The 230686-nt window shown below is 63.3% G+C and carries 190 protein-coding genes, 4 tRNA genes, 3 pseudogenes, 1 CRISPR repeat array and 3 riboswitches (2 of these 201 only partly in view); of the genes and pseudogenes, 95 read left to right on the top strand and 102 right to left on the bottom strand.

The features are described 5' to 3' along the window. Positions 1-2596: direct repeats of the CRISPR family, unit length 29 nt; unit sequence GGGCCTATCCCCGCTGGCGCGGGGGAAAC (it extends 850 nt beyond the left edge of the window). 67 nt (positions 2597-2663) lie between these two features. The 9 genes from cas2e to QZ656_RS12050 form a co-directional block, all read right to left on the bottom strand. Beyond that, positions 2664-2960: a type I-E CRISPR-associated endoribonuclease Cas2e gene (cas2e, locus tag QZ656_RS12090; RefSeq protein ID WP_291993618.1), complete on the bottom strand. Its 297-nt coding sequence runs from the start codon at positions 2958-2960 to the stop codon at positions 2664-2666. Next, positions 2932-3825, bottom strand: a complete 894-nt coding sequence (gene cas1e, locus QZ656_RS12085; RefSeq protein ID WP_291993617.1) for a type I-E CRISPR-associated endonuclease Cas1e — start codon at positions 3823-3825, stop codon at positions 2932-2934. The genes cas2e and cas1e overlap by 29 nt, the downstream gene beginning before the upstream one ends. Beyond that, complete coding sequence (gene cas6e / locus QZ656_RS12080) at positions 3819-4520, bottom strand: type I-E CRISPR-associated protein Cas6/Cse3/CasE (protein WP_366522161.1); 702 nt, start codon at positions 4518-4520, stop codon at positions 3819-3821. Before cas6e ends, cas1e begins: the two co-directional genes overlap by 7 nt. 32 nt (positions 4521-4552) lie before the next feature. Continuing rightward, on the bottom strand, positions 4553-5266 hold the full coding sequence (gene cas5e / locus QZ656_RS12075; protein ID WP_291993615.1) for a type I-E CRISPR-associated protein Cas5/CasD: 714 nt from the start codon (positions 5264-5266) through the stop codon (positions 4553-4555). A gap of 1 nt (position 5267) precedes the next feature. Beyond that, positions 5268-6533 (bottom strand): type I-E CRISPR-associated protein Cas7/Cse4/CasC, encoded by a 1266-nt coding sequence (cas7e, locus tag QZ656_RS12070; RefSeq protein ID WP_291993614.1) that lies wholly within the window; start codon positions 6531-6533, stop codon positions 5268-5270. Positions 6534-6554: 21 nt separating this feature from the next. Continuing rightward, entirely contained in the window at positions 6555-7142 is a 588-nt protein-coding gene (gene casB, locus QZ656_RS12065) for a type I-E CRISPR-associated protein Cse2/CasB (protein WP_291993613.1), read from the bottom strand. Continuing rightward, complete coding sequence (gene casA, locus QZ656_RS12060; protein ID WP_291993612.1) at positions 7139-8740, bottom strand: type I-E CRISPR-associated protein Cse1/CasA; 1602 nt, start codon at positions 8738-8740, stop codon at positions 7139-7141. The genes casB and casA overlap by 4 nt, the downstream gene beginning before the upstream one ends. A 20-nt stretch (positions 8741-8760) precedes the next feature. Continuing rightward, a complete protein-coding gene (cas3, locus tag QZ656_RS12055) occupies positions 8761-11358 on the bottom strand; it encodes a CRISPR-associated helicase Cas3' (RefSeq protein ID WP_366522154.1) in 2598 nt (865 codons plus the stop codon). Between the two features lie 750 nt (positions 11359-12108). Continuing rightward, on the bottom strand, positions 12109-12246 hold the full coding sequence (locus QZ656_RS12050; RefSeq protein WP_291993610.1) for a hypothetical protein: 138 nt from the start codon (positions 12244-12246) through the stop codon (positions 12109-12111). A 25-nt stretch (positions 12247-12271) separates the two neighbouring features. Between QZ656_RS12050 and QZ656_RS12045 the strand changes: the two genes are divergently transcribed. After that, complete coding sequence (locus tag QZ656_RS12045; RefSeq protein ID WP_291993609.1) at positions 12272-12919, top strand: LysE family translocator; 648 nt, start codon at positions 12272-12274, stop codon at positions 12917-12919. A gap of 48 nt (positions 12920-12967) precedes the next feature. Here QZ656_RS12045 and tkt read toward each other — a convergent pair whose 3' ends face one another. The 3 genes from tkt to QZ656_RS12030 all read right to left on the bottom strand — a co-directional run bounded on the left by tkt (position 12968) and on the right by QZ656_RS12030 (position 17194). Next, complete coding sequence (tkt, locus tag QZ656_RS12040) at positions 12968-15043, bottom strand: transketolase (protein WP_291993608.1); 2076 nt, start codon at positions 15041-15043, stop codon at positions 12968-12970. A gap of 61 nt (positions 15044-15104) precedes the next feature. Continuing rightward, entirely contained in the window at positions 15105-15980 is an 876-nt protein-coding gene (locus QZ656_RS12035; RefSeq protein WP_291993607.1) for a phosphoribulokinase, read from the bottom strand. A 131-nt stretch (positions 15981-16111) separates the two neighbouring features. Continuing rightward, positions 16112-17194, bottom strand: a complete 1083-nt coding sequence (locus QZ656_RS12030) for a class 1 fructose-bisphosphatase (protein WP_291993606.1) — start codon at positions 17192-17194, stop codon at positions 16112-16114. Between the two features lie 118 nt (positions 17195-17312). Between QZ656_RS12030 and QZ656_RS12025 the strand changes: the two genes are divergently transcribed. Next, complete coding sequence (locus QZ656_RS12025) at positions 17313-18224, top strand: LysR substrate-binding domain-containing protein (protein WP_291993605.1); 912 nt, start codon at positions 17313-17315, stop codon at positions 18222-18224. 11 nt (positions 18225-18235) lie between these two features. On the opposite strand, the gene QZ656_RS12020 is transcribed toward QZ656_RS12025, so the two are convergent. Both QZ656_RS12020 and QZ656_RS12015 read right to left on the bottom strand, forming a co-directional pair. Next, entirely contained in the window at positions 18236-19723 is a 1488-nt protein-coding gene (locus tag QZ656_RS12020) for a sensor histidine kinase (RefSeq protein ID WP_291993604.1), read from the bottom strand. Next, positions 19692-20372, bottom strand: a complete 681-nt coding sequence (locus QZ656_RS12015; protein ID WP_291993603.1) for a response regulator transcription factor — start codon at positions 20370-20372, stop codon at positions 19692-19694. Before QZ656_RS12015 ends, QZ656_RS12020 begins: the two co-directional genes overlap by 32 nt. A 326-nt stretch (positions 20373-20698) precedes the next feature. Between QZ656_RS12015 and QZ656_RS12010 the strand changes: the two genes are divergently transcribed. Further along, positions 20699-22495, top strand: a complete 1797-nt coding sequence (locus QZ656_RS12010) for a GGDEF domain-containing protein (RefSeq protein WP_291993602.1) — start codon at positions 20699-20701, stop codon at positions 22493-22495. Positions 22496-22521: 26 nt separating this feature from the next. On the opposite strand, the gene tcdA is transcribed toward QZ656_RS12010, so the two are convergent. Together tcdA and QZ656_RS12000 are read right to left on the bottom strand one after the other, a co-directional pair. Further along, positions 22522-23346: a tRNA cyclic N6-threonylcarbamoyladenosine(37) synthase TcdA gene (tcdA, locus tag QZ656_RS12005; RefSeq protein ID WP_291993601.1), complete on the bottom strand. Its 825-nt coding sequence runs from the start codon at positions 23344-23346 to the stop codon at positions 22522-22524. Further along, the gene (locus tag QZ656_RS12000) at positions 23343-24440 is read right to left on the bottom strand and encodes an HD domain-containing phosphohydrolase (RefSeq protein WP_291993600.1); all 1098 of its coding nucleotides are present in this window, start codon (positions 24438-24440) and stop codon (positions 23343-23345) included. Before QZ656_RS12000 ends, tcdA begins: the two co-directional genes overlap by 4 nt. A gap of 218 nt (positions 24441-24658) precedes the next feature. On the opposite strand from QZ656_RS12000, the gene QZ656_RS11995 reads away from it, so the two are divergent. From QZ656_RS11995 to QZ656_RS11980, 4 genes are all read left to right on the top strand, one after another. Continuing rightward, positions 24659-25003 carry an FKBP-type peptidyl-prolyl cis-trans isomerase gene (locus tag QZ656_RS11995; protein WP_291993599.1) on the top strand — a complete coding sequence of 115 codons (345 nt, stop codon included), beginning with the start codon at positions 24659-24661 and terminating at the stop codon, positions 25001-25003. Positions 25004-25006: 3 nt separating this feature from the next. Next, positions 25007-25933: a pseudouridine synthase gene (locus QZ656_RS11990; protein WP_291993598.1), complete on the top strand. Its 927-nt coding sequence runs from the start codon at positions 25007-25009 to the stop codon at positions 25931-25933. Between the two features lie 192 nt (positions 25934-26125). Further along, positions 26126-26470, top strand: coding sequence for a hypothetical protein (locus QZ656_RS11985; RefSeq protein WP_291993597.1), 345 nt, complete (start codon positions 26126-26128; stop codon positions 26468-26470). Beyond that, positions 26436-26897, top strand: coding sequence for a hypothetical protein (locus tag QZ656_RS11980; RefSeq protein WP_291993596.1), 462 nt, complete (start codon positions 26436-26438; stop codon positions 26895-26897). The genes QZ656_RS11985 and QZ656_RS11980 overlap by 35 nt, the downstream gene beginning before the upstream one ends. Positions 26898-27018: 121 nt before the next feature. Here the strand turns inward: QZ656_RS11980 and murB are convergent, their stop codons facing one another. Continuing rightward, the gene (gene murB / locus QZ656_RS11975) at positions 27019-28080 is read right to left on the bottom strand and encodes a UDP-N-acetylmuramate dehydrogenase (RefSeq protein ID WP_291993595.1); all 1062 of its coding nucleotides are present in this window, start codon (positions 28078-28080) and stop codon (positions 27019-27021) included. A 20-nt stretch (positions 28081-28100) separates the two neighbouring features. Then, positions 28101-31799 (bottom strand): methionine synthase, encoded by a 3699-nt coding sequence (gene metH / locus QZ656_RS11970; protein WP_291993594.1) that lies wholly within the window; start codon positions 31797-31799, stop codon positions 28101-28103. Between the two features lie 63 nt (positions 31800-31862). Next, positions 31863-31944: riboswitch (SAM riboswitch) on the bottom strand. A 206-nt stretch (positions 31945-32150) separates the two neighbouring features. Here metH and QZ656_RS11965 point away from each other — a divergent pair. Then, positions 32151-33062, top strand: coding sequence for a DMT family transporter (locus tag QZ656_RS11965; RefSeq protein ID WP_291993593.1), 912 nt, complete (start codon positions 32151-32153; stop codon positions 33060-33062). A 49-nt stretch (positions 33063-33111) separates the two neighbouring features. On the opposite strand, the gene QZ656_RS11960 is transcribed toward QZ656_RS11965, so the two are convergent. The 11 genes from QZ656_RS11960 to rapZ form a co-directional block, all read right to left on the bottom strand. After that, positions 33112-34179, bottom strand: a complete 1068-nt coding sequence (locus tag QZ656_RS11960; RefSeq protein WP_291991544.1) for an IS630 family transposase — start codon at positions 34177-34179, stop codon at positions 33112-33114. Between the two features lie 69 nt (positions 34180-34248). After that, positions 34249-35448 (bottom strand): hypothetical protein, encoded by a 1200-nt coding sequence (locus tag QZ656_RS11955; RefSeq protein WP_291993592.1) that lies wholly within the window; start codon positions 35446-35448, stop codon positions 34249-34251. A gap of 62 nt (positions 35449-35510) precedes the next feature. Continuing rightward, a complete protein-coding gene (locus tag QZ656_RS11950) occupies positions 35511-36236 on the bottom strand; it encodes a hypothetical protein (RefSeq protein WP_291993591.1) in 726 nt (241 codons plus the stop codon). Then, on the bottom strand, positions 36236-36787 hold the full coding sequence (locus tag QZ656_RS11945; RefSeq protein WP_291993590.1) for a hypothetical protein: 552 nt from the start codon (positions 36785-36787) through the stop codon (positions 36236-36238). Before QZ656_RS11945 ends, QZ656_RS11950 begins: the two co-directional genes overlap by 1 nt. Further along, entirely contained in the window at positions 36784-37062 is a 279-nt protein-coding gene (locus QZ656_RS11940; RefSeq protein ID WP_291993589.1) for a DnaJ domain-containing protein, read from the bottom strand. The genes QZ656_RS11945 and QZ656_RS11940 overlap by 4 nt, the downstream gene beginning before the upstream one ends. Before the next feature lie 151 nt (positions 37063-37213). Continuing rightward, complete coding sequence (locus QZ656_RS11935; protein WP_291993588.1) at positions 37214-37564, bottom strand: TfoX/Sxy family protein; 351 nt, start codon at positions 37562-37564, stop codon at positions 37214-37216. Between the two features lie 10 nt (positions 37565-37574). Then, on the bottom strand, positions 37575-38414 hold the full coding sequence (gene metF, locus QZ656_RS11930) for a methylenetetrahydrofolate reductase [NAD(P)H] (protein ID WP_291993587.1): 840 nt from the start codon (positions 38412-38414) through the stop codon (positions 37575-37577). 7 nt (positions 38415-38421) lie between these two features. Then, positions 38422-38778: a phage holin family protein gene (locus QZ656_RS11925; protein WP_291993586.1), complete on the bottom strand. Its 357-nt coding sequence runs from the start codon at positions 38776-38778 to the stop codon at positions 38422-38424. Between the two features lie 20 nt (positions 38779-38798). Next, positions 38799-40208 (bottom strand): adenosylhomocysteinase, encoded by a 1410-nt coding sequence (gene ahcY / locus QZ656_RS11920; protein ID WP_291993844.1) that lies wholly within the window; start codon positions 40206-40208, stop codon positions 38799-38801. A gap of 104 nt (positions 40209-40312) precedes the next feature. Beyond that, a riboswitch (S-adenosyl-L-homocysteine riboswitch) is annotated at positions 40313-40385 on the bottom strand. Between the two features lie 33 nt (positions 40386-40418). Further along, the gene (locus QZ656_RS11915) at positions 40419-40793 is read right to left on the bottom strand and encodes a NusG domain II-containing protein (protein ID WP_291993585.1); all 375 of its coding nucleotides are present in this window, start codon (positions 40791-40793) and stop codon (positions 40419-40421) included. Further along, positions 40793-41677 (bottom strand): RNase adapter RapZ, encoded by an 885-nt coding sequence (rapZ, locus tag QZ656_RS11910; protein WP_291993584.1) that lies wholly within the window; start codon positions 41675-41677, stop codon positions 40793-40795. The genes QZ656_RS11915 and rapZ overlap by 1 nt, the downstream gene beginning before the upstream one ends. Before the next feature lie 86 nt (positions 41678-41763). On the opposite strand from rapZ, the gene QZ656_RS11905 reads away from it, so the two are divergent. Both QZ656_RS11905 and QZ656_RS11900 read left to right on the top strand, forming a co-directional pair. After that, a complete protein-coding gene (locus QZ656_RS11905; RefSeq protein ID WP_291993583.1) occupies positions 41764-42954 on the top strand; it encodes a M20 aminoacylase family protein in 1191 nt (396 codons plus the stop codon). A gap of 121 nt (positions 42955-43075) precedes the next feature. After that, a tRNA-Thr gene (locus QZ656_RS11900) sits at positions 43076-43149 on the top strand. 351 nt (positions 43150-43500) lie between these two features. Here the strand turns inward: QZ656_RS11900 and QZ656_RS11895 are convergent. From QZ656_RS11895 to QZ656_RS11885, 3 genes are all read right to left on the bottom strand, one after another. Continuing rightward, complete coding sequence (locus QZ656_RS11895) at positions 43501-44598, bottom strand: ISAs1 family transposase (RefSeq protein ID WP_291993843.1); 1098 nt, start codon at positions 44596-44598, stop codon at positions 43501-43503. Positions 44599-44741: 143 nt separating this feature from the next. Further along, positions 44742-45953, bottom strand: a complete 1212-nt coding sequence (locus tag QZ656_RS11890; protein WP_291993582.1) for a type II toxin-antitoxin system HipA family toxin — start codon at positions 45951-45953, stop codon at positions 44742-44744. Then, positions 45954-47636 carry a DUF262 domain-containing protein gene (locus tag QZ656_RS11885; RefSeq protein ID WP_291993581.1) on the bottom strand — a complete coding sequence of 561 codons (1683 nt, stop codon included), beginning with the start codon at positions 47634-47636 and terminating at the stop codon, positions 45954-45956. It lies immediately after the preceding gene. Between the two features lie 395 nt (positions 47637-48031). Between QZ656_RS11885 and QZ656_RS11880 the strand changes: the two genes are divergently transcribed. Next, positions 48032-48667, top strand: coding sequence for a TRIC cation channel family protein (locus tag QZ656_RS11880; protein WP_291993580.1), 636 nt, complete (start codon positions 48032-48034; stop codon positions 48665-48667). Between the two features lie 63 nt (positions 48668-48730). Here the strand turns inward: QZ656_RS11880 and QZ656_RS11875 are convergent, their stop codons facing one another. Further along, entirely contained in the window at positions 48731-50821 is a 2091-nt protein-coding gene (locus QZ656_RS11875) for a molybdopterin oxidoreductase family protein (protein WP_291993579.1), read from the bottom strand. Between the two features lie 200 nt (positions 50822-51021). Between QZ656_RS11875 and QZ656_RS11870 the strand changes: the two genes are divergently transcribed. The 4 genes from QZ656_RS11870 to QZ656_RS11855 all read left to right on the top strand — a co-directional run bounded on the left by QZ656_RS11870 (position 51022) and on the right by QZ656_RS11855 (position 57766). Beyond that, entirely contained in the window at positions 51022-52293 is a 1272-nt protein-coding gene (locus tag QZ656_RS11870; RefSeq protein WP_291993578.1) for a ChaN family lipoprotein, read from the top strand. Next, positions 52290-54407 (top strand): M1 family aminopeptidase, encoded by a 2118-nt coding sequence (locus QZ656_RS11865; protein WP_291993577.1) that lies wholly within the window; start codon positions 52290-52292, stop codon positions 54405-54407. Before QZ656_RS11870 ends, QZ656_RS11865 begins: the two co-directional genes overlap by 4 nt. A gap of 108 nt (positions 54408-54515) precedes the next feature. Next, positions 54516-55157 (top strand): hypothetical protein, encoded by a 642-nt coding sequence (locus QZ656_RS11860; protein ID WP_291993576.1) that lies wholly within the window; start codon positions 54516-54518, stop codon positions 55155-55157. Positions 55158-55507: 350 nt separating this feature from the next. After that, positions 55508-57766, top strand: a complete 2259-nt coding sequence (locus QZ656_RS11855; RefSeq protein ID WP_291993575.1) for a TonB-dependent receptor — start codon at positions 55508-55510, stop codon at positions 57764-57766. 18 nt (positions 57767-57784) lie between these two features. On the opposite strand, the gene QZ656_RS11850 is transcribed toward QZ656_RS11855, so the two are convergent. Beyond that, a complete protein-coding gene (locus tag QZ656_RS11850; RefSeq protein ID WP_291993574.1) occupies positions 57785-58141 on the bottom strand; it encodes a dihydroneopterin aldolase in 357 nt (118 codons plus the stop codon). A 120-nt stretch (positions 58142-58261) separates the two neighbouring features. Between QZ656_RS11850 and plsY the strand changes: the two genes are divergently transcribed. Further along, positions 58262-58924 carry a glycerol-3-phosphate 1-O-acyltransferase PlsY gene (gene plsY, locus QZ656_RS11845; RefSeq protein ID WP_291993573.1) on the top strand — a complete coding sequence of 221 codons (663 nt, stop codon included), beginning with the start codon at positions 58262-58264 and terminating at the stop codon, positions 58922-58924. Here the strand turns inward: plsY and tsaD are convergent. The 3 genes from tsaD to QZ656_RS11830 form a co-directional block, all read right to left on the bottom strand. Continuing rightward, complete coding sequence (gene tsaD, locus QZ656_RS11840; RefSeq protein ID WP_291993572.1) at positions 58921-59940, bottom strand: tRNA (adenosine(37)-N6)-threonylcarbamoyltransferase complex transferase subunit TsaD; 1020 nt, start codon at positions 59938-59940, stop codon at positions 58921-58923. The genes plsY and tsaD overlap by 4 nt on opposite strands. Before the next feature lie 100 nt (positions 59941-60040). After that, complete coding sequence (locus QZ656_RS11835) at positions 60041-61843, bottom strand: Na/Pi cotransporter family protein (RefSeq protein WP_291993571.1); 1803 nt, start codon at positions 61841-61843, stop codon at positions 60041-60043. Between the two features lie 25 nt (positions 61844-61868). Further along, entirely contained in the window at positions 61869-62372 is a 504-nt protein-coding gene (locus QZ656_RS11830) for a universal stress protein (RefSeq protein WP_291993570.1), read from the bottom strand. Between the two features lie 604 nt (positions 62373-62976). On the opposite strand from QZ656_RS11830, the gene QZ656_RS11825 reads away from it, so the two are divergent. After that, positions 62977-64503: a hemolysin family protein gene (locus tag QZ656_RS11825; RefSeq protein WP_291993569.1), complete on the top strand. Its 1527-nt coding sequence runs from the start codon at positions 62977-62979 to the stop codon at positions 64501-64503. Between the two features lie 15 nt (positions 64504-64518). Further along, positions 64519-65784: a hemolysin family protein gene (locus tag QZ656_RS11820; protein WP_291993568.1), complete on the top strand. Its 1266-nt coding sequence runs from the start codon at positions 64519-64521 to the stop codon at positions 65782-65784. Positions 65785-65830: 46 nt separating this feature from the next. On the opposite strand, the gene QZ656_RS11815 is transcribed toward QZ656_RS11820, so the two are convergent. Continuing rightward, entirely contained in the window at positions 65831-65971 is a 141-nt protein-coding gene (locus tag QZ656_RS11815) for a hypothetical protein (RefSeq protein ID WP_291993567.1), read from the bottom strand. A gap of 180 nt (positions 65972-66151) precedes the next feature. Here QZ656_RS11815 and QZ656_RS11810 point away from each other — a divergent pair, with 180 nt between their 5' ends. The 6 genes from QZ656_RS11810 to QZ656_RS11785 all read left to right on the top strand — a co-directional run bounded on the left by QZ656_RS11810 (position 66152) and on the right by QZ656_RS11785 (position 71054). After that, the gene (locus QZ656_RS11810) at positions 66152-66619 is read left to right on the top strand and encodes an HIT family protein (protein ID WP_291993566.1); all 468 of its coding nucleotides are present in this window, start codon (positions 66152-66154) and stop codon (positions 66617-66619) included. Beyond that, a complete protein-coding gene (locus QZ656_RS11805; protein ID WP_291993565.1) occupies positions 66616-68214 on the top strand; it encodes a hypothetical protein in 1599 nt (532 codons plus the stop codon). The genes QZ656_RS11810 and QZ656_RS11805 overlap by 4 nt, the downstream gene beginning before the upstream one ends. Before the next feature lie 125 nt (positions 68215-68339). Beyond that, a complete protein-coding gene (locus QZ656_RS11800; protein WP_291993564.1) occupies positions 68340-68765 on the top strand; it encodes a DUF971 domain-containing protein in 426 nt (141 codons plus the stop codon). Positions 68766-68797: 32 nt separating this feature from the next. Further along, positions 68798-69538, top strand: coding sequence for a bifunctional demethylmenaquinone methyltransferase/2-methoxy-6-polyprenyl-1,4-benzoquinol methylase UbiE (ubiE, locus tag QZ656_RS11795; protein WP_291993563.1), 741 nt, complete (start codon positions 68798-68800; stop codon positions 69536-69538). 11 nt (positions 69539-69549) lie between these two features. Beyond that, entirely contained in the window at positions 69550-70470 is a 921-nt protein-coding gene (locus tag QZ656_RS11790; protein WP_291993562.1) for a Tim44-like domain-containing protein, read from the top strand. An 8-nt stretch (positions 70471-70478) separates the two neighbouring features. Then, on the top strand, positions 70479-71054 hold the full coding sequence (locus tag QZ656_RS11785; protein WP_291993561.1) for a hypothetical protein: 576 nt from the start codon (positions 70479-70481) through the stop codon (positions 71052-71054). A gap of 260 nt (positions 71055-71314) precedes the next feature. Here QZ656_RS11785 and QZ656_RS11780 read toward each other — a convergent pair whose 3' ends face one another. The 13 genes from QZ656_RS11780 to mnmG all read right to left on the bottom strand — a co-directional run bounded on the left by QZ656_RS11780 (position 71315) and on the right by mnmG (position 82606). After that, positions 71315-71737, bottom strand: a complete 423-nt coding sequence (locus QZ656_RS11780; RefSeq protein ID WP_291993560.1) for a F0F1 ATP synthase subunit epsilon — start codon at positions 71735-71737, stop codon at positions 71315-71317. A gap of 69 nt (positions 71738-71806) precedes the next feature. After that, complete coding sequence (gene atpD, locus QZ656_RS11775) at positions 71807-73207, bottom strand: F0F1 ATP synthase subunit beta (RefSeq protein WP_291993559.1); 1401 nt, start codon at positions 73205-73207, stop codon at positions 71807-71809. A 44-nt stretch (positions 73208-73251) separates the two neighbouring features. Next, positions 73252-74115, bottom strand: a complete 864-nt coding sequence (atpG, locus tag QZ656_RS11770; protein ID WP_291993558.1) for a F0F1 ATP synthase subunit gamma — start codon at positions 74113-74115, stop codon at positions 73252-73254. A gap of 21 nt (positions 74116-74136) precedes the next feature. Further along, positions 74137-75675 (bottom strand): F0F1 ATP synthase subunit alpha, encoded by a 1539-nt coding sequence (gene atpA, locus QZ656_RS11765; RefSeq protein ID WP_291993557.1) that lies wholly within the window; start codon positions 75673-75675, stop codon positions 74137-74139. A gap of 10 nt (positions 75676-75685) precedes the next feature. Next, a complete protein-coding gene (locus QZ656_RS11760; protein WP_291993556.1) occupies positions 75686-76222 on the bottom strand; it encodes a F0F1 ATP synthase subunit delta in 537 nt (178 codons plus the stop codon). Positions 76223-76226: 4 nt separating this feature from the next. Beyond that, positions 76227-76697: a F0F1 ATP synthase subunit B gene (locus QZ656_RS11755; protein ID WP_291993555.1), complete on the bottom strand. Its 471-nt coding sequence runs from the start codon at positions 76695-76697 to the stop codon at positions 76227-76229. Between the two features lie 40 nt (positions 76698-76737). Next, positions 76738-76995 carry a F0F1 ATP synthase subunit C gene (gene atpE, locus QZ656_RS11750; protein WP_169065069.1) on the bottom strand — a complete coding sequence of 86 codons (258 nt, stop codon included), beginning with the start codon at positions 76993-76995 and terminating at the stop codon, positions 76738-76740. A gap of 101 nt (positions 76996-77096) precedes the next feature. Next, positions 77097-77867: a F0F1 ATP synthase subunit A gene (atpB, locus tag QZ656_RS11745; RefSeq protein ID WP_291993554.1), complete on the bottom strand. Its 771-nt coding sequence runs from the start codon at positions 77865-77867 to the stop codon at positions 77097-77099. Between the two features lie 17 nt (positions 77868-77884). After that, on the bottom strand, positions 77885-78247 hold the full coding sequence (locus QZ656_RS11740) for an ATP synthase subunit I (protein WP_291993553.1): 363 nt from the start codon (positions 78245-78247) through the stop codon (positions 77885-77887). A 145-nt stretch (positions 78248-78392) separates the two neighbouring features. Beyond that, positions 78393-79232, bottom strand: coding sequence for a ParB/RepB/Spo0J family partition protein (locus QZ656_RS11735; protein WP_291993552.1), 840 nt, complete (start codon positions 79230-79232; stop codon positions 78393-78395). After that, on the bottom strand, positions 79229-80038 hold the full coding sequence (locus tag QZ656_RS11730; protein ID WP_291993551.1) for an AAA family ATPase: 810 nt from the start codon (positions 80036-80038) through the stop codon (positions 79229-79231). Before QZ656_RS11730 ends, QZ656_RS11735 begins: the two co-directional genes overlap by 4 nt. A gap of 1 nt (position 80039) precedes the next feature. Continuing rightward, positions 80040-80687 carry a 16S rRNA (guanine(527)-N(7))-methyltransferase RsmG gene (gene rsmG, locus QZ656_RS11725; RefSeq protein ID WP_291993550.1) on the bottom strand — a complete coding sequence of 216 codons (648 nt, stop codon included), beginning with the start codon at positions 80685-80687 and terminating at the stop codon, positions 80040-80042. After that, positions 80687-82606, bottom strand: a complete 1920-nt coding sequence (mnmG, locus tag QZ656_RS11720) for a tRNA uridine-5-carboxymethylaminomethyl(34) synthesis enzyme MnmG (RefSeq protein WP_291993549.1) — start codon at positions 82604-82606, stop codon at positions 80687-80689. The genes rsmG and mnmG overlap by 1 nt, the downstream gene beginning before the upstream one ends. 359 nt (positions 82607-82965) lie before the next feature. Between mnmG and ahpC the strand changes: the two genes are divergently transcribed. The 3 genes from ahpC to QZ656_RS11705 all read left to right on the top strand — a co-directional run bounded on the left by ahpC (position 82966) and on the right by QZ656_RS11705 (position 87078). After that, positions 82966-83529 (top strand): alkyl hydroperoxide reductase subunit C, encoded by a 564-nt coding sequence (gene ahpC, locus QZ656_RS11715; RefSeq protein WP_291993548.1) that lies wholly within the window; start codon positions 82966-82968, stop codon positions 83527-83529. 127 nt (positions 83530-83656) lie between these two features. Continuing rightward, complete coding sequence (gene ahpF, locus QZ656_RS11710) at positions 83657-85207, top strand: alkyl hydroperoxide reductase subunit F (RefSeq protein WP_291993547.1); 1551 nt, start codon at positions 83657-83659, stop codon at positions 85205-85207. Between the two features lie 149 nt (positions 85208-85356). After that, entirely contained in the window at positions 85357-87078 is a 1722-nt protein-coding gene (locus QZ656_RS11705; protein WP_291993546.1) for a response regulator, read from the top strand. 81 nt (positions 87079-87159) lie between these two features. Here QZ656_RS11705 and QZ656_RS11700 read toward each other — a convergent pair whose 3' ends face one another. The 7 genes from QZ656_RS11700 to rpmH all read right to left on the bottom strand — a co-directional run bounded on the left by QZ656_RS11700 (position 87160) and on the right by rpmH (position 92651). Beyond that, on the bottom strand, positions 87160-87936 hold the full coding sequence (locus QZ656_RS11700; protein WP_291993842.1) for a TSUP family transporter: 777 nt from the start codon (positions 87934-87936) through the stop codon (positions 87160-87162). A 3-nt stretch (positions 87937-87939) separates the two neighbouring features. Then, positions 87940-88701: a methyltransferase domain-containing protein gene (locus QZ656_RS11695; RefSeq protein WP_291993545.1), complete on the bottom strand. Its 762-nt coding sequence runs from the start codon at positions 88699-88701 to the stop codon at positions 87940-87942. A 24-nt stretch (positions 88702-88725) separates the two neighbouring features. Then, complete coding sequence (gene mnmE / locus QZ656_RS11690) at positions 88726-90090, bottom strand: tRNA uridine-5-carboxymethylaminomethyl(34) synthesis GTPase MnmE (RefSeq protein ID WP_291993544.1); 1365 nt, start codon at positions 90088-90090, stop codon at positions 88726-88728. A gap of 102 nt (positions 90091-90192) precedes the next feature. Beyond that, positions 90193-91881 carry a membrane protein insertase YidC gene (gene yidC / locus QZ656_RS11685; RefSeq protein ID WP_291993543.1) on the bottom strand — a complete coding sequence of 563 codons (1689 nt, stop codon included), beginning with the start codon at positions 91879-91881 and terminating at the stop codon, positions 90193-90195. A gap of 26 nt (positions 91882-91907) precedes the next feature. Further along, positions 91908-92117 (bottom strand): membrane protein insertion efficiency factor YidD, encoded by a 210-nt coding sequence (gene yidD, locus QZ656_RS11680; protein WP_291993542.1) that lies wholly within the window; start codon positions 92115-92117, stop codon positions 91908-91910. A 4-nt stretch (positions 92118-92121) separates the two neighbouring features. Next, positions 92122-92520 carry a ribonuclease P protein component gene (gene rnpA / locus QZ656_RS11675; RefSeq protein ID WP_291993541.1) on the bottom strand — a complete coding sequence of 133 codons (399 nt, stop codon included), beginning with the start codon at positions 92518-92520 and terminating at the stop codon, positions 92122-92124. Next, positions 92517-92651: a 50S ribosomal protein L34 gene (rpmH, locus tag QZ656_RS11670; RefSeq protein WP_291993540.1), complete on the bottom strand. Its 135-nt coding sequence runs from the start codon at positions 92649-92651 to the stop codon at positions 92517-92519. Before rpmH ends, rnpA begins: the two co-directional genes overlap by 4 nt. 322 nt (positions 92652-92973) lie before the next feature. Here rpmH and dnaA point away from each other — a divergent pair, with 322 nt between their 5' ends. From dnaA to gyrB, 3 genes are all read left to right on the top strand, one after another. Then, the gene (gene dnaA / locus QZ656_RS11665; protein WP_291993539.1) at positions 92974-94374 is read left to right on the top strand and encodes a chromosomal replication initiator protein DnaA; all 1401 of its coding nucleotides are present in this window, start codon (positions 92974-92976) and stop codon (positions 94372-94374) included. 210 nt (positions 94375-94584) lie between these two features. Beyond that, complete coding sequence (gene dnaN / locus QZ656_RS11660) at positions 94585-95715, top strand: DNA polymerase III subunit beta (protein ID WP_291993538.1); 1131 nt, start codon at positions 94585-94587, stop codon at positions 95713-95715. A gap of 68 nt (positions 95716-95783) precedes the next feature. Further along, positions 95784-98252, top strand: a complete 2469-nt coding sequence (gene gyrB / locus QZ656_RS11655; protein ID WP_291993537.1) for a DNA topoisomerase (ATP-hydrolyzing) subunit B — start codon at positions 95784-95786, stop codon at positions 98250-98252. 83 nt (positions 98253-98335) lie between these two features. Here the strand turns inward: gyrB and pyrF are convergent, their stop codons facing one another. Then, a complete protein-coding gene (pyrF, locus tag QZ656_RS11650; protein WP_291993536.1) occupies positions 98336-99157 on the bottom strand; it encodes an orotidine-5'-phosphate decarboxylase in 822 nt (273 codons plus the stop codon). A 171-nt stretch (positions 99158-99328) separates the two neighbouring features. On the opposite strand from pyrF, the gene QZ656_RS11645 reads away from it, so the two are divergent. The 6 genes from QZ656_RS11645 (at position 99329) to thiC (ending at position 105302) form a co-directional block, all read left to right on the top strand. Continuing rightward, on the top strand, positions 99329-99940 hold the full coding sequence (locus QZ656_RS11645) for a toluene tolerance protein (RefSeq protein WP_291993535.1): 612 nt from the start codon (positions 99329-99331) through the stop codon (positions 99938-99940). A 16-nt stretch (positions 99941-99956) separates the two neighbouring features. Next, positions 99957-100032: transfer RNA gene (locus QZ656_RS11640), tRNA-Ala, on the top strand. Positions 100033-100057: 25 nt separating this feature from the next. Continuing rightward, a tRNA-Glu gene (locus tag QZ656_RS11635) sits at positions 100058-100133 on the top strand. A 345-nt stretch (positions 100134-100478) separates the two neighbouring features. Then, complete coding sequence (locus tag QZ656_RS11630; RefSeq protein WP_291993534.1) at positions 100479-101387, top strand: DUF4338 domain-containing protein; 909 nt, start codon at positions 100479-100481, stop codon at positions 101385-101387. Beyond that, the gene (locus QZ656_RS11625; RefSeq protein WP_291991619.1) at positions 101384-102904 is read left to right on the top strand and encodes a transposase family protein; all 1521 of its coding nucleotides are present in this window, start codon (positions 101384-101386) and stop codon (positions 102902-102904) included. Before QZ656_RS11630 ends, QZ656_RS11625 begins: the two co-directional genes overlap by 4 nt. 288 nt (positions 102905-103192) lie before the next feature. Then, positions 103193-103292, top strand: a riboswitch (TPP riboswitch). A gap of 93 nt (positions 103293-103385) precedes the next feature. After that, positions 103386-105302 (top strand): phosphomethylpyrimidine synthase ThiC, encoded by a 1917-nt coding sequence (thiC, locus tag QZ656_RS11620; RefSeq protein WP_291993533.1) that lies wholly within the window; start codon positions 103386-103388, stop codon positions 105300-105302. 141 nt (positions 105303-105443) lie between these two features. Here thiC and QZ656_RS11615 read toward each other — a convergent pair whose 3' ends face one another. Next, complete coding sequence (locus QZ656_RS11615; RefSeq protein WP_291993532.1) at positions 105444-105791, bottom strand: DUF1840 domain-containing protein; 348 nt, start codon at positions 105789-105791, stop codon at positions 105444-105446. A gap of 175 nt (positions 105792-105966) precedes the next feature. Here QZ656_RS11615 and QZ656_RS11610 point away from each other — a divergent pair, with 175 nt between their 5' ends. Continuing rightward, entirely contained in the window at positions 105967-106671 is a 705-nt protein-coding gene (locus QZ656_RS11610; protein ID WP_291993841.1) for a pseudouridine synthase, read from the top strand. A 143-nt stretch (positions 106672-106814) separates the two neighbouring features. Then, the gene (locus QZ656_RS11605) at positions 106815-107726 is read left to right on the top strand and encodes a hydrogen peroxide-inducible genes activator (RefSeq protein ID WP_291993531.1); all 912 of its coding nucleotides are present in this window, start codon (positions 106815-106817) and stop codon (positions 107724-107726) included. A 78-nt stretch (positions 107727-107804) separates the two neighbouring features. On the opposite strand, the gene QZ656_RS11600 is transcribed toward QZ656_RS11605, so the two are convergent. The 4 genes from QZ656_RS11600 to QZ656_RS11585 form a co-directional block, all read right to left on the bottom strand. Beyond that, on the bottom strand, positions 107805-110384 hold the full coding sequence (locus tag QZ656_RS11600; RefSeq protein ID WP_291993530.1) for a DNA topoisomerase III: 2580 nt from the start codon (positions 110382-110384) through the stop codon (positions 107805-107807). Positions 110385-110596: 212 nt separating this feature from the next. Beyond that, positions 110597-111043, bottom strand: a complete 447-nt coding sequence (locus tag QZ656_RS11595; RefSeq protein ID WP_291993529.1) for a DUF494 domain-containing protein — start codon at positions 111041-111043, stop codon at positions 110597-110599. Positions 111044-111055: 12 nt separating this feature from the next. Then, positions 111056-112159: a DNA-processing protein DprA gene (gene dprA, locus QZ656_RS11590; protein ID WP_291993528.1), complete on the bottom strand. Its 1104-nt coding sequence runs from the start codon at positions 112157-112159 to the stop codon at positions 111056-111058. Positions 112160-112161: 2 nt separating this feature from the next. Next, on the bottom strand, positions 112162-113178 hold the full coding sequence (locus QZ656_RS11585) for a LysM peptidoglycan-binding domain-containing protein (RefSeq protein ID WP_291993527.1): 1017 nt from the start codon (positions 113176-113178) through the stop codon (positions 112162-112164). A 180-nt stretch (positions 113179-113358) separates the two neighbouring features. Here QZ656_RS11585 and def point away from each other — a divergent pair, with 180 nt between their 5' ends. The 3 genes from def (at position 113359) to htpX (ending at position 115702) form a co-directional block, all read left to right on the top strand. Then, entirely contained in the window at positions 113359-113862 is a 504-nt protein-coding gene (def, locus tag QZ656_RS11580; protein WP_291993526.1) for a peptide deformylase, read from the top strand. Continuing rightward, positions 113859-114785, top strand: coding sequence for a methionyl-tRNA formyltransferase (gene fmt, locus QZ656_RS11575; protein WP_291993525.1), 927 nt, complete (start codon positions 113859-113861; stop codon positions 114783-114785). Before def ends, fmt begins: the two co-directional genes overlap by 4 nt. A gap of 68 nt (positions 114786-114853) precedes the next feature. Beyond that, the gene (gene htpX / locus QZ656_RS11570) at positions 114854-115702 is read left to right on the top strand and encodes a zinc metalloprotease HtpX (RefSeq protein ID WP_291993524.1); all 849 of its coding nucleotides are present in this window, start codon (positions 114854-114856) and stop codon (positions 115700-115702) included. A 32-nt stretch (positions 115703-115734) separates the two neighbouring features. Here htpX and QZ656_RS11565 read toward each other — a convergent pair whose 3' ends face one another. After that, complete coding sequence (locus tag QZ656_RS11565) at positions 115735-116721, bottom strand: S1/P1 nuclease (protein WP_291993523.1); 987 nt, start codon at positions 116719-116721, stop codon at positions 115735-115737. Next, positions 116711-117610 (bottom strand): cation diffusion facilitator family transporter, encoded by a 900-nt coding sequence (locus QZ656_RS11560; protein WP_291993522.1) that lies wholly within the window; start codon positions 117608-117610, stop codon positions 116711-116713. The genes QZ656_RS11565 and QZ656_RS11560 overlap by 11 nt, the downstream gene beginning before the upstream one ends. Positions 117611-117750: 140 nt before the next feature. Between QZ656_RS11560 and rsmB the strand changes: the two genes are divergently transcribed. The 8 genes from rsmB (at position 117751) to QZ656_RS11520 (ending at position 129639) form a co-directional block, all read left to right on the top strand. Beyond that, positions 117751-119073 carry a 16S rRNA (cytosine(967)-C(5))-methyltransferase RsmB gene (gene rsmB / locus QZ656_RS11555; protein ID WP_291993521.1) on the top strand — a complete coding sequence of 441 codons (1323 nt, stop codon included), beginning with the start codon at positions 117751-117753 and terminating at the stop codon, positions 119071-119073. Continuing rightward, a complete protein-coding gene (locus tag QZ656_RS11550) occupies positions 119048-119704 on the top strand; it encodes a DUF4390 domain-containing protein (RefSeq protein WP_291993520.1) in 657 nt (218 codons plus the stop codon). Before rsmB ends, QZ656_RS11550 begins: the two co-directional genes overlap by 26 nt. Further along, on the top strand, positions 119701-121857 hold the full coding sequence (locus QZ656_RS11545; protein WP_291993519.1) for an ATP-binding protein: 2157 nt from the start codon (positions 119701-119703) through the stop codon (positions 121855-121857). Before QZ656_RS11550 ends, QZ656_RS11545 begins: the two co-directional genes overlap by 4 nt. Before the next feature lies 1 nt (position 121858). Continuing rightward, complete coding sequence (locus QZ656_RS11540; protein ID WP_291993518.1) at positions 121859-123115, top strand: response regulator; 1257 nt, start codon at positions 121859-121861, stop codon at positions 123113-123115. Between the two features lie 36 nt (positions 123116-123151). Next, positions 123152-124582 (top strand): Trk system potassium transporter TrkA, encoded by a 1431-nt coding sequence (gene trkA / locus QZ656_RS11535; RefSeq protein WP_291993517.1) that lies wholly within the window; start codon positions 123152-123154, stop codon positions 124580-124582. Between the two features lie 9 nt (positions 124583-124591). Further along, the gene (locus QZ656_RS11530; protein ID WP_291993516.1) at positions 124592-126046 is read left to right on the top strand and encodes a potassium transporter TrkG; all 1455 of its coding nucleotides are present in this window, start codon (positions 124592-124594) and stop codon (positions 126044-126046) included. 161 nt (positions 126047-126207) lie between these two features. Further along, complete coding sequence (hemE, locus tag QZ656_RS11525; RefSeq protein WP_291993515.1) at positions 126208-127284, top strand: uroporphyrinogen decarboxylase; 1077 nt, start codon at positions 126208-126210, stop codon at positions 127282-127284. A 336-nt stretch (positions 127285-127620) separates the two neighbouring features. Then, a complete protein-coding gene (locus QZ656_RS11520; RefSeq protein ID WP_291993514.1) occupies positions 127621-129639 on the top strand; it encodes a primosomal protein N' in 2019 nt (672 codons plus the stop codon). An 83-nt stretch (positions 129640-129722) separates the two neighbouring features. On the opposite strand, the gene QZ656_RS11515 is transcribed toward QZ656_RS11520, so the two are convergent. Next, entirely contained in the window at positions 129723-130217 is a 495-nt protein-coding gene (locus QZ656_RS11515) for a Spy/CpxP family protein refolding chaperone (RefSeq protein WP_291993513.1), read from the bottom strand. 244 nt (positions 130218-130461) lie between these two features. Between QZ656_RS11515 and QZ656_RS11510 the strand changes: the two genes are divergently transcribed. Together QZ656_RS11510 and QZ656_RS11505 are read left to right on the top strand one after the other, a co-directional pair. After that, complete coding sequence (locus QZ656_RS11510) at positions 130462-131151, top strand: response regulator transcription factor (RefSeq protein ID WP_291993512.1); 690 nt, start codon at positions 130462-130464, stop codon at positions 131149-131151. A 2-nt stretch (positions 131152-131153) separates the two neighbouring features. Beyond that, positions 131154-132512, top strand: coding sequence for an ATP-binding protein (locus QZ656_RS11505; RefSeq protein WP_291993511.1), 1359 nt, complete (start codon positions 131154-131156; stop codon positions 132510-132512). Positions 132513-132527: 15 nt separating this feature from the next. On the opposite strand, the gene QZ656_RS11500 is transcribed toward QZ656_RS11505, so the two are convergent. Both QZ656_RS11500 and QZ656_RS11495 read right to left on the bottom strand, forming a co-directional pair. Beyond that, positions 132528-133892 carry an HD domain-containing protein gene (locus QZ656_RS11500; protein ID WP_291993510.1) on the bottom strand — a complete coding sequence of 455 codons (1365 nt, stop codon included), beginning with the start codon at positions 133890-133892 and terminating at the stop codon, positions 132528-132530. A 287-nt stretch (positions 133893-134179) separates the two neighbouring features. Beyond that, on the bottom strand, positions 134180-135124 hold the full coding sequence (locus tag QZ656_RS11495; protein WP_291993509.1) for a GlxA family transcriptional regulator: 945 nt from the start codon (positions 135122-135124) through the stop codon (positions 134180-134182). Positions 135125-135248: 124 nt separating this feature from the next. Here QZ656_RS11495 and QZ656_RS11490 point away from each other — a divergent pair, with 124 nt between their 5' ends. Next, complete coding sequence (locus QZ656_RS11490) at positions 135249-136448, top strand: MFS transporter (RefSeq protein WP_291993508.1); 1200 nt, start codon at positions 135249-135251, stop codon at positions 136446-136448. A gap of 456 nt (positions 136449-136904) precedes the next feature. On the opposite strand, the gene QZ656_RS11485 is transcribed toward QZ656_RS11490, so the two are convergent. The 5 genes from QZ656_RS11485 to QZ656_RS11465 all read right to left on the bottom strand — a co-directional run bounded on the left by QZ656_RS11485 (position 136905) and on the right by QZ656_RS11465 (position 141782). Further along, positions 136905-138533, bottom strand: coding sequence for a DUF1254 domain-containing protein (locus QZ656_RS11485; protein WP_291993507.1), 1629 nt, complete (start codon positions 138531-138533; stop codon positions 136905-136907). A gap of 600 nt (positions 138534-139133) precedes the next feature. Next, on the bottom strand, positions 139134-139385 hold the full coding sequence (locus tag QZ656_RS11480; RefSeq protein ID WP_291993506.1) for a hypothetical protein: 252 nt from the start codon (positions 139383-139385) through the stop codon (positions 139134-139136). Between the two features lie 164 nt (positions 139386-139549). Then, the gene (locus tag QZ656_RS11475) at positions 139550-139915 is read right to left on the bottom strand and encodes a hypothetical protein (protein ID WP_291993505.1); all 366 of its coding nucleotides are present in this window, start codon (positions 139913-139915) and stop codon (positions 139550-139552) included. A gap of 540 nt (positions 139916-140455) precedes the next feature. Beyond that, on the bottom strand, positions 140456-141022 hold the full coding sequence (locus QZ656_RS11470; protein ID WP_291993504.1) for a pentapeptide repeat-containing protein: 567 nt from the start codon (positions 141020-141022) through the stop codon (positions 140456-140458). A 139-nt stretch (positions 141023-141161) separates the two neighbouring features. Then, entirely contained in the window at positions 141162-141782 is a 621-nt protein-coding gene (locus QZ656_RS11465) for an iron-containing alcohol dehydrogenase (RefSeq protein WP_366522153.1), read from the bottom strand. Between the two features lie 17 nt (positions 141783-141799). On the opposite strand from QZ656_RS11465, the pseudogene QZ656_RS11460 reads away from it, so the two are divergent. The 6 genes and pseudogenes from QZ656_RS11460 to QZ656_RS11435 form a co-directional block, all read left to right on the top strand. After that, positions 141800-142800, top strand: a pseudogene (locus tag QZ656_RS11460) (IS3 family transposase); the annotation flags it as partial. Positions 142801-142968: 168 nt separating this feature from the next. After that, positions 142969-143502 (top strand): DUF6431 domain-containing protein, encoded by a 534-nt coding sequence (locus tag QZ656_RS11455; RefSeq protein WP_291991638.1) that lies wholly within the window; start codon positions 142969-142971, stop codon positions 143500-143502. 129 nt (positions 143503-143631) lie between these two features. Beyond that, positions 143632-144960 (top strand): DDE-type integrase/transposase/recombinase, encoded by a 1329-nt coding sequence (locus QZ656_RS11450; RefSeq protein WP_291993503.1) that lies wholly within the window; start codon positions 143632-143634, stop codon positions 144958-144960. 1 nt (position 144961) lies between these two features. Continuing rightward, positions 144962-145756: an ATP-binding protein gene (locus QZ656_RS11445; protein ID WP_291991886.1), complete on the top strand. Its 795-nt coding sequence runs from the start codon at positions 144962-144964 to the stop codon at positions 145754-145756. Further along, on the top strand, positions 145753-145953 hold the full coding sequence (locus QZ656_RS11440) for a hypothetical protein (RefSeq protein ID WP_291993502.1): 201 nt from the start codon (positions 145753-145755) through the stop codon (positions 145951-145953). Before QZ656_RS11445 ends, QZ656_RS11440 begins: the two co-directional genes overlap by 4 nt. Positions 145954-146023: 70 nt before the next feature. Then, positions 146024-146245, top strand: a pseudogene (locus tag QZ656_RS11435) (integrase core domain-containing protein); the annotation flags it as partial. A 192-nt stretch (positions 146246-146437) separates the two neighbouring features. On the opposite strand, the gene QZ656_RS11430 reads toward QZ656_RS11435, so the two are convergent. The 7 genes from QZ656_RS11430 to QZ656_RS11400 all read right to left on the bottom strand — a co-directional run bounded on the left by QZ656_RS11430 (position 146438) and on the right by QZ656_RS11400 (position 157511). Further along, entirely contained in the window at positions 146438-147079 is a 642-nt protein-coding gene (locus QZ656_RS11430) for an iron-containing alcohol dehydrogenase (protein WP_366522152.1), read from the bottom strand. A 99-nt stretch (positions 147080-147178) separates the two neighbouring features. Next, positions 147179-149194: a fused MFS/spermidine synthase gene (locus tag QZ656_RS11425; protein WP_291993501.1), complete on the bottom strand. Its 2016-nt coding sequence runs from the start codon at positions 149192-149194 to the stop codon at positions 147179-147181. A gap of 71 nt (positions 149195-149265) precedes the next feature. Beyond that, complete coding sequence (locus QZ656_RS11420) at positions 149266-150288, bottom strand: mechanosensitive ion channel domain-containing protein (RefSeq protein ID WP_291993500.1); 1023 nt, start codon at positions 150286-150288, stop codon at positions 149266-149268. Next, the gene (locus tag QZ656_RS11415; RefSeq protein ID WP_291993499.1) at positions 150194-150931 is read right to left on the bottom strand and encodes a hypothetical protein; all 738 of its coding nucleotides are present in this window, start codon (positions 150929-150931) and stop codon (positions 150194-150196) included. Before QZ656_RS11415 ends, QZ656_RS11420 begins: the two co-directional genes overlap by 95 nt. Positions 150932-151068: 137 nt before the next feature. Continuing rightward, positions 151069-152520, bottom strand: a complete 1452-nt coding sequence (gene tldD, locus QZ656_RS11410; RefSeq protein WP_291993498.1) for a metalloprotease TldD — start codon at positions 152518-152520, stop codon at positions 151069-151071. Positions 152521-152665: 145 nt separating this feature from the next. Further along, positions 152666-153511: a carbon-nitrogen hydrolase family protein gene (locus QZ656_RS11405; protein WP_291993497.1), complete on the bottom strand. Its 846-nt coding sequence runs from the start codon at positions 153509-153511 to the stop codon at positions 152666-152668. Beyond that, the gene (locus tag QZ656_RS11400) at positions 153492-157511 is read right to left on the bottom strand and encodes a YhdP family protein (protein WP_291993496.1); all 4020 of its coding nucleotides are present in this window, start codon (positions 157509-157511) and stop codon (positions 153492-153494) included. Before QZ656_RS11400 ends, QZ656_RS11405 begins: the two co-directional genes overlap by 20 nt. A gap of 305 nt (positions 157512-157816) precedes the next feature. Here QZ656_RS11400 and glnE point away from each other — a divergent pair, with 305 nt between their 5' ends. The 4 genes from glnE to QZ656_RS11380 all read left to right on the top strand — a co-directional run bounded on the left by glnE (position 157817) and on the right by QZ656_RS11380 (position 162822). Beyond that, positions 157817-160558, top strand: a complete 2742-nt coding sequence (gene glnE, locus QZ656_RS11395) for a bifunctional [glutamate--ammonia ligase]-adenylyl-L-tyrosine phosphorylase/[glutamate--ammonia-ligase] adenylyltransferase (protein ID WP_291993495.1) — start codon at positions 157817-157819, stop codon at positions 160556-160558. 64 nt (positions 160559-160622) lie between these two features. After that, positions 160623-160994 carry a translation initiation factor Sui1 gene (locus tag QZ656_RS11390; protein ID WP_291993494.1) on the top strand — a complete coding sequence of 124 codons (372 nt, stop codon included), beginning with the start codon at positions 160623-160625 and terminating at the stop codon, positions 160992-160994. 131 nt (positions 160995-161125) lie between these two features. Further along, positions 161126-161779: a TetR/AcrR family transcriptional regulator gene (locus QZ656_RS11385; protein WP_291993493.1), complete on the top strand. Its 654-nt coding sequence runs from the start codon at positions 161126-161128 to the stop codon at positions 161777-161779. 59 nt (positions 161780-161838) lie between these two features. After that, positions 161839-162822, top strand: coding sequence for an MDR family oxidoreductase (locus QZ656_RS11380; protein ID WP_291993492.1), 984 nt, complete (start codon positions 161839-161841; stop codon positions 162820-162822). A 109-nt stretch (positions 162823-162931) separates the two neighbouring features. Here the strand turns inward: QZ656_RS11380 and QZ656_RS11375 are convergent, their stop codons facing one another. From QZ656_RS11375 to QZ656_RS11365, 3 genes are read right to left on the bottom strand one after another with little or no spacing between them, the layout of a single operon-like run. Beyond that, positions 162932-163177, bottom strand: coding sequence for a DUF2892 domain-containing protein (locus QZ656_RS11375; RefSeq protein ID WP_291993491.1), 246 nt, complete (start codon positions 163175-163177; stop codon positions 162932-162934). After that, the gene (locus QZ656_RS11370) at positions 163174-166386 is read right to left on the bottom strand and encodes an efflux RND transporter permease subunit (RefSeq protein ID WP_291993840.1); all 3213 of its coding nucleotides are present in this window, start codon (positions 166384-166386) and stop codon (positions 163174-163176) included. Before QZ656_RS11370 ends, QZ656_RS11375 begins: the two co-directional genes overlap by 4 nt. An 11-nt stretch (positions 166387-166397) precedes the next feature. Beyond that, the gene (locus QZ656_RS11365; protein ID WP_291993490.1) at positions 166398-167450 is read right to left on the bottom strand and encodes an efflux RND transporter periplasmic adaptor subunit; all 1053 of its coding nucleotides are present in this window, start codon (positions 167448-167450) and stop codon (positions 166398-166400) included. A gap of 195 nt (positions 167451-167645) precedes the next feature. Between QZ656_RS11365 and ggt the strand changes: the two genes are divergently transcribed. The 30 genes and pseudogenes from ggt to QZ656_RS11215 all read left to right on the top strand — a co-directional run bounded on the left by ggt (position 167646) and on the right by QZ656_RS11215 (position 200649). Further along, positions 167646-169424 carry a gamma-glutamyltransferase gene (gene ggt / locus QZ656_RS11360; RefSeq protein WP_291993489.1) on the top strand — a complete coding sequence of 593 codons (1779 nt, stop codon included), beginning with the start codon at positions 167646-167648 and terminating at the stop codon, positions 169422-169424. Further along, positions 169421-170767 (top strand): DUF1615 domain-containing protein, encoded by a 1347-nt coding sequence (locus QZ656_RS11355; RefSeq protein WP_291993488.1) that lies wholly within the window; start codon positions 169421-169423, stop codon positions 170765-170767. The genes ggt and QZ656_RS11355 overlap by 4 nt, the downstream gene beginning before the upstream one ends. 121 nt (positions 170768-170888) lie before the next feature. Then, positions 170889-170964, top strand: a tRNA-Phe gene (locus QZ656_RS11350). Positions 170965-171218: 254 nt separating this feature from the next. Then, on the top strand, positions 171219-172256 hold the full coding sequence (locus QZ656_RS11345) for an SDR family oxidoreductase (protein ID WP_291993487.1): 1038 nt from the start codon (positions 171219-171221) through the stop codon (positions 172254-172256). Positions 172257-172346: 90 nt separating this feature from the next. Next, positions 172347-173681, top strand: a complete 1335-nt coding sequence (locus tag QZ656_RS11340) for an oligosaccharide flippase family protein (RefSeq protein WP_291993486.1) — start codon at positions 172347-172349, stop codon at positions 173679-173681. A 184-nt stretch (positions 173682-173865) separates the two neighbouring features. Beyond that, positions 173866-175806: an asparagine synthase (glutamine-hydrolyzing) gene (asnB, locus tag QZ656_RS11335; protein ID WP_291993485.1), complete on the top strand. Its 1941-nt coding sequence runs from the start codon at positions 173866-173868 to the stop codon at positions 175804-175806. Next, positions 175776-178109 carry a glycosyltransferase gene (locus QZ656_RS11330; RefSeq protein ID WP_291993484.1) on the top strand — a complete coding sequence of 778 codons (2334 nt, stop codon included), beginning with the start codon at positions 175776-175778 and terminating at the stop codon, positions 178107-178109. Before asnB ends, QZ656_RS11330 begins: the two co-directional genes overlap by 31 nt. Continuing rightward, on the top strand, positions 178106-179233 hold the full coding sequence (locus QZ656_RS11325) for a glycosyltransferase family 1 protein (RefSeq protein WP_291993483.1): 1128 nt from the start codon (positions 178106-178108) through the stop codon (positions 179231-179233). Before QZ656_RS11330 ends, QZ656_RS11325 begins: the two co-directional genes overlap by 4 nt. A 34-nt stretch (positions 179234-179267) precedes the next feature. Beyond that, entirely contained in the window at positions 179268-180122 is an 855-nt protein-coding gene (locus tag QZ656_RS11320) for an SDR family oxidoreductase (protein ID WP_291993839.1), read from the top strand. A 61-nt stretch (positions 180123-180183) separates the two neighbouring features. Further along, positions 180184-181446 carry a hypothetical protein gene (locus tag QZ656_RS11315; protein ID WP_291993482.1) on the top strand — a complete coding sequence of 421 codons (1263 nt, stop codon included), beginning with the start codon at positions 180184-180186 and terminating at the stop codon, positions 181444-181446. Further along, positions 181443-182129, top strand: coding sequence for a WbqC family protein (locus QZ656_RS11310; protein WP_291993481.1), 687 nt, complete (start codon positions 181443-181445; stop codon positions 182127-182129). Before QZ656_RS11315 ends, QZ656_RS11310 begins: the two co-directional genes overlap by 4 nt. Then, entirely contained in the window at positions 182126-183079 is a 954-nt protein-coding gene (locus QZ656_RS11305) for a glycosyltransferase family 2 protein (protein ID WP_291993480.1), read from the top strand. Before QZ656_RS11310 ends, QZ656_RS11305 begins: the two co-directional genes overlap by 4 nt. Then, positions 183063-183791, top strand: coding sequence for a class I SAM-dependent methyltransferase (locus QZ656_RS11300; protein ID WP_291993479.1), 729 nt, complete (start codon positions 183063-183065; stop codon positions 183789-183791). The genes QZ656_RS11305 and QZ656_RS11300 overlap by 17 nt, the downstream gene beginning before the upstream one ends. A 172-nt stretch (positions 183792-183963) precedes the next feature. After that, a complete protein-coding gene (locus QZ656_RS11295; RefSeq protein ID WP_291993478.1) occupies positions 183964-184902 on the top strand; it encodes an ATP-grasp domain-containing protein in 939 nt (312 codons plus the stop codon). Further along, positions 184883-185578 (top strand): metallophosphoesterase family protein, encoded by a 696-nt coding sequence (locus QZ656_RS11290; RefSeq protein WP_291993477.1) that lies wholly within the window; start codon positions 184883-184885, stop codon positions 185576-185578. The genes QZ656_RS11295 and QZ656_RS11290 overlap by 20 nt, the downstream gene beginning before the upstream one ends. A 45-nt stretch (positions 185579-185623) precedes the next feature. Continuing rightward, positions 185624-185992 (top strand): hypothetical protein, encoded by a 369-nt coding sequence (locus QZ656_RS11285; RefSeq protein WP_291993476.1) that lies wholly within the window; start codon positions 185624-185626, stop codon positions 185990-185992. Further along, positions 185985-186878, top strand: coding sequence for a methyltransferase domain-containing protein (locus QZ656_RS11280; protein WP_291993475.1), 894 nt, complete (start codon positions 185985-185987; stop codon positions 186876-186878). The genes QZ656_RS11285 and QZ656_RS11280 overlap by 8 nt, the downstream gene beginning before the upstream one ends. Further along, positions 186878-187489 (top strand): class I SAM-dependent methyltransferase, encoded by a 612-nt coding sequence (locus QZ656_RS11275; RefSeq protein WP_291993474.1) that lies wholly within the window; start codon positions 186878-186880, stop codon positions 187487-187489. Before QZ656_RS11280 ends, QZ656_RS11275 begins: the two co-directional genes overlap by 1 nt. Before the next feature lie 181 nt (positions 187490-187670). Further along, positions 187671-188822 carry a dTDP-4-amino-4,6-dideoxygalactose transaminase gene (gene rffA, locus QZ656_RS11270; RefSeq protein ID WP_291993838.1) on the top strand — a complete coding sequence of 384 codons (1152 nt, stop codon included), beginning with the start codon at positions 187671-187673 and terminating at the stop codon, positions 188820-188822. 57 nt (positions 188823-188879) lie between these two features. After that, on the top strand, positions 188880-189890 hold the full coding sequence (locus QZ656_RS11265) for a polysaccharide biosynthesis protein (RefSeq protein WP_291993473.1): 1011 nt from the start codon (positions 188880-188882) through the stop codon (positions 189888-189890). Continuing rightward, positions 189883-191022: a UDP-N-acetylglucosamine 2-epimerase (non-hydrolyzing) gene (wecB, locus tag QZ656_RS11260; RefSeq protein ID WP_291993472.1), complete on the top strand. Its 1140-nt coding sequence runs from the start codon at positions 189883-189885 to the stop codon at positions 191020-191022. The genes QZ656_RS11265 and wecB overlap by 8 nt, the downstream gene beginning before the upstream one ends. A gap of 13 nt (positions 191023-191035) precedes the next feature. After that, entirely contained in the window at positions 191036-192256 is a 1221-nt protein-coding gene (locus QZ656_RS11255; protein ID WP_291993471.1) for a glycosyltransferase family 4 protein, read from the top strand. After that, the gene (locus tag QZ656_RS11250; protein WP_291993470.1) at positions 192253-193218 is read left to right on the top strand and encodes an SDR family oxidoreductase; all 966 of its coding nucleotides are present in this window, start codon (positions 192253-192255) and stop codon (positions 193216-193218) included. The genes QZ656_RS11255 and QZ656_RS11250 overlap by 4 nt, the downstream gene beginning before the upstream one ends. Before the next feature lie 118 nt (positions 193219-193336). Then, entirely contained in the window at positions 193337-195295 is a 1959-nt protein-coding gene (locus tag QZ656_RS11245) for a nucleoside-diphosphate sugar epimerase/dehydratase (protein ID WP_291993469.1), read from the top strand. Positions 195296-195564: 269 nt separating this feature from the next. Continuing rightward, positions 195565-195945 (top strand): annotated as a pseudogene (locus QZ656_RS11240) (transposase family protein); the annotation flags it as partial. A gap of 94 nt (positions 195946-196039) precedes the next feature. Beyond that, positions 196040-196948, top strand: coding sequence for a Wzz/FepE/Etk N-terminal domain-containing protein (locus QZ656_RS11235; protein WP_291993468.1), 909 nt, complete (start codon positions 196040-196042; stop codon positions 196946-196948). A 204-nt stretch (positions 196949-197152) separates the two neighbouring features. After that, entirely contained in the window at positions 197153-199255 is a 2103-nt protein-coding gene (gene metG / locus QZ656_RS11230) for a methionine--tRNA ligase (RefSeq protein ID WP_291993467.1), read from the top strand. Further along, positions 199256-199522, top strand: a complete 267-nt coding sequence (locus QZ656_RS11225) for a hypothetical protein (protein ID WP_291993466.1) — start codon at positions 199256-199258, stop codon at positions 199520-199522. A gap of 105 nt (positions 199523-199627) precedes the next feature. Then, positions 199628-200350: an AzlC family ABC transporter permease gene (locus QZ656_RS11220; RefSeq protein ID WP_291993465.1), complete on the top strand. Its 723-nt coding sequence runs from the start codon at positions 199628-199630 to the stop codon at positions 200348-200350. Then, the gene (locus QZ656_RS11215; RefSeq protein WP_291993464.1) at positions 200347-200649 is read left to right on the top strand and encodes an AzlD domain-containing protein; all 303 of its coding nucleotides are present in this window, start codon (positions 200347-200349) and stop codon (positions 200647-200649) included. The genes QZ656_RS11220 and QZ656_RS11215 overlap by 4 nt, the downstream gene beginning before the upstream one ends. A gap of 37 nt (positions 200650-200686) precedes the next feature. Here QZ656_RS11215 and QZ656_RS11210 read toward each other — a convergent pair whose 3' ends face one another. Genes QZ656_RS11210 through QZ656_RS11185 form a run of 6 tightly spaced genes read right to left on the bottom strand, consistent with a single transcriptional unit; the run spans position 200687 to position 213019 of the window. Then, complete coding sequence (locus QZ656_RS11210) at positions 200687-203743, bottom strand: EAL domain-containing protein (protein ID WP_291993463.1); 3057 nt, start codon at positions 203741-203743, stop codon at positions 200687-200689. Positions 203744-203751: 8 nt separating this feature from the next. Then, on the bottom strand, positions 203752-205251 hold the full coding sequence (locus QZ656_RS11205) for an NADH-quinone oxidoreductase subunit M (RefSeq protein ID WP_291993462.1): 1500 nt from the start codon (positions 205249-205251) through the stop codon (positions 203752-203754). Next, positions 205244-206743 carry an NADH-quinone oxidoreductase subunit M gene (locus QZ656_RS11200; protein ID WP_291993461.1) on the bottom strand — a complete coding sequence of 500 codons (1500 nt, stop codon included), beginning with the start codon at positions 206741-206743 and terminating at the stop codon, positions 205244-205246. Before QZ656_RS11200 ends, QZ656_RS11205 begins: the two co-directional genes overlap by 8 nt. Continuing rightward, on the bottom strand, positions 206740-208293 hold the full coding sequence (locus tag QZ656_RS11195) for a proton-conducting transporter membrane subunit (RefSeq protein WP_291993460.1): 1554 nt from the start codon (positions 208291-208293) through the stop codon (positions 206740-206742). Before QZ656_RS11195 ends, QZ656_RS11200 begins: the two co-directional genes overlap by 4 nt. Positions 208294-208297: 4 nt before the next feature. Then, the gene (locus tag QZ656_RS11190) at positions 208298-211546 is read right to left on the bottom strand and encodes a putative inorganic carbon transporter subunit DabA (RefSeq protein ID WP_291993459.1); all 3249 of its coding nucleotides are present in this window, start codon (positions 211544-211546) and stop codon (positions 208298-208300) included. Beyond that, positions 211547-213019: an NADH-quinone oxidoreductase subunit M gene (locus tag QZ656_RS11185; protein ID WP_291993458.1), complete on the bottom strand. Its 1473-nt coding sequence runs from the start codon at positions 213017-213019 to the stop codon at positions 211547-211549. 128 nt (positions 213020-213147) lie between these two features. On the opposite strand from QZ656_RS11185, the gene QZ656_RS11180 reads away from it, so the two are divergent. After that, positions 213148-213441 (top strand): acylphosphatase, encoded by a 294-nt coding sequence (locus QZ656_RS11180; protein WP_291993457.1) that lies wholly within the window; start codon positions 213148-213150, stop codon positions 213439-213441. A 44-nt stretch (positions 213442-213485) separates the two neighbouring features. Further along, positions 213486-214370, top strand: a complete 885-nt coding sequence (locus QZ656_RS11175) for a Dyp-type peroxidase (protein ID WP_291993456.1) — start codon at positions 213486-213488, stop codon at positions 214368-214370. A 111-nt stretch (positions 214371-214481) separates the two neighbouring features. Here QZ656_RS11175 and QZ656_RS11170 read toward each other — a convergent pair whose 3' ends face one another. From QZ656_RS11170 to hyfB, 6 genes are read right to left on the bottom strand one after another with little or no spacing between them, the layout of a single operon-like run. Next, entirely contained in the window at positions 214482-215021 is a 540-nt protein-coding gene (locus QZ656_RS11170; RefSeq protein WP_291993455.1) for a formate hydrogenlyase, read from the bottom strand. Continuing rightward, complete coding sequence (locus QZ656_RS11165) at positions 215021-216583, bottom strand: NADH-quinone oxidoreductase subunit C (protein ID WP_291993454.1); 1563 nt, start codon at positions 216581-216583, stop codon at positions 215021-215023. Before QZ656_RS11165 ends, QZ656_RS11170 begins: the two co-directional genes overlap by 1 nt. A 4-nt stretch (positions 216584-216587) precedes the next feature. Beyond that, entirely contained in the window at positions 216588-218045 is a 1458-nt protein-coding gene (locus QZ656_RS11160; protein ID WP_291993453.1) for a hydrogenase 4 subunit F, read from the bottom strand. Between the two features lies 1 nt (position 218046). Then, positions 218047-218706, bottom strand: a complete 660-nt coding sequence (locus tag QZ656_RS11155) for a formate hydrogenlyase (protein WP_291993452.1) — start codon at positions 218704-218706, stop codon at positions 218047-218049. A gap of 1 nt (position 218707) precedes the next feature. Continuing rightward, positions 218708-219655, bottom strand: a complete 948-nt coding sequence (locus QZ656_RS11150) for an NADH-quinone oxidoreductase subunit H (protein ID WP_291993451.1) — start codon at positions 219653-219655, stop codon at positions 218708-218710. Further along, positions 219652-221685 (bottom strand): hydrogenase 4 subunit B, encoded by a 2034-nt coding sequence (gene hyfB / locus QZ656_RS11145; protein WP_291993837.1) that lies wholly within the window; start codon positions 221683-221685, stop codon positions 219652-219654. Before hyfB ends, QZ656_RS11150 begins: the two co-directional genes overlap by 4 nt. Before the next feature lie 303 nt (positions 221686-221988). On the opposite strand from hyfB, the gene QZ656_RS11140 reads away from it, so the two are divergent. Next, a complete protein-coding gene (locus QZ656_RS11140) occupies positions 221989-222165 on the top strand; it encodes a CopG family transcriptional regulator (RefSeq protein ID WP_291993450.1) in 177 nt (58 codons plus the stop codon). A 189-nt stretch (positions 222166-222354) separates the two neighbouring features. Here QZ656_RS11140 and QZ656_RS11135 read toward each other — a convergent pair whose 3' ends face one another. From QZ656_RS11135 to QZ656_RS11110, 6 genes are all read right to left on the bottom strand, one after another. Continuing rightward, positions 222355-222846, bottom strand: coding sequence for a WbuC family cupin fold metalloprotein (locus QZ656_RS11135; protein WP_291993449.1), 492 nt, complete (start codon positions 222844-222846; stop codon positions 222355-222357). Between the two features lie 65 nt (positions 222847-222911). Continuing rightward, a complete protein-coding gene (gene dnaE / locus QZ656_RS11130; protein WP_291993448.1) occupies positions 222912-226385 on the bottom strand; it encodes a DNA polymerase III subunit alpha in 3474 nt (1157 codons plus the stop codon). A gap of 47 nt (positions 226386-226432) precedes the next feature. Beyond that, positions 226433-227059, bottom strand: coding sequence for a ParA family protein (locus tag QZ656_RS11125; RefSeq protein WP_291993447.1), 627 nt, complete (start codon positions 227057-227059; stop codon positions 226433-226435). Further along, positions 227056-228390, bottom strand: coding sequence for a TAXI family TRAP transporter solute-binding subunit (locus tag QZ656_RS11120; RefSeq protein WP_291993836.1), 1335 nt, complete (start codon positions 228388-228390; stop codon positions 227056-227058). The genes QZ656_RS11125 and QZ656_RS11120 overlap by 4 nt, the downstream gene beginning before the upstream one ends. Next, entirely contained in the window at positions 228390-229364 is a 975-nt protein-coding gene (locus QZ656_RS11115; protein ID WP_291993446.1) for a quinone oxidoreductase, read from the bottom strand. The genes QZ656_RS11120 and QZ656_RS11115 overlap by 1 nt, the downstream gene beginning before the upstream one ends. A 191-nt stretch (positions 229365-229555) precedes the next feature. Beyond that, positions 229556-230686: the 3' portion of a UvrD-helicase domain-containing protein gene (locus QZ656_RS11110; RefSeq protein WP_291993445.1), read on the bottom strand. It continues 1059 nt past the right edge of the window; 1131 of the gene's 2190 nt are visible here — the last part of the coding sequence; the start codon falls outside the window, past its right edge — the gene reads right to left on this strand; it ends in the stop codon at positions 229556-229558.

Here is a 230686-nt window from a genome sequence, read left to right as displayed (position 1 = left end):
CCTGGGGCCTATCCCCGCTGGCGCGGGGGAAACACCTATTACCGCGTGCTGAAGGCGCTTCGCTCGGGCCTATCCCCGCTGGCGCGGGGGAAACATGTGCGCGATTGCGGTTACTGCCGGCGATCCGGGCCTATCCCCGCTGGCGCGGGGGAAACGTCCTGCACCCTCGCACCGCGCTGCACTACCCGGGCCTATCCCCGCTGGCGCGGGGGAAACTAGAGCCAGGGTGGCGCGCGGGGAAGTTGAGCGGGCCTATCCCCGCTGGCGCGGGGGAAACACGGCGTGAGCGCGATAGGGTACGGCGCCTACGGGCCTATCCCCGCTGGCGCGGGGGAAACTGGTATGCGTCTGTTGCGTGCTCGCTTCTTGTGGGCCTATCCCCGCTGGCGCGGGGGAAACTTCGCCGACAACCTCAACGAACGCGATGCCAAGGGCCTATCCCCGCTGGCGCGGGGGAAACGCTCGGTCGACCAGCCCACCATCTACCGCGTAGGGCCTATCCCCGCTGGCGCGGGGGAAACGTGCGGGAGCGATTGCGCAGGGCGTCAAGATCGGGCCTATCCCCGCTGGCGCGGGGGAAACTCGATCCGGAATGCCTGACGCATCGCGTAACAGGGCCTATCCCCGCTGGCGCGGGGGAAACGGTCATTGGCTGCGTCGATCAGATCTTTGGCGGGGCCTATCCCCGCTGGCGCGGGGGAAACACAGTCGGCGCCGTCGTCGGCGATGACGAGCAGGGCCTATCCCCGCTGGCGCGGGGGAAACACTGAGACGGCGACGGACCTTTGCCCTGCCGCGGGCCTATCCCCGCTGGCGCGGGGGAAACATCTCAATCGAGATGCGCTCGATCTGCCTGTCGGGCCTATCCCCGCTGGCGCGGGGGAAACCTCGTTGATCCGCAAACCATTGCTCCAGACCTGGGCCTATCCCCGCTGGCGCGGGGGAAACCTCGTTGATCCGCAAACCATTGCTCCAGACCTGGGCCTATCCCCGCTGGCGCGGGGGAAACTCATAGCCATTCTTTGTTGCAAGGGGCAAGGAGGGCCTATCCCCGCTGGCGCGGGGGAAACCACCGCCGAGGAAGTCACGGACTTCGGCAACCGGGCCTATCCCCGCTGGCGCGGGGGAAACGGCCATATCCTCGATAATCATCGCGACAAGCAGGGCCTATCCCCGCTGGCGCGGGGGAAACCCGCAGCATCGCGTTCTATCACGCTCAGTTCACGGCCTATCCCCGCTGGCGCGGGGGAAACCTGCTCGACGCACACGCAGCGCTTGACATTGCGGGCCTATCCCCGCTGGCGCGGGGGAAACAAGCGGACCTTGGCACCGCTGCGTTCCTAGATGGGCCTATCCCCGCTGGCGCGGGGGAAACCATACCCACCCTTGCTTTGCGTCGCCTTCATGAGGCCTATCCCCGCTGGCGCGGGGGAAACTTCAGGGTCTGGTTTCCATCCTGGAGTCTCTGGGGCCTATCCCCGCTGGCGCGGGGGAAACTTGGTCGTCCGGTACTGCACTACACACAGCAGGGGCCTATCCCCGCTGGCGCGGGGGAAACTTACGCGAACAGGTCTACGCGGATCGGTAGAAGGGCCTATCCCCGCTGGCGCGGGGGAAACGAGGTAATTCGCTGCGTCGTAGCCGCAGCGCAGGGCCTATCCCCGCTGGCGCGGGGGAAACTCAGGAGGTAATGTCATGAAAAGTCTAAACGTGGGCCTATCCCCGCTGGCGCGGGGGAAACCCCATTGTTGTCCCACCCATGTACCGTAGTCCGGGCCTATCCCCGCTGGCGCGGGGGAAACTCCTTGGTGAAAGGGAAAGTCATGTTCGATTGGGGCCTATCCCCGCTGGCGCGGGGGAAACGATTTCCCTGGCGCGGGTCAAGGCCGAGCTTCGGGCCTATCCCCGCTGGCGCGGGGGAAACACTCGGCGCGCTGTTGTTGCCGCGCTTACCGGGGGCCTATCCCCGCTGGCGCGGGGGAAACACCGCATGGGACTATAGCGGCGGACGGGAAGCGGGCCTATCCCCGCTGGCGCGGGGGAAACACCCGCAGTCCTGCCTGACATCACAAACTCAAGGGCCTATCCCCGCTGGCGCGGGGGAAACTTCGCCGACAACCTCAACGAACGCGATGCCAAGGGCCTATCCCCGCTGGCGCGGGGGAAACGGATGCGGGCAGGGTCCATTGCTGGCGCGTGAGGGCCTATCCCCGCTGGCGCGGGGGAAACCAGAAGGCGGCGGCGGCGGCCATCGGTTCCAAGGGCCTATCCCCGCTGGCGCGGGGGAAACCCGACTGGCGAAGTTCCTGCCGCTATCTGTCGAGGGCCTATCCCCGCTGGCGCGGGGGAAACTCAATCAGCCAGAACTGCAGCCAGACGGCTCGGGGCCTATCCCCGCTGGCGCGGGGGAAACGTGTCTCTTCGAATCCTGACCATCGCGATGGAGGGCCTATCCCCGCTGGCGCGGGGGAAACTTCGAGAGCGATGAGATGAAGCGCATGAGCATGGGCCTATCCCCGCTGGCGCGGGGGAAACTCGTCATTCTCTGGCGGGCCTTCTGCGGCAACGGGCCTATCCCCGCTGGCGCGGGGGAAACTCTTGTAGATAGCCCCATGATCCAAAAGAGAAAACGTCAATACCAATTCATCTTGTTAAAGAGCGCTTTATACCATACGTCTGACCAGCCACAGGCCGTCAAGCTCGACCAACTCCCTTGGCGGCTCCCCGAGTGTCTTGATGCCAACGCCGCCGGTTTCATTCAGATCACGCCATACGACGACTACGCTGCCTTGCGGCTCTGCCGAATACCAGTCCGACAAAGTCGCCCAGACGCGTCCCCTGACTGCTGGACTCATACGCGGCGAGATGTAAACGGTTGGCGTGACCTCCAGCATGACCGACGCCAGGAAGCCTCGGTATCGATAGGCGACATCACGCGTCACTATGACTACCAGCGCCATCGTTTTCCTCCGTCCGTAGCACCAACTTGACCTTGTCGATCATGCTGGCGATGACATCCTGTTTGCGGAACACAGTGGACGCTTCGCGGCGGACCAGGCGATCGATGGCGGTGTCGTCACCATTGATGGCTTTCTTCGCCGCCGTAAAGGCGATTTGCAGGGTCACCGTCTCCCTGAAGAGGTCGGCAATGTCGAGCACGAAGGCCTGCCCCGAATCCTCATGGATGAACCCGAGTTGCGGAATCGCTGCCAGTGCCTGTACGGCGATCGCCGCCGCTCCCTGCACAGCGGTGGCCGCATGATTGATGCCTTGATTCGGCATGTCCGCCGCTCCGGGATTGCTCCGGTCGTAGCGCCGGCCTTCCCAGGGAATGCCGTATTTTTCCGCCATCAGGCGATAGATCGCCTTGACCCTGGCGCCTTCGATTCCTCGCAAGGTATCCAGGTCGCGGTGCGGCAGGACTTCGCCCAGACGCAGGGCATACATGTGCCGGGCGACGCTGATGCGCCGACGCGGGTTTCCCCAGAGTTCAGCCTGACGCCTGGCGACATCCGAGCGGTCAGGCAACAATGGCGGCGCGGTGTAGGTTCGTACCCCATCCTGTCCGACTGCGGCCATCAGTGTTCCATGGCGCGCGAGCAGGCGTAGCGCGTCGTGGGTGACGCTACTTCCCGGCCCGAGCAGAATCATCGATACGGCCTGATGCGGCACCTGCAGGATGTAGGGAGTCAGCGAGTCCTTGCCGGCCATGAAATGCAGGCAACCGTCGATGACGCAGAGTTCGCCGCGCTCCAGCCAGATCAGCCCGTGCCGGTCGGCATGCGGGACACGGGCGGTTTCCAGCCCGAGTCGTCCCTTCAGCATGACGCGGCCGGCCTGAGCAGCAACATGCCAAAGCCGAAAGCCCGGTGCCGGCCAATTCCTCGCTCCAGTAAACGGTTGAAGGCTGGCGCGTCTCCCACCTGCAACTGGCCTTTGAAAACAACATCCGGCCCGGCGATGTTGGTCGTCTTCCGCTTGCCGTTGTCGTCACTACCCGCTTTGCGCAGAACGCGTGTAAGCCGGAAGGAGTCGAGCTGCACTTCGGCAATCTGCGCCGCACCATCGACGGCAAACTGCTGCGCCAGCCAGTCGGCGTAAATCGCGGTGCGCCGGACAATGCTGCCGTTTTCAGCGGCCTTCCCGGTGTCGGCCGTACCCTCCACGGCATGCAGATAGGCATCCCGCTCTCGCCCGTCCTTGCTGCGCACCACCGGACGCAGCCGCGCCTCGAAACCCAGACGCTGCCCTGCCCGCCAGGCGGTCGGAAACGAGCGGGCGTCCAGATAATCCAGGCCAAGAGCCCGAGCCACGCCCGGCGGTGCGAGGCTGGCATTCAGGCGCAGCGTCTCGACGTCAACCGAGGTATAAGCCAGCAGCCCTTGTTGTCCCCCCAGATAATGGAAGGGCTTCGGCGCCAGATCGCCAAACGCGGCACTGAGCAAGGCATGCAAGGCGTAGCCGTAATCGCCATCCGGCGACAGCAGTCGATGGCGAGTCGCCCACGGAGCCAAGGCCATGGGGTCCGGTTGCAAACGCAATAGCTGAAAGCTCATGTTGGCGATCCCGGCAAGACGAAGTGGCCTTCGCGCACAGGCCGCCAACCGCCGTGCACGCCACTCCTCCAGTTGCGCTCGTCGCACAGGTCCAGAGAACGATCTCCTGCCAGCGTGCCCTCGCCGTCCGGCCACTGCACGCGCAGGTGCCGGGCCTTTTCGGGTAACTGTGCCGTCTGCAGGGCGACGAGGATGCTGTCGGCTTCGTGCCAGCCGGCGAAGAGGCGTCGACTAGGCAGGCAGCTCTTGCGACCAATGAAAAGCGGGCGGGCAGGATGATCGAGGACCCGCGCCAGATCATCAAGCATCGGGGCTTCGGCAGCCGACTCAAGGCGCAAGGCGACGAGGACATTCAGGCTGGCGTGGTAGTCGCGGTAACGCAGATGGGGCGACTTGTAGGAATCTGCACCTCCACGACGTTCCTCGGCAATTCCCCAGGTGGTCCAGCCCTTGTCATCCTTGCTTAGTTGCGCGGTCTGAAAATCGGTTAGCCGCTGCACGTCACCATCCAACCGCGCGCCCACCAACAGACGGGCCTGCAAACGATCGTGCAATTCGCTTTCTTCCCGCCGGTAGCCCAGGGCGTTTGCCAACAGACCCGTGACCATGGACAGCGCGGGAAAGTCGCGAATCACGCCGTAATTGTCGATGGTCTCGCCGCCAAAGGCCATCAGCGGTGCCTCCAGTCGCATCAAGAGATGGCGAGGCATTTCAGCACGCCCCTTTTTCGATGATTTCCTTTGCCCAATCCGCCAGACGGCCAAGGTTCAGCCGCTCGGCGCCGGGGACTTCGACCTCCGGGTCAACGGCAAGAAAACGCCGCGACAGAGGCGCCCCATAAGCGTCGTCCATGGCGGCGATTTCCCTGGTCAGCCGATTGACCGTCCGCTGGCGAATCGTGCCCTCCTTGCCATCGAGCGGCAGGGCATCGTGGAAGGCGCCGGCCAGGCTGCGAGGTTGCCAATCGCCGGCTTCAATCAACATGAACTTGGCCCAGTCGAAAGGCGCGGTGGAACCGCGTTTGGCGCCCGGGCTGACGGTGGCGATCAAGTGCAGCAGGTGCTGTACGACCCGCCCGGCCAGAACGCGACGCTCGGCTGGGGTACCGGATGCAAAGCAATCCTTGAAGTCCTCGCCCTCCAGGTTCTGGACAAGCTGCGGCACATCGACCACGACATAGCCGTAGTAAAGGCCGGAGGCGAGTTCGGTGTCGAAGATGCCAGCCGACCCCATCTGCAGAAGATCGTCCACCACCGTGAAATAGTCACTTTCTACCTGCGCCTGATGAACCGTGAAGGCGTGGGCCACGTAGACCGCAGCGTCGCGACTAGCCAGCAAGTCTGAGGTTACCATACGACCAAACAAGGCCGCCTCTAAGCCGCAGCCTAAAGGAATATTTTCGATATTGGATCTCTCTGACTTCAGGCGCTCAAGAAGAAGCAGTTTGGCGGTTGTTGCATCAGTGGCCGAAGAGCCGACGTCGAGGCACAACGATTTCAAGTACTCGTATTCAGACAATCCGAGAAGAATGGCTTGCCCCTTGCCATTTTCTCCGGTTCCATCGGCTTCGTCACTTATCTCATCTTGCTCATCATCACTTCCCGCTTTCTTCGACTTCCTTGTGGTTTGTTTTTTCTTGGCTTCTTTTATCAGTTTGTCGACACCCTTGCTAAAAGCATTTTTCAGTGAGGACGAAAGCATTTCAGCAACAGGCAGCGCTATTCCGCTCGCCACTAGCATTTCTTGGATCTTATCGACAAAGATCCTGGAACGAGCTGCCATAGGCACACCAAGGTGCTTTAGGGAAAATTGGTCTTCCGTGACCCGCCAGTGCCGCTTCAGGCACTGCGAGGAGATCCGGGTACGGACGGCGTTACCCAATGGCAATCGCTTGGCAAGCCCTGCATCGTCACGATTGAGCAATGCGGCCGGGTAAGTGTGCAGAGTGTGAATCTGTATGAAACGCGGGATGGACATCGTCAGGCTCCAGTGAGTGAATCAGTGTTTTGGTTTCTTGGCTTCAGCAGAGAAGAAACTGCCGGCGATTCGCAGGCGTATGGTTTCGGCAGCTTGCTCATCGCGGCCCTGGTTGAGGATCAGACCACCGAGATCAAACCAGTTGGGTGCCTGCCCTTCCTTGCTGGCCAGCAGTCGCAGCAAACGCGGAACGAGTTGCCTGAAAGCATCGCCACGAGCGGTCAGCAACTTGGTCACTCGCGACTCGGAAACACCCGCCGCGCTGAGTTGCTGGCCCAAGCGCCGACTGCTATCGTGGCCAGCCAATGCCATGCCATGGGCAATCATTGCCCAACGCCGCCATGTGTCCACTTGCCAGTTTTCTGGTGCGAGGTCGGCATAGACCAGGGCTCGCGACAGCGCGGCAATTTGATGCGGGCGAAACTCGGAGTCCGGGTCGAGGCGCGCCAAGGCGGCGTGCTCGCCGTTGTCCAGACCATGCACATCGCCCTTGAAGCGGGCCGCTTGGGTGATGATTCTCGCCAGCCTGAAAATCGGACTTTCCCGCTTTACTGATAGGTTTTCAGCAGGCGGTGGCTGGTCCGCCGGGTCGGCATCATGGGCGCTCATGGGAGTTCCTTGTCAATGGATCGTTGGCGAAGGTGGTTGGCCAGGTCTGGTAGCGTCTTGGAGTTTCGCAAATCACTGTGGAATCGGGATAGAGCCGCGGCCTGAGCGCGGTAACGCTGCTCGCCGCATTGCGGCCCGGCGGTAAATGCATGCCTCAGCACGGCTTCGGCAGCGTCCTTCATCGACAACAGCCATTGCAAGCGCTCGTCATCGGGTTGTTCGGACTCTATTTCTTCGTTCAGGGCGATGAAAAAACGGGCGTCTTCGGCTTGCTCAAACAGGTGCGCCCGTTGGCTTGCCTTGTCCTTAACCCCATCTGCAAAATCCTTATCCGCCCCTTGGTTAAAGAGAGTGCTGATTGCAATCCATAGCACACGACGCAACTCCGCAATAGCGGCGATCCGTTCACCTGCAACCTTGGCCAACACATCAGTCTGCCTGCGCAAAATAAGATTCCGAACAGTTCGAGATAGCGGAACATGGCGCTCGTGATACCCCTCGGTGACGCTCTTGTTTCCCATGGGCCCACCGCGAGATATTGCCTGCATTAAGGCAGAAACCCCTGTGGCCCCATCGGACTCGTGCAATGTCATTGCCAATGGCTGCTTGTACACCTCCTTGCGATATGGCACACCAAAAAGAAGTGCCGATGCCAATTGGTAGTGGAATCCGTTTCCACGAATTCTGAGCGCCTCTCCACTCACGGCATTGATCGGCGTCCAGGCGTCGCCTGTTGCTCCCCTCGGTAGGTGTTCACCGATTCGGCTTTGCTTGCTCGAATTTGCTCTGGCTAATAGCTCGCCTGTACCAGACAAGACCAGCCTCACGAGTCTACAGATCTCAATATAGAAGGGATCAAGGCTTGAAAATGCCAGTGATCGTGTCCCATCCCAGGGAGGAAGCCACAACAGTTCATGGCCACCCGCTTCACGCAAACTGAGTGTTTCGACAATCGAGTCGCGTGCATCCCTGACTATCGACAGATCCCGTCGCCAGCGACGCCCTGCATTCCCCTTGGCCACGGCGCCCAGCGCAATACGGCATCCAAAACCACCAGCCATCCGAGAAATTCCCCAGTTGTCTCGACCGCCATAGCCTTCCTGAGTTTGCAAACTGATCAAGGCCATTATCCAATCGTCCGCTTCGGCGCAACGCATTCGAGCCGCCTTCAGATCGTGATTCTTCGAGGTCACCAGCATGTCCAGCTCGTCAGCGGCGCGAAAGGCGGTTCTCCAGCCATCGATTCGCCCGCCCGGCACCGGCGCCTGCATGAACGCCGGTCGGTCGTGCGGCGCAATCAGGCACCAGGCCGCACCATCCGGGTGTTCGGGCGTGAGATCCAGGAGAGCCTGTTTCCAGGTCGCCTCGCTATCGAAAAACTCGCTTCGTCCAGCACGATGCAGGGCGATCGCCGCCAGTTGCACGAGAAAGGCATGCCAAGGATGGCGTTGATGAGGGCGCAGAGCGGGGAAGTCTCTTACGGCGTCGTGCCCCAGCGCAACGAACAAGCCGGGCAGGCTGAAAGACCGGGGCTTGCCGTCAGCAACCAGCCGGGTTCGGATCAGGGGTTCATCGAGCAGGTTGTAGAGCAGCGTCACGGCGAATCTCCGGCAACGGGTTATTGGTCCTTGAGACGTTCCAGCCCCAGGCGGCTATAGCGAAAGAGTGCTTCGCCCAAGCGAAAACTGGTGCCCTCTTCCGGGTGCGTGACTGCGGTGGGTTCGGCATCGGGTGACAAGTCCCTGGGCAGCAGGTGGTATCGGATGGGAAGGGTCTTGAGCGGTTCGCCAAAGGGGCCGGTTTGTTCCGGGTCGAAGTGCACCACTCTGTCCTGCGCGCCGAGCCGGGTACCCACTTGAACGCCAGTGGGGAACTCCTGTTCGCCAAATTCTTGTTCCACGTCCAGCATATGCAGATGACCGATCGTTTTTTCCGCGCTGACATCTCCTTCGAGCTTCGCGGCCAGGCTTTGCCACGCCTCACCGAGTTCGGTCTGCAAGGCTTCAAGTCGCGCTGGATGTGTCGCCGCTTCCACGAGGAAGCGGTTGTCGTCGGGTATGCGCGCTTCCGGCGTCTCGGCGAGCAGGCGACGCGTCGCTTCGACGATGCGCAGGTCGTCATAGACGCCGCCGCCGTTCCGATGGCGCCCGAGTCCATTTTTCGCGCGGATCAAGAGTGGCGTCAGGTCATCCCCAAGCGGCGTCAGGACCGAGACCTGCGCGATCCGGTAAGCCTCCGGACGCTCGTTGGCGTGGCGATGCAGGCGACCGACGCGCTGCAATAGCACGTCCATCGGGCACAGGTCGGTGATCAGGAAATCGGCGTCGATATCGAGGCTCTGTTCGAGCGTCTGGGTGCCGACGACGATCAAGGCGCCGCTTGACCGCTTCTTGCCCAGGCGTTCTTCGATGGCGGCGTCGAGCAACGGCCTGTCCTGGCGGCTGAAGCGACTGTGATGTAGCGTGACCACCCCTTTCACCTGAAACAGCCACGCCCGCTCGGGCACCCTGGCTTCGAGCGCCGCGAGGGTGGCGATCGCGGCGGGTACGGTGTTGCGAACGATCAGCACCTTGGCTCCCTGAACGGCAGCCGCCAACGCCAGGTCAGCAATTTGCTCGGGGGAATCGATGATGTCGCGCGTGCTCCAGAGCACACGCTTGGACTGGCCCGTTCCCGCTACCGCGCGCAGGCTGCTCCTGTCGGAAATCGCCGGATAGGGCACCTGGCAGGCGATGTCGAAGGGCATCGCTGGGGGCGGCGAAGAGCTTCGGCCTTGCGGCGTCAGCGCCAGGTAACGGCTGCGAGCGCTGGAGCCCAGCGTCGCGGAGAGCAACACGGCATGGCCGCCGCAGTTCAGGTGCGCCTTCAGCAACTGTCGGAGCAGGACAGTCATGTAGGCATCGGAAGCGTGCACTTCGTCGACCACCAAGAGGCTGCGGGCGAGGGTGGCGTGGCGCAGGTGGGCGTGGGGTACTTGCAGGGCGCCGAGTAGTGCCTGGTCGATGGTGCCGACGGCGATTGGGGCAGCGAGAAAACGCTTGGCGTTTTCGCCCGCCCAACGTTGCGGGGCCGCCTGATCGTCCGGGTTGTCGGACCACAGAACCTTGAAATTGGGCAGCGCCTGAGCTTCTTCGCCATCGGCAGCGACGTAGCCAGGCAAGGCGCGCAGGGCCATGGGCGGATTCTCCGGCCACAGGCGCTTCAGCGTGTCCTGCACCCGCTGGTAGAGTTGGCTAGCGGCGACTCGTGTCGGCAAGGCAAAGTAGAGGCTATCGACTTCTCCGGCGCGAAAAAGCTGCAGATAGCGCCAGAGAGCGGCCTCGGTCTTGCCGCTGCCGGTTTCCGATTCAAGGATCACCAGCGGCCCGAGGCTGTCGGCGGCCATGGCGGCCTGGATGGGGTGTGGTGGGAATCCGCCAAAGGTGCTGGCAAAGTCCGGCTCGGTCGCGATGAGTCGGTCGCGCCAGTCTTCGGCGTCCAGGCCGAGGGTGGCAATGGCCCGATCGGCGAGTCCAGGAGCTCTTGCCGCCCTGGCCTCGCCGGGATCGGAAAACTCAAAGAAGCGGGTGTCCGATCCCAGCCAGTCAGCCAGTTGGACGAGACCGGCGAACAAATGGCCAAATTCTGGTTTTTCCGGCAAGCACTCACCGCCAGGCTGGAAGGCCGGAGGATAAAGAGTCAAGCCGCAGTCGGCTATGGTTTTCAACACTGCCGCAGGATCGTATGCTCCGGCTTGTGTTTTCCAGATCGTCACGCTGCTGCAGAGAGTGTCCTTTATCGGTCGCCCGTGGTGGCTGATGCTGGCACTCAGTAGTGAATCACAGGCCGCGCCCCAGCTGCAGATTTGCTCGATCAGCGGCTCTATCGCTGCCGCAGCCGTCGGCACTTCGAAGAGCTTGCATGCCTCGCGGCCGTGCCCCGCAACGATTCTCACCGGCCAAGCCACCGGTATCCCCGTCTTCCAGCGCTTGGCCTGGAATCCGCTATTCGCCTTGCCGATGTCGTGCAGAAAAGCCAGCACGCTGAGGCGTGCAATATCCTGCTCGGTAAGTTGGCGTCCGGAAGTCTTTTCCATGGCGCGCCGAATCGAACGACAGTGTGCCAGACGATGAAAGCAGGCCGCCACGTCGATCATGTGATCAATCAGCAAATGCCACTGACGCACGCTTCCATCGTCTTCGTGTTCGAGCTTTCCGAATGCGTCGGTGTCGTTCAATACATGCTCCCCACTCATATCTATCCCCGGCACGATCCAGCGCGTTCAACTGTAGTCGAGGCGCGAAAAATCTTTCGTCTCAGTTTGCAGATTCTGGCCCGACCCGCACTGGCGCCATCAACTTGCGTAAACATTCAAACAGCAAAAACCGTGGCGTGAAGTGAGACGATTAACCACTTACGCAACGAGTGTTACGTATCGTAGTGAGGCTACTGTCTCTTGCCAATATATTTGTATATAAAAATATCGGATGGCCCTCACGAGATAAGGCTCGTGCTGTCCTGTTTATTACGGTCGCGGTTGTTTGCTCCTAAGAAACAGAAATGTAAGTCCTTGTTTTTTTGAGAGCGCCTGGCCCGCGCGCGCGGTTGGGAGGCTCACAAGAAAACACGTTTTGCCCCCGGGTGATGGACAGTTGCTCCACTGGATTGCTTCACTCCGTTCGCTACGACGACCCGGTGGCGTCGACTGATTTTCACCGCGTTCGCAAAAGCCGCCTGGCCAATGCTTCCCGACACACCGTTGAGCACCGTCACTGCGAGGAGCGTAGCGACGCGGCAGTCCAGCAGTCCGCTCCAATGACCGCACTGGCTCCGCCGCTGCAAACCCCTGGATTGCTTCACTCCGTTCGCAATGACGACCTGGCGCGGGGGAAACGCGGTCGAGAGCGAGCCGCGCCGGGAAAACCGGGTGCCCATGCCAGCCGCAGCGCTGGTAGCCGACTTTCGGCCGTGGCTTGGGGTACAGCAGCTAGTGACGATTGAGCTGCACGCCGACGTCGAGCAGCCACCGCCAGTCGTCGAGTAGACCGGCGCGAACCAGGTCGAGATTGGCCGCAGAAGCTGGATGGCTGCTCCATAATTCCGGTTGATTGTCGACAAGCGACACGCCTGTAGTGATTTCCGGAGGTGCAGTGGACCAAACCCTGTTCAGCGACCCCTCGCTAGCCGCCTTTCTGGTGGCCAGTCTGGTACTGGCGGCGACGCCGGGGCCGGGGGTGCTCTATATTCTGGCGCGGACACTGGCGCAGGGTCGGCTCGCCGGTCTTGCGTCGGTCGCCGGCGTGGCTATCGGCAACCTGGCCAACGCGCTCGCTGCCGCGATCGGTCTGGCGGCGCTGCTGGCTCTCTCTTCGCTGGCGTTCACGATCGTCAAATACGCGGGCGCCGCTTACCTCGTGTATCTGGGAATCCGGGCGCTGGGCGGCGGCCGATCGCCGCTGGCGGAGAGCGCTTTTGGCAAAGCCGAGTTGTTGCCGATCTTTCGCGACGGTTTTGTCGTTGCGCTGCTCAATCCCAAGACGGCGTTGTTTTTTGCCGCGTTTCTGCCGCAGTTCATCGACGCCGCGGCTTCGCCGCTGGCGCAGAGCGCGCTGTTCGGCTCGCTGTTCGTACTGATCGCGGTGATTACCGACAGCCTTTACGTGCTCTCCGCGAGCGCGCTCTGGCCGCTACTGAAACACCGCAAGGGCGCGCGCGGCGCCGGCCGCTATCTCAGCGCAGCGGTGCTGATCGGGCTCGGCGTGCTGACCGCGCTGAGCGGCTCGCGCAGCGCCCGCTAGCCCTCGGCGAGCGCCGCTGCGACACCCGCGGCAGCGCGGCGGTTGCGATCAGCCGGCGGCCTTGGCCGCGCCGGCCGGTGGGCGCTTCTTCGCCGGCGGCGGCGCTGACGAGCCGAGCAGCCGACGCGCCGCGGCGACAATGGCCGCGACGTTGATCGCGAAGAACTCGTAGAGCACCGGCGCCGGTGCCGATTCGCCAAAGCGGTCGATGCCGACGACCGCGCCGGTGCCGCCGACGTACTTCCACCACAGGTCGGGATGCGCGGCTTCGACAGCGACCAGCGGTACACCCGGCGGCAGCACGGCGTGTCGATAGGCGAGCGGCTGTAAGTCGAAGCGGCGCGTGCACGGCATCGAGACGACGCGGGCGGCGATGCCTTCGCTGGCGAGAGCGGCCTGCGCGTCGACCGCCAGGCTCAGTTCGGAGCCGGTCGCGAGCAGCACGAGTTGCGCGCTGGCTTTGCCGCCAGCCGGCTCGCGCAAGACGTAGCCGCCGCGCTTGATTGCCGCGATCTGCTCGGCGCTACGCGCCAGCGCCGGCAGGTTCTGCCGCGACAGCAGGAAGCACGAGGGGCCGTCGTGGCGTTCGAGCGCTTCGCTCCAGGCGACGGCGGTCTCGAGTGCGTCGGCCGGACGCCATACATCCAGCCCGGGGATCAGGCGCAGGGAAGCCGCGTGCTCGATCGGCTGGTGCGTCGGGCCGTCTTCACCGAGGCCGATCGAATCGTGCGTATAGACCAGTAACTGCCGCAGCTTCATCAGCGCGGCGAGGCGGATGGCGTTGCGCGCGTAGTCGGAGAAGACCAGGAAAGTCGCGGTATAGGGAATGAAGCCGCCGTGCAGCGCGATGCCGTTGGCGATCGCCGTCATGCCGAACTCACGGACGCCGTAATTGACGTAGTTACCGCCGGCTTCGCGGTTGGCCGGCCGCGTGCCGCTCCAGTTGGTGAGATTGGAGCCGGTCAGGTCGGCCGAGCCGCCGAGTAGCTCGGGTAGCGCCGGGGCGAGCGCTTCGATGACGTTCTGCGAAGCCTTGCGGGTGGCCACGGCAGCGCTCTGCGTCGCCAGCTGCGCAAGCAGCGCGTTGACGCGCTGCGACCAGTCGGCGGGCAGCTCACCGCGCAGCCGCCGCTCGAAGTCGGCGGCCAGTTCGGGGTAGGCGACGCGATAGGCAGCGAACCTCGCCGCCCAGCGCTTCTCGGCGGCGGCCCCCGTGGCGCGCGCGTCCCAGCCGGCGCGAACGTCGGCAGGGATTTCGAAAGGCGCGAACGGCCAGTCGAGCTGGCGCCGCGTATTGGCGATTTCGCTGTCGCCGAGGGGGGCGCCGTGCACCTCGTGCGTACCACCCTTGTTGGGCGAACCGAAGCCGATCATGGTCTTGCAGCAGATCAGCGTCGGCCGCCCGGTCTGCGTCCTGGCGATACGGATGGCGGCCTCGATGGCGTCGGCGTCGTGACCGTCGCAGTTGGCGACGACGCGCCAGCCGTAGGCCTCGAATCGCTTCGGCGTGTCGTCGGCAAACCACGGCTGCACGTGCCCGTCGATCGAAATGTCGTTGTCGTCGTAGAAGACGATCAACTTGGCCAGCGACAACCTGCCGGCCAGCGAGCACGCCTCGTGCGAAACGCCTTCCATCAAACAACCGTCGCCGATGAAGGCGTAGGTGAAATGGTCGACGACCTGGTGGCCGTCGCGGTTGAAGGTCTCGGCCAGCAGACGCTCGGCCAGGGCCATTCCGACGGCGCCGGCGAGGCCCTGGCCGAGCGGTCCGGTGGTGGTTTCGACGCCGGGCGTCAGAGCGACCTCGGGGTGTCCCGGGGTTCTTGAATGCAGCTGCCGAAAGCGCTTGAGCTCGTCGATCGGCAGATCGTAGCCACTGAGATGCAAGAGGCCGTAGAGCAACATCGAGCCGTGTCCGTTGGAGAGCACGAAGCGGTCACGGTCGGCCCAGCTAGGGTTGGCCGGATTGTGTTTGAGATGGTAGCGCCAGAGGACTTCGGCGATGTCGGCCATTCCCATCGGCATCCCCGGGTGACCCGAGTTGGCCTGCTGGACGGCGTCGATGGCCAGGAAGCGCAGCGCGTTGGCGCAGCGGCGGCGTAGCTTGCGGGTTTCGGTGGGCACGGCGAATCTCCTTCAATCAGAGCACGCGAGCAGGCCTGGCGCAGCCGCCGCGGGCCAGGCTTCAGCGCGCACGGCGCTTCTTGTCGATCAGTTGCATGATCATCGGCGTGAAGATGATCTGCATCGCCAGCCCCATCTTGCCGCCCGGGCAAACGATGATGTTCGGGCGCGACATGAACGAGTTGTCGAGCATGCTCAGCAGATAGGGGAAGTCGATCCCGTGCGGGTTGGCGAAACGAATCACCAACAGGCTCTCGTCGGGCTGGGGGATGTCCTGGGCGATGAACGGGTTCGAGGTGTCGACGGTCGGGACGCGCTGGAAATTGACGTGCGTCCGCGAGAACTGCGGGCAGATGTAATTAATGTAGTCGGGCATCCGCCGCAGGATGGTATCGACCACCGCTTCGGTCGAGTAGCCCCGCTGCGCCTTGTCGCGATGCAGCTTCTGGATCCATTCCAGATTGATGATCGGGACGACGCCGATACACAGGTCGACGTGCCGGCCGACGTCGACGCCGTCGGTCGTGGCGGCGGCATGCAGACCCTCGTAGAACAGCAGATCGGTGTTTTCGGGGAGATCGGTCCACTCGGTGAAGGTGCCCGGCGGTGAGCCATAGAGCTCGGCTTCGACATCGTCGTGAACGTAATGCCGCGTGCGACCGAGGCCGCTCTCGCCGTACTCGCGAAACAGACCGGCGAGTTCGGCGAGCAAATTGGCCTCGGGGCCGAAATGGCTGAAATGGTGGTCGCCCGCGAGACCGGTCTCGGCCATCTTGGCACGCATTTCCAGGCGATCATACCGATGAAAGCTGTCGCCTTCGATGATCGCCGCGTTGAGTTTCTCGCGCCGGAAGATGTGCTGAAACGCTCGCGTGACCGACGTCGTGCCGGCGCCTGACGAGCCGGTAATGGCAATGACCGGGTTCTTGATCGACATGAGATTAGCTCCTTACTGTGAGAGTCGCGTCCGCGACTGACGAATAGCCGCTGTGCGGCCTGCGGCAGAGGCGTCTGGGTTGGTGGCAACGACGCTGACCGACGTTGGCCGTCGGCCGGCGCGCTGCCCAGTCAGTCGTCACGAAACAGCGTTCGCGTCGAAAACAGCGGCGAGCTGAATGGCTGGTCCTCACCGCTCGCGTGCTCGCGGTGATAGCGTTCGATGCGCTCGACTTCATCACGCGAGCCGAGAACCACCGGCACGCGTTCGTGCAGACCCGTCGGCTGCACGTCCAGGATGCGCTCGCGACCCGTCGACGCCAGACCACCGGCCTGGGCAACGATCATCGCCATCGGGTTGGCTTCGTACAGCAGCCGCAGTCGGCCAGGCTTCGACAGGTCCTTGCTGTCGCGCGGGTACATGAAAACGCCACCGCGCATCAGGATGCGGTGCACTTCGGCGACCATCGATGCCACCCAGCGCATGTTGAAATCCTGGCCACGGACGCCGCTCTTGCCAGCCAGGCACTCGCTGACGTAGCGCCTGATCGGCGGCTCCCAGAAGCGCTCGTTGGAGGCGTTGATCGCAAACTCGCGCGTTTCCGGCGCAATCAGCAGATTCGGGTGCGTCAGCAAGAACTCGCCAATATTGCGATCGAGCGTGAAACCATGCGTGCCGTTGCCGACGGTCAACACCAGCATCGTCGACGGGCCGTACAAGGCGTAGCCGGCGGCGACCTGCGCGGCACCGGGCTGCAGAAAATCGGCTGCCGTCGGCGCGTCGTCACGACACGTCTCGGGGCAGCGCAGGACCGAAAAGATGCTGCCGACCGAAAGGTTGACGTCGATGTTCGACGAACCGTCGAGCGGGTCGAAGACCAGCAGGTATTGACCGTGCGGGTTCTCGGCCGGGATCGGATAAATGTCCTCCATTTCCTCCGAAGCCATCGCCGCCAGGTGGCCGCCCCACTCGCAATGCCGTATGAAGGCCCCGTTGGCCAGCACGTCGAGCTTCTTCTGCGCCTCGCCCTGGACGTTTTCCTGGCCGGCGTCGCCCAGCACGTCGGCCAGCGAGCCGCGTGATACGCCCTGCGCAATCGCCTTGCACGAGCGCACAATGTCGCTGATCAGCATCGAGAAGTCGCCGGCCAGCGCCGGATTGCGGCGCTGCTCCTCGACCAGGAATTTGTTGACGTTGGTGCGGCCGCATAGCATGGGCGGTACTCCAGAAGATGAGCATTGGCGTTCGTCGCAGAATAGAGCTGATTCTAGCGACCTGATCGAAAAACTCTAGTTAAACATATTGTCTGTTTTGATTAAGAAACCATAACGAATGAGAAATGCGACGATCCGTCAGTTGCAGATATTTTCGGTGGCCGCCAGCCACCTTTCGTTCGCGCGTGCCGCCGAGCAATTGCATCTGACGCACGCGGCGATCTCGCTGCAGGTCAAACAACTCGAAGAGGTTTGTGGCACCTTGCTGTTTGAGCGCATCGGCAAGCGCGTCTTTCTCACCGAGGCGGGCGAGGTCCTGCTCGAACATGCGCGTCAGATCCTGCAGTCGCTGAAAGATGCCGACGAGGCACTGCTCGCCTTGAAGGGCGTGCAGGGCGGGCGAATCGCCGTCGCCGTCGCCAGTACCGCCGAGTATTTCGCGCCCGGACTGCTGGCGGAGTTTTGCAAGAAGCACGCCGATGTCCGGATTCGACTGCTGATCGACAACCGCGATACGGTCAGCCGTCTGCTGGCCGGCAACGAGGTCGATCTGGCGATCATGGGCCGGCCGCCGGCGACGCTCGACGCCACCGCCAGGGCCTTCGCGCCGCACCCGCTGGTGATCGTCGCCAGCGCCGACCACCCCTTGAGCAGACGGAAGAATATCGCCGTCGAAGACCTCACCGGCGAAACCCTGATCGTTCGCGAAAGCGGATCGGGAACGCGTTCGGCGATGGCGGAGTTCTTTCAGGAGCGTTCGATCAAGCCGCGGATCGGCATGGAAATGGCCAGCAACGAAGCGATCAAGCAGGCCGTCGTCGCCGGCCTCGGGATCAGCTTCATTTCCCAGCACACGCTCGGACTCGAACTGAGCGCCGGACGTCTGAGCATCCTCAAGGTCGAAGGGACGCCGGTGATGCGCCGCTGGCACATGGTGCGCCACCGGAGCAAGCACATGACTCCGGCGCTGGCCGCTTTCTGGGATTTCGTCGTCGAATTTGCGCCCGCCTACCTGCGCCAGCTGGTCTGAAGCGGCGCCGCTCAGGCATAACCGCTGCGCACCGCTTCGGGGAGTGCCAGACGTGGCGGCGGGCGGTGCAGCGGAAAGACGATGCGCGCGATACAGCCGTGCTGCTCTTCGCCACTGGCGTTGATCGTCAGCGGCCGCAAGCTGGCAGCGGCCTGATGGACTTCGGCGATTTCGCGAACGATAGCCAGCCCCAGGCCACTGCCTTCGCCGTCCCGGCCTTCGGCCCGGTAGAAACGGTCAAAGACCTTCTGCGAGTCGTCGTCAGCGATGCCGCTACCGTTATCCTCGATTTCCAGCAGCGCGAAATCGCCTTGCTTGACCACGCGCGCGGTGACGCGCCCGCCAGCCGGCGTGTAGCGCAGTGCGTTGTCGAGCAGATTGTTGATCATCTCGCGCAACAGGAAGGTATTGCCGAGAATGGGCACCGCACCGGCCGGCTCATAACCGAGGTCGATGCGCTTTTCGAGCGCCTGCATCACCCAGGTCTCGACAATTTCGTGCAGCAGCTGATCGAGATCGAGCGGCTGCAGCGTCTGCGGTGACAGCCCGCTGGCCTCGGCGCGCGCCAGCGCGAGCAACTGATCAACGAGATGCGCAGCACGGTCTACGCCGCTCAGGATTTGTCTGAGCGCATGCCGCACCTCGGCCGGATCGCTTTCGCGCATCGCCAGCTGCGCCTGCGTCTTCAAGCCGGTAAGCGGCGTGCGCATCTGATGCGCGGCGTTGGCGATGAAGCGCCGCTGCGCGTCGACATTGTGCTGCATGCGCGCCAGCATCGAATTGAAGGCTTCGGTCAAGGGCCGCAACTCTTCGGGGACGCGGCCGAGCGAGATCGGCGAGAGGTCGGCTTCGCGACGCGCCTCGATACGGTTGCGCAAGCGCGTCAGTGGGCGCAAGCCCTGCGACAGGCCGAACCACACCAACACGACGGCCAGCGGAATGATCACGAACTGCGGCAGGATGACGCTGGCGATGATCTTGTTGGCCAGCTGCGATCGTTTCTCGGTCGTTTCGCCGACTTCGATCAGCACCCGGCGCTCGCTCGACTCGCCCGGCGCCGACAGGTACATGTAGGCGACGCGCAGCGTTTGCCCGCTGAACTCGTCATCGCGGAAATGAACCTCGCCGTGCTCGCTATTCAGCAGGCTGCCGGCCACTGGCGACGGCAGTTCCGGGTCGCCGGCGACGAGTACGCCGTCGCCGTCGAGGAGGTGAAAATAGACGTTGTCGATCTCGTCGGATCGCAGGTAGAGCTGTGCCGTCCCAGGCAGCGCGAACTGCGGATAGCCACGGTCGAAATCGATCTGGCGCGCGATCGCCGAAACGTGTTCGCGCAACGACTGATCGTAGGGAAAGCCGGCGACGCTGTTGGCGAAATAGTGGGTGAAGGCGATGCTGATCGGCCACACGAACAGCAGCGGCGCGAGCATCCAGTCGAGAATCTCGCCAAACAGCGAGCGCTGGGCGTCAGGGTCTTGTTTCTTCCGCAGGTTTCTCAAGATAGTATCCGAGCCCACGGACGGTGGTGATATTGACGCCGGTCGCTTCGAGTTTCTTGCGCAAGCGGTGGATATAGACCTCAATGGCGTTGTGGCTGACTTCTTCGCCCCAACCGCAGAGGTGATCGACCAGCTGGTCCTTGCTGACCAGCCGCTTGCTTCGCGACAGAAGAATTTCGAGCAGGCCGAGCTCGCGTGCCGACAGGTCGAGCATTTGGCCATTGACCAGCGCACAGCGATCGGTCTGATCGAAGGTCAGTGAACCGCACTCGATCAGTCGCGCCGTACCCGACGAACGGCGGCTCAGCGCCCGCACCCGCGCCTCGAGTTCTGGCAACTCGAAGGGCTTGGCCATGTAGTCGTCAGCGCCCAGGTCAAGCCCCTTGACGCGATCGTCGATGCCGTCGAGCGCGGTCAGGATCAACACCGGCGTCGACGTCTTGCGCGCGCGCAGGCGGCGCAAAACGTCGAGCCCGGGCAGTCTGGGCAGGCCCAGGTCGAGGATCACCAGATCGTAGAGATTGGTCATCAGCGCGGTATCGGCATCAATCCCGTTAGCCGCGCAATCGACCGCGTAGCCCGCCTTGCGCAGCGAGCGACAGAGGCCGTCGGCGATGATTTGGTCGTCTTCAGCGAGGAGAATACGCATCGATCTTCGTTCCCTGCCCGACTTGCGTAAGCGGCTTGTAAGCGCTGGCCTATAGCCTACGCACGCTGTTTTCCATTTTCTGGTCCCGGAGTTCCGGCTCCGGCCCGGACCTGGGGAGTATCCGCAGGGGTACTCCCCGCCCTTTTCACCGGCCGCGCCGGCGGCGATTCGCAGCCCGCGCACGGTGCACCGCCAGCCGACTCTGCGAGTGTAACAAAAAAACCTTGCCGCTCGCTTCCTCGCCGGGGCAACCCTGGACGGCAGGCGCCCACGCACACTGGGCACTGCTAGAATGCGGCAACTGTCTGTCTTGTCGGTGCAAAGCCATGCCAACCCTCTCGAATCCGTCGGAAATCGCCCGTGAGGCGCTGCGCCTGCTGGCCAGCAGACGAATGTCGCCGTCGCCCGACAACTACCGGGCGCTATACCACGAAATCGCCGGCACCCCCGCCGATCAGCCGGCGGCCTTCCCGCAACGAGAACTACGGGCGCTTCTCAACGCCTTGCCCAAGGAAAGTGGCCCGCAGCAAAGATTGCTGCGGCGCTTCGAGCAGGCCTTCAAGGGCAACAGCTGGAGCGAACTCAAACGGGGTGTTGCCGAGTTGTTCGCGCAGCTGGGCAAGGAAAGCGATCTGCCGTGGAGCCAACTGTTCGGCGACTTCCTGCGCCAGTGGGAGGGCAAGCAAAGCGGCTTCACCGTCGCCCGCAAGCGCGAGGCTCTGGAGCGTGTCCTCGGCGGCGGCGGCAATAGCGAAGTGCTCTTCGGGCGACTGCAGGGGCTGGTCAAATCGTGGTCAATGAACGCGCCGGAAGCAAGCGAGATGGCGCTGGTGGACCCACCGGCGGCGTCGATGAGCGGCTTGCCGGCTGCCGGCCAGCAGGCGGCCGCGGCGCCGGCGCTGCCGCCCGGCGAACGCACGGCCGAGTTGGCCAACGAGCTGCGCGAGATCTTCGCGTACACGCTTGAGGTCCTGATTCCGAGCCAGGTTCATGACGAGCCCGAGCTGATCGCCGACGCCAAGGCGCTGGCGCACAAGATCCGCACGGCGACGTCGCGCGCGGCGATGGAAGGTCTGCAGGCCAGCGTCAAGCGTTTCGCTTTCCGCCTCGAACTGCTCGCCGAGGACCGCGCCGAACTGCGGGCAGGGCTCCTCAAATTGCTGCAATTGCTGATCGAAAACGTCGGCGAGCTGGTCATCGAGGACCGCTGGCTGGCCGGCCAGATCGAGATCGTCCGCGACATCGTCGCCGGGCCGCTGAGCATCCGCTCGATTGGCGACGCCGAAAACCGGCTCAAGGAAGTCATCTTCAAGCAGGGTCAGCTCAAGCACAGCCTCAACGAAGCGCGCGAGAGTCTCAAGCAGATGCTCGCCGGCTTCGTCGATCACCTCGCCGAGTTTGCCGATTCGACATCCGACTATCACGACAAGATCGAAATCTGCGCCGACCGGATCAGTAATGCCGCGGACATCTCGCAACTTGAAGACGTGCTCGCCGAGGTGATCCGCGAGACGCAGATCATCCAGCTGAACGCGCAGCGCTCGCGCGACGAGTTACGTTCCGCCAAGCAGAGCGTCGAAGATGCCGAGAAACGCATTGCCGAACTGCAGGCCGAGCTCGACAAGGCCAGCACGCTGGTCCGCCACGACCAGCTCACCGGGGCGCTCAACCGCCGCGGCCTCGAGGAGGCCTTCGCCAAGGAAACGGCGCGCGCGCAGCGCCGCCAGTCGACGCTTTGTGTCGCCTTGCTCGACATCGATAACTTCAAGAAACTCAATGACTCGCTCGGCCATGACGCGGGCGACGCCGCGCTGGTCCATCTGACGACGGTGATCCGCGAGACGATGCGCCCGCAGGATACGATCGCCCGCTTCGGTGGCGAAGAATTCATCGTCCTGTTGCCGGACACGCCGCTCGAAGACGCGCAAACGGCCATGGTCCGCCTGCAGCGCGAACTGACACGACGGATATTCCTGCACGACAACAAGCGGCAACTGATTACCTTCAGCGCCGGCCTGACCGATTTCCGGCCCACCGACACGCAGGCGTCGGTCAGTAAACGTGCCGACGAGGCGATGTTTGCCGCCAAGCAGGCCGGCAAGAACCGGGTCTTGATCGGCTGATCGGCAGGCCGTCGGCGGCCAGCCGATCAGCCTCGCCGGCCTGCCGGAGAGTCGCTACTGGCCAGGGTCCGCAGAACTTCGCCGGCGGCCAGCAGGCCAAAGCACGCGGTGACACAGATCGACGAACCAAAGCCGGCGCAGTTCAGTCCGCTGAGCGTGCGCGGCGACTCGCAGCTGCCGGCGGCGTCGGGATAGCGCAGCGGTTCGCTGGAAAAAACGGCGGCGACGCCGAACTTCTTTTTCGCCTCGCGGGTAAAGCCGTAGTCCTTCCGAAGCAGCGAGCGAACCTTGGCCAGCAAGGGGTCCTGGATGCTCAAGGCGAGGTCGGCGATCTCGATTCGTGTCGCGTCGATCTGACCGCCAGCGCCGCCGGCGGTGATCAGCGGCGTCGCGCAACGCCGCGACCAGGCGATCATTGCCGCTTTGCTGCGGACCTGGTCGATGGCGTCCAGCACGTGGTCGAAGTCGCCGCCGAGGATCGCGTCGACGTTCTCGGGGGTGACGAAATCGTCCACTTCGGTGACCACGCAAGCCGGGTTGATGGCGTGGATTCGCTGCGCCATGGCGCTGACCTTGGCCTTGCCGAATTCGCCGTCGAGGGCGTGCACCTGGCGATTGACGTTGGACTCGGCGACGATGTCCAGATCGATCAGCGTGATGCGGCCGATCGCCGAGCGCGCCAGCGCCTCGGCCGCCCACGAGCCGACGCCACCGATGCCGACCACGGCGACGTGCGCACGCTGGAAACGTTGCCGGCCGGTCGCGCCGTAGAGGCGTGCGACACCGCCAAAGCGGCGCTCGAAATCGGCCGCAGGCTCATCGGCCGCTGGATCGGCTGCCCGGTCGCTCATCGCGCTTCGACGCTGCGCCGGATGACCTGATTGAAGGGCGCGATCCATTCGCTGGCGAACTGCTTGTCGCAGGCATTGATTTCGGCGATCGCCCGCAGCAGCGAGCGATTTCGGCCACGGTTGATGTGCTTCAACATCACCGCTTCGAAAGCGTCACAGATCGCCAGCAACTTGCCACCGGCACAGATCTGGGCGCTCTCGAGTGCCGCCGGATAGCCCGCTCCGCCGGCCGCTTCATGGTGTTGCGCAACCATCTCGGCGGCTGCCGCCCAGCCCGGCATGCGCGCCAGCAAACCAGCCGCGTAGCCCGGATGGGCGTGCAGGATCGCCTTCTCGGCGGTACTCATGTCACTGGCTTTCAGCCACACCGACTCGGCAAGAAACATCATGCCGACGTCGTGCATATAGACGGCCGCTTCAAGTTGTAAGGGGTCGATCGGGTCGTCGACGATCTGGTTCGTATCCAGCGCCAGGCGCAGGATACGCGTCGTCCGGCCCTTGAACAGGGGCGATCTGAGTTCGAACTGGTTGGCCAGCTTGAGGAAAAACCGCAGGTCCTCGGTGGCAGCCGACGACGAGTCAGCGTGCCCACCCGCAAGCGCGCCATGCGTCGCCAACGAAGCGGCAAAGACCGGACGAAAGCCGGTTACGACCTCGAATACTTCGGCGGCACACTCATCGACGTCGGCTGGCGCGGCCCCCGCCAGCCTCTCCAGACCGTCGATCAAGGGCCACAGTTGCAGTTCGTCGAGCGCTTCGTCAACGACGATCCTGGCCATCGCCAGCTCCAGGCGATCGACGGTCAACAGGATGATTTCGGCAAGTGGCTCGGTGAATGGCAGAACGCCGCTGCGAACCCGCGCCAGGACGGTCTCGATGGGGTGCACGATGGCAACGGCCAAATCGACCTTGCACAACGCCGCGTCACCCTTGATATTGTGCAGCGAGCGGAACAGGCTGGCGATCACCTGCCGTTCGCCGGGGGCACTGCGCAGGCGAGCGACGTCGCGTTCGATCGCTGGCGCGATGTCGCGCAGCGCATCGACGAAGTCATCGAGCGCCTCGCGGTCGCTGACCATCGGAGCAGTAAGCATCGGTCTGTCCATGTCGCGCCCTTCGGGATAGTCTGAACCGCCAGTCTAACGGAAAGCGCGAACGACGTTGGCCGCGCGGCGGCGGCCAGCACGGCAATCAATCTGCCGATCGCCCTGGCGCCCGACGACTTCCAGGCGATTGGCATCATGCACGGAAATGCCCCTTGGCGACGCATGCTGGGCTAAACTGCGCTTTTTTGCGTTGATGAGGAACTACCATGCCAATTGTTACCACCCCCAGCGGTCTGCAGATTGAAGACGTCATCGCCGGCAGTGGTCCCATTGCAGTCTCCGGTCAGCACGTCATCGTGCATTACACGGGCTGGCTGGCCGACGGCACGAAGTTCGATTCGAGTGTCGATCGCAACGAACCCTTCCGCTTTGCCCTTGACGGCCGCCACGTCATCGCCGGCTGGGAAGAAGGAGTCCCCGGGATGTGCGTCGGTGGCGTTCGCCGACTGGTCATTCCGCCGGATCTCGCCTACGGTGCGCGCGGCGCCGGCAAACTCATCCCGCCGCACGCCAAGATCACTTTCGATATCGAGTTGCTCGATATCGCCTGATCGATGGCCGATCGGCCACGCAAGACGGTGACGCTGCCGCCCGGGACGCGGTCGGCAGCGGCGCGCGTACGCGGCGACGGCCCGACGCGGCGCGCGCCACCCGATGCCAAGCCACTATCGCGGCCGCCAGAAGAGCCGTCGACTGGCCGCACGCCAGCCAGAGCAGCGAGCTCGCCAGCGGCAACGACGACCGCCACGCCGCAGTCTGGCGTGCGGGTCGCCAAACTGATGGCCGAGCGCGGCCTCTGTTCGCGCCGCAACGCGGACGAGTACATCAGCCGCGGCTGGGTCTTCGTCGATGGCCGGCGGGTCGACGAACTCGGCAGCCGCGCCGACCCAAAGGCCGTGATTACCCTCGACAAGAAGGGGCTCGCCGACCAGCAAAGCCGCTTGACGATCCTGCTGCACAAGCCAATCGGTTATGTTTCGGGCCAGCCCGAGCCGGGTTGCACGCCGGCGGTGACGCTGATTCAAGCGGCGAATCAGCTGTGCACGCCCGACACGCCGGCCTTTAGTCCGGAGTGCCTGCGAGGACTGGCGCCCGCCGGCCGCCTCGACATCGATTCGACCGGGCTGCTGGTGCTGACCCAGGATGGCCGCGTCGCACGGCACTTGATCGGTGCCGACTCGCAGGTCGAGAAGGAATACCTGGTGCGCGTCGAAGGCCAGCTTGACGACCGCGGCCTGGCGCTGCTCAATCATGGACTCAGCCTCGACGACCGCCAGCTGAAGCCGGCCAAGGTCGAGTGGCTCAACGACGATCAGCTGCGCTTCGTCCTCCGCGAGGGCAGAAAGCGACAGATCCGGCGCATGTGCGAGCTGGTCGGTCTGCGCGTCAGCGGCCTCAAGCGGGTCCGCATCGGGGCCGTCAGGCTCAGCGATCTGCCACTCGGTCGGTGGCGATTCTTGCGACCACACGAGGCTTTTTGACGGCGCCACGGAAGCCGGGAAGAAGCGTTTTCCCGGCACCGTGAACACTCGACAGAGGGGGCACACCATCATGAGCAATCCGGCCATTGTCGACCAGCGCCAGGACGTCTTGGCCAGCAGCTGGGCGAAGCCGCTCGTCGCCGCGCTGCCGATCCCGATGTTCGTCATCGACGACCAACATCGGCTCGTCCAGTGGAACCTCGCCTGCGAGCGGCTCACCGCGATAGCCTGCTCGGGACGACGCGCCCGTGCTCCGCTTTCTCTCCGGCCACGCGGCCGGTGCTGGTCGATCTGGTGGTACTCGACGCCGCCAATGGCCGGGTGTGCGGCGCCGTCGAGACGCGGCAGGACATCAGCAAGCAGAAAGACTACCAGGCGCAGCTGAAAGCTTGCGCGCAACTCGACGCGCTGACCGGCCTGGCCAACCGCCTGGTGCTCGACGAGCGCCTGAAGTTGGCGCTGTCACAGGCCGCGCGCCGGCGCATTGACCAGGGGGAGAGAGATGTTCGGATTGTTCAATTCAGCGCCGGTCAGTGATTCGCAGCTTGGCGAATTGCGCCGCGCCGGCGGTCTTTGGCGCGGCTCAATCACCATCGGCGCCAGCGCTGCCGTGCCGCTGGCAATCGCTGGCGGACGCCGCGAACCCGACACGCAGGCCGTGCAGATTGCCCGGCAAGTTGCGACACGCTTCGCCGGCTGGCGACCGATCATCGAGCAGGCGCTGTTCGAGCACTACCAGCCGCATGGCGAGTCACTGCCCGACGACCACGCCGCCGCCCGCCTGGCAGCGGCCAGTGACGTCTGGCCGCAGGTCGTGTTGATCTACGTCGCGGTGACGCCGCTGGACGACACGCTGGGCACCGAACTCGGCTACACGACGACCTGGGACGACGAGCATACGCTCGGCGCCCGCTTTCGCGGCGAGCAGTTCATCGAGCTGTGTGGCAGCGTCTTGCCGCCCTGAATCGCCGTCCGGAATCGCCCATCCACGAGAAGGACGAGACCGACGAGAAGGCCGCTTGGTCCATATCGTCATCTCGCCGCTGACGATTGCCCGATTGGCGCGCGCTGGCGCCGCGCCGTGCTCAGAGGAAGATCGGCTCGGGAGTCAGGTCGACGCCAAAATGTTGGCGAACATCGGCCTGGACGGCTCGCGCCAGGGCGATCACCTCGGCGCCGCAAGCGCCGCCGCGATTGACCAGCACCAGCGCCTGCTGCTCGTACATGCCGACGCGGCCGAGGTTGCGGCCTTTCCAGCCACTGCCTTCGATCAACCAGGCGGCAGCGAGTTTGACGCGGCCATCGGCCTGCGGGTAGCGCGGCATTTCGGGATGCGCGATCGCCAGGCGCTGGGCGACCGAGGCGCTGACCACCGGGTTGTGGAAGAAGCTGCCGGCGTTGGGCAGCGTCGCCGGGTCGGGCAGCTTGCGGCGGCGCACGGCCATCACGGCGTCGGCGATCCGCCGCGGCGTCGGCGGTGCTGGCGGGCGCGCGGGCGGCAGCTCGCTCGGCTGCCGCTCGAGTTCGGCGGCGACGTCGGCGTACGAGGCCAGCGGTTGCCAGGCCTTCGGCAGGCGGAAGACGACCCGGGTGATCACCTGTCGGCCGTCGAGGTGCCAGCCTTCCTGTTTGAAGACGCTGTCGCGGTAGGCAAAACGGCAGGCGGCGCGATCGAAGCGTAGCGTCCGGCCACTCGACATGTCGAGCGCTTCGACGGCGTGCAGGCGCTCGGCGACTTCCAGCCCGTAGGCGCCGATATTCTGAATCGGCGCGGCGCCGACGGTGCCCGGGATCAAGGCCAGATTCTCGAGTCCCGGCCAGCCCTGCGCCAGCGTCCACAACACCAGCTGGTGCCAATTCTCGCCGGCCGCCGCGCGTACGTACCAGGCGTCGGCGTCGTCGCCAAGCAGCTCGCGGCCGCGCATCGCCATGTGTAGCAGCAGGCCGTCAAAATCACCGCTGAGGACCAAATTGCTGCCGGCACCGACGACGAAGCGGCGCGGCAGCGAGTCGCCGGCGAGCATTGCCAGCTGCTCCAGCGAGCTGACTTCGGCGTACAGCGCGGCGCGGCCCGGCAAAGCCAGCGTCGTTCGCTTCGCCAGGTCGACGTCACGCGCGACGAAGTCGGGCAGCACTCGCTCGCTCATCGAGCGCTCGTCGTTCTCCTTCAGAGCAGGGGCGCCAGCCAGTATTCGGCTTCGGCGACGCTGAAACCGGCGCGCGCCGCCCAGTCTTCGAGCTGATCGCGGGCGATCTTGCTGACCGCGAAGTAACGCGCCTGCGGGTGCGACAGATAGAAGCCCGAAACAGCCGCCGCCGGCGTCATCGCGTAGGATTCGGTCAAGCCCATGCCGGTGTTTGCCGGCGCGTCGAGCAGCGCGAACAGCGCGCCCTTGGCGGTGTGGTCGGGGCACGCCGGGTAGCCGGGGGCGGGCCGGGTGCCGCGATAGTCCTCGCGGATCAGCGCCTGGCAATCGAGCGTCTCGTCGCTGGCGTAGCCCCAGTAGTCGCGGCGAACCTGCGCGTGCAACCATTCGGCGCAGGCTTCAGCCAGGCGATCGGCGAGCGATTTGAGGAGGATCGCGTGGTAGTCGTCGTTGGCGGCGGCGAATTCGGCGAGCTTGGCTTCGATGCCAAAACCGGCACTGACGGCAAACGCGCCTAGCCAGTCCGCCGTGCCGCGCTCGGCGACAAAGTCGCTCAGGCAATAGTGCGGCTTGCCCGCTGGGCGCTCCTGCTGCTGGCGAAGATTGTGCCAGCTCAGCAACTTCTCGGCGCGCGTTTCGTCGGCGTAGATCTCGATGTCGTCACCGACGGCGTTGGCCGGGAACAGCCCGAAGACGGCGTTGGCGCTCAACCATTTTTCGTCGATGATCGTTTGCAGCATCTGCTTTGCGTCGGCATGGACTTCGCGCGCCGTTTCGCCAACCAGCGGATCGTCGAGGATCTTCGGGAAGCTGCCGGCGAGGTCCCAGGTCTGGAAGAAGGGTCCCCAGTCGATGAATTCGGCGAGCGTTGCCAGGTCGATGTCGCGCAGGACGTGCAGACCGGGTTTGTTCGGCGCCAGCGGGCGGTAGGCGGCGTCGCCCTGGCAGACGAAACGGTTGGCGCGCGCGGCGGCCAGCGTCTCCAGCTTGATACCTTTCTTGCCGGCGTGCTGGATGCGCAGTTTTTCGTAGTCGGCGGCGACTTCGCTGCGAAAGCTGGCGGCGTTGTCGATCGACAACAGGCGCGTGACGACGCCGACGGCGCGCGACGCGTCGGGAACGTAGACCACTGGCCCGCTGTAGTTCGGGGCGATCTTGATCGCCGTGTGTGCGCGGCTGGTCGTCGCGCCGCCGATCAGCAGCGGCACCGGTGGTTCGCCGTCGGCAAAACCGAGACGCTGCATCTCGGCCGCGACGTGGCTCATTTCTTCGAGCGACGGCGTGATCAGTCCCGACAGGCCGACCACCTGCGCGCCGTGCTCGCGGGCCGCGTGCAGGATCTTGTCGCAGGAAACCATCACCCCAAGGTCGACGACGTCGTAGCCGTTGCAGCCGAGGACGACGCCGACGATGTTCTTGCCGATGTCGTGCACGTCGCCCTTGACCGTCGCGACGACGATCTTGCCCTTGCTGCTGACGCCGGTACGCAGTTTCTCGGCTTCGATGTAGGGAATCAGGTGCGCCACCGCCTGCTTCATCACGCGTGCCGACTTGACGACCTGCGGCAGAAACATCTTGCCGGCGCCAAAGAGGTCGCCGACGACGTTCATGCCATTCATCAACGGCCCTTCGATGACCGCCAGCGGCGGCTTGCCGGCGGCTGCCAGCGCCGCCCGGCATTCTTCGGTGTCGGCGACGACGAAGTCGTTGTTGCCCTTGACCAGCGCGTGCGTCAGCCGCTGTTCGACCGGCAGTTCGCGCCAGCTGAGATCGGGGCCGGTATCTTTGGCCTTGCCCTCCTTGACCGTCAGCGCAAACTCGACCAGCGCTTCACCAGCTTCCGGGTTGCGGTTGAGGACGACGTCCTCGACCTTGTCGCGCAGCGCCGGGTCAAGGTCGTCGTAGACGCCCAGCATGCCGGCGTTGACGATGCCCATTGACAGCCCGGCCCTGACCGCGTGATACAGGAAGACGGTGTGGATCGCCTCGCGCACGGCGTCGTTGCCGCGGAACGAGAAGGAGACGTTGGAAACGCCCCCGGAAATCTGCGCGCCCGGCAGATTGGCGCGGATCCACTTGCACGCCTCGATGAAATCGACGGCGTAGTTGTTGTGCTCTTCGATGCCGGTGGCGATGGCAAAAATATTCGGATCGAAGATGATGTCCGTGGCCGGGAAAGCCGCCTGCTCGGTGAGCAGCTGGTAGGCGCGCGCGCAGATTTGCGTCTTGCGCGCGAAGGTGTCGGCCTGGCCGCTTTCGTCGAAAGCCATCACCACCACGGCGGCGCCATAGCGGCGCGCCAATCGTGCCTGCTGCAGGAACGCCTCCTCGCCTTCCTTCATCGAGATCGAGTTGACGATGCCCTTGCCCTGGATGCACTTTAGGCCGGCTTCGATGACTTGCCATTTCGACGAGTCGATCATGATCGGCACGCGCGAGATGTCGGGTTCGCTGGCGATCAGCTTCAGGAAGCGATCCATCGCCGCCTGCGAGTCGAGCATCGCCTCGTCCATGTTGATGTCGATCACCTGCGCGCCATTTTCGACCTGCTGGCGGGCGACCGCCAGCGCGTCGTCGAAGCGGCCTTCGAGAATCATCCGCGCAAAGGCCTTCGAACCGGTGACGTTGGTCCGCTCGCCGACGTTGACGAACAGCGAGTCCGGGCCGACGTTGAACGGTTCGAGACCCGACAGGCGCAGTTTGCTTTCGAGTTTTGGCCTGGCGCGCGGCTTGACGCCGGCGACGCCGCGGGCGATCGCCGCGATGTGTTCGGGCGACGTGCCGCAGCAACCACCGACGATGTTCACAAAGCCCTGGCGGGCCCAGTCGGAAACTTCCGCAGCGAGTTGTGCGGGCGTTTCGTCGTAGCCGCCGAAAGCGTTCGGCAGGCCGGCGTTGGGATGCGCCGAAATGAAGCAATCGCAAAGGCGCGACAACTCTTCGACGTACTGCCGCAACTCGACCGCACCGAGTGCGCAGTTGAGGCCGAAGCTCAGCGGCCGCACATGGTTCAGCGAGTTCCAGAAAGCCTCGGCCGTCTGCCCGGACAAGGTGCGGCCGGAAGCGTCGGTGATCGTTCCGGAAATCATCAGCGGCCAGCGCCGCCCGATCTGTTCGAAGTACTGCTCGACGGCAAACAACGCCGCCTTGGCGTTCAGCGTATCGAAAACGGTCTCGACCAGGACGATGTCGGCACCACCCTCGCACAGCCCGCGCACCGCTTCGAGGTAGGTGGCGACGAGTTCGTCGAAACTGGTATTGCGATAGCCGGGGTCGTTGACGTCGGGCGACAGCGACGCCGTCCGCGAGGTCGGTCCGAGCACGCCGGCGACAAAACGCGGCTTGGCCGGGTCGCGTGCGGTGAATTCGTCACACACCGAGCGCGCCAGTTGCGCGCCGGCGAAATTCAACTCGTGGACGATCTCTTGCAGGTGGTAATCGGCCTGCGAGACGCTGGTCGAGTTGAAGGTGTTGGTTTCGACGATGTCGGCGCCGGCCGCGAGATACTCGGCGTGGATCGCGCGGATTAGCTCGGGCCGGGTCAGCAGCAACAGGTCGTTGTTGCCTTTCAGGTCGTGCGCGTGCGTGGCGAAGCGGCTGCCGCGGTAGTCGGCCTCCTGCAGGCCGTGGCGCTGGATCATGGTGCCCATGGCACCGTCGAGAACGAGGATGTTCCGTTCGAGGCAGGTTGTCAGTTCGGCGGTACGGTCAGGCTGCATGCTGGTCCCTACTGGTTTGGTGCGCGGCTGCAAAACAAAAAAACCCGTCGGCGCAAAGCTCGACGGGTCTTGGTGTGGGCCTCGCTTTAGCGGAATTTTTAACGCGCCCGCAATCTGTCTACGTCAAATCGGCGCGAACCCGGCGCTCAAGCTCGGGCAGGAGGGCAAATCTACCTGCCCGAGATAGGCTTGTCAAGCCAGGCCAGGCCGCCATGGGCGAGCGTTCGTCGGAGCAGCAGGGCGCATCGGACGACGCGCGGGTTTGCCCGCGCTGGCGGTGTTGACGTACAGTGAGCGCCCCGCGTGCCGCGACCGCGGCGTCGGCAACGTTTTCCTCGACACTCTATCGGCATGCGCTGGAACCACTGGTCTTCCGAAAGCATCGGCGTCGCCCTGGCGATCCTGGCCGCTTTCGGCTTCTCGTTCAAGGCGATTTTCGTCAAGCTCGCCTACGCCGTGCCGCAGGCGGTGCCGGTCGACGCGGTGACGCTGCTGTCGCTGCGGATGTGGTTTGCGTTGCCCTTCTTCGTGCTCATCGGCCTGCACGCCAGCCGTTCGGCACCGCCGCTGTCGCGCGGCGACTGGCTGACGCTCTCCTCGCTCGGGCTGCTCGGTTACTACGGTGCGAGCATTCTCGACTTCATCGGCCTGGGTTATATCAGTGCCGGCCTCGAACGGCTGATCCTGTTTACCTATCCGACCTTGACGGTGCTCATCGGCGTGCTGTTCATGGGCAAGACGCTGCAGCGGCGCGAAATCGCGGCGCTGTTCTTGTCGTACGCCGGGATCGGCCTGGTCTTCTTCCATGACCTCGAATTTTCCGGGGAAAGCCGCGCGGTATTGCTCGGTTCGGCCTTTGTTTTCGCCTCGTCGCTGTCTTACGCGCTGTATCTGGCAGGCAGCGGAGCGATGATCCAGCGCCTCGGTTCGGCGCGCTTCACGGCGCTGGCGATGCTCATCTCGACGCTGGCCACGCAGCTCCACTTCCTGGTCACGCAACCGCTGTCGGCGCTGCGCCAGCCGCTGCCAATCTACGCCTACGGCGCCGCCATGGCGCTGTTGTCGACGGTGCTGCCGGTTTTCCTGCAATCGGCAGCGATCCGCCGCATTGGTGCCAGTCGCTCGGTGATGATCGGTACCCTGGGGCCGATGCTGACCATCGTCTTCGCCTGGTGGCTGCTCGACGAACCACTGTCGTCGGGCCAAATGGCCGGCGCCGTGCTGGTCCTGGCCGGGGTGTGGCTGACGTCTCGACGACGCTGAGCGGGCGCCACCGCGGCGCTCCGGCAGCGCCTCGCGGCAACTCTAGTGTTTAATTGCATAGATTAACGATAGTATTCCGCAGCTGCGCGCCCTTGACCTCTCGCTTTCGCCAGGCGAATGGGGCGGCGTTCTGGTTGTAAGCCGCGGTGAAGCTGTGAATGGCGGCAACGAGTTGATCCAGGCTCGAGAAGCTGGCGTTTCTCAGGGTCTTGCGCTGGAAGATGCCGAACCAAATCTCCACTTGGTTTAGCCAACTGGCGCTGGTGGGCGTGAAGTGAAAGGTGACGTTGGGGTGAGCGGCGAGCCACTCGTCGTTTTTCTTGTGCGTGTTGAGGTTGTCCAAGATGACGTGGATCTCACGGTCGACGGGTTCATCAGCGATGGTCTCCTCCATGAAGGCCTGGAAATCAGCGCGCTTCTTGGTTAGGGTAGTCTTGCCTCGAATGACGCCGGTGGCCACTTCGAGGGCGGCGAACAGGTTGACCGTGCCATGGCGTTTGTAGGTGCTTTTCAGTCCCTGAACCACCTTTCCGCTACTGGTTTGGACATAGCCGCGCCGACGCTCCAGAGCCTGGATCGAGGGTTTCTCGTCGACGCTCAGGACCAGCGCGTTTTCAGGTGGGTTAAGGTACAACCCGATGACATCCGCTGCTTTGGCGGCGAACTCTGGGTCCGTGCTCACGCACCAGGAGCGATGCCGCTGCAGCTGGATGCCCTCCCGACGCAACACGCGCCACACGGCATCGTCCGATACTTCCAGCGCCTTCGCCAGCGAACCACCATCCCAACTTGCCATACCTTCCGGCGGTGTCCGTTCGAGTTGCGCCAGAATGCGGTCACGCAGATCCTGCCCGTACTTCGCCGGCTTGCCCGGCCGCGCAGCATCACGCAAGCCCGACAAACCATGCTCGGCAAAGCGCCGACGCCACAGCCCCACCGTGTTCGCACGTACGCCAACTGCGCGGGCAACCTCGTCGTTTCGCAGACCCTCCAAACAACCCAGCACGATTCTCGCTCGCTCGGCCAAGCGAACCTCGCCACTGCGACTCCGTGACATACGCTCCAATTCCTCCTTCACCTCCGCTGTGCAAGACAGCGCCACCGCCACACGTCCCACCACATCTCCTCCACCACGAAGCAATGGAGAAGCATGATAGTTACTACCGGTTAATAATGCAATTAGACACTAGCGGACGATGCAATTTTCCTTGAGGAAGGCCAGCGCCGCGTCAAGCGAGGTATCGGCCGGGTCCGTCAGCGCGTCCTCGGCTTCCGCGAATACTTCGTCCCACAGCGCCGCCAGGTCGGCTTGCAGATGGTGGGGTGCGAAGGCCTGGATGAAGGAAAGTACCGGTTGACGCTGCAGCCCGTCGGCGCGCACCTTGCGGATCACGGCGCGCGCCGCCGCTTTGCTCAACGCCGGTTTTGCTGGCGTCGCGGCGGCGAGGCAGACGAAGATCGTCAGCAACGAGTTGTCGTCGATCTTCCCGCCGGTAATCTTCTGCCAGTCGGCCGACACCGCGGTGTCGAACAGACTGGCGTCCTCGGGGCCGAAATCGCGCAGGAAGTACAGTGGCTCGAGCACCGGGATGAGCGCGTTCAGCGCCTGCGAGCGGTCGAGAATCTTCGGCAGGTCCTCGCTTTCGACTTTTCTCAGTTCGCGCGTGGCGACTTCGTGGTAGGCCGGCGGCAGCGCCTCGAAGACCTTGGCGATGCGCTTGCGGCCGGTGCCGGCGACACCCTTCTTGCGGATTGTTTCAACGATGGCGACGAAGTCGGCAGGATTGGGTAGCGAAACAGCGGCGCTGCCGCTCAAATGCAGCAGCATCGCGGTACGGATGATCGACTCGACGGCGACGGTCGAAATCTCGGCAGGCGGCAACCCGAGGCCGTCGGCAAACCACAGCGCGGCAGAAACCGTCAGTTGATCCGCTTGCCGCTGTTCAAGAGCCTGCCGGTACTCGGCGTGGCTCTTCAGCGACCAGTCGGCCAGAAAGGACTTCTGCGACTGGTTGACGAGGATGCCGAAGGAAGTGTCCTCGGGCATCGCCCAGAGCTTCTTGAGGAGCTCCGAGCCACCACGTGAATGCGACAGAAAGCTGTTGTCACGCAGCGACCGTGTCGCTTTTTCGACGTCACCGCCACTGTATTCTTCGAGGAACAGGCTGACCAGAGCGACGATCCGGGCGCGCGCCTCGTCGATATTCGGCCGCAGGTACTGGGTGCCGAAGTATTCGGCGATCTGCACCATTCCCTTGGCGCCGTCGGTGACGATGTTGGCGATGATTTCGTCGTCAAGGACGCCGCTGCGCACGCCACAAGCGAACGCTCTCTCGAAAAATGGCCGATCGTCGAAAACGGCAAGCTGGCGAAGTTCATCGGCCATGGGGGCTGGGCTGTCTTGACGCGAAAGTCGGGTCGCTAACAATTTGGGCCGTGATCGACGATCTACAGCGCCGACTCTTCTTCGGGCTCACCCGGCGGTCGGCGCTGCTCGTTGGCGCGAACAGGCGTTTCTTCCTCGTCGGGTTCCGCCGCCCGGGCGCGTGCCCGCAAGATCATCAGGACGTCACGGAAGATCTCCGGATGCTCATAGCGCAGCGTCCAGGTCATTTGCATCCAGTCCTGATCGCTGACCTCGCTTTGGCTGAGGAAGGGGCGATTGGCGTCGGGGTCGGCGAGCTCATCGAGCCGCTCGTCGTCGCTCAACTCGGCGGCGGCTTCGTCGCCGTCGTCGAAATAGCCAAAAGTCCCGGTCCGGAAGAAATGCTCGACGATTTCGGCGCGTTCGCTGAGGTAATCGGCGAGCGTTTCGCAACCGCCGTCGACGGCACCGATGGCCTCGATAAACTCGCCGGGGTCGCTATCGGCGCGGAAGACGACCGCGTTGATCGTCGCCTGCAGACGCTCGTGACTGGCGTCGCCGTAGCGCCGCTCGAGGATGATCGCCCGGGCGAACTGCGTCGGCGAGACCAGCAGGCCGACCACCGACTCCTTCGACGAATCGAAGTCACGGAGGATCGCCAGCAGGTCTTTGGCCGCGAAATCTTCAAGGGCGACGACCAGAGCGCCGTCGCCGTCGCTCTCGACCAGCGAGGTCAACGCGGCTTCGGCGCCAACGATGTCGCCAAGGCTGATCAGTTTCTCTGCTTTCACGAGGACCGAACGGCTCATCAGTTATCTCCGGAATTACGGTCTTTGCGGTCAAAACCCTGCTCGGCGAGCCAGTCGGCGCCGGCTTCTTCGAGATCGACGTCGTCGCCGTCAACATCGGCGTCGAAATCTTCATCGCCGTGGTCGTCGCGCTGCCGCCGCTCGCCGCTTTCCGGCGACGCGCCGGCACGGCCGTGCAGGTACTCCAGACAAGCGGTAACGACCAGGAAGCGTTCGCCGTTGGCGTCCGTGAGAACCACCTTGGCCAACTCGGCGGCCCACGGTTCCAGGTGCACCGATTCGAGTACCGTCGCCCACTCCGGCAGATCTTCGGGATCCTGCGCGAGCAGGTCGATCATTACTTCCGGCCGGGCAAATTGCATGCCGCCGTGGAAGGCGACGGCAACCATTTCCGGATTGCACTCGATCATCACCAGCAGTTCGGGGACCTGGCTGCGCTTCAGCCGCAGTCGTTTCGCCAGGACATCTTTTCCGGCGGAGTCGGTCATCAGGTCATCGAGCTCGGCCGCATAAGCGGAGTCGAGCTCTTCAAAGAACGGCGACAGCCTCAAGGCAATACTCCTTCCAGATAGGTTTTCCAGATCTCGCGCGCTGTTTCCAGCGGCTTGTCGAGCAGGTTGCGGCGTCGATTCTCGTCGTAATCGTGTCGTCTATTGACGTCGGCGAGCGTTTCATACGCTTCCTGAATGTCGCGGAAGCGGTCGGCGGCGTCGACCGCCGCGTTGCGGTCAGGGTGCAGCTGCGCGGCTTTCCGGCGATACGCCTGCTTCAGCTCGGCGCCGGAAATATCGCTGGCCACGCCCAGCACGGCGTAGTAGTCCTTCATGCGTCCTCGTCGGGTGATTGCCGCTGACTCTCGCCGCTGCCGCGGCGCGAGCGGCCGTGACCGGAAACGGCGCAATTCTAGCCCGGCCGGAGGGTGAATGGGGAGTCCCCGCACAAGGACCCGCTCACCACTTTCCGCCCGGCCGGATCAGTTACTTCTTTTTCTGCGGAGCGCGCGCCGCCGCGGCCAGCGCGGCGCGCGCCCAGGGCAGCATCTCCTGCGCGCTTTCCATCGCCTCCTCGGGTACCGTCCAGTAGTTCATGGTCTCGTTGCGACCATCCTTGTAGCTGATGCGCAGCGGCTCGCCGCCAACGGCTTCGAAGGTTGCCGCGCTCTGGGCGTCGGCTTTGAGGTAGAGGACGTCTTTGGCGACGATCGCAAAGAAGACGTCGTCGCAGTAAATTCCCCAGCCGCCGAACATCGCCCTGACGCGCAAGGCGCCCAGCGACGCAAAAAGTTCGAGGGCGTAGCGCACGATTACCGGTAGCTCGCGTTCAGCCATGTCATTGAGCCTATGAAAGTCGGAGACGCTGCCATATGGTGCTGGTCAACGCGTCCTGGTTGAGAGTGTAGAAGTGCAGGCCCGGCGCGCCGCCGGCCAGCAGCTTTTCGCATAGCGCGGTCACCACGTCGAGACCGAAAGCGCGGATCGACGCACTGTCGTCGCCGTAGCCTTCCAGCCTCTTGCGCATCCAGCGCGGTATTTCGGCGCCGCAGTTGTCCGAGAAGCGCGCCAGGCTGCTGTAGCTGCCGATCGGCATGATCCCCGGCACGATCGGCACGTCGATGCCGATTGCCTGGCACTGATCGACGAAGTGTGCGTAGGCGTCGAAGTTGTAGAAATACTGGGTGATCGCCGAATTGGCGCCGGCGTCGAGCTTGCGTTTGAGCGCCAGCAGATCGTCGTGCGTGCTCTTCGCTTGCGGGTGGTATTCGGGGTAGGCGGCGACCTCGATGTTGAACCAGTCGCCGGTCTCGGCACGGATGAACTCGACCAGCTCGTTGGCGTAGCGGAAGGTGCCGGCTCTGGCCATCCCCGACGGCAGGTCACCACGCAAGGCGACGAGGTGCCGGATGTCGTGCGCACGATACTGTTCGAGGATGCTGCGAATGCTCTCGCGCGTCGATCCGATGCACGACAGGTGTGGCGCCGCCTGGTGGCCCTCGCGCTGGATTTCGAGCACCGTTTCGAGCGTACGGTCACGCGTCGAACCGCCAGCGCCAAAGGTCACCGAAAAGAACTTGGGCTTGAGCAGCGCCATGCGCGCGCGCGCGGCGCGCAGCTTGGCCGCACCCTCGGGCGTCTGCGGTGGAAACAGCTCCAGGCTGAAGCTGGGATTGTGGTGGGTCATGAGGGGACTATTTCTGGCCTTTGCGTTCGGCCAACAGTGAGGAAAGTAGCGACGAGAAAACGCTGTACAGAATGGCGCCAAAGACCCCTGGCCAGAAGCCGCTGACGACGAAACCCTCGAGCAGCGAACCCGCCAGCCAGAACATCAGGCCATTCAGGACGAAGAGAAAGAGTCCCAGCGTCAGCAGCGTGACCGGCAGGGTCAGCAGCAGCAACACGGGTCGCAAGACGGCGTTCACCAGCCCCAACAGCAGCGCCGCGACCATTGCCGCGCTGAATGACGCGACCGCTATCGAGGCCGGCATCAGGTAGGCGACGGCGAGCAGCGCGCAGGCGTTGAGTAGCCAGAGAACAATCAGCCGCATCACGACCCCCGGTCACGGCATCAGTAGCGATAGTGCTCGGGCTTGTACGGGCCCTCTTTCGGGACGCCGATGTAAGCCGCTTGCGCGTCAGAGAGTTCGCTGAGCTGCGAGTTGAGCTTCTTGAGCTGCAGACGGGCGACCTTCTCGTCGAGATGTTTGGGCAGCGTATAGACGCCGATCGGGTAATCGACGGTGCGCGTGAACAATTCGATCTGGGCGATGGTCTGGTTGGCGAACGACGAACTCATCACGTACGACGGGTGCCCGGTGCCGCAACCCAGGTTGACCAGGCGACCCTTGGCCAGCAGGATGATCCGCTTGCCGTCGGGGAAGATCACGTGATCGACCTGCGGCTTGATCTCTTCCCAGGCGTAGCCCTCGACCGAGGCGACGTCGATTTCGTTGTCGAAGTGCCCGATGTTGCAGACGATCGCCTGATCCTTCATCTTCGCCATGTGGTCATGGTCGATGACGTGGTAGTTGCCGGTGCAGGTGACGAAAATGTCAGCTTTGTCGGCCGCGTACTCCATGGTCACGACGCGGTAGCCTTCCATCGCCGCCTGCAGCGCGCAGATCGGATCGACCTCGGTGACCCAGACCTGTGCCGAGAGCGCACGCATCGCTTGCGCCGACCCCTTGCCGACGTCGCCGTAACCGGCGATCAAGGCGACCTTGCCGGCGATCATCACGTCGGTGGCGCGCTTGATACCGTCGACCAGCGACTCGCGGCAGCCATAGAGGTTGTCGAACTTGGACTTGGTGACCGAGTCGTTGACGTTGATCGCCGGGAACTTGAGCTCGCCTCTGGCGTGCATCTGATAGAGGCGATGGACGCCGGTCGTCGTTTCTTCGGTGACGCCCTTGACCGCCGCCAGCCGCACCGAGTACCAGCCGGGATCGCTGGCCAGCTTGGCCTTGATCGCCGCGAACAGCAGCGTTTCCTCTTCCGACGTCGGCTTGGCGAGCACCGAGGGATCGCTTTCGGCTTTGGCGCCAAGGTGCAGGAGCAGCGTCGCGTCACCGCCATCGTCTAGGATCATGTTGCTGTAGCCGCCGTCGGGCCAGTCGAAAATGCGGTGCGTGTAATCCCAGTACGCGGCCAGCGACTCGCCCTTGACGGCGAAAACCGGCGTTCCCGACGCGGCGATCGCCGCGGCTGCGTGGTCCTGCGTCGAGAAGATGTTGCACGACGCCCAGCGTACGTCGGCACCGAGCGCGGTCAGCGTCTCGATCAACACGGCGGTCTGGATGGTCATGTGCAGTGAGCCGGTGATGCGCGCTCCCTGCAGTGGCTTGCTGGCGGCGAATTCGTCGCGAATCGCCAGCAGCCCGGGCATTTCGGTTTCGGCGATGCGAATTTCCTTGCGGCCCCAGTCGGCGAGGGCAAGGTCGGCAACGACGTAATCTTGAGTTTGGTGGCTAGTATCCAGCACGGTAGGCTCCTTCAGAACTTTGGCCAGGACGGGAAGCCGTGTGCGCCTGCTGAAGGACTTCAGCCTGGGCCCACCCATCTTCCCATGCCTGGCATGGGTTGGTTGGATGAGCGCCGTTTGATGAATCCGAGCCTGAAACTGTCGATCGACAGCCCTGCAGCGCCCCTCGGATTGAGCGGCGATTATACCCTGACTCCGGCGATCGCCTCAATACGCCAGCGAGTCGTAGGTGCTCCTGCTCCCGCGGACCTCGACGCTGACCTGGTTGGGAGCGCAGATGGCGATTTCGCCGGGACGTGCCAGCCAACCCTGGCGGACGCAGTATTGGCGAGGACCCGGATCGGATGCGACGCGGACGCGACCTTTGTCCACCACCACCGTCGTCGCGCCAAGCGGACCGGGAACTTCGAGCCGGCGATTGCGCGACAGGTCGAGTTCGGCGAACAACTCGCCGCCACGACGGACCAGGGCTTTTTCTGCCACACCCGCCTGCCAGGCCAGCGGCACGGCCAGCGCACAGAGCAGCACGCCCAGCGCCACCAGCAGCCAATCGCCGGGCTTGAGCAGCCCGAGCCAGCGCATTACGCGCTGCCGATGGCAACCATCGCCGGTGGCGGCAACTCCCGGTGCCGCACCAGCACGCGTGCGCAACTACGAAACTCGCGCCCCAGGCGCTCGGCAAGGTAGACCGAGCGATGCTGGCCACCCGTGCAACCAATCCCGACGGTCAGGTAATTGCGGCTGTCGCGGACGTACGCCGGCAACCACGCATGCACGAAGCCGGCAATGTCGGCGCGCATGCGCAGCACTTCGGGTTCGGCCTCGAGAAAGGCGATGACCTGCGCGTCGAGACCGGTCAGCAAGCGCAGGCTCAGTTCATAGTAGGGATTGGGGAGACAACGGACGTCGAAAACCAGGTCGGCGTCGAGGGGGATGCCGTTTTTGAAACCGAAGGATTCAAAGAGCAGCGTCAAGCCGCCCTGCCCGGAATCGGCAAAAGCATCGGTGGCGACAAACTGCCGGACCCATTCGCGCAAAGCGCCGGGCTTGAGCGCGGTGGTATCCATGTGGTGACCGAGTGCGGCCAGGCCAGCCAGGTGAACGCGCTCTTCGCTGATCGCTTCGGTCAGCGTCAGGCGAGCACTGGCCAGCGGATGTCGGCGGCGCGTTTCGGAGTAGCGCTTGATCAGCGTGTCATCCTGCGCGTCGAGAAACAGAATCTGCAGTTCGACGCCGCTGTCGCGCAGCGCGTCGAGTTGCGGCGGCAGCGTCGTCAGGCTGTCGCCACTGCGACTGTCGATCACCACGCCGACCTGGTGGTGACCCTGCTGATCGAGTTGCCCGACAAGCTGCTGCAACAACGGTGACGGCAGGTTGTCGACGCAATAGTAATCGGCGTCCTCAAGCACTTTGAGGGCGATCGATTTCCCGGAGCCGGAGAGGCCGCTGATGATAACGAGGTGCATGCGGGCAAGAATAACGGATGCCTGCCTCCACGAGCAAGTCACTCTGGCATACACTGAACACCCCAAGTTTTCAGAGCAAGCCCATCATGGTTCCTTTGAAGCTCCCTTTTCTCGCCGACCTTGCCGCCATCCGGCGCGACATTCACGCCCACCCCGAGCTCGCCTTCAATGAACGGCGAACCGCCGATCTGGTCGCCCGCGAACTCAGCGACTGCGGCCTGCAGGTGCATCGTGGCCTGGCCCGGACGGGCGTCGTCGCGACCCTGCGCAAGGGCAAGGGTGCGCGGGCGATCGGGCTGCGCGCCGACATGGATGCGCTGCCGCTGGCGGAAAAGAACGACTTCCCGCACCGCTCGACGACCGCCGGCCTGATGCACGCGTGTGGTCACGACGGCCACACGGCGATCCTGCTCGGCGCTGCGCGCTACATGGCCGAGCACCGCGATGAGCTCGATATCGACGGCAGCGTGCACTTCATCTTCCAGCCTGCCGAAGAGTCCGAGGGTGGCGCTGCGGTGATGATTGCCGATGGCCTGTTCGAAAAGTTCCCGGTCGACGCCGTCTTCGGCCTGCACAACTGGCCAGGCATCCCGGTCGGTGAAATGGCGGTGATGCCGGGGCCGGTGATGGCCGGGACCTGCGCCTTCGAGATTTTTGTACACGGCCAGGGTTGCCATGCGGCGATGCCGCATCAGGGCGTCGATACGCTGCTCGTCAGCAGCCAACTGGTGCTGGCGCTGCAGACCGTCGTCGCCCGCAACGTGCACCCCTGCGAGTCGGCGGTGGTCAGCGTCACGCAGATGCACGGCGGCGAAGCGTGGAACATCATCCCCGACGACGCCGTCCTGCGCGGCACCATCCGCTGCTTCACCGGCGAAACGCAGACGCTGGTCGAGGCCGCCGTCGAGCGGCTGTGCCGCGGCATCGGCAGCGCTTTCGGCGCCCAGATCTCGGTGCGTTTCGATCATCGCTATCCGCCGACGGTCAACAGCGCCGCCGAAACCGAAGTCTGTCGCGGCGTCGTCCGCCAGCTGCTCGGCGCCGACAAGCTGCGCGACCAGGAACTGCCGTCGATGGGCGCCGAGGATTTCGCGTACATGCTTGGCGAAAAACCGGGCTGCTACGTCTGGCTGGGCAATGGTCCCGGCAGCGGCGGCTGCACGCTGCACAACCCGCACTACGACTTCAACGACGAGATTCTGCCGATCGGCGTCAGCTACTGGGTCAGGCTCGCCGAAACCATTCTCGGCGCCGGCTCGGCAAACGCCCCAGCCTGAGGCGAGCAACAGCCCGCGTCCGTCTCGAGGATGCCCCCGGAACGGCGCCCCGGTTCGCCGCGCGAGTCCACCGCGGCGCCGCGCTTGGGCTATAATCGCCGCCTGCAGCGCCGCCGTCCCCGCCCCCGTAGCATGAAGGTCGTGCAGTTGATTTGTAATCATCAGGTGTTGGTTCGATTCCGACCGGGGGCACCAACCGGCACTCCAAGGTAGTCCGCAGCAGTCCATAGAACCCGCCCAAGTGCGGGTTTTTTATTGCTTTTTTGTCCATTGCCGGGAAACTTGATCGCATTGCATCCGGATTCCAGCAGGGGTAACTGCCCGTGCTGCTGGGGTAACTTTCAGGCGCGTAAGCGAATTCAGATCATGGTGCCCGCCATGCCACTGACCGATACCACCGCACGCAACGCCAAGCCCGTCACCCTCAACTGACGTGAGCTGGTGAAAGCCACGGCATCTGTCACGAAGGTGAATTGCGCTTCCGAGCCAGGTATTACGCGCCAGTGGAAAACAAGGGCACGTGTGCAGGGCCTCCGCACTCGGCTGTCATAGCGGTGTGAGGCCCAGCATCGTCATCCGGACATCGTCATCCCAAGCAGCTCCTTTGCGCTTCAAGCGTAAGCTGGCTTTAGTCTTGTCGGTCGTATCCAGACGAATCAGGTTGAGAACGATTTTCTTCAAGAGGGAGAGGTTCTGTGGGGCGTTGTCCTTGCGTACAGTGCTGGCATCTTCACGAAAGCTGACGTCGAGCACCCAGTGAAGGCGGTTTTCTACGCCCCAATGGCCTCGCACCGCGGCCGCCAGCTCTTCGGCGGTCAAGGCACGAGAACTGATGTAGTAGCGTCGCTCGAAGTTCGATTCCTTGTTGCCAACCTTGCGCAGGGAGTCGACCAGGCCGATCGTCTGGCACTTCGGCCAATCGGCCAGATCAACGAGTCCTTGCGCAGGCAAGACCGAGGCGATCTGTCCGACGATTCGACCATGGGACTTGCGGGCCTGACGGTGGCGATCAACGGCCTCGGATTGATACTGGTCGATGAACTCGGTCTCGATGGCTTCCAGCAACGTCGGCTGGTTGCCTTTGACCGCCAGCAGGTAGTCGCCGCCTTGATCCGTGATCTGCCGGGCGATAGTTTTCTGGCAGCCCATGGCGTCGATGGTGACCAGCAACCCATTGATATACAGTGCCTTGAGCAGTTCCGGGATGGCGGTGATCTCATTACTCTTGCTGGCGACCTTTTCCTGACCGAGGACAATACCCAATTCCGTAGCGAAGGCGCTGACCATGTGAATCGCGGTTTCGCCACCACTGCCGGAACCTCGCACCGTCTTGCCATCGAACGCGACGCTGCCTCGCAAGGCGCCGACCACCCCGGCCACCCAGCGGCGAAACGCGACCTCAAATTGCTTCGGGTCAAGCGCTCGGAACACCCGCAGAAACGTCTCCGTGGAGGGAACCCCGTTCTTGAGCACCAGGAATTCACGCAGCCATTTTTCCTTCCGGCGCCCCCAATAGGCGATGTCTTCGATGGTGTCACAATCCGAGAGTACCCCTGCCATGGCAATCACCAAAATCTCCTGAAAGTCATGCAGCGTTCCATTGCTGGGTCTGCGCGGGTCGTCCACTTCCCTCAAGCAGCACATCAGGCTCACTCCCGTCGTCACAGTCATTTCGGTTGTCCAAAAGACGAGAGTAGACCTGATTTCAGTAGGGTTTACAAGTGGTTGTCATAAGCTCGTGAATTTTAACGATTTTCCGCTGATCGAGTATGACAATAAACACTATGCTATCCGAGTGCGGAGGCCCTGGGCACGTGTGCCAGGTGATGCGCAATCCGGTCGAGTGCTTGCGTGCTGTAACCCAGGTCGCGGCGTGAGGCGTGCCAGGCGGTGATGATTTCGTCGCTGGCCTGCTCGATACGATCTGCCATCCGCCTCTCGTCTTCGCCAATCTTCCGCGCGAGACGCAGAAAGGATTCGCGAGTGACGTCCTGCCAGCGCTTTGAGCGCGCGAGGTTAAGCGCCAGCTGGTCGTCGGCTTGGTACTGAATGGTCGAAACGAAGTCGTAAGCGGGTGAAAGTCTGGCGTTGACGCCGTCAGGGTAGATCAGGCTCCAGTTCTTCAGGTGAGCATCACCGTTACCGGAAGCGACGACGAAAAGCAGCCGCCGGATGAATTGGTCCAGCTCGGATTCTCCGGCGAGCTTGTAGACCAGGTTGGCCAGCGTTTCATAGTTGTGCTTGTCGTATTTCTGCTCGGGGTAAAGGTCAAGAATCTGCGCGAAGTCCTCGATGTGAACGCGCTTGCCCGCTGATGGGCGGTCGAAGCGGCGGACAGCCAGAGCCGTTTGCCCTGCGCCGACTGTACTGGCTTCGGCTGGCAGGCCGGAAATCTCCGCCAGCGGAATCAACCGGATTTCCGGAATCGTGATACCGCTGGCCTCTGCCCAGCGCATCGTTGCATACTCGTTCTCGGATACATTGGGAAAATGGCTGCCCGGCAACTTGACGATCCAGTCGCCACCGGTTCCGCTGACCGGGATGGTCATTCCGCGTCCTTCGCGAAGCGCCGAAAACTTGAGTTGCACTCCCGCCAGCGAGAAATGCCAGTCGCCCTCGCCCGAGTGCTCGTCGGTTCCCGGCAGGGCTGTTCCGGCGGGTTCCGCGCTCGCCTCGTCGGCGACGATGCGCACGGCGCCGGGCAAGTCCTCTCCCAGGTGATGGAGGAGGAAGAACTCGCGAGAGACCGCAACCCCGGCCTGGCGGGCAATCAAATCACGCAGGGCGCCTTCTGGCAGCAGGTTGGAAAACCACGGCGGCGTGCGCTGCCGCGAGGAATGCACGTGGTCCGGATCGTCGAGAAACTGCTGTCCGAGGATCGGCCGCGGATAAGCGTTCTTGTACGACTCGAGCAACCTGAACTCGCAACGCTCGTTGTGCGTCAGGTTCAGTTGACCGACCGGGGTGCCGTTGAGCCATACGCCAAGATGATGTTCCATTCAGAGCGCCTCGTCGTCGATTATCAGCGACGCGATGCTCGGCCGATCGGGCTCGTCCCAGCGGCCATGGCGGTCGAAGAAAGCCCGTACCAGCGGCTGCAGCCACTCGGCGCGCTGCTTCAGGAAAGCGACGCTATCGCCGTCGTCGAGGAGCTGTCGCGCTGCTTCGCTGATGCCGTGCGACAGCAGCAGGCGCGAATCGGTGGTGCTAGTCAGCAAGCGCCGTACCCCCCCTTTGTGCGGCGGATGGAAGAGTCGGTTGGCCGCCGACTGCAGGTACGGTTCATTTTCGCCGCGACGCAGCGAAAAAATCTGCAGCAACGGTGACGAGTCGTGAACCGACGGTAGCAGACGCATAAGTTGCCCTGCCGCCAGCCGGTCACCTGTCAACAGGTTGCGTGGTTCGAGGCTGAGCAGGGCAAGGGCCAAGAGCTTGCTGGCCGCGAAACGAAAATTGAAGCGATCGGCGACATCGGGCAGCAGCGATGGCCTTTCCTTGACCATCTCCAGCATGCCATCCACTGATCGTTCCTCGCTCTCCGGGAGAATGCGGGCCAGGACCTTGCGCGTCGATACCGTGTCGCCCTGATGAGCACCGTTGAGCGCGCCGCGCCAGATCCAGCGTGCCAGCAACTCTCGCGATCGAGGCGACGGGTGGGGATGGAGTTGGAAGAACCTGCCCAGGGTGACGAACGCCTGCTTGTAAGGCAGCAGCTCGTAATGCGGGATACCGGCATCGTTCTTGAGGAACAGGACGATCTGGCTGGCGGTGGCAGCCGTCTTCCGGTAAGCCTCCTCGGCTTCGGTGTCAGCCAGGCGTGGCGGTTCGCTGCGCGCGCTTTCGACGACGGGCAAGCCGAGCAGAACGCGCAGCAGCCGGTGAAGAATTCTTTCTTCGATTCGCCCGAACTCGAGCTTCTCCAGGTCGGACGAAATCTCGGCGATCGTCGATGGCTGACTCGGAAAGCGCGAGCCATTGAGGGCGTCGAATACATCGGAATCGTCGAGCGACTTGCCGGCCGAATTGATCCGCTTGAAGATGTCGCGCAGGGTGGTTTGGTCGTCACTGCGAACAATGTAGGCGGGGATCTCATATTCGCGCAGGCGCCGCCCCAACTGGATTGCCGTGTCACGCCTTGGCCGACTGCTGGGCTCGGCGGCGTGCTCGAACAGCCATTGCATCAGCTGTTCCGAATCGAGCACGACGGTCATTGGCAGCCAGCGCGAGGGGTCGACAAGACGCTTGCCGATAACCGGCGGAATAACGAAGTCGGCTGCGTCGAGGTCGAAGTAAAGAGCAAACGCATCCTCCTCCGGGTCGGCAGCGAGCAATATCCGGGCGAGCGAGACGATTCGTTGCTGACCATCGACCACCCACAGCGCATTGTCCATCTCGGGAGCGGGCAGGGTGAGCGATCCGATACGACCTTCGCCCGCCGGCGCGGCTGTTTCCCAGAGCAGCAGCGTCCCTACCGGGTAACCCCGATAAAGGCTGTCCAGCAGCAGCTTGGCATTCATGCGGTCCCACTTGAGGGCGCGCTGGAAGCTCGGGATGCGAACCCGACCGCGGGCGACCACGTCGAGCAGGTCCTGGACGCTGAAGGTCCGCGCCTCCGGGCGTCTGTCGAGTAGCGTGCTGGCGGTGCGCTTGGCGGCGGTCGTCATCGAGGTCGTGGTTGGCATGTGCGGGCGATTGTTTCACATGGCCCGCGTTGTTGCACGTCGTCGGTCCTGGAGAAAGGCGGCAGGCGCCGGACGCTGGCCGCTAGCCGCGGGCTGGCGGCGGCCGAGCTTGCAGCCACACGTCGATGCGCCGGCCAGCACGACAGCAGCCGCTATGCCGCACTACGCGCACCGAGTCGACCCGCGCTACTCAAGCCGGCAGACGCCGATACGATGGGTCGCGTATCATCGGCAATCGGAGCGAACGCCGATCAGCCAGGCGCGGCTGAGGATTGAGCAAGCAGCCGCCGAAGCGAATGCGGTGGATCGAAGCGCTTTTTGTTGAACGGTCATCACCAATTGCGCGCTTTCATGGCGCACCGTCGGCCAGGCGCGCTACGCAATGTGGACCCCTCATGGAATCACTGAACTACTCGATCAGCATGGCCGGCACGGCGGCTTTCGCGATCACCGCCGTGCTCGCCGTGGCGCCGCGGGGAATCGACCTCTTCGGCGTCTGCGTGCTGGGCATCGTGACGGCGATCGGCGGCGGCACGCTGCGCGACGTCATCCTGAATGTTCCGGTCTTCTGGGCGGCCGACATGAACTACATCTGGGTCGCGCTGGCGGCCAGTGTCGCCGCCTTCCTGGCGCAGTCGCTATTCACGCGCAAGGAAATGTTCGCCTTGCTGCTGTATATCGACGGCCTTGCCGGCGCTCTCTTTGCGATCCAGGCGGCCGACAAGGTGTTGGCTTTGCAGTTCGGCTTGCCGCTGGCGCCAATTCTCCTGGCGATCATTACCGCGATCGGCGGCGGCCTGATCCGCGACGTCCTGGCTGGGCGCCAGAACCTCTTGATGTCACGCGAGATCTACGCCGTTCCGGTACTCTTCGGGAGCACGCTTTTCGTCGTCGCCATGGCCTACATTCCGCAGCACCGTTCGCTGGCCGGAATCAGCTGCGTTCTCGCCATCTTCGCCTTTCGTGCGGCGGCTATCCACTGGCACTGGTGCATCCCGGACTGCCTGAGCACCGGACCGAAAACGGACTGAGGACCGAGGGCTGAAAACTGACTGCGGCGACCACCCTTGGGCGGCCGAGGCCTTGGTGCAAGCTCAATCGGCGCGCGCGATCTCGACCAGGCAGTCGTAGAAGGTCGCGCCGCCACCCATGTCGGTCAGCGCCTGGCTGGTGACTTCGTTGCAGTTGCGGCCGTCGGGCGAGAGCTTGCGCCACCAGATCGACGTCGCCATGGCGACGCCGGGCCGCGGCCGGTCGCTGACCACGGCGCGCGCCTGGAATTCGCCGCGGCGATTGAAGATGCGCACCGTGACGCCGTCGACGATCGCGCGTGCGGCGGCGTCGCGCGGGTGGAGATAGACGCTCGGCGACTTCTCCTGCGCCAGGAAACGCGGCGAGTTGGCAAAGCTGCTGTTCAGGAAGTTGCGTGCCGGCGGCGTGATCAACGCCAGCGGAAACTCGGCCGCCAGCGGGCTTTGCCGCCATTCACGCGGAGCGATGAAATCGGGCAGCGCGTCGAATCCGGCGCTGGCCATGCTCTCGCTATGGAATTCGCATTTTCCGGACGGCGTCGGGAAGCCGCCCTCGGCGAACGGCGCCGCGCCGCGCGGCAGGTTCAGACGCGCGTGCCCGGCCACTTTGAGCGTCTCCCACGAGACGCCGGCAAGGCGCGGGTCGTCCCAGTCGAATGCCTGCCGGCAGAGGTCTTCATCGCTGTCGGCAAAGCAGGCGTCGTTGAAGCCCATTTGTCGCGCCAGTCGGCGAAACAGTTCGGTATTCGGCACGGCCTCGCCGAGCGGCGCGATCGCCGGCTGATTGACCTGCACGTGCAGGTGTCCGTACGACTTGTGGATGTCGAGCTGCTCCATGTGGCTGGTCGCCGGCAGCAGGATGTCGGCGTAGTCGGCGGTATCGGTCTGGAAGAGGTCATGGACGACGGTGAACAAGTCGTCGCGGGCAAAGCCGCGGACGACCTCGGCCGACTGCGGCGCGATCGCCACCGGGTTGCTGTTGTAAACCAGCAAGGACTTGATCGGCGGCTGTGCGTGCAGCAGGTCGTGACCGATGGTGCTCATGTTGATCGTCCGTGGCGTCGGCGTCGGCATCAGGTCGGGTCGTTCGAGTGCGGCGGTAGCGACCGGGTAGTTGCCCGAACTCGAGAGCAGGATGCCGCCGGCGGGATGGCGCCAGGCGCCGGTCAGCGCCGGCAGGCACGACAGCGTGCGCAGCGCCATGCCGCCGCCGGCGGTACGGTTGATGCCGTAGTTGGTGCGAATCGCCGCCGGACTGGTGCTGCCGTAGGCGTGCGCGAGCTCCTCGACCTCGCCTTCGCCGATGCCGCAGATCGCCGCGACACGCGCCGGCGGGTACTGCCAGGCGCGTTCGCTGAGCGCCTCGAAACCGAGCGTGTAGCGCGCAATGTAGTCGTGGTCGAGCAGCTCGTCGCGGATCAGCACGTGCATCAGGCCGAAGGCCAGCGCGCTGTCGGTGCCCGGCAGCAGCGCGATGTGCTGATGGCACTTGTCGGCGGTTGCCGTGCGGCAGGGGTCGATGGCGACCAGGCGCGCGCCACGCCGCCGGGCTTCCTGCGCCAGACGCCAGAAGTGCAGGTTGGAAACGACGCTGTTGCTGCCCCAGATGATGATCAGCCGCGAATCGACGACGTTCTCGACGTCAAAGCCGACGCTGCCGCCGATCGTCGCACGATAGCCCATCGTGCCGGCGCTGGCGCAGATCGTCCGGTCGAGCTGTGCGGCGCCGAGGCGGTGAAAGAACCGGCGGTCCATCGAACCGTAGCCGAGCAGGCCGGAGTTGCCGGCGTAGCTATAGGGGACGATCGCTTCGGCACCAGCGTCGGCGATGATGCTGCGCCAGCGCTCGGCGATCATCGCCAGCGCCTGTTCCCAGGAAATCCTCTCGAAACGCGCTCCCGGGCCCTTGGCACCGACGCGGCGCTGCGGGTAGAGCAGGCGGTCGGCATGATGGATGCGCTCGGGGTAGAAAGCGACCTTGGTGCATAGCGCGCCGGCGGTCGGCGGATGATCGCCGGCGCCGGCGACCTTGACGACGCGGCCATCGCTGACGGTGACTTCAAGCGCGCAGGTGTCGGGGCAATCGTGCGGACACGCACCGCGCACGGTATGCGTCGTCCCGATGGGGGCAGAAGTGGGCAAGGGCTGGGCCATGGCGTATTCCCGGGCGGTTTTCGATAGCCAAAATGTAGCAGTTTCACGGCGCTTCTGCTGCCGTTCGGCGCGCCACCTGGTCAACGCTTGGCGAGGCGGCCGACGCGGCGCCGGCGGCGAGCGGCTGCCGGAAGAGCCGCTTTCTGACCTATCATTCGCCTGCGGCGAACGCTTCGCCCCCCGATCTCGAGGCAAGGACCATGCCACTGAGCAAACCCTCTCGACCACGCTCGATCTTCGCCCTGCTGCTCGCAGCGACAATCAGCACTGCCCTTGGCGTGCTCGTCGCCGATAGCGTCGCTGCCGCGACAGCGACCAGCACGTCAGCAAAATCACCAACGCCGGCGCCCGCGTGCCTGGCGCCGGCGAGCTGGACGGTGTTGGCCGGTCGGCAGCCGCGGCTGGCGAGTAGCCAGGAGGTCGTCGCCGACGTCGTCGGCCGCGACGTCGTTCTGCTTGGCGAGCAGCATGACGACGCCGATCACCACCGCTGGCAATTGCAGGTCCTCGCCGGCCTGCACGCGCAGCGGCCGGCCATGGTCATCGGCTTCGAGATGTTTCCGCGGCGGCTGCAAGCGGTGCTCGACCGCTGGGTCGCCGGTGAGTTGAGCGTCAAGGACTTCCTCGCGCAGTCGGAGTGGGAAAAGGTCTGGAGTCAGCCGGCCGACTTGTACCTGCCGCTTTTCCACTTTGCGCGGATGAACCGGATTCCGATGCTGGCGCTGAATATCGACCAGGCTCTGACGCGCAAGATCGCCGCCGGCGGCTGGGACGCGATCCCGCTGGCCGAGCGCGAAGGCGTCGGCCAAGCGCTACCGCCGAGCGCCGCGTATCGCAAATTCCTGCGCGAGATCCACGACCAGCACACGAAAATGCGCGCCAAAGCCGGCAAGAAATCCTTTGACGACGCCGCTTTCGCCAACTTCGTCGATTCGCAGCTCGCCTGGGACCGGGCGATGGCCGAGGCACTGGCAAGCCCGCTGGCCAAGCCGCTGGCGTCGGCGGCGAGCGGCACCAGGCCGCTGGTCGTCGGCATCATCGGTAACGGCCACCTGCGCTTCGGCCACGGCGTACCACACCAGCTGCGCGACCTCGGCGTGCCATCGATCGGCGTGCTCCTGCCGATGACCGCCGGCGGCAATTGCGACGAACTGCAACCCGGACTCGCCGACGCGGTCTTCGCCGTGCCGACGATGCCACAGCCGCCGGCCGAGCCACCACGCCTTGGCGTCAGCCTCGATGAGCAGGACGGGCGGATCGTCATTGCCAGCGTCGGCAAGGGCAGCCTGGCCGAGAGCAGCGGTCTGCAGAGCGGCGACCGGATCGTCGAAGTGGCCGGCCAGCCACTGGCCGGCATGTCTTCGCTGTTGCTGGCGATCCGCCAGCAACAGCCGGGAAGCTGGTTGCCGCTGCAGATCGAACGCGCCGGGCAAAAAATCGAAGTGCTCGTCAAGTTCCCGGCGAAGCGATGAACGCACGCGGCTCGGCACCACGCTGGCTGGCGCAGCTGCTGGTGCTGCTGGCGTTGGCGGTGCCTGCCGTGTCGGTCGCTGTGGCTGCCGGCGCCACGGCGGCGACGTCGGATCCGACGCCGGATCTGACGCTCGAAGTCGATCTCGACCCCGCCAGCCGCCGGCTCGGCGTTGTCGCGCTCATCAACCCTGGTGAGCAGAGTTTTCGCTTTTTTCTGCACGAATCGCTGACGATCACCGCGGCCTCCGCCGACGGTCGGCCGCTGACCGTCAGCGCCGCCGGGAGCGACGGCGATTTGCGCGGCTGGCGGCTGCGTTTGCCGACGCCCAACGCGGCCCTGCGCGTCGAATACCAGGGCACACTCCCGGCGCTCGATGCGCGTCTGGACCACCGCGAGGTCCTGCGTCGCCTGCCGCCGATGGCCTCTGTCGACGGTAGCTTCCTGCCCGCTGGCGGCGCCTGGTATCCACAGCCCGGCAAACTCTTCAGCTACCGTGTCAGCGTCAGCGTGCCCGGCGATCAGCGCGCACTGGTCGCCGGCCGTTTGCTGCACGAGGAGCTCCCGACAACGCCAGGCGACCGCTACCGCGCCAGCTTCGCCTTCGCGCAGCCGGCCGACGGCATCGACCTGATGGCCGGCCCGTGGGTCGTTCGCGAGAAGATGATGGCCAGGAGCGGCGCCGAGCCGCTGCGCCTGCGCACCTACTTCACACGCGAGCTCGACGAGATCGCCGGCCTGGCCGACAACTACCTGGACGACAGCGCGGCGTATCTCGCACGCTACGCGCAGGCGATCGGCGCTTATCCGTTCAGCGGCTTCTCGGTCGTCGCCAGCCCGCTGCCGACCGGTTTCGGCATGCCGATGCTGACCTATCTGGGCGCCGAGGTACTCAAGCTGCCGTTCATTCGCGCCACCTCGCTGGGCCATGAAATCGTCCATAACTGGTGGGGCAACGGCGTGTACGTCGACTACGCGAGCGGCAACTGGGCCGAGGGCCTGACCACCTTCATGGCCGACTACGCATACCAGGAGCGCCAATCGGCGGCGGCCGCGCGCGCCATGCGCCTCGGCTGGCTGCGTGACTTCGCGGCGCTGCCGGCCGCCAGCCGGCAAACGCTGACGTCGTTTCGCAGCCGCACGCACAGCGCCGCGGCGGCAGTCGGCTACGGCAAGGCGGCGATGGTTTTCGTGATGCTGCGCGACGTGCTGGGCGCAGCGGACTTCAACAAGGGCTTGCAGACCTTCTGGCGCGAGCAACGCTTTCGCGTCGCCAGCTGGCACGACCTGCAAGGCGCTTTCGAGCAGGCCTCGGGCCGCTCGCTGAGCACTTTCTTCGAGCAGTGGCTGACGCGCGCCGACGCGCCTGCGCTGCAGATCACCGCCGCCGACGCCAGGGCCGTCGACGGCGGCTACGCTTTGGACGTCACCGTCGCGCAGGGCACGCCGCCCTACGCGCTGCGGCTGCCGATCGAGCTGCGCCAGGGCGAGCGCGGCGAAGAGCACGCGCTGGCGCTCGACAAGTCGCGCCAGATGCTCAGGGTGAACACCGGCAGCCTGCCGCAGTCGGCTCTCCTCGACCCCGAACTGCGCCTGTGGCGATTGCTCGACGCCAGCCAATTGCCGCCGATCCTGCGCCAATGGATAGTCGCTCGCCAACCGCGGCTGCTGCACGCGTCGGCCAATCCCGAGGTCCGCCAGGCGGCGACAGCGCTGGCCGGCAGGCTTTTCGAAGTTGCGCCGCGGCAGCTTTCGCTGGCCGATCTCCGCGGCGCAACGACGCCGGTCTTGCTGATCGGCGTGCATGCCGACGTCGACGCCGCTCTGGCGGCGGCGCGGTTGCCGCCACGAGCAGCCGATCCCGGCCGGCGCGGCAGCGCGCAGGTATGGACCATTGCCGAGCAGCCAGGGGCGCCGCCGCTGGCGGTCGTCTCGGCAAGCGACGCTGCCGCCTTGCGGGCACTGCTGCGGCCGCTGCCGCACTACGGCAGCCAGAGCTGGCTGGTTTTCGACGGCAGCCGGGCGCTCGAACGCGGCGTCTGGCCGCTCGTCGAACAGCACGTTCCGGTCAAGCTCTCGCCAGCCAACGCGGCAAGCGGCCAGGCCCGACGCTAAGCGGCCACGCCGAGCGCGTGTGGTCCGTTGTTTTTTGGCCACAGTGACGTCACCCAAGAACGCGCGCGGCGTGCTATCTTCGCGTTTTTTCGTACTGGCGTTCGCGAAATGACTCCTCCTGCCCACGATTCCAGCGCCGTCGCGATCACTCCGGTGCGCGCCCTTCCCGCCAGTCAAACCAGCGCGCGCCGGCGCCGCCTGGTGATGCCCCTTGTCGGCCGCGTCCTCGGCGCGCTGGCGCTGGCGACGCTGGCCGTTCCCGCGGCGATCGCGCAGGGCGCTGCCGCGTCGACCTCGGTGCCGGGCTGGGACGCGCCCGAACCGTGGCGCACCGACCGTTTCTATCTGCAGACCAGCGTCGCCGGAGTGCACTTTCATTCGGACTCCGAACACAACGACAATCAGCAGTTGGTCGACGTCGAATGGCGTTTGGACAAGCAATGGTTGAAAGGACAGGTACTGGTCGGCGCATCGAGTTTCCAGAACTCCTACAGCCAGGCCACCTGGTATGCCTACGGCGGCCTGCTCTGGCGGCCGGTCGAGCAGGTGCAGCCGTTCTACCTGAAGCTGACGGCCGGTGTGATTCATGGCTACCGGGGCGAGTATCAGGACAAGATCCCGTTCAACAACTCGGGTTACGCGCCGGCCATCCTGCCGACGGTGGGTTACTGCTATAAGCGCTTCTGCTCCGAAGTGGTGGTGTATGGTGCCGCCGGCATGATGCTCACCGTCGGCATGACGCTGCCCTGACCGGCGCTTCGCTGCCGGCGGCTTGCCGCGTCCTTGGGCGGCGCCGGCCAGCCGACAGCGCGAGACGCTGCAGCGACCGCTGCTAACGGTCATGACACGTGATATCACCCAAAATTATGAAAGTCATGACCATTCCCGTCTTCCCCTAGCCCTTCTCCCGCAAGGGGAGACGGGAGTTTCGTACGCGACTTTCACAGTAAACCGCCGGCCGCCAGCGGCGCCCGCCGGCCTTACACAAGATCTTGATTTGCATCAAAAATCTTATCTTGTGCGGCGATTTGCCACATTCCGCGACACCCCATCACTCCCTAGAATGCCGCCTGGCAAGAGACATTCAGGGAGCGTTGGACATGAAGTTCGCGAGACAACCGATCGTCGCGGCAGTCGCTCTGGCGCTGCCTGGCGTGTGGCAATCCGTAGTCGCCCAGGAGCAGCCGGCGACGATGCCGGAAGTCGTCGTCGAAGCGTCGCGCATCTGGCCCAGTGAGCCGCTCGACAGCAGCCGGCTCGACGCCGCCAGCCTGGCACCCTACCGTGCGGCGACCAGCGACACCGCCAGGCTTCTTGAGGCGCTGCCCGGAGTCAGCCTGTACGGTGCCGGCGGCGTTTCGAGCCTGCCGGTGATTCGCGGCCTGGCCGACGACCGCATCCGCATCCAGGTTGATGGCATGGACCTGATCTCGTCCTGCGCCAACCACATGAACCCACCGCTGTCGGCTATCGATCCGACCCACGTTGGCAGCGTCACGGTGTTCGCCGGTGTCACGCCGGTCAGCGCCGGCGGCGACAGTCTGGCCGGAACGATCCAGGTCAGCGCGCCCCCGCCAGCCTTCGCCAAGGCCGGCGAAGGGACGCTGCTGCAAGGCCAGGCCGGCGCCTTTTATCGCAGCAATGGCAACGGCCAGGGAGCCAATCTGGTGGCGATGATCGCCAACGAAATGGTCAGCATCAACTACTCCGGCTCGACGGCGCAGGCCGACAATTACCGCGCTGGCGACAGCTTCAAGCGCGCCGGGCTGTCGGATGGTACGACGGTCTGGCTGGCCGGCGACGAGGTCGGCTCGTCATCGTACAAAGCGGAGAATCAATCACTGAGCTTCGCCCTGCGCCAGGCCGAGCATCTGCTCGAGCTCAAGTTCGGCTATCAACACATCCCCTATCAGGGTTTCCCGAACCAACGCATGGACATGACGCTCAACGATAGCCAGCAGGTCAATCTGCGCTATCTGGGTCAGTACGCCTGGGGCTCTCTCGAAGCACGTGCCTATCACGACAAGACGCGGCACAAGATGAACTTCCTCGAAGACAAGCTGCAAACCACCGGCATGATGATGAACCTGGCCGGGATGCCGATGGAAACCGAAGGGACGACCAGCGGTGCCACGCTCAAGGCCGAGATCGTTTCCTCGGACCGCGATTTGTTCAGGATCGGTGCCGAGGTGCTGAAATATCACCTGGACGACTGGTGGGAGCCGATCTCGCCGGTGGTGGCGATGCCGATGGCCGGCATGAAGGGTTCGACTTTCTGGAACATCAACGACGGCCAGCGTGACCGTTTCGACGTCTATGGCGAGTGGCAGGCGCGCTGGAGCGAGCGCTGGCTGTCGCAGCTCGGGCTGCGCAGCAGCACGGTGGCCATGGACACCGGCAATGTGCAGGGCTACAACGTTCCGTACTACGGCAATCCGGCGAACCCGGCGTCGATCCCTGGCGCTTTCAACGCGCAGGATCACGAAAAGACCGACCACAACATCGATCTGGCGGCGCTGTTGCGCTTCACGCCGAGCGCCGAGCAGACCTTCGAGGCCGGCCTGGCGCGCAAGACGCGTTCGCCGAACCTCTACGAGCGCTACGCCTGGTCGACCAACAACGCCATGGCGATGAACATGGTGAACTGGTTTGGCGACGGCAACGGCTACGTCGGCAACCTGCAGCTCGATCCCGAAGTCGCCCGGACGGTCAGCGTCACCGCCGCCTGGCACGACGCCACGCGCGAGCAATGGGGACTGACGCTGACCCCTTTCTACACGCACGTCGACGATTACATCGACGCGCAGCGTTGCTCCGGCGGCAGCGGCATGTCGCCGTGCCAGGGCAGCAACCTGACCCGCAGCGATGACTTCGTCTACCTGCAGTTCGCCAATCAAACGGCGCGTTTGTACGGTGCCGACGTGTCCGGGCACTTCCCGCTTATCCGGGGCGGCGCTCTCGGGAGCGTCAAGATGACCGCAGTCGTCAGCTACGTCCGCGGCAAGAACACCGACACCGGCGACAACCTGTATAACATCATGCCCTTGAACGCCAGGCTGGCGCTGGTCCAGCGCTCGGGGAACTGGAGCAATACCGTCGAGGGCGTCCTGGTCGACGCCAAGACCGAGGTTTCGCAAGTTCGCAACGAGCTGCCGACCAGCGGCTACGGCTTGCTCAACGTGCGCAGCAGCTACGAATGGAAACAGCTGCGCGTCGATCTCGGCATCGACAACGTCTTCGACCGTTTCTATGAGTCGCCACTGGGCGGCGCCTATCTCGGACAGCGGCCGATGGTGTACGGGACCGCCGTGCCGGGGAGCGGGCGCTCGATCTATGCCGGGCTGAATCTGCGCTTCTGAAGGCTGGCGCCGAATGAATCAGGCGGCGGCACCGCGTTCGATGACCACCCCGACGCGCTGCACGCCGCGCATCATGCCGAGTTTGGCGATCGAGACGCGCACCCAAGTCGCGCCAAAGTCTTCGAGCAGCAAGGTGGCGACGTATTCGGCGAGCCGTTCGAGGAGATTGAAGTGTCGCGCGGCAAGCTCGCTGCGCAGGCGTTCGGCGACCGTCGCGTAATCGATGGTGTCGCGAATGTCGTCGCTGGCGCCGGCGCTGGCCGTCGAGGTGCCGATCTGCAAGGAGATTTCGACGGTCTGCGGCATCGCCTTTTCGCGAGGGTAGATACCAATCAGCGTCGAAGCGCGCAGCTGGTCTATGAAGATGATGTCCATGCGGGGGCGTCAGTTCAGTGTAGCGGTGTAGAATTCCATGCTGGTCGCAGCGTCCGACGCGCGACAACAGTCCGCGCATTCTAACCCAGAGCAAGACCGACGATCCGACCACCCCTGCCGATGCCGCCCTCCCTGCTCACTCTTCTTGGCGTCCTGGCTGCCTATTTGCTGGGCTCGGTCTCGTTCGCGCTGGTCGCCAGCCGCCTGTTCGGCCTGGCCGACCCGCGCAGCTACGGTTCGAAAAACCCCGGTGCGACCAATGTCCTGCGCAGTGGCCACAAGGGCGCGGCCTTGTTCACCCTGCTCGGCGATGCCGCCAAGGGCTGGCTGGCGGTCTTTCTTGCCGCACGCTATGCGCCAGCCTACGGCCTGCCCGACTACAGCGTCGGGCTGGTGGCGCTGGCGGTCTTTTTTGGCCACCTGTATCCGGTATTCCTCAAGTTCAAGGGTGGCAAGGGCGTCGCTACGGCGGCCGGCGTACTGCTGGCGATCAATCTCTGGCTGGGCCTGGCGACGCTGGGGACCTGGTTGTTCGTTGCCTTGACGATGCGTTACTCGTCGCTGGCGGCGCTGGTGGCGGCGACCGCTGCACCCGTTTTCGCCCTGCTGGCGTGGGGCAAGGACGGCATGGTGCTGACCGTCGCCGTCATTTCGATGGCGCTGATCGGCAAGCACTGGCAGAACCTGCAGCGCCTGATGGCCGGCAGCGAGCCGAAGCTTGGGTCAAAGAAGCCGGCGCCAGCGCCCGCGTCGGCCCGCAAATCGCCGGTGAAGCACCGCTAAGAGCAGGTCAGCGGCCAGCGCGGGCGAACCGCGAAGGCACCGGCCGGCTTGCCGGACTGCCCGGCCTGCAGCCGCAAGGCGCCGGCGAGGGCGATCATCGCGCCGTTGTCGGTACAGAATTCGAATTCCGGGTAAAAGACGGCAATCCGCGCCCGACCGGCGTGCGCGTCGAGCTGCCGCCGCAGTTCAGCGTTGGCGCCGACGCCACCGGCGACCACCAACTGCTTCAGACCGCTCATCGCCACCGCCCGCAGGGACTTGCTGACCAACACTTCGACGATCGCATCCTGGAAAGCACGCGCAATGTCGGCGCGCTGCTGCTCGCTGATCGGCGCCAACTCGCGCACGCGCGTCAGGACGGCGGTCTTCAGGCCGCTGAAGCTGAAATTGAGATCACCCGACTTGAGCATCGGACGCGGCAGTTTGACCACGTCGGGACGCCCCGCCTCGGCCAGCGCGGCCAGCGCCGGACCGCCAGGATAGTCCAGACCGAGCAGCTTGGCGGTCTTGTCGAAGGCTTCGCCGGCCGCGTCGTCAAGCGTTTCACCCATCAATTCATACTGACCGACACCGATCACCCGCATCAGCTGGCTGTGCCCGCCCGAAACCAGCAAGGCGACGAAGGGAAAGCGCGGCGGCCGCGGCGACAGCAGCGGCGACAGCAGGTGACCCTCAAGATGGTGCACCGGTACGCTGGGTACCTCGAGGGCGGTCGCCAGCGCTTCGGCGAATGCGGCGCCGACCAGCAAGGCACCCGCCAGACCCGGCCCCTGCGTATAAGCAACGGCGTCGATCGCGGCCAGCGAACGGCCGCTATCGGCGAGGACCTGACGCAACAGCGGTACGACGCGCCGGATATGGTCGCGCGAGGCGAGTTCCGGCACGACGCCGCCATACTCCTGGTGCATGCGTACCTGCGAGTGCAGGGCGTGCGCGAGCAAGCCACCGCCGGCAGCGGTGCTGTACAGCGCCATACCCGTTTCGTCACAAGACGATTCGATTCCGAGAACTAGCATCGCGCCATTCTACCGCGGCCGCAGCAAGCAGCGAAAAGGCCACGGCCCGCCAGACCGAGGATCTGGCGGGCCGTGGCCCGGAACACCGCCAGAACGACGGCTAGCTGCGGTCTTGCAGGACCGCCGGCAGGACCGTCTTGGCCATCCGCTTGGCGAAGTAGTAGATCCGCTTCTGCTTCTCGATGATCTCGACTTCGAGCGTATAGGCCGCGATACGATTGGGTTCCTCGGCAACCAGCCGGCGCGCCTCATGCATGGCGGCGGAGTCGGCGATACGGTTGATCTCGTCCTTCATCCCGGTAACGATCTGTGCCGAGCGCTCGTTGCGCTGCGCAACCGCCATCACCGCCGCCGAGACAGCCTTGCTGATCGCCACCTGGAAGCCGTTGAGCACGGCCTGGGTCGCTTCGCTTACCTGGATCTTGTCGCGGACGCGATCGTGGCCGAGAACCACCAGATTGGTCTCGACGATGTCGCCGATATTCTCGAGGTTACTCACCGCCTCCATCAACTGCATCAACTCCTTGGTCTGCTCTTCAAGTAGCGGCTGCCGGCTGATCTTGGCGAGATAGTCGAGGATTCCCGCGTGCAGGATGTCGACCGTGTCGTCCATCCGACGGATCTCCTCAAGCGCCCTGGTGTCGCCCTTGATGATCGCCGGCATGATCCCCTTCAACATCGTATTGACCGTCTCACCCATGTGCATCACTTCCATGCGCACACTGTCCAGTGCCAGCGACGGCGTGCTCAGCAGCTCTTCCTGGAGGAACTTGGTACGCACGATCATCGCTTCCTCTTCGAGCGGCTTGTCGGGAACCAGCCATTCGACGAAACGCGCGATATAGGTGGTAAACCAGATGAAAATACAGCCATTGGCGACGTTGAAGAAAGTGTGCGCGTTGGCGATCTGGCGCGGCGTCTCGGCGGCGAGCTGCGCCATGCCGCTGAGGTCCGGGTAGGCAGGAGACATCCAGACAACCGCATGCTTGATCACGCTGATGAAAGGCAGCCACATCAAGACGCCGGTGGTCGCCAGGCCGGTATGGACGACGGCACAGCGTACCGCTTCGCGCGGTTTGCCAATGGCGGCCAGCAACGCCGTCACGCAGGTACCAATATTGGCGCCCATGACCAGCGGAATGCCGGCATCAAGGCTGATGAAGCCCTGCGACGCCATGACGATGACGATTGCGGTGGTCGCCGACGACGACTGGATCAGCGCCGTAAAAAGCGCCGAGACAATGACCGCGATGATCGGATTGGTCATCGTCTGCATCATGTCGAGGAAGGGCTGGTAGCTGCGCAGCGGATGCATCGCCTCGCCCATCACGTGCATGCCGAAGAACACCAGGCCAAGGCCCATCAACATGCCGCCATAGCTCTTGATCTTCTCGTTCTTGGAAAGAAAGAGCATGGCAAAGCCGCCGGCGATCATCGCCAGCGCGGCCTTGGTGATCTTGAAGGCGACGATCTGGCCGGTGATCGTCGTACCGATCTTGGCGCCGATGATGACGCCGACCGACTGCGGCAAGGACATCAGCCCGGCCGAAATGAAACCGACCAGCAGGACCGTCGTCACCGACGATGACTGGATCACCGCAGTCACCACGGCGCCGGTTCCCAGGCCGGCAAAGCGGTTGACGGTCAGCTTGGCGAGGATGCTTTTCATCCGCTCGCCGGCGACGGCCTTCAGCGCCACTTCCATCTGCACCATGCCGTAGAGGAACAGGGCGAGGCCGCCGAGCAACTCCATCGTCATGCCGCCCCAATTCATCGAGGTAGTCGGGTCTACGGCGGCAGCAAGCGCCGGCCAGGCGACGACGCCAAGGACCGCGCCCACGATCCCGAGCGCGACCAGCGCGCCGGTATTGGTGGGAAGTTCTTTCAGATACGTGTCGAGCATAAGTCAGGCCTCCGGTCGTTGCGACTCAATGTTTTGAATGATCCTTGACGATCGTTACCGGCAGCTTGGCCAGACCAAGAACCTGTTCGGCGACCGAACCCAACAGCAGATGGCGTAGTCCTGTCGCGCCCTTGCTGCCCATCACGACCATACTGGCCTTCTCTTTCTCGACCACCTGCAGGATGCGGGTCACGGGTATTCCCTTGACCAACATCAGCTCGGCCTTCTGCAGGGGCTGCCGCTCGGGATGCCGCTTGCGTACCCCCGCCATGAACTCGTCGAGCATTTCACCGGCGACGTCGGCCATCCGTGTGAGAGTTTTCTTGCCGGCCATTTTCGCGTAGTAGCCGGGCATGTTCTGCGGGTCGTGGACCACGTGCAGAACAAGCAGCTTTGCCGCCAAACCATCGGCAAAATCACTGGCCAGCAACAAAGCGGCCTCGGAATACAGCGAAAAATCGATCGGAACGACAATCGGACCGCGGCCAGGGTCTGGCGACCCGGCGGCGGCTTTGCTCTTGTCAACCATGGGCAAATCCTCCTTTGTTGGTGGCAACTGGCGGGTACATCCCCGGGCATCGCTCCGACCGGCGCGTGCTCGGCGCTTGCTTCGAACGGCCGCCTGAGCGGCACGCCCGGCGACTCAAAACACGGCACAAGCCAGCGCGGCGGACACGCGTCGCATCTTTGTGTGTTAAATGCTTATTGGCTAATACCAAGAGACGCTCAAGCGCAACAATACAGTAGTTTTCTCAAGACCTACGTGTTTTTCGTGCGTATATTGGCTGTACGATGCGCACAGTACCCAACATGCTACGCTTCTGCCTGCCTCGTTTCGCGCTCGGCGGATGCCGCTAAACAGGGCACCATCGAGGCTTCGGCGCGACCGTAAAACGGCCATTCCGGATGCTGCCGGGCTGGCGACGTCGGCTTGCTCAAGCCGCCTGGGAGGTGCTTTTTGTGGTCCGGAAAGGCTTGTTTCATTGGCACATAGCGCCTATCCTTGGGCTTTTGCCAGTTACTGTCTCGGCATGTCGCCGACCACGAGACAGATGGTGCATTGCGATCATGCGCGCCAAGCGCCTGAATCTATTGGTCAAAAATTCCTGGGGCGGGGACATTTCATGGAGTGGTTGCGGGAAGCCTTTGACTTCATCGATCTCACGGACGTCAACTGGGATCTGACCATTCGCCTGGTGATTCAGGCCGGACTGTTCTGCCTGTCGGCATTCTTCTCGGGCTCGGAAACGGCGCTTTTTTCGCTCAGCCGCATCGATCTGCAAAAACTGCGCAATTCGCGCAACCCACATTCCGAAAGCATCCACGCGATGCTCGACGAGCCACGGCGACTGATCGTCTCGCTGCTCTGCGGCAACGAGCTGGTCAACATCGCGGCGGCCGCCAACATGACAATGATCCTGGTCATGATGTTTGGCGAGGCCGATGCCGGCTGGATCAATATCGTGGTGATGGTGCCGCTACTTTTGCTGTTTGGCGAGGTGACGCCAAAGACCATCGCGGTCAATTCGCCGGTCAAGTTCGCCAGCCTGCTCACCGCCCGCTTTCTCCCCAAGTGGATTTTCATCGTCACCCCATTGCGCAATGTCGTGCGCCTGGTCGCCGATCGTGTCACGACCTTCGTGGTCGGCGAGCACGTCGACCGCGAAAACATCCTGAGACCCGACGAGTTGCGCACCCTGATGGCCGACAGCGAAGAAACCGGCGTCATCGAGGCCTCGGAAAGGGTGCTGATCGACAAAGTCCTCGAGGCGGCGGAGACCGATGTAGCACGAATCATGACGCCGGGACCGCGCATTCGTTTTCTTGACGGCGACCTGCCGATCGAAGAACTGATCGAGCGCTTTCGTACTTATCGCCACCCGCGGGTACCGGTCTATCGCGGCCATTGGGACAACGTCATCGGCTTTCTGCAGGCCGAGGATCTGCTGCGGCGGGTCCGCGGCGATGACAAGGTTTCGGAAATCAAGCTTCCCGAGCTCCTGAAGCCCGCGCACTTTGTTCCGCCGACCAAGAAGGTGGACGAGATGCTCGAGTATTTTCAGCGCTTCAACACCCGCGCTGCAGTGGTCATTGGCGAATACGGCGAGGTGCTTGGCATTGTCACGATCAAGGACGTGATGACCTTCATCTTCGGTGAAATCTCGGGGAAGATGCGCGGGCAGGAGTATTACCAGCAGGAGGGTAATAACAGTTTTACCGTCCCCGGTTATATGCGTCTGGCCGATTTCCGCACGCTCACCAATTTCGATATCGACGACCCGCTGATGAACACCATCGGTGGCGTAACCCTGGTCTTGTTCGGTCGCTTGCCGCGCGTCGGCGAAAAAGTGTTCTTCGCCGACTACGAGATCACGGTCAAGGAAGTGAGCGGCATGCGCATCACCAAGGTGCGGGTGTCCTTCGGCGGTACCCGCGACGAGCAGGACGGCGCGCCCGATACCCCCCTGGACATGGAAAGCCTTGCCGAGTCGTCGTCGGAGGACTCGCCGGCGGACCAGGAACAGGAGACCCTCGACGAATACGACGACGACCTGATGCGCGAGTCGTCGGAGCAGGAAGGCGAGTTGCCCAACGAGACGCACGATGGGCAGCCAGAAAGCGAAAAACCGGCAAGCGAAATCGTCAGAACGACAGACTAGGCGAGGAGAGCAGCAATGGAGTTGGAATTGGCGTTGGAGCTGGTGGTCATTCTGTTCTTCTTAATACTCAAAGGTTTTTTCTCGGGTTCCGAGTTGGCCATGGTCAATGCCGACAAGATTCACCTGCGACACCAGGCGCGGCTTGGCGACCCCGGCGCCAAACTGGTGCTGCAGCTGTTTCGTACGCCGGACATCATGCTCGGAACAACGCTGGTCGGTACCAATATCGCGACGGTGACGATCACCACCCTCGGCACGCTGTTGTTCATCGACGCCATGGGTGAAATCGGTGACCTGGTTTCAGTGCTGGTATTCACGCCATTCCTGCTGATTTTCGGCGAGATCGTACCCAAGAGTATTTTTCAGCAAAAGTCCGACTGGATCGTCACCAGGATCATCTACGGGCTGCGTTTCTTCTCGTACGTCTTTTATCCGGTGATTTTCGTCTTCAGCCGCATCGCGCGCGTTGCGGCACGCCTCTTCGGCGGCGCATCGTCCGGTCAGAGTGGCTTCATCACCAAGGACGAGTTGCGGGTGCTTATCGATCTCTCCGAGACCCCCGCCGACGGCGGCGGCGCTACCAACAAGCAGCGCATTCGTCGTATTTTCCGCTTTGCCGACACGACGGTGGGCGAAGTCATGTCGCCACTGGCCGAGGTCATCGGTTTCAACGAAAGGCGCGGAATTGACGAAGCTCTACGCCGGGTCTGGGAGCATGGCTTCAATCGCCTGCCGGTTTTTCGCGGCAACATTACCAATGTGACCGGCGTGCTGACGCTGACCACCTGGGACCTGCTGATGCCGGACATCGAAAAGCGTGCGGCCAGCGACTTCATTCGGCCGGCGCTCTATCTGTCACCCAAACAGTCCATCGATCAAGTGCTGCCACTGCTGCGCGCACGCTCCGATCACATGGCGATCGTGGTCGACGAGTTTGGCTCGGCGATTGGCATCCTGACCATGGAAGACATCTTCGAAGAAGTCGTCGGGAGCGTCGACTCGGGCTACGACTTCGACAACATGAAGCCGCCGCGCGTAGTTATCGAGTCCGAAAGTGACGATAACCATCTGATCGGCGGACGAGCGCCAATCTCGGAGCTCAACGACTCGCTGAGGCTCAATCTGCCGGTCGGCGAAGCGCACACACTCGCCGGCTTCCTGATCGCCCGCCTGCGACATATCCCGGCGGTGGGCGATAGCGTTGAGGAGCGGGGTCATCGCTACACGGTGATCGAAGCCGATGCCCGCACAGTCACCAAAGTCCGCGTCGAACGTCTTTAGGCGATTGCCGGAAACCGCCGCCCGGCAAGGCAACGGCCGCTTTCGCTCAGGCGGCCAGCCGACGCGACGAGCCCTTGCCATTGCCCTTCACTACCGGTCCGGCAAGTTGCGCCGCAGAAATTGCCGGCCGATTGCCGCCGCGCGCTAGCCAATCGACGCCACTCGCCATCGTGGTCGTGGCCACCACAGCGCGCTCGTAAAGATCGTGTGGCGAGCAAGCAGCTGAAGTGGTCGGCACGGTACCCAAGCGTCAATGCAGTTTGTCACGCGCTCTGTGACCTATTTCCTCACGTCTTGCGCCACCCAGGTTTATTGTCTCGGTCAACAGGCGCGCTTCGGCGCCCGGTGATCAACAAGGAGTCTGGCCGTGAGTAGGGATGCGATTGACGATTGCGAGCTGTGCGGCTCGCCCGGTGGCGAGGTGGTCTGGGAAAGTGCGTGTTGTCGCGTCGTGATGGTTGCCGACGCCGACTATCCGGGCTTCTGCCGCGTTGTCTTGAACCGCCATCTGCGCGAGATGACCGACCTGCCCCACAAGGAAAGAATGCATCTGATGACGGTTGTTTTCGCCGTCGAGACCGCCTTGCGCTGCCTGTATCAACCGGACAAGATCAATCTCGCGAGTCTCGGCAATGTCACTCCGCATGTGCATTGGCACCTGATACCACGCTGGCGCGACGACCGGCACTTTCCAAATCCGGTGTGGGCAACGCCACAGCGGGCCAACGTTCAAAGCCGCCGCGCCGTCGACGGAAGACAACTTGGTGATCGGATCATCGCCGCCCTGCGCACTCCGTCGAGCGTCCATCACGGGTCGTCAGGAGAAACACCATGAGCGCAGTTCTTGCCAAAATGCCGGGAGTCACGATGAAGATTTCGGACTTGAAAACGGGTTTCCAGATCCTCTCTCGCCTTCCCCTGGCCAACTCGCAACAGGCCGATCGGGAAATAAACCATTTCCTGGATAGCCTGCTGGAGGCGCCTCCCGCAAGCGACGTTTATCTGCAACTACTTGAACAGACCAGGATTTCACTGTGCTTTGTCGAGGAAGATCTGGCCCGCCACTACAGTAGCAAGGCGCTGCCGCTGGGCGAAATCGAAGAGGCGGCCTTTCAGCAGGTAGTGGCAACCTGGCTCAAGGCGGCACGTGCATACGCGCATTGCGCGCAGCTGCAAGACGGCGACGATGGCGAACGACTGGCTTTGATCCTGCATCGCTGCATCTACTACACCGGAATGGCCATCGTCGAACATGATCGTGCGCGTCGGCAGCTGCCCGAGGGCCTCTGGCTGGACCTGCATGGCTTCTACGCCAGCGCCGAAGAATGGGGTGTAGCAACGGTCGCCGTCCCCGATTCTCTCGACCCACTCGGGCGCACGACCCACTGTACGGCGGCATTTGTCAGCCTGCTGCTGATCGAACTCGCCGGGCCCTATAGCCTGACGGTGCGCGAGCTCGGCCTGGTGCGACGCTGGGCCGCTGCCTGGTCGCCGCTGGTCAGTATCCATCCAGCGCTGGCGGGCAACCCACTGCCGCCTCTGGTCGTCGACCTCATGCACGATTCCGGCCTGCGTGCAGCCAACGACTGCCTGCAGACGGAGAACGTTCGTCGTGTGGACATCGCTCGTCTGGCGGCACAAATCAACGAGACCAAGCGACAACTGCAGAAAAAAATACAGCCAATGCAACTCGGTCTTGGCGAAGACTGCACCAGCGCCCAATGCCATCGGCTGCTTGACCGCCTGGCCAGGCCGTGGTGCTTGCTGCGCGCTGCCCGTCGCTTTCGTCGCCACCGTGCGACGGGGATTGCCAAGGTCTGTAGCGGATTCACGGCCATGCACTACTACATCTCCGGAACCGAGTTCAGCCAACCCGAGAACGCTCGCATCTATTCTCGCCAGGAGTTCGACAACATGTTCACCTTCCGGCACGGACTGGACCCGACGCAGGGTCTGGAAGTTCGCCGCTCACACCTGGGCCTTGCCGTCGACGATTGGGAGGTACTGGACCAGAGCGCCAACGGCTTCCGTCTGCTGCGGTCGACCGCGGGTCGACGGCTGGCGCCTGAGCAGTTGCTGGCCATTTGCCCGCACGACGGTAGCGCCCATCTGCTGGCACAGGTGGTGTGGTTGATGCAGGAGCAAGGCGGCGGGCTGGTCGCCGGCGTCGCGGCACTCGCGGGTAAACCGCAGGCGGTTGCGGCCCGGCAGCTCTCACAGAGCGCCGGGCACGCCGACTCCTATAGCCGGGCGTTCATGTTGCCGGCCTTCCCGGCAATCGGCGAGGAGCAGAGCCTGGTCATCCCGGCGGGCTGGTTCTATCCGGATCGACTGCTGGAGGTCTACGTCGATGGCGTCTGGCGCGTCCGCCTGCAGCAGCTTCTCAGCGAAGGCCCGGACTTTGAAAGGGTAACCTTCAGAATCACCTGACGAGCCTGCTCGCCCGGCACGGCGCGCCGCGGGAAGCGACGACCGGCGCCGGGCGGGCGCCGTTCAGGTCTGCAGCAAGGTTTTTTGCGCTATCATGGTCGGCCGCATTGCGCACAGAGGAACTCATGGCTGGCCTGGACGAGACGACAAAAATCCCGACCGAGATCAAGCTTCACCAGAAATCACGCGTCCTGGAAATCACCTTCGAGGATGGTGAGCGCTTTGAGCTGAGCTACGAGTTTCTCCGCGTATTCACGCCGTCGGCCGAAGCCCGTGGCCACGGTCCGGGACAGGAAGTCCTGCAAGTAGGCAAGCGGGAAGTGGGCATCGAGCGCATTGAAGCCATCGGTAACTACGCCATCCGGCCGGTCTTTTCCGACGGACATGACAGCGGTTTGTACTCGTGGGACGTGCTCTACAATCTTGGCAGCCACCGTGCAGAGCTGTGGCAGGCTTACCTCGACCGTCTTTCGGCGGCCGGGGGCAGCCGCGACCCGGGCGCGTTTACACCAGCACCGGCGAAAGCGCCCGGCGACTGCGGCAAGCGTTGATTCTCGCCAATACGACCGCGTGAGCTAGCACGATGACCGACAGAAACACGACCCATTTTGGCTTCCAGGAAGTTGGTGAAGACGAAAAGGCGCAGCGCGTCGCCGATGTTTTCGATTCGGTCGCCCAACGCTACGACCTGATGAACGATCTGATGTCAGGCGGCCTGCACCGCTTGTGGAAGGCTTTCGCCATCGCCAAGAGCGGTGTCCGCGCCGGGGCGCGAGTCCTCGACGTGGCCGGCGGCACCGGCGATCTGGCGCTGGCTTTTTCAAGAAAGCTCGGCGACAACGGTCAGGTCTGGCTGACCGACATCAACAATGCGATGCTCACACGCGGTCGCGATCGACTTTGCGACAAGGGCGCTCTGGTCCACGTCGCGCAGTGCGATGCCGAGAGTTTGCCATTCCCCGACGAGTACTTCGATTGCGTAACCGTCGCCTTCGGGCTGCGCAACATGACCCACAAGGAGCGGGCACTCGCCGAAATGCAGCGCGTGCTGCGGGCGGGTGGTCGGCTGCTGGTGCTTGAGTTTTCCCAAGTGTGGAAGCCTTTGGCGCCAGCCTACGATTTCTACTCGTTCAAGGTAATCCCGCGCATCGGTCAGATCATCACCCAGGATGAGGCCAGTTACCGCTACCTGGCGGAATCGATCCGGGTTCATCCGGATCAGCAGGGGCTGAAGCTACTGATGGAACAAGCAGGTTTCGAGCGTGTCGAATTTTTCAATTTGGCACTGGGCGTTGTCGCCCTACATCGAGGTTTCAAGTTCTAGGAGAACCAATAGTGAAGAGGATCTTGTTGGCGTTGGCGCTTACTGTGTTGAGCTTTGGGCTGGTCGTCGACGATGCCGAGGCCAGGCGTTTCGGAGGGGGCCGGTCGCTGGGAATGCAGCGCCAGGCGACGCCAGCACCGCAGAAGGCAGCACCTGCGGCGGCGCCTGCGGCGGCACCTGCGGCGGCACCCGCAAGCACCGCCGCAGCCGGCGCGGCGGCGCCAAAACGCAACTGGATGGGGCCGCTGGCGGGTCTTGCCGCCGGCCTGGGGATCGCTGCGCTGCTCTCGCACTTTGGTCTTGGCGAAGGAATGGCTAACCTGGTCATGATCGCGTTGCTGGCGATGGCCGCTGTGGTCGTCTTCAAGCTACTGTTTCGTCGCAAGACACAAGCGGCCGCGGAACCCTTGCAGTACGCGGGCGCGGCCAGCGCCAACCGCGCAGCGTCGCCGCCTTTCGATCTCCAGCAGGGCGGGAGCGGCCGCGCGGCCGACGAACGCACGCCCGCACTGGCCAGCGCTGCGGTCAGCGACCTGGCTATGCCGGCGGCGGCGACCATCCCGGCTGATTTTGACGCTGAAGGCTTCCTGCGCGTCGCCAAGCTGAATTTCGTTCGGCTACAGGCGGCAAACGACGCCGGCAACATGGAGGACATCCGCGAATTCGTCAGCCCCGAGGTCTTTGCCGAAATCAAGCTGCAGCTTGGCGAGAGAGGCGAGTCGGCGCAACAGACCGACGTCGTCACGCTCGACGCCGAACTCCTCGAGGTGGTCAGCGAAGCGACGCGCCACGTCGCCAGTGTGCGGATGAGCGGCATGATCCGTGAAGAGACGGGCGCCGCGGCGGTTCCCTTCGATGAGGTCTGGAACCTGTCGAAGCCCGCCGATGGGTCGCGGGGCTGGGTAGTCGCCGGGATTCAGCAGCGGTCCTGAAGCCGGTGGTGAACAACGCGGCGCTGGGCCTGGTCAATCACCTGCTGACGGGCGAGGACTGGGCGCGCGAACGCCTTCTGGAGTTTTCCGGTCAGACCGCCCGTTTGCTCTTCGGCCGCTCGGTTTTGTCGTTCACCATTTCCGACGCCGGCTTGCTCGGCGCCGCCGACACCGCAGCAGCGGTAGCCGTCAGCATACGCCTTCCCGATGACGCTCCGGTGCGTGCCCTGACCGACCGGGCGTCGCTTTTTTCAACGGCGACGATATCGGGTTCGGCTGACCTCGCCGAAACCCTCGCTTTTGTTTTTCGTAATTTGCGCTGGGACGTCGAACACGATCTCTCGCGACTGCTCGGCGATATGGTGGCGCGCCGCGCGCTACAGCTGGCAAACGGCTTGGCACAATGGCAGGCGGGTGCCACCAGGAATCTGGCATTTAGCTTGGCCGAGTATCTGACCGAGGAAGAGGCCGCCATTGCATCGCGGCCGGCGGTGCAGTCGTTCTGCGTGCAGGTCGATGCACTGCGCGACGACCTGGCGCGATTCGAGAAGAGACTGGAGCGCTTCGCGCGTCGGCAGGGCTGAGCGAGGATTCGTTAATTTGAAAGTCGCGTACGCGGCTCACGAAACTCCCGTCTCCCCTTGCGGGAGAAGGGCCAGGGGAAGAGGGAAACGGTCATGACTTTCATGATCTGGGGTATCTCGACCTGTCATGACCGTTCGCGCCGCAGTCCCGTTGCGGTCGTATCTGGATGATCGACGTTTGCCGATCAGTCATCGGTGCTCTGGACGAAAAAAAAGCAGCCGGAGCTGCTTTTTTTATTGCTGGCGGTTGGCCCCTATTTTCAGTGTGGGCCGCGCAGCTTCTTGATTGCTGCCAACTGCGCGAGTGCTTGCGACAACTCGGCTTCGGCGGCGGCCAGACCCATGTCCGACGTACGATCGCGAAGAACTTCTTCGGCGCGGCGCTTGGCCTCGATCGCCTTGGCTTCGTCGAGATCAGCGGCGCGAACAGCCGTGTCAGCGAGCACCGTGATCAGCTGCGGCTGCACTTCGAGCATCCCGCCAGACACGTAGACCAGCTCGTATTCGTCGCGGTCAGGCACTTTCAGGCGAATCGTTCCTGGCTTGATGCGCGTCAATAGCGGCGTGTGCCGCGGGTAGATCCCGAGCTCACCAGCCTCACCGGGAAATACGGCGAAGTCAGTCTGGCCGGAGAAGATCAATTCCTCGGCGCTGACGACGTCGACATGTACTCTGATTGCCATGCTCTTTCCTTTGCTGGGTCATTTGCGCTCCTGACAGCGGCGCGCAAATGACGGTCTCCGATGCCTGATCTAGAGAGTCTTGGCTTTCTCGAACACTTCTTCGATACCGCCGACCATGTAGAACGCCTGTTCCGGAATGTTGTCGCATTCGCCGTCGACGATCATTTTGAAGCCCTTGAGCGTGTCCTTGAGGGGAACATATTTGCCCGGAGAGCCGGTAAAGACCTCGGCGACGCTGAACGGCTGCGACAGGAAACGCTGGATCTTGCGCGCCCGATAGACGGCGAGCTTGTCGTCCGGCGACAGCTCGTCCATCCCGAGAATGGCGATGATGTCGCGCAGCTCCTTGTACTTCTGGAGAGTCATCTGCACCGCGCGGGCAATACCGTAGTGCTCCTCGCCAACGACCTGCGGGTCGAGCTGACGCGAGGTCGAGTCGAGCGGGTCAACGGCCGGGTAGATGCCCAGCGATGCGATGTCACGCGACAGCACGACGGTCGAGTCGAGGTGCTGGAAGGTAGTCGCTGGCGACGGGTCGGTGAGGTCATCGGCTGGCACGTAGACGGCCTGAATCGAAGTAATCGAGCCGACCTTGGTCGACGCGATGCGTTCCTGCAGGCGGCCCATTTCTTCGGCCAGTGTTGGCTGATAGCCAACCGCCGACGGCATCCGGCCGAGCAGCGCCGAAACCTCGGTACCGGCCAGCGTGTAACGGTAGATGTTGTCGACAAAGAACAGGATGTCGCGGCCATCGTCACGGAACTTCTCGGCCATCGTCAGCCCGGTCAGCGCGACGCGCAGTCGGTTGCCGGGCGGCTCGTTCATCTGTCCGAAAACCATCGCCACCTTGTCAAGAACATTTGACTCTTTCATCTCGTGATAGAAGTCGTTGCCCTCACGAGTCCGCTCGCCGACACCGGCAAAGACCGAAAGACCCGCGTGCTGCTTGGCGATGTTGTTGATCAACTCCATCATGTTGACGGTCTTGCCGACGCCGGCGCCACCGAACAGGCCGACCTTACCACCCTTGGCGAAAGGACAGACCAGATCGATGACCTTGATGCCGGTCTCGAGAAGATCGACGGATGGCGACAACTCGTCGAATTTGGGCGCCAGCTGGTGAATCGCGCGCCGCTCTTCGGTAGCGATCGGCCCGGCTTCATCGATTGGGCGACCGAGGACGTTCATGATGCGGCCGATCGTGGCATTACCGACGGGTACCGAGATGGCAGCACCCGTGTCGTTGACCTTCATGCCGCGACGGAGGCCATCGGACGAGCCCATGGCAATCGTGCGCACAATGCCGTCACCGAGTTGTTGCTGAACTTCGAACACCAGGTCCGCTTCGCACATGTCCGACTCTTCGGCCTTGTCGAGCAGCAGGGCGTTGTAGATATGGGGCATGGCGTCACGTGGGAACTGGACGTCCACCACGGCGCCGATACACTGAACAATGTTTCCTTGATTCATGGTTGTATCCCTAATCAATAAACTAACTATCGCGTGGTCAGACGTCAGACAGCCGCTGCGCCGGCGCAAATCTCCGAAATCTCTTGCGTGATCGAGGCCTGACGAGCCTTGTTGTAGACCAGCTTGAGCTCTCCGATGACGTTCTTGGCGTTATCCGAAGCCGACTTCATGGCGACCATGCGGGCGCTCTGTTCCGAAGCCATATTCTCGGCAACAGCCTGGTAAATCATCGCCTCGACGTAGCGAACGAGCAGGTCGTCAATCACCGTCTTGGCATCGGGCTCGTAAATATAGTCCCAGCGGTTCTCGCCGCCTCCGACCAGTTCGCCGGACAGCGGCAGTAACTGATAGAAGGTCGGTTCCTGTTTCATGGTGTTGATGAACTGCGTGCAGGCGATGTACAGAACGTCGATCTCACCGTTGATGTAGGCGTCAAGCTGAACCTTTACCGGACCGATAAGTTTTTCCAGGTGCGGCGTATCGCCGAGCCCGGTCAAGTGCGAGACGACGTCGGCGCCGGCGCGCTGCATGAAGCCCAGACCCTTGCTGCCAATCGCCGTGACGCGCAGCTTCTTGCCCTCGGCGTCCCACTCTTTCATCTTCGTCAGCGCGAGACGCAGGAGGTTGGTGTTCAGGCCACCGCACAGCCCCTTGTCAGAGGTAATCGCGATCAAGCCGATGGCCTTCACCTGCTCACGTACGGTCAGAAAAGGATGGCGGTAGTCGGTCAGGGCGTGCGAGAGGTTGCCGGCTACCAGGCGAATCTTCTCGCCGTAGGGGCGGGCCGCGCGCATTCTATCCTGCGCTTTGCGCATTTTTGATGCAGCGACCATCTGCATGGCCTTGGTGATCTTGGCCGTGCTCTCGATGCTCTTGATCTTGTTGCGGATTTCCTTGCCGCTAGGCATGGCAACCTCCTCGATCGATGATCAGGCCAATGTGGCCTTGAACTCCTCAATCGCCTTGGTGAGCTTCTGCTCAGCGTCAGCGTCGAGATCCTTGGTTGTTTCGATCTTGCTGATCAGGTCGGCGTATTTCTCCGCGATGAAAGCTTGCATCTGCTTCTCGACAGCCAGCGCCTTCGCCACATCTACATCGTCGAAATAGCCCTTGTTCACCGCGTGCAGGGTGATTGCCATTTGCGAGATCGACATTGGCGCGTACTGCGGCTGCTTCATCAGTTCGGTTACCAGACGGCCACGATCCAGCTGTTTGCGAGTCGCTTCGTCCAGGTCGGACGCGAACTGCGAAAACGCAGCGAGTTCACGATACTGGGCGAGCGCCAGACGAACGTGGCTACCGAGCTTCTTCACGACCTTGGTCTGCGCCGCACCACCGACGCGCGAGACCGAGATACCAGCATCCATGGCCGGACGAACACCGGCGCTGAAGAGGTCGGTATCGAGGAAGATCTGGCCGTCGGTAATCGAGATAACGTTGGTCGGAACAAAGGCGGAGACGTCACCAGCCTGCGTCTCAATGATCGGCAGGGCAGTCAGCGAGCCCGTCTTGCCCTTGACTTCGCCGTTGGTGAACTTCTCGACCCATGCTTCGGAAACGCGCGCCGCGCGCTCGAGCAGGCGCGAGTGCAGGTAGAACACATCGCCGGGGTAGGCCTCACGCCCTGGCGGACGGCGCAGCAGCAGTGACACCTGGCGATACGCCCAGGCCTGCTTGGTCAAATCGTCATAGATGATCAAGGCATCCTGGCCGCGATCACGGAAGTACTCGCCCATGGTGCAACCGGAGTAGGGCGCGATGTATTGCAGGGCTGCCGTTTCCGAGGCGGTGGAGGCAACGACGGTGGTGTACTCCATCGCGCCATTCTCTTCGAGCTTGCGAACAACGTTGGCAACGGTCGAGGCTTTCTGACCGATCGCCACGTAGATGCAGATCAGGTCCTGGCCCTTCTGGTTGATGATCGTATCAATCGCCACCGCAGTCTTGCCAACCTGCCGGTCACCAATGATCAACTCGCGCTGGCCACGGCCGACCGGGACCATTGCATCGATCGACTTCAGTCCGGTCTGTACCGGCTGCGAAACCGATTTGCGCCAGATCACGCCGGGCGCCACTTTCTCGATCTTGTCGGTCAGCTTGTTGTTGATCGGGCCTTTGCCGTCGATCGGCTGACCAAGCGAGTTCACTACCCGACCGAGTAGTTCGGGACCGACCGGGACTTCGAGGATGCGGCCGGTAGTCTTGACCGTGTCGCCCTCACTGATCTGATCGTATTCACCGAGAACCACCGCGCCAACCGAGTCGCGGTCAAGGTTCAGCGCCATGCCGAAGATATTGCCCGGAAACTCGAGCATTTCTCCCTGCATGACGTCGGTCAGCCCATAGATACGGCAAATGCCGTCGGTCACCGAAACGACGGTGCCCTGGGTGCGCAGATCGGCGCTGATGTCAAGATTCTCGATCTTGCTCTTGATCAGTTCGCTGATTTCTGAAGGATTCAACTGCATGGAAATTCTCCTAGTTCTTGAGCGCCAACCGCAGGCACTCAAGTTTTCCGCGTACGGAAGTATCGAGGACCTGGTCGCCAACCACAATCTTGACGCCGCCGATCAGGGACTGATCGACGACCACTTCGGCTGTTAGCCGGGTCTTGAAGCGTGTCTCCAGGTCCGCGATCAGAACCTTGTGCTGCTCTTCGTCAAGCGGGAAGGCACTGTAGATGGTGGCTTCCTTGACGCCTTCCTGAGTCGCCTTCAGCGCCTCGAAGAGGTCAGCGATCTCGGGTAGGGCGGAAAGTCGCTCATTTGCCGCAAGGACGTCGATCAGATTGGCTTCACTGCCTGCAAGCGCCTCGCCGGCCAACGACTTGAAGAGCTCGCTCTTCTGCGCGGCAGACAGCTCGGGATTGCCGATGCATGAACGCATCCGGTCATCCCCGGCAATTTCAGAAAGCAGCGACAGCCGCTCGGACCAGCCCGCTAGCGTCTTGTTTTCCAACGCCAGGCGGAAGACCGCTTCAGCGTAGGGACGCGCGATGGTAACGAGTTCGGCCATGGTCTCAGAGTTCCTGCTTCAGTGCGGCCAACATCTGGGCGTGCCCCTTGGCATCGACCTCACGCTTGAGGATGCGCTCGGCACCGGCCACGGCGAGATCGGCGACGCGGCCACGCAGTTCGGCTCTGGCGTGCTCGACTTGCTGAGCAATCTCCGCCTGTGCCGACGCGACGACCTTGTCGGCTTCTACTTTCGCCACCTGCTTGGCCTCTTCGATGACCATTAGCGCGCGCTTTTCGGCAGCAGCAATGATCTCGGCAGACTTCCCTTTGGCCTCGCGCAGGGAATCGGCAGAACGTTTGCCGGCCAACTCCAGCTCGTGTTTCGCGCGCTCACCGGCTGCAAGACCATCGGCGATCAGTGCTTGACGGTCGGCAATGGCCTTTTGTAGCGGCGGCCAGACGTACTTCATGGTGATCCAGATGAAGACGCCGAACCAGATTGCTTGGCCAAACAGGGTTGCATTGATATCCACGCTAATCTCCTTTTAAGAGTGAGTCAGAAAGGAGAAGCGATCAACCCTTGACGACGGCGATGAAGGGGTTCGCAAAGAGCATGAAGAGCGCGATACCGACGCCGATCATGGTCACCGCGTCGAGAAGACCTGCAACGATGAACATCTTGACCTGCAGCGTGGGGATCATTTCCGGCTGGCGAGCGGCTCCTTCGAGGAAGCGACCACCGAGAATACCAAACCCGATTGCGGTACCGAGGGCACCCGCCCCGATCAGGATGGCGACGGCGATGGCGGTGTTACCAAGCAACATTGACAGAGCGGCTTCCATTTGGTGTTTCTCCTAATAAAACATGCTAAATGGGTTGAACAGGGACAACGTGAAGCAAACTGGTAATACAGAATTCCGGCGATCGCTCACTAGCCGTGCGACTCGCTGGCCATCGACAGATAGACGATGGTCAACATCATGAAGACGAAAGCCTGCAGGGTGATGATCAGGATGTGGAACAGGGCCCACGGCAAGGCCAGCGGCAACTGCCAGATACCGAGGAGGGCGATGAGGATGAACACCATCTCGCCAGCGTACATGTTGCCGAATAGCCGCAGCGAGAGCGAAATCGGCTTGGCGACATCTTCGATTACCCGGAAAAGAAAATTCAGCGGTGCCAGCTTCGCACCAAACGGCACGCAGAACACTTCGTGCAGGAAGCCGCTGGCGCCTTTCACCTTGACGCCCATGATCAGCATGATGACGAAGACGGTCAGAGACATGGCGAAGGTCAGGTTGGGATCGGTCGTCGGCACCGCCTTGAAGTAGTGCACCCCCACCGACCCGAGGATCAGGGGCACGAAGTCTACCGGGATCAGGTCCATGGCGTTCATCAGGAAAACCCAGACGAAGATGGTAATCGCCATCGGCGTCACCAGCGGACTACGGCCGTGGTAGGTATCCTTGACCTGCTGGTCGACAAAGGTCAGGACGATTTCGACGAAGCTCTGCAGATTACCAGGAACGCCCGCCGTCGCCTTGCTGGCGATCTTGGCCATGCCCAGGAAGGCAATCAGACCGATGATCCCGGAAACCAGTAAGGTGTCCAGGTGAAACGTCCAGAAGCCTGCCCCGACCTTGAGATTGGTCAGGTGGTGGACGATGTAGCCACTGCTTGTTAGTGCCTCGCCTGAAGCCATGTTTTTCCCCTGTTTGACTAGTGCTGCCTGAGCAGCGCCATCCAATAAACGACAATCGTTGCAACATAGGCCAGGAAGAGCGGCAAGGCTGCAAGCTGTGCGTAACTTTTGAACACCAGGGCAAACAGCACAAGGGTTACGGCAATCTTGTACCCTTCGCCGGCTACCTGGCCAACGAAAGCCCTCTTCGCAGCCGCTGCTGTCGTCCCCGATGACCGTAAAGCGCGCCATGCATACGCCGCCGCGCTGACAATGGCGATGGCGCCACCGAGCGCGGCCGATATCGCCGCATGCAGCCCCAGAACAAAACCTGCCAGCACCGCCGCCGCCACTGTCACCCCGATCTGGCAACGAAACAACCAGCGAACCTGAGGATGCAAAGCCGGCCCCTCCAAAACGTTGGCAGGATACCAGACTCCTATAGAGGAATCAAACCGCATGTGCAAGAAAGTTCAATTTCCTTGCTAAAACATGCCTTGCGGAGCCGATCGACGAGTTCTGAAAAGGCTTCAATTGTGCGCCGCATCAATGACGCAAGCGCTGCAGAATTCCTTCGAGTTGGTCGAGGTCGCCAAATTCGATCAGCACTTTTCCGGCACCGCGCCGGTTGGCACGGATCGCCACCTGCGCGCCCAACAAGTCGGCCAGCTCGTCCTGAAGACGTAACACGTCGCGATCCGGTTTGCTGGGCGCCACTTCCTTTGGCGCACGCAGCGCGTACTGAACCAGGCGCTCGGTCTCGCGAACCGAAAGACCCTTCTGGACGACGCGCTGCGCCAACTGAACCTGCAGCGCGCCGGCCAGTGGCAGCAAGGCGCGGGCGTGACCCATATCGACCTCGCCACGCATCAGGAGATCCTGCACCGGTTGCGCCAATTGCAGCAGGCGCAGCAGATTCGACGCCGCCGGCCGCGAACGGCCGACCGCATCGGCCGCCTGCTGGTGGGTCATGGCAAATTCGTCGATCAAACGCTGCAGGCCCAGCGCTTCTTCGAGCGGGTTGAGGTCCTCGCGCTGGATGTTTTCGATCAGCGCCATGGCCAGCGCCGCCTCGTCGGGAATCTCGCGGATCAGCGCCGACACCTCGGTCAAACCGGCCATCTGAGCGGCTCGCCAGCGGCGTTCGCCCGCAATTATTTCGTAGCGCTCATCGCTCACCGGACGAACCAGGATCGGCTGCATCAAGCCCTGCATACGGATCGACGCCGCCAGCTCCTCGAGCGACGCGGTGTCCATGTGCGTCCGTGGTTGATACTTTCCCGGCTGGATATCCCCTACCGGCAGCGTCCGCTGCTGCTCCTTGCTCTGCGCGTCGTTGCCGGCCAGCAAAGCGTCCAGGCCACGGCCGAGTCCCTTTAATTTCATCGCTCCACCCCCACTGCCGCGACCTTGGCCTTGGCCGTGACGCTGCCGGCACGTCGTTCGAGAAGCTCCTGCGCCAGAAGAATATACGCTTGCGCCCCCTTGGAATTGCGGTCGAAAGCGATCACCGGCTTGCCGTAAGACGGCGCCTCGGCAAGGCGAACATTGCGCGGGATGATGGTGCGGTAGACCTTCTCGCCGAAATGCCCTTCGAGCTCGCCGGATACCTGTTGCGTCAAGGTCGATCGCGGGTCGAACATGGTTCGCAACAGGCCTTCGATCTCGAGCTGCGGATTGAGATTGGCACGGATTTTCTTCAGCGTCGCCACCAGATCGGTCAGCCCCTCGAGCGCGTAGTACTCGCACTGCATCGGGATCATCACCCGGTCGGCGGCGACCAGCCCGTTGACGGTCAACATGTTGAGCGCCGGCGGGCAGTCCATGAGGATAAAGTCATAGTCGTCGCGGACGCTGGTCAGCGCATCACGCAAGCGGTACTCGCGCTGCCCGAGGTCGATCAGATCGATCTCGGCGCCGGCCAGTTCACGGTTCGCCGGCAGGACGTCGAAGCCAAAGTCGGTCGGCAGGCGCGTGTCACTGATCGTCGAGCGGCCGATCAGCGTCTGGTAGACGGTCGGCACGGCGGCTCGTTTGGCGACACCGCAACCGGTGGTCGCGTTGCCCTGTGGGTCGAGATCGATCAACAGCACCCGCTGGCCGCATTCGGCCAGACACGCCGACAGGTTGACCGCCGTCGTGGTCTTGCCGACGCCGCCCTTCTGGTTGGTTACCGCCAGTACTTTTGTCAAATCAAGGCTCCCCCTCAAGTGGCTGCGGCGCCGTGCTGATGACCACCAGGTGTCGCTCGCCGTCGACGCCGGGCACCGCCAGTCGATGCACGCCATCGACGACCAGCCCGGCAGACAAATCTGCCAGTTGCTCGTACGGATAGACGCCTTTCATCGCCAGCCAGCTGCCACCCGCTGCCAACAGGTGGCGCGACAATTTCACCAGCGCGCCGAGATCGGAAAAAGCGCGGGCGGTGATCACCGCAAAGCCGCTCGGCGGCTGGTAAGCCTCGACGCGACCGCAGTGTACGGCAATATTCGCCAGACCCAGCTCAATGGCCGCCTGTTGCAGAAAGGCCGTCTTCTTCGAACTACTGTCGAGCAGGACGACGTGCAAGTCCGGGCGAGCGATCGCCAGTGGCATCCCCGGCATGCCACCGCCACTGCCGACGTCGAGCAAACTGGCGCCGCGAACGAATGGCAGGATCGCCAGCGAGTCGAGCAGGTGATGACTGACCGTCAGAGCGGGATCGCGTAAGGCGGTCAGTTGGTAGGTTCTGTTCCACTTGCCGAGGAGCGCCGTGTAGTCGAGCAACTTCTGCTGCGCGCCAGCGGCCAGGTCGATGCCGAGCGCTCGCAAGCCCAGTGCCAGTTGCTGCTCCGGAAGCATCAGCCGTGCCCCTGCGCGCGCGGGCCGCGAGCGGCCGACTGGCCGCGCTTCAGATAGACCAGGAGGATCGAGATCGCCGCCGGCGTCATTCCCTGAATGCGCGACGCCTGACCGAGGGTCTGTGGTCGGTGCAGCGACAGCTTCTGGCGGACCTCGCTGGACAGGCCGGCGACTGCCGCAAAATCGAAATCCACCGGCAAGCGCTGCTCCTCGTTAACCAGACTCCTGGCGACTTCTTCACGCTGACGTTCGATGTAGCCCTGGTACTTGGCCTGGATGTCGACCTGTTCGACGACCTGTGGATCAAGCAGTCCACCGTCGACCGACGCTTCGCCAACGCGCAAGCTCAGCAAACCCGCATGCGTGACCTCCGGGCGGCGCAGCAAATCGTGCAAGCTGTATTCGCGCTCCAGCGGCTTGCCGAGAACACGCGTCGCGTCGTCGTCGGAGACGCTCTCCGGATGCACCCAGGTCGCTTTCAGCCGCTCCTGTTCGCTAGCGATCGCTTCGCGCTTTCTGTCGAAAGCCGCCCAGCGTCGGTCATCCACCAGGCCGAGACGACGACCGTGCTCGGTCAAGCGCATGTCGGCGTTGTCCTCACGCAGCGACAGGCGATACTCGGCACGGCTGGTGAACATCCGGTACGGCTCGGACACCCCACGGGTGATCAGATCGTCGACCAGAACGCCCAGATACGCCTCGTCGCGGCGCGGCGTCCACGGCTCCCGGTCCTGCGCCAGCAAGGCCGCATTGACGCCAGCCAGCAAGCCCTGCGCCGCCGCTTCTTCGTAGCCGGTGGTGCCATTGATCTGGCCGGCGAAGAACAGGCCGCCGATGGCCCGCGTTTCCAGCGACGCGTTCAGACCGCGTGGATCGAGATAATCGTACTCGATGGCGTAACCCGGACGCACGATGTGGCAATTCTCGAGGCCACGGATCGAACGAGCGATCGCCAGCTGCACGTCGAACGGCAGGCTGGTCGAAATTCCGTTGGGGTAGATCTCGCGGGTATTGAGGCCTTCCGGCTCAAGGAAGATGTTGTGACTATCCTTATTCGCAAAGCGATGGATCTTGTCCTCGATCGACGGGCAGTAGCGCGGCCCGACGCCTTCAATGACGCCGGTGTACATCGGCGAACGATCGAGATTGGCGCGGATGATGTCGTGGGTTCGGCTGTTGGTGCTGGTGATCCAGCACGGCAGCTGCCGCGGATGTTGCGTCACGTCACCGAGAAAGGAGAATACCGGCAGTGGCTGGTCGGAATGCTGCTCGGCCATCACCGAGAAGTCGATGCTGCGGCCATCGAGCCGCGGCGGCGTGCCGGTCTTCAGCCGGCCAACCGGCAAATTCAGCTCGCGCAGCCGCGCCGCCAGCGCCACCGCCGGTGGGTCACCCATGCGCCCGCCGGTGTAGTTGGCCAGGCCGACGTGAATCAGCCCGTTGAGGAAGGTACCGGTGGTCAACACCACCGCCCGCGCCGCAAAGCGCACGCCGAGCTGGCTGACGACACCGGCGACGTGATCGCCTTCGACGATCAGGTCATCGCACGCTTGCGCGAAGATCGTCAGATTCGCCTGCTCTTCGAGCCGACAGCGAATCGCCTGCCGATACAGCACCCGGTCGGCCTGCGCTCGCGTCGCGCGTACAGCCGGGCCCTTGCTCGAGTTGAGAATACGGAACTGGATGCCCGCCTGGTCGGTAGCCTCGGCCATCGCCCCGCCGAGCGCGTCGACCTCCTTGACCAGATGGCCCTTGCCGATGCCACCGATCGACGGATTACAGCTCATCGCCCCGAGGGTATCGAGGTTATGTGTCAGCAGCAGCGTCTTGACGCCGGTGCGCGCGGCGGCAAGCGCGGCCTCGGTGCCAGCGTGGCCACCACCGACGACAATCACCTCGAAACGGTCTGGAAAGAGCATCGACGATCCGGTCTTTCTCGCGCAGCAGGCTGCGCAAAAGATCGCGATTCTACGGCAGTTCGCTGAAACATAACAGGTTTTTAAGATACTGCGGGCTTTTTGGCGAGTTCTGTGGCGAGCGGCACTGTGCTTAGCTCCAAGGCGCTGAGCAGCCAGCGCGGCCACGACGCGCCGCCGCGAGGCCGCGCAAACGCGTTCGCAGGTCCTTGAGCACTCGACAGAGCTGATGATGGTGCGTGCGGACGCATAGCCATGGACTATGCTTCGAATTGCCAGAATCAATTGGAACAATGCTGGCGCATCCACTACCATCTCTTCGTGGATTCAATTCATTCACCCAACCCGAAGGAGAACTCAAGATGTCCTTGATCAATACCGAAATCAAACCATTCAATGCGACCGCTTTTCACAACGGCAAGGATGTTCCTGTTTCCGCCGCCGATCTGAAGGGTAAGTGGTCGGTCGTCTTCTTCTACCCCGCCGACTTCACTTTCGTCTGCCCGACCGAGTTGGGCGACCTTGCCGACGAGTACGCGTCGTTTCAGAAACTTGGCGTCGAGATCTACTCGGTATCGACCGATACGCACTTCACGCACAAGGCATGGCACGACGCCTCCGAGACGATCAAGAAGATCAAGTATCCGATGATCGGCGATCCGACCGGCACCATCACCCGTAATTTCGACGTGATGATCGAGGAAGCCGGCCTGGCGCTGCGCGGCACCTTCGTGATCAACCCCGAAGGCGTGATCAAGGTCTGCGAGATCCACGACCTCGGCATCGGCCGTGACGCCAAGGAGCTGCTGCGCAAGGTGCAAGCGGCGCAGTACGTCGCCAGCCACCCGGGTGAAGTCTGCCCGGCCAAGTGGACGCCGGGTGACGCAACGCTGTCGCCGTCGCTCGACCTGGTCGGCAAAATCTAGGACGACTGCTGACTACGGCTGCCGGGCCTCGCCCGGCCAGCCTGAAACCGGGTCTCAGTGCAAAGGGGCCGCGAAGCGCGCTGCTTGGCGGCCCCTTTTCAATGCCACTCGAAAAAGGAGAATTCAGATGCTCGACGCAACTATCAAGGGCCAACTTGGCGCCTACCTCGGCAAGCTGCAGCGCCCGATCGAACTCATCGCATCGCCGGACAGCAGCGATCAGGGGCGCGAAATGCTCGCTTTGCTGCACGATATTGCCGCGCTATCCGACAAGGTCAGCGTCAGCGAAGGCGGCCAGGCTCCGCGTAAGCCGTCTTTTTCGATCGGCTGTCCCGGTGAAGAAGCGCGAATCAGTTTTGCCGGCGTCCCGATGGGGCACGAGTTCAGCTCGCTGGTACTGGCGCTGCTGCACGTCGGCGGCCATCCGCCGAAGGCCGACGCCAGCGTAATCGACTCGATTCGAGCGATCCCCGGCAGATTTCATTTTGAGACCTTCATCTCGCTGTCGTGCCACAACTGCCCGGATGTGGTGCAGGCGCTCAACCTGATGGCCGTGCTAAACCCCGGTATCAGCCACCAGATGGTCGACGGCGGCTTGTTCCAGGACGAGGTCGCCGCGCGCCAGATCATGGGCGTGCCGACGGTCTTGCTGAACGGCGAGCATTTTGGCCAGGGGCGGCTGGCGCTAGAGGAAATCGTTGGCCGTATCGACAGCAGCGCGCTGCAGCGCGAGGCCGAGAAGATCTCGACGCGCGAACCCTTTGACGTACTGATCGTCGGCGGCGGACCAGCGGGCGCGGCGGCGGCGATCTACGCCGCTCGCAAGGGCGTTCGTACGGGCGTCGTCAGCGAACGCTTCGGCGGGCAGGTGCTCGACACGCTGGCGATCGAGAATTTCATCTCGGTCAAGGCAACCGACGGACCGAAACTCGCAGCCGCTCTCGAGGAGCACGTCAGGGAATACGACGTCGATATCATCGATCTGCAGCGCGCCGAAGCGCTGCTGCCGGCAGCCGGCGACGGACTGAACGAGATTCGCCTGGCCAGCGGCGCGACGCTGCGCAGCAAAACGCTGATCCTCGCGACTGGCGCACGCTGGCGGGAAATGAATGTGCCGGGCGAAAAGGAGTATCGCGGTCACGGCGTCGCCTACTGCCCGCATTGCGACGGCCCGCTGTTCAAGGGCAAGCGGGTGGCGGTGATCGGTGGCGGCAACTCGGGCGTCGAGGCGGCGATCGACCTCGCGGGCATTGTTGGCCAGGTCACGCTGCTCGAATTCGAGGCCAGCCTGCGCGCCGATGCAATCCTCCAGAAAAAACTCTTCAGCCTGGCCAACGTCACGGTAATCACCGAGGCCTTGAGCACCGAGGTCAGCGGCGATGGCGAAAAAGTCGACGGTCTGCTGTACACCAACCGGGCGAGCGGCGAATCGCAGCGCATCGACCTTGAAGGTATCTTCGTGCAGATTGGCCTGTTGCCGAACAGCGACTGGCTCAAGGGGACGATCGAACTCTCGCCACGCGGCGAAATCGAGGTCGACGCCCGCGGCGGCACGTCGCTGCCGAGCGTTTTCGCAGCGGGCGACGTCACCACCGTGCCGTACAAGCAGATCGTCGTCGCCATGGGCGAAGGTACCAAGGCGGCACTGAGCGCGTTCGACCATTTGATTCGGAGTTGATTCGTCGTTGATTTGTCGTTGATTCGCAGTTCGGTCAGCTGCAGTAACCCTGGCGCCGAGCCAGCAACGGCCGGGCAGCAGCCGCTGCGCAGGCCCGGCTGCTGACGGTCCGCTTGCCCGGCAAAGCGCTGTCGGGTAATGTGCCGTCCATGATTACGCCTGCCAACACCGCCGAGCTGCTGCAAAAGTTGAGCAAGGACTTGGCTCGCAAGCGTGCTCTGCTGATCGATCGCTATCCCAATGCCCGCAGTTCCCTGCGGATCATGCTCGCCGCGCTGGGGGTAACCGCCGTCCATAACGCCGGGACTTCAGCCGAGGTTCTTCGGCAGGTCAAAGCGCATCACTTCGACATCATCCTCTCGGATTACCAGCTCGAAGATGGACGCGATGGCCAGCAGCTCCTCGAAGAGCTACGCCAGCAACGTCTGGTCGCGCTATCTTCCGTGTTCATGCTCATTACCAGCGAACGTGCCTACCACAACGTCGTTTCCATCGCTGAACTGGCGCCCGACGACTATCTGATCAAGCCGTTCACCGCCGACGAATTACACGGCAGGCTGGTACGCGCGCTGTACAAGAAACAGTTTCTGGCCGAACTCTACGAGCATCTTGACAACGGCGCTTTCCAGGATGCGCTGCTTAGCTGCGACCGCCTGCTCGGTCAGGAAAGCGGCTTTGTTTTCGACGTCCTGCGCCTCAAGGGAGAAATCCTCAACATTCTCGGGCGCCCCGCCGAAGCGCAAGCGGTATACGAGCGCGTACTCGCCGAGCGAATGGCTCCATGGGCGCGCATCGGCCTGGCAATTTCGCTGCGCAGCCAGCAACAGCTGGCTGAAGCCGAAACGGTCGGACAGGCACTGATCGACGACTTCCCCGAATTCATGGCGGCCTACGACTTCCTCGCCGACGTCCGCGAAGAAATGGGCAAGCTCCCGGAAGCCCAGGAAGCGCTGTCCTCGGCGGCGCTGATCTCGCCCAACAACGCTACCCGACAAAGGATGGTCGGCGAACTGGCGTCGCGCAACATGGATTTCAAGACCGCCGAACGCGCTTATAGCAAGGTTCTCGAACGACGGCGCGGTTCTTCGCTGAACAACATCGACGACTACTCCAATCTCGCACGCGTCATGCTCGACCTGGGTCATACCGCCGGCGCCCGGAAAATTACCGACGAACTTCGTCGTGACTGGCGCGGCAGCAAGCACGGCGAACTGGCTGCTCTGGTCATGGACGGTTTGTGTGCGAACAAGGAGGGTGACCCGACCAGAGCCAAGCTGGCGGTCGAAAAAGCCTTGATCCTCAATGATGCCTTGAAGGCCGACGGCAAGGGCGCGCTGTTGTCCAGCAAGCTGGCTCTGGATCTGGCGCACGCCTGTCTGGCCACTGGCAACGAAGCCAGTGCGCAAGAGGTGGTGCGTCAGGTCGCTGCTGAAAATCATGAAGACCGGGCGATGATCGCGCAGATCGAGAGCATTTATGCGAAAACCGGCAAGGAAGAACGCGGCCAGGCACTACTCGCGCAAGTCGGCAAGGAAATCGTCGAGCTCAATAATCGCGGCGTCATGGCAGCCCGTAGCGGCGACCTCCAGGGCTCCGTGCAACTTCTGATCGAAGCCGCCGAACGCGTACCCAATTTGCAGTTTCTGGTCAATGCCACCAAGGCCATCTGCACCCTGCTCGATCTGCAGGGCTGGAACCCGGCGCTGGCGAAACGTGCGTTCGCTTACCTGCAGATGGCTCAAAACAAGGACATACGCAACGCCAAGGTCATAGCGGCGCGGGAAATGTACCAGCGCGTGGCACTCAAGTACGGTGTTCCTATAGTGCCATTTTCGGCGGTACGACACGCCAACGACAAGTCGCGTACCTAGCCACCTGGCCACGCACGGCACGTTTGCACCGGCTGATAGCGTTTTGCTCGCTGCCTTCGACGAGCGGGCAGCGCGACCAGATCAGGTGAAGGTATCGTATGCGAACTTGACGATAAAGGCGCTGACGACGCCGAGAAACACCTTGCGGACAAAGCCGCTACCGTGCCGCAACGCAAGATGCGTGCCGATCAGTGAACCGGCGACGTTGCACGTGGCCATCGACACGGCAGCAAGCGGCAGGATGTGGCCGTGCGGAAGAAAGAAGCCGAGCGCTGCCAGATTGGTCGCAACGTTGACCACTTTTGACGCCGCCGAGGCATGTAGAAAATCGAACCCAAAAAAGCGGATGAAGAGAAAAATGAGAAAACTCCCCGTGCCGGGCCCGAAGAAGCCATCGTAAAAACCAATCACGCCGCCGACCAGCAGCGCATAGGTGAACTCGCGACGACCCGTATGCTGCGGCCGATGAATGGCGCCGAAATCGCGATTGCTAAAGGTATAGGCGGCCGCGCCGATGAGCAGCAGCAGAATCAACGGCCGCAACAACTCGGGTGGCAGCCAGGCAACGGCCATCGCGCCGACGTACGAGAAGGCAAACGCGGCGAGCGCCGCCGGCAAGGTCGTTCGCCAGGGCATCCGCACCCGGCGCGCGTAGCGCCAGGCGGCATTGCTGGTGCCAAAGACGCTGGCGAACTTGTTGGTTCCGAAGAGTGTCGCAGGAACTTCACTCGGCAACGCGGTGAACAAGGCCGGTATCTGGATCAGTCCGCCGCCACCGACCACGGCATCGATGAAGCCAGCGAACAGCGCCGCCGTGCCGAGGATCAACAGCAAGGAATAGTCGACGCCGTCGATCATCATCTAGCGTTGCGCCACGAAGAACACGCGCTTGAACGAAAACAGGGTGTGTCCATCGCTGCCGCGCGGGTAAGCGATGGCCAGCGGTATCCGATAGGCGTTCAAAAATTTATCGGCGGCGGCTTTCTCTAGCCGTGCGAGATAGGGACGCAGGGTCGTTCCCTTCATCCATTCGATGATCGCATCGTCACCGCTTAGCGCTTGCCAGTAAGTTGTCTCCCACACTTCCAGATGACGACAATGCGGCGTCAACAAACGGTGGTAGTCAGCAGCTGACAGGATCTTGCCCATCTCGACGCCGCCGAGGGTCTGCTGCCAGCGATAGTCATCAGCCAGTTTGCGGAGAATCTGATGCGACGGGGCGCCAAAGTTCGACGGCATCTGAACCGCCAGCGCGCCACCGTCTGCGAGTTTTTCGAGTAAGGCTGGCAGCAAATGCTGATGGTCGCCAAGCCAGTGCAGGGTAGCATTCGAAAAAATCAGGTCGGGTGGCACAAGGGCCTGCCAGGCGGCGATATCGGCGTGTTGCCAGGCGATCGAAGAAGGCGTCGACGACGCCTTACGCAGCATTGCGACATCGCTGTCGACAGCGCTTATTTCTGCCTGCGGCCAGCGTTCGGCGAGCAAACGGGTGACATTCCCGGCGCCGCAACCGAGGTCGACGACGCGGCTCGGCGACTTGCCGCCGAGCCGCGCGATCAGATCGAGCGCTGGCCGCCGCCGCGCATCGACAAATTTCAGGTACTGCTCCGGGTCCCAGTTCATTGGCTGCTTTCCTTTCGGGTCTGGCTATTTGCCAATACAAAAACGCCCAAAAATCTCGCCCAGCAAGTCGTCGGCGCTGAATTCTCCCGTTATCGACGCCAAAGCCAGTTGCGCCAACCTTAGTTCCTCGGCGAAAAGTTCGAGTTGCGGTAAGCGCAAGCGGGCTTCCTGAAGATGCTGGCGAGTTTGAGCCAAGGCGCGCAAGTGGCGTTCGCGAGCAATGAAAACGTCTTCAGCTGGCTGCCAGCCGGCGATCCGCAGCAGCGCTTGCCGCAAGAGCTCGATCCCCTCGCCGGATTTTGCCGAAAGCGAAATCGCCACAGCATCGTCTTCATCATCATGGCGTTCTGCCGGCCGCGCCGTAAGGTCAATCTTGTTGTACACGGTCAACCGCGCCAAGTGCGCGGGAAGTTGCGCGAGTATCGCGCGGTCGGCCTCACCGACGCCGCTGCGCGCGTCGACCAGCAAGACGACGACATCGGCGCGATCAATTTCGCGCCAGGTCCGTTCGATTCCGATCTTCTCGATCGGGTCGTCGGTTTCGCGAAGCCCGGCGGTGTCGATCACATGCAGCGGTATTCCTTCGACTTGCAGAGTGCTGCGCACCAGATCGCGGGTGGTACCCGGCAGCGGCGTGACGATCGCCAGGTCGTCGCCAGCGAGGCGGTTAAGCAGGCTTGACTTGCCAACATTCGGTTGGCCAGCGAGGACAACGTGCAGGCCGCCCTGCAGCAAACGACCCTGCCGAGCGCGGTCGAAGACTCGAGCCAGACGGTCTTGCATGCGATCCAGACGGCCGAAGGCGTCGGCGGCCTCGAGAAAATCAACCTCCTCGTCGGGAAAATCGAGCGTCGCTTCGACCAGCGCGCGCAGTTCGATCAGTTGCTCGAGCAAAGCGTTTACTTCCCGCGAGAAGTCACCCTGCAGCGAACGCACGGCGCTACGCGCCGCTGTGGCGGTCGCCGCGTCGATCAGGTCGATGACTGCTTCAGCCTGCGCCAGGTCCAGCTTGCCGTTGAGGTAGGCACGACGCGTAAACTCGCCGGGATCGGCGATTCGCGCGCCAAGTTCCAGACAGCGCGCCAGCAGCAGCTGCATGACCAGCGGACCGCCGTGACCGTGTAGCTCGACGACGTCTTCGCCGGTGAAGGAGTGCGGCGCCGGAAAGTACAGCAACAGGCCGCTGTCGATGACGCTGCCGTCGGCAGCACGGAAGTCGGCGCGTGTTGCCAGGCGCGGCCTTGGTCGCTTGCCGCTCAGCGTCTCGGCGACATCGAGGAGGGCGTCTCCGGAGATGCGGACAATGCCGACGCCACCGCGACCTGGCGCGGTGGCGATGGCGGCTATGGTCGTTGCAGCGCTAACGTGAAAGTCGCGTTCGCAACTCACAAATCTCCCTTGTCGCCGCGGGAAAAGCGCCAGGAATGAGGTAAATGGTCATCACCTTCACGATCGGTGGCAGCTCGAATGGTCATGACCGCTGCTGTCGACTCAAGCCTTGGCGTCGTTGGCAGCCTTTTTGCCACCTTCTATCATCCGTGTGATCTGCCATTGCTGGGCTATCGACAGGGTGTTGTTGACCACCCAGTAGAGCACCAGACCGGCCGGAAAGAAGAAAAACATGGCGCCGAAGATGAACGGCATCATCATCATCACCTTGGCCTGGATTGGGTCCGGCGGCGTCGGATTGAGCCTAGTCTGGATCAGCATCGTCGCCACCATAATAACCGGCAGGACATAGAACGGATCGGCAGCCGAAAGATCTTTAATCCACAGGATCCACGGCGCATCGCGGATTTCGACAGCGCCAAGCAAAGCCCAGTAGAGCGCGATGAACACCGGAATCTGCACGGCGATCGGCAGGCAGCCACCCAAGGGGTTGATTTTCTCGCGCTTGTAAAGCTCCATCATTTCCTGGTTGAGCTTCTGCCGGTCGCCGCCGAAGCGTTCCTTGAGAGCGACCAGACGCGGCGTGACGGTGCGCATCTTGGCCATCGACTTATAGCTCGCAGCAGATAGCGGGAAGAACAGCAGCTTGATGCCGACGGTCAGCAGAACGATCGCCCAGCCCCAGTTGCCGACCAGCTTGTGGATCGCCTGCAGGCACCAGAAGATCGGTGCGGCAACAATGGTCAGCCAGCCGTAGTCGACGACCAGCGGCAATCCCTGCGCACCGATACCCCCATCGGCCGCAGGCAGCGCCAGGTGATCAAGAATGCCCTGAAGCTGCGGCCCGGCATAGAGTGGAAGGGACAGCGCGACTTTTGAGCCGGGCGCCGTCACCGGCACTGGCACGATGACGCCAGCGCTGACCGCGGGATCGACGCTGCCGTCGAGTTTGCGCATGTAGAACTCCCGTGCCAGACCTTCCGGAGGGATCCACGCCGAGACGAAGTAGTGCTGAACCATCGCTACCCAGCCATTGTCCGCCTGCGTCGCGAACTTGGCTTTGCCACTTTCGATGTCCGCAAAATGGACCTTCTGATACTTGTCCGCCTCTGTATAAACGGCCGGGCCGGTGAAGGTCGACACCATCCGGCTCTCGCCTTCGGGGGCCTTGATGTCCCGCTGCAGCTGGTAGTAGGCGTGTACCGCGACGTCCTTCTCGCTACCGTTGTCGATCTCCTGGACAAGGTTGATCAGGTAGCTGCCACGAGTGAAGGTGTAGATTTTGGCGACCTTGACGCCATTGACGGGCGGCGCTTCGAGGCGAAGTTCAATGGTCTTGGCATCACCGGCGAGTTCTCTGCTGCCGGCAAGCGGCGAAAAGAGGGTCTTGTGGTTGGGCAAGCCATCACCGATCAGACCGCTCTGCGCAGCGTACCTGTGGCGAGCGTCGAACAAGGCGAAGTCCTTGCTCTTGGACTCCGTGTCCTTGTAGTCGTTGAATACCAGGCGGACGATATCGCCGCCCTGTGCCGATACCTCAGCGGTAAACAAGTCGGTCTTGACGGTGACTGTTTCGGCCGTCTGGGCTGTCGTACCGATCGGCGCCTGCAGAGGAGTAGCTCCGGGAGCGGCGGCGTGCAAGCTGCTCGACGGCTGCGGCGCCGACGTGCCGCTGGCGCTGGTGGCGACTGGCGGTACGACGGGGGGGTGATTGTACTTCTGCCAGGCATCCCAGAGCATCACCAGCGAGAACGAGAAGACAAGCAGCAGAAGCAGGCGTCGGTTATCCATGAAAGCCTATACAGTTTGATTGTTGTTCAGGGTACGGGGTCAAAACCACCCGGGTTCCACGGATGACAGCGAAGAAGCCGCTGCAAGGCCAGTCTTGTTCCCTTGCCGGCGCCGTGCTTTTCGAGCGCTTCAGCCGCATACTCGGAACAGCTTGGGAAGAAGCGGCAACGACGCCCGAGCATCGGGCTGAGCGCGTAGCGGTAAAAGCCTATCAGGGCAAGCAAGATCTGTTTCATCGGCTCATTGTTCAGCTACGATCATCCTGCCAAGCAAGCGCTGAATCTCCCGCGCCAGGGCTTGCCGATCGAGTGCTGTCGGCTTGACCGCGAGACGCAGCACCAAGTCAGACGACTGCAGACGCGAACGCAGCAGACGAAAATGCTCTCTGGCCAGTCGCTTGACAAGGTTGCGATCGACGGAACGACGCAGGAAACGCTTGGCGACGACCAGACCAAGCCGCGCTGCGGGCTTTTCAGCGCAAACACGAGGGCAGTAATGTAGCAGGAAATGGCGGCTTTTCAGCACCTTCCTGAAACCAAAAACGGATGAATACTCATCCGTTTTCAACAGCCGGTAGTGCTTTGGGAAGGCCGCAGCCCTGGCCGGACGATCACCGGCAGGACCACATCCAGCGCTCAAACCGCCAGACGGTGACGGCCTTTGGCACGACGAGCGCGAATCACCGCACGACCGCTACGAGTGGACATACGAACGAGGAAGCCGTGTGTACGCTTGCGGCGAACGACCGACGGTTGATAGGTGCGTTTCATGGTTAAACCCTTGGAGTCAAAGCGAAGTAAACGCGTAATTAGACAGTCTGTGGCCAAAGCTTGTCAACACCATATTTTCCCCCATGCTGTGGATAACTTTCTGCCTACGCGTTAGAATTGACGCCTTGACGCTTCCGCCAGAACTGTAACAGTGACCCGCAGAGGTCATCACAGATCCTCGCCACGAGCCACCCGCGGTCGCCTGCGCCGAACGGGTATTGTGCGTCATCCTAATGATTCTAAATGGATTTTTCAGGGCCTTCGGCCCTCTTTTTGGGCTTTTTCAGCGCCCAACTTCGGAACCTCAGAGCAATGATCGTCAATGAGTAGTTTCTGGTCCTCCTGTCTGGGCCAGTTCGAGCAGGAACTTCCGCCGCAGCAATTCAATACCTGGATCCGCCCGCTTCGTCTGGAAGGGGGCGAAGACCATGCACACGGATTGCGTCTGCTGGCGCCGAACGGCTTCATCCTGAAGTGGGTCAAGGAGCGCTATCTGACGCGCATCGAAGAAATGGCCAGCGAACATTTTTCGGTGCCGGTCAGCATCGCACTGAGCCTGGGCGCCCGCGTCGAAGCGACGAGCAGCACGGCGTCTGGCTCGAACAACGAGAGCGCCCGCGACGACAAACGCGCAACGCTGACCACGGCAGCAGCGATCAACAACGTGTCGCTGGTCGAGCGGGGTCGTTCAGCGTACGAAAAAACGCGTTTGATTCAGACTTTTACCTTCGACAACCTGATCGTCGGCAAGGCCAACGACCTGGCCCGGGCGGCTTCCCGACAGGTGGCCATCAACCCCGGTGAGACCACCTACAACCCCTTGTTCATCTATGGTGGTGCTGGTCTGGGGAAGACCCACCTGATACATGCCATAGGCAATCATATTCTCGATAACCACCCCGAAAAGATCGTGCGCTACGTGCATGCCGAGGACTACTATTCCGACGTCGTTCGTGCCTATCAGCAAAAGTCCTTTGATGTCTTCAAGCGCTACTATCGCTCGCTCGACGTGCTGCTTCTTGATGACGTACAGTTCTTCAATGGCAAGAACCGCACGCAGGAAGAATTTTTCTACGTTTTCAACGCCCTGAGCGAGACCAAAAAGCAAATCGTCATCAGTTGTGACACCTATCCGAAAAACATCTCGGGTCTGGAAGATCGCCTGATTACCCGTTTTGACTGGGGCTTGACGGTTCAGATCGAGCCACCGGAGACCGAAATGCGGGTCGCCATCCTCAAGAAGAAGGCCGAAGTCGACGGCGTCGACCTCGACGACGAGGTCGCTTTCTACATCGCCAAGCATCTCAGGTCCAACGTTCGCGAACTCGAGGGGGCGCTCAAGAAGGTCCTCGCCTACTCGGCTTTTCATGGGCAACGACTGTCCCTGGATCTCGCCAAGGAGGCGCTGAAGGATGTGATTGGTGCAGTCAACAGGCAGCTGACGGTCGACAACATTCAGAAGACCGTCGCCGATTACTTCAAGATCAAGGTCTCGGACCTGTTTTCGAAGAAACGAACGCGGGTGATCGTCAGACCACGGCAGATCGCCATGTGGTTGGCCAAGAATCTGACGACGCTGAGCTACCCGGCAATCGGCGGTGCTTTTGGTGGCCGCGACCATACCACTGTTCTGCACGCGGTTCGAACCATCGACGATCTACGGACCAAGGACAACGATCTCAATCACGATGTACACGTCCTGCAGCAGGTGCTCAAGGGCTGAAGAGGCGCTGTATAAGTCGGTGCGAAAGCAGCTGACAAAAAGTGGAGAACTTGCGAAAAAAGGGCCTGTGGATAAGTTGTTCAATTCTATGCACAGCAGCATACGGACTTTTTTCAGGCTTTAAAAACGCTCTACTGTGCTGATTTTTAAAAAAAAATTTGACATATCAACAGATTTGTTCGGACTATAGTCTTTATAGGATCTATATATATGCTTCTTATTAATACCAAACGCGACACCCTTCTGGCGCCTTTGCAGGCGGTTTCGGGCATAGTGGAGAAGCGTCATACGCTGCCAATTCTTTCCAACGTCTTGCTGGAAAAGTCGGGGGATGTCCTGACCTTGCTGGCTACCGATATCGAGATCCAGATTACGAGTTCGACCAACGGTGCGACCGGTGACGGTAACGGCGCGGTCACCGTCGGCGCGCGCAAGTTGCAGGAAATCCTGCGTTCCTTGCCGGAAGCGGCTGAGGTGAGCCTGACGCTTGATGACCGGCGCCTGCAAGTCAAGGCGGGAAAGAGTCGCTTCAGCCTGCAAACCTTGCCCGCCGAGGACTTCCCGAGCATGACGATGGTCGATGGCGAGGCCAGACGGTTTACCGTTGCTCAAAAAGATTTTCGCAAGTTGCTGGGGCAAACGCAGTACGCTATGGCCACTCAGGACGTTCGCTACTACCTGAATGGGCTGTTGCTGCTGGTCGATGCAAACGAGCTGCGGGCGGTGGCCACCGATGGTCACCGACTGGCTTACGCCAGCATGCCGCTCGCCGACGCTCCCGAGGCGCTGCGCGTCGAAGGTGCTGCGCGTCAGGAACTGATCTTGCCGCGCAAGACGGTGATCGAGCTGAATCGCCTGCTCGGCGACAACGACGAGCCGCTATCGATCGAAGTGCTGCCCAGCCAGGTGCGCTTCCGCTTTGGCGAGATCAATCTGGTCTCGAAACTGATCGATGGTCGCTTCCCGGATTACGAAAGAGTCATTCCGGCGAGCCTCAAGAACGTCGTTTCGGTTAGTCGTAGCGCGCTACTGCAGTCGATGGTACGGGCGGCCATTCTGACCAACGAGAAGTTTCGTGGCGTCCGTCTGGTGCTCGCCGAGGGTAGCCTGAAGATCATGGCGGCCAACGCCGAGCAGGAGGAAGCGCAGGAAGAGATCGAGGTCGATTATCAGGGCGAAGCGCTGGACGTGGGTTTCAACGTTGCCTACCTGCTCGATGTGCTGAATCACAGGTCCGAAGAAACGATCGAGTGGGGTTTCAACGATGCCAACTCCAGCGCTTTATTGACCATCCCCGGCAACGACCGTTTCCGATACGTGGTGATGCCAATGCGCATTTGACCTGCGCCTGAAAATGGAACCTAGTGGTAGCAGCAGCGCTTAAACCAAGAGAAAGCAGTGGATCGACAATGACTGAAGAGAACTCACAAGGCGCCTACGACGAATCGAGCATCCAGCAACTGGAGGGTCTGGAGGCGGTTCGCAAGCGGCCGGGGATGTATATCGGCGACACCTCCGATGGCACGGGCTTACACCACATGGTGTTCGAGGTCGTTGACAACGCGATCGATGAGGCGCTGGCCGGTCATTGTGACGATATTGTCATCACCATCCATGCCGACAATTCAATCTCGGTAACCGACAATGGGCGCGGTATTCCAACCGGCATCAAGTTCGATGATCGCAACGAGCCGAAGCGCTCGGCGGCCGAAATCGTGATGTGCGTGCTGCACGCGGGTGGCAAGTTCAATCAGAACTCGTACAAGGTTTCTGGCGGTTTGCACGGCGTCGGCGTGTCGTGCGTCAACGCGCTGTCAAAGTGGTTGCGCCTGACGATTCGGCGTGATGGCAAAAAACATCTGATGGAGTTTCATCGGGGACTGGTCCCCGATCGGTTGCTCGAAGTGCAACGGGGAGTCGAGGTATCACCGATCAGAGTAGTCGGCGAGACCGAGAAACGCGGTACGGAATTGCACTTCATGGCCGACGAGGAAATTTTCGGACACGTCGAGTTTCACTATGAAATTATCGCCAAACGCCTACGTGAGCTGTCGTTTCTGAACAACGGCGTAAAAATTCGGCTGATCGACCAACGTAGCGGCAAGCAGGAGGATTTTGCTTTCCTCGGCGGCGTCAAGGGGTTTGTCGAGTACGTCAATCGCACGAAGTCGGTATTGCATCCGAATATATTCCATGCCGAAGGTGAATCGCTGACGGTCAACGGTGCGATCAGCGTTGAAGTGGCGATGCAGTGGAACGACAGTTATGTCGAACAGGTACTTTGTTTTACCAACAACATCCCGCAAGCCGACGGCGGAACGCACATGACCGGCTTGCGGGCAGCGATGACGCGGGTGATCAACCGCTACATTGAAGAAAACGAGATCGCCAAGAAGGCCAAAGTCGATATTGCTGGCGACGACATGCGCGAAGGTCTGGCTTGTGTGCTGTCGGTGAAGATGCCCGATCCGAAGTTTGCTTCGCAGACCAAAATGAAGCTGGTCTCGTCGGAGGCGCGCCCGGCCGTTGAGGAAGTAGTGGCAGCGAAACTGAGCGAGTTTCTACAGGAGCGACCGCTCGACGCAAAGGTGATCACCGGCAAGATCATCGAAGCGGCGCGGGCGCGTGATGCGGCCCGCAAAGCCAGGGAAATGACGCGTCGCAAGGGCTTGCTGGACGGCGTTGGGCTGCCCGGCAAGCTGGCAGATTGCCAGGAGAAAGATCCGGCACTGTGCGAGCTTTATCTGGTCGAGGGAGATTCCGCTGGCGGTTCGGCAAAGCAGGGCCGTGACCGCAAATTTCAGGCGATTCTACCGCTCAAGGGTAAAATACTTAACGTTGAAAAAGCGCGTTTCGATAAGTTGATCTCTTCGCAGGAAATCGTCACCTTGATCACGGCCCTCGGCACTGGCATTGGCCAGGACGAATACAAACCCGAGAAACTCCGCTATCACCGCCTGATCATCATGACCGACGCGGACGTCGACGGTGCGCACATCCGGACGCTGCTGCTCACTTTCTTTTACCGTCAGATGCCCGAGCTGATTGAAGGTGGTCACGTTTACATCGCCCAACCGCCGCTCTACAAGATCAAGCACGGCAAGACCGAGCGCTATATCAAGGACGATCAGGCGCTCAAGCAGTTTCTTCTCAGCCTGGCGTTGGAAGCTTCGGTATTGATACCCAAAGCCGGTGCGCCGGAGATCTCTGGCGCGGCGCTGGAAGAGCTGGCACGCGAGTATCTGCTCGCCGAAGCGGTAATCAATCGCTTGTCGCACCTGATCAATCCGGAAGTTCTGCATGCCTTGATCGACGCCAATCTGAAGATTGACCTGGCCGACGAAGCGTCGGCTGTGGCGAGTGGCCACGCTTTAATGAAGGCGGTCGGTGACAAGCTCGAAATTGATATTCATGCCCGTTACGACGATGTTCACGAGCGCTGGCAGCTGCGCCTCGAGAAAATGCTGCATGGCAACTTGAAACTTGGCGTTATAGACGAGGATTTGCTGGTCAGCGGTGACTACGCGCAGCTGCGCAAGACTGCCGAGATCCTGGCCGATCTGTTCGGTCCGGGCGGTGTCGTCGTTCGCGGCGAGAAGCGGCAGACGGTAAGCACTTTCGCCGAGACCATGCAGTGGTTGCTCAACGAAGTCGAACGCGGTGTCAGCAAGCAGCGCTACAAAGGCCTCGGCGAAATGAACCCGGAGCAGCTCTGGGAAACGACCATGGACCCGAGCGTACGGCGCTTGCTTAGAGTCCAGATCGAAGACGCGATCGGCGCCGACGAGATTTTCACGACCTTGATGGGTGAACTGGTCGAACCGCGTCGTCACTTCATCGAGACCAACGCTTTGGCGGCGCGGAATATCGACGTTTGAGCGGCGGTCAGACCTTGTAGTCGCGACCCGCGCCCAGGGGCCGCAAAGCGGCCTTTTGGCAAGACCGACCGGGCGCCGTCAAGTCAGCGTGCCTGGCGGTGCTCGTTGATCGCGTCGCGTGTGGCCGCCGCTACCTGTCGTGCCTGCTGCGCGTAATCTTCGCCGGTGCCGGCGTAGAGGATCGCTCGCGATGAATTGATCAGCAGGCCTTCGCCCCTGGTCGTGCAGCCAGCGCGGACGGTAGCTTCGATGTCGCCGCCCTGCGCGCCGATGCCGGGGACCAGTAGCGGCATGTCACCGGTCAGCGCGCGAACGCGGGCGATTTCAGCCGGAAACGTTGCGCCGACGACCAGCGCGCATTGGCCGCTCTGATTCCATTGATCACTGACCAGGCGTGCGAGGTGTTCGTAGAGTTTTTCGCCGCCGACATCGAGGAACTGCAGGTCGCTGCCGCCGGCGTTTGAAGTCCGGCAGAGCAGGATGACGCCCTTGTCCCGGTAGGCCAGAAACGGCTCGACCGAGTCACGGCCAAGGTACGGGTTGACGGTGATCGCATCGGCCTTGAAGCGTTCGAAGGCCTCGATCGCGTACTGTTCGGCGGTACTGCCAATGTCGCCACGCTTGGCATCGAGGATTACCGGGATCGTCGGATGCTGCCGGTGGATATGTTCGATCAGGGCTTCGAGTTGGTCTTCGGCACGTTGCGCCGCGAAGTAGGCGATTTGTGGTTTGAACGAGCAGGCCAGGTCGGCCGTAGCATCGACGATCGCTTTGCAGAATTCAAAAATGGCGTCCGGCTGTTCGCGCAGGTGTGCCGGGAAGCGCTTCGGGTCCGGATCGAGGCCGACACATAGCAGGCTGTTGTGGTCGCGCCAGGCGGCGTGGAGGGAATGCATGAAGTTCATTGGGTGCTCGCGGGGGCTGGTTGCAAAGGCGTCATTTTAAGAGCTATGCCAGCCGGGCGGACACTCCTTGGTGGCCGCTGACGGGTGTCGACACGCGTGTTCTTGCCGGTAATTCGAGAGCGGCCTGTACCGGAGAAGGTAGACTGAGCGCTTTCGAGCGAGGGGATCATCTTGAAGAGACTCGAGCAGGAAGACTATCTGGCGATGCGTGCCGGGGCGTGCATCCTCGAGGCCGATGGTTTTGGCGAAAAAGTGCTGCAACTGGCCGACGGGACGATGCTCAAGCTTTTTCGGCGCAAGCGCTTTTTTTCTTCAGCCGCGTGGTATCCGTACGCGCAACGTTTTGCCGACAATGCCGAAGCCTTGCGTCGGCCTCGCATTCCGGCGCCGGCGGTCATCGATGTCTGGCGAATTCCCGCGATCGGCCGCGATGGTGTGCACTACCATCCGCTAGCCGGGCAGACGCTGCGCGAAATGCGGGCCCGTGGGATCGACGCGGCGAGCGAACGGGCAATGAAGATGGCATTCACGCGCTTTGTCATCAGCTTGCACGAATGCGGCGTTTATTTTCGTTCGCTGCATTTGGGCAACGTGGTCTACACGCCCGACCAAGAATTCGGCCTGATCGATATTTCCGATGCCCGGATTGGTCGGCGCCCGCTCAGCAAGCACCTGCGTGCGCGCAACCTGAGCCGCCTGCAGGGCATCGCCGGCGAGTGCGACTGGGTGGACTACCCGACGGTGATGGATTGCGCTTTACAAGAAAAGCCGCGAAGCCTATAATCCGCGCTTCTTTCGAGGGGGTATAGCTCAGCTGGGAGAGCGCTTGCATGGCATGCAAGAGGTCCGCGGTTCGATCCCGCGTACCTCCACCAGCAGTTCGAGAGAAGCCAGTTCCGGGTCCCCATCGTCTAGAGGCCTAGGACACTACCCTTTCACGGTAGGTACCGGGGTTCGAATCCCCGTGGGGACGCCAACGCGACTGCAGATGTTGCAGCGCCTCAGGCAGTGCGATCAAGGATCTTCGCGGCCGCTGTTCGCGATCCCGAAAAAGCATAAATCGGCGGCGTCGTAACTGCTGTAACTGTCAATTCCACGCTCTTCGGCCGATCTCGAACGACTTCTTGTTGATCGCTCGTGGCGCCTACGGTTAAGTTTCTGCCTGCGGCTCAGCGCTGAAGCATGACTGCGCCAGCCCAGTACTGGCAAGGCGTTGCGGTGGGCAGGCAAAAAAGGTTTCGCACAAGGGAGCTAGACAGCCGGGGGGACTTCTGGCAGGATAGGTGGAGGGTCATTGGTCCACGTTTCAGCCGGAGGTATCGTGGTGGTTGCAACGAGCGAAGGGGAGTGGGTGCACTGCGGTCGCGTATTCAGCGCCGCGGAGATCGCCGAGGTGTGCGGGACGGTGGCGTGGCTGCCGGGATTGGCGCGCAAGGAGTTGGCGGCGACGGTCTGCGAGCACCTGGGGTGGACCACTCTGACAGGGACGGCGAAGATCAGCGCCTGCCTGGAGTTTCTGGAGCGTTTGCAGGCGGCCGGGCTGCTGACACTGCCGGCGATAAGGCCGTCGTCAGCACGCCGTTGCGCGCCGCCCGCGGCACCCGTAGATACGGTCACCGGGGAGCTTCCCGTGCACTGCGCCCTGTCGGCACTCGCACCGGTCTGCCTGGAAGTCGTTCGCGACGCGGCGTTGGTGGCGCAGTGGGATGCGCTGGTGGCGCGCTGGCACCCACTGGGTTTCCAGGGGGCCTTCGGCTACCGCCTGCGCTACTTCATCACGGCGGGCGACCGGCGGCTCGGCAGCGTCCTGCTGGCCGGCGCTGCCCGCGCGGTCGCCGTGCGCGACCGCTGGATCGGCTGGACGGCCCAGGCCCGCCGCGAGAACCTGGCGCGGGTGGTGAACAACAGCCGCTTCCTGATCTTTCCCCACGTCCGGGTGCCGCATCTGGCCAGTCATGTGCTCGGACAACTCGCGCGCCGCGCACGCGCGGACTGGCTCGATCACTGGGGCTTCGAGCCCCTGTTGCTGGAGACTTTCGTCGATCCTCGTCACTATACCGGCACCTGTTACCGCGCGGCCGGTTGGCAGTTGCTCGGGGCAACCAGCGGGCGCGGGCTGGCCCGCCCCGGCCAGTCGTATCGCAGCACGCCCCGCCAGGTGTGGCTCAAACCGCTGAGCGCCGATTGTCGCGACCGGCTGTGTGCCACCCCTGGGAGCTCCCGGCCATGAGCAAACCCTGCCGTCGCCCGACACGCGCTGCCCTCAAGGAGCTGCGCTCAGAGAAGAAACGGCAGGAAAAGGCACTGAACGCGAAACGGCGCGCGAGTGGACAAGTCCTCCACTCCCCCACTTCTCTGCCCAACCGATGCTCAGCCTTCGCGACCGTCGGCGAGGAAAGGGAGGCCCGCGAGGACGCCGTGAGCAAAAAGACGCGTCTCCTGCGCAAAGAGCTACCCGCCTTGCTCGAGCAACTGGAACAAATTCCCGACCCGAGAGACCCCAGGAAGCGCCGCCACAAGCTGACCGCGCTGCTGCTTTACGGTCTGCTGATGTTCGTCTTTCAGTTCTCCTCTCGGCGCGAGACCAACCGCGAAATATCCCGTCCCCAGTTCATGGCCAACCTCCACCTGCTGTTCCCGGAGATCGAGACCCTGCCACACGCCGACACCCTGTTTCGGCTGCTGCGCGACATCGACCTTGACCACCTTGAGCAGGCCCACGTCGATCTGGTGAAGCGGCTGATCCGCGGCAAGAGCTTCCGCCGCTATCTGATCAACCACTGCTACCCCATCGCCATCGACGGCTCGCAGAAGGTCGCCGGCGACACCCTCTGGGCGGAGGAACTCCTCCAGCGCACCGTCGGCAAGGAGGAAACCCGCCACACCCAGTACTTCGTCTACGTCCTCGAGGCCAGCCTGGCTTTCCACAACGGCCTGGTCGTCCCACTGCTCAGCGAGTTCCTCGAACACGCGCTGGGCGATACCGAAGCGCAAAAGCAGGACTGCGAGCTGCGCGGCTTTGTGCGCTTGAGCGACCGGCTCAAGACGCTGTTCCCCCGCCTGCCGATCCTGCTCCTGCTCGACGGCCTTTACGCCAACGGGCCGGTGATGCAGCGCTGCTTGCGCGCCCACTGGCAGTTCATGATCGTGCTTAAGGACAAGGATTTGTCCACGGTCTGGCAGGAGTTCCGCGCACTCCACGCCCTGAAGCCACAAGCCGTGCAGCGCGCTTGGGGAAGGCGCCGACAACACTTCAGCTGGGTCAACGACATCGACTACGCCTTCGCGGCCAACGGGCGTCAGCGTCTCAAGCTGAACCTGGTGGTCTGTGAGGAAAGCTGGGAAAAGATCGATGAACAGGCCAGGACCGTCACCGAAACATCGCGCCACGCCTGGCTCTCCAGCCAACCGCTCAGACAAGACAATGTCCATGAGCGCTGCAACCTCGGTGCCCGCCACCGTTGGGGCATCGAAGCGGGCTTCCTCGTCGAAAAACATCAGGGCTACCACTACGAGCATGCCTTTGCCCTCGACTGGAATGCCATGAAAGGCTATCACCTCCTCATGCGCCTGGCGCATGTGTTCAATACCCTGGCACGTTTCACCCGGCAGTTACGCAACCTGTATCAAGAACTCGGTGTGCGCGGCGCCATCGCCTTCATCCGTAATTCCTGTGCTGCGCCCTGGCTTGACCCAGCACGCCTGCGTCTGCTTCTCGCCGAACCGTTCCTGCTGCAACTCGAATAACCTTGCCCAGGCCTGCCCAACACATCTTCCCAAGCGCGGCGCACCCCGCGCCGGGAAAGGCTCGCCTGGCGATCGTAACGGAGCTCCCTCGACCTCTCCTGTCCCACTGACTGAACACCAAACCCCCGCGCCGCAAGCGCTCCCTTGCCGCTAGCCAACCCCCATCTGGCCGCCTCGGCGGCGAAAGTGGGCGTAACCGGCAAGTGCTGTCGATTCGGGGAGGTCATGCGTCAGGGCTGCCTGCGGCTAATCATTCTTGCCAAAAATCAGCACTTCCAGTAACTTGAGCGCTCGCGTTGGGGGTGCCTCGTCGGTTTCGGCGGGGCTGAGAGAGTCCCTTCGAACCTGTACGGGTCATGCCGTCGTAGGGAAGCGGAGCGCAGTTTCTGCGTCGGGTGCCACCGTCTCGCTCGTCTTGCTGACCCTTGCACGCTGCTTGTTGCCGTAGCGCTTTTGCCCTAGCCCTTTGCAAGGAATCACCATGAACGCTAACGAGAAATTTATTGCTGCTGACGCGCACGTCGACCAGGCGGCGATCAAGCCCTTGCCGAATTCGCGGAAAATCTACGTCACCGGCAGTCGCCCTGATCTGCGCGTTCCTATGCGCGAGATTTCTCAGGCCGATACCGACACCGCTTTCGGTGGTGAGAAGAACCCGCCAATCTACGTCTACGATTGTTCCGGGCCGTATTCCGATCCGCAGGCGAGCATTGATATTCGTCAGGGCCTGCCGGCGCTGCGCGCCCGCTGGATTTCCGAGCGCGCTGACAGCGAATCGCTTGCCGACCTGACGTCGGACTTCGGCCGTAACCGGGCGGCCGATGCAGCGCTCGACGAGCTGCGTTTTCCCGGTCTGAAGCGCCGGCCACTGCGCGCTAGAGGCGGCGCCAACGTCAGCCAGATGCACTACGCGCGGCGCGGGATGATCACGCCGGAGATGGAGTATGTGGCGATCCGCGAGAACAACAATCGTCGCGCCTACGTTGAGCAGTTGAAGGCGTCGGGGCCGCAGGGCGAGCGTTTTGCCGAAATCCTTTGTCGTCAGCACCCGGGCCAGAGTTTTGGCGCCAGCCTTCCGGACGAAATTACCGCCGAATTCGTACGCTCCGAAGTGGCGCGTGGGCGGGCAATCATTCCCTGCAACATCAATCACCCGGAAAGCGAGCCGATGATCATCGGTCGCAACTTCCTGACCAAGATCAACGCCAACATCGGCAATTCGGCGCTTGGTTCGAGCATCCAGGAAGAAGTCGAGAAGATGACCTGGTCGATCCGTTGGGGTGGCGATACGGTGATGGATTTGTCTACCGGCAAGAACATCCACGAAACGCGAGAGTGGATCATCCGCAACAGCCCGGTACCGATCGGCACGGTGCCAGTTTACCAGGCTCTGGAGAAGGTAAATGGCAAGGCCGAAGACCTGACCTGGGAGATCTTCCGCGACACATTGATCGAGCAGGCCGAGCAGGGGGTCGACTACTTCACGATTCACGCTGGCGTGCTGCTGCGCTACGTGCCGCTGACCGCCAGTCGCTTGACCGGGATCGTCTCGCGCGGTGGCTCGATCATGGCCAAGTGGTGTCTGGCGCACCACCAGGAGAGCTTCCTCTACACGCACTTCGAAGATATTTGCGAGATCATGAAAGCCTACGATGTCGCTTTCAGTCTCGGTGACGGCCTGCGCCCGGGGTCGATCTACGACGCCAATGACGAAGCGCAACTCGGTGAGTTGAAGACGCTTGGCGAACTAACCCAGATTGCCTGGAAGCACGACGTACAGGTGATGATCGAGGGGCCCGGGCACGTGCCGATGCAGCTGATCAAGGAGAACATGGACCTGCAGCTGGAGCAGTGCCAGGAAGCACCGTTCTACACGCTTGGCCCCTTGACGACCGACATCGCTCCCGGTTACGACCACATCACCAGTGGCATCGGCGCGGCGATGATCGGTTGGTTCGGAACCGCCATGCTGTGCTATGTGACGCCGAAGGAACACCTCGGTTTGCCTGATAAGGACGATGTCAAGGTGGGAATCATCACCTACAAGCTGGCGGCGCACGCGGCCGACCTGGCCAAGGGTCATCCGGGTGCGCAGATCCGCGACAACGCGCTGTCGAAGGCCCGCTTCGAGTTCCGCTGGGACGACCAGTTCAACCTCGGCCTTGACCCCGACAAGGCGCGCGAGTTTCACGACGAAACGCTGCCCAAGGAATCGGCGAAGGTGGCTCACTTCTGCTCGATGTGCGGGCCGCATTTCTGTTCGATGAAGATCACCCAGGAAGTGCGCGAGTTCGCGGCCGCGCAGGGAGTCAGCGAAACGCAGGCGCTGGCCAAGGGAATGGAGGCCAAGGCGATCGAGTTCGTCAAGGCTGGCGCGGAAGTGTATCGGAAGGTCTGAGCGCTAGCGTGTAAGCGGGCAGCGTCGGCTTTTGGCACCAGCCCTTACCGTTTGTTGGACAACAAAGGGTGGCCGAGCAAGGCGCTGCGGCGCATCGCTCGGCTGGCGCGGGCTTGTGGCGCTTGGCGCCGGCACGAATTTTCAGAAGTCCTTGGCTGCTTCCCAGAGGATGAATCCTTCTTCCTTGCGCGTCCACTGCAGCAGTTCGATCAAGGGGTAGGCGCGCTGCGCCAAACCGACCGGCGGTTCTGGTGTGGCTTGATCGTCGGCGCTGTCGCCTGCGGCTTGCGGTTGGTCGTCGGTAGTATCTCTACCGGCGCCGGAGCCGTCGGCGGCCAGGCGTAGTTTTTCGATGGCGTTTGGCAATTGCTCGCAGGTAATCACGCCGCGTGCGCTGCAGTCCTTGCCGATGATCTCCAGCAATACGCGGGCGACCGGGGAGAACATCATGATCTGCCCCGAGGTGTTGGAGGTGAACTTGACCAGCATGGTGTCGGTTTCCTTCAAGTTGAGAACGATGCTGCCTATTTTCGTCGCCGCAAGAGGCGAGAACAATAGCCGGGCGACGAGAGGTATGGACTGGGCTTGGACGGTGAGACAATGGCTAGCTCCGGGGCACACGGCAGCTCGCCGCTGACCCGGTCTACCGATGGATGGGAAGATGATGGAACTTGAACGCTTGCTGCGGTCACAGGGTTTTGGTAGCCGCGCCGAAACGCGCGCGCTGATCTGGGCGGCACGGGTCAGTGTTGCAGGAGAAATCTGCGAAGACCCCGTGGCACGCTTCGATCCGCAGGGCTTGCGCTTTGCCGTGGACGGCGTCGAGTGGACGTACCGGAAGTTCGCCTACCTGGCGTTGAACAAACCCGATGGTTACGAGTGCTCGCAGCGCCCGCTGCAGCATCCGAGCGTCTATTCGCTGCTGCCGGCGGCTGTACTGGGGCGGGGTGTGCAAGCTGTGGGCCGCCTGGACCTGGATACGACCGGGCTGCTTCTGCTGACCGACGATGGCGCCTTCATCCACAAGTGCACGTCGCCGCGAAAGCGGGTGCCAAAGGTCTATCAGGTGGAGACGCGGCACGCGATCAATGCGGAGCAGGTGGCAGCGCTGTTGGGTGGCGTGGTCTTGCATGACGATCCGCAGCCGATAGCGGCAACGGCCTGCGTGCAGCTGGATGAACGCAGGCTGCGATTGACGGTGACGCAGGGCAGATACCATCTGGTCAAGCGAATGATCGCCGCCAGCGGCAATCGTGTCGAGGCGCTGCATCGTTTGTCAATCGGTGCCCTGGAGTTACCCGATTCACTCGCCGTAGGGCAGTGGATGTGGTTGGATTCACCGGAACAGGCGCTGCAGGCGGAAGGTTAGCCGTCAGCGGTGGAAACAGCCACAGCCAGACCGCGTTTCGCTGGCGCGCGCCACGATTTTTTGGGAAGAGTCGTCATGACTGGAGTACCGATCATCGCGAGAGCGCCGACCACGGTGCTCAGTTTTTCAGCGGGGCTATGGCCATGACCTTGACCGAACTACGCTACATCGTGGCGCTTGCTCGTGAAAAGCACTTCGGCCGGGCGGCGGAAAAGTGTCATGTCAGCCAGCCGACGCTGTCGGTGGCGCTGAAGAAATTCGAACAGCGCTATGGCGTCGTTCTCTTCGAGCGCTCGTCGGCGGAAGTTCGCCTAACGATGATCGGCGGGCAAATTTGCGGGCAGGCCGAGCGTGTTCTGGATGAGGCGGGCAAACTCAAGGAACTCGTCGAACAGGGCAAGGACCCCTTGCTGGGGCCCTTGCGGCTGGGGGTGATCTACACCATAGCGCCGTACCTTCTGCCGCGCCTGATCCCGGCGCTGCACGCGCGCGCGCCGCGCATGCCGCTCTACCTGCACGAAAACTTCACGGTCAATCTGGCGGCGCAGTTACGCCGTGGCGACCTCGACGCAATCGTCGTGGCGCTGCCTTTCGCTGAAGCAGGTATTGTTTCGCGGGTGGTGTACGAAGAACCGTTCTGCGTGCTGCTGCCGAACGGGCATTCGATGACCGAAAAGGATCTGATCGCTCCGGAGGAGGTAGCCGCGGAAAACTTGCTGCTGCTGGGCAATGGCAATTGTTTTCGCGATCAGGTCGTGCAGGCGTGTCCGAAGCTTTCGGCACCAGGCGGTGTTGACGGCGCGCTTGAAGGAAGCTCACTGGAAACTGTGCGTTTCATGGTGGCCAGCGGTGCGGGTATCTCGGTGGTGCCAGCGTCCGCTGCGGCGTCGTGGCCGCGGGACGACTGCCTGTTGGTGGTTCGTCGTTTCAGCGATCCTTGCCCGCTACGCAGGGTGGTAATCGCCTGGCGGGTGAGCTTTCCTCGGCCGCAGGCGATCGATGTCTTGCGGGCAGCGATCCTGGATGCGCCGCCCCCAGGGGTCTTCGTCTCGTAGTCGCGCCGGAACCTGTTCCACGTGAAACAGCGGCTTCCGGCAGTCTGGAAAGCAGCGCGGCGCTGCCAACCCGCGACCTCAGCTGGTGGCCTTGCGACGACTGCCGCTGGACGACTTGACGGTCGTTCCTTCGGCATTCTCTTCGCTTTCCGGCGCGCTGGCCTTCTTGACGGGCGTCTTGGGCACACGTTTCTCGAACTCGAAACCGACCTTGCCATCCGCTCCGCGCACGAGGTAGGCGGAGAACTTGCGGCGCGTCCGCGCTGAAACGAAATCCTTGAGCAGGTCTGTACGGCCGGTACTCAGCAGTTTCCGCATCTGTTCCGGCTCAATGGCTTGCTGGAGGATGATGGTTCCCGAGCGGAAGTCACAGCTCTTGGCCGGCCCTTGCGACTTCTCGCAGACATAGGACATGCCATGCGCGACGACACGGGCCGCACATTTCGGGCAAGGCCCCAGGCTTTCATGCTGCGAGAAGTCGACTTCTTCGCCACCGTCGTTGCTCCCTTGACCGAAGTCGAACTCTGGAGCGTTTTCGGCGTTGAGCTGGATGATGGCGTTGAAGGGACGCCCCATCTTGTTGCGGAAACCGGTCAGCGGGCCGATCCGGCGCTGCGTCAGAAGCTCCTCGATTTCTGCGGCTTCGAACTGCCGGCCGGCGACAATCTTCCACAACGCGAAGTCGCAGCCCTGGCACTGGAATTTCTTGTAGGTCTCCTTGATCAGCCCACCGCACTTCGGGCAAGGCGTCTGCAGTTCGCCGAAATCGCCGGGGATGGTGTCGCTGTCGTAACTCTTGGCGCGGGCGACGATGCGCTCGGTCATCGCCGCGATCTCTAGCATGAAGTCGCTGCGTGACATCTCGCCGCTCTCCATGCGCGCCAGCTTCCACTCCCATTCGCCGGTCAGCTCGGGTGCCGTCAGTTCGGGAATGCCGAGGCCATTGAGCAGAGTCATCAGCGAAAAAGCCTTGGCCGTCGGTAAGAGCTCGCGCCCCTCGCGGTGAAGATACTGTTCGGCGAGCAGGTTCTCGATGATTTGCGCCCGTGTCGCTGGCGTACCGAGGCCACGCCCAGCCATCGCCGCCCGCAGTTCCTCGTCGTCCATGGTTTTGCCGGCACCTTCCATCGCCGACAGCAGCGTCGCTTCGGAGTAACGCGCTGGCGGTCTGGTCTGGTGAGCGCTGAGCAGCACTTCATCGGCCTTGACCACTTCCTTGGGCGCCACGGCGACCAGATTGCCTTCTTCACCGGCCTGTCCCTCACGGCCATAGACCGCCAGCCAACCAGGATTGACCAGCACCTTACCTTCGGTCTTGAACGGCTGCTTCTCGACGCGGGTAATGCGGGTGGTGATCAGGTATTCGGCTGCCGGATAGAAGACCGCGAGAAATCTCTTGACGACCATGTCGTAGAGTTTCATCTCGGGCTCGGAAAGGTGCTTGGGCGCCTGCAGTGTCGGGATGATCGCGAAGTGATCGGAGACCTTGGCGTTATTGAAGATGCGTTTGTTCGGCACCACCCATTGACGCGCCAGGATGTGCTGAGCGAAGGGCGCGTAGCGTGCCAAGGCGGCTTCGTCATGGCCTTTAGCAAGCCCCTCGCCGGTTAGCATGGCCAGCGTTGCGTTGACCGTCTCGCGGTAGTCCTCCGGCAGCGCGCGCGCGTCGGTACGCGGGTAGGTCAGTACTTTGTGCTTTTCATAGAGAGCCTGCGCGAGTCCGAGAGTCGCCTTGGCCGAAAAGCCAAAACGACCATTGGCTTCGCGCTGCAGACTGGTGAGGTCGAAGAGTAGCGCCGACAACTGGCTGGAGGCTTTCGACTCCTCGGTAACAATACCGCTCTTGCCGGCACAAGCTTGCTGCAAGGTCTGCGCGCGTTCTTCGTCCCACAGCCGATCGGCCCGCGCATGCTCGTCGTCTTCCTTACCCTTGAACTTCTCGTCGAACCACTTGCCGCTGTAGGTGCCGGCAGCGCAGCTGAAGACACCTTCGAGTTCCCAGTAGGCGCGCGGCTTGAACTTGCGAATGCGGTCCTCGCGATCGACCATCAGCGCCAGGGTCGGCGTCTGCACGCGCCCGACGGTGGTCAGGTGGAAACCGCCGGTCTTGGAATTGAATGCGGTCATTGCGCGCGTGCCGTTGATGCCGACCAGCCAGTCGGATTCGGAGCGGCAGACCGCGGCGTCGGCCAGACCGCGCATTTCCGGGCCGCTGCGCAGCTTGGTGAAGCCGTCGCGGATCGCCTGCGGAGTCATTGACTGCAGCCACAAACGCTCGACCGGTTTGTTGTTCTTGGCGTGCTGGGCGATGTAGTTGAATATCAGCTCGCCTTCACGGCCGGCGTCACAGGCGTTGATCAGAGCGACGACGTCCTTGCGTTTGATCAGGCGCAGCAACAGCTTCAGTCGCGTTTCCGTTTTCGCGATGGGTTGCAGCGCAAAGTGCGGCGGGATCACCGGCAGATGGGCGAAGGACCATTTGCCACGTTTGACTTCATATTCTTCGGGGCACGCCAGTTCAAGCAGGTGTCCGATTGCCGACGAAACGACGTAGTCGTCACTTTCGAAATAGTCGTCGTGTTTGACGAAGCCGCCGATGGCGCGCGCTACGTCGGCGGCAACGGAAGGTTTCTCGGCGATGATCAGTTTCTTGCTCATGGGCTCTTCATCAGTCCGGGAAGGTGGCCAGAAAATGGCTGGCGGGGTGGCTGAGCTCGGGGGTCTCCGGCGGGCCATGATAAGAGTACTCTACTGCGCTTGGCAAGCAAGGCCGCCCGTTAAAGCCGTGCTAGCACCTTGCGTGATTGCTCGCCTGCGCGTCGTGCCGCTCGTCCGACAGCCGTTTGCGGTGCCGCGTCGCGAAGCGCTACTCAGTGAAACAGCCGCTCACCGTCGTCGAGTAGTTCCGCGACAATCAGGGGCTCCAGAGGCTGTTCACGACTCCAGAGAATCATCAGGACAATGATCTTGAACTGGGCAAGTGGTACCGGCTCGTCTTCGAGGAGCATTGCGCCTTCGACGACCAACTCGCGCAAGGCCGGCGTCAGGACGTCGGCTGCTTCGAGAAAGGCGATAAAGCCGAGGCAGTCGACGCCGAGCTTGCATCGTTCTTCAGTAAGGTAAACTCGCCGCGAGCGCGGATCGCCGGCAAGTTCGACCGGCGGCGCGACTCTCAGACCATCGAGCCAGCGCAGCGTGGCGGTAATGTTCTCGTCCTCGAAACCGACGGCGCTCAAGCGGCGTTTCAGCGTCCTGGTCTTCGGGCGGGCGCTGAAATCCTGATAGTTCTCGAACAGGTAGACGAGGATGTCGATCATCAAAATGGGCTCTCAGGCTTGGGAAATCCGTTGATAGCGGCCGCCTGCCAGACCGGCAACCTGACCATCCAGTTCCAAGTGCAGGAGCATCACCGAAACGACGTCAGCCGTCAAGCCGCTGCGCTCGAGCAGCTGGTCGAGGCTGCAGGGGTCGAAACCCATGGCCAGCAGCAGGCTGTCGGCCGCCGTCGGCTGCTCGGCGACGCTGGCGGCGGGAACGCTGACCGCGGTCGGCGCGGTGAGGTGGCTCCAGGCGAGCTCGTCGAGCACGTCCTGAACCGTTTCGACCAGCTTCGCGCCTTGCCGGATCAGCTTGTGGCAGCCGCGTGACTGTGGTGCATGGATCGATCCGGGGATGGCAAAGACCTCGCGTCCCTGCTCGGCGGCGAGACGCGCGGTAATCAGCGAGCCGCTGTCGATCGTCGCTTCGACGACCAGAGTGCCGCGCGAAAACCCCGAGATGAGGCGGTTGCGACGCGGAAAGTTGCCTGCTGCCGGCGGCGTACCCATCGCAAACTCGGAAACAAGCGTTCCTCTGGCCGCTATCTCAAGTGCCAGTTGCCGGTTGCTCGCCGGGTAGAGCCGGTCAATTCCCGTGCCAACGAAAGCGATGGTATTTCCCGATGCCGCCAGGGCGCCGCGATGGGCCGCCGCGTCAATCCCCAGCGCCAGGCCGCTGGCGATCGTCAGTCCGGCATCGGCCAAGGCGGCGGAAAAGCGCTCGGCATTGCCGGCCCCCTGCGGCGTCGGATTGCGACTGCCGACAATGGCCAAAGCGGAGCTGTTGAGCAGGTCGAGGCGGCCGCGGACGTAAAGTAGCGCGGGCGGGTCGGGGATCTGCAGCAGTGCTTGCGGATATTCGGCGTCTGCCAGATTCAGCAGGTGGTGGTCGGTCTCTTGCGCCCAGGCGAGGGCCTTGTCAACCGCCACGCGATTGTCGGTGTCGAGTAGGAGTCTCGCCGCCTGGTCACCAATGACGGCGCCGATAGCGCTGCGGCCGGTGGCGAAGATCGCCTCTGGAAGCCCGAAGGCGGTCAGCAGCTTGCGCTGCGTCTGGCCGCCAATCCCGGGGGTCAGCGTCAGTCGTAGCCAGGAGGCGAGCGCCTCGGCCGCCATGGCTACGGCGTGCGGACGAAGTCGTTGACCTCTACAGTGCCTTCGGACTGCACCACCAGACCGTAGGAAATCCGGTCGAAGACGCGGAAGACGAAGAGCAGGCCGACGCGCGACGCCGGGATATCGATCACCGCCTTGGCGTCGAGCTCGTCGCGTTGATGAAGCACGCGATTACGTTCGAGCGCCAGGACGTGGCCGATCTCCAGGCCGTCCGCGGCACCGCGGTTGATCGAGATGATCGAGCCGCGGCCGGCTGCATCGACGCCGCCATAGACAGAGATCACGCGGCCATCGACGGCGAAGTCGGGTCGGTGCGGGACGTAGGCAATCAAGGGCGGCGGCATCGCCGGCAGCAGGCGGTCGCCGAGGCCAACTTCCTGGGTGACGGTGGTCATCTCGAAGGTCGCCGGATTGCCACGTTCCACTTGTCGGGCAGTGCCGAGATAAAACGCCTCATAGCCGAGAATTTCGTCGCTCTGAGGATCACGCAAAGGCTTGCCGTTGCGGTAGATGTGCCAGTCCTGCGGGGCCGGATCGGCGTCGGCGACGTAGGCCAGATCACCATTGCCGATGAATACGCGGTCAAGCTGCGTGGCGATGATACGCGCCGAGCGGTCAAGAGCGTGCGCTTCGACAATCAGCGGCGCCGACAGGAAAGGGCGGATGACGTTCGGCGGGATCGCCGGGATCGACTGGTCGATCAGCTCGGCGTGGATCTGCGGGCTCAGGCGACCACTCTGCAGGCGCAGCACCGGATTACCCTGGAGATCACGATCGAGAATGAGTACGTCACCCGGGTAGATGCGGTGTGGATTACGGATCTGCTCCCGATTCATCCGCCAGATTTCCGGCCAGCGCCACGGCTCCTTGAGGAAGGTTCCCGATATTCCCCAGAGCGTGTCACCGGGCACAACAGTGTAGCGAGCGGGTGCGTCATCGGCCAACTGGAGTTCCTGCCCGGCGGCTGCGCAAAGCGCGCTGGCGATGGCCAGAACGAACGCGAATATAATGCGGATCATCGTGTTATCCTCGTACGAGCAGTCGTACATGGCGGGGTGGAGCTCGCGGCGCGGGGTCCGCTCCCATTTCTCGGTTCTTCGCGTCTGTGGCCGAAGTCGGCGCCAAGCGCTAACGGCGTCGGAATACGCAAGACACTACATTAGATTCTGCACGTAGTAATTTCTTCGATCAAGCCTTTTATGTCTTTGTTACCAATCCTTCGCTTTCCCGATCCGCGCCTGAAGAAGGTCGCGGTGCGCATCGAAACGGTCGACGACGGTATCCGTCGCCTAGCGCGCAATATGGCCGAGACCATGTATGAAGCGCCCGGCATCGGCCTGGCGGCAACGCAGGTGGACGTTCACAAGCGGTTGATCGTCATTGATGCTTCCGAGACCAGGGATCAACTGCTGACCTTGATAAATCCCGAGCTCCTGCAACACGACGGCCTGCAGGTCTGCGAAGAAGGCTGTCTGTCGGTGCCCGGGATCTACGACAAGGTCGCTCGTGCCGAGCGCGTGCTCGTTCGTTACCTGGACCTGCAGGGAAAGGAGCAGACGGTCGACGCGGTCGGTTTGCTGGCGGTATGCCTGCAGCACGAGATCGAACATCTGGACGGACATGTCTTCGTCGAGCACCTGTCGCAACTCAAGCAGCTGCGGATCAAGAACAAGCTCGCCAAGCAGGCCAGGATAACCGCGTGAAACTGATTTTTGCGGGCACGCCCGAGTTCGCCGCGCTGGCGCTGCGGGCGATCATCGCCGCCGATCATCAAGTGGCAATGGTGCTGACGCAGCCCGATCGAGCAGCGGGGCGTGGCTTGGCGTTTCGCCCCTCGCCGGTCAAGCAACTGGCGCTGGCGGCCGGGATCGAAGTGCTGCAGCCGCCGACGCTGAAGGACGCTGCGGCACAGGAGCTGATACGTGCTGTCGGGGCCGAGGCGATCGTGGTCGCCGCTTATGGCTTGATTCTGCCGCCGGCCGTGCTCGACATGCCAACTTTCGGCTGTATCAACATCCACGCTTCACTGCTGCCGCGCTGGCGCGGAGCAGCGCCCGTGCAGCGCGCGATTCTCGCCGGCGACGCGGCAACCGGCGTGTGCATCATGCAGATGGACGCCGGCCTCGACAGCGGCCCGGTGTTGCTTTCGGAGAGTCTGGCTATCGCCGCTGACGACACCGCCGCTTCGCTGCACGACAAGCTTGCGCAACTGGGTGCGCGCCTGATCGTCGAGGCGCTCGCCGGGCTGCCGCTGCCAGGCCAGCCACAACCGCCGGGCGGTGCGACCTACGCGGCCAAGATCGGCAAGGCCGAGGCAATTCTCGACTGGCGTCTGCCGGCGGCGAAATTGGCGGCGTGCGTTCGCGCCTTCAACCCCTTTCCGGGTGCTTCGTGTTCGGTCAACGGCCAGATTCTCAAGCTGTGGCGCGCCGACGCCGTCGCCGGGGAGGGATTGCCGGGAGAGATTCTCGTTGCCGACCGGAACGGCGTGATCGTGGCCTGCGGCGAGGGCGCCCTGCGAGTTACCGAACTGCAGAAAGCGGGCGGCAAACGCTTGTCGGCAGCACAGTTTCTGGTTGGCACGCGGCTTCTGCCAGGGACCCGCTGCGCGGTTGCTGTGGCTTGAAATCGTCTCGGGCCACCACCATCTAGGTGAGCACGGCAAGACCTGCTGTTACTTCGGAGATTACTGAAATGCTGGGGAACTGGCTGAAAACCTCTATCCTGATGGCCGCCATTCTGGCGCTTTTCGGCGCCATTGGTGCGCTGGTGGGTGGCCAGAACGGGATGCTGCTGGCACTGCTCTTTGGCGGCGCGATGAACGTCTTCGCCTACTGGTTCTCGGACAAGATGGTTCTCAAGATGTACAAGGCGCGCGAAGTCGACGAGGGCTCAGCGCCGCAGTTCTACGGGATGGTCAAGGACCTCGCGCAACGTGCTGGCCTGCCGATGCCCAAGGTGTACCTGATCGACGAAGGGCAGCCGAATGCGTTTGCCACCGGTCGCAATCCCGAAAACGCCGCGGTAGCCGCGACCACCGGCATCCTGCAAGTTCTGTCGGCACGCGAAATCCGGGGAGTGATGGCGCACGAACTGGCGCATGTACGTCACCGGGACATCCTGATCTCGACGATCTCGGCGACGATGGCCGGCGCGATTTCCGCACTGGCCAACTTCGCGATGTTTTTTGGCGGGCGCGATTCGGAAGGTCGACCGGGTAACCCGCTGGCCAGTATTCTGCTTGCCCTGTTGGCGCCGCTGGCGGCTTCGCTGATCCAGATGGCGATCTCACGGGCGCGCGAGTTCGAGGCTGACCGAGGTGGGGCGGAGATTTCCGGTGACCCCGGCGCGCTGGCCGACGCGCTCACCAAGATCGACGCCTACGCTCGCGGTATTCCGATGGCCGCCGCCGATGCGCACCCTGAGACTGCCCAGATGATGATCATGAATCCGCTGTCGGGCGGCGGCATCGCCGGCTTGTTCAGCACTCATCCGGCAACCGAGGAGCGTGTCGCGCGGTTGCGGGCGATGGCCCGAAGCTGAGCTGAAGCAGCGCTGATGTTCCACGTGGAACATCAGCGCTGCGCGGCTTCCTGGTGTCGCCTTCGGTCGCCGCGCCGGCTGGCCCCTTTCAACAGAAGTTGCAGCTGATCGGCGAGCCGGTAGCCGGCGTAGGTGACACGGCGGCGTGCGATGTCCAGCGCGTTTGCATGGAAGGCAGCGCTGATTGTTGGCACCGCATCGTCGCTCGGAGGATAAGCGGCGATGCCGGCAAGCTGCCAGCTCTCGTCTATCCATTGCTGCGGCGACGTCGATGCTCCGGGCGCTGGGTAGAGGATGGTCAGTGATCGGGCGGCGCTGTCGAGCTTGCTGCCGCGAAGCCACGGCGGGCCCGGAAGATCGTCCCAATAGCGGTGCAGATTGGTCGTTTGGTAGCGTTCCTGCCATGGATTGAAAACTTTCAGAGCATTGCCGCCGCTGTCGCCCTGGCGGTCTGCCGCGTCCGGCCCGTAGCGACTCGCCGTGTGCAGTGGCTGATGCGCGTCGCCGACCAGATGAATTAGCCAGGGCAAGGCATAACTACGCTCAACGGCGCTGGCCCTGGGGTCGGAAAGAGTGTCCGCCAGCACCGCCAGCTGCCGATCGAGGACTCCCGCCGACGCCGGCATGCGTCGTCCGGCTGGCAGCGGCCGGTCGACGTAATGCCAGCCCAGGCGACGTTCCATATCCGGAAAGCCCGCTAGCGTAGGCGTCGGTTGTTCGCTGCCAGCGGTATAGAAACGTTTGTCCTTACGGATGTCGTCTGGCCAGGTCGAGGCTTCAAGAAACGCTGTGAGGTCGGGGTCGGCGCCTTTGCCGCGCGCTTGCCAGCGGCTGAAGTCAGGGTGTTGCCGGAGGATGGCGGCGACCGCCGAGCGCGTCTCGCCGTCCAGTCTCTGCCAGGCAATCATTGCGCTGAGGCGGTGGCCGGCGGCGTTCCAGGCCAGCGCCGGCGGCGTCATGAGCAGCAGCACAGCCAGCCGCAGAAAAGCCAACCGCCGCTTGCCTGGCTTAGCGGTCAAGGCCAATGTCTTCCTGCGATGCCGGATCCTCGAGCGGCTCGATATGAGTGAACACCGTGGCGTGCGGCAGCTCCCGGCGGATCTCGCGATCGAGTTCTTCGACCAGTTGATGCGCGCGCGTGACGGTCCACGCGCCTGGTACCAGAACGTGCAGCGAAATGAAGCTGCGCGCACCGGCCTCGCGGGTGCGCAAGGCGTGGAAGTCGATCCCCTGCAAACGATAGCGTTCAAGAACCGTGAGCACCTGCGCATACTCTCCGGGCGGCACGCTGCCGTCCATCAGACCTCCGCCCGACCGTCGCAGCAGGCCCCAGGCGGCCCACACGATGTTGGCGGCGACCAGCAAGGCCACTGCCGGATCGAGCCAGGACCAGCCGGTAATCGCCACCGCGCCGACACCGACGATGACCCCGGCCGACGTCCACACGTCGGTCAGCAGATGTCTGGCGTCGGCCTCGAGAGCGATCGAGCGCTGCCGTTTGCCGGCCAGCAGCAGGATCCGACCGACGACAAGATTGACGATGGCGGCGGCCAGGGACACCGCCAGGCCGATCCCGAGCTGTTCGAGCGGCTGCGGGTCAAGCAGTCGTTGCACCGCCGTCATCGCGATGGCGCCGGCGGCGACCAGGATCAGCAGCCCCTCGAAGCCGCTCGAGAAATACTCGGCCTTGCCGTGGCCAAACGCATGCCCTTCGTCGGCCGGCTTTTCGGCAATCGACAGCATTGCCAGGGCCATCAGCGCACCGGCCAGGTTGACCAGCGATTCCAGCGCGTCGGAGAGCAAGCCAACCGAGCCGGTCATCAGCCAGGCGGCACTCTTCAGCGCGATGGTGGCGAGCGCCGCGCCGATCGAGAGCCAAGCGTAGGGTTTCAGCGAGCGCGCGGTCATGGCCGCATTATCGCCTTCCGGTGAGCATCCCGCCATGGTTCGGGCATCGTGCTAAACTCGACTTACCCCCTACCAGCAGCGAATTCCCGGCCTTGTCTTCATCGTCCCCTCCGCCTTCTCCGCCTGCGCGCTTCCAGCGTGTGCGCAAATCTGCAAGTCAGGACCAGAGTGCGCCGGCGCGCCCGGCAGCGGCAGCGCCGTCTCTTCTCGCGCCCGATTCCCTGGCCTACAGCCTGTTGCTCGCCGCGCGGGTGATTGCCCAGGTTCATGCCGGACAAAGTCTGACGCAGGCGCTAACGGCTCTCGGCGGCACCGCCGCTGCGGCTCGCGCCGCCGCTCAGGACGTGGCTTTCGGAAGCTTGCGGTGGTACGGCTGCGGCGAGTTCATTCTCGGACGTTTGCTGAGCAAGGCCTTGCCACACCCGGACACCGAGGGCCTGCTGCTGGCGGCCTTGTACCGCTTGCAAACTCGCCCGGAATCGGCGCACGTGGTCGTCGATCAGGCGGTTGCCGCGGCTGGAGAGCTGGCGGGAGGTGCTTTCAAAGGGCTGGTCAATGGCGTGCTACGCAATTACCTGCGGGAGCGCGACGTTCTGCACATTGCCATGGCCGCCGACGAAGTGGCCGCACAACAGCACCCGAGTTGGTGGCTGGCACGTCTGCGCCGCGCCTATCCCGAGCGCTGGCGGGAAATCGCCGCGATCGGCAACGTGCAGCCGCCGATGACCCTGCGTGTCAATCAACGTCGTCTCGCGGTCGCTGATTATCTGGCGCAACTGCAGGCGGCTGGCTTGTCTGCCCGGCCGCTGGGGAGCGCTGCGCTGATCCTCGATAAAGCGGTCGCGGTCGACACTTTGCCGGGTTTTGCCGACGGTTGCGTTTCCATTCAGGACGCCGGTGCTCAGCGCGCCGCCGAGCTTCTCGCGCCCACCGCGGGTCAGCGTGTCCTCGACGCCTGCGCGGCGCCTGGCGGGAAAACGGCGCATCTCCTGGAAACTGCCGACGTCGAACTCGTGGCGCTCGATGTCGATGCCCTTCGTGCCCGGCGAATCGAGGACAATCTGCGGCGGCTTGGTTTGGCGGCGACGGTCAGAGTGGGTGATTGTCGAGCCAGCGAGCAATGGTGGGATGGCAATCTTTTTGACGCCATCCTGGCCGACGTACCGTGCTCCGCATCGGGTGTCGTTCGCCGTCATCCGGACATCAAGTACCTGCGACGCGAAAGCGATATCAGACAATTTGCTCGACTGCAGGCCGAGATCCTCGACCAGCTGTGGTCGCTGCTCAAGGCCGGTGGCCGCTTCCTCTACGCCACCTGTTCGCTGTTTCCGGAAGAGAACGGCGCGCAGATCGACGCCTTCCTGTGCCGCCAGCCCGACGCCCGCCGGCTGAGCGAAGAAAGGCTGCTGCCGCAGGACGAACACGACGGATTCTTCTATGCCCTGTTGCAGAAAGCTGCTTAGCTCGCTGTTCTTTGCCTTGCTGCTGCTGTTTGCCGCACCTGGCGCGCAGGCTGGCGACATTGCGGCTCGTAACCCGATCCTGTCGGCCAGCGAAGATGGCTATGTTTTGTCGGCGGACTTCAATCTCAACCTCAACGCGCGACTCGAAGACGCCGTCTCCAAGGGTGTCGCGCTGTACTTCGTCGTCGATTTCGAACTGACGCGTTCGCGCTGGTACTGGCTCGACGAACAGCTGGCCAGTCGTAGCCAGTCGGTGCAGCTTTCCTATCACGCTTTGACGCGGCAGTATCGCCTGTCGACCGGAACCCTGCACCAGAGCTTTTCCTCGCTTGAGGATGCGTTGCGCATCTTGTCGCGCCTGCGCAACTGGCTGGTGATCGACAAGGGCACGGTACAGGGCGATCACACCTACCTCGCGGCCGTCCGCATGCGCCTTGACCTGACACAAATGCCGAAGACCTTTCAGGTCAACGCCTTGGCCAACCGGGACTGGAACCTGGTTTCGGAATGGGCGCGCTGGACTTTTACGCCAAGTGAGTCTGCCCAGTCCGGCGGCACCGGTACGCAGGTCGTGCCGGTGCCGCCGCCGGTGGTCGCACCCGGGCTGGTCAGTACGGGCGAAGGCAAGTGAAAGGTCTGATCGTCGCCGCCGTCTCGTTTGGTGGCATCCTGCTCTTTCTGTTGGCCTCGGCGAGCGCCAATACCGCGCTTTTTGCCAGTAACTACGCCTGGCTTCTGGGGCTGAACGCGATCGTCGCGCTGTCGCTCCTGGCCCTGATCGCCTGGCAATTGCGCGTTCTCTGGCGCGAACACCGGGCCAAGGTCTTTGGTTCCCGACTCAAGTTGCGGCTGATGTTGATGTTCGGTCTGATGGCCGTCGTACCGGGCGTTCTGATCTACGCGGTTTCCGTGCAGTTCGTCACCAAGAGTATCGAAACCTGGTTTGACGTTCGCGTCGAGAAAGCGCTGGAAGCGGGTTTGAATCTCGGTCGCAGCGCGCTCGATTCGTTGCTGGCGGACCTCGCAGCCAAGGGACAGACGATGGGGCAGGAACTTGGCGAGCGCTCGGAAACGCAGCGTCGACTCGATCTCAATCGGCTGCGTGAGCAAAGCGGCGTGCAATCCGCCGCTTTGTTTTCGACCACTGGCGAACTACTGGCGACGGCGACCGGCGAGCTGGCGACGCTGCTGCCTTTGCAGCCGAGCGCCGAACAGTTGCGCAGGGCGCTCAGCGAGCGCCGCTACGCGGTACTCGAAAGCCATGGCGAAAAGGACTTGAACCTGCGCGTTCTGGTTGCCGTCACGCCGCCCGGCCTCGGCGTCGAGACGCGCATCCTGCAGCTGACCGACCCGGTCCCGGCCGCCCTGGCGCTCAATGCCGACAGCGTGCAGTCGGTCTATGCCGACTATCAGGAGCTGTCGCTGGGTCGCGAAGGACTGACCCGTATCTACGCGATGACGCTGACGCTGACCGTCTTGCTGGCGCTGTTCACGGCCATCGCGCTGGCGTTCGTCCTCGCCCGTCGCCTGTCGGCACCGCTGTCGATCCTCGCCGAAGGCACGCAGGCGGTCACCGCCGGCGATTACACGCCTCGCCAGGAAGTGCACAGCCGTGACGAACTCGGTGTGCTGACACGCTCGTTCAAGCAGATGACCAGCCAGCTTGACGAAGCGCGGCGCGACAACGAGCGGCAGCGTGCCGAACTTGAAGCAGCCCGCGCTTACCTGGAATCGATTCTCGCCAACCTGTCGGCCGGGGTATTGGTTTTCGATCGACGCTTCGTGCTGCGGACGGTGAACGAAGGTGCGCTGACGATCCTTAGTGATGATTTCAGCGGCCTGCTCGGTGAGGCCCCGGAAGACTGGCCGCGTCAGCAGGTGCTTGGTGAGGCGATTCGTGGCGCCTTCGCCGAAAATGAGGAAAGCAGCGAATGGCAGGAACAGATCGAGCTTGGTCATGTTGGCGGACTGCCGAAAATCCTACTGCTGCGTGGCACGCAGTTGCCGAGCGAATCGCACGGTGGCTACGTCGTCGTTTTTGACGACGTGACCCGGCTGATAGCGGCTCAGCGCAGCGCCGCCTGGGGTGAAGTGGCCAGGCGACTGGCGCACGAGATCAAGAATCCGCTGACCCCGATCCAGCTCTCGGCCGAGCGACTGCAGATGAAACTTGCCGACCGGCTCAGCGGCAACGACGCGGCGATGCTCAGTCGCTCGACGCAAACGATCATCACCCAGGTCGAGGCCATGAAGCGGATGGTCAACGATTTCAGCGATTACGCGCGCCTGCCGGCACCTGAGCTGGCTGCCGTCGATCTGAACGCGCTGATCAGCGAAGTTCTCGGTCTCTACGAGACCTCACGGGCGAGCATTGAGCTGGCGCTGGCGGCGCAGCTGCCGCCGGTCTGGGGCGACGCGACGCAGCTCCGGCAAATCATCCACAACCTGTTGCGCAACGCCGAGGAGGCGCAGGAAGCGGTCGACTCGCCAAGCATTACCATCAGCACGCGGCGCAGCGAGAACATGGCCGAATTGCAGGTCTCCGATCTGGGCCCGGGCTTTCCGCCCGAGACCATGGCGCGTGTCCTCGAACCCTACGTGACGACCAAGGCGCGTGGCACCGGCTTAGGCCTGGCGATCGTCAAGAAGATCGTTGATGAACATTTGGGCCGCATCCAGATCAACAACCGTCAACCGGTCGGCGGCGTCGTCAGCATTATCCTGCCGCTGGCTTCCTTACCGACTCGGGGAAATCGCTTGAGCCAACTTCCCACAGAGGCCTGACATGGCGCAAATATTGATCGTCGATGACGAAATGGGCATCCGCGAGCTGCTCTCAGAGATTCTTGCAGACGAAGGTCACTCGGTGCGTTTGGCCGAGAACGCCGCCGCGGCACGCAAGGTTCGCGCCGAGATCAGGCCCGATCTGGTCCTCCTGGATATCTGGATGCCCGATACTGATGGCATCTCGCTGCTGAAGGAATGGTCATCGGGCGGCCTCCTGACGATGCCGGTGGTGATGATGTCCGGCCACGGAACGATCGATTCGGCGGTTGAAGCGACGCGCATCGGTGCGACCGATTTTCTCGAGAAGCCGATTGCCCTGCAGAAACTCTTGGCGACCGTCAAGAAGGCGCTGAAACACGAGACGGTGCTCGACAAGAAGCCGTTGACACTCGACGCCTTCGCACGTTCGCCGCTGCTCAAAGACCTCAAGAGACGTCTCGAGCAGGCGGCGGCGAAGACCTCGGTGCTGTTGCTCAAGAGCGGTTCGGGTAGCATCGCCGAGATCTGCGCACGCACGCTGCAAACGCACCGTACGCCCTGGCTCGATCTCTCGGCCGCCACTACGCCGCTAACGCAAGAGATGCTGCACAACGCCAGCGGGGGCATTGTCTTTGTCGCTGACCTGGCGCAGCTCGGCAAACTGCAGCAAATGAATCTGGTCTATGCGCTCGAACGCCTCGAACGTCACAATCTGCAAATGGTCGCTGCCTCCAGCCGCTCGCTGCCGGCTCTCGTCGAAGCCGGCTGGGATGCCGTGCTGGTCAGTCGCCTTGGTGAAATCTGGGTGGCCTTGCCGCAGCTCTCCGGGCATGGTGACGACGTACCCGAGATCGCCGCCTTGCTGCTCGCCCACCTCGCCGAGCGTGGCGAAGTGCCCTTGCGACATTTTTCCAGTGGCGCCCGCAATGCTCTGCGCCTGCACCGCTGGCAGGGTGACTGGGGCGAATTGCTGGCCACCGTCAAGAATCTGGCGCTGTCGGCGCTCGACGAAGAGATTGCCGCCGAGGATGTTGAGCGCGTCCTGCAAAGCGAATCGGGCGGCGGCGCCGCGCCACTGCCGGCGCTCTTCCTGGATCAACCGCTGCGCGAGGCCCGTGAAGCTTTCGAGCGGATGTATTTTGAATATCACCTGGCTGGTGAACGGGGTAACATGACGCGCTTGGCCGAGAAGACGGGCCTCGAACGGACGCACCTTTATCGGAAGTTGAGGCAGCTTGGCCTCAACATCGGCCGGCGCGGTGACGAGCGCGAGTGATCTCTCGCCGCCGGCTTGTCAGGGGAATCAGGAAAAATGAGGATCGTCATTCTCGGCGCCGGCCAGGTTGGCGCGAGTGTTGCGGAAAGTCTCGTCTCCGAGAATAACGACATCACCATTGTCGATAGTGACCACGAGCGTCTGGCGTTCCTGCAGGACCGCCTCGATTTGCGGACGGTTGCCGGCAACGGGTCGCATCCATCGGTTCTGGCGCAGGCTGGCTTGCAGGATGCCGACCTGCTGATTGCCGTGACCCAGAGCGATGAGACCAATCTGGTGGCCTGCAAGGTGGCACACAGCGTCTTCAATGTTCCGGCGCGTATCGCCAGGTTACGAGCGCGGGACTTTCTCGAGAGCGAACAGCTGTTGGCGCCCGAGAATTTCGCGGTTGACTATGCGCTTTGCCCGGAGCAGGTCATTACCGAGTACATCACCCGCCTGGTCGGCTTCCCGGAAGCGCTGCAGGTCCTCAGTTTTGCTGGCGGACGGCTGGTACTGGTCGGCCTGCGGGCGTACGCCGGTGGCCTGCTGGTGGGCAGCCCGATCAAGGAAATGCGCAATCATCTGCCGCCGGAAATCGACGGACGGATCGCCGCAATCTATCGTAGCGGCGGCGCTATCGCGCCGACCGGCGAGACCATCGTCGCCGATGGCGACGAGGTCTTCGTGCTGGCGGCCGAAGAACACATTCGTACCGTGATGCGCGAGCTGCGTCGCTCGATGGAGCCGGTACGGCGGGTGATGATCGCTGGCGGCGGCAACATTGGCCTGCGCGTTGCGCAAGCGCTGGAAGGAAAGTGCGAGGTCAAGCTCGTCGAGATCGACCGGCGACGCGCCGAATTCGTCGCTTCGTCGTTGAAGTCGGCGCTGGTGCTCAATGGTGATGCGACCGATGAGGAGTTGTTGCAGCAAGAAGCGATCGACGAGATGGAACTGTTCCTCGCGCTGAGCAACGACGATGAAGACAATATCATGGGAGCCTCGCTGGCCAAGCGCATGGGCTGTGCGCGGGTGGTGGCGCTGATCAACCGCCGGGCCTATGCCGAACTGGTCCAGGGTGGGCCGATTGACATCGCGATTTCACCGGCGCAAGTATCGATTGGCACGCTGTTGACCTACGTTCGGCATGGTGACGTGGCGCAGGTGCACAGTTTGCGGCGTGGCGCCGCCGAAGCGCTCGAGATCGTCGCGCACGGCGACAAGAAGAATTCACGCGTCGTCGGCCGACGCATTGGCGAACTACCGGTGATTCACGGCGCGTTCATCGCCGCCGTCGTTCGTGATCTCGGCGAGACCGAAGATCTGAACTTCTTTCGCCTCGGAGCCAAGAAACAGGTTGGTCGAGTGTTGATTGCCCACAAGGATGTAGTCATAGAAACCGGCGATCACGTGGTCGTCTTCTGCATCGACAAGAAAGTCGTCAAGCAGGTCGAGAAGTTGTTTGAGGTCGGTTTCCACTTCTTCTGAGATCGCCGCTTGAAGACTTACTACCCCGTAGTCCGGGCTCTGTCGCTGGTGATCCTGATGTTCGGACTGACCATGCTGGTTCCCCTGGGCGTTTCCTGGTTTCTTGACGATGGCGCATTCGGCGCCTTTGACGAAGCGATTCTGCTTACCGTCGGTACCGGTCTGGGTTTGTGGTACGTGACCCGCAGAGAAACTCGCGACCTGACCATTCGTGATGGTTTTCTGATGGTCGCGCTGGTGTGGACCGTCTTGCCGGTCTACGCCGCCCTGCCCCTGGTGCTGCAGCTGGGTCTGAGTTTTACCGACGGCTACTTCGAAGCCGTCTCCGGGTTGACGACGACCGGCGCAACGGTCGTCACGGGCCTTGACACCCTGCCGGTGTCGATCAACTTCTGGCGCACGCAGCTGGTCTGGCTGGGTGGCATGGGCCTGATCGTCCTCGCCGTGGCGATCCTGCCCTTGTTGGGAATCGGTGGTCGGCAAATGTTCAAAGCCGAAACCCCGGGGCCGATGAAGGACACCAAAATGACGCCGCGCATCGCCGAAACGGCGAAAGGGCTGTGGACCGTCTATTCGCTGATTTCGATCTTGTGCGTCCTGGCGTACCAATGGGCCGGCATGAGCTGGCTGGACGCGATCATGCACATGTTTGCGACCATGGGACTTGGTGGTTTTTCCAGCCACGATGCGAGCTTTGCCTACTTCGACTCGCCGACCATCGAAGCGGTCGCGATCGTCTTCATGCTCTTCGCCGGGATGAACTTCGCGACCCATTTTGTGGTCCTGTCGGGGCGATCGCTGCGGCCCTACCTGGCCGATCCGGAGGCTGGCTGGTTCCTGCTGGTGACCTTGGGCAGCGTCGTCGGCATCGCCGTCTTCCTGGTCTACCACGACGTCTATCCCGATTTCCCCGAAGCGCTGCGCTATGCGGCCTTCAATGTCATCTCGATCGCCACGACGACCGGTTTCGCGACCACCGACTATGCCTTGTGGCCGTTTTTCGCGCCGCTGTGGATGCTCTTCCTGTGCAGCTTTGCGACCAGCGCCGGATCGACCGGCGGCGGCGTCAAGATGATTCGCGCGATCGTCCTCTACAAGCAGGTCTACCGCGAGCTGACGCGCGCCATGCACCCCAACGCGGTTCATTTGGTGAAAGTCGGCAGAGACGTCGTGCCGTCGAACATCCTCTTTGCCGTTCTCGCTTTCGGCTTCATGTACATGGTCTGCATCGTCGTGATGACCTTGGTCCTTTCCTTCTCCGGGCTCGAGATCATTACCGCGTTTTCGGCGGTGGTGGCCAGCATCAACAATACCGGGCCCGGCCTGGGGCAGGTTGGCCCGGCGAGCAACTATGCCGGCCTGAGCGACTTCCAGACCTGGGTGTGCACCTTCGCCATGCTCCTCGGGCGCCTCGAAATCTTCACCCTGCTGGTGGTCATGACGCCGGCTTTCTGGCGGAAGTAGCTGGGAAAGGGGATAATCGCGACCAGGGCGCCTGGCGAGCGTTTCCCTGCTCGTTTCCCGGCTCGTTTTCTTGCCCGTTTTCTTGCCCGTTTCCATGCCTGAGTCCGAACCTCGGTTCAAGTCTGGAGGCAGGCGTGTTTGCCAGTCCGGTGGAGTTTGACGTGACCCGACCATCCAACGACACTTTTCTACGCGCTCTGCTCAAGCAGCCGACGGCACACACGCCGGTCTGGCTGATGCGTCAGGCCGGGCGCTATCTGCCCGAGTATCGCGAGACGCGGGCGCGCGCGGGAAGCTTCATGCAGTTGTGCAAGAACCCGGGCCTGGCCTGCGAGGTGACGCTGCAGCCGCTCGCCCGCTACGAACTCGACGCGGCGATCCTCTTCTCGGACATTCTTACGGTTCCCGACGCGATGGGTCTCGGGCTCTACTTCACCGACGGCGAAGGGCCGCGCTTCGAGCGCCCGCTGCGCGAGGAGTGGGCGATTCGCGACCTCAGCGCACCCGACCCCTGGGATCATCTGCGCTACGTGATGGACGCCGTCGCCGAAATCCGACGCGCGCTCAACAACTCGGTGCCGCTGATCGGCTTTTCCGGGAGCCCCTACACGCTCGCCTGCTACATGGTCGAAGGCGCTTCGAGCAGCGACTACCGCCGCATCAAAACCATGCTCTATGATCGGCCGGACCTGCTGCATCATATCCTGTCGGTGACGGCTGACGCCGTCATCGCCTACCTGAATGCGCAGATCGAATCCGGAGCGCAGGCGGTAATGATCTTCGATTCCTGGGGCGGCTCGCTCGCGGCAGCGGCGTACGAGGAGTTTTCGCTGCACTATATGCGGCGTGTTCTGGCCGGGCTGATCAAGGAGAAAGACGGCGAACGCGTGCCGTCGATCGTGTTCACCAAGGGCGGTGGGCTGTGGCTGGAAGCGATCGCCGACAGCGGTTGCGATGCGGTCGGCCTGGACTGGACGATCGACATCGGCGAAGCACGTCGGCGCGTCGGCGGGCGCGTTGCGCTGCAGGGAAATGTTGACCCGGCCGTGCTCTTCGCTTCGCCTGAAACGATCGCCGCCGAGGCCAGGAAAGTGCTTGACAGCTACGGACCAGAACAGACCGGTCACGTCTTCAACCTCGGTCATGGTATTTCGCAGTTTACGCCGCCGGATAACGTCACGGCGCTGGTCGATGCGGTACATCAGCACAGCCGGACTCTGCGCCTGCAGGGTCGATGAATCTGCGTTTACCGCTTGACTTGTGCACAGAAGCCCCGAAGTAATTTAGAGCCCCGGAAAAGTCCCTTGTAAATCAGCGCTGTAATTTTAAAGTGCTGATTTATAAAGGAGTTCTAATCGCCCAATTTAACGGCAATGGCTCGCAAGCCCTTGCACCAAGGGCATTTGAGGCACTTACCAAGGCTTCCATCCACAGAGTTATCCACAGAACCTGTGTATGGGTCTGAAACCCCAAGTAACTGAGCATCTTATCCCGCATTGCCAGAAGTGGCGCGAGCTTCCGCCGCTAAGTAATCATCGACTTTCCCACCTGCGTTCGAACGGTTGCCAGCCCCGATGTCCCAGCCGCAGATTGCCCGCGTCGCACTCGATGTCCCTCTCCGCACTTTCTTTGATTATTGCGTTCCCGATGGCCAGCCGCTGTCGGCGAGCGACATCGGCTATCGGGTACGTGTTCCCTTCGGTAGGCAGCAGAAAATCGGCATTCTCGTCGAGCTGCCGGCTGCGAGCAATGTCGCTCTCGCGCAGCTCAGACCACTGGACAGCGTCCTGCGCGACCTGCCGCCGCTACCCGCCGACTGGTTTCGCCTGACCGAGTTCTGCGCGGCCTACTATCACGCGCCGCTTGGCCAGGTCATGCTGTCGACCCTCCCCGCAGGCTTGCGGGCGACCACTGCCGCCAAGCCCCGGCAGCGCCGCCAGGCGGCCATCGTGGCGGCCGCGCAGCCGGCGCCGGAGCTGACTGCCGAGCAGCAGGCGTCACTGGCGGCAATCGACACGCTTGCCGCCGGCTTTAACGCCTACCTGCTGCACGGCGTCACCGGCAGCGGCAAGACCGAGGTTTATTTGCGGCTGATCGAGCGGGCGCTCGCTGGCGGCCGCCAGTCGCTGTTGCTGGTACCGGAAATCAACCTGACGCCGCAACTGGAGGCGCGCGTCGCGGCGCGTTTTCCAACGGCCGGCATGGTCAGCCTGCACAGCGAACTTGGTGACGCCGCGCGGACTCGCAACTGGCGGGCGGCACTGACGGGTGCCGCACGCATTGTCCTCGGCACGCGCCTGGCAATCTTCACGCCCCTGCCCGAGCTCGGCCTGATCGTCGTCGATGAGGAGCACGATGTCTCGTTCAAGCAGCAAGACGGGATCCGTTACTCGGCGCGAGACCTGGCCGTCTTCCGCGCTCGCCAGAGCGCCATTCCGATTGTCCTCGGCTCGGCGACACCTTCGCTCGAGAGCTGGGCCAACGCCACGGCCGACGCCGGCCGTGGGCGTTACCAACTGTTGACGCTGCACGAGCGAGCGGTCGAAGGTGCTCGCCTGCCGGAGGTCCTGCGTATCGACACGCGCGTCGACAAGACCCAGGATGGTCTCTCGGGCGCCTTGCTGCGGGCCATCGAGCAGCGTCTGGAGCGCGCCGAGCAAAGTCTGATCTTCCTCAACCGTCGCGGCTATGCGCCGGTGCTCGCCTGTGCGGCCTGCGGCTGGTCGTCGTCGTGCCATCGCTGCGCGGCGAATCTGGTCCTGCACTTGAGCGATCGCCGCTTGCGTTGTCACCACTGCGGCTTCGAGGCACGCTTGCCGAAAGCCTGCCCCACTTGCGGCAACCAGGACCTGAGTCCTTTTGGCCGCGGCACCCAGAGGCTGGAGGCGGTGCTCGCCGAGCGTTTCCCGCAGGCGCGTGTGGTCCGCGTCGATCGCGACTCGGCGAGCAGTCGCAAGCAATGGGAAGCACTGGTCGAGCGCATTCGCTGCGGTGATGCCGATATTCTGGTCGGTACCCAGATGTTGGCCAAGGGCCACGACTTTCCCAGACTCACGCTGGTTGGCGCCGTCGCCCCGGACGCGGCGCTGTTCGCCGCCGACTGGCGCGCGCCCGAGCGGCTGTTTGCGCAACTGATGCAGGTCGCTGGTCGCGCCGGCCGCGCCGACCGGCCGGGCCAAATGCTGCTGCAGACGCAGTTCCCGGAGCATCCGCTGTACGCCGCCTTGGCGCGCCATGACTTCCAGGCCTTTGCGGCGCTGCAGCTCGAGGAACGGCAGCAGGCGGGCTTTCCGCCCTACGCCTACCAGGCGATGCTGCGCGCCGAGGCGCCGCAGATGGCCGATGCGCTGCGCTTTCTGAGCGTCGCCCGCGCCTGCCCGTTGGTCGAGCGCGAGCAGGCGGTGAATTTCTACGATCCGGTGCCGATGCGGCTGTCGCGACGAGCGAGTCTCGAGCGCGGGCAGTTGCTGGTCGAGTCGCCGTCAAGGCGTGCGCTGCAGCGTTTTCTGACGCAGTGGCTGCCGCAGCTCGAAGCGATCAAGCCGCCGTCACGGCTGCGCTGGCATCTGGAAGTTGACCCGCTGGAGTTCTGACCCCAGCGGGAAAATGAAGCCGCGAGACCGCGGCTGTCGAGTGGCTGATGCCGCCGGTACACCCGCAGCCGGCGCTGCTCTCATCAGCTGGCCGGGCGTCCCTGCCGCTTCTCTTCCCAGCGTTTCATCATCCGCTCACGCTGCGCGTCGAACTCCTGGCGCTGCTCGGGGCTGAGAATCTGCATCATCTGATAATGCTGACGTGCACGCAGCTGCCCCATGCTGGCCATTGCCTGCGCGCCCTGCTCGGTCAGCGCCTTGATCTTCGCTTCGTCGTAGGTATCGCTCTTCTGCAGCTCGTGCAGCTGCGTGCGGCTGTCGTCCATGACCTTCAACTGTGCGCCGATGAGCTCCGCGTCCTGCTTGCGCAAATCGCTGATCTTGGCCTCCTGCTCGGGCGTCAGCTTGAGCTTTTTCATCATCCGTGGCAGGCCCTCACGCGGCCCGTGCATACCTTGCGAACCCCGGCAGCCGGCCATTCCGTCGCCCATCGGAGCGGCTTCGACGGTCAAGGGAATAGCCAGGGCGATGCTGCTGGCGGCGAGAAAGGCGGCGAGAGTGTACTTGAAGGTTTTCATTATTGACTCCTGTGTATTGGCGAACAAGCAGCCGGGCATTGCTCGCCGCGACTGATGGGTGCACTGTCGTCCAGCTGACCGTAAAGCGCGGTTAACCGCCTGTAAAGCCGTGTAAAACGGCTGTCGCGCTGGATCCCGGCAAAGCGCGCAGGCCCGCCAAGGCGGGTAAAGAGCCGTAAAGACGCACGCTGGCGGGGAAGGGACGCCTATCATCGATGCTGTGTTGTGTGACAGGAGAGGGACGATGACCCGAGTGTTGCTGGTCGACGACGATGTCGAGCTCGCCTCGATGCTGCGTGAGTATCTCGAACAGGAAGGCTTCGTGGCCGATACGGTGCACGACGGCGAAGCCGGCGTCCGCGAAGCGCTCAGCGGCCGTTACGCCATCGCCGTTCTCGACGTCATGATGCCGAAGCTCAACGGCGTCGAGGCGCTGCGCCAGATCCGCGCCAGCAGTCGCCTGCCGGTGTTGATGCTGACCGCCCGCGGTGACGACATCGACCGCATCATCGGACTGGAACTCGGTGCTGACGACTATGTGCCAAAGCCGTGCTCGCCGCGGGAACTCGTTGCGCGCTTGCGGGCGATCCTGCGCCGGGTCGCTGGCCACGCCGCCGCGAGCGATTCGGCGGAACCGCTGCAAGTCGGTCCGCTGAGCATGTGGCCGGAGCGTCGTAGCGCGCAATGGCGGCAGCTGCCACTCGAGCTGACGAGTACCGAGTACAGCCTTCTCGAAGTGCTCGCCCGCCAGGCCGGCCGGGTGGTGAGCAAGAACGACCTTTCGGAGCTGGCGCTGGGGCGTCCGCTGGCGCGCTTTGATCGGAGCATCGACGTCCACGTCAGCAGCATTCGCCAGAAACTCGGCGGCCGGCCCGATGGCAGTTCGTGGATCCAGACCGTTCGCGGTCAGGGTTACCAGTTCGTCAAAGCCTGAGCATGGGACGTCTGTTCTGGAAGTTCTTCTTTGCCTTCTGGCTGTCGCTGCTGCTTGCCGGTGCCGGCGTTGGCACGGTCGTCTGGCTGCACCGTCAGGCCGAAGCCGATGCCGAAAGTGTGCCGGCCTTGCCGGGTGGCCCGCGTGCCGTCGTGATGCTCGACGCGGCGGAAGTCTTCATGCGCCGCGGCGGTCCGGAAATGATGCGCGAGGTCCTGCGCGAATGGGCCGACGCTCCGGGCAACGCGCAATTATTCGTGCTGGACGAGCGCGGCCGCGACCTCTTCGACCGCGAGCTGCCGAGCGAGCTGGGCGCCGCGCTGGCTGCGGGCGACTTCCGTCGCGGACCGATGTCCGGCGCGCGCCGGGTGCTTGCGCAGGATGGCCAGACCTACACGCTGGTGGCACGTTTCGAGCGACCCTTTGGGCGAGGGCGCCCCGCGCACGGCGAGCGCCCGTCGCCGGTACCGCCGATCGTCGCCGGTCTGCTCGCCAGCCTGGCCTTCAGCGCCGCCATGGCGTGGTATATGGCCAAGCCGATCCGCAATCTGCGCGCCGCCTTGCGAGCCGTTTCGGCGGGTCATCTGGAGACCCGGCTGCAGCCGTCGATGGGCCGGCGGCGCGACGAGCTGGCCGATTTGGGACGCGACTTCGATCGCATGGCGCAGCAGCTGCAGGCGCAGATCAATAGCCAGCAACGCTTGCTGCACGACGTCTCGCACGAATTGCGATCGCCGCTGGCGCGTCTGCACGCCGCCATCGGGCTGGCGCGACAGAACCCGGAAAAACTGGCGACGACGCTCGAGCGAGTCGAACGCGAGTCGCTTCGTCTCGACGAGCTGGTCGGCGAACTACTGACCTTATCGCGGCTCGATGCCGGCACGCCGGGTGCGCCACCGCTGCCCATCGACTTGATGGAAATGGTCGCCAGCATCGCCGACGACGCGGGTTTCGAGGCCGCCGCACGCGGCCGCGCCGTGAATTTCACCGGCGATGGCGAGGCGACCGCGTCGGTGCAGGGCGAGTTGCTCTATCGCGCCGTCGAAAACGTCGTCCGCAACGCGGTGAAATACACCGCAGTTGGCACGGCGGTCGAGGTACAGGCACGCCGCCTGGTCGCCGGCGGGGGCTTGCCGGCGTTTGAAATTGTCGTCTCGGATCGCGGCCCCGGAGTCCCGGAAGCCGATCTGGAGGCTATCTTCGAACCCTTCTATCGCGCCGACAACAACGACGGCACGACCGGCTACGGGCTGGGACTGGCCATCGCCCGGCGCGCGGTCGTTGCGCACGGTGGCCAGGTGCTGGCGCGCAATCGGACGGCCGGCGGCCTCGAGGTGAGGCTTACGCTGCCGCTCTCGTAGAGCCGTGTGGGTCGCTCATGGCGGGCTGAGTTCAGCCATGCGGTAGGCCATGCGGATGATCTGAACCCAGTCGTGGGAGACGATATCCTGCGAATGGGCGAGGTGATTGCGCAGTGATTCGAGGTCTTTGATCAGTTCCTTGCCTGCCCGTTTCGACGGCAGGCCGAGGGCGTCCCGCGCCGGCGCGTATTCGAGCGTGATCTGCGCCTTGTCGGACAATTGCAGGCAATTGATCAAGTCACAGCGCTGATTGCGACGTTCTCGCTCACGTTGAAGTTCGCGTGCCTTTTCCAGCCGCGCAGGTGGCAGAACGCTTTGCCATGTCCCGTCAGGAAAGATTTTCTCGATCAGCGGAATGAGCCCCATCTCGTAGAGCGTGATGGCGCCGAACAGCCACATGCGCACGGGTGGCTTGTTCACCGCGTCACGACCGATGACGCCGACGACCGAGTCGAATACCGATACGAAGCAGTGATCGTGACGCGTCAGAATTCCCACTACATCCATCAGTGGTGCGTTCAGTCCCAACACCTGGTCCGCCGAGATGTGTTGCAGCTGCCGCCCACTCGGTGTGTCGCTACCCTTATCGCCGGCGGCTGTCGCGTCGATGTCGGAGAGGCGCACGTAGGCCTGCACCAGGCCGTCGACGCGGATACCGGCAATTCGCAATCGCCGCGAGTTCATGATTCGGGCCGTTGTACGTTCGGGCGCATCGCTGTCGAAAGACAGCAGGGGTTCGGCTATGTCGCCCGCGGTAAACACCTCGCGAAAGCGGTGCAGGAGCTGCGAGCCGGCGACCAGCGGCAGCAGCGACACCAGGCCCGCGGCGGCCAGGCCCGGATCGGGGTCGCGCAGCGTCAAGAGCTTTTCCAGACAATCACCGTGCAGCGCCCGCGCCTTCTTCAGCAGCCGCGCGTCGCCTTCACCAAGCACTGCCAGCAAGGCGTTCATTTCGCTCAGATAGACCCTGGCGAAGCGGACATCATGACGGCTGATGTCCTGACAGTTGTCCATCAGATCGGCCAGCTTGATGGTCTTGGCGCGCGGCGAGGCGTGTGCCGTGTGCTGGCGATCGCTCTCCTTCCGGATCGCGCGGTTGCCATCGCTTGGTCGGCTGACATCGGTCAGATCCTGGACCAGCGCGGCGACCGCCGGACCGAACTCGCGCTCGACGTCGCCCAGCGTCGCCGGCGTATCCTCGACGACATCGTGCAGCCAGGCGGCGGCGATCATTTCGGGGTCATCAGTCACCGACGCCACCAGGCGCGCCACGGCTTCCAGGTGAACCTGGTAGGGCTGGTCACTGTACTTGCGGCGATGGCCAATACGCTGATGGGCGGAGGTGGCGAAGTTCTTGGCGCGCTGGATCAGTTCGGACATCTGGTCACCTTGAAGAGTAGTCGCGAAGGTAACCGGGAAACCGCCGTCGATCAAGAATCGGCAGTGATTGGCGGCTCGCATGAGGTGGCTCGGGAAGGCGGCGGCGCCGTGAAGTTCTGGAGTGCCCGGCGAACAGCGTGTCGCAGGGCCGCGTGCGCCGGTCCGGGCTTCGACCCCTGGCAGTCGGCGCCCGGGAATTGCAGCTGCCGTTAACAAATTTGGCCGAAGGAAAGGCCATCTCGATTGACTTGCCAGGCCTGGCCGGCGGCCTTGAAAATGCCCTCGTACTAGCTCCGGCGCAGTGCCGAAGGTGGCATTCCACGCAAACGTAGGAAAGCGCGGCGGAGGATTTCCGGGCTGCTAAAGCCGCATTGTTTGGCTACCGTTTGGACGGCGACGCCGTTTTCCAGGGCGCTGGCGGCGGCTTCGATCCGCAGGCGTTCGACCGCCTTGGCCGGGGTACTGCCGGTCTCGGCGGCGAAGGCGCGGGCGAAGTGGCGGGAACTCATGCAGGCGCGGGCGGCCAGGTCTTCGACGGTCAGCGGCTGATAGAGGTGCTGGCGAACGTAGTCGAGCAGTTCGGCAAAGCGGCCTTGGGAATTGCTGAGTTCGAGCATGGCCGAGTATTGCGACTGGCCACCGGGGCGGCGGTAATAAACCACCAGTTGGCGGGCTACCTGGCGGGCAAGCTGTTCGCCGAGGTCGGTGGCGATCAGTGCCAGCGCGAGGTCGATGCCGGCAGTGATTCCGGCGGAGGACCAGAAATCGCCATCTCTGACGTAAATCTTGTCGGCTTCGAGCCGCACTTCGGGAAAGCGGCGGCGGAAATCGTTGCTGCGCTGCCAGTGCGTGGTCACCGTCTTGCCTTGCAGTAAGCCGGCGGCGGCGTAAAGGAAGGCGCCAGAGCAGATGCTGGCCAGCCGGCCGGCTCTGCTCGCTTGGTGTTTGAGGTGGACGAGCAGTTCGGCGGATTCGCTGGCGGCATTGACGCCATGGCCGCCGACAGCAAGCAAGGTGTCGCCGCTTTGGCTGAGCGGAGGGCGGTCGGTAAGACGGGCGCTGGCCAGCGCCAGGCCGGATGAACTGGCGACCTGTCCGCCGTCGAGGCTGACCAGTTCTATGGAATAGCTGTCGGTGACGATTTCGTTGGCCGCTTCAAAGGCGGCAACCGGCCCGGCGACATCAAGCAGCTGGAAGCGGGGGAAGAGAATGAAGCGTAGGGTGCGTGTCATGGTGTATGGCAGAAAACGTTTGAAAGTTGTCATTTGAGACGTTAACACTTTTTGGCAGGATGGCAAACGTGGCCTCGCTGTTTTCTTTCCCGGGGCCGTCGATAAGGACCCACAGGAGAAGCCCATGTCCGCAACCCGTTTGTCCGGCGCGATGCGTCGCAATATTTTGTTGCTGGCCCTGTCGCAGGCGGCGGTGATGACCAGCATCAGCCTGGTGTTGGCCTCCTCGGTGGTGATTGGCGTCAGCCTCGCCACGCCAGCGCTGGCAACCCTGCCGCTGGCGATGCAGTACCTCGGCACGATGCTGGTGCTTTACCCCATGGCTCGGCTGATCGCACGCTATGGCCAGCGGCCGGTGTTTATCGGCGGGGCGCTGATTGGCGCTCTCGGCTTGGCGCTGGCGGCAGTGGGTATCTGGCTGGAGAGCTTTGTCCTGTTCGCGTTGGCCGGTGGGCTGGTCGGCGTCTTCAATGCGGTCGGCCAGTACTACCGCTTTGCGGCGGCCGAGGCGGTTCCGGCCGACCTGCGCAGCAAGGCGATTTCGCTAACATTGAGCGGCGGTGTGCTGGCGGCGCTGGCTGGGCCGAATCTGGCGCGATGGACGCGGGACATGCTGGTCCAGCCCTTCGCCGCGAGTTTTCTGGCGCTGGTCGGCGTAGCGCTACTGGCCGCCGTGCTGGCTACCGGCTTGCGCCTAAGACAGCCGATGTCATCCGTCGCCAGGGTGACGCCGCCGTTTCTACCTTTGCTGCGGCGGCCGGATTTTCTACTTGCCGTGGTCAGCGGCGTGGTGGCTTATGCGCTGATGAACCTGCTGATGACCGCGACGCCCCTGGCGATGATGTGCAACCAGCTCGGTTTTTCCGAAACGGCAACGGTGATCCAGTGGCATGTGGTGGCGATGTTCGCGCCATCTTTCTTTACCGGTAGCCTGATCCAGCGCTTCGGCGTCCTGCCGGTCATGCTGCTGGGCGGGCTGAGCATGCTTGGCGGTATCGTCGTTGCCGTCAACGGCGAAACCCTGGCGCATTTCGTGTTGGCGCTGCTGCTGCTCGGCATCGGCTGGAATTTTCTCTACGTCGGCGCGACGACGCGCCTGGTCGAGTGTTGCCCGCCGGAGCAGAAAGCGCAGGTGCAGGCCTTCAACGACAGCCTGGTGTTTCTCGCGATCGCCGGTGTAACTTTCAGCGCTGGCGGCCTGGTGGATCGCTACGGCTGGATGATGCTCAACCTTTATGCGGCGATCCCGGTGCTGCTGTTGATGGTGGCGATTGCCTGGCAGTGGCAAGTCGGGCGACGTGCGCTCCAGCCGGCCAGCGCCTGATGCCAGGTTGAGAAGGACTGCCAGCACGTGCTGGGCGTCCGATGGGGGCAGCTCATCATTGCCGACAAGCGGGCGCTCAATGAGCTTGGCATGGGCAACCCCTGCGGCATTTGGTGCTTCCGGTCGCAAGTCAGAATTGGCGACTCGAAACCTACTGCTACCGCGCCACGTCTCAACTCTACCCGAGGTCGGAACTACAGGTTGTCGGGGTCGATAGCCGCTTCGGAGGAGCGTAGGCCCTGTCTGACCGCCATGGAGGAGAAAATTTAATGGCGGTTGTTGGCCGCGTGCCCCACCATGACAAATGGAATAAGACGGTCTTTTTACGACCCTTTGCTGCCCGTCGCGCTTTCAAGAAGCGGACATTCAATGTCCCACACCACCTGCCGGCGGAGGCGGGCGAAGCCCGCTGTAGCCAGTCAGCTGAATGCGGATGTTGGCTGGCTGAACCGTCTCTCACCGGACCAATTCGATCTCGCTCGGCCGCCAGGATTTGTCGAAGAACGACGGAAGCGGGCTGTAGAGCCGAAGGATCGTAAACCAGCCCTTCTTAGGATCCGTCTGGATCCAGTTGCCGCGATCCACGCCGCCTGGCTGTTCAGGACTGAACCAGATCGTGGTGGTGCCGTCTTCAGCCGCCTTCGCCGCCGGTGAAGGGTAGCTCTGCGACCCGGCGCGCGGATATTTCTGGGGCGTCTGCAACATCGACCGTGTCTGGTTATCGTAGAGCGTGAACGACCAGAACGCCTTGGCCGGGATTCCCTTTGGCAGCGTCACTTTGTAAGCCTTCGACCCATCGAACACATCGCCGTTGGCATCCAGGAAACCCATCAGATACTGCGATCCCACGCCGGGGATGTTCATGATCATGCCGGGGCTGTCGAGGGTGTAGCCGTAGTAGAAGGCCGTGCGCGAATCGAGGGTGCGGGCACCGGTCGGCGGCAGCGGTTTGAATGCCCCGTCCTTGAACGCGGGTGGTGGGGTCTCGAAGAAGGCGCCGCCTTCCCAGAGCATGTTTCCCCACATCGAGTTCGGGTAGTAGGCCCAGTCCGGGTGAGCCTCGAAGGGGCGCCAGTTCAGCACCCGTCCGGCTGCCTGGCCTACAACGGCGGCATCGGTGAGGATCTTCTTCATTCGTTCGTCAGGCGCGAACTTTTTACCCTTGACGATGCCGATGGCGGCGAGTTGCCCGGAGAGCTCCACATCATAGCTGGCGGCGGGCTCGGCCTGGACGTTTTCGTTGATCCATTCGTAAAAGCCGAAATCGCTGGGCGGGATGGTATTGAACGACAGGTTGCTCGCATCGATGAACTTGGTGTCGGGGATCTTCGGGTCTCCCCCGAGGCGGACCGCGCCGGTCAGCGCCTCGGCAATGCTGGTGCCGTAACCGCCCGCGGCATAGGGGTAGATCTTCATGTTCGCCTTGACGTTCTCGACCGCCGGCTTGGGATCGTTATTAACCAGATAGGCGCGCGACGCGTAGAGAACCCGGTTCGTCTTGGAGTGGGCGACGAAGTATCCACCCTTGGGCAGCGGTCCATCGTAATCCGGACCGACGATTAGATACTTGCCACCCCGGCCGCGATCTGGTCCGGGGCCACCGACGTCGATGATCCACGAGAACCACATGTCGTTGATGGTCCCGACGCCATCCGAAGGCTGTTCGATCACCATCGGCCCCTTCGAAAGGTCGATGACGGAGAGGTAGTAGACGGTGTCGGCGTTTCCGGTCAGGAATAGGGACGTTGAGTCGAGCAGTTCAGGCGTAATGACAACGTCGTTGTAGTTGGCGCCGATGCTCTGGAAGCCCTTGTGAAAGCCCAGGGCGGAGGCGCCGCGAAAGCTGTTGTTGTATACGTTCAGCGCGCGGGTGAAGGCGAGCGTATCGAATACCTTTTGAGCAGTGTCGGCGCTGGGCGCGCCGTCCTTGAAGTTCAGCGTCCCGATCGATGTCTCGACGCTGTCGGGCGCGCCAAGTGAGTCAACCGTCTTTTTCGATACTTCGGCCTGTACTGTCGCGGCCAAGCCAGGCAAGGCAAGCACGACAAGGGCCGTCCATACTGTTAGTCGTCTGTGGATCTGCATAATTAGTGCTTTCCTTTTTCTTGTTAAGGGGATGGTAATCCCCCAATTTTTAGTAGCGTTCAGAAGTAGAAGGGGTTAAAAAAACCGTATGGCCTAAAGCACTGATCCGACAATAACGACTTCGGAGAAGTTCAATGGTAATGCGTCGCATCCAACTGACAGACATCTTCGAGCGCTTTGGTGAACACAGGGCTGCCTATTTTCTCAATAGGCCCCGAACGACCGCAAGAGCCTACGATAGGCCTTGGAAACAAGCTCTCTCGCGCCATAACGTAGTCTGCCAAAAATTGGCCTTTGTAATGGCGGCATGGAGGAAGGCTCTGATTGAGTGTCCGGAATGGGAGTGGCATTCCGCCCGACTGCTTCTGGCCGACTCCAGCCAACTTCTTCGATATCGCAGCCCAGTGGCTGCTCGCCGAAATCGCCAATGCGTACTTACGACCCATTGTGGTCAGTCGCTGAGGCGCGTAGCCGACGTTCACGAGAACGCAATCTATACCGGCTCAACGTGAAGCTAAGGGGCTGCGCGCTTTTTGCGCAGTCCCGCTTGAACGCCGGGTTGGGCGGAGCACGAGGAAAGATGGCATTTGAGACAAAGGTTCAGCTCCTCAAAATGGAGTCATACTCGTCGATATCAGAAGCGGGCCATTCATTTCCGGCAGAGTCAACAAAGACATTGCACCCGTCTCGATTCAGGATGTTCGCGCTACCCTTGTTTTTAAGCACCATGTCAAACACTAAATTCAGGTTGTCGTATGAATATACGAACTCGCAGACAGTGCCGTCCTCCATGCGGATCCCAACGATTGGAAGATCGTTCGGGGCTAAAAGTTTAATTATTTTTGCTGCCATTTTAATTTCCCGTGATTACGCCCAACAGGGCTGAACGCCTTGTTGGAGCATGTTGATCTGCTACCTATTGCGGCATGTACCGGCGTCAAGCGTGTATTGCATTACGAACTCGTTTGCGGAGTCGTAGTACTGGTAGTCAATTGACACACCGTTGCTAAACGCGCTCAATGTATCTGGCTTTTTGTACAAGCCGCATTGGCGCTGTTTTTATAGTACGCAGTCCTTAGGTTGTTCAAGTCGGAGATTACGGATTTTCTTCTCGTGAAATTATAGCGGTTGATCAATCTCTTTCCGACTGCCGCTATGTTTGTTGCCTGTACATCTTCGCTGACCATCATTGGAAGGTTTTTCCTTGTTTCATCCGCCATTCTCTTAAGCTGCGCTTCTATAGACTCAGCAGCCGCTGCGGCGCCCACACAACCTAGAGTGAGAAAGGCGAAATCTATACGAATAGTCTGCATATTGATTTTGACGACCCCCTTGTGGCCCAATTTGTAGGTTAACGTCAGGAAGCATATCACCATAGCCACGTCGCTGCGTATGGATGAGCGGCAGATTTCGCTTACTAACCACCGGCAGGCATTTTCGGCCCTGCTGTTCGTCTCTCTGGATGCACCGGTAGGCCGGTAGAGATTTTCGATCGAACGTGCACTATGGAGATAGCTTCCTCACCGTCCGTTTCTGGCCGATTGTACGCATTCAGCGCTCGAGCAGAAAGCAGCCGTCGGGAACCCACAAGTCGCCGGCGCGAGCACGCCCGCGGCACGTCCAGGCAGGATCCCCGGGTGGGAGTCAAACCCGAGTGGGGTCGCTGCGGGGAAGTCGCCGGGCTGGGATCATCGCCCCTTTCGGTGGCCGGCGCGCGTCCCCTGGGGCCGATCGTCGTCGCCGTGCCAGAGTCCGGCGGTCACCCCGCGCGGAGTCCCGTTGCCGGTCGGTGCAGAGCGGCACTACTTCGGTGATCAAGTTCGAGTTTTAGTGGCAGGACGGCAAGCGACCGCGCGCAGGGGCTTGCCGCCGAATACGCTTGTTGTTCGTTGTCGCTGACCGGAGCGCTGGCCCGCTGGTCCTCAGCAGCCCCGGTTCTCACGGTAGTTGCCGGGCAGCATCGTGCGGCACAGCCGGGCAATTGACAGGTCCAGGCCGCTCAGGTTCGCGTTGATCAAGTTGGCGTCGGTCAGGTTTGCTCCTGCCAGCTGCGCGCCCGTAAGGTTCGCGCCTCGCAGATTCGCGCCAGTCAGGTTGGCGCCGCTCAGGTTCGCCTGGGCCAGGTTGGCGCCGGCCAGGACCGTGCCCGTCAGGTCGGCGGCCGAGAGGTCCGCTTGCTCCAGGTTGGCCAAGCCGAGTTCGGCCTTGCTGAGATTGGCCTCCCTCAGGTTCGCGCCCGACAGGTTGGCTTGGCCGAGATTCGTACGGCTCAGGTTCGCCCCCGACAGGTTGGCCCTCGAAAGGTCGACGTCGTCCCCGCCGATGACGTGTGTGGTCAGATTGACTCCGGCGAGGTTGACGCCCGACAGGTCGCAGTCCGGGCAGTGGCCGACGGACTGCAACATCGAGAGACGATCGGGATCGTATCCCAGCGCGGGCGGCGATACGCCACTGGCCAGCAGAAGCGCCGCGATTAGCAACCGTTTCACCCTCGTTTCCCCCGTGTGTGGAAGCGGCGACGCTGGTCGCGCCCCAGAAGTCGGAAATCAAAACCACCTTCGCGCCAATCTACAGCTATAACGCCAGCCCGACAAGCGTGGTGCGCGGACTCCCCGATCTAGCAGTAACTCATCCCGCCGCGATACAGATTGCGCAGGTCGTCCTGAACTGAACGATTGTGCGCGGCGAGTTGCTCAGCAGGCGTTGTTGCGCCCAGGCACCCTTGGTCAGCGCCTCGACGTCGGTTTCGCCATAACCCACCCCACCGATGCCGTTGGGAATGCCGGTAGCCTTCATCATCTTGATCAACTGGCCGGCGAGAATTTCGGCCGCATCTTCGTCGGTGGCGCCCTTTACCTCTGCACCGAGGCAGTGCGCCCCGTGGCTATGGCGTTGCGGGCAGGCGCTCGCCGTGAACCGGAACATCGAGGGCGCATTGACGATGACGCTCATGCCGTACGGCACCATCGGCTCGTCCTGCGGATAACCCGCCGCGCGATAGTCGCGAACCAGCCCCGCCACGGAGTAGGCCATGCCATGCGGTACGTGCACGCCGGAGTTGCCGAAGGCGATTCCGGCAAGAGTGGCGGCATACATCATCTGGTCGCGTGCTTCGCTATCGCTGGCGTCATTGACGGCGCGCTGCAGGTACTGGCCGGCAAATTTGAGAGCCGCTTGGCAACCGATGTCGCTCCAGGGATTGGTATAGTGGTCCCTGGAAATCAGACAATGGTTTAAGCTGTGCTCCATCATAGGAGCGAGAAGCGATGAGTGAAGCAACGACGCGGAAGGTACATACGCCGGAGTTCAAGGCCAAGGTTGGTCTGGAGGCGGTGCGCGGGGTCAAGACGATCAACGAGATTGGGCGGGAATACGGCGTGCATCCTGTGCAGGTTGGGCAATGGAAGAAGGCCATCCAGGAGAATGCCAAGACGCTGTTCGAAGGCAAGCGCGGCCCCAAGCCGGCGGCGGCGCACCGGGAGCCGGAGCTGTTGTACAGCGAGATCGGCAAGTTGAAGATGGAACTGGACTGGCTCAAAAAAAAGTCTGGGATCAGCCTGCCGTGATACGGCATGCGTGGATCGACCCCGGTGAGGCCGTCGCCGTGGTGCAGCAATGCGCTCTGGCAGGCTTATGCCGAGCCACGGTCTACGCGCAGCGCCGGCCGCCGGTGGTCGATGCCAACGATCTCCTCCACAGTCGGCTGATTGACGAGGAGTACACGCGGCATCCGTTTTACGGCACCCGCCGGATGGTGATCTTTCTGGCGAAGGCGGGGCACACGGTCAATCGCAAGCGCGTGCAACGCCTGATGCGACTGATGGGGCTGTCGGGCATGGCGCCGGGGCCGAACACCAGCCGCCCGCGCCCGGAGCACCCGGTCTATCCGTACCTGCTGCGGGGCGTTCCTGTGGTCAGACCCAACCAGGTGTGGAGCACGGACATCACCTATATCCGGCTGGCCCACGGCTTCGCCTACCTGGTCGCCGTGATCGACTGGTATAGCCGCAAGGTGCTCAGCTGGCGGATCAGCAACAGCATGGAATCGGTGTTCTGTGTCGATTGCCTGGAGGAGGCCCTGCGTAGCCACGGCAAGCCAGAAATCTTCAACAGCGATCAAGGCGCGCAGTTCACCAGTGAAGCCTTCACCGGGGTGCTGAAACGGGAAGGCGTCGTCATCAGCATGGATGGGCGGGGGCGCGTGTTCGACAACATCTTCGTCGAGCGCCTCTGGCGCAGCGTCAAGTACGAGGACGTGTTGTTACGTCCGCCGCTCTCCCGGGTCTGACGGCGCGCTTCATCCCGAGAACGGTCAGAGCGAAAGAAGGCGGCCTGCCTGAAGGATGTTGGGACGAAGTGAACGAAAGAAGGGCCGGGACAACTCTGCTATCGTGGGAAGTTATCAAGACAAACCACACCGCAAAGCGCCCAGCCCATGCAGCGAATTGTAGCCGGCATCGAGACGATCGAGCAGCATCTTGAGGCCATCAAGCAAACCCCCGAAGCGTATCGACCGCCGTGCTGCCCGCATTGCGGCCTGAAGATTCTCTGGCAGCACGGGCACTACGAGCGCAAGGCCGACCGGCGAGCCGGGCAGGATTCACTCAATCCGGTGCCGATCTGCCGCTACTGTTGCTCTGGATGTCGGCGGACGTGTTCGCGTCTGCCGGCGTGCATCGCGCCGCGCCGCTGGTATGACTGGTCAGTGCAGCAAGCGGTCCTGGCACAGCGGCTGAGCGGTGCGCCCGATCGCCCCGGCGCACCCGGCGCGGCGCCCGAGCGGCGCACCGCCGGTCGCTGGTGGGCCTGGCTCCAGGAGCGCCGCCTGCTGTTCGAGTTTCACCTGCGTGCTCGCTTTGCCGACCTCGGGCGGACGGTCGACGGCAGCGCTTTCTGGCGCCGGGTATTCGAATCGATCGGCCTGGCACAGGCCATGACCTGGCTTGATCGGCAGATCAGCGTCCCGTGATGAACTGATTCCGAACGAGCGGCAGACGGTGAGGTCCCCGCCCGGGCGGGGACCCCACACAGTTTGCTCCTGTCATTAGAACGGCCGTTCTGGTTTGATCACCGCTCCGATTTATCACCAGGAGTGGTTATGAACCCGATTGATCCGAAAGCCCTGTTTCGCCTGTCCGTTCTCGGTCCCCTGATCAGCCGCGAGCGGCTGGAACGTGGCGAACTGCAACAGCTCCTCCGGGAGCTGGCCAGCCGCGAGTACGCCATCCCCGGCAGCCGTCGGCGCTATCTGAGCGAGAAGACGATTCAGGCGTGGTACTACGCCTGGCGCCTCCGCCAGCTTGACGGCCTGACGCCCAAGCCACGCGCCGACCGCGGGCAGTCGAAGCTCCCGGCCGCCACCCAGGCGGCCATTCTCGCCGCCAAGCGCGACAACCCGCGGCGCTCGCTGTGCCAGATTCGACAATTGCTCGAAGCCACCGGCACCGTCGCCCGTGGCCGCCTGGCCCGGTCGACCATTCACCGTCTGCTGCAGCAGCACGGCCTGTCACGGATCACCGGCTCGGCCAGCCTGCCCGAGGAGAAACGCAGCTTCGTCGCCGCGACAGCGGGGGCGATCTGGTACGGCGACGTGATGCACGGCCCACGCGTGCCGATCGACGGCAAACTCGCCAAGAGCTATCTCGTATCGCTCTTCGACGACGCCTCCCGGCTACTCACGCACAGCGCCTTCTGCCCCGGAGAAACCGCCCTGGATATCGAAGGCGTGCTCAAGCAGGCGGTGCTCAAACGCGGCATTCCGCTCAAGCTGGTGGTCGATAACGGCGCCGCCTACCGCGCCGAGACGCTGCAAGGGATCTGCGCCCGGCTGGGCATCCACCTGATTCACTGTCGGCCGTACGCGCCCGAGGGCAAAGGGAAGTTGGAGCGCTGGCACCGCCGCTGCCGCGATCAGTTTCTCAGCGAACTCGATGAGCGCCATATCGCCAGCCTGGACGATCTCAATGCTCGCCTGTGGGCCTGGCTTGAACAGGTCTATCACCGCAGCCCGCACGCCGGTCTCGCCGGCATGACGCCGTTGGCGCGTTACCAGCAGGACCTGTCCAGGATTCGTCCGTTGGGGCCGTTGGCGGCAAGCCTCGATGCCCTGTTCCAGCATCGCGTCACGCGACTGGTCAGGAAGGATGGCACGGTATCGTATCAGGGACAACGCTTCGAGGTGCCCTTTGAACTGTCGGGCAAAACGGTGTCTCTGGTGGTCGATCCGCATACCGAGACGGTGATCGGCGTCGAGGACGAGCAAGGGGAATCGATCGGTGCGGCGACGCCACTCGATGCGCTGGCCAATGCCACGCGCCAACGACGCCAGTCTGACCCAGCGGACGCTAGCCCGCCCCAGAAAGGGGCGAGCGGCCCGAATCTGATCGAGCAGATCTATCAGCAGTACTACGACCCCGAAGGAGAGTGAGGTGGACCTTCAGCACTTTGGTTTGCGGCATCCGCCGCTGGGCAAGCAAGCGGCCGAGCTGTGGGATGACGGTACGCTGGGACAGTTGGCCGAGCGCTTTGCGTGGTTGTTGCACTCACCGGGCGTCGGCCTGATCACCGGCGAACCCGGGGTGGGCAAGACGGCGGCCTTGCGCCAATTGACCCGTGGCCTGAATCCGCATCGTTATCAGGTGATCTATCAGGCGGAGACCGACTTTGGTCGGCTGGATATCTATCGCGGTCTGGCACGGGCGCTGGGTGTCGAGCCGGGGTATCGGCGGGCGCAGCTGTGGCGCGATCTGAAGGAGCGGATTCTGCAGTTGGTCGATAGCCGTCAGCTGATGCCGGTGTGGATCATCGATGAGGCGCAGAATCTGCCGCCGGAGTTCTTTCGGGATTTGCCGGCCTTCCTCAACTTCGCCTTCGATACGCGCGATGTGATGGCGGTCTGGTTGATCGGTCATCCAACACTGGCGCAAACGCTGGAGCGGGCGCCTTATGCGGCGCTGGCGGGGCGAATTCAGGTGCGCGTGCAGCTCAAGCCGGTGCTCGAACGCGAGCGCTTCGCGCAGCTGATCCAGCACAGTTTGAAGAGTGCCGGTTGTACCAGTACGCTGCTCAGCGATTCGGGCCTGGAGATCGTGCGCCAGGCGAGCAAGGGCTTGCCGCGGCACGCCGGGCGAATTCTGCGCACGGCGATGCGCCTGGCGGTGCCGCGTGGCCTGAATCATTTGCCCGACGATCTGTTGCAGTTGGCGATCGAGGAATTGCGATGAAGCGCCGCTCTGCCGAGCCGCTATTCCCCGACGGCCTCTCCGATGAAAGCGTGGCCGCGCTCAGCCACTTCCTTCACCAACTCGCCGTCGCTTGCGAAAGCCGCTATGCCGTACAGCTACGCCGCTACCACCAGCGGCAGATGAATCTGTACGACCCCGAAGAGCCTTGGCGGTTGCCGCTGCTGCCGCATCGGTAGGGCCTTCATCCCACGTTGCCGCCGGGATCACTCTTCCGGTTGCAGCATGGGACTCGGCCATCGTTTCAACCTCGAAAAGCTTGGGCCGCGGAGTCTGGATTAGGGCCGGACGTAACACGTGTATCTGAAGGGCTATGCCACGATGGGCGAATTGATGCTTGGCCTGACCGAGTACTTCGCCTTCTACAACACTGAGCGTCCGCACCAGTCGCTGGGCAACACGGCACCCGCCGTCGTCTATCGAAACGGCATAGGTGGCGGGGCGTTGATCCTCGACAAGTTTGGCGGCGCGGGTGGGGCATCGCCTGTTCCGCTACGCTCCACAGGCGATGCCCCACCCGCAAAGGCAAAATCAACGACAGCATCAAAGGCAGAGTCAAAGGCAGAGTCAAAGGCAACACCGGGGCAGCGCCGTCCAGCTGCTAGCGAAGTCAAATGCACAACTTAAACTGGGTTGATATTTGTCTTGACTCAGGGGACCACTTTACACGTCGAAGCCGCTGGCGGCGACGACATTCTTGGGCAGGGTGTAGGTGGTCGCGGGATCGATCAGCGCCAATGACGGCCTGAGGTGCTTCGACGCGATGCCGGTTTTCACCTGCTGCGCGACCAAGTCAAAAATCGTGATGCCGGTACACTCGGACCCGGTGCCGCAGCTTGTGGGACAGGCGATATGCGGCTTGAGCGGGCCGGGTATCGGCCGCCCCTTGCCGATGGGGGCATTGACGTAGTCGAGAAATTCGGCCGGGTAGGTGGCGTAGAGCTTGGCGGCCTTACAGGTGTCGATGACCGATCCGCCCCCCAGCGACAGATAGCCGTCGAACTTGCCTTCGGTGGCGAATCTGGCGGCGGCAAGAAACGATTGATCGGTCGGTTCGACCTTGACCTCGTCGTAGATCACCGCGTCGAGTCCTGCTGCCCGCAAGGAGTCGGCGACCTCGACCAGGCAGGGCAGTGCCCGGATACGCTTGTCGGTAAACAGCGCGACCCGGCTCATGCCCAGAGCTTTGGCGTGTTCTCCCGCTTCCTTGAGCACACCGTGGCCGAAGCTGATGGCGGAAATGTCGACCGAGAAGACGCTTTCGGTGCCTTCGCCCGGCAGGTAGTAGTGGTGACAACAGGACATTTGCCTATCCCCCTGCAATGCCGCTAGCGATTCGCGCCTGGCCTTTCCGTAGCCGGCAGCTTGCTACCGTTCACCTCGGTCGCGGCTGACGCCGGGCGCTCATTGCAGAATACCCAGGAGGTTCGAGAAGCTGTCGGTCCAGGGCGTGAAGCCCGGCCGGGGCGTCAGTTTCTCGGCGCTGCGCAGCGCTTCCGGCAGCTGTGCAGCGCGCTCGGGCGACGCCAGCAGCACCCACACCGAATGGCGGCAGAAGCGATCGCCATCGGGCGGATCGAAGTCAAAGATCAGGGCGCTCATCCCCAACTCGGCAGCGGCCGCGGCGACGACCGGACGCAGGTCGAGGTAGCGGTTGGTGATGTGCAGGGCCAGCAGGCCATCGCTCTTCATATGCCGCTGATACGCCCGCATCGCCTCGAGAGTCAGCAGGTGCGTCGGGATCGAATCGCCGGAAAATGCGTCGATCGCCAGCACGTCAAAATTCTGCGGCGGCTCGCGTTCGAGCATCAGGCGGCCGTCGCCAAGAACCGGAACGATCGTTGCGGCGCTGTCGGCGAGGTAGCTGAATTCGCTGCGCGCCAGGTCGACGACCTGGTCATTGATTTCGTACATCCGCATTTCGTCACCCGCGCGCCCGTAGGCGGCGAGCGTGCCGGTGCCGAGGCCGAGAATGCCGATATGCAGCGGCTTGCCGCCGGCGAGGCTGTGCAGCGCCTGGCCAATTCCCGACTCGTGGCAATAGTAGGCAGTCGGCTGCCGACGGTACTCGGGCGACAGGAATTGCTCGCCGTGATTGACGCGCCCGTGGAACATCTTGCGCTTGACGCCGAGTTCGTCGTCGCTGACGTCGGCGATCCGTACCTGGCCGTAAAAGTTGCGCTGCACCAGCCGATAATCTTCGACGTAGGCGACCGCGATGCCGCCGAGGCGGTAGCCGTAAGCGAGCAGCGCCGCCAGTAACAGCACCCGCCAGCGTGGCTGCAGCTCGCGCCAGAGAACGACGATCACCAGCGCGGCGCACAGGAACAGGCCGATCGGTAGCTCGAAATAGGCGTTGAAAATAACCGGCGCGAGCAGGCCGACGAAGCTGCCGCCGAGCGCACCGCCGATCGATAGCATCAGATAGAACAAGGTCAGGTGGCGAACGGCCGGTCGCCGTCTGACCAGCTCGCCGTGGCAAACCATGCAGAAAACGAACAGCGACAAGCACATCAGCGTGACCAGCATCGGCACGTCCATGCCGCCGTCGAGTACGCGGTCGACAGCGAACAAGGCGACCGGCAGGGCCACCAGGAATCCCGGCCGGTAGTAGTAGCGCGGCGCGTCGAAACAGAGGATGAAGCTCAGCAGGTAGATGCTCAGCGGCAGCACCCACAGGAAGGGCACCGGCGCGACGTCCTGCGTCAGGTGGCGGGTCATCGCCAGCAGCAACAGCGAAGCGGTCATCGCCAGGCCGATCCACAACAGGCACTCGCTCAAGGGCGGACGCGGCACCGTTTCGCTGCGTGCCGGTGTCCGCTCGCGCTGCTCGGCCGGCACCCCTTGCCACGACAAACGCGCGCTGGCCAGACATGCGACGATGAAGAGAACGTAAGCCGCCGACCAGGCCATCGCCTGATCGTGCACCGGAAAGTAAGGCTCGACGAGCACCGGATAGCTGAGCAGGGCAATCATCGACGCCAGGTTCGACAGCGCATACAGACGGTAGGGCATGACGCTGGTGAAGGTCCGCGCATACCAGGCCTGCATCAGCGGCCCGGTGGTCGATAGCAGCAGGTACGGCATGCCGACCGCCGCCGCCAGCACCACCAGCACGTTCCACGTCGGGCTGGAAAAAGCGGCGTCGCGCCAGGCCGGGTTGGCGATCACCGGCAGCGTCGCCGCACTGAGAATCAGCAACACGCAATGGACGATATTCTGGCGTCGCGGCGACAGCAGTTCGTGCAGCAGATGGACGTACAGGTAACCAAGCAGAAGCTCGGCCTGAAAGAAGACCAGGCAGGTACTCCACACCGACGACGAGCCGCCGAACCACGGCAGGATCATCTTGGCGATGATCGGCTGGATCTGGAATAGCAGGAAGGCCGAAAGGAAAACGGTGATGGCAAAGCTCAACATGGGGACTCTCTCTCGACGCGCCGTCGATTGCTGGAGCGTGTGCAGCGCCGCGCGGTGTGGCGGCGCGACGGCTAGCCGTGTTGTTTGCCTGGCCGCTGACCGTTGCCGTTCGACGCAGCTGGAGCGGCCGGAGCGGCGTGCCAGCCGTCGGGCGGCACGACCAGATTGGTCGCCGGCTGCGAATTGAAGTGCGGTGACATGATCTGGACGCCGTAGGTATTGAACTGGTCCTGGATGTTGGCGTGCAGCCCCGAGAGCACGGCGACCCTTTCGAGCGGCTCGTCCATGTGCGCGAAGAGCTCGTATTCGACGTACCAGTCGGCCAGGCCACGTTGATAGACGAAGGGCGTTGGCAGCGGCCGCAAGCCGGGCGTCAGCTCGGCCGCGGCGATCAGCATGGCGTGCACCTGCCGCCATGGCGTGTCGTAGCCGATCGTCACTTTGGTCGATACCAGCGTTCCGCGTTCGCCGGCGAGCCGCGAGAAGTTGCGGATCGGGTTGCTGACCAGCACCGCATTGGGAATCGTCACTTCCTCGTTGCGCATGTTGATGATCTTGGTCGACAGCACGCCGACCTGGCTGACGACGCCAGCGTTGTCGCCGATCTCGACGAAATCGCCGACCGACAGCGCGCGCGCATAGACCAGCACCAAACCGCTCATCAGCTGATTGACGATTCCCGCCGAGCCGAGCGTGAACATGAAGCCGAACATGACCGACAAGCCCTTGAAGGCGTCGCTGTTCGACATCGGAATGAACGGGTAGGCGATGGCGATTCCCAGCCCCCAGACCATGATCGTCACCAGCCGCTGGGTGGCGGCGACGGTGTCGGCATGCAGGCCCGGGGCCTGCACCCGGCCAGCCTTGGCGGCCTTGAAGAAATTGCCGATCGCGTCGTTGGTGGCCTTGGTCATGAACAGGATCACCACCGCTGTGGTCAGCGAGGGCATGGCGCCGATGAAACTGGTGCCGATGGTCTCGAGCAAATTCAGGAGGAAGTCACCGAGCCGTTCGCCGAGCGGCTCGGTGAGCGGGAAGCGCGCGAGGACGTAGGTCAGCCACAGATAGGCGACGCTCAGCCACAGGAATCCCATGAACAGCTGCGATACGCGCTGTACGAGCAACCAGCCTGTGCCGTGCCCAGCGCAGCGTGTTGCCGGCGTCTTCCTTTTCGATGACGCTTTGCAAGCGAGCGATCAGCAGTCGCGTCGCGCGCGCGATCAGCCAGAGCAGCGCGAAGCCGATCACCGTGGCTACCGCCGACAGACCGAATCCCACCAGCAGCACCTTGGGTTGACGTTGTTCGGCGTCCGCCTGCAGCGCCGCGGAGATTTTCTGCTGGGCGCTTTCGGCGACCTGTTCGAGGCTCAGCTTCTCCTGCGGGTCGAGGTCGTTCTCGGAGATGCCGAAGAGAAGTGTGCCGCCGGCGGTCAGGGTGACGGCAGGGACGCCGTCCAGCGTGATCGGCGTGATCTCGACCGGCAGCACCATCTGCGCCGGCGTCAGGTTGTCGATGCGCTCTGCCGAGCGGCGGGCGCGGGCTGCCGGCGAGGCGCCGAGGACGCTCGCGCGAAAGGTGACGATCGGTCGGAAATTATGGTAAAGGATGGCCTCGCCGGTGAGCGGCGGCTCTTCCGCGCTGGCGCCCGCCGCGGCGCTGACGAAGAACAGGCAGCAGGCCAGCCACAGCCAGGACAGCGGTGCGAAGAGCTTGGAGCAGGCGCGAACGGGGTTCATGACGAAATCCAGACGAGGAAAGAGGTAAAAAAGGGGTAGACGCGCGCGATTATACGGGCGGCGGGCCCGCTCATCAGCAGCAAAAAATTTTGCCCCCGCCCGGCGTCCGCGGCCAGGCTAGTGGCAGCGCCCGCCGCCTAGGCCGTACCGCCGACGGTCAGCCCATCGAGGCGCAGTGTCGGCTGGCCGACGCCGACCGGCACGCTCTGCCCTTCCTTGCCACAGGTGCCAACGCCCGGATCGAGACACATGTCGTTGCCGATCATCGACACCTGGTTCATGGCGTCCGGACCACTGCCGATCAGCGTCGCGCCCTTGACCGGAGTGCCGATCTTGCCGTTCTCGATCAGGTAGGCCTCGGACATCGAGAAGACGAACTTGCCATTGGTGATATCGACCTGGCCGCCGCCAAAATTGACCGCGTAAATGCCTTTCTTGACCGACTTGATGATTTCCTCGGCGCTCTTGTCGCCATTCAGCATGGTCGTGTTGGTCATCCGTGGCAGCGGCAAGTGCGCGAAGGACTCGCGCCGCCCGTTGCCGGTTGGCGCGACGCCGCTCAGGCGCGCGTTCAGGCTGTCCTGCATGTAAGCCACCAGGATGCCGTCCTCGATCAGCACCGTACGCTGCGTCGGATTGCCTTCATCGTCGATGTTCAGCGAACCGCGGCGATCGGGAATCGTGCCGTCGTCGATGACCGTGACGCCTTTCGACGCCACGCGGCTACCGATGCGACCGGCGAAGGTCGAACTGCCCTTGCGATTGAAGTCGCCCTCGAGGCCGTGCCCGACCGCCTCGTGCAGCAGGATTCCCGGCCAGCCGGGTCCGAGCACCACGGTCATCGTTCCGGCCGGCGCCGGACGCGCGACGAGATTGGTCAGCGCCTGGTGTACGGCGTCACGCGCGTAACCATGCAGCACGTCGTCGGTAAAACAGCTGTAGTCGGTGCGCCCGCCACCGCCCGCCGATCCCTGCTCGCGCTGCCCGCGTTCTTCGACGATGACGGTCAGCGAAACGCGGACCAGCGGCCGGATGTCGGCGGCCAGCCGACCATCGCTGCCGGCCACCAGAATCACCTCGTATTCACCCGCCAGATGCGCCATCACCTGCGTGACGCGGTGGTCCTCGGCGCGGGCCAGCGCTTCGAGGCGTTCGAGCAGCTTGACCTTGCTGGCGGCGTCGAGTGACGCCAGCGGGTCGTGTGGCACGTACAGGGTGTGCTGGCCAGTGCTTCGCTTCAGCGCCGGCACGCGTTGTTGCTTGCCGGCGGCAGCAATCGCGCGCACCGCGGCGGCGGCGTCACCGAGCGCCTGCACGCTGATATCGTCCGAGTAGGCGAAGGCCGTTTTTTCGCCCGCCACGGCGCGCACGCCGACGCCTTCGTCGATGTTGAAACTGCCGGCCTTGACGATTCCCTCCTCAAGGCTCCAGCCTTCGGAACGGCTGTACTGGAAGTAGAGATCGGCGTAATCGACCTGGTGGGTCATGATTTTGCCAAAGACCCGCGTCAGGTCGGCGACGTCGAGGCCGTATGGCGTGAGCAGGGTTTTCTGCGCCTGCGTGAGTAGCGTTTGCTGTTTTGCGTTCATCAACTTTCCGTTTGTTCTGCGTTACCGTGAAAGTCGCGTTGGCGACTCACGAAGCGCCCTTCGCGCGCGTGCGGGAGAAGGGTCGGGGATGGGGTCATGGCTTTCATGATCAGGGGCGTCTCGATAGTTGCGGAGCGTTTGCTGCTTACATGACGCGGTGCTTGAGCGCCGGCAAACTGGCGCGGACGGTGCTCAGGCGGTCTTGTTCGAGGTCGCCGACGATGATTCCCGGTCCCTTCAGCCGGCGGTCCAGGATCTCGCCCCAGGGGTCGATCAGCATGCTGTTGCCGTGTGTTTCGCGGCCGTTTTCGTGGCGTCCGCCCTGCGCCGCCGCCAGCACATAGCACTGGTTTTCGATGGCCCGTGCGCGCAGCAGGATTTCCCAGTGCGCCCGCCCGGTGGTTTCGGTGAAGGCCGCCGGAACCAGCAACAGCTCTGTGACACCCAGCGCCCGATAAAGCTCCGGGAATCTGAGGTCGTAGCAGATCGACAGGCCAACGCGGCCAAAGGGCGTGCTGAAGGCGACCGGTTGCGCGCCGGCCTGGATCGTCGCGCTCTCGTCGTACGACTCGCTCTCCTGGCGAAAGCCGAAGAGGTGGATCTTGTCATAACGCGCGACGCGTTGTCCCTGCGGATTGTAGGCGAGACTCGAATTGAGCACCTTGTCGCTGCGCTCGGCGCGCAGCGGCAGCGAGCCGCCGATCAGCCAGATGCCGTGCTCGCGGGCACAGTTGGCGAGAAAATCCTGGATCGGTCCAGCACCGTCTTCCTCACGCACGCGCACCTTGTCGGCATCGCTCATGCCCATGATTGCGAAATATTCGGGCAAGACGACCAGTTTGGCACCCTGCGCGACGGCCTCGCCGATGCGCTCTGCGGCGGTCCGCAGGTTGTCGTCGACGCGCGGTGTCGACACCATCTGCACGGCCGCCACCCGCAGGCTGGTCGCTGCTGGCGAATCGCTTGGCCGCTTATTGCTGGGTGGGTTCATGGCTTGCTCCGGTTGCGGGTGTGGTCTGCGGCGTCGCTTCTGCTGCGGGTACTGGCGCCGTCGGCGAGGTCCATGCCGAGCCACTCGAAATTCTCTCGACCGTCGGATCACTCCACTTGCCGGTGATCAGATACTCGAAACTGAACATCTTGTTGAGCGGATTCTGCAGCATCTTGTGCGCCAGCAGCGTCGCCACACCGGCGAGCGGGTTGATTACCGCGACGCCCAGCGCCGCGCTACCACCGAGTTCGGGCTGCACATTGACGTTGAGCCGCTGAGTTTCGTTCTTGAGGTCGGCTTCGCCGCGCATCAGCACGCGTGCGCCGGGGCCATCGATCTGCAGCCGGTCGGTACGCATCAGGCCATCCTTGACGGTCATTTTCCCGTTGATGCTGTCGAAAGCGAAACCTTCGCTGAAGACATCGCCGAAATCAAGCGTGAAGCGACGCGGCAGACCCTGCAAGCTGATCAGGCCGAGCAGCTTGCCGGCGGCGCCGGGGTCGAGCTTGAGGAATTGGCCATTGCTCGCCGCCAACTGCATCTCGCCGCTCAGCGTCGCGTAGTCCAGGCCCTCCGGCGGTCCGCTCCAGGCGAGTTTGCCGAGCATGTTGGCTTTGCCACCGCGTACGGCTCCGGCATAGCCGAGCCGCTCGAGCAGCTTGCCGACGTCACTGCTATCCAGCGCAAAGTCGAGTTGCGTGCGGTTACCCTTGGCGACCTGCCACTGTCCGGTACCGGAAAACCGCGCGGCCGGGTTGAGCAGTTCGATCTTGTCGAGCCGCCAGATGCCGCCGTCGTTGTGTGCTTGCACGTCGAGGCGTCCAAAGCGGCGGACGCCGACGACGAAGTCGTCGACGACGATGTCGAGAGCCGGCAACTCCTGCAGCGCGTCGCCGGGCTGGACAGCTTCGGCGCTCTGCTCGTTCTTTGCCGGCAGTTGCCACTTTTGCAGTCTTGCGGTTAATTTGCCGGCGCCCTCGCCGTCCCAGCGGAAGCCACCGGCCGCTTCTCGCGACAGCAGCTTCGCCCGCCACACCCGATTGACGCCGGCAAGCGTCAGCGTGACGTCGCTGTAGCGCCAGCCCGAGACGACGACTTCGCCGGCCTTGACGTCGACCGCGACGGGCAAGGCGGCGCCAGGCGCTGATTTGGTAGTGCTGTCCTTGCCGCGGTTGGCCAGGGCCTTCCGCCAGTAGTCGACGTCGAGCACCCGCGTGCTGACACCGACATCGATGCCGCTATCGGGCAAGGCCTTCAATGGCCTGCCGATGGCCACTGCAGCGCTCTCGATGGAATGTTCGTCACCCTGTTTGCGCTGGATCAGGTGCAGGCTGAGAACGCGGCCGAGAGTGGCGCGCAGTTGTTCGCGGGTCACCGTCGGCAGCTTGCTCGCGGCTGCCGGAGGTGTCGCCGGCAGCATGATGCGATCGAGGTGCAGAGGCATTTCATCGCTGGCGCTCTTGGCGAACGGTGGCGGCAGCGTTGACGTGACGCCGACCATGTCCGAGTCAAGCGCCAATTCGGCTTGATGGCTCTTGATGTGGATCTCGGCACGATACGCGGCCTCGCCTGCGAGCTTGTCGAGCAGCGGCAAGTCGGCCAGTCCTCGCAGTTCGTCGACTCCCACTCGTCCGTCGACGGTGAGATGGACCTTGCCATCGTCTACGCCACCCGTGATCTTGAGCGGGCCACCAAGCAGCGTCGCCTTGATCGCCGGTATGCGCAGGTCCTTGGCCGAGAACTGCAAGCGGCCGTTGACTTGCTGCAGCGGCGGCAGCGCCGGATCGACGACCACCTCGTTGGCCAGAAAGGCGTAATTGCCGTCGATTTTCGAGTCGCCCAGGCGAGCTTCTTCGAGCGGTATCACCAGCCCTATATCCAGCCGGCCCTTGCCGCTGGCGCTCATCGCGTCGGTAAAGTGATCGATCTGCTCGGCCACCGGGCTGGCGGTGATGAATTTCAGAAACCGTGAAGTCTCTCCTTCGACGCGCCCCTTTATTTTCAGCGTAGACACCGGCGCGTCGAAATCGGGGATTTCGGCGCGCGTCGGCAACAGCCGGGCGCCAAGAATCGAGCCGCGTTGGACATTGATGAGCATGCCGACACCCTCGAACCGAAGATCGGCGTCGAGGTCGGTAATTTCCGGCCAGCCGGTTCCGTAGTCGAGCGTCACGTCCTGGGCCTTGACGGTGACCAGGAACTGGCCCTGCTTGCGGTCGAGGAATGGGAAATTCGCCAGATCGCCCTTGAGTACCAGCCTGGCCTCGCTGGCGGCACCCGATTTCAGGGCGTCGCGAAGCCAATGGCGGGCATCGCGATTGATCGCCGCCGGCATGTAACGCCAGACGGCGCGCGCGTCGGCACGCGTCAGTGCGGCGCTGAGGTCGATGCGTCCCGGCCCTGCCGCGCCATGCTGGTAAGTCCCCTGCGCCGAACCGGCCGCGTCGGGCCCGGCAAATTCGGCGCTCGACAGTTCGGCGTCGAGCACGCCCTGCTTGATCTTCCAGCTGGCGCGCGCCGTCAGCGTGTCGAGGGCAATCGACGACTCGGGAAAGACGCTCGGCAGATCGATGCGCACGTCCTTGGCGGCGAGGTTCGCCGTGCCGCCCTGCTCGTTGGCGTCGATCAGCCCGGAAAGCCCGGAGGCACCCGGAAACGCGCCATTGGCCCGTACCGCCAGTCGCTCGAATTGGCCTTTCAGCGCATAGTCCTGTACGCCCTGGTCGTCGGCGGTCCACTGCGCACGCAGCTGGCTGATGCGGCCACGTGGCGCAAAATCGTCCAACAGTTGGCGCGATCGCGCGTCAACCGGCAGGTACGCGGCCAGGCTGGCCAGCGCGCCGAGTTCCAGAACGCTGGCCGTCGCCTTGCCGTGCAGCGACACGCCATCAGGCTGGCGTTGCCAATCGACGTGGAAATTGGTCGGTTCGACGCGAATTTGTGGCGGTGCATCCGCGCGCCCGGCTTCTGGCGGACGCGTGCTCAGTTCGACGCCTTGCCCATCGATGCTGGCGCCGGCGGTCGACCAGTGGACGCCGACGCGGCCGCTCATCTGCGCCAGTTCGAGCGTTGGTAGGTCCTCTGCCAGGCGCAGGCTGACGTCGTCGAGCGCAAGGTCGGCCGTCAGTTCGTGCAAGTCGCCTTCGGCAACGCCTGCCCAGGCGCGCAGCGCGCCGCGGCCATTCGGCAGCGCGACCGGGTAATCGACCCAGGTGCGCCATGCCGCGAGATCGCTGTAGTCGACCTGGACGAATGCCTGGCCATTCCAGGACGCCAGCTGCTCGAGTTTCCGGCCGCGAAAGTCGCCGCGCAGGTCGATTTTTGCCGCCAGCTCCGGCGGCGGCAAGGCGGTCAGGCCGAAGCGGTGTTGGCGGCCATCGTTGTCGAGGCGAAAATTGACGTCCTCGAGAATCAGCGGCGGTGCCTGGCGTTTGGCGTCTTCCCAGACGACCGTTGCGCCGCTGACGAGAATCCGTTTCTGGGCCAGCACCCAGTCACCGGCATTGCCGTCGCCACCCTGCGGATCGACGGCAATGCCGGCGACGAAGAAGTGGCCGTCGCTGTCGCGACGCAGATGCAGCGTTGGCTCGTCGACCTGCAGCAAAGCGAGGCGCAGCGCCAGGAGCGGGACCGACGACCACGCCAGGACGCCGTGCACGCGCATCAGCGTCAGCGCCGGCTGGCCCTGACGGTCGGCGATGAGCACCTCGGAAAGCGTCAGATGCGGACTGAGCCCGTCCCAGCTGGCGTCAATCCGCCCGATGCTGACCGCCAGCCCGAGATGGCGGCTGAGCTGCTCCTCGATTTCAGGCCGATAGTGATCGATGCTCGGCAATACCAGATAGCGCAGCATCAGGACCAGTAGCACAAAAGCGAAATAGAGCAGCCAGAAGCTGCGGACAGCGATCCGCCTGCCGCTGCCCAGCAGTGGCTGCGCGAGCAGCGGCAGGAGAAAATGGAAGCGGTGGTAGAGCGCTGGGCGCAGTTCTCCCTGACGCATCACGGTCCGCCCCGGTCCGGAGACTTTTGCCAATCGGCGGCTGGCGTCACTAGAATGTCGGGATGGCCGGGTAAATGCCCATCGGCGCCGCTGGCGCGATCTGCTCGGCAATTGCGTCGGGCGGGGCAGCGGCAGCGCTGGTTTTCATGCGGTTTCCAGAAGGAAAGACGAGCGGTCGAAGGGGCGGTCGACCGCGCAGCGAGACGCTGCTGTGGTCAGTTTGAAGCGCCCATTGTAACGGCTTTGCCGCCAGTCAAGTGCCAGCGGCACGGCGTCCACCCAACACCCACGCAACCGGGACAATCATGGATTTAACCGCTCATACGGCCAATTCGCCGACACTGGACGCTCCCTGGCCGACCGCGCAGATGCACAGTCACTACCTGCGCAACGTGCTCGGCGCCCGCCCCGAAATCGCCGACTGGCTGGCTGAACGGCGGGTGCAGGCGCTTGGCGTCGAGGAGATGCGTGCTTTTCTGGCCGGCGAAGCGACCGCTGGCGACGAGGAACTGAAACGCGCGCTGCGCCGACTGCGGCAGCGCTTGATGACGACCCTGATTGTCCGCGACCTCGGCGGCGTCGCGCCCTTGAGCGAAGTCGTCGAAAGCATGACGCTGTTCGCCGAACTCAGCTGCAACTTCGCGCTCGACTTCTGCCATCGCCAGCTCAGTGCGCAATTCGGCGAGCCACTGGACAGTCAGGGGCAGCCGCAGCGCCTGCTGGTGATCGGCATGGGCAAGCTCGGCGGCCGCGAGCTCAACGTCTCTTCGGACGTCGATTTCATCTTCATCTACCCGGAGGAAGGACAGACCGCCGGTGGTGGCGGTCGGCGGATCGATAATTACGATTTTTTTCAGCGGCTCGGCAAGCGGCTGATCGGCGCTCTTGACGATATCACCGAAGACGGGCAGGTGTTCCGCGTCGATATGCGCTTGCGGCCAAACGGCGACTCGGGACCGCTGGTCTGCTCGCTCGACTCGTTCGAAAACTACCTGATCACGCAAGGCCGTGAATGGGAGCGTTACGCGTGGATCAAGGCCAGGGTGCTGAACCAGGGCGTCAATCTGCAGGCCGACTGGGTGCGCGCCCTGCAGGACATCTGCCGCCCCTTCGTTTTTCGCAAGTACCTCGACTTCGGCGCGATCAATGCCATGCGCGACCTGCACGCGCAGATTCGCCGCGAGGTGACACGCAAGGACATGGCCGAGCACATCAAGCTGGGTCCCGGCGGTATTCGCGAAATCGAGTTCATCGCGCAGGTCTTCCAGTTGATTCGTGGCGGTCGCGACTCAGCCCTGCAAGTTCGGCCGACGCTGGCGGTCCTCGCGGTGCTCGCCGAGCGTCGCCTGCTGCCTGCCGAAACCGAGCAGCAACTGGCCGCCGCCTACGGTTTTTTGCGTCGCCTCGAGCACCGCTTGCAGTACGTCAACGACGCCCAGACGCACCGCCTGCCGACCAGCGCGGACGAGCGCCTGCAGATCGCCGGATCAATGGCTTGCAGCGACTGGCCGGCGTTCATGGCGGTTCTCGACGCGCACCGGGCGATCGTTTCGCGCTGCTTTGACGAGGTCTTCTCGGAGCCCGAAGAAGGTAGCCATCCCTTGCTCGGCATCTGGGAGGAAGCGGCCGCCGGCGACGACGCGCTAGAACGGCTGACGACGCTCGGTTTTCGCCAGCCGCAAGCGATTCTCGAACGCCTGCACAGCTTCCGCCAGAGCAGTCGTTACCGGCAGCTGCCGGCGAGCAACCGCGAGCGCCTCGATGCCCTCGGGCCGCGTCTGCTCGAAGCCGCTGCGGCCACCAGCACGCCAGACGCGACCTGGCAGCGCGGCCTCGACTTCATGGAGACGATCAGCCAGCGCGGCGCCTATCTGGCGCTCCTGCAACAGTATCCGCAGGCGCTGACGCAGCTCGCCGAACTGATCGGCAGCTCGTCGTGGGCGGCAGACTACCTGACGCGTCATCCGATTCTCCTCGACGAGCTGCTCGACTCGCGGATCTTCGACGTGTCCACCGATTGGCAGGAATTTCGCGACGAGCTGCAAGCGCGACTGGCGCAGCATCGCGACGACACCGAGCGCGAGATGGATATCCTCCGCGAAACGCACCACGCGCAGGTTCTCCGCTTTCTGGCGCAGGATATCGCCGGCTTGCATACCGTCGAGCATCTCGCCGACCGCCTCAGCCAACTTGCCGACATCATGGTTCAGACGACGATGGACCTCTGCTGGCGGCGCCTGCGCGATCGTCACCCCGATCCCGAGCAAGCGCCGCGCTTCGCGGTGATCGCTTACGGCAAGCTCGGCGGCAAGGAACTGGGCTTCGCTTCCGATCTCGACCTGATCTACCTGCACGACGACCCGCAGGACGGCACCGGCGAACTCTACGCACGCCTGGGCCAGCGCATGAGCACCTGGATGTCGAGCCGGACGTCGGCCGGGATGCTCTTCGAAGTCGACCTGCGACTGCGGCCGAACGGCGACTCGGGAATGCTGGTTTCGCCGATCGCGGCCTTTCGCGATTATCAGCTGCAGAACGCCTGGGTGTGGGAACACCAGGCGCTGACGCGTGCCCGTTTCTGCGCCGGCGACGCGGCCGTCGGCAAGCAGTTCGAGGCGATTCGTATCGAGGTCCTGCGGCAGCCGCGCGAGCTTGCCAAGCTGCGTGAAGAAGTCCTGTCGATGCGCCAGCGGATGTTTGACGAACACGGCTCGCGCAGTGAAGAAATCTTCGACATCAAGCACGATCGCGGCGGCCTGATCGACGTCGAGTTCATCGTCCAGTACCTGATCCTCGGTCACGCACATACGTACGCCCGGCTGTGCGGTAACCTCGGCAACATCGCGCTGCTCGGCATCGCCGCCGAACTCGGCTTGATTGCGGGCGAACTGGCGGCGTCGGCGCAAAGCGCCTACCGCGAGTTCCGCCGCATGCAGCACGTCCTGCGGCTCAACGCCGACCGTCGCGCGCGCGTCGAGCGCGCGACGGTCGCTTGCCAGATCGACGCCGTCGGCGCGCTCTGGCAGGCGGTCTTTGCCGAGCCTTGAGCGGCGTGGACCGCAAGCGACCCGACAAAACCATGTCCGGTGCCACCACGAGGAGAGTGTAGCGATGCCTAAAACGAGCGCTGGTGGGCTGGTCTATGCCACCGATAGTGGCCGCATGTGCCCGACGTGTCGCCAGCCGTTGGCCGCCTGCGCCTGCGTCTGCGCCGCCAGACAGGCGGCGTCGCGTCCTCGGGGTGATGGTGTCGTTCGCGTCGGCCGCGAAAGCAAGGGGCGCGGTGGCAAGACGGTGACCGTGGTGCGTGACGCGGCGCTCAACGCCAGCGAACTCGCGACGCTCGGCAAGTCCTTGAAGAACGCTTGCGGCTCGGGCGGCACTGTCAAGGACGGCGTCATCGAAGTGCAGGGCGATCATTGCCAGCGAGTGATCGATTACCTCACCAAGGCCGGCTTCACCGTCAAGCGCGTCGGCGGCTGAAGCGTGCGGCTGGCGATGAGGTTTGTCGCCGGGCCGCCATTCGTCGCGTCGACCGGCTACGACCCGGACAGCCCGGGTGGATGGCACGACGGTCTTTGACAATTGTAGGCGCGCAGTCTAATATTGCTTGCATGGCCACAACGCACGCTCTTTCCCCCCCTCTCCCTCGCCGTCCACGCGGTCGTCCGGCCCGTAACGGCCTTGATTACGCCGACACCCGAGTGCTGCTGATCCGCCGCGGCATCGAAATGCTGACCACGCAGGGCGTCAGTGCGACCGCTCTGGATGACGTCCTGAAATCGATCAATGTGCCGAAGGGCTCGTTCTACCACTACTTCGACAGCAAGGACGCCTTCGTCGCGGCGACCCTCGACGCCTATGCCGAGTACTTCGCGCGCAAGCTCGACCGCCATTTTGGCAAGCAGGAGCTGGCGCCGCTGGCGCGTCTGGCGTCGTTTGTCGACGACGCTTGCCGGGGCGTCGAACGCCATGACTTCGCCCGCGGTTGCCTGGTTGGCAATCTTGGGCAGGAAGTCAGCGTTCTCGACGAGACGCTGCGCCTGCGGCTGGAAGCCATTCTCGTCGATTGGGAGAGGCGCCTGGCGGGCTGTCTCGACGACGCGCAGGCGGCTGGCGAACTGGCGGTCGATGTCGATGGCCCGGCGCTGGCGCACGCCTTTTGGGTCGGTTGGGAGGGAGCAATCCTGCGCGCCCGCCTGAGCCGGTCAACAGCGCCGATGCAGGCCTTCTTCAAGCTGTTTCTGGCGGCCTTGCCGCGCCGTTGATTTTTGCTGGTCTGGTTGTAGTTATGCGGTCTAATTGTTCATTGAAAAGGAGAAACACCATGTTCAAGGGAATTCTGATTACCAAAGACGACGGCGTCTATCAGGCGCAACTGCAGGACATCGACGACGCGGTACTGCCCGAGGGTGATGTCACCGTTGGCGTCGAGTTCTCGACGCTCAATTACAAGGATGGCCTGGCGATTACCGGCAAATCGCCGGTCGTTCGCCGCTTTCCGATGGTGCCCGGGATCGACTTCGCCGGCACCGTGATCGACAGCTCGAACGCCGCCTGGAAAGCCGGTGACCGCGTCGTCCTGAACGGTTGGGGCGTCGGCGAAACGCATTGCGGCGGTCTCGCCGAGAAGGCTCGTGTCAAGGGCGAATGGCTGGTGCCGCTACCGCAGAGTTTCACCGCCTGCCAGGCGATGGCCATCGGTACCGCTGGCTATACCGCCATGCTCTGCGTACTGGCTCTTGAAAAGCATGGCATCAAGCCGGCCGACGGCGAGATTCTGGTCACCGGCGCCAATGGCGGCGTCGGCAGCGTGGCCATTGCCGTGCTGGCCAAACTCGGTTACACGGTCGTCGCGTCGACCGGCCGGGCCGCTGAAGCCGAGCACCTCAAAGCGCTCGGTGCCAGCTCGGTCATCGAGCGCAGCGAATTGTCGGCACCCGGCAAGCCAATCGGCAAGGAACGCTGGGCCGGCGTCATCGACACCGTCGGCAGCCACACGCTGGCCAATGCCTGTGCGACAACCCGCTATCGCGGTGCGGTGGCGGCTTGCGGGCTGGCCGGCGGCATGGATTTCCCGGCCACCGTGGCGCCCTTCATCCTGCGCGGCGTGACGCTCTACGGCATCGACAGCGTGATGGCCCCGCTAGCCGTCCGTCAGGAAGCCTGGGAGCGCCTTGGCCGCGACCTCGAGATCGCCCGGCTCGATGCGATTACCCGGTCCATTGGTCTGAGCGAAGCGATTGCCGTCGCCGCCGAGTTGCTCGAAGGCAAGGTCCGCGGGCGGGTGGTCGTCGACGTCAGTCGCTAGAGCGCAGCAGGCGGCGTCGCCGAGCGTGCTTGACCAACAAGCCGCTCGGTGGCGACTTCCGGTAGTTGCGCGCGGGCCGGCGCCGCCCAGCGGCTGGCGACGCCGCGATTCAGCGTTGACCCAACTCCGGGCGGCCGCACGACGAATCGTCGAGCCGCTTCATGCCGAGTTTGACCATGATGCTTTCGGCCGGGCAGAAGCGCGTGAAGCCGCTCTGCAACAGGTTGGCGCCGACGAAGACGGTAAACCACAGGAAATTCCCGGAGACGAAGAGCGGGCTCGCTTCGACACCCAGCGCCAGTGAGATGAGGATGAAACTGCCGGCCATGATGCGCACGGCGCGATCGGTTGTCATGTCTGGTACTCCTTTCTGAAGGCGGCGTAGTAAAGCACCGGGATCACCACCAGGGTCAGCAGGGTGGAAACCAGGATGCCGAAGATCAGGCTGATCGCCAGCCCATTGAAGATCGGGTCGTCGACGATGAACAGCGCGCCGAGCATCGCCGCCAGCGCGGTCAGGGCGATCGGCTTGGCGCGTACCGCTGCCGATTGAATGACTGCTTCGCGAAAATCCATTCCCTGCCTGACCTGTTGGGCGATGAAGTCGACCAGCAGAATCGAATTGCGGACGATGATTCCGGCCAGCGCGATCATGCCGATCATCGACGTCGCCGTGTACTGGCTGCCGAGCAGCGCGTGTCCGGGCATCACGCCGATGATCGTCAGCGGGATCGGCGCCATGATGATCAGCGGCACCAGGTAGCTCTTGAAGTGCGCGACGACCAGCAGATAGATCAGGATCAGGCCGACAGCGTAGGCGATTCCCATGTCGCGGAAGGTTTCGTAGGTTACCTGCCACTCGCCGTCCCATTTGATGCTGTACGACGCGTCCGGTGCGTCTGGCTGCCGGATGAACCACTCGCCCAGCGTGCCGGCGCCGCGATCGACGCCAGCCAGCGCGCGGCCGGCGATTTCGCTGCGCGCGGCGAACATGCCGTAGAGCGGTGAATCGAGCTTGCCGCCCATGTCGGCGACGACGTACACCACCGGCAGCAGGTTCTTGTGGTAGATCGCCTGCTCGCGCTCGAGTTGTTGCACCTCGACCAGTTCCGAGACTGGCACCAGGCGCCCATCGTGCGCGCGGACGCGCAGCTTGAGGAGTGCATCGAGTGAGCTCTTCTGTTCGGCGGGCAGCGTCAGGCGCACCGGAATCTCGAACTTCGAGCCGCTGTTGCGCAGTGGCGTGAGGTCTTCGCCGGCCAGCCCCATGCGCAGCACGTCGACGATCTCGTTTTGCGCGACGCCGAGCAGTGCTGCCTTGTTCTGCAGGACACGCAGAAGCGAGCGTTGGCCGCCCGCATTGACCGAGTCGTCGATGGCCACCAGATCGGGCGTCGCCTCGAGCACCTGGCGTACTTCCTTGGCAACCGCCCTCTGGCCGCGGTAGTCGGGCCCGTAGACCTCGGCGACGATCGGCGACAGGACCGGCGGCCCGGGCGGCACTTCGACAACCTTGGCGTTGCCGCCGGCGCGCTTGCCGATCGCTTCGACGGCGTCGCGAACCGAGATCGCTATCTCGTGGCTCTTGCGTGAGCGCTGATGGTGGTCAACCAGGTTGACCTGCAGGTCGCCGAGTTCGGGTGCGGCACGCAGATAATACTGGCGTACCAGGCCGTTGAAATTGATCGGGCTGGCGGTGCCGGCGTAGGCCTGGTAATTGCTCACCTCGGGCAGCCTGGCGACCTCGGCGCCCAGTTCATGCAGCACCCGCGCGGTTTCCTCGAGCGGCGTGCCGACCGGCATGTCGAGCACGACCTGGAACTCGCTCTTGTTGTCGAAAGGCAGCATCTTGAGGACCACCAATTGCAGCGCGGCGAGTGCCAGCGAGCCGGCGATCAGCACGATGATCGCCAGCAGCAGCCAGCGGCGCGCCGCTGCGCCCTTCTGGCGGTCGAGGAAAGGCGTCAGCAGGCGGCGAAAGAGGCGCTCGAGCCGGCCCGGACTTTGTGCGCCAGCGTCGTCGCCTGCCGCCGCGTGCGCGGTCGCCGGCAGCAGCCGCGCCGCCAGCCACGGCGTGACGACAAACGCGACGGCGAGGGAAATCAGCATGCCGAGCGACGAGTTGATCGGGATCGGGCTCATGTACGGTCCCATCAAGCCGCTGACGAAAGCCATCGGCAGCAACGCGGCGATGACCGTGAACGTCGCCAGGATCGTCGGCCCGCCGACCTCGTCGACCGCTAGCGGGATGATCTCGAGCAGCGGCTTGCCCGGCTGCAGTGCTTGCCAGCGGTGGATGTTCTCGACGACGACGATGGCGTCGTCTACCAGAATGCCGATCGAAAAGATCAGCGCGAACAGCGACACACGGTTGAGCGTGAAGCCCCAGGCCCACGAGGCGAACAGCGTCGCCGCCAGCGTCAGGCTGACGGCGACGCCGACAATCACGGCCTCGCGCTTGCCGAGTGCGAAGAACACCAGCAGAACGACGAAAGCGGTGGCGAAGGCCAGCTTGCCGATTAGCTTCTGCGCCTTGTCGGTCGCCGTCTGGCCATAATTGCGCGTCGTCGTCACTTCGACGCCGTCGGGGATCAGCGTCCCCTTGAGCGACTCGGCGCGGGCGATCACGGCGCTGGCGACGTCGGCGGCATTGACCCCCGGCTTTTTCGAAACCTGTACGGTCACCGCCGGAAACTCGCCGTCGCGGTTGCCGAACCAGGCGTACTGCTGCGGCTGATCAGGGCCTTCTTCAACGCGCGCGACGTCGCCGACGAACACCGGCTTGCGCTCGCCGGCCTGGCCGCGTACGGCAACGACGAGTTGCCGGACGTCGGCCGCCGATTCGAGGTAGGTGCCGGTTTCGACGAGGACTTCGCGGTTGTCGGCGACCAGGTTACCGGCAGGCTGGCGGGTGTTGCCGAGTCGCAGTGCGGCGGCCAGGTCGTGCGGCGTGATGTCATAGGCGTTCATCCGCTCGCTGTCCATCAGTACCCGCAGAGCCTGCCCGGGCCCGCCCAGCGTCGACACGTCGCGCGTTCCCTTGATGCGCTTGAAGTCGACCTCGGCGGCGTGCGCCACCTGCTCGAGGTCGTACGCCGAGCGCGCCGGGTCGGTGGTCCAGAAGGTCAGCGAGACGATCGGCACATCATCGATGCCGCGCGGCTTGACCACCGGTTCGAGAACGCCGAGGTTCTGCGGCAGCCAGTCACGATTCGAGTTGACGGTGTCGTAGAGGCGGACCACCGCGTCCATGTATTTGACGCCGACGGCGAACTGCACGGTGACCACCGCCATGCCCGGCCGCGATACCGAAAAGACGTGCTCGATTCCCGACATGCGCGACAAGACCTGCTCGGCGGGTATGGCCACCAGACTCTCGACGTCGTGCAGCGAAGCGCCGGGGAAGGCGATGAACACGTCGGCCATCGTCACGTCAATCTGCGGCTCTTCCTCGCGCGGCGTTACCAGCGTCGCGAAGACGCCCATCAGCAATGCCACCAGCGCCAGCAGCGGTGTGATTTGCGAGCTGGCGAAGTAGCGGGCGACACGGCCGGAGACCCCCATGACAGCCATCGCTAGCGGCTCGGCGGCTGGCTGGATTTCAGCGCTACCGCGGCCTTGACCGGATCGAGAACGACGCGCTCGCCGCTGTGCAGCCCGGCCAGCACCTCGACCTCGCCCGCGCCGACCGTTTCGCCCAGGCGTAACTGGCGCAGACCGAGCGTGCCGTCGTCTTTCTCGACGTAGACGGCGGCGACGGCGCCGCGGCGGACGACGGCGGCCTGTGGCACGGTGAGCTTGCTGGCGCGGCCAAGAATGAAGTGCACACGCGCGTGCATGCCGGGAACGACGTCGCTGATGCCGGCCGGCAGGGCAACGCGAACGAGCGAGACGTGCGTTGCCGCGTCGGCAGTCGGCAGGAGCGTGACGCTGAGTCCATCGATCGATTTTCCGAGCTCGGGGAACTCAACCCGGGCGCGCTCGGTGCGGCGCAGCTGCGCCAGCCGGTACTGCGGAATGCTGGCGGTGACGCGCAGGCCGCTCGGGTCATGGATGGTCAGCAGCGGCTTGCCGGGCGTTGCCATTTCGCCAAGCTCGGTCAGCCGCTCGCCGACGATTCCCGAGATCGGCGCAAGGACGTTGGTATGGCCGACGCCGACGCTGCTCTGCCCGCTCGCCGCCTGCGCGGCGTCGACATCGGCCTTCGCCTGGTCGACCGCGGCCTGGCTGACGAAGCCTTGCTGGCGCAGACTGAGCGAGCGCTGGTAGCGAGCGCGGGCATTGACATACAGCGCCGCGGCGCCGGCCGCTGCTTCGCTGGCTTCGCGGGCGTCGATCTTCATCAGCAGATCGCCCTTGCGCACCGCCTGGCCGGCGTCGACCTGTACGACGACGACGCGACCGGAGATCTGCGCTGCCACCGTCGCCTGCTTGACAGCCTCGACCAGCGCTTCGGCGGGCAGCGTCAGATCGACTGGATGCGCCTCGACGAGCACCGTCGGCAAGGCCTGCGCCTGCGCGGGCAGCGCAACGCTCAGAGAAACGGCGCTGGTCAGCGCGGCAAGCAGGGTCCGCCAGCGTGGCAAGCGCAGGCAACTGGGAAATCCGGGTCGGCGATCCTTAATCATGTATATAAGCATATACTGATGGATGCGTGAAAACAAGAGCTCCCGAACGACTTTGCAGTACGCCATCGCCTTCTGCCAGCACACAGCCCTTGACGCCCGGCGGCCTTGAATGAGACAAAGCGCTGGTCTGCTCGTCCGACCGCTCGAGCATTCGCGCATTCGACTATTCGACTATTCGACTCTCCGGCTCTGACCATGAAACTCGTCCATCTCGCTCTGCTCTCCGTATTACTGGCCGTCGGCTGCACGCACGACCCGTTTGCCGGCCATGCCGCGTTTCACCAGCCCGAGGGCGTTTCGGGGGGGAGCTTGCAGCCTGGCTGGAGTGGCCACAAGTTTGCCGTCGCGACGGCGCATCCACTGGCCAGTGAAGCGGGGCTGGAAATCCTGCAGGCGGGTGGTTCGGCAGTCGACGCGGCGATCGCCGCGCAGATGGTGCTGACGCTGGTCGAGCCGCAGTCGAGCGGCATCGGCGGTGGTGCTTTCATGCTGCACTACGATGGCCGCGAAACGGTCGCTTTCGACGGTCGCGAGACGGCACCTGCGGCGGTCAGCGAGACGCTGTTCATCAAGCCAGACGGCAAGCCGATGAGCTTCCAGGAGGCGGTCGTCGGTGGTCGCGCGGTGGGTGTTCCGGGGACTTTGCGAATGCTCGAAATGGCGCACGCCGAGTACGGCAAGCTCCCCTGGGCGCGCCTTTTCGAACCGGCGATCGAGCTCGCCGAGGAGGGTTTCCCGGTCAGTCTGCGGCTGTACACCCTGCTCAAGACTGACCGCTATCTGCGCCAGGATCCGAAGGCCGGGCCGTACTTCTACGAGCGCGATGGTGAGCCACGCGCGGTCGGCACGGTGCTGCGCAACGGCGAGCTGGCGGACGTTCTGCGCCGCATCGCCGCTGAAGGCGCGCGGGCCCTCTACGAAGGAGAAATCGCCGAGGCAATCGTCGATCGCGTGCAGAATCATCCGCAAAACCCGGGCCAACTGAGCATCGCCGACATGGCCGCTTACCGGGCCAAAAAACGTCTGCCCTATTGCACCGACTATGCGCCGAGGGGATTACGGAGTTCCCCGAGCTACCGCATTTGCGGTTTCCCGCCGCCGAGTTCGGGAGCGATCACCATCGACCAGATTCTCGGCATCCTGAACGACACCGAGGCGCGTTTTTTGCCCTTCGATAACCCGCTGTGGATGCACTACTACAGCGAAGCCTCGCGTCTGGCGTTTGCCGACCGCGCCCGCTATATCGCCGACCCCGATTTCGTCGCCGCGCCGGCGGGCAGCTGGCAGTCACTGATCAGCCCGCGTTACCTGGCGGCAAGGGCGCGGCTGATCGGCCCGCAGAGCATGCACGTGGCGACGCCCGGCACGCCGTCAGCGGCGACCAACAGGTATTCGTCAATGCCGGAACAGGTCGAGTACGGCACCTCGCACATCAGCGTGGTGGACGCTCGGGGCAACGCGCTGGCGATGACCAGTTCGATCGAGGACGCATTTGGTGCGCGCCAGATGGTGCACGGCTTCCTACTCAACAACGAACTCACCGATTTTTCTTTCCTCCCGACCGATAGCAGCGGCACGCCGATCGCCAACCGTGTCGAGCCCGGCAAACGCCCGCGCTCGTCGATGAGCCCGACGCTGGTCTTTGACAATGACACGGGTGAACTGGTCCTCAGCGGTGGTTCACCGGGCGGCGCGATGATCATCCACTACACCGCCAAGCTGCTCTACGCGACGCTGAACTGGGGGCTGACGCCGCAGCAGGCCATCGACCTGCCCAACTTTGGTTCGCTGAACGGCCCGACGCTGCTCGAAGAACAGCGCTTCAGCCCGGCTTTCGTCGACGCGCTGCGAAGCCGCAGCCACGTGGTCAAGGAACTCGGCTTGAACAGCGGCATCCAGGCCATCCAGAAAGGCCGGGCAGGCTACGTCGGGGGTGCCGACCCGCGCCGCGAAGGCCAGGTGCTGGGCGAATGAGAGAGCGTTCGACGTCCGTTGTCGGCGTGCCGACGAAGCACGTGGACTCGCTTCCCGGCACCTTGCCGGCGGGCAGTTCGAGCAGAGCGCGCCTGTGGTTGTTGCTGGCCGCGGCAACGATTAGCGCCTGCGCCACCGACGGTGCTTACGAATCACGGCCGTCGCCAGCTGTGCGGGCTGACGCCACAGCGGCGCAGCCGCCGGCTCCGGGACGTGAATCGCCGGCAGCGGCGAGGACCGCGCCACGAACGCCGGCCGTTCCGCCGGCCGCCTTGCCACCGGTGTCGTCACCTTCGTCAGCCAATTTGAGCGAGCGCCAGGCGCGCACGATGGCCGACAGTCTGCTGCCTGAAAATCTCCGCGACCGTGCTGGCTGGGCGGCTGATCTCGCCGCCGCGTTCGCCGCGCTGCGGCTGCCGCAAAGCCCCGAAAATCTCTGCGCGGCGATCGCCATCATCGCCCAGGAGTCGAGCTTCCAGGCCGATCCGCCGGTCGCCGGTCTGTCGCGCATCGTCTGGCAGGAACTCGAGAAGCGACGCGAAAAGTACGCCGTCCCGAAAGTCGTCCTCGACCTGGCGCTGCTCAAGTCGTCGCCCGATGGCAGCACCTACAAGGCGCGTATCGACGCGCTGCGCACCGAAAACCAGATGAACGTGCTGTACACCGACATGATTTCCGAATTGCCCGGCGGCAAAACGCTCTTTTCGGGCTACAACCCGGTGCGTACCGGTGGCCCGATGCAGGTCAGCGTCGACTTCGCCGAGGAACACGTCCGCAAGCAGCCCTACCCATATCCACGCCGCGACAGCGTCCGTGACGAGGTCTTCTCGCGGCGCGGCGGACTCTACTTCGGCATCGCCGTCCTGCTCGATTACCCGACCAGCTATGGCCAGATGATCTACCGCTTCGCCGACTTCAACGCGGGTCGCTACAGCAGTCGCAACGCCGCTTTCCAGGAAGCCGTAGCACGACTCGGCGGCCAGAGCCTGGTGCTCGACGGCGACTTGCTGCGTTACCAGGGCGGCGCGCCGGCAGCGGCGGCCAGCGACACGCAACGCGCGGTGCTGGCGCTGGCGCCGCGTTTGCGACTCAGCGAGGCCGAGATCGAGCGTGGTCTCAGACTCGAGAAGACCTTCGCCTTCGAACAGTCGGCGCTCTACCAGCGGCTGTACGCGCTCGCCGACGCCAGCAGCGGTGAGCGAAAGCCCCGCGAGATACTGCCCCGGATCGAACTGAAGAGCCCCAAGATCAGTCGGCGGCTGACCACCGAGTGGTTCGCCCGTCGCGTCGACGGGCGTTATCGTGGCTGCCTTGAGCGCTACCAGGTCGGCCGTCCGACGTGAGCAGACGCCGTGCCGCCAGCCTTGACCGGCGGTGTCCGGCGAGGCTGCCAGACTGCGTGCGCTGTCCTGGAAAACCTTTTTTGACGACTGTGAATCGATTCGATATACTGCCGCACTCGTTGGCCAAGTAGCTCAGTTGGTAGAGCAGCGGATTGAAAATCCGCGTGTCCGTGGTTCGATTCCGCGCTTGGCCACCACTTGATTCCAGCACTTGGCCCGGTCGAAATGCCGGGCCTTTTGTGTTGCAGGTTTCCTGCGACTTATCCTTGCCAGCGCATCGTCGATACGCGCTGCTGGTCTGGGCCGCGCATTCCGCCGGGTCTGCCTGCGCTTCACGGCGACACTCGCAAGAGCTTGGCTGGGCGCCTTCGGCAGGCCGGCGCTTGCCCGCTGCCACCACCGATTGCTGCTGGCACGCCGAGGCTTCCGGCTGAAAATGCAACTCCAACTCATGAAATCTACTTACCAAGCGCTTCAGGCGGAACTCTGCGGTTCACAGAAAACCTGGCTGATCACCGGCGTGGCCGGCTTCATCGGCAGCAACCTGCTCGAAACCCTGCTCAAGCTCAAACAACGCGTCATCGGCCTGGACAACTTTGCCACCGGTCACCAGCGCAACCTCGACGAGGTCGAGAGGCTGGTCGGCGGCGAGCAATGGCGCCAGTTCGATTTTCACGAGGGGGACATCCGCAATCCGGATGACTGCAGGAAGGTCTGCCAGGGCGTCGATTACGTCCTGCACCAGGCGGCCCTGGGAAGCGTTCCGCGCAGCCTCGAAGACCCGGTGACCACCAATTCGGCCAACATCACCGGCTTTCTGAACATGCTGGTTGCGGCACGTGCTGCCGCGGTCAAGCGCTTCGTCTATGCCGCGTCCAGTTCCACCTACGGCGACCATCCCGGATTGCCCAAGGTGGAGGACAAGATCGGCAAACCCATCTCGCCCTATGCTGTCACGAAATACGTCAATGAACTCTACGCCGAGGTCTTTGCACGCAGCTACGGTTTCGAGAGCATCGGCCTACGCTATTTCAACGTCTTCGGACCGCGCCAGGACCCCACTGGCGCCTACGCCGCCGTGATCCCGAAGTGGACGGCCGCGATGATCGCCGACCAGCCCATTTACATCAATGGCGACGGCGAGACCAGCCGCGATTTCTGTTACATCGCGAACACCGTGCAAGCCAACCTGCTGGCTGCGACGACACTCGCCCCCGCGGCCTGGAACCAGGTCTACAACGTGGCCCTGGGCGACAGAACGACACTCAAGGAGTTGTTTGCTGCCCTGCAAAGTTCCCTGGCCAACAACGGAATTCACTACCGGCGTGACCCCGCCCACCGGGATTTCCGCGCCGGCGACGTGCGCCACTCGCTGGCGGATATCGGCAAGGCCAGGAGACTCCTCGGCTATCAGCCGACCGACCCGATCGGCAAGGGACTGCACGAGTCGATGGCCTGGTATATCGCACGCTTGCAGGGCACCGCTTGATCGCTGCCGCCATGGACAGCTTCTTCGGCAGATCGAGAAACGGTATTCAATAGTGAAGACTTGCAGAAACCGCACACGAACCGGATCGCCGTGCTGCCGCTAAACGCCGCCGCGCTGCGATCCGTCGTACGCCTTTTCCGGGAACGGCTGCTGTCGGGCTTTGCCTTGAACTTCTTGTCGGCCGTGGCCTTGCAGGGTTCGGTGTTGCTGACGGCCATCGTGCTGGCCAGGTTGCTCGGTCTGGAGGATTTTGGCATCTATGCCGTTCTGGTCAGCACGGTGATGATTTCGGCCGGTATCGCACAGGGAGCGACCGGACTGGTCGGCACCAAGTTCGTCGGCGAACTGATGCATACCGACCCGGGCCAGATTGCGCGCATCCTGAGGATGTGCGCCTTGATGGCGGGCAGCATGGGCCTGCTGATGGCCTTGCTGTTGTTTGTCCTGGCCCCGACGATCGCCGCCGATGTGCTGGCCAAGCCGCAGGTGGAACCCTTTCTGCGCTGGGTCAGTGCGGCCATCGTTCTGCAGGTATTGGTCACCTACCAGTACGGCGCACTGCAAGGTTTTGGTGCCTTTCGCCAGATGAGCGTCGCGGGCATAGTCGCGGGCCTTGCACACCTCGGCTGCTCGGTTGCCGGCGCCTGGTTCGGCGGCCTGACCGGGGCGGCCATAGGCTTCGTCGCAGCAAGCGCCGTGCGCGCGCTGGTGTTCACGGTGACGCTGCGCGGCGTCTGCCGGCAGCACGCGGTACCGGCGGCAACGGCCATCAGCTGGGACGACTGGCGGCGCTTCTCGCATTTCGCTTTGCCGGCGAGTCTGGCCAGCTACGTGACCCTGCCTTGCCTGTGGGGTGTAACGGCGCTGGTTGCACGCCAGCCGGATGGTCTCGCCTGGGTCGCCCTCTTTTCGGTGGCGCATCAGGTCCGCCTGGCGGCGATCCAGATGCCGGCGCTCTTGAACGCAGTCAGTTTTTCGGCGCTGAGCAGGCTCAAGGGACAAGGTGAGCGCGGGGGGTTCCGGCAGGTCTTCTGGACCAACATGATCGTCAGCGTCTGCTTCACTAGCGCCCTGGTCGCCGTGCTGGCCCTGTTCTCCAAAGAGATTCTCGGACTCTATGGTGCGCAGTTCGTGCAGGGTAGCCCTGTCCTGCTGGTCATGCTGCTGGCGGTGATTCCCGAGACGCTTGGCCTTGCAGCCTACCAGCTGGTGCAGTCATCCGGCCGCATGTGGCAATCGCTGTTTCTTATCGTCGGTCCGCGCGACCTTCTCTATCTGCTGCTGTCATCAATCTGGATATCGTCGTACGGGCTGACTGGTGCGGCTTCGGCTTATCTCGTCGCGTACACGCTGGGCTGCGTGGCGACGATTCTTGTGGCGCGCTTCGACGGCGCCTTGATTCGCCCGGCGTCGGCAAGCGAGTGAAGCGGCCACGAACGGCGGCGGCCCCGGAGGGCTTATCCTTTTGGTATAATCCCGGATAGTGGGATGACGCGGCGGCTTCTGGCACGAAGCTTGATGCTCGCAAGAGTATGCAGCAGGAAGTTGTATAGCGTCTCACTTGCCCGCTGTGGTCCGGATCGGCAGTGAAACAGGGAGAACGATAGTAATGTGTGGGATCGCAGGCATCTCCACCTGGCGGCCGAACATTCCGCTGCACGATGACATCCAGCGCATGATCGCGCCCTTGTTGCATCGTGGCCCGGATGATTCGGGCGTCTGGCTAGACGGGTGCGCCGGTATCGGACTGGGACACCGGCGACTGTCGATCCTTGATCTTTCGCCGCAAGGCCACCAACCGATGCTCTCGGCGAGTGGGCGCTACGTGGTCGCCTATAACGGCGAAATCTACAATTTCGCCGAACTGCGCAAGGAGCTGGACGCCGCCGGCAAGTCACCGGCCTGGCGTGGCCACTCGGATACGGAAGTGCTGCTCGCCTGCGTCGAAGCCTGGGGTATTGAAGAGGCGCTGAAACGTAGCGTCGGGATGTTCGCGATCTCGCTCTGGGACCGCGAGCAGCGCGTGCTTACGCTTGCCCGCGACCGCCTGGGTGAGAAGCCGCTGTACTACGGAGAACTCGGCGGGCGCCTGCTTTTCGGCTCCGAACTCAAGGCGCTGCAGGCTGTCGCCGGCGGCGCCCTGCAGATCGACCGCGACGCTCTGGCTGAATTCATGCGCTTCGCCTACATTCCGGCGCCGCTGACGATCTATCGCGGCCTTCGTAAATTGCCGCCTGGCCATCTCCTGCAGATGCGCTGCCCCGGCGACGCGGAACTGGCGCCGCGCCCATTCTGGCAACTCGCCGGCTGTGCTGCCGCAAGCCAGCGTCTGCAGTTGGCCGAAGCCGACGACCAGACCCTGATCGAGGCGGTCGAGCAAGCCCTGTCCGAGGCGATACGCCTGCAAATGGTCTCCGATGTGCCGCTCGGTGCCTTCCTGTCTGGTGGCGTGGACTCCAGCACGGTGGTGGCGCTGATGCAGGCTCAGAGCAGCCGACGCGTGCGTACCTACACCATCGGCTTCGACCAGCCCGGCTTCAACGAGGCACCTTTTGCGCTTGAAGTGGCACGACACCTGGGTACCGAACATACCGAACTCTACGTCACGGCGCGCGATGCCGAGGAGCTGATTCCTCGACTGCCGACGATCTATGACGAGCCGTTTGCCGATTCTTCACAGATTCCGACGACGCTTGTTTCACATCTTACGCGCCAGCATGTGACCGTATCACTGTCGGGCGATGGCGGCGACGAGCTGTTCGAAGGCTATCCGCGCTACGGCCTGACGGCCGATCTGTGGCGACGCATCAACCGCTTGCCGCTGGGCATCCGTCGCGCGGCGGCAGCCGCCTTGCGGGCGCCGTCAGCGCAGGCCTGGGACCGGGTCTTGTCGCTGCTGCCGGCGTCACGGCAACAAAGCATCAACGGCCGGCGCATGCATCGCCTGGCACAGCTGCTGGTGACCGACAGCCTCGGGGAAATGTACTTGCGCCTGATGTCGCAATGGCAACCCGAGGAAGCCCTGGTTCGTGGCACGAGCCAGCAGCGCTTCACGATGAACTACTGGGATGCAACGCGGCCAGCCATGGAAGCGATGCGTTTGTGGGACGTCCGTCAGTACCTGCCCGACGATCTGCTGGTCAAGGTGGATCGTGCCTCGATGAACGCCAGCCTCGAGGCCCGCGCGCCGCTACTCGACCACCGCGTCGTCGAACTGGCCTTTGCCCTGCCGCAGCGGGTGCTGGTGCGCGACGGTGTTGGCAAGTGGATTCTCCGTCAGGTCCTGTACCGGCACGTGCCACGGGCCCTGATCGAACGACCGAAAACGGGCTTTTCGGTGCCGCTCGGCGATTGGCTGCGTGGCCCCTTGCGCGCCTGGGCCGACGAACTGTTGGCGCCGAAAAGCCTGGCTGCCGATGGCTTGCTCGACGATGGCAAGGTGAGCTTGCTGTGGCAGGAACACCTCTCGGGCCGCTTCGACCGCAGCAGCTACCTCTGGAATGTGCTGATGTTCCAGGCGTGGATGCACAACGAAAGAAGTTCGGTGTGAAACCTCATAACACGGCGCCCCTTACACCCTACCCTTGGGTATTGGCGCTGTTCTTCTCTGCAATTGCCACGGCACAGCTGGCTGTTTTGTGGTTTGAGTGGTATCGCATACTTCCGGCAACATTTATCCTTTTGACCGCCCTGTTGCTGTGCGCCCAACCAATGCGCCACGTTCGTTTTGATTCGCAACTCAGTGTCTTGGGTGTCTTTATCACCCTGTACGCGTACATGGTAGTGTCAACTGCTTGGGCGCCGAACGCCCAAGAAGCTGTGGTGGACGTGGGAAGGGTGTTGGTGGCAATTGTGCCGCCCTTTCTCTTTGGGCAAACTGTAGGACGTCGGTTTTCCCTCGCCAGTATTTCATTTGGGCTAGGCTTGATCCCGCTGCCGTTTGCATTTCAAGCACTCTACAGCGCCTACGCTTACGGCGACTCCATGCTGGTTGGCGCGCTCAGCATTCGAACGATACTCAGTGGGTTGTGCTGCTTGATCGCGCCAATACAACTGGCACTCTATATTTCCACCGGCAAACGAATTGCATTAATTCAGCTGGCTCTATTGCTTGTTCTTGCGCTACTAATTCAATCTCGAAGTGCATTGTTGATTGTCTTTCCGGCGGTGCTTGCTGCCGCATATTTTCTTAGCCGTCGCATGTTTGCGACATCTTTAATAACCATATTTGTGGTTGGCGCGGCGGCCTTGATTGTGCTTCCCCCGAGTGAAATTGTGGAGCGCTTCTCGTCGGCGAACACCAATTTGGATATCTCGGAGTCCGTCCTCGAAGAGGCCAGCAAACCTGCCGAAGGGCGCGTCGATTTTGATCGACGGCTGGCGGCGTTTGTCTCCCTCAACCTCTTTTTGGAGAATCCTGTGTTGGGGGGAGGGTACTCGTCAGTGCTGCAAGTCACCCGTGACCAACACCACAAGGACGTCGTATCACATGGTTTTGTTCCGGGCACCTTGGGTGAGCTTGGCATACTGGGGATCGTGCTAATACTTATCTTCGTCCGCAGATCTTTCCGCGTGTTCAAGCGCATGACCCGTGAGCAGCCGGAAAGCGATACGATCCTCATTACGGGATACAAAGTTGGATTTGTGGCGCTACTTGCTTACGGGTTTTTTCACCAGACTTTGGAGTCTGCCTTTTTTGCGTTGTTTGTAGGGCTCTTCCTTGGCGCTGCCTCTAGAAAGACCGCTCACACGATCTGCCAGCCGACAGACAAGCCGATTAGGCGTCCCATGCGAGTGCTTCATCTTATCTCAACGTTGGGTTCAGGAGGTGCCGAGCGTCAGCTATCGCTGTTGGCACCCGCAATGCTATCTGCTGGGCTCGACGTTGTCGTGGCGTACAGGGAAGGCGGCATCAACCTCGCGCGCTTGGCCGATAGTGGCGTCAGCCTTTACCAACTCCCGGCACGGGCTAACCACGATCCGCGCCAGTTCCTGGATTTGTGCACCGTGATGACGCGTTTGCAACCCGACCTTGTTCAGACCTGGCTCTTGCAGATGGACGTGATGGGCGGGCTCGCGGCACGCTGGGCAGGCATACCGCAGGTGCTCAGCGAACGCTCATCGGCAACGATGTACGCGAATGGTTGGAAATTCGCGCTCCGCGCGGCGCTCGGCCGGCATGCGAAGGCCATCGTTGCGAACTCGCAGGGCGGACTGGACTACTGGCATGCACAGCGCGCGCGCGGCTGCCTGCGCCTGATTCACAATGGCCTCTCACCGTTGGTCATCAGCCGGCCGGCCGACGATCTGGGCCTGGCCGACGTCCCGCTGCTGATGGTCGCTGGCCGCTTGAGCTATGAGAAGAATATCCCGGTTCTCGTCGACGCCCTGGCCGGCGCCTTGCGGCAACTCCCCGCGCACCACGCGGTGCTTTTCGGCGAAGGGCCGTTGCGCGAAGACGTTGAACGGCGCATCGACGCCAGCGGCCTTGGCGAGCGCTTCCACCTTGGCGGTTTCAGCAGCGAACTCGGATTCTGGTTGCAGCGGGCACAGGCGCTGGTCTCGGTGAGCAGCTTCGAAGGCCATCCCAACGTGGTTATCGAGGCCGCCGCCGCTGGCTGCCCGATGGTGCTTTCGGACATTCCAGCGCACCGCGAAGCCGTCGCTGCCTCGGCGGCGCTGTTTGCCGCCGCAGACAACGCCAGCAGCCTGGCAAGCCACATCGTGGCCACCGTCAACGATCGTCAATCCGCTCTGGAGCGTGCCGATCGGGCCAGGGCAGCAACCGCCGACCTGGCCATCGACAGGGCCGCAGCGCGCTACCTGGCCCTCTATCGCGAGCTGCTGCAATGAAAATCGTCGTCAACGCCTACTCGGCGCGGATCGGTGGCGGGCAGACCTATCTGCGTAACCTTTTCGCACACTTGCCAGCACGGGCGGATCTGGAAGTACTGATCTTTGCACCTGCCTCCTTGCAGTTGCCCGCGCATCCGCAGGTGCGACGCGTCCATGCCCCCTGGCCGGCCAGTAACCCCCTCGCCCGCGCCTTTTGGGAGCGCTGGGTCTTGCCCGGCTTCCTGCGTCGGGAGCAAGCCGACCTGCTGTTCTGCCCTGGAGGAGTGGTTGCTACACGCGCTCCGGCAAACTGCAAGGTGGTCGGCATGTTCCGCAACATGATTCCGTTCGACGACGCGCTGGTACGCAGCATGCCCTGGGGCCTGCAGCGCGTGCGCAACCTGATTCTGAAACGCGTGCTCTTGCGCAGCTTGTCCGAAGCCGACCTGACGATCTTCATCTCGGATCATGCGCGTGCCGTGATCGAGGAGCTGGTGCGCATCCCCAACCCGGTCACCATCCCGCACGGGATCAACGACAGCTTCCGTTGCGCCGCCGACAGCTTACCCCGCCCGGAACTCGCTCCGCCTGGCGACTACCTGCTCTACGTCTCGCGCTTTGACGTGTACAAGCATCATCGCGAGCTGGTCAGCGCTTTTGCGGCCCTTCCCGAGGCGCTGCGCGCTGGGCTGCAGCTAGTGTTTCTCGGCGAGACCGACATGCCGGAGGCCGAGCCTGTGGCACGTCTGGTGCAGGAACTTGCACTGGCCGACCAGGTGCTGATGCCTGGCGCTGTGCCCTACGCGACGCTGCCGGCGTGGTACCAGCACGCCCGTGCCAACCTTTTCGCTTCCTCGTGCGAGAACTGTCCGAACATTCTCCTCGAGGCCATGGCCGCCGGGCGTCCCGTGCTGTCGTCGAATGTCATGCCGATGCCCGAGTTTGGCGGCAGCGAGATTGCTTACTTCTCGCCAGACGACCCGCAGGAGACGTCGCGCGCACTGGCCAGACTACTGAGCGACAGCGACTACAGTGAGCAGATTGCGCAGGCGGCCTTGCGGCGCAGCGGTCTTTACGATTGGCGTATCACGGCGCGGGAAACCTGGACCAGGCTGATCCAGTTGAGCGAACAAAACCACTAGGGAGAAAAATAGCGTGACACCTGAATCGGCAGATCTGCGCGTTCTGGTTCTTGGCGCCTCGGGCATGTTGGGCAATGCGGTGCTGCGGCTGTTTGCCGACAGCAAAGGCTTTACCACCGTCGGCACGGTTCGTTCGGCCCGTTCGGCCAGGCTACTGCCGAGCGCGCTGCAGCCACTCCTGCTAGCGGGCGCAGACGTCGACAACCCCGACAGCCTGCTGGAAGTGTTCGGCAGGGCACGGCCGCAGGTGGTCATCAATTGCATCGGTCTCGTCAAGCAGTTGTCGGCCGCCAAGGACCCGCTTTCGACGATTCCGATCAATTCGCTCTTGCCGCACCGGTTGGCGCGCCTTTGTTCAGTTGCCGGAGCGCGGCTGGTGCATATGAGTACGGACTGTGTCTTTTCCGGTGAAAAGGGCATGTATGTCGAGAGCGACAGCCCGGACGCCACTGATCTGTATGGTCGCAGCAAGCTGCTGGGGGAGGTCGACTACGACAACGCGATTACCTTGCGGACGTCCATCATCGGCCATGAACTTGATGCGGCGCACAGCCTCGTCGGCTGGTTCCTGGCCCAGCAGGGATCGACCAAGGGGTTCCGGCGAGCGATCTTCTCGGGCTTGCCGACGGTCGAAATCGCGCGCATCATCCGCGACTTCGTCATTCCCCGGCCCTCTGCGCATGGCCTGTATCACGTGTCCGCGGAAGCAATCAACAAGTTCGATCTGCTCAAGCTACTGGCCGACGAGTACCGGAAAGAGATCCTTGTCGAGCCGGCTGACGACCTGGTGATCGACCGCTCGCTTGACTCGCGTCGCTTTCGGGCGGAATTCGGTTACAGTCCCGCGCCGTGGCCCGAGCTGGTGCGCCGCATGCGCAGTTTCGGTTGAGAAAGAGAAGGCATGGCCACGCTGTCGCGCGGCCATGATGTTTGCGAGTCGAGGAAGCTCCGTGCAAGATTTCTACAAGACCAATCGCCTGTTTTGCCTCTGCCTGGTCGCGACCGTCGGTTTCAGCATTTTCCTTGTTCATGTCGCCGGATTTCGCGGCATGGTCAGCCAGATCTCCGGAGAGACAGAGCGACTGAGGAACGTGACCTTCGTCATCTGGGACAATTACGGGTCGGTGAAGCACGGCTATCTCGTGTTCTTGTCGATGGACGATTTCGAAAAAGGAATTGCCTACTCCAATCATTCGACGCTGTATCTGTTCTTCATGTATTTCCTGTACAAGATAGAGCTCTTTCTGCCGTCATTGCCCATGCGCGCAACATCGGCTTTCCTGGAAATGTCCTTGCTTGTCGCGGTTATCGTATCAATCACGTCGATGCTTCAGAAGGAAAGAATTCGTTTCGGCCAGGGCGTCCTGTTCCTGCTGTCGATTGCCTTTCTTGTCACCATGCCCGGCTTCTGGATATCTGCCGGCAAGTTCAACGTGGATAACCCCTTTCACTTCTACGTCCCGATTCTTCTGATTGTTGCCTTCGTCGTTTCCAGAGGCATCGTGTCCGGGCCGAAGCTGTGGCTCGCGATCGCGGCCCTGAGCCTTCTGGCGCCGATTGCCGCAGCGCTGCTGGGCCTGTTTTTCCTCGGGCTGTCGATCCGAGCCGACGGATTATCGAGGGGAATGCTGCGCCTCGGTGTCGCCACGATCATTTGCAGCGTGCTCGTCTACGCTCAGCCGGTCATCGTGTCATCTATCCTGGGCTTCGGGAGCAAGAACAGCTCATGGCTTTTCCGCTCCGGCCTTGACGGCAATGTGACCTATTTTTCGAATGTGATCAACTCGGTCATCGCCCCGTATTTTCCGCGCCCGATTCATCTGCTGCTCGTTCCTCTGGCGCTTTTGTCGGTGCAGCTGCTGTCCATGCTCAAAATGAATACCGCCGACAAGGCATCGCTGGCGTTCCCGGGCGGCAGCAACGCCGGGATGTTCTACCAGGTGCTCTTCTCGCAGTACATCATTGCCTGCCTGCTTTGGCCGCAAGCTGTTTCCATCCACCCCTACCTGTATGATTATCTCCTGCTCGTGCCGATTGGCGTCTGGATCGTTTTCAACTTCTTCGGTTCGATCAGTCTGCAAGCGAATACCAGGATCTGGGTACTGGCACTGCTGTTCCTGATATCGTTCAATCTTCAGCAGATCGCCCAGGTAAAAAAATGCAAGACCTGTTATTACCCCGCGTGGCCGACTGATCAGTTGAAGCTGCCATGAAGAAGGTCGCCATTCTCCAGTCAAACTACATCCCCTGGAAAGGCTACTTCGATATGATCGCCGCGGTAGATGAATTCATCCTCTACGACGATGTGCAGTTCACCAAGAACGACTGGCGCAATCGCAACCAGATCAAGACGCCGCAGGGCGTGCAATGGCTGACGGTACCCGTGGGGCAGGGTATAGATCGGCGTATTCGCGACGTTACTGTCGATGCCCGATGGCAGGCAAAGCACTGGAAATCACTGGCCAGCAACTATCGCCGCGCGCGGTACTTCGGCGAAATTGCCGCCTGGCTCGAACCCATGTACGGCAGCAGTACTTACAGTCATCTCTCACAGCTGAATCGTTGCTTCATCGAAGCCATAAACCGTTACCTCGGCATTCGGACGGTGATCAGCAACTCCTGGGACTACAGACTTCTGGAAGGGAAAAGTGAGCGCCTCGCCGATCTCTGTACGCAGGCTGGCGCCGGGGAGTACGTATCGGGTCCTGCTGCCAGAGAGTACCTCGACGAAAAGGTATTCCGTGATCGGGGAATCAGGTTGACCTGGTTCGACTACCATGGCTATCCCGAATACCGGCAGCTGTGGGGTGCGTTTACCCCGGGCGTCAGCATCGTCGATCTGCTGATGAATTGTGGCCCGGACGCCCACCGTTACATGAAGTATGTCAGCGCATGAAGCTCTCGATTGTCGCTACCCTCTACCGTTCGGCACCTTTTCTGGAGGAATTCTGCCGCCGGGTGGGTGCAGCAGCCCAGCAGGCATTCGGCGACGACTACGAAATCGTCCTGGTCAACGACGGTTCGCCCGACGACTCGCAGAAACTGGCGCTCGAGTTGCAGGCTGGCGACGGGCACCTGCAATTGGTGGAGCTGTCGAGGAACTTCGGGCACCACGCAGCGATAGTTGCCGGCCTGGCGCATTGCCGCGGGGAACATGTCTTCCTGATCGACTGCGATCTCGAGGAGCAGCCGGAGTGGCTGACGCTGTTCAGGGACAAGATGCGTGAAGTGGGTGCTGACGTGGTCTTCGGCGTTCAGCAGGAACGGGTATCGACACGCGTGTCGAACCTGTTTGGCGAGATGTTCTGGTCGTCGATCAACCTGATGTCCAGCGTCAGAATTCCCCACAACCCGATGACCTGCCGTCTGATGACGAGGAGGTATGTGGACGCGCTCCTGGGTGTTGGCGACCGCGTCCTCTACCTGGCTGGCGTTTTTGCCTGGACCGGCTTCGAGCAGGCGTCGATTCCGCTGACCAAGAAGCCGCGACCGAAAGCGCACAAGTCCAGCTACAGGCTGTCGCGCAAGCTGCTGCAGGTCGCCGACTCGTTCGCTTCCTTCAGCGTCGCGCCCCTGTCGCTGATCTTCTTTACCGGCCTACTGATTTGGCTGGGGTCGGTGCTGTACGCAGTGATCCTCCTGTTCCTGAAGCTGATCCAGCCGGACATCGTTCTTTCGGGATTCACCTCGATCATGCTGTCGCTCTGGTTCCTGGGCGGCACGATCATTCTCTTCCTGGGAATCCTCGGACTCTACATCGCTAAGATCTTCCAGGAAGTAAAGCGAAGGCCTTTGTATATTGTGCGCAACGTTCACAGCGGAGGCCAGCATGAACAATCAACTTGATGCCTATCTGCCGGCCTACGGCGAGGGGTTCGGCTACGCCTTCGACAACAACGTCATCCTGAACTGGTATCCGGAGAGGGTCATGCGGCTGTGTCCGACCTCTGACCGGCTGCTGGAACTCGGCATCGGTCATGGCTATACCACGGATCGCTTCGCGCAGCACTTTGCGAGGCACATCGTGGTCGATGGCTCGACATCGGTCATCGAGCAGTTTCGCGATCAGTACCCGGATTGCCCGGCGACCGTAGTGCAGGCCTACTTTGAAGACTTCGTACCTGACGAGCGCTTCGACGTGATCGTGCTTGGCTTCGTCCTCGAACACGTCGCAGATCCCGGGGCAATCCTGCGACGGTACAGGCAGTTCCTGGCGCCCGGCGGACGTTGTTTTGTCGCCGTGCCCAACGGGCAGTCGCTGCACCGGCGGCTCGGACATCTTGCCGGTCTTCTCGACGACATGATGGCACTCGGTGCTGGCGACCTGCAGCTCGGACATCAGCGCCTGTACTCGGTCGATAGCCTGTCCGCCGAGCTCGAAAGTGCCGGCTACCGTATCGCGCGCAAGGAAGGCATCTTCCTGAAGCCGCTGACCACCGACCAGTTGCAGAGCCTGCAGTTGCCGAAGAACGTCCTGCAAGCCATGTGCGAAATCGCCATCGGCTACCCCGAGTTGAGCTGCGCGCTGCTTTTCGAGGCAGGGGCGGACCCGGTTTGAGAGAGCGGCGCACCGACGGCATGGCGGCCAACGCCGTCATGCGGACTGCTGCCAGGCTGCTCACCCCGACGCAGCTCGGGGCACCTGTGGCGCAGAGCGCGGCACATGCCGTATTTGACGTCGTCGAGGCTTCCTTTTGACCACGGTCCTGATTACCGGGGTTGGCGCGATCATGGGCTACGGATTGCTCCGTTCCATGCGTGCCGCAGCGCCGCAAGTGCGGCTGGTCGGTAGCGACATATATCCCGACGCGGTCGGACAAGCCTGGTGCGACGTATTCGAAAAAGCGCCCTTGACGGCGAGCACGGGCTATCTGGACTGGCTTCTTGACCTGATCGACAGGCAGCGGGTCGACCTGGTGATACCCGGAATCGAGCAGGACGTTCAGCGATTGTCGGACGGCCGCGACAGGCTTGTCGCCAGCCGCTGCAGATTCGCCATCAATGGGGCTCTGCTGGTCGACCTGTCACGCGACAAGTGGGCAATGCACCAGGCCTTGCTGGCCGTGCAAGACTCCTCAAGAATCCCCAGTTACCTGAGCGGCGACTTTGCAAGTCTTTCGGCACGCCTGGGTTTGCCATTCATCCTCAAGCCGCGCCGGAGTTATGCATCGAAAGGGCTGCTGCGCATCAGCGATGCAGCCGAGTTTGCGCGGCACGGGAAACTGCTGGGCGAGCACTTGCTGGCCCAGCCACTTGTTGGTTCTGATGACGAGGAGTTCACCGTCGGCGTGTTCGGCGACGGCGAGGGGCGGGTCTGCGCATCGATCAGCATGCAGCGACGCCTCGCGCCGGACGGGTCTACCGCGAAGGCATGGATCAGGAAGCACGCGAGTCTTGACGATACGGTCAAGCGTCTTTGCGCGCACTTCAAACCGCTGGGGCCAACGAACCTTCAGTTTCGGCGCGACGGCACGGACTGGAAGCTTCTTGAAATCAATCCGCGTGTTTCTTCGACAACCTCGATTCGGACTGCCTTCGGATACAACGAAGCCGCGATGAGTCTGGGGTTCTTCCTGCACGGCAAGCTGCCGGTCCAACCCCGGATAATGGACGGCTTTGCCGTTCGCTTCATAGAGGACTACGTCGTTCATGATCGGGATCATTTCTGATATTCACGGCAGCCATGTTGCGCTTGCCGCCGTGCTCGCGCGCCTGGATGAAATGGCTGTTTCCGAGATCATTTGTCTGGGGGATATCGGCGGCTACTACTGCCAGGTAAATGAATGCTGCGAAGAGCTTCGGTCAAGGAATATTTTCTCGCTAATGGGGAATCACGACTGGTATCTGGCCACCGGGGAGACATGCCCACGATCGGCTAGCGCGAACAGGTGTCTCGATTATCAACGGCGAATACTTGCGGAAACAAACAGGAGCTGGCTGCAATCCCTGAAACCAAGGGCTGACATCGGCGCGTTGAGCATTGTGCACGGCGGCTGGAATGATCCGCTCGATGAATATGTTGTGCCATCTGTAGAGTATTTTTCTTGCCTTGAGGGCCGTTTCTTTGCTTCGGGACACACCCATGTGCCCTGCGTATGGGGAGCCGGGGACAAGAAATACTGCAATCCGGGTTCCGTCGGCCAGCCGCGAGACGGCGACCCAAGAGCTGCCTTTGCGCTCTGGGACCGGGACAGCGGCGTCTTTACCCTGCAGCGCGTCAGGTATAATTACGTGCTACTGCAGACGGCGATGAAGCAGGCCGGTTTTGAGCCCTATTTTTACGAGAACCTATCTCGAGGCACGAGGATTGGCGGCAAAGTCGACAGTCTGCCGGACCTCGGCTGAGGTCCGGCGCTTCTGCTTATGCTGGGTGAATGACTGCGAGACAACTTGAAGACCTACCTCTGGATACTGCCGATTGCCACACTGGTAACTTACAGCCAGCTCGTCGTCAAGTGGCGAGCAAGCACTCTGGGCGACGTGGCAAGCCACGGCTTTGGACAGCATCTGCTCAAATTCCTGACAGATCCAGTGATTCTTTCAGCATATGCCGCGGCCCTGTTTGCCTCGTTTGCATGGCTTTACGTGGTAACCAAGCTGCCGCTGGTCGTTGCTTTTCCGGTCTATATCGGCGTCACTTTTGCGATGGTCTTGCTGGGCGGCTGGTTTTTCCTCGCTGAAACGCTCAGCGCCACCAAAGTCGTGGCCGTGCTGCTGATATTTTCCGGGATCATTCTCGGCGTGAGTGCCGATGCTTAAGAATGGGCTTTCCGCCGGAATTGATGGATGGCTTGGCGAAGTGCGTTCGCACTTCGCCGAAGCCGCGCCCGACTTGCTGCCTCTGTTTGAGATCTATGCGGCCGAAGCCCGCTTTGGCCGCCGGTACCTCGACGCCGACCTGCAGCACCTGCCTGCCGCGGCGAGGGTGCTGGAGGTGGGCGCGGGCGCTCTGCTGCTCAGTTGCCAGCTAAGCCGAGAGGGCTACGTGGTGACGGCGCTGGAACCAACGTCGGACGGGTTTTCGCACTTTACCCGGATGCGCCAGATAGTTCTTGACAATGCGCGTGCCGAAGGCTGTTGCCCGCAGCTTCTGGAGGTCGCTGCCGAGCGTATGTCCGAGCGGAATGCTTTCGATTTCGCGTTTTCGATCAACGTCATGGAGCATGTGGATAACGTTTCACTTGTTCTGGAGAGGCTTGCGGCCAGCCTTGCCTGTGGCGGCACTTATCGCTTTACCTGTCCGAATTATCTCTTTCCCTACGAGCCCCATTTTAATATCCCGACTGTTTTTTCCAAGAGCCTTACCGAGAGAGTTTTTGGCAGGAGAATATTTTCTAACCAGACTGTAGCCGACCCCGTGGGCACCTGGAAGTCGCTGAACTGGATTACTGTAACCGAGGTAAGGAGGCTCGTCGAGCGCTTGCCTGAATTGCAGCTTTCTTTCAATCGCGGCCTGCTGGTATCGACGCTGGAGCGTATGCTCTCCGACCAGGATTTCGCGAGTCGCCGCTCACCATTTTTCCGGAAATTGCTGTCGTTCCTGGTGCGCTTCCGGGTACACCGGATCTTCCGATTCTTGCCCGCCACGATGCAGCCGATCATGGATTGCCGCATCGTCAAAGTCGCTGGCGGAGGAGCCTCCTGATGGCGCAGATTACGCGCGGCATACGGGCGATCCTGTCTTCCCCGTTCGTTTATTCGTCGTTTCAGTCGCTGATGGGAGCACACAAGGGACGCCAGAGGTTCGTCGCGGACTTCGTGCGGCCTTTCTCGGGGATGAAGATCCTCGATATTGGCTGCGGGCCGGCGGATATCCTGGGCTATCTACCCGCTGTCGATTACCATGGCTTCGATATCAGTGAGTCCTACATCGTCCAGGCACGGGCCAGATTCGGGCGGCGCGGCAGCTTTCACTGCCAACAGTTGCGGCAGGCCGACCTGGCCGACCTGCCGCTCTTCGATCTGGTCCTGGGTATAGGTCTGTTGCACCATCTCGACGACCCGGTCGCCATCGAAGTGATGCGGCTCGCCAAGCAGGCTCTGAAGGCTGACGGCAGATTCCTGGCGGTCGATCCATGCCTGGATGCCGGGCAAAATCGCGTCGCCCGCTTTCTGGTAAGCAAGGACCGCGGCCAGAACGTTCGCGACAAGACGGGCTATGAAGCGCTTGCCGGGAATGTCTTTGGCAAGGCGCGCGCCGATGTACGTCATCAGGCTTGGATTCCCTACACGCATTGCTTCATGGAGTGTCAGTGATGATGACTGCGCCTGGCCGCTCCTCGGCACGACCATCGTTTGCGCAGGCCGAGCTTGTCACCTGGCGCCCGGCGGCCTTCGGCTGCTGCTGCCAGCGCTTGCCGGTCGAAGCGTGCGCTGGCAAGCATCGAAGCCGTCTGAGCACGATGGTAAGTCGGCGTCGCGACCCTGGAGAGCAAGCTTGAGCGAAGAGAAGATCCCTTTCAACCGCCCCTACATGACCGGCAAGGAGCTGTACTACATTGCCGAAGCCAAGTTCGGCAATATGCTGGCCGGCGACGGCCCCTTCACCAAGCGTTGCCACGCATGGATCGAAGAGCAGATGGGTTGTGCCAGGGCGCTGCTTACCCACTCGTGCACAGCGGCGCTGGAAATGTCGGCACTGCTGCTCGACATTCAGCCCGGCGATGAAGTGATCATGCCTTCCTACACTTTCGTTTCCACGGCCAATGCCTTCGTCCTGCGCGGCGGCGTGCCGGTTTTCGTCGATATCCGGGAAGACACCTTCAACCTTGATGAGTGCCTGATCGAGGCGGCGATCACGCCGCACACCAGAGCCATCGTGCCGGTGCATTACGCCGGTGTGGCGTGTGAAATGGACAGCATCATGGCGATCGCGCGGCAGCACGGCTTGAAGGTCGTCGAGGATGCGGCGCAGGGTGTCATGGCAAGCTACCGGGGGCGGGCGCTGGGCAGTATTGGCGACCTTGGCAGCTACAGCTTTCACGAGACCAAGAACGTCATCTCCGGTGAAGGCGGGGCCCTGCTGGTCAACGATATGCAGATGGCGCAACGGGCCGAGATCATCCGGGAAAAGGGCACCGATCGCAGCCGCTTTTTTCGCGGCGAAGTAGATAAATACACCTGGCAGGAAGTCGGCTCATCGTTCCTGCCAGGTGAATTGATCGCGGCTTTTCTGTGGGCACAGCTCGAGGAGGCGCAAGCCATTACCACCGAGCGCTTGGCGATCTGGGCGCGTTACCACGAGGCGCTGGAGGCACTGGAAGCAAGAGGCCTGCTGCGGCGTCCGGTCGTGCCGGCGCATTGTCGGCACAATGCCCACATGTACTACGTCGTGCTGGCGCCGACGCTTGATCGGGACGTGATTATCGAGGCCCTGCGGCAAGCCGGAATCTACGCCGTTTTTCATTATGTGCCATTGCACTCGTCTCCGGCGGGGCAACGTTACGGGCGGGTAAACGGGTCTCTGACCGTCACCAATCGACCGGCGGAGAAACTGTTGCGCCTGCCGCTATGGGTCGGTTTATCCCTGGAACAGCAGTACAAAGTCATCAGCGTACTGGAAGAGGCGGTCGAGAAATGTGCGCCTTGAAGGAACGGCTGGTATGTGCTCCCTACGATGCATCCACGATAGAAATAGGAACTAGCGGTGTTTAAAGACAAAATTCTGTTGATTACCGGCGGTACCGGCTCATTTGGCAACGCCGTTTTGCAGCGTTTTTTGCATTCCGACTTCTCCGAGATCCGCATCTTCAGCCGCGATGAAAAAAAGCAGGAGGACATGCGGCTTGCCCTGAAGAGCGACAAGGTGAAGTTCTACATCGGCGACGTGCGCGAGTACGACAGCGTTCATGACGCCTTGCGCGGGGTGGACTACGTTTTCCATGCGGCGGCCTTGAAGCAGGTACCGTCGTGCGAGTTTTATCCGATGGAGGCGGTGCGCACCAATGTCCTGGGTGCAGAAAATGTGATGCGGGCGGCAATTGCCAACCAGGTTCGCAGGTGCGTCGTTTTGAGTACCGACAAGGCGGTCTACCCGATCAATGCAATGGGCATTTCAAAGGCGATGATGGAGAAGTTGATGGTCGCCAAGTCACGACTGTGCGATCCGGGCAAGACCGTCCTGTCTGCGACGCGCTATGGCAACGTGATGGCATCCCGGGGATCAGTGATCCCGCTTTTCCTGGAGCAGCTTCTTTCGGGAAAGGCGATCACGATTACCGACCCGAACATGACGCGCTTCCTGATGTCTCTCGACGAGTCTGTCGATCTGGTCCTTTACGCCTTCACGCATGCGCGCCCTGGTGACATCTTCATCCAGAAGGCGCCGGCTTCCACGGTCGGTGACCTCGCCCAGGCGATGCGGGAATTGCTGCTCAGGAACAACGAGATCAAGGTGATCGGCACCCGACATGGCGAAAAACTCTACGAATCGCTCGTTTCGCGTGAAGAAATGGCTCGCGCAGAGGATTTGCAGGGCTACTACAGGATCCCGGCCGACTCCCGGGATCTGAACTACAACAAGTACTTCGTCGAAGGAGAGACCGAGATTTCCGAGCTCGACGACTACACTTCGCACAATACGCAGCGCCTCGATATCGAAGGCGTAAAGAAGACTTTGCTGCAGCTGGACATCATCCGCGAGGCGCTCAATGCGTAAGCTCAGGGTAATGACCATCGTCGGCACAAGGCCCGAAATCATCCGGCTTTCGCGCGTCATGGCCGAGCTGGATCGGCACTGTGAACACGTGATCGTTCACACCGGGCAGAACTACGACTACGAGCTGAACGAGGTGTTCTTCAGTGATCTGGGAATACGAAAACCCGACATGTTTCTGGAGGCCGCGGGAGTGACGGCAGCCGAAACGATCGGCAAGGTGATCATGGCCGCCGACCGGGCTTTCCAGGAGTTTCAGCCAGAGGCACTGCTGCTCCTCGGTGACACCAACAGTTCTCTGGCGGCGATCGCCGCCAAGCGGCGCAAAATCCCCATCTTCCACATGGAGGCCGGTAATCGCTGCTTTGATTTCCGGGTCCCCGAGGAGATCAACCGGCGCATCGTCGATCATACCTCCGACATCAATCTAACCTACAGCGAGATCGCTCGCGAGTATCTCCTGCGCGAGGGCCTGCCGGCGGACCAGGTGATCAAGACGGGCAGCCCGATGCGTGAGGTGATCGAATACTACCGCCCGGGGATCGACGCCTCGGACGTGCTGAGTAGGCTGAACCTTTCGCAGGGTCATTATTTCGTTGTCAGCTCGCACCGTGAGGAGAACGTCGATTCACCACCAAATATCGAGAAGTTGTTGGCGATTCTGAACACGCTGGCCGAGACCTATCGCGAGCCGGTGATCGTTTCGACGCACCCGCGTACCCGCAAGCGCCTGCAGGCGCTGACGCTGACGGCGCATCCGCTGGTGCAGTTCCTGAAGCCCTTCGGTTTTCTCGACTACGTCAAGCTGCAGACCGAGGCCCGCTGCGTCTTGTCGGACAGCGGCACGATCACCGAGGAGTCCTCGATACTGAATTTCCCGGCGCTGAACCTGCGCGAAGTGCATGAACGGCCGGAAGGCTTTGAAGAAGCCGCGGTGATGATGGTCGGCCTGAGCGTCGATCGTGTATTGCAGGGTCTGGCGATTGTCGACCAGCAACCGCGCGGGGCATGCCGCGCGCTTCGTCTGGTCGAGGACTACTCGCCGGACAACGTTTCCCTGAAGATGCTGCGGATCATCCAAAGCTACACCGATTTCGTCAATCGGAAGGTCTGGCACAAGACGGAAACGGCCTAGGGGATAGCAGCAAATGCGGGTTCTTGTTGTGAGTCAGTACTACTGGCCGGAAAATTTTCGTATCACGGAAGTCGTGCAGGCACTTCGCGAGGAGGGCTGCGAGGTGCTGGTGCTCACTGGCCAGCCGAATTATCCGGAAGGCGTGAGCTTCGCCGGTTATTCGTGGTGGTCCTGTGCGACCGAGCCGCACGATGACGTGACCATTTTTCGTGTGCCGTTGGTGCCGAGAGGTCGCGCTTCAGCGCTGCGCTTGTTGGCGAATTATGCTTCATTTGTTTTTTCGGCGATCGTCTGCGGCTCCTGGCTGCTGCGGGGGCGTTCTATCGACGCGATATTCGTTTTTGCGGTTTCACCGATAACGCAAGCGATCCCGGCGATCTGGCTGGCGCGGCTGAAAAAGGCCTCGGTGATTACCTGGGTCCAGGACCTGTGGCCGGAAAGCCTGAGTGCCGTAGGTTTCGTGCGCAACCAGAAAATTCTCGATGCCGTTTCCTGTCTCGTGCGCTGGATATACCGCAAGAACGACCTTCTGCTGGTCCAGTCGGAGGCATTCATCGAACCCGTACAGGCCATGGCCGGCAAGACGCCGGTCCGCTATCATCCGAACGCGGGCGATTTTGCGTTTTCCTGCGCGACAGCGGAAGAAGAATGCCCGCTGGTTTTCGAGCCGGGCTTCAATATCGTCTTTGCCGGCAATCTCGGCACGGTACAGGCGCTTGATACCATCCTCGAGGCGGCGGAATTGCTCCGTGAAGACAGGGAGATAAGGCTGGTCCTGGTCGGTAGTGGCAGCCGTGGCGAATGGCTGGGAGCCGAAATCAAACGAAGAAAACTCGCCAACGTTGTCTTGCCCGGTCGCTTCGCCTTATCGTCAATGCCGTCGATCATGTCTTCAGCATCGGCGCTGCTGGTCAGTCTGGTGCGTAGTCCGATAATGAGCAAGACCGTGCCGAGCAAGGTGCAGGCCTACCTGGCAGCGGGACGCCCGATCATCGCCGCTCTCGACGGCGAGGGCGCGCGCGTCATCCTCGAGGCCGCTGCTGGTGTAGCCTGCCCGGCCGAGGATCCGCAGGCCCTGGCCGCGGCCATTCGCAGCTTGCAAACGAGTGGGCCTGAGGCACTGGAGCGCATGGGCGCCAATGCGCGCGCCTATTACGAGAGCAATTTCGAGCCGCGCGTCCTGGCTCGAAGGCTAAAGGATTTTCTCGTGTCGACTCGCAAGGTGGCGTCGTGATTCTATTGACGGGAGCTTCTGGCTTCGTCGGGCAGGCGCTGTTGGCGCCTTTGCGCCAGCGACATCGCATCCGCATCGTCGTGCGGGATACGCGGGCTGCGCCCTGCCCCCAAGGTGTGGCCATCGTCCAGGCGTCCTTGTCAACGGATCAGGACTGGTCCGCAGCGCTGTCCGGAGTCGATGTCGTCGTCCACTGCGCTGCACGGGTGCACATCATGAACGATGTCGTCGCCGATCCATTGGCCGAGTTTCGTCGCGTCAACGTCGCCGGCACTCTGCACCTGGCACGCCAGGCGGCGCAAGCGGGCGCGCGGCGATTCGTCTTTCTCAGCTCGATCAAGGTCAATGGTGAGCGCACTCTGCCCGGCATGCCATTCACCGCCGAGCAGCCACCGGCGCCGGAGGATGCGTACGCGATCTCGAAACGCGAAGCGGAAGACGGTTTGCGCGTATTGGCGCAAGAGACGGGAATGGAGGTGGTCGTCATCCGGCCGCCGCTGGTCTATGGGCCGGGCGTCAAGGCAAACTTTCTCGCCATGATGCGCTGGTTGGCGCGTGGCGTTCCTTTACCACTGGGCGGCATAGCGGAAAACCGACGCAGCCTGGTAGCTTTGGAAAATCTGGTGGATCTGGTCGCTACCTGTATCGAACACCCAGCCGCGGCGAATCAGGTCTTTCTCGTTTCCGATGGCGAAGACCTGTCGACCGCAGCGTTGCTGCGACGAATGGCCAAGGCTCTCGGCCGCCCGGCAAGGCTGATTTCACTGCCAACTGCAGCGCTGTCGCTGGCCGCAGGTTTGATCGGACGTCCAGGCCTTGCACAGCGTTTGTGCGCGTCGCTCGAAGTGGATATCGGCAAGACAAAGAAACTCCTCGCCTGGTCGCCGCCGCTGAGCGTCGATGAGGGATTGCGGCGCACGGCCGAACACTGGCTAAACTCAAAGACAGGGCCCTCAAGGTGAAGCGTTTTTTTCGCTTGTCGGGAGAGATGAACGCTTTCCCTGGCCTGCTTCCTGAATTTCGTGCGTTCGCCATTCTGGCGCCGCCCGGGCTGAACTTCCGGACGGAGACCGTGAGTCGATGATCAGACAGTTCCTTTCCTTGCCCCGTTGGCAGAAGCAGGCGATCGCCGTCACCACGGATCTGGTCTTGCTGTTTGCTGCTTTCTGGTCGGCGCTGGCCGTACGTTTTGAGACCTTCATGCCCGACCTGGATGCCTACGGCTGGCAGTTGCTGGCAGCACCCTTGCTGGCCATACCGATCTTCGTGCATCTGGGGCTCTACCGCGCGGTGATCCGTTTCATGGAGGACCGCGTCGTCTTTGTCGTGGCGGGCGGCGTGAGCCTGTCGGTGCTCGTGCTGGCAGCAGTGATCGCGCTGACCCACAGTCAGGGTCTGTCGCGTGGCGTACTCGTGATCTACTGGGTACTGGCGATTGCCTATGTCGGGGTGACCCGCTTCATGGCGCGCAGCTATTTCCTGCGCGCCGAGCGACGACAGACGCCGCGCACGCGGATTGCCATCTACGGCGCCGGCAGCGCGGGGACGCAGCTCGCGTATGCGCTGCGGGCCGGCAAGGAATACCTGCCGGTGCTGTTCTTCGACGACAATCCGCGCCTCCAGAAGAGCGAGGTAGCCGGCTTGCGCGTGCATTCGCCGGCGGATCTGGAGGATGTCGTGAAAGCCCGGCGGGTCGATGAAGTGCTGTTGGCCATTCCCTCGGCGAGCCGCGCCCGCCGGCTAGCAGTCATCGATCGCCTCGAAGGCCTGCAATGCAAGGTCAAAATAGTGCCGGGTATGATGGCGGTCGTCAGTGGCAAGGTCACCGAAGACGCCATCCGCGAGGTGGAAATCGACGACCTGCTGGGACGTGAATCAGTGGCGCCGGATCCGCTTTTGCTGGAGCACTGTGTCACCGGCAAGGCGGTGCTGGTTTCCGGTGCGGGCGGCTCGATCGGTTCGGAGCTGTGCCGCCAGATCGTGAGTCTGCAGCCCTTGCGCCTGGTGTTGATGGAGCTTTCCGAGTTCGCCTTGTATTCGATCGAGCAGGAACTTCGCAATCTGTGCGAGCGCACGGGTACGCAGCTCGAGCTGGTGGCGGTCATGGGCTCGGTCACCCAGCAGCATCGCAACGAAATGCTCATGACCCGTTTCGCGGTGCAGACGGTCTACCATGCCGCGGCCTACAAGCACGTGCCGCTGGTCGAGCATAACCCGATCGAAGGTTTGCGCAATAACGCTGTCGGGACGCGGCGAATGGCCGAGGCGGCGTTGGCCGCAGGCGTCGAAACCTTCGTGCTGATCTCCACCGACAAGGCGGTGCGGCCAACCAACGTGATGGGCGCGAGCAAGCGCCTGTCCGAGCTCATTCTTCAGGCCCTCGCCAGACGCGGTGGCGGCACCCGCTTCTGCATGGTCCGTTTTGGCAATGTCCTCGGTTCCTCGGGTTCCGTCGTGCCGCTCTTCCGCAAACAAATAGCGGCGGGCGGGCCGATAACGCTGACCCATGCTGACATCACGCGCTATTTCATGACCATTCCCGAAGCCGCGCAACTGGTCATCCAGGCCGGTTCAATGGGTCAGGGTGGCGAAGTCTATGTGCTCGACATGGGTAAGCCGGTCAGAATCATTGAGCTTGCACAGCGCATGGTGCATTTGAGCGGACTTGCGGTGCGCAATGATGAGCATCCGGATGGCGATATCGCGATTGAGATCGTGGGTCTTCGTCCGGGTGAAAAGCTCTATGAAGAATTGCTGATCGGCGAGAACGTGGAGGGGACTGCCCATCCGCTGATCATGCGGGCCTATGAACATCAGCTGCCGTGGGAGAGCTTGGTTGAGGTCCTGGGAGAAATGGACCGAGCGAGCCGGCTATTTGACTATGAGCGCGTGCTTAGCTTGCTTGGTACGGTGGTAGAAGAATATGCTCCAGCGCAGCAAGGCGCCGACGACTTGTGGTGGCGCACAATGGCAAGGCCGGCCACTGGTGACTTTCTGGATGAAACTCGGAGCGGAAGGCGGCTTCAGGAAGGAAAATGAATTGACGCAGGAGGTGGACATATGCCTTCGCGACCTCATAATGCGCTTGCTTCGACATCGAGTGAAACTGTTCGGCTGCACACTGATCGGCCGATTAATCGGTCCGACCTTCCGCACTCGGACGACATAGTGCCTATCGTCATATTCGCGAAGCGGAAACTCACGGACAATTGATGAATGTATGACAAAAGCCGGTAAACTCCTCTGCAATCACGTCCACTCTGGTCTTGTGGACGACCGAAACGACTGTGAGGACATGAGTGAGCTTGATGTGCTGCTTGAGGGAAGTGGACGACCCGCGCAGACCCAGCAACCGAACGCCGCATGACTTTCTGCAGTTGCTGGTGATTGCCATGGCAGCGGTACACGCGGATTTTGACACCATCGAAGACATCAGCTATTGGGAGCGCCGGAAGGAAAAATGGCTGCGTGAATTTCTGGTGCTCAAGAACAGGGTTCGCTCCGCGGAGACGTTTCTGCGGGTCTTCCGAGCGCTTGACCCGAAGCAATTTGCGGTAACGTTCCACCGCTGGGAAGCCGGGGTGGTCGGCGCCTTCGCTACGGAACCGGATATTGTCCTCGGCCAGGAACAGATCGCCCGCAAGCGTAATGAGATAACTGCCATCCAGGAGCTGCTCAAGGCTCGGTCCTGCCTGCGCAACTGACAATTCACCAGCCCGCGGCGTCCGCTTTTCGGATCCGCCGATACCTAGACACATTTAGTTCTGGAAGAAAGATCGCTTGATGAGCGCGAACGAATTAACGCAGGAAAGGGAAATCAACCTGTTCGACCTTTGGCAGAAGCTGCGCGCGGGCTGGCGGCTCGTTGCCGGCGGGGCAGCACTTGGCTTGCTTTTTGCCGGTCTTGCGATGGTCCTGATTGCGCCGAAGTATGAGGCGCTTGCCCTGGTGCAGGTTGGATTGGTCGGCGAGGTTACGCAGTTTGGCCCGCCCGGCGTGTTGTCAAGTCGCCCTGCTGAACCGGTGCCTCAGGCGATCGAGCGCATGAAAACGCCGGCTTTTCAACTGCGCGTTGCCCGCAGCCTGAATCGGCAGGACTGGATTGACGCGCTACAACGCTCGGCGGGCGCGGGCAATGAGTTCCTGACGCTGCAGCTTTCCAGGGACACTGCCACCGCGGCAGGAGAGATTCCGCTCATCGAGCTCAGGGCTAGAAGTGGCAGTCCCGAGAGTGCGCGCGAAATTTCCGATGCGGCGGTATTCGAACTGGCCGAACGGCAGGCCGAAATCGTCCGTCCAGCGATCGAGCGACTGAAAAGTGATCTGGCCATAGCCAAGGGCAGACAGCAGCAAGCAGAACAGGATCTGGCTGCCCTGAGCAAGCTCATCCCGACCGCCGCAGTCAAGGACGACCAGTTTACCCAACTCGCTCTGATGACCACGACGCGCCTGGTAAAGCAGGCTGAAATCTTCAGTCAGCGTCAGAACATCGTCCTGTTCGAGACCGCGCTCAGCGCTCCGGCGACGCAGCCGGCGCAGGCAATCGAGAGCGTCTTCGTTGCCGAAAAACCAGTGGCGCCCAAGAGAGGCTCGCTGCTCGCGCTCGGGTTTTTCGGCGGTTTGCTGGCCGGCATCGTGGTGGCGTTCATCGTCGATGCCAGGCGACGCGGTCGCCACCCAGCCAGCCGATGACTCGCGCCTGCTTGGCCGAACGCGACTGGCTGGGAACCACTGCAGGTCGGCAGAAGTGGCACCTCTCAGCCTCCGGATGAGCACTCGAGCCGGGCGCCGGACGCGACGCACGAGGAGCCTACGCGGACCTTTCCTCGCCCATTCCCGCCTGCCCCGGCGCGCCCTTTGGTAGAATGCCGCTTTGCCCCGATTGCGCCAAGCCCCATGAGCCGCAAGATCCTCGTCACCTCCGCCTTGCCGTACGCCAACGGCGCCATCCACCTCGGTCATCTGGTCGAGTATATCCAGACCGACGTCTGGGTGCGATTCCAGAAGATGCGGGGTCATCAGTGCTGGTACGTCTGCGCCGACGACACGCATGGCACGCCGATCATGCTGCGCGCCGAGAAGGAGGGCATCACGCCGGAGGCGCTGATCGAACGCGTACACGGCGAGCATACGCGCGACTTCGCCGGCTTTCTCGTCGGTTTCGACAACTACTACACGACGCACTCCGAGGAAACGCGCGCCTGCGCCAACGAAATCTACGCCCGCCTGCAGGCCGCCGGGCTGATCGACACGCGCATCATCGAACAGTATTACGACCCGCTCAAAGAGATGTTCCTGCCCGACCGCTACATCAAGGGCGACTGCCCGAAGTGCGGCGCGCACGACCAGTACGGCGACAACTGCGAGAGCTGCGGCGCGGCGTACACGGCCAACGAGCTGAACAACCCGTATTCGGCCGTTTCCGGCGCCAAGCCGGAGTTGCGGCAGTCCGAACACTATTTCTTCAGGCTCTCCGACCGCCGCTGCCAGGGTTTTTTGCGCCGCTGGACGCAGGGCGAAGGCCGGCTGCAGAGCGAAGCGGCGAACAAGCTGCAGGAGTGGCTCGGCGAAGTCGGCGAGAGCAAGCTCACCGACTGGGACATCTCGCGCGAAGCACCGTACTTCGGCTTCGAGATTCCCGGCGCGCCAGGAAAATACTTCTACGTCTGGCTCGACGCGCCGATCGGCTACATGGGCGCGTTCAAGAACCTGTGCGCGCGTGAAGGACTCGACTTCGACGAATACTGGGGCCCGGACTCGACCGCCGAACTGTACCATTTCATCGGCAAGGACATCCTCTACTTCCACGCGCTGTTCTGGCCGGCCGAACTTCAACACGCCGGCTACCGGACGCCGAGCAAGGTTTTCGCGCACGGCTTCCTGACCGTCGATGGTGCCAAGATGTCGAAGTCACGCGGCACCTTCATCACCGCCGAAAGCTATCTGGCGGAGGGCCTCGATCCCGAGTGGCTGCGCTACTACTACGCCGCCAAGCTGTCGAGTTCGATGGAAGACATCGACCTCAACCTCGACGACTTCATCGCCCGCGTCAACTCCGATCTGGTCGGCAAGTTTGTCAACATCGCCAGTCGTTCCGCGGGTTTTATCGTCAAGCGTTTCGCCGGCCAGCTGTGCGTCTGCGATGAGTCGCTGCCGGCGATCAACGCCATCCGTGCGCGTGCGCCACAAATCGCCGATCACTATGAAGCGCGCGAGTTCAGCAAGGCGATTCGCGAGGTGATGGCGCTCACCGATCTCGCCAACCAGTACGTCGACAGCGTCAAACCCTGGGAACTCGCCCGCCAGCCCGCTCGCGAGGGCGAGCTGCAGGCGGCGTGCAGCAACGCGTTGAACCTCTTCCGGCTGCTCACCATTTTGCTCAAACCGGTGCTGCCGGCGCTGGCCGCCAAGGCCGAAGCCTTCCTCAACGTCGCGCCCTTCGTCTGGCACGACAGCGACACGGTCCTCGCCGCCGGGCATGCCATCAATGCCTATCAGCACCTGTTGACGCGCGTCGACAAGAAGCAGGTCGATGCGCTGCTGGCCGCCAACCGTCAGTCGCTGAGCGCCACTCCGCCGCCGGCGCCACCGCCGCCTGCGGAACCAGCCGCCGCCGTCGCCGTCGCAGACGTCGCCCCGGCTGCCGTCGCTGCCGCTGGGCCAGCGATCAGCATCGACGATTTCCTCAAGGTCGACCTGCGCATCGCGCGCATCGTCGAGGCGACGCAGGTCGAGGGCGCCGACAAGCTGGTCCGCTTGCTGCTCGACGTCGGCCCGCTCGGCAGCCGCCAGGTCTTCGCCGGCATCAAGGCGGCCTACGAGCCGTCGGCGCTGGTCGGCCGCCTGACGGTGATGGTCGCCAACCTGGCAGCGCGCAAGATGAAGTTCGGGATCTCCGAAGGCATGGTGCTGGCCGCCTCCGACGCCGACGGCGAGACGCCGGGAATCTTCCTGCTCTCGCCCGACGCTGGCGCGCAAGCCGGCATGCGCGTCAAATAGATGCCGATCAATCGCCGCGGACGTCCGCGCGTGACGCTGAAAGTGATGTTCTTTGCGCTGCTCGACGGCGCCGGCATCATCGTTCTATCGAGCGGCGCGATGTGGCTGGTGCGCAGCCAGACGCTGTTCATTCCCGACTTCCCGACCAGCACGCCGACGGCGCTGCTGACCGTCGTTGCCGGCATAGCGCTGATGCTCTGGGCCACCGCCCAGATGCTTCGCGAATTGATCAAACATTCGCCGGACGACGCTGCCGACGGATCCTGATCTCGTGGCGGCCTCGGTCGGGGTGCCATTTTTGCGCGGCGTGCGCCGCTCATCGCCGGCAATCGGCAAGCCGTACTGAGCATTTCGACCTTGGTGGAGCAGCCCATGCCTGGCCCTTCGCGCGCGACCGATTTCGCTCGTGGCGTCTTCGACATCCTGCCGGTGCTGGCGGCGGCGGTGCCAATCGGCCTGCTGTGGGGTACGCTCGCCGCGGCCAAGGGATTTTCACCCTTCGCGGCGTGGCTGACCAGCGCCACCGTTTTTGCCGGTGCGGCGCAATTCATCGCCGTCGACATGTGGCGCGACCCGGTGCCGCTGTTGCTGATCGTCGTCACTACCTTCATCGTCAACGTCCGGCATCTGCTGATGGGCGCCTCGCTGCAGCGGCATCTCGGCGAGTTCTCGACGCCGGGTCGGCTGCTGGCGATGTTCCTGATGACCGACGAGAGCTGGGCCTTCGCCGAACGCAAGGTGCTCGGCGAGGCGCTGCGGCCGGCGTATTACTTCGGCGTTGCGGTGTCGATGTGGCTGGTGTGGACCTCGGCCTCGCTGGCCGGTGCAATCGCCGGGCGCTCGCTGGGCGATCCGGCGGCGTATGGCTTCGATTTCGCCTTCTCGGCGATGTTCATCGCCATCCTGGCCGGCTTCTGGAAGGGCCCGCGCACCGGCGCCGTGCTCGCCGCCAGTGCCGTCAGCGCGGCTCTCGCCAAACTCGCGCTCGCCGGCGCCTGGTACATCGTCATTGGCGGCCTGGCGGGCGTGATCGTTGCCGCCGTCCTGCACAGCGAGCAAGAAGCGGCAGAGGCGGACCGGGGAGACGCGCCATGAGCGCTGATCTTCTGAGTCTGGCGACGATCATCGCCATGGCGCTCGCAACCTATCTGACGCGCATCGGTGGTCTCTATCTGATGCAGGGAGTCACCGTCAAGGGCCGGCTCAAGGCGGCACTCGACGCGCTGCCGCCGGCGGTACTGATGGCGGTCATCGCACCGACGGTGCTCAGCAGCGGGCCGGCCGAAACGATTGCTGCGGTGATTACCGCCGGCGCGGCTTTTCTGCGCTTGCCGATGATCGTCGTGGTGGCCATTGGCGTCGCCGCCGTGATCGCCCTCAGGGCCGTTGTCTGATCAGACGCGGCGACGCACGGCGCGCCGGCTGCCGCGCCTAGCGCCGCCGCGCCGCGTGCGTGCGCACGAAACGCTCGAATTCGTCGGCGGGCAGCGGCTTGCTATAGTAGTAACCCTGCACCTCGTCGCAAGCTTCGTCGGCTAGGAAGGCCAGTTGCCCAGCGGTCTCGACGCCTTCGGCGATGGTCCGCAAGCCGAGGGTCTGCGCCATGCGGATGATTGCGCTGACGATCGCCTTGTCTTCAGCATCGGTGCTGATGTCGCGCACGAAGGACTGATCGATCTTGAGCTTGTACACCTTGAACTTCTTCAGGTAGCTCAAGGATGAATAGCCGGTACCAAAATCGTCGATCGACATCCGCACGCCGCGCGCATGCAGCCTGTTCATGACGGCAATCGCTCCCGGCGGGTCGTGCATCGCCACGCCCTCGGTCAGTTCGAGTTCGAGATACTCCGGCGGCAGCTGCTCTTCGTCGAGGATGCGGGTGATCAGATCCGGCAAGTCGGGATGACGAAACTGCACCGCCGAAAGGTTCACGGCGATGATCAGCGGTTCGAGGCCCGCTTCGATCCAGCGCTTGCCCTGCCGCACGGCCTGCCGGATCACCCATTCGCCGATCGCGACGATCAGGCCGCTGTCTTCGGCCGCCGGAATGAATTCGCCTGGGGAAACCGCGCCGAGCGTCGGGTGCGTCCAGCGCAGCAAGGCTTCGGCGCCGATAATCCGCCCCCCTTTCATGAGCACCTGCGGTTGGTAGTGCAGCTGCAGTTGCTCGAGTTCAATGGCCTGCCGCAAGGCCGAAATCAACTTCAGATGGCGAGCCGAACGCGCCTGCATTTCGCTGGTAAAGAATCGATAGCCATGGCGGCCTTCCTGCTTGGCGCGGTACATCGCCGAATCGGCGTTCCGGGAAAGCGTTTCGAGGTCGCTGCCGTCAGCCGGAAACAGCGCAATACCGATCGACGCGGTGACGTGCAGGTCATGCTGTTCAATGCGGTAGGGTTGGGCAATGACGTCCAGCAGTTTTTGCGCAATGCGCGACGCGCCGCGCGCATCGGCACCGTACAGCGACAGGATGAACTCGTCGCCACCGAGGCGCGAGACCGTGTCTTCGTCGCGCAGAACCTGCCGCAGCCGTGTCGCCAATTCGATCAGCAGGGCGTCGCCGACGCTGTGCCCGAGGCTATCGTTGATGTCCTTGAAGTGATCGAGGTCGAGAAACATCAGCGCCACCGACTGCTGGTTGCGCCTGGCAACGCCGAGTGAAGACTTCATTCGTTCGTTCAGCTGGCTGCGATTCGGCAGGCCGGTCAGCGCGTCGAAGTTAGCCAGGTAGTGGATCCGCTCGGCGGTGCGCTTGCGTTCGCTGAGGTCGTCGATCATCATCGCGATGAAATCGACCGAGCGATCGGGCTTGCGCACGCAACGCGCCACCAGGCGCGTCGGTACCACCTGGCCGGCATGGCTGACGAAGCGCTTTTCGATTTCGTAACCGTCGATTTCGCCAGCGAGCATCGCCCGAAACTGTTCGAGATCGGCGGCGAGGTCGTCCGCATGCGTCAGTTGCGCCCACGACATCTGATGCAGTTGGTCCTCCGCATAACCGAGCAGACGACAAATGTAGTCGTTGGTGTGGACCCAGCGCTGCTCCGGCGAGGTAATCGCCAGCCCCACCAGGCCGAGGTCGTAAAAGCAGCGCAAGCGCCGCTCGCTGGCCCGTAAATCGGCCCTGGTCGCTTCCAGTGCGGCGACCTGACTGCGCAGGCTGCCGGCCTGGCCAGCGAGTTCGTGCTGGTACTCCTGCAGCGTCTGGCGCATCGTCTCTTGCGAAAGCTGCAGTTGCCTGATCTCGGCAACGCGGCTTTGGCGACGTTCGACCGGCAGGAAATCGAGCTGGCCGATGCGCTCGCTATCCCTGGCCAGTGTTTCGAGCGGCCGCGCCAGCCGTTGTGCCAGCGCGTGCGTCAGCAGCAGCGCGATCGCCAGGACGAAAAGGGTCGCGCCACCGAGAACCACTGACACTTTCAGCCACGAGGGGGAAAAATCCGCCTCCGGCGCCAGCGCCAGAATCCACAGCGTTTGCTGACCGAGGCGATGCTGGCGGGCGCTCAGCAGCCAGCGGCTGCCGCCGGAGGCAAAGCTGGTGATCGCGTCGGCCGGCTTGCCAGCGTCTCGCCAGGCCGCCAAAGCGTCGCGCAAAGGCGGCAAACCCAGGTCTTGTGCCGGCTGCAGCACCTGCCCCAACCACGCCGCCTCGCTGACCGCCGCAGGTCGCCGCGGCAAGGCCAGAACACGCTCGTCGTCGCCGATCACCGTCACCAGCCCACGCTTGCCGACCGTCGACAGCATCGTTTTCTGCGACAGATCGCTGAGCTTCAGATCGAAACCCACGACCAGGTCTCGACCGTCCTTGAGCGGCACCATCGTCGATACGGTCACCCCGGCCTCGCCGGTGCTGAGGAACGCGTAGGGGGCCGTCCAGTGCATACTGTCGCCACCTCGGTTCTCGATCGCGCCCCGGTACCACGGCCGTTGGCGGGGGTCATAATCGAGTTCCTTCCAGTAAGTCTGTGTCTGACCGTCCAGTGCATGCTCGACCATCTGATGGCGTTTTCCCCAGCGCGGGAGATCGCTCAGTCGGTTCAGCCAGCCGCCATCGGGGCGTTGCAGGAGCAACCAGCCTTGGCCGGTCGACGTGCCGCCGACCACCGACGTGACGTTGGCCTTGCTGTCGATGATCGCCTGGAACAGTCGATTGAAGGCCGCCGGCGAGTCAATATCGGGTGCCGCACCCTCAAGCCATCGACGACTGACGCGCAAGAGGTCTTCAGCCGGTGAGAACAAGGCGCTCAAGGCCGCGTCGGTCCGTTGCACGGCCTCGTTGAACTGGCTTTCGGCGATACGCTTGGCTACCGGGAAGACCGCAAAGAGAACGAACAGGAGCGCGGCGAGCAGCGTCGTGCCGGTTAGCAACAGCGCGACGCGCGTGAAAATGGTCCGGTGCAGCGAGTAGACACGTTCGCGCTGATTGTCCATTCGCCGAGCATAGGCGATCGACGGCTTGCCGTCCAGCCGTCGGCGGCGGCGCCGCACGCTCGTCGCTACAAGCCCGCCAGCGCCGCCACCCAGGCTTCGGCGGTCGGCCGCAGCCGCTCGACAAGCGGCATCGGCCAAACGCCAAACGCCACAATCAGCGCTGCCGGCGCCAGCAGCAGCGCCAGCTCGCGCGGCAGCAGGTCCTTGCCGGCGGCGACGTCGGCGTCGCGCAGTGGCCCGAGAAAAGCGTGCCGGAACGGTGCCAGGAACGCGGCGGCGGCGAGCACCGTGCCGAACAGGGCCGCCAGGCCGGCACCGGTATGGCTGTGCAGTGCGGCGACGATGATCAGCAGTTCGCCGGGGAAACCGCTGCTTCCCGGCAGGCCGATGCCGGCCAGCCCGAACAGCAGGAAGAAACCCGACAGCCGCGGCATGCTGCGCATCACGCCACCGAGCTGCGCGATGTCGGTCGAGCCACAGCGCCGCTGCAGAAAGGCGAGCACCAGAAAGCCGCCACCGGCGGCGACGCTGAAATTGAGCAGCTGCAACACCGCGCCCTGCAGCGCCGAAGCCGAGAAGGTCGCCAGCGCCAGCACCACCAGGCCGACGTGCGAGATGCTCGTATACGCCAGGACGCCGCGCAGATTGCTGTGCGCCAGCGCGGCGACGGCGCCGTAGAGCATCGCCAGCGTGCCGAGACCGGCGAGCAACCAGTGCAGTTCGCTGGCGGCGGTCGGCGCCAGCGGGATGGCCAGCCGGATCAGCCCGTAAGCGCCGAGTTTCAGGCCGACGATCAGCGCCGTTACCGCCGCTGGCGCGCCCATCGCCAGCGACGGCAGCCAGGTGTGCAGGGGCACCAGCGGCACCTTGGCGGCAAAGCCGATCAGCAGCAGCAGAAAGACCGCGTATTGCGCGCCAGCGGGCAGCGGCGTGGCGAGCAGCGTCGGCAGGTCGAAGGCCAGCGGCGCACCGGCGGCGACGTGGCCAAAGGCGACGGCCAGGAGCCCGAACAGCAGCGGTACGCCGCTCGCCAGCATCACCAGAAAATAGCGCACGGCGGCTGTCTGGCGGCCGGCGCCGACGCCCCACAGGCTGACCAGGAAGTAGGTCGGCAGCAGCGTCAACTCCCAGCAGAAGAAAAACAGGATCGTGTCAAGCGCGCAAAAGACGCCCAGCGTGGCCGCTTCGAGCAACAGCAGCAAGGCGAAGTACAAGCCCGGCGGCAGCGGCGTCGCCGTCGCCGAGACGCGCCAGCCGGCGACCACCGCGCCGCAGAAGAGCAGCGCCGTCGCCGGCAGAAAGAGCAGCGAGATGCCGTCGACGCCGACCAGATAGCCAATATTCACGCCGTCGATCCAGCGTGCCGAATCGATCAGCTGGAAGCCCGCATCGGCGCCGTCGCTGGCGGCGACGATCAGCAAGGACCACAGCAGCGTCAGCAGCGCGCTGGCCAGCGCCAGCCACTGTGCCCAGGGCGCGTGGCGGAACAGCGCGGTGGCCAGCGCGCCGAGCACCGGCAGCGCCAGCAGGATGCTCAACAGGGGCCAGGAAGCGATTTCAGCCATGTTGGAAATAGGCGGCCAGCGCCTGCGTCGCGGTATCGGTCAGCCGCAACCACGGCTCGGGGTAAAAGCCCGCGGCGAGCAGCACCAGCAGCGTCGTGCCGCCAACGAAATATTCCATGCCGCTGGTGCGGGCGATGCGCCGCGCCGGCAGGTCTTTCGGCCGCGCCGCCAGAAAGGCGCGTTGAAAAGCCCACAGCAGGAAACCGGCGGTGGCGACGTTGCCGAGCGCGGTGGCGATCGTCGGCAGCGCGCCGAAGGTCTCGATCGACGCCTCGAGGACCAGGTGCACGGCGTCGAAACCCGGTGTCCCGGGCATCCCGAGCAGCGCCAGGCCGCCGATCAGGAAAGCGATGGCGATGAACGGAACACGGTCGAAGAGGCCGCCGAGCCGATCGAGATTGGTGGTCCCGGCGCGCCGGTAGACGTAGCCGATCATCATCAGCATGACGGTGATCGCCAGACCGAAATTGACCGCCAGCAGCAAGGCGCCCTGCAGCCCGGCCGGGTGCAGCGTGAACAGGCCGATGACGATCAGGCTGGTGTGGCTGACGACGGCAAAGGCCAGCAGGCGGCGCAGGTTGGCCTGGCGGAAAGCGAGCAGCGCCGCGTAGAAGACGCCGACCATGGCGAAGGCGACGACATAGGGTTGCCAGACGATCACCGCTTCGGCGGTCAGCGGCAGCAGGAAGCGCGCCATCCCGTAGATCCCCACCTTGACGCCGAGCAGCAGCACCGGGCCGACGGCGATCAGGCCGTAACCGGCGGAATTGGGCAGCCAGCCGTGCAGCGGGAACAGCGGTGTGCGGATCGCCAGCCCGTAGAACAGCAGATAGAACGCCGCCGACTGGTACTTGCCGAGCTGTGGCGTCGCCAGCAGGTCGAAGAGGTCGAAGGTCCAGCGACCGCCGACGACGTCAACGTGGCTCCAGACCAGCACCACCGAACCGGCGACAAACAGCAACCAGCCGAACAGCTGGTACTGCAGGAAGCGCGCCAGCGCCAGCCGCTCCTCGCTGGCTGACGCCCAGCGCCAGAGGAGGTAGCCGACCAATGCCAGCTGGACAGCCGAAGCGGCCGCGAACCACAGCAGGTTCATCGTTGTCAGCATGCACATCGTCGACGCTTCGATGACCAGCAGGACGCCGAGCAGGCGCACCGGCGTGATCTGCTGGCGCGCCATTCCGTAGAACGAGAGCAGCACGCCGAGCAGCGCGGCGAGCAGGATGAAGAGCACGCTGATGCCGTCGGCGGCGGCGTGGTAGGCCAGGGGATCAAAGCGCTCGGCGAACTGCATGACGGTCGTCGACAGATCAATGCGCGCGTAGAGGTCGATCGCCACCAGCAGTTCGCCGACGGCGAGCAGCCGACCGACGGCTACCGCCACGCGCTCGCGGCGAATCAGCAGCAGCAACAAGGCGCCGACCAGCGGCAGCCACTGCAGCGTCGCCAGCACCGGATAAGCAGCCTGCGCACTCCAGTACCATTCGCTCACAGAATCACCACGAAGGTCGCCATGACCATCAGCATCAGGTAGCGCGGTTGTTCGAGCAGCAACTCGATGGCGTCGGCGTAGGCGCCAATCCGCCGCAGCGGCTTCATCATCGCCTCGTCGCCGCTCAGCAGCAGGCGGTCCTCGAGCAACTGCAGGCCGCCGGCAAAGGCGAACAGCGCGCGCCCGGCCAGGCCATGGCCGCGGATCAGTTCATCGGCCGTCGGGCCTGCGGCGTCGGCGCGCTGATCGGCGCGCGGCACGCCGATCAGCGGGTCGATGACGCGCTGATCGAGCGCCCGCACGTCGCGGCCGAGAGCCTGTGTCGGCCGGATCAGCAGGCTGCTGGCCAGCGGCTCGATCCAGAAACGCTGCAGCGCCGCGGTGTACAACCAGCGCCGTCGGCGCAGCCAGCGCGGCACCGGCCGCGTCGGCCGGCGGACGAGCTGCAGGTAGTTCGGCGCCAGCAGAAACTGGTACGCGCGCCAGGCGGCGTGCAGCGCCGAGTAGGCCACCGCCAGCGCGAAGTAGCCGACGCCGCAGAGGAAGAACATCAGTCCGACCTGGGTCACCGTCGAGAAGATCAGCGCCGACTTGACGTCGCTCTGGACGAGCGCGCAGAGCGCGCCGTACACGGCGGTCGCCAGACCGATGAACAGCAGCAGCGCCATCATGTCGGGTACCTGCAGCAGCAGATCCTGCAGGCGAAAGAGCAGGAAAACGCCAGCGTGCACCATCAGCGAGCCGTAGAACGCCGCCGACGAAGACGTCGGACCTTCGAGCGCGCGGGCGATCCACGGCGTGAAGGGTAGCTGCGCCGACTTGACCACCGCCGCCAGGACAAAGCCGGCCGCCAGCAAGCGCGCGGTGACCGTACTCATCGTGCCATCGCCGGCCAGACCGGCCCAGTCCACGGTGCCGACCGACCACACCGCCAGGCCGATGCCGAGCAGAAAGCCGGCGTCGCCGACGCGGTTGGTGACGAAGACGAACAAGGCGTTGCCAGTGGCCAGCGGACGCTCCCAGGCGTAGGCGATGAGCAGCCACGAAGCGATGCCGGCCAGCTCCCAGCCGACGAAGACCAGGACCACGTTGCCGCCCAGGACGATCAGCAACATGCCGGCCAGGAACAGCGACATGCCGAGGAAAAAGCGCTGGAAGGCACTCTCGCGGTGCAGATAGGTCGCCGAAAAGCGCAGCGCCAGCCAGGCGATCAGCGTCACCAGCGTGGCCATCGGCAAGCTGAACGCGTCGAGCATGAACGATAGCCGCACCGGTGTCGTACCGATCGCCAGCCAGTCGCCGAAGCGCAGCGGCTCGGGCCAGGCGCTGCCGAGCGCCGCCACGTCGAGGACCAGCAAGAGCAGCAGTGAGGTGAGCGCCGCATGGCTGGCCAGCGCGGCGGTCAACGGCTCGTGCTGGTCGCCGTGCTGCCGGCCGGCGAGCATGCGCACGCCGATCGCCGCCGCCGCCAGCAAGGGCAGCAGCGGCACCAGCCAGACCACACGGCTGCTTTCGGCGAGCGCCGCGAAGACGCTTTCGAGTCCGTTCATCGCTTCATCCGTTGACCAAGGGGCGGCGCAGCAGCGCCGGCGGCAGCGCGTCACGGTGGCCGGCAAACCAGTCCACCGAACGCTCGACTTCGGCCAGCGCCGGCAGCGGCGCGTCGGCAGCGTCGTTCCAGGGCTGCCAGCCGCGCGCCGGCTCGAAGACGTGCATGGCGCCGCTGGCCGGGTGCTTGGCAACCACCAGCAACCAGCCGTTGCCGATCAACTCCTGCAGCGGTGGCTGGCGCTGGTAGATAGCGCTGAGCAGCTCGAGCGTCTGCTCGACGACGACCAGCAGGCGCATCGGCTCGTGGATTTCGATCATCTGCAGCGGCAGGCCGGTGCGCAGGTCGGAACTGGTGCCCTGCATGACGCCGAACAGCCCGGCCAGATTGTGCATGACCTTGCTGCCGCAGCCGAAACCCTCGTTGTCTACCGTCGAGAAGTAGTACTCGAGGTTGATCCCGGCGCCGACCGGGCCGGCCGCCAGCAGCGTCGCTTCGAGGATGCGGCCGTCGACGTCGGGCAGCGGATCGTAGGAGATCAGGAAAACGCGGCGATCGAAGAAAGCGCCGCGGCTCATCGTCCGCCGGCCAATGAACGCCGTCGCCACGGTCGCGTGCCCCAACTCGGGCCGCGCCTGCGCGAAATCGTGGCGGCGATCGGCAAGGTGCTGCTGCGCCTGTTGTGGCGAAGGGTTGCGCGGCGCCGACGCGAAGCGCCGGCAGCGCTCGACGGCGTGCAGGCCGGCGGCGTGGGCGCAATCGGCGCGCAGCGCGGCGAAAGCCTGCTGATGACTCGCCGGCAACTGCTCGAGGTCGTACCAGATGTAGGTTTCGTCGCAGGTGTTGTGCTCGCCACCGACGAAGTGCGTCGTCGCCGGGATCGCCAAGCCCTGCTCGGCGAGCCGGGCGCGTACCTGCGGACGGTTGGCCAGCGCCGCGAAGACACGCGCATTCGGGCCGCCGTGTCGGCCCGAACACGCGCCGCAGTCGTAGGCCGCCAGATGCACGTTGTTGCGGCTGTCCGAGCCGTGCCCGACGATCAGCACCAGTGGTGCGAAGTTGGTGGTCAGCCCAATACTGCGCAGGAAGCCGCCGACGCGCGCCAGCTGCTCGTCCTCGCTGAAACCGAGACGTGGTGCTTCGGCGCTGGCGACGCGCGCGGCTTCGGCGGGCGTCGCGGTCAAGGTCGCCTGGCCTGGCACGGGCCGGTCGAAAGCGTCGCGGTAGCGTTCGAGCAGCGCCGCGAAACGGCCTGGTGCGAGCGTTCTGGCGAGCAAGGCGAGCAAGGCTGCCGGGCCGGCGACGGCGCTCAGCAAAGAGGCCTGCAGCCAGCCGCGGCGGCTGCCCTGATGCAGCGTCTCCTGCCAATCGAGACGCCTTTGCCGCCGCCGCCGATGCAGCCGGTGTGCAGCCTCGGTGCCCGCCGGCGCTTGCTCGCGCAGCGCGTTGGTCGGTCGCACGACGATCGGGCACAGCGCCGACGGCGCCTCGTCGTCGATCCCCTGCCAGAGCATCGGCACGCCAAAAAAGCCGGCAGCGCCGAACGTCTCGAAGGCCGGATTGACTTCCTCGAGGTGGCGGCGAGAACCCTCCTCACGGTCGTCCATGCAGAAAACGAACTGCGCTGCCGGCGGCCGCGAAGTCGCCGACCTGCGGCGGTGATTGGCGGCCAGCGCCGCCAGGATCTGCTGGCGGTAATGGCCTTCATACGCCAGCAGCCAGAGCTGGCCGCGTTGCTCAGGCGTTAGCGAAGCGGCACAGCGCAGCAGCGCGGCGGCGCCGACGGCACCGATTTCGCGCAATTCGCGGCCGCCAAGCGCCAGTCGCTGCGCCAGGATGAAGAGCGGCCAGGCGGCCAGTGCCTGCCGATCCGGCGCCGCGGCGGCATGCGCCAACGAGTCGGCCAGGCGGGCGGCAAATTGCCGCCAGTCGGCACCCGCATTCGCGGCGCGCGCGGCCAGATGTGGCGATAGCAGCTCGCGCAGCTCTTCCGAGACGTGGCCGCTGCCGCAGGCGTGCCTGACGCACAGCTCGGCCGGCTGCGCGGCGAAGTAGTCGGCCAGCGCCGACCAGGACAAGGGCAGACCCCAGATGCGGCGCAGCAACTGCTCGGCGTGCAGGCGTTCGAGCAGCAGCCGCACCGCCAGGAGGTCGGCCAGCGTCACCGGGGCTTGGCCGGCGCGCGGATGCGCTTCACGCCACTGAAACATGCCGGCCCAGCCCGGCAATTCGAGCGCCAGTCTTTGCAGGTAGGCCGCCGACTTCGTCGGCGCGATTCCCAGGCGCCGCAGCTCGTCGGCGATCAGCGGCAGCGGCTCGTCGGGCAAGCGTTCGAGTTCGCCGCGCGCATCGGCAAACTCGTCGAGTTCCCACGCCAGGTCGTCGCTGGCGCTGGCTCGCCAGGCCGCGTAGAAGCCTTGCTCGCGCGCCGGATTTGGCCACGCCGCCAGGCCCTGATCGAGGTGCGCGCCGAGATGACGAATCAGCGTCGGTTGCAGCGCCGTGCGCAGGTCTTCGCCGCTCAGGTGCGCCAGCAGGTCGGCCACCGTCCAGCGCTCGCCGAGACCGTCGACCATCCTCTTCCACAGTGCCGCGGCGGCTTGTGGCCGAGGTCCGTCGGCGGTGACGCCGGCGAGGCCGTCGGCCGTCGGTTTGGCCCGCTCTGGCACGAGCGCTGCCGGCGGCTGCAGCTGGCACGCCGCTGCCCACAGGTCGGCGACCGCCGCGTGCTCGTCGAGGCCGTCGGCGGCCGCGCTGCGCGCCAGCCGTTGCTGCGTCGCTTCGTCGAGTTCAGCCGACCAGCGCGCGAAGGCCGCTTGCTCGTCGATCTGCCAGCGCAACTGCGCCGCCGAAAGCTCGTTCGGCGAGTAGCGGAGCGCCACCTGCAGGACTTCGCCACGGCACAACTCGCGGCTCGCAGTGGCGCACAGCGGTTGTTCGGCACGCAGCTCGGCGAGTTGTCGCAGGGCGTCGTCGAGGTCGGCTGTGGTCACGCGTCCTTGTCGGAACAAGCGCCGACAGCGGTCCTCGGCGAGCCACGGACGCGCCCCGGTCAGGCGCGCGGCGGCGCTGCACGCCTCGGCAAACGGCAGCTGCTGAAAAGCGTGCAGAGTGTTGTGATGGACGAAATCGCGCAAGGGCGCCTGCGCCGGCAGAAGATGCTCGAGATGTGCCAGCCAGACCTTGATCTGCGCCAGCAAATCGCTCGCTGGCTCCCTGGCCAGCGCCGTCGGCAGAGTGGCAGGAGTCGTCACTCAGCCGCCCAGGTGCTGCGCCAGCCTGGCCACCGACCAAGCCAAAACGCCAAGCAGTGGTGCCGGATAAAAACCGATGCCGACAATACCGACGCCGAGCAGCGCGGCGGTGGCCATTTCGCTGTTCTTCAGGTCGGCGAAAGTGGCGACGCCAGCCGGCGCGCCGGCGAAGGGCCGTTCGGGACCCGTCGACAGGCCGCGAATGGCGCGCAGCGCGTAGGCGGCGGAGATCAGCACGCCGATCGAGACCACCGCCAGCCAGCCACCCCAGCGGCCATAAGCGCCGATCAGCACCTGCAACTCGGCAACGAAACCGGCGCTGCCCGGCAGGCCGACCGAGGCCAGCAGCGCCAGGACGATGAACACCGCAAAGCGTGGCGCGAGGCGATTGAGTGAGCCGTAGGCGGCCAGCTCACGATTGTGCGTTCGTTCGTACAGCAGACCGATCAGCAGGAACAACAGCCCGGCCGCCAAGCCGTGCGCGACCATCTGCGTCAGCGCGCCGTTCAGCCCGGCCTCGTTGAGCGTGGCGATGCCGAGCAGGACGATGCCCATGTGCGAGATCGACGAGTAGGCGATCATCGCTTTCAGATCGGTCTGCCGCCAGGCGAGAACGGCGCCGTAGATCAGGCTGATCACCGCCAGCAGCGCCAGCCAGTCCTGCAGCGCGCGCACCGCCGCCGGCAGCGTCCAGGCGGCGCGGATCAAGCCGTAGGCGCCCATCTTCAGCAGGATTCCGGAGAGCAGGATCGAGATTGGGCTTGGCGCTTCGACGTGCGCCAGCGGCAGCCAGCCGTGTAGCGGCACGATCGGCATCTTGACGCCAAAGCCGATCAGCAGGCCAAGAAAGACCAGCAATTGCGTCTTCTCGGGCAATTGCGCGCTACCCGCCGCCATGTCGGCCATCGCGAAGCTGTGTTCGGGAGCGACATCGTAGAGCAGCAGCAGGGCGATCAGCAGGAACACCGAGCCGCCGAGCGTGTAGAGGACGAAATTGAGCGCCGCGCGGTGCCGATTGGCGCCCCCCAGACGGTCGATCAGGAAGAACAGCGGGATCAGCGTCAGCTCCCAGAAGACGTAGAACAAGGACCAGTCGCGGGCGGCAAAGACCACCAGCAAGGACGCTTCGAGGACCAGAATCAAGGAGAAATAGAGCTTGGCACCGACGCGGATGCCGGTCGACGAGACGATCGCCACGAAGCACAGCACGCTTGCCAGCAGGATCATCGGCATCGACACGCCGTCGACGCCAAGCGCCAGGCTGGAGCCGACGCGCGGATTCCACGGCCGCGTTTCGTAGAACTGGATAGCGCCGCTCGTCGGGTCGAAATTGAGCAGCAGCAGGCACGCGCAGAGCATCGTCGCGGCGGCGATGATGCTCGCCAGGTGGCGTAGCAGATCGACTCGGCGGCTCGGCAGCAGCAACACCAGACCGGCGCCGAGCAGTGGCAGCAGCAACAGCGTCTTCAGCATCTATGCGCGACGGCGCCTTGCGGCGCGACCGATCCCCTTGAATTTCTTCCCCTCGTGGACCACGATTATGCCAGCATTGGCGGCCATTTCCGCCCCGCCAGAGCGCTTGCCAGGTCATCAATCGAACAATGAACGAAGCCATCTGCCGAAATATCCGTATCCGCGGTCGCGTCCAGGGCGTCGGTTACCGCTGGTCGCTGAGCACCGAAGCGCGGCGACTGGGCCTCGTCGGCTGGGTGCGCAACCGCCACGACGGCAGCGTCGAGGCACTGGTTCGTGGCTCGGCCGAGGCGGTTGACGCGCTGATCGTGTGGGCGCATCGTGGACCGTCGATGGCGCGCGTGGATAGCGTCCTGAGCAACGAGGGCAACGCCGCTGAAATCGGCCCGCGGACCGGTTTCATGCAGCTCGCCACGCGCTGACCGACGCCCCGCGGCGCTTTTCACGAAACCAGACGAGTCTGACGATGAACACACCACAAGCCGGCATCCTGCTGCCACTGCCGCCGCTGGCGCGCTACCTGTGCTTCGCGCTGCAGCCCGCCGCGTCCGCCGGCGACGCCCTGCGAGCGCTGGCCGAAGCGGCCGATGGGCAAGCGACGGTGGTCGGCATCGGCCGCGCGCTGGTCTCGGCGCTGGGTGGCGAGATCGCCGGCCTGCGCGGTTTTCCGGTGTTCGCCGGACGCGGGCTCGAATTGCCGGCGACGCCGGCGGCGCTGTGGGTCTGGCTGCGCGGCGACGACCGCGGCGAGCTCGTGCATCGCGCCCGACGCATCGAGGAGATGTTGGCGCCGGCCTTGCTCCTGACCGACACGCACGATGCTTTCGTGCACGCCGGCGGACGCGACCTTTCCGGCTACGAAGACGGCACCGAGAACCCGAGCGGCGACGACGCGGTGAGCACCGCGATCGTCGGCAACGAGCGCTACCCGGAACTCGCGGGATCGAGCTTCGTGGCGGTGCAGCGCTGGCGGCACGACTTCGCGCGTTTCGACAGCCTGGCGGCCGACGAACAGGATCTGGCCATCGGTCGCCGCCGGCTGGACAACGAGGAGATCGACGACGCGCCACCATCGGCGCACGTCAAACGCACGGCGCAGGAGAGCTTCACGCCCGAGGCCTTCGTTCTGCGGCGCTCGATGCCCTGGGCCGAAGGAAGGCGCGCGGGCTTGATGTTCGTCGCCTTTGCCGCGTCCTTCGATCCCTTCGAAGCGCAGCTGCGGCGGATGCTCGGTGTCGACGACGGCATCGTCGACGCGCTGTTCACGTTCACGCGGCCCGAGTCGGGAGCGTACTTCTGGTGCCCGCGGATCACCGGTGGACGGCTGGATCTCTCACTGCTGGGCCTTTGAAGCGTCGCCAGACCGCGCGCGCCAGGAGCCACCTTTGATTCGCCTGCGGCGTCCGCCGGTGTGCCCTCGAGCTAGCGGCCTTGGCGGTAAGGGCCGTGTCGCTCGCCTGCGTCAGGCAGGGGATTGCTCGCCTCCTGACGATCGACCACGGCGTACCGCCGTCAATATTCCGCGCAGGATCTCGAGCGGCGGCGGCGGGCAGCCGGGCACCGCGACATCGACCGGAATGACATTGGCCACGCGCCCGCAGCTCGCGTAGCTGTCGCCGAAAATGCCGCCGTCACAACCGCAGTCACCGACGGCGACCACCAGCTTGGGGTCCGGAGTGGCATCGTACGTGCGGCGCAAGGCGAGCTCCATATGCCGTGAAACGGGTCCGGTGACCAGCAGCATGTCGGCGTGGCGTGGGCTGGCGACGAACCGGATGCCGAGTCCTTCGATGTTGTAGTAAGAGTTGTTGAGGGCGTTGATTTCCAGCTCGCAGCCGTTGCACGAACCGGCATCGACCTGGCGAATGCTCAGCGCCTGGCCGAGAATCTCCAGGAGTTGGCGCTGAATGCGCTCACCGCCGACGCGCAGATCATCGCTGCACGCGGGCGGCGCTTCGCTGCGCATGCCGTTTTTCGCGATCAGTTTGACGATGCGCCACATCAGAGGTCGTGTCCCGAGTAGCTGAGGTTGAAGGATTTGTTGATCAGCGGAAAGTCGGGAACGATGTCGTCCATGACTGCGTGTTGGAGTACCGGCCAGTTCTGCCACGACGGGTCGTGGCAGTGACAGCGGCGGATACAGTTGGCGCCTTGCTGGCCATCATATTCGAGGGCGACGAAGATCTCGCCGCGCCAGCCTTCGACCCAGCCGGCGCCGAAGGCAAGCTTGCTCGGCAGCCGCAGTTCGCTGCGCGTCGGGCCGTCGGGAAGTTGGGAAAGAAGCACGCGAATCAGCCGCAGCGATTCCACTAGCTCGTCGAAACGCACGCTGACGCGGGCGGCGACGTCGCCGTCGCGCTGCGTCGCGATCTTTACCTGAAGCTGGTCATAGGGAGTCCACGGCCGCTCGCAGCGCAGGTCGGCGGCCTGGCCGCTGGCGCGACCGGCCAGGCCGGTCAGTCCCAGTCGTGCGGCGAGCTCCGGCAAGACCCGGCCGGTGGTCAGGAAGCGGTCTTGCAGGCCGGCGTGCTCGTCGTATACCTGGCGTAGTTCGTGCACTTCGCGCTCGATCCGGTCGCACTGCTCGGCCAAGCTGGCGGCAGTTGTTTGATCGACATTCGCGGTCACGCCACCCGGAACGACAACATCCATCATCAGACGGTGACCAAAAGCGTCATTGGCGAGGCGAAGCCAGTCTTCCCTGAGCCTCGAGAACTGCGCCAGCGCGAAGGCGAATGCCGCATCGTTGCCGAGCGCACCAAGGTCGCCGAGGTGGTTGGCAACGCGTTCGCGTTCGAGCAGCAGCGCTCGTAGCCAACTGGCGCGCTCGCTAATCTGGCAGCCCGCCAGCGATTCCAGCGCCATGCAGTAGGCCCAGCTGTAAGCGACCGTCGAATCACCCGAAATCCGCCCGGCCAGCCGATGTGCCTGGAGTGGCGGCAACTCGGTGAAACGCTTTTCGATTCCCTTGTGCGTGTAGCCCAGCCGTTGCTCCAGACGCTGCACCTTCTCGCCGACGACCGAGAAGCGAAAGTGTCCCGGTTCGATGATTCCCGCATGCACCGGCCCGACCGGGATCTCATGGACGCCGTCGCCCTCGACGCGAACGAAGGCGTAGTCGGTCACTGCTCTCGGCGTGGCAGTTGCTTTCTGCGCCCCTTGCCGACGCAGCGGTAAGTAATCCTCAGGCCAGGCGCCGTGGTTCAGCCACGGCCGTCGATCGCTGGCGCCTTCGGCAGTGACGCCGAGCAGATCGGCCGCCGCCCGTTGCATGCGGTCTGCACAAGGAAAAAACGGCACCAGGTCAGGATAGGTCGCAGCCCGCTCGGTGAGTGGCAAGTCGAGCCACAGCAGACCTTCACGAACGGCATAGGCCGCGGCGATCACCAGACCGCCCGACGCGCCTTGCGTTCGATCGGACGCCCAGAGAGCGACTAGCCGTCCGCCGCTCTCGGACAGCGCCCGGGCGAGCACCTGCCAGGTTTCGTTACGCACTGTAGCGCGCCAGATCGGCAGAGGGGCCGGCAGGCGTTCGCAATCGAGGCTGAACCCGGAAATCAGCATCGCCTTAACCCCCAATCATCGCCGCCGCCTGACGATACCAGTCGTGCAGGTACGGTGGGATATACAGGCCAAGCATCAGGCCCAGACCCAGGTGCGCGAACACCGGGAACAGTGCTGGCGTGTGGCCGAGCGTCTTCTTGAGCGAGGTTTCGCCGAAGACCATCGGTTGCACCCGGCTGAAGACGGCAGCGAAAGCGACGCCGAGGGCCAGCAGCAGGAATGGCGTCGCCCAGGAGTGGTCGCGCATGGCCGTGGTGAGAATCAGGAATTCGCTGGCGAAGACGCCGAAAGGTGGCATGCCGAGAATCGCCAGCGAGCCGAGCATCATCCCCCAGGCGAGCCGCGGACTGACCTTGATCAGGCCGCGGATGTCGGTCATGTTCTGTGTTCCGGCCTTCTGCGTGGCATGCCCGACGGCAAAAAAGATGGCCGACTTGATCAGCGAATGGACCGTCATGTGCAGCAAGCCGGCGTAGTTTGCGATCGCCCCACCCATGCCGAAAGCGAAGGTGATCAGCCCCATGTGCTCGATCGACGAGTAGGCAAACATGCGCTTGACGTCCTTCTGCCGCGACAGGAAGAACGCCGCCACGACCACCGACAGCAGACCGAAGCCCATCATCAGCTCGCCGGCGAGCTGGTTGCCCAGCGCCCCGTCGGTGAGCACCTTGCAGCGCAAAAGGGCATAGACCGCGACGTTCAACAGCAGGCCCGAGAGCACGGCCGAAACCGGCGTCGGCCCCTCCGCGTGTGCATCCGGTAGCCAATTGTGCATCGGCACCAGGCCAACCTTGGTGCCGTAGCCGATGAACAGGAAAGCGAAAGCCAGGGTGATGATGGTCGGATCGAGCTGTGTCTTGACCGCGTCGAGGTGGGTCCACAACAAGGCACCAGCCTCGGTGCCGATCACCTTTTCCGCCGCCATGTACAGCAATACCGTCCCGAACAGGGCCTGGGCGATACCGACGCCACAGAGAATGAAGTATTTCCACGCGGCTTCGAGGCTGGCGGCGGTCCGGTACACGCTGACCAGCAGCACGGTGGTCAGCGTCGCCGCCTCCATGGCCACCCACAGGATGCCCATGTTGTTGGTGGTCAGCGCCAGCAACATGGTGAAAGTGAACAATTGGTACATGCTGTGGTAGAGGCGCTGCCGCTGCGGCGTCATTTTGCCGTGGTCTTGCTCGATGCGCATGTAAGGCCGCGAGAAGATGGCTGTGGTCAGGCCGACAAAGCTGGTCAGGGTGACCAGAAAGACGTTCAGCGGGTCAATGAAGAACTCGTGCTTCCAGAGCAGCTGCGGCCCACCCGAGACAATCTCGACGGTCAGTAGGCAGGTGGCGATGAAGGTTGCGAGGCTGAAGGCGACGTTGATTTCGCGCGCGCTGTCGCGCTGCCCGGTGAACGCCAGAACCAGGCTGCCAAGCAGGGGAATGCCGAGGACGTAGAACAGCGTTGCCAAGTCAGTCCTCCTTGAGCTTTTCGAGGTGGCTGATGTCGAGGCTATCGAACTGCTCGCGAATCTGGAACATGAAGACGCCGAGGATCAGAATGCCGACCAGCACGTCGAGAGCGATGCCGAGTTCAACGACCATCGGCATGCCGTAGGTGGCCGACGTGGCGGCGAAGAACAGGCCGTTTTCCATCGACAGGAAGCCGATCACCTGTGGCACCGCCTTGGCGCGGGTGATCATCATCAGGAACGAGAGCAGCACGCAGGCCAGCGCGATGCCGAGCGTGCCGCGGGCGATGCTGGTCGACAGCCTGGAGATCGGTAGCGCCAGGTCGAAGGCGAAAATGACCAGCGCGATGCCGACGATCATCGTCGTCGGGATGTTGATCAGCGTTTCAATATCCCAGCGCACGTTGAGGCGATTGATCACCCGGTGCAGCAGCAAGGGGATCAGGATGACCTTGACCACCAGGGTGATGCCGGCCGACAGGTAGAGGTGCGGCTGCTCAGTCGCGTAGCCGACCACCAGCGTCGCCGCGACAAGCGTTGCGCCCTGCGCGGTGAACAGGTGAATCAGCGACAGAATCCGCCGCTGCGAGATCATCGCAAAGGCGAGGATCAGGAGCATTGACGCCAGCAGATTGATCAGTTGGGCGACGAATTCACTCATCTCACGGCCGTACCAGGATGTGCACCAACATGCCGATCACCGCCAGCAGGAACGCGGTGGCGAGAAATTCCGGGACGCGAAAGATGCGCATCTTGGCGCTGAGCGTCTCGAGTAGCGCCAGCAGAGCGCCGCCGATCGCCAGCTTCAGGATCAGCGCCGGCATCGCCAGCAGCAGCGCCAGCGGCGCCTGCGCCTCGGCGACGCCCCAGGGGAAGAACAGCGCCAGCCCGATGCACGAGTAGGCGAAGAGCTTCAGGCTCGCGGCCCATTCGAGCAGCGCCAGATGGCGGCCCGAATACTCGAGGATCAAGGCTTCGTGAATCATTGTCAGTTCGAGGTGCGTCGCCGGGTTGTCCACCGGCACGCGGGCGTTTTCGGCCAGCGACACCATGGTGAAGGCGACGCCGGCAAAAGCCAGACTCGGATAGATCGCCAGATCGCGGTGCGCCAGTGTCTCGACGATGGTCGTCAGCGACGTTGATTTCGAGATCAGCGATGCCGAAAACAGGACCATCAGCAGCGCCGGCTCGGCGAGAAAGCCGATCAGCATTTCACGTCGCGCGCCCAGCGTGCCAAAAGAAGTACCGACATCCATGGCCGCCAGCGAAATGAATACCCGCGCCAGTCCGAGCAGGCCCACCAGGGCAATGGCGTCTGCCGCCGGCGACAGCGGCAGGTCGGTCGATAAGGTCGGGACGATTGCGCAGGCCAGCGCCATGCAGCCGAAAACGATGTACGGAGCGCCGCGGAACAGCGGCGAAGCGTGCTCGGCAAGCACCGACTCCTTGTTGAACAGTTTGTGCAGCATGCGGTATGGCTGCAGCAAGCTCGGCGCCGAACGGTTCTGCAGCCAGGCGCGCCATTGATTGATCCAGCCGCTGAGCAAGGGCGCCAAAAGCAGCGCCAGGACGATCTCCAGCAGTTGCGAGAAGACGCCGAGCCAGGTCATAGCTCGACCACCAGCAGCACGGCGATCAGGGTCACGAAGCTGTACAGCAGGTAGACCGCAATCCGTCCCTGTTGCAACAGACCGATGAGCCGTGCCAGGCGCTCAACGGCGGCAGCCAGCGGCAGGTAAAGCCAGTGCCAGAAGGGGTCGGTGACACTGACGCGATAGCGCGGCCTGGCATCGAAAGCCGTCGGCAGCTCGCGCTCCCAGCGGAAGAAGGGCTCGAAGATTTGCCGAATCGGTTGTCCGAAACCTTCGGCGGTATCCTGCATACGCGCGTTCTGCCAGGGGAAGCCGCAGTCCCAGGGCGCCGCGCGCCGCACGCGGCCGTGATAGAAGAGGCGCACCAGCAGGAAGGCGAGCGCGAAGCTGGCCGCGACACCGAGCAGGAAAATCGTTGGCCCGTAGCTCGCGCGCTCGATCGCCACCGGCGCCAACAGCCAGCTGCTGCCGCCGACCGTCCTGGCCAGGCCCGAGCCCACCAGCAGCTGCGTCACCGGATCGATGAGGGCGATGAACTGCACCGGAAACAGTCCGAGCGCAATGCAGCCGGTGACCAGCCAGGCCATGCCGATACGCTCCCAGCGTCCGGCATCATGCGCCTGCGCCAGCTTCTCCTCGCGTGGCTGGCCGAGGAAAATGATGCCGAAGAACTTGACCATGGTGTAGCCGGCAAGCGCGGCGACCAGCGCGATCAGGGCGGCGACCACGGGAATCAGCATATTGAGGAATGAACTCGGCAAATCCGGCGCGAACAGGAAGCTCTGCAGCAGCAGCCACTCGGAGACAAAGCCGCCAAAGGGCGGCAAGCCGGCGCTGGCCAGAACACCAATCAGCATGGCCCAGGCCACCCAGGGCATGGTGCGGATCAAACCACCGAGCTTGCCGAGGTTGCGTTCGCGGGTGGCGTGCAGGACCGCGCCGGTGCCGACAAAGAGTAGCCCCTTGAAAAAAGCATGACTGGCCACGTGGTAGAGCACTGCGGTCAACGCCAGGGCTGCCATCAGCGGCATTCCCTGCGTAGAGAACAATACCGCCAGGCCGATGCCCGTGAATAGCAGACCAATATTTTCAATCGATGAGTAGGCCAGCAGGCGTTTCATATCGACCTGCACCGCGGCGAAGACGACACCGAACAGCGCGGTCGACAAACCGACCGCCAGCAGCACCAGACTCCACCACCACAGCGGTGTGCCGAGGAGATCGAATACGACCCGCAGCACGCCATAAATGGCGGTCTTCAACATGACCCCGCTCATCAGCGCGGAAACTGGCGACGGCGCCGCCGGATGTGCCTCGGGAAGCCATACGTGCAGCGGTACGATGCCCGCCTTGGCGCCGAAACCGAACAGTGCCAGCAGGAAGGCGATCGACGCCCGGTTGGGCAAAATCTCCTGCGAGCGCATGTTGGCAAAAGTGTAGTCGCCGGTATCCGCCTGCAGGATGCCGAAGCACAACAGGATGCCGAGAGCGCCGACATGCGCGATCAGCAGGTAGAGGTAGCCTGCGCGCTGGATCTCGACGATGCGGTGGTTGGCGGTGACCAGGAAGAAAGACGACAGGGCCATCGTTTCCCACATCACCATGAATGCGTAGGCGTCGTCAGCGAGAACGACAAGGACCATGCTCGCCAGAAAGATATGGTATTCGAGCGCCAACAAGCCGGGCGGCGTGCCTTCGCCCTTGCGAAAGTAGCCGGCCGCGAACGCCGACACCCCGGCTGCAACGCCACCAATGATCATCAGGAAGAACGCCGACAGGCTGTCGAGGCGAAAATGGAAGGGCAGACCTGGCAGCCCGAGGGGCAGCACCGCCACCTCCGGCGAGCTGACGATCGCGCTCAGAGCGACGCCGAACAAGAGCAGGCCGAAGGCCCCGCCGGCGGGAAACAGCACTCTCGCCACCAGCGCCAGGCGGTGCAAGGCGAAGACCCCTGCGCCGCCAATCAGCAGCCACGCCGCAACAACCAGCAGGACCCAGTCCAGATGCACCCAGCTGCTCGGATCGAGGAAGGCACCCGTGCTGATCACTGGCAACTGGCACCCCGTAGTTCCTCGCCGGCCGCGCTTGCGTAGCCGGGTTCACGAGCGATGCTTACGCATTCGTGGCAAGTCAGCGCGTCTCGACCACCACCGATAGGGAACAACATACCGCCCAGAGCTCCAGAAAACGCCTCGGGAAGGGGCGAAAAATGGCGTGCGTGAAGACTGTTGCGAGCTTGGCCAGAGCAGCCCGCGGCAACAGATTTTTCTGTTATTGTGTGCGTCAAGCGCCAATTATATGCGCTGCCAAAACGATGTCCATGATAATTTAACGCACACCAAATGTCCGATATGGAAAACCGAACCGCACGCTTGACGATTCTCGTCGACCCCGTCAAGAAACGAATCTTCGAAGAAATCTGCACGGCCCACGATCTGACGCCGTCGCAGGTGGTCAGGAAGCTAATCCGCCAATACATCATTGAAAACGCGGGTGACCGCGAACTTCCAGAGTGGCTGAAGGGATGAGCGTCAGCCGGCGCGAGGGTCGCCCTGATCGCGGTCGAGCATTACGGCACGGGGTTAGCCGCCGGGGTAACTTCTCGCCCCCACGGGTCGCCTCGGAATGCGATTCTTCTGCGCTGGTCTGCCTCGGACAGGCCTTCTGACGCTGGCAACGAGGGCGCCAATGAGCAGCGTCGCGCGCTGCGCGCGATTTCAGCTCTTGCTGAAGAGCTCGCGCAGGCTGCGCATGTAGACGGCGGCTGCCGCGCTGCCCTCGGCGGCTGCCCACGGCGCGCGCTCGGCTTCGTCGAGTGGCAGGTAGGGGCCGGCCTTGGCTTCGAGCATCACCGTGCCGGCGGTCAGCGCCAGCACGGTGTGATAGACGCCGTGCGGAATGTCGACGCCGCAGACACCGCCCTGCGGGCGCAATTCGACGCTCTGCGCGACGGCGCCGAAGTCGTCGAAAAAGACTACACCGAGGCGGCCGCGAACGACGATCATCGTCTCGCCCTTGTTGGCGTCGAGGTGACGATGCGGCAGCAGGTACGAGCCGGGCTCGATGGCGTTGAGCAGACGGTGTGCGACCGCCGCGTCGGTGGCGTGGAAATTGTGGTTCTTGCGCAGGCGCGGGTTGCTGCGCGCTGCGTCGCTGACCGCGTCGAGCAAGGCCCGATCGATCAACACGGGCGCTTCGGAAGTCTTCATTGGCTTGGCTGTGGTGAGTTGGCTGAATGCTTGAATGTTTGAATGTTTGACTGCGCTGAATCGGCTCAGGGGTAATCGACGCTGACGTTGTCGCTGCTCAGCCAGTCGCTCAGCGCCTTCAGCAGGTCGTCTTCGAGGCGTACCCGGTTGGCTTCGCCGAACAGTAGCTCGCAGACCGCTTCGCCGTTACGGTAAGTGATGCGCACCGGGCAGGTGCCCGGCGTATACGGCTCGAGCAGCGTGCGCAGGCGCTGGGCGGCGAGGCGGGCGTTGGCGCCGCTGGCCTGGCCGTTCAGCGACAGGCGCAGATGGCGGGCAAAACGGCCGCGCGCGTCGGCCAGTGTCAGCAGTTGATCGGCGACGATTTTCAGCCGGCCTTCGCCGGCAAAATCGTCGCGCTGGACGCGGCCTTCGACGATCAGCACCTCGTCTTCCCTGATCTTGGCGCGTTGGGCTTCGAGCAGCTCGTTATAGACCGCGACTTCGAGCGAACTGGTGCCGTCGTCGAGCTGGATGAACGCCATCTTGCCGCGGCTGGTGAGCTTGGTACGCACGCTGACGACCAGGCCGGCGAGGAACTGGGCTTCCTTGCGGGCCTCCAGCGCTGCCAGCGGCTTGCGCGCAAAACGCGACACTTCGGCCTGCAGCTCGTGAAAGGGGTGGCCGGAAAAGTAGAAGCCGAGCGCCAGCTTTTCGGCGTTGAGCTTCTGCCTTTCGCTCCACCGAGGGACTTCGACGTAGCGCGGTTGGTGCTCGCTGCGATCGTCGCCGGCCGCGTCGAGGACGTCGAACAGGCTGACCTGCATGGCGTTGCGCTCGGTCTGCTCGGCGGCTTCGATGGCCAGGCTGACCGACGCCAGCAGTCGCGCCCGATGGTCGTCGAGCGAGTCGAAGGCGCCGGCACGAATCAGCGCTTCGATCGTTCGCCGATTGACCATCCGTTTGTCGGAACGCCGACAGAAATCGAACAGGTCGGTAAACGCGCCGCCTTGCTGGCGAGCTTTCAGGATGGTATTGACCGCCTGTTCGCCGGTGCCCTTGATCGCCCCGAGACCGTAACGGAGAGTGCGTCTATCGACCGGCGTGAAACGGTATTCCGAGGTATTGACGTCGGGGCCGAGGATCTGCAGGCCGTTGCCGAGAGCGTCGTCGTGCACAAATTTGACGCTGTCGGTATTGTCCATGTCCGACGACAGCGTCGCCGCCATGAAGGCCGCGCAATGGTGCGCCTTCAGCCAGGCGGTATGGTAGGTGATGACGGCGTAGGCGGCGGTGTGCGACTTGTTGAAACCGTATTCGGCGAACTTCTCCATCAGATCGAAGAGCTGCATCGCCAGCTTTTCGTCGTAGCCCTTGGTCTTCGCTCCGTCGCGCATCAGGTCGCGATGCAGCGCCATGTCTTCGGCCTTCTTCTTGCCCATCGCGCGGCGCAGCAGGTCGGCGGCGCCAAGCGTATAGCCGCCGATGATCTGCGCGATCTGCATCACCTGTTCCTGATAGACGATGACCCCGTAGGTCGGCTCCAGGCAGGCCTTCAGGTCATCGATGAAGTAGTCGATCTTCTGCTGGCCTTTCTTGCGCAGGATGAAGTCGTCGACCATTCCCGAACCGAGCGGACCGGGTCGGTAGAGCGCCAGCACGGCGATGATGTCTTCGAAGCGGTCCGGCGCGAGCTTCCTGACCAGCTTTTTCATGCCCTCCGATTCGACCTGGAAAATCGCCGTGGTGTTGCCGTCCTTGAGGATCTGGTAGGCCTTCGGGTCGTCGAAGGGAAGCTTCGCCAGATCGGGGCGTTGGCCGCTGAGCTGCTCGACGTACTTGAGCGCCAGTTCGATGATCGTCAGGTTGCGCAGGCCGAGGAAGTCGAACTTCACCAGGCCGACCTTCTCGACGTCGTCCTTGTCGTATTGCGAAACCACCGAGCCGCCACCGTCGGCCGAATAGACCGGGCAGAAGTCGGTCAGTTTGCCGGGCGCAATCAGCACGCCACCGGCGTGCATGCCGACGTTGCGGGTCAGGTCTTCAAGGCGGGCGGCGAGCTCGAAGAGGTCCCTGACCTCCTCCTCGTCGTCTATCCGGGCCTGTAGTTGCGGTTCGGCGAGCAGCGCCTTGGCCAGCGACAGCGGTTTGTTGGTCTCGACGGGGATCAGCTTGGCGAGCTGGTCGCAGAAGTTGTACGGCAGATCGAGCACGCGGCCGACGTCACGGATCACCGCTTTCGACGACATGGTCCCGAAAGTAACGATCTGCGAGACCGCCGCCGGCCCGTACTTGTCGCGCACGTACTCGATCACTCGCCAGCGGTTGTCCTGGCAGAAGTCGATATCGAAGTCGGGCATCGACACCCGCTCGGGGTTGAGGAAGCGCTCGAAGAGCAGCGCGTAGCGCAGCGGGTCGAGGTCGGTGATTCCGAGCGCATAAGCGACCACCGAGCCGGCGCCCGAGCCACGCCCCGGCCCGACCGGGCAGCCGTTGTGGCGCGCCCAGTTGATGAAATCGGCGACGATCAGGAAGTAGCCGGGGAATCCCATCTGCACGACGGTGTCGGTTTCGAGCTGCAGGCGGGCATCGTAGGGCGGCCGTTGCGTCGCGCGTTCGGCGGCGTCGGGAAATAGCTGCTGCAGGCGGATCTCGAGGCCGGCGACGGCCTGCTGGCGGAGAAAATCGGCCAGCGTCATGCCTGGCGGAGTCGGGAAGTCGGGCAGGTAGCTCTTGCCGAGGGTGATCTCGAGATTGCAGCGCTTGGCGATCTCGACCGAGTTTTCGAGCGCTGTCGGCAGGTCGGAAAACAGTTCGAGCATCTCGTCGGTCGACTTGAAGTACTGCTCCTCGGTGTACAAGCGCGGCCGCCGGACGTCGCCGAGCATATAGCCTTCGGCAATGCACACGCGCGCCTCGTGCGCCTTGAAATCGTCGCGTTCGAGAAACTGGATCGGATGCGTGGCGACCAGCGGCAACTGCAGCTCGGCGGCGAGCTCGGCCGTGGTGTTGACCAGGAATTCTTGCTGCGGCTGCCCGTAGCGCTGGATTTCCAGGTAGAAAGCGTCCGGGAACAAGGCCTGCCAGCGCTCTGCGCAGCGCGTCGCCTGCTCGAGCTTGCCCTGCAGCAGCGCTTCGCCGACGTCGCCAGCCGCGCCGCCAGACAGTGCGATCAGGCCGTCGACGCCGACTTCGTGCAACATCCGGTGGCTGATCTCGGCGCGTCCCCGTAGCCGCGGCGCCAGGTAGGCGCGCGACAGCAGCTCGCAGAGTTGCAGGTAGCCTTGCTTCGAGCGTACCAGCAGCAGCAGGCGGTGCGGACGATCAGGGTCGCTTTCGTTGGCGATGAACGCATCGCAGCCGAGCACCGGCTTGATCCCCTGATAGCGCGCGGCCGAGTAAAACTTGACCAGACCGAAGACGTTGGCCAGGTCGGTGAGCGCCAGCGCCGGCATCCCGTAACGGTCGGCGCGGCCGACCGCATCGCCAAGACGAACGATCCCGTCGGTGACCGAGTACTCGCTGTGCAGGCGCAGGTGGATGAACGGCGTTTCAGGCATCCCGCCATTTTACCCCGGCGCGGTCGCCCGAAGGCGGCGCTTGCCGCCTAGCTCTGGTCTACCCAATCAATGATCGGCTGCCACTGTTCGAGGTCCTTGGCCGCGCGCGCCGGCGAAAGGTCGAATATCGTCATGCCGTTGAGCGTCGTCTGCACGTAGAGCTGCGTGTTGCGCAGATAGGTCAGCACCGGCAGATCGAACTTCTCGAAGAAGCGCTCGAGTTCGGCCGCCGCACGCGTCCGTGGATCGACCCGCATGCCGACGACGGCGACGAAGGCGTGTTCGTCGCGGACCGCTTTCTCGGCCAGCAGGGCCTCGAGGAAATGGCGCGTCGCGAGCATGTCGAAGAGCGACGCCTGCACCGGCACGAGAACCCGGTTGACGTGCTTGACGACGTTGTCGAGCGCTTTGCCGTGCAGCGCAGCCGGCGTGTCGAGGACGACGTGCGTGGTGCCCTTAGGCGGTCGCGCGGTCTTGCCGGGCTCGATATCCCAACTGCGAATGGTTGGCAGCAGCTTGGGCCGCAAGCGCAGCCACTCGCGCGACGACTGCTGGCGATCGACGTCGCCGAGCATCACCCGACAGCCGCTGCGCGCAAGATGGCCGGCGAGATTGATGGCCAGCGTCGATTTACCTGCACCACCCTTTGGATTGGCAATCAGGAAGGATTTCATGCGTTCTTGTCCTTGTCATGGGTCGTGTTCAGGCGTTGCAGCTTGTCGCGAACCAGGTTGATGTGCTCGCGCAGAGTGTAAAGCAGATCGGTATAGCTCAGCGGGATATTGCGTGAGTTGGCGTCGTCCTCGATGCGGTCGATGCGACGCACGTACTCGTCATGACGCGTCGGCTGGTAATCCTTGCGCAGCTCGTTTTCGAGGAACTTCAGATCGCCGTAGCACCGGAAGATCCGCGAGCGCACGCGCCAGCTGTAGAGCGCCGGTGCGAACTTCAGCAACGGCAGCGACAGCATCACCAGCGGCAGCACCATCACGAACAGGCGTTCGGCCAGGACCGCCAGCCAGAACGGCAGGTAGCGTTGCAGAAACGGCGGGCCGGACTGGTAATAACGCCTGGCGTCCGGCGAAAGCACCAGACTCTGGTCCTTGTACGCCGGAAACTCGCCGGCGTACTGGAAGAAGCCGCTCTTGCCGTTGACCTCGGTCATTGCCTGCAGCAGCAGGTTGGCGAGTGCCGGATGCAGGTCGTCGCGAACGACGACGTTGGCGGTCGTCGCCAGCAGCACGGTATCGCTCGGCGGTACTTCGCGCACCAGGTTGACGACGCCGCGTGGCAGGACGATCTTCGACAGAAACGGCAACAGCCGCAGATAGGCGTCGGCCTGGCTGAAGCTGGCGACGTGCAGTTCGGGCGAACGCAACAGCACCTGCACGACTGGCGCTTCCTGCGCGGCGACGACGAAAACCGCGTCGATCTGACCCTGCTGCAGCGCTTCGGCCGCCTCCAGGCCGCCGATCGGCAACAGCGTCGGGCTGTCGGGCGGGATTTCGTTGGCGGCGAGCAGCTGCAGCGCTAGTCCGCGAGTGCCGCTGCCAGCGGCACCGATGGCAATCCGCTGGCCGGCCAGCTGGTGCAGCCGGGTGATCGGTTGCGGGCCGCGATAGAAGACCCACACCGGTTCGTAGGAAACGCTGCCCAGCGAGCGCAGGTGCGTCGATTCGGGATCGGCCGCCGGCGGTACGATGCCGCCCTGCACGAAGGCGACGTCGGCGTCACCGTGGTCCAGCCGTTGCAGGTTCTCGATCGACCCCGCCGACGTCAGGATCTCGAGGGTGATGCCCTTGGCCGCCAGCAATGGCGCGTAACGTTGCGCGTAGGAATGGTAGGCGCCGGCTGCGTCGCCGGTGCTGATCCTTAGCCGGCGCGGCGGCTCGGGTTCGACGAACTGATAGGCGACGATCAGGCCGATCGCCGTGATCACTACGATCGGCCAGGCGGTGGCCAGCAGGTAGCGGACGGCGACCAGGCGGGCGCGCAAGCGCTCCATCAAGGCAGCATGATCGTCGATCCGGTGAGCTTGCGTCCGGCCAGGTCATGGTGGGCAGCGGCCACTTCGCGCAGTGGGTAAGTCTGGTTGATCTCGATCCTGACCGTGCCGGCCGCGACGACGTCGAACAGTTCGGCGCTCAGCGCCAGCAGGTCGGCACGCTTCGTCGTGTAATGCATCAGCGTTGGCCGGGTCAGGAACAGCGAGCCCTTCTGCGACAGCAGCAGCGGGTCGAAGGGCGGCACCGGGCCCGACGCGTTGCCCAGACAGACCAGCATGCCGCAGGTCCGCAGGCTGTCGAGCGAACCGGCAAAGGTGTCCTTGCCAACGCCGTCGTAGACCACCGCGACGCCCTCGCCGCCGGTGATTTCGCGAACGCGCGCGGCGAAGTCCTGGCGCGTGTAGTCGATCACGTGGTCGCAGCCGTGCGCCTGCGCCAGCGCCGCCTTGGCCGCGTTGGAGACGGTGCCGATCACCGTCGCGCCGAGCGCCTTGGCCCACTGGCAGGCGATCAGCCCGACGCCGCCGGCGACGGCGTGGATCAGCACCGTGTCGCCGGCCTGCACGCGGTACGTTCGGCGCAGCAGATAAGCGCTGGTCAAGCCCTGCAGCATCATCGCCGCGGCGGTGCGCGCGCTGATTGCCGCGGGCAGTTTGAGCAGGCGGTGCGCCGGCAGGCAGCGCAGCTCGCTGTAGGCGCCGACCGGCCCCCCCGCGTAAGCGACGCGGTCGCCGACCTGCACTTCGCTGACGTCCTCACCAACCGCTTCGACGACGCCCGCCGCTTCGAGGCCGAGGCCGCTCGGCAGCGGTAGCGGATAAAGGCCGCTGCGATGGTAGATGTCGATGAAGTTGAGACCGACCGCCTGGTGACGAACACGCGCCTCGCCGGGCGCCGGGTCGCCGACTTCGACTTCCTCCCAGTGCATCGTTTCGGGCCCGCCGGTGTGGTGTATACGAATGGCAAACGGCATGACGATCTCCTTCAATGGTGCAACGTGACAGTCTAGTGCGGCGCCCGCTTTTTGAGCAAGCGCAAAAAGAGCCGCTCTGGAGGTCACTTACGGGACCAGCCAACACGCTCGTCCACAGACTTATCCACAGCAATGGTGGGTAATCCAGCCGCAGCCGACCGCGAGCAGCCGGAAACGGCCCGGGTGATGGCTCAGGCGGGCGTTAGCTTGGCGTACTCGAGGGCCAGCCATTTCATGCCGCCGGCGCCGAAATTGACCTGCACGCGCGCTTCGCTACCGCTGCCTTCGGCGGCGACGATCACCCCCACGCCGAAACGCGCGTGCCGGACGCTCTGGCCGATGCGCAGGCCGTTGGCCGCTGCCTGCGGCTGTTGCCAGCCGGCAGCGGCCGCAGGCCGGGTCGGCGCGGCCGGGGCGTTGGCGGCACCGCCACTGACCTTGCGCAGCAGTTCCACCGGTAGCTCGTCGAGAAAGCTCGACGGCAGGCAGTAGCGCGTCTGGCCGTGCAGCATGCGCGTCTGCGCGTGCGTCAGGTACAGGCGCTGCCGCGCGCGCGTGACGGCGACGTACATCAGCCGTCGTTCCTCCTCGAGGCCGTCGCGTTCCTGCGCGGCGTTCTCGTGCGGGAAAAGGCCCTGCTCGAGGCCGGTAATGAAGACTACGTCGAACTCCAGGCCCTTGGCGGCATGGACGGTCATCAACTGGACGGCTTCCTGGCCCTCGCCGGCCTGGTGCTCGCCGGCCTCGAGCGAAGCGTGCGCCAGGAAAGACGCCAGTGGGCCACCATCGGCGACCGTTTCGCCGCCGGCCAGCGGCGGCTCGTCGTCGTGCAGGAAGCTGGTCGCCGCGTTGATCAGTTCGTCGAGGTTCTCGAGTCGATCCTGGCCTTCCTTGTCGGCCAGATAGTGTTGGCGAAGACCGCTTTGCTCGACGATCCGGTCGATCACCTCGGGCAAGGCGAGTTCCTTCGCTTCGCTGCGCAGCGTCTCGATCAGCCGGACGAATCGGCCGACCGCCGCGCCGCTCTTGCCGGCCAGACTGGCGGCGGCGTTATAGAGGCTGCAATTGCTGCGCTGCGCCGCTTCCTGCAGCGCTTCGACGCTACGGCTGCCGATGCCGCGCGTCGGAAAATTGACCACCCGCGCGAAAGCGGTATCGTCGTCGGGGTTGGCGAGCAGGCGCAGGTAGGCGAGCGCGTGCTTGATCTCCTGGCGATCGAAGAAGCGCAGGCCGCCATGCACGCGGTACGGCACGCCAAGCCTGAACAGCTCGTGTTCGAGGACGCGCGACTGCGCGTTCGAGCGATAGAGCAGCGCGACCTG

Source organism: Candidatus Accumulibacter sp. ACC003 (genome assembly GCF_907163085.1).
Lineage (GTDB): Bacteria > Pseudomonadota > Gammaproteobacteria > Burkholderiales > Rhodocyclaceae > Accumulibacter.
The sequence above is the reverse complement of the archived record's forward strand: the minus strand, read 5'-3'. Positions and strand labels throughout refer to the sequence as shown.

What these genes read in the sequence shown, in the direction of transcription:
- cas2e (WP_291993618.1), bottom strand. Translation starts at nt 2,960, where the DNA reads ATGGCGCTGGTAGTCATAGTGACGCGTGATGTCGCCTATCGATACCGA.
- cas1e (WP_291993617.1), bottom strand. Translation starts at nt 3,825, where the DNA reads ATGCTGAAGGGACGACTCGGGCTGGAAACCGCCCGTGTCCCGCATGCC.
- cas6e (WP_366522161.1), bottom strand. Translation starts at nt 4,520, where the DNA reads ATGGCCTTGGCTCCGTGGGCGACTCGCCATCGACTGCTGTCGCCGGAT.
- cas5e (WP_291993615.1), bottom strand. Translation starts at nt 5,266, where the DNA reads ATGCCTCGCCATCTCTTGATGCGACTGGAGGCACCGCTGATGGCCTTT.
- cas7e (WP_291993614.1), bottom strand. Translation starts at nt 6,533, where the DNA reads ATGTCCATCCCGCGTTTCATACAGATTCACACTCTGCACACTTACCCG.
- casB (WP_291993613.1), bottom strand. Translation starts at nt 7,142, where the DNA reads ATGAGCGCCCATGATGCCGACCCGGCGGACCAGCCACCGCCTGCTGAA.
- QZ656_RS12035 (WP_291993607.1), bottom strand. Translation starts at nt 15,980, where the DNA reads ATGTCGATCAAGAACCCGGTCATTGCCATTACCGGCTCGTCAGGCGCC.
- QZ656_RS12030 (WP_291993606.1), bottom strand. Translation starts at nt 17,194, where the DNA reads ATGCTATGCGGCCGCACCAACGTCAACAAATTCCTGGTCGAGGAGCAG.
- QZ656_RS12025 (WP_291993605.1), top strand. Translation starts at nt 17,313, where the DNA reads ATGAGAAATGCGACGATCCGTCAGTTGCAGATATTTTCGGTGGCCGCC.
- QZ656_RS12015 (WP_291993603.1), bottom strand. Translation starts at nt 20,372, where the DNA reads ATGCGTATTCTCCTCGCTGAAGACGACCAAATCATCGCCGACGGCCTC.
- QZ656_RS12010 (WP_291993602.1), top strand. Translation starts at nt 20,699, where the DNA reads ATGCCAACCCTCTCGAATCCGTCGGAAATCGCCCGTGAGGCGCTGCGC.
- tcdA (WP_291993601.1), bottom strand. Translation starts at nt 23,346, where the DNA reads ATGAGCGACCGGGCAGCCGATCCAGCGGCCGATGAGCCTGCGGCCGAT.
- QZ656_RS12000 (WP_291993600.1), bottom strand. Translation starts at nt 24,440, where the DNA reads ATGCTTACTGCTCCGATGGTCAGCGACCGCGAGGCGCTCGATGACTTC.
- QZ656_RS11995 (WP_291993599.1), top strand. Translation starts at nt 24,659, where the DNA reads ATGCCAATTGTTACCACCCCCAGCGGTCTGCAGATTGAAGACGTCATC.
- QZ656_RS11990 (WP_291993598.1), top strand. Translation starts at nt 25,007, where the DNA reads ATGGCCGATCGGCCACGCAAGACGGTGACGCTGCCGCCCGGGACGCGG.
- QZ656_RS11980 (WP_291993596.1), top strand. Translation starts at nt 26,436, where the DNA reads ATGTTCGGATTGTTCAATTCAGCGCCGGTCAGTGATTCGCAGCTTGGC.
- murB (WP_291993595.1), bottom strand. Translation starts at nt 28,080, where the DNA reads ATGAGCGAGCGAGTGCTGCCCGACTTCGTCGCGCGTGACGTCGACCTG.
- metH (WP_291993594.1), bottom strand. Translation starts at nt 31,799, where the DNA reads ATGCAGCCTGACCGTACCGCCGAACTGACAACCTGCCTCGAACGGAAC.
- QZ656_RS11965 (WP_291993593.1), top strand. Translation starts at nt 32,151, where the DNA reads ATGCGCTGGAACCACTGGTCTTCCGAAAGCATCGGCGTCGCCCTGGCG.
- QZ656_RS11955 (WP_291993592.1), bottom strand. Translation starts at nt 35,448, where the DNA reads ATGGCCGATGAACTTCGCCAGCTTGCCGTTTTCGACGATCGGCCATTT.
- QZ656_RS11950 (WP_291993591.1), bottom strand. Translation starts at nt 36,236, where the DNA reads ATGAGCCGTTCGGTCCTCGTGAAAGCAGAGAAACTGATCAGCCTTGGC.
- QZ656_RS11940 (WP_291993589.1), bottom strand. Translation starts at nt 37,062, where the DNA reads ATGAAGGACTACTACGCCGTGCTGGGCGTGGCCAGCGATATTTCCGGC.
- QZ656_RS11935 (WP_291993588.1), bottom strand. Translation starts at nt 37,564, where the DNA reads ATGGCTGAACGCGAGCTACCGGTAATCGTGCGCTACGCCCTCGAACTT.
- metF (WP_291993587.1), bottom strand. Translation starts at nt 38,414, where the DNA reads ATGACCCACCACAATCCCAGCTTCAGCCTGGAGCTGTTTCCACCGCAG.
- QZ656_RS11925 (WP_291993586.1), bottom strand. Translation starts at nt 38,778, where the DNA reads ATGCGGCTGATTGTTCTCTGGCTACTCAACGCCTGCGCGCTGCTCGCC.
- QZ656_RS11915 (WP_291993585.1), bottom strand. Translation starts at nt 40,793, where the DNA reads ATGCGCTGGCTCGGGCTGCTCAAGCCCGGCGATTGGCTGCTGGTGGCG.
- rapZ (WP_291993584.1), bottom strand. Translation starts at nt 41,677, where the DNA reads ATGCACCTCGTTATCATCAGCGGCCTCTCCGGCTCCGGGAAATCGATC.
- QZ656_RS11905 (WP_291993583.1), top strand. Translation starts at nt 41,764, where the DNA reads ATGGTTCCTTTGAAGCTCCCTTTTCTCGCCGACCTTGCCGCCATCCGG.
- QZ656_RS11895 (WP_291993843.1), bottom strand. Translation starts at nt 44,598, where the DNA reads ATGTGCTGCTTGAGGGAAGTGGACGACCCGCGCAGACCCAGCAATGGA.
- QZ656_RS11890 (WP_291993582.1), bottom strand. Translation starts at nt 45,953, where the DNA reads ATGGAACATCATCTTGGCGTATGGCTCAACGGCACCCCGGTCGGTCAA.
- QZ656_RS11885 (WP_291993581.1), bottom strand. Translation starts at nt 47,636, where the DNA reads ATGCCAACCACGACCTCGATGACGACCGCCGCCAAGCGCACCGCCAGC.
- QZ656_RS11880 (WP_291993580.1), top strand. Translation starts at nt 48,032, where the DNA reads ATGGAATCACTGAACTACTCGATCAGCATGGCCGGCACGGCGGCTTTC.
- QZ656_RS11875 (WP_291993579.1), bottom strand. Translation starts at nt 50,821, where the DNA reads ATGGCCCAGCCCTTGCCCACTTCTGCCCCCATCGGGACGACGCATACC.
- QZ656_RS11870 (WP_291993578.1), top strand. Translation starts at nt 51,022, where the DNA reads ATGCCACTGAGCAAACCCTCTCGACCACGCTCGATCTTCGCCCTGCTG.
- QZ656_RS11865 (WP_291993577.1), top strand. Translation starts at nt 52,290, where the DNA reads ATGAACGCACGCGGCTCGGCACCACGCTGGCTGGCGCAGCTGCTGGTG.
- QZ656_RS11860 (WP_291993576.1), top strand. Translation starts at nt 54,516, where the DNA reads ATGACTCCTCCTGCCCACGATTCCAGCGCCGTCGCGATCACTCCGGTG.
- QZ656_RS11855 (WP_291993575.1), top strand. Translation starts at nt 55,508, where the DNA reads ATGAAGTTCGCGAGACAACCGATCGTCGCGGCAGTCGCTCTGGCGCTG.
- QZ656_RS11850 (WP_291993574.1), bottom strand. Translation starts at nt 58,141, where the DNA reads ATGGACATCATCTTCATAGACCAGCTGCGCGCTTCGACGCTGATTGGT.
- plsY (WP_291993573.1), top strand. Translation starts at nt 58,262, where the DNA reads ATGCCGCCCTCCCTGCTCACTCTTCTTGGCGTCCTGGCTGCCTATTTG.
- tsaD (WP_291993572.1), bottom strand. Translation starts at nt 59,940, where the DNA reads ATGCTAGTTCTCGGAATCGAATCGTCTTGTGACGAAACGGGTATGGCG.
- QZ656_RS11835 (WP_291993571.1), bottom strand. Translation starts at nt 61,843, where the DNA reads ATGCTCGACACGTATCTGAAAGAACTTCCCACCAATACCGGCGCGCTG.
- QZ656_RS11830 (WP_291993570.1), bottom strand. Translation starts at nt 62,372, where the DNA reads ATGGTTGACAAGAGCAAAGCCGCCGCCGGGTCGCCAGACCCTGGCCGC.
- QZ656_RS11820 (WP_291993568.1), top strand. Translation starts at nt 64,519, where the DNA reads ATGGAGTTGGAATTGGCGTTGGAGCTGGTGGTCATTCTGTTCTTCTTA.
- QZ656_RS11805 (WP_291993565.1), top strand. Translation starts at nt 66,616, where the DNA reads ATGAGCGCAGTTCTTGCCAAAATGCCGGGAGTCACGATGAAGATTTCG.
- QZ656_RS11800 (WP_291993564.1), top strand. Translation starts at nt 68,340, where the DNA reads ATGGCTGGCCTGGACGAGACGACAAAAATCCCGACCGAGATCAAGCTT.
- ubiE (WP_291993563.1), top strand. Translation starts at nt 68,798, where the DNA reads ATGACCGACAGAAACACGACCCATTTTGGCTTCCAGGAAGTTGGTGAA.
- QZ656_RS11780 (WP_291993560.1), bottom strand. Translation starts at nt 71,737, where the DNA reads ATGGCAATCAGAGTACATGTCGACGTCGTCAGCGCCGAGGAATTGATC.
- atpD (WP_291993559.1), bottom strand. Translation starts at nt 73,207, where the DNA reads ATGAATCAAGGAAACATTGTTCAGTGTATCGGCGCCGTGGTGGACGTC.
- atpG (WP_291993558.1), bottom strand. Translation starts at nt 74,115, where the DNA reads ATGCCTAGCGGCAAGGAAATCCGCAACAAGATCAAGAGCATCGAGAGC.
- atpA (WP_291993557.1), bottom strand. Translation starts at nt 75,675, where the DNA reads ATGCAGTTGAATCCTTCAGAAATCAGCGAACTGATCAAGAGCAAGATC.
- QZ656_RS11760 (WP_291993556.1), bottom strand. Translation starts at nt 76,222, where the DNA reads ATGGCCGAACTCGTTACCATCGCGCGTCCCTACGCTGAAGCGGTCTTC.
- atpB (WP_291993554.1), bottom strand. Translation starts at nt 77,867, where the DNA reads ATGGCTTCAGGCGAGGCACTAACAAGCAGTGGCTACATCGTCCACCAC.
- QZ656_RS11735 (WP_291993552.1), bottom strand. Translation starts at nt 79,232, where the DNA reads ATGAAATTAAAGGGACTCGGCCGTGGCCTGGACGCTTTGCTGGCCGGC.
- rsmG (WP_291993550.1), bottom strand. Translation starts at nt 80,687, where the DNA reads ATGCTTCCGGAGCAGCAACTGGCACTGGGCTTGCGAGCGCTCGGCATC.
- mnmG (WP_291993549.1), bottom strand. Translation starts at nt 82,606, where the DNA reads ATGCTCTTTCCAGACCGTTTCGAGGTGATTGTCGTCGGTGGTGGCCAC.
- ahpC (WP_291993548.1), top strand. Translation starts at nt 82,966, where the DNA reads ATGTCCTTGATCAATACCGAAATCAAACCATTCAATGCGACCGCTTTT.
- ahpF (WP_291993547.1), top strand. Translation starts at nt 83,657, where the DNA reads ATGCTCGACGCAACTATCAAGGGCCAACTTGGCGCCTACCTCGGCAAG.
- QZ656_RS11705 (WP_291993546.1), top strand. Translation starts at nt 85,357, where the DNA reads ATGATTACGCCTGCCAACACCGCCGAGCTGCTGCAAAAGTTGAGCAAG.
- QZ656_RS11700 (WP_291993842.1), bottom strand. Translation starts at nt 87,936, where the DNA reads ATGATCGACGGCGTCGACTATTCCTTGCTGTTGATCCTCGGCACGGCG.
- QZ656_RS11695 (WP_291993545.1), bottom strand. Translation starts at nt 88,701, where the DNA reads ATGAACTGGGACCCGGAGCAGTACCTGAAATTTGTCGATGCGCGGCGG.
- yidC (WP_291993543.1), bottom strand. Translation starts at nt 91,881, where the DNA reads ATGGATAACCGACGCCTGCTTCTGCTGCTTGTCTTCTCGTTCTCGCTG.
- yidD (WP_291993542.1), bottom strand. Translation starts at nt 92,117, where the DNA reads ATGAAACAGATCTTGCTTGCCCTGATAGGCTTTTACCGCTACGCGCTC.
- rpmH (WP_291993540.1), bottom strand. Translation starts at nt 92,651, where the DNA reads ATGAAACGCACCTATCAACCGTCGGTCGTTCGCCGCAAGCGTACACAC.
- dnaA (WP_291993539.1), top strand. Translation starts at nt 92,974, where the DNA reads ATGAGTAGTTTCTGGTCCTCCTGTCTGGGCCAGTTCGAGCAGGAACTT.
- dnaN (WP_291993538.1), top strand. Translation starts at nt 94,585, where the DNA reads ATGCTTCTTATTAATACCAAACGCGACACCCTTCTGGCGCCTTTGCAG.
- gyrB (WP_291993537.1), top strand. Translation starts at nt 95,784, where the DNA reads ATGACTGAAGAGAACTCACAAGGCGCCTACGACGAATCGAGCATCCAG.
- pyrF (WP_291993536.1), bottom strand. Translation starts at nt 99,157, where the DNA reads ATGAACTTCATGCATTCCCTCCACGCCGCCTGGCGCGACCACAACAGC.
- QZ656_RS11625 (WP_291991619.1), top strand. Translation starts at nt 101,384, where the DNA reads ATGAGCAAACCCTGCCGTCGCCCGACACGCGCTGCCCTCAAGGAGCTG.
- thiC (WP_291993533.1), top strand. Translation starts at nt 103,386, where the DNA reads ATGAACGCTAACGAGAAATTTATTGCTGCTGACGCGCACGTCGACCAG.
- QZ656_RS11615 (WP_291993532.1), bottom strand. Translation starts at nt 105,791, where the DNA reads ATGCTGGTCAAGTTCACCTCCAACACCTCGGGGCAGATCATGATGTTC.
- QZ656_RS11610 (WP_291993841.1), top strand. Translation starts at nt 105,967, where the DNA reads ATGGAACTTGAACGCTTGCTGCGGTCACAGGGTTTTGGTAGCCGCGCC.
- QZ656_RS11605 (WP_291993531.1), top strand. Translation starts at nt 106,815, where the DNA reads ATGACCTTGACCGAACTACGCTACATCGTGGCGCTTGCTCGTGAAAAG.
- QZ656_RS11600 (WP_291993530.1), bottom strand. Translation starts at nt 110,384, where the DNA reads ATGAGCAAGAAACTGATCATCGCCGAGAAACCTTCCGTTGCCGCCGAC.
- QZ656_RS11595 (WP_291993529.1), bottom strand. Translation starts at nt 111,043, where the DNA reads ATGATCGACATCCTCGTCTACCTGTTCGAGAACTATCAGGATTTCAGC.
- dprA (WP_291993528.1), bottom strand. Translation starts at nt 112,159, where the DNA reads ATGGCGGCCGAGGCGCTCGCCTCCTGGCTACGACTGACGCTGACCCCC.
- QZ656_RS11585 (WP_291993527.1), bottom strand. Translation starts at nt 113,178, where the DNA reads ATGATCCGCATTATATTCGCGTTCGTTCTGGCCATCGCCAGCGCGCTT.
- def (WP_291993526.1), top strand. Translation starts at nt 113,359, where the DNA reads ATGTCTTTGTTACCAATCCTTCGCTTTCCCGATCCGCGCCTGAAGAAG.
- htpX (WP_291993524.1), top strand. Translation starts at nt 114,854, where the DNA reads ATGCTGGGGAACTGGCTGAAAACCTCTATCCTGATGGCCGCCATTCTG.
- QZ656_RS11560 (WP_291993522.1), bottom strand. Translation starts at nt 117,610, where the DNA reads ATGACCGCGCGCTCGCTGAAACCCTACGCTTGGCTCTCGATCGGCGCG.
- QZ656_RS11550 (WP_291993520.1), top strand. Translation starts at nt 119,048, where the DNA reads ATGCCCTGTTGCAGAAAGCTGCTTAGCTCGCTGTTCTTTGCCTTGCTG.
- QZ656_RS11540 (WP_291993518.1), top strand. Translation starts at nt 121,859, where the DNA reads ATGGCGCAAATATTGATCGTCGATGACGAAATGGGCATCCGCGAGCTG.
- trkA (WP_291993517.1), top strand. Translation starts at nt 123,152, where the DNA reads ATGAGGATCGTCATTCTCGGCGCCGGCCAGGTTGGCGCGAGTGTTGCG.
- QZ656_RS11520 (WP_291993514.1), top strand. Translation starts at nt 127,621, where the DNA reads ATGTCCCAGCCGCAGATTGCCCGCGTCGCACTCGATGTCCCTCTCCGC.
- QZ656_RS11515 (WP_291993513.1), bottom strand. Translation starts at nt 130,217, where the DNA reads ATGAAAACCTTCAAGTACACTCTCGCCGCCTTTCTCGCCGCCAGCAGC.
- QZ656_RS11510 (WP_291993512.1), top strand. Translation starts at nt 130,462, where the DNA reads ATGACCCGAGTGTTGCTGGTCGACGACGATGTCGAGCTCGCCTCGATG.
- QZ656_RS11505 (WP_291993511.1), top strand. Translation starts at nt 131,154, where the DNA reads ATGGGACGTCTGTTCTGGAAGTTCTTCTTTGCCTTCTGGCTGTCGCTG.
- QZ656_RS11500 (WP_291993510.1), bottom strand. Translation starts at nt 133,892, where the DNA reads ATGTCCGAACTGATCCAGCGCGCCAAGAACTTCGCCACCTCCGCCCAT.
- QZ656_RS11495 (WP_291993509.1), bottom strand. Translation starts at nt 135,124, where the DNA reads ATGACACGCACCCTACGCTTCATTCTCTTCCCCCGCTTCCAGCTGCTT.
- QZ656_RS11490 (WP_291993508.1), top strand. Translation starts at nt 135,249, where the DNA reads ATGTCCGCAACCCGTTTGTCCGGCGCGATGCGTCGCAATATTTTGTTG.
- QZ656_RS11485 (WP_291993507.1), bottom strand. Translation starts at nt 138,533, where the DNA reads ATGCAGATCCACAGACGACTAACAGTATGGACGGCCCTTGTCGTGCTT.
- QZ656_RS11480 (WP_291993506.1), bottom strand. Translation starts at nt 139,385, where the DNA reads ATGGCAGCAAAAATAATTAAACTTTTAGCCCCGAACGATCTTCCAATC.
- QZ656_RS11465 (WP_366522153.1), bottom strand. Translation starts at nt 141,782, where the DNA reads ATGGAGCACAGCTTAAACCATTGTCTGATTTCCAGGGACCACTATACC.
- QZ656_RS11455 (WP_291991638.1), top strand. Translation starts at nt 142,969, where the DNA reads ATGCAGCGAATTGTAGCCGGCATCGAGACGATCGAGCAGCATCTTGAG.
- QZ656_RS11450 (WP_291993503.1), top strand. Translation starts at nt 143,632, where the DNA reads ATGAACCCGATTGATCCGAAAGCCCTGTTTCGCCTGTCCGTTCTCGGT.
- QZ656_RS11440 (WP_291993502.1), top strand. Translation starts at nt 145,753, where the DNA reads ATGAAGCGCCGCTCTGCCGAGCCGCTATTCCCCGACGGCCTCTCCGAT.
- QZ656_RS11430 (WP_366522152.1), bottom strand. Translation starts at nt 147,079, where the DNA reads ATGTCCTGTTGTCACCACTACTACCTGCCGGGCGAAGGCACCGAAAGC.
- QZ656_RS11425 (WP_291993501.1), bottom strand. Translation starts at nt 149,194, where the DNA reads ATGTTGAGCTTTGCCATCACCGTTTTCCTTTCGGCCTTCCTGCTATTC.
- QZ656_RS11420 (WP_291993500.1), bottom strand. Translation starts at nt 150,288, where the DNA reads ATGGGATTCCTGTGGCTGAGCGTCGCCTATCTGTGGCTGACCTACGTC.
- QZ656_RS11415 (WP_291993499.1), bottom strand. Translation starts at nt 150,931, where the DNA reads ATGAACCCCGTTCGCGCCTGCTCCAAGCTCTTCGCACCGCTGTCCTGG.
- tldD (WP_291993498.1), bottom strand. Translation starts at nt 152,520, where the DNA reads ATGAACGCAAAACAGCAAACGCTACTCACGCAGGCGCAGAAAACCCTG.
- QZ656_RS11405 (WP_291993497.1), bottom strand. Translation starts at nt 153,511, where the DNA reads ATGAACCCACCCAGCAATAAGCGGCCAAGCGATTCGCCAGCAGCGACC.
- QZ656_RS11400 (WP_291993496.1), bottom strand. Translation starts at nt 157,511, where the DNA reads ATGCGTCAGGGAGAACTGCGCCCAGCGCTCTACCACCGCTTCCATTTT.
- glnE (WP_291993495.1), top strand. Translation starts at nt 157,817, where the DNA reads ATGGATTTAACCGCTCATACGGCCAATTCGCCGACACTGGACGCTCCC.
- QZ656_RS11390 (WP_291993494.1), top strand. Translation starts at nt 160,623, where the DNA reads ATGCCTAAAACGAGCGCTGGTGGGCTGGTCTATGCCACCGATAGTGGC.
- QZ656_RS11385 (WP_291993493.1), top strand. Translation starts at nt 161,126, where the DNA reads ATGGCCACAACGCACGCTCTTTCCCCCCCTCTCCCTCGCCGTCCACGC.
- QZ656_RS11380 (WP_291993492.1), top strand. Translation starts at nt 161,839, where the DNA reads ATGTTCAAGGGAATTCTGATTACCAAAGACGACGGCGTCTATCAGGCG.
- QZ656_RS11375 (WP_291993491.1), bottom strand. Translation starts at nt 163,177, where the DNA reads ATGACAACCGATCGCGCCGTGCGCATCATGGCCGGCAGTTTCATCCTC.
- QZ656_RS11370 (WP_291993840.1), bottom strand. Translation starts at nt 166,386, where the DNA reads ATGGGGGTCTCCGGCCGTGTCGCCCGCTACTTCGCCAGCTCGCAAATC.
- QZ656_RS11365 (WP_291993490.1), bottom strand. Translation starts at nt 167,450, where the DNA reads ATGATTAAGGATCGCCGACCCGGATTTCCCAGTTGCCTGCGCTTGCCA.
- ggt (WP_291993489.1), top strand. Translation starts at nt 167,646, where the DNA reads ATGAAACTCGTCCATCTCGCTCTGCTCTCCGTATTACTGGCCGTCGGC.
- QZ656_RS11355 (WP_291993488.1), top strand. Translation starts at nt 169,421, where the DNA reads ATGAGAGAGCGTTCGACGTCCGTTGTCGGCGTGCCGACGAAGCACGTG.
- QZ656_RS11345 (WP_291993487.1), top strand. Translation starts at nt 171,219, where the DNA reads ATGAAATCTACTTACCAAGCGCTTCAGGCGGAACTCTGCGGTTCACAG.
- asnB (WP_291993485.1), top strand. Translation starts at nt 173,866, where the DNA reads ATGTGTGGGATCGCAGGCATCTCCACCTGGCGGCCGAACATTCCGCTG.
- QZ656_RS11325 (WP_291993483.1), top strand. Translation starts at nt 178,106, where the DNA reads ATGAAAATCGTCGTCAACGCCTACTCGGCGCGGATCGGTGGCGGGCAG.
- QZ656_RS11310 (WP_291993481.1), top strand. Translation starts at nt 181,443, where the DNA reads ATGAAGAAGGTCGCCATTCTCCAGTCAAACTACATCCCCTGGAAAGGC.
- QZ656_RS11305 (WP_291993480.1), top strand. Translation starts at nt 182,126, where the DNA reads ATGAAGCTCTCGATTGTCGCTACCCTCTACCGTTCGGCACCTTTTCTG.
- QZ656_RS11300 (WP_291993479.1), top strand. Translation starts at nt 183,063, where the DNA reads ATGAACAATCAACTTGATGCCTATCTGCCGGCCTACGGCGAGGGGTTC.
- QZ656_RS11295 (WP_291993478.1), top strand. Translation starts at nt 183,964, where the DNA reads ATGGGCTACGGATTGCTCCGTTCCATGCGTGCCGCAGCGCCGCAAGTG.
- QZ656_RS11290 (WP_291993477.1), top strand. Translation starts at nt 184,883, where the DNA reads ATGATCGGGATCATTTCTGATATTCACGGCAGCCATGTTGCGCTTGCC.
- QZ656_RS11280 (WP_291993475.1), top strand. Translation starts at nt 185,985, where the DNA reads ATGCTTAAGAATGGGCTTTCCGCCGGAATTGATGGATGGCTTGGCGAA.
- QZ656_RS11275 (WP_291993474.1), top strand. Translation starts at nt 186,878, where the DNA reads ATGGCGCAGATTACGCGCGGCATACGGGCGATCCTGTCTTCCCCGTTC.
- wecB (WP_291993472.1), top strand. Translation starts at nt 189,883, where the DNA reads ATGCGTAAGCTCAGGGTAATGACCATCGTCGGCACAAGGCCCGAAATC.
- QZ656_RS11255 (WP_291993471.1), top strand. Translation starts at nt 191,036, where the DNA reads ATGCGGGTTCTTGTTGTGAGTCAGTACTACTGGCCGGAAAATTTTCGT.
- QZ656_RS11245 (WP_291993469.1), top strand. Translation starts at nt 193,337, where the DNA reads ATGATCAGACAGTTCCTTTCCTTGCCCCGTTGGCAGAAGCAGGCGATC.
- QZ656_RS11235 (WP_291993468.1), top strand. Translation starts at nt 196,040, where the DNA reads ATGAGCGCGAACGAATTAACGCAGGAAAGGGAAATCAACCTGTTCGAC.
- metG (WP_291993467.1), top strand. Translation starts at nt 197,153, where the DNA reads ATGAGCCGCAAGATCCTCGTCACCTCCGCCTTGCCGTACGCCAACGGC.
- QZ656_RS11225 (WP_291993466.1), top strand. Translation starts at nt 199,256, where the DNA reads ATGCCGATCAATCGCCGCGGACGTCCGCGCGTGACGCTGAAAGTGATG.
- QZ656_RS11220 (WP_291993465.1), top strand. Translation starts at nt 199,628, where the DNA reads ATGCCTGGCCCTTCGCGCGCGACCGATTTCGCTCGTGGCGTCTTCGAC.
- QZ656_RS11215 (WP_291993464.1), top strand. Translation starts at nt 200,347, where the DNA reads ATGAGCGCTGATCTTCTGAGTCTGGCGACGATCATCGCCATGGCGCTC.
- QZ656_RS11205 (WP_291993462.1), bottom strand. Translation starts at nt 205,251, where the DNA reads ATGGCTGAAATCGCTTCCTGGCCCCTGTTGAGCATCCTGCTGGCGCTG.
- QZ656_RS11195 (WP_291993460.1), bottom strand. Translation starts at nt 208,293, where the DNA reads ATGAACGGACTCGAAAGCGTCTTCGCGGCGCTCGCCGAAAGCAGCCGT.
- QZ656_RS11185 (WP_291993458.1), bottom strand. Translation starts at nt 213,019, where the DNA reads ATGCTGAAGACGCTGTTGCTGCTGCCACTGCTCGGCGCCGGTCTGGTG.
- QZ656_RS11180 (WP_291993457.1), top strand. Translation starts at nt 213,148, where the DNA reads ATGAACGAAGCCATCTGCCGAAATATCCGTATCCGCGGTCGCGTCCAG.
- QZ656_RS11175 (WP_291993456.1), top strand. Translation starts at nt 213,486, where the DNA reads ATGAACACACCACAAGCCGGCATCCTGCTGCCACTGCCGCCGCTGGCG.
- QZ656_RS11170 (WP_291993455.1), bottom strand. Translation starts at nt 215,021, where the DNA reads ATGTGGCGCATCGTCAAACTGATCGCGAAAAACGGCATGCGCAGCGAA.
- QZ656_RS11165 (WP_291993454.1), bottom strand. Translation starts at nt 216,583, where the DNA reads ATGCTGATTTCCGGGTTCAGCCTCGATTGCGAACGCCTGCCGGCCCCT.
- QZ656_RS11155 (WP_291993452.1), bottom strand. Translation starts at nt 218,706, where the DNA reads ATGAGTGAATTCGTCGCCCAACTGATCAATCTGCTGGCGTCAATGCTC.
- QZ656_RS11150 (WP_291993451.1), bottom strand. Translation starts at nt 219,655, where the DNA reads ATGACCTGGCTCGGCGTCTTCTCGCAACTGCTGGAGATCGTCCTGGCG.
- QZ656_RS11140 (WP_291993450.1), top strand. Translation starts at nt 221,989, where the DNA reads ATGGAAAACCGAACCGCACGCTTGACGATTCTCGTCGACCCCGTCAAG.
- QZ656_RS11135 (WP_291993449.1), bottom strand. Translation starts at nt 222,846, where the DNA reads ATGAAGACTTCCGAAGCGCCCGTGTTGATCGATCGGGCCTTGCTCGAC.
- dnaE (WP_291993448.1), bottom strand. Translation starts at nt 226,385, where the DNA reads ATGCCTGAAACGCCGTTCATCCACCTGCGCCTGCACAGCGAGTACTCG.
- QZ656_RS11125 (WP_291993447.1), bottom strand. Translation starts at nt 227,059, where the DNA reads ATGAAATCCTTCCTGATTGCCAATCCAAAGGGTGGTGCAGGTAAATCG.
- QZ656_RS11120 (WP_291993836.1), bottom strand. Translation starts at nt 228,390, where the DNA reads ATGGAGCGCTTGCGCGCCCGCCTGGTCGCCGTCCGCTACCTGCTGGCC.
- QZ656_RS11115 (WP_291993446.1), bottom strand. Translation starts at nt 229,364, where the DNA reads ATGCCGTTTGCCATTCGTATACACCACACCGGCGGGCCCGAAACGATG.